The sequence below is a fragment of the Microbacterium lemovicicum genome (assembly GCF_003991875.1).
Lineage (GTDB): Bacteria > Actinomycetota > Actinomycetes > Actinomycetales > Microbacteriaceae > Microbacterium > Microbacterium lemovicicum.
In genome coordinates, this window is the sequence record NZ_CP031423.1 from 2,277,767 (window position 1) to 2,508,452 (window position 230,686).

Annotated in this window: 203 protein-coding genes, 6 tRNA genes and 1 other RNA gene (2 of these 210 cut by a window edge); 76 read left to right on the forward strand and 134 right to left on the reverse strand. The window is 69.3% G+C overall.

What is annotated here, in order from left to right; translation table 11 throughout:
• From CVS47_RS10695 to CVS47_RS10705, 3 genes are all read left to right on the forward strand, one after another.
• Positions 1-563, forward strand: partial view of a TOMM precursor leader peptide-binding protein gene (locus CVS47_RS10695; protein ID WP_164734636.1) — the final stretch only. Its footprint begins 1,759 nt before the window's first position; only the last 563 of its 2,322 coding nucleotides appear in the window; its start codon lies beyond the left edge, outside the window; the stop codon is at positions 561-563.
• Entirely contained in the window at positions 560-1,909 is a 1,350-nt protein-coding gene (locus CVS47_RS10700; protein WP_127096069.1) for a SagB family peptide dehydrogenase, read from the forward strand. The genes CVS47_RS10695 and CVS47_RS10700 overlap by 4 nt, the downstream gene beginning before the upstream one ends.
• Positions 1,910-2,062: 153 nt before the next feature.
• On the forward strand, positions 2,063-3,277 hold the full coding sequence (locus CVS47_RS10705; RefSeq protein ID WP_127096070.1) for a tectonin domain-containing protein: 1,215 nt from the start codon (positions 2,063-2,065) through the stop codon (positions 3,275-3,277).
• Between the two features lie 264 nt (positions 3,278-3,541).
• Here the strand turns inward: CVS47_RS10705 and CVS47_RS10710 are convergent, their stop codons facing one another.
• From CVS47_RS10710 to CVS47_RS10750, 9 genes are all read right to left on the reverse strand, one after another.
• A complete protein-coding gene (locus tag CVS47_RS10710; RefSeq protein ID WP_206502602.1) occupies positions 3,542-4,324 on the reverse strand; it encodes a DUF2511 domain-containing protein in 783 nt (260 codons plus the stop codon).
• Between the two features lie 200 nt (positions 4,325-4,524).
• On the reverse strand, positions 4,525-5,184 hold the full coding sequence (locus CVS47_RS10715) for an HNH endonuclease (protein WP_127096071.1): 660 nt from the start codon (positions 5,182-5,184) through the stop codon (positions 4,525-4,527).
• Positions 5,185-5,540: 356 nt separating this feature from the next.
• Complete coding sequence (locus CVS47_RS10720) at positions 5,541-6,557, reverse strand: SIS domain-containing protein (RefSeq protein WP_127096072.1); 1,017 nt, start codon at positions 6,555-6,557, stop codon at positions 5,541-5,543.
• A complete protein-coding gene (locus tag CVS47_RS10725; protein ID WP_206502603.1) occupies positions 6,554-7,432 on the reverse strand; it encodes a PfkB family carbohydrate kinase in 879 nt (292 codons plus the stop codon). The genes CVS47_RS10720 and CVS47_RS10725 overlap by 4 nt, the downstream gene beginning before the upstream one ends.
• Positions 7,429-8,565: an NAD(P)/FAD-dependent oxidoreductase gene (locus CVS47_RS10730; RefSeq protein ID WP_127096073.1), complete on the reverse strand. Its 1,137-nt coding sequence runs from the start codon at positions 8,563-8,565 to the stop codon at positions 7,429-7,431. The genes CVS47_RS10725 and CVS47_RS10730 overlap by 4 nt, the downstream gene beginning before the upstream one ends.
• 28 nt (positions 8,566-8,593) lie before the next feature.
• Positions 8,594-9,595 carry a Gfo/Idh/MocA family protein gene (locus tag CVS47_RS10735; RefSeq protein WP_127096074.1) on the reverse strand — a complete coding sequence of 334 codons (1,002 nt, stop codon included), beginning with the start codon at positions 9,593-9,595 and terminating at the stop codon, positions 8,594-8,596.
• Positions 9,592-10,362, reverse strand: a complete 771-nt coding sequence (locus CVS47_RS10740; protein ID WP_127096075.1) for an amino acid ABC transporter ATP-binding protein — start codon at positions 10,360-10,362, stop codon at positions 9,592-9,594. The genes CVS47_RS10735 and CVS47_RS10740 overlap by 4 nt, the downstream gene beginning before the upstream one ends.
• The gene (locus CVS47_RS10745) at positions 10,359-11,144 is read right to left on the reverse strand and encodes an amino acid ABC transporter permease (protein ID WP_127096076.1); all 786 of its coding nucleotides are present in this window, start codon (positions 11,142-11,144) and stop codon (positions 10,359-10,361) included. Before CVS47_RS10745 ends, CVS47_RS10740 begins: the two co-directional genes overlap by 4 nt.
• 70 nt (positions 11,145-11,214) lie before the next feature.
• Positions 11,215-12,039 (reverse strand): ABC transporter substrate-binding protein, encoded by an 825-nt coding sequence (locus CVS47_RS10750; protein ID WP_127096077.1) that lies wholly within the window; start codon positions 12,037-12,039, stop codon positions 11,215-11,217.
• Between the two features lie 219 nt (positions 12,040-12,258).
• On the opposite strand from CVS47_RS10750, the gene CVS47_RS10755 reads away from it, so the two are divergent.
• Entirely contained in the window at positions 12,259-13,284 is a 1,026-nt protein-coding gene (locus CVS47_RS10755) for a LacI family DNA-binding transcriptional regulator (protein ID WP_241240117.1), read from the forward strand.
• A 28-nt stretch (positions 13,285-13,312) separates the two neighbouring features.
• Here the strand turns inward: CVS47_RS10755 and CVS47_RS10760 are convergent, their stop codons facing one another.
• The 9 genes from CVS47_RS10760 to CVS47_RS10800 form a co-directional block, all read right to left on the reverse strand.
• Complete coding sequence (locus tag CVS47_RS10760) at positions 13,313-13,909, reverse strand: G5 domain-containing protein (RefSeq protein WP_127097319.1); 597 nt, start codon at positions 13,907-13,909, stop codon at positions 13,313-13,315.
• A gap of 141 nt (positions 13,910-14,050) precedes the next feature.
• On the reverse strand, positions 14,051-15,136 hold the full coding sequence (locus CVS47_RS10765) for a LacI family DNA-binding transcriptional regulator (RefSeq protein WP_127096079.1): 1,086 nt from the start codon (positions 15,134-15,136) through the stop codon (positions 14,051-14,053).
• 79 nt (positions 15,137-15,215) lie between these two features.
• Positions 15,216-16,415, reverse strand: a complete 1,200-nt coding sequence (locus CVS47_RS10770) for a levoglucosan dehydrogenase (protein WP_127096080.1) — start codon at positions 16,413-16,415, stop codon at positions 15,216-15,218.
• Positions 16,412-17,560, reverse strand: a complete 1,149-nt coding sequence (locus tag CVS47_RS10775; protein WP_127096081.1) for a glycoside hydrolase 5 family protein — start codon at positions 17,558-17,560, stop codon at positions 16,412-16,414. Before CVS47_RS10775 ends, CVS47_RS10770 begins: the two co-directional genes overlap by 4 nt.
• A gap of 45 nt (positions 17,561-17,605) precedes the next feature.
• Entirely contained in the window at positions 17,606-18,574 is a 969-nt protein-coding gene (locus tag CVS47_RS10780) for an ABC transporter permease (RefSeq protein WP_127096082.1), read from the reverse strand.
• Entirely contained in the window at positions 18,555-20,114 is a 1,560-nt protein-coding gene (locus tag CVS47_RS10785) for a sugar ABC transporter ATP-binding protein (RefSeq protein WP_127096083.1), read from the reverse strand. Before CVS47_RS10785 ends, CVS47_RS10780 begins: the two co-directional genes overlap by 20 nt.
• A gap of 36 nt (positions 20,115-20,150) precedes the next feature.
• A complete protein-coding gene (locus CVS47_RS10790; protein WP_241240118.1) occupies positions 20,151-21,308 on the reverse strand; it encodes a substrate-binding domain-containing protein in 1,158 nt (385 codons plus the stop codon).
• A gap of 110 nt (positions 21,309-21,418) precedes the next feature.
• Positions 21,419-22,261 (reverse strand): sugar phosphate isomerase/epimerase family protein, encoded by an 843-nt coding sequence (locus tag CVS47_RS10795; RefSeq protein ID WP_164734637.1) that lies wholly within the window; start codon positions 22,259-22,261, stop codon positions 21,419-21,421.
• A gap of 701 nt (positions 22,262-22,962) precedes the next feature.
• On the reverse strand, positions 22,963-23,577 hold the full coding sequence (locus tag CVS47_RS10800) for a hypothetical protein (RefSeq protein ID WP_127096085.1): 615 nt from the start codon (positions 23,575-23,577) through the stop codon (positions 22,963-22,965).
• Between the two features lie 112 nt (positions 23,578-23,689).
• Between CVS47_RS10800 and CVS47_RS10805 the strand changes: the two genes are divergently transcribed.
• Positions 23,690-23,869: a MerR family transcriptional regulator gene (locus CVS47_RS10805; protein ID WP_241240119.1), complete on the forward strand. Its 180-nt coding sequence runs from the start codon at positions 23,690-23,692 to the stop codon at positions 23,867-23,869.
• Positions 23,870-24,708: 839 nt separating this feature from the next.
• Here the strand turns inward: CVS47_RS10805 and CVS47_RS10810 are convergent.
• From CVS47_RS10810 to CVS47_RS10820, 3 genes are all read right to left on the reverse strand, one after another.
• Positions 24,709-25,953, reverse strand: a complete 1,245-nt coding sequence (locus tag CVS47_RS10810) for an AAA family ATPase (RefSeq protein ID WP_127096086.1) — start codon at positions 25,951-25,953, stop codon at positions 24,709-24,711.
• Between the two features lie 210 nt (positions 25,954-26,163).
• Positions 26,164-26,583 carry a hypothetical protein gene (locus CVS47_RS10815; RefSeq protein ID WP_127096087.1) on the reverse strand — a complete coding sequence of 140 codons (420 nt, stop codon included), beginning with the start codon at positions 26,581-26,583 and terminating at the stop codon, positions 26,164-26,166.
• Positions 26,584-26,585: 2 nt separating this feature from the next.
• Positions 26,586-27,569, reverse strand: a complete 984-nt coding sequence (locus CVS47_RS10820; protein WP_164734638.1) for a DUF2510 domain-containing protein — start codon at positions 27,567-27,569, stop codon at positions 26,586-26,588.
• A gap of 425 nt (positions 27,570-27,994) precedes the next feature.
• On the opposite strand from CVS47_RS10820, the gene CVS47_RS10825 reads away from it, so the two are divergent.
• Genes CVS47_RS10825 through CVS47_RS10835 form a run of 3 tightly spaced genes read left to right on the forward strand, consistent with a single transcriptional unit; the run spans position 27,995 to position 32,640 of the window.
• Positions 27,995-28,579, forward strand: coding sequence for a hypothetical protein (locus tag CVS47_RS10825; protein WP_127096089.1), 585 nt, complete (start codon positions 27,995-27,997; stop codon positions 28,577-28,579).
• Positions 28,580-28,599: 20 nt separating this feature from the next.
• The gene (locus tag CVS47_RS10830; protein ID WP_127096090.1) at positions 28,600-30,708 is read left to right on the forward strand and encodes a hypothetical protein; all 2,109 of its coding nucleotides are present in this window, start codon (positions 28,600-28,602) and stop codon (positions 30,706-30,708) included.
• A 21-nt stretch (positions 30,709-30,729) separates the two neighbouring features.
• Positions 30,730-32,640 carry a hypothetical protein gene (locus tag CVS47_RS10835; protein ID WP_127096091.1) on the forward strand — a complete coding sequence of 637 codons (1,911 nt, stop codon included), beginning with the start codon at positions 30,730-30,732 and terminating at the stop codon, positions 32,638-32,640.
• A gap of 350 nt (positions 32,641-32,990) precedes the next feature.
• Here CVS47_RS10835 and CVS47_RS16860 read toward each other — a convergent pair whose 3' ends face one another.
• Complete coding sequence (locus tag CVS47_RS16860; RefSeq protein WP_206502604.1) at positions 32,991-34,253, reverse strand: hypothetical protein; 1,263 nt, start codon at positions 34,251-34,253, stop codon at positions 32,991-32,993.
• Between the two features lie 392 nt (positions 34,254-34,645).
• Here CVS47_RS16860 and CVS47_RS10845 point away from each other — a divergent pair, with 392 nt between their 5' ends.
• Positions 34,646-35,455, forward strand: coding sequence for a hypothetical protein (locus tag CVS47_RS10845; RefSeq protein ID WP_127096092.1), 810 nt, complete (start codon positions 34,646-34,648; stop codon positions 35,453-35,455).
• 112 nt (positions 35,456-35,567) lie between these two features.
• Here the strand turns inward: CVS47_RS10845 and CVS47_RS10850 are convergent, their stop codons facing one another.
• Both CVS47_RS10850 and CVS47_RS10855 read right to left on the reverse strand, forming a co-directional pair.
• Positions 35,568-35,849: a hypothetical protein gene (locus CVS47_RS10850; protein ID WP_127096093.1), complete on the reverse strand. Its 282-nt coding sequence runs from the start codon at positions 35,847-35,849 to the stop codon at positions 35,568-35,570.
• Positions 35,850-36,105: 256 nt separating this feature from the next.
• On the reverse strand, positions 36,106-38,217 hold the full coding sequence (locus CVS47_RS10855) for an ATP-dependent DNA helicase (RefSeq protein WP_241240120.1): 2,112 nt from the start codon (positions 38,215-38,217) through the stop codon (positions 36,106-36,108).
• A gap of 724 nt (positions 38,218-38,941) precedes the next feature.
• Here CVS47_RS10855 and CVS47_RS10860 point away from each other — a divergent pair.
• The 4 genes from CVS47_RS10860 to CVS47_RS10875 all read left to right on the forward strand — a co-directional run bounded on the left by CVS47_RS10860 (position 38,942) and on the right by CVS47_RS10875 (position 45,012).
• On the forward strand, positions 38,942-39,739 hold the full coding sequence (locus CVS47_RS10860; protein ID WP_127096094.1) for a hypothetical protein: 798 nt from the start codon (positions 38,942-38,944) through the stop codon (positions 39,737-39,739).
• A gap of 334 nt (positions 39,740-40,073) precedes the next feature.
• On the forward strand, positions 40,074-41,195 hold the full coding sequence (locus CVS47_RS10865) for a hypothetical protein (protein ID WP_127096095.1): 1,122 nt from the start codon (positions 40,074-40,076) through the stop codon (positions 41,193-41,195).
• Between the two features lie 522 nt (positions 41,196-41,717).
• The gene (locus tag CVS47_RS10870; protein ID WP_127096096.1) at positions 41,718-42,122 is read left to right on the forward strand and encodes a (deoxy)nucleoside triphosphate pyrophosphohydrolase; all 405 of its coding nucleotides are present in this window, start codon (positions 41,718-41,720) and stop codon (positions 42,120-42,122) included.
• The gene (locus CVS47_RS10875; protein ID WP_127096097.1) at positions 42,112-45,012 is read left to right on the forward strand and encodes a DUF3427 domain-containing protein; all 2,901 of its coding nucleotides are present in this window, start codon (positions 42,112-42,114) and stop codon (positions 45,010-45,012) included. Before CVS47_RS10870 ends, CVS47_RS10875 begins: the two co-directional genes overlap by 11 nt.
• A gap of 35 nt (positions 45,013-45,047) precedes the next feature.
• Here the strand turns inward: CVS47_RS10875 and CVS47_RS10880 are convergent, their stop codons facing one another.
• Together CVS47_RS10880 and CVS47_RS10885 are read right to left on the reverse strand one after the other, a co-directional pair.
• Positions 45,048-46,835: a DUF2075 domain-containing protein gene (locus CVS47_RS10880; RefSeq protein WP_127096098.1), complete on the reverse strand. Its 1,788-nt coding sequence runs from the start codon at positions 46,833-46,835 to the stop codon at positions 45,048-45,050.
• On the reverse strand, positions 46,822-47,142 hold the full coding sequence (locus CVS47_RS10885) for a nucleotide pyrophosphohydrolase (RefSeq protein WP_127096099.1): 321 nt from the start codon (positions 47,140-47,142) through the stop codon (positions 46,822-46,824). Before CVS47_RS10885 ends, CVS47_RS10880 begins: the two co-directional genes overlap by 14 nt.
• A 393-nt stretch (positions 47,143-47,535) precedes the next feature.
• Here CVS47_RS10885 and CVS47_RS10890 point away from each other — a divergent pair, with 393 nt between their 5' ends.
• Positions 47,536-48,666, forward strand: a complete 1,131-nt coding sequence (locus CVS47_RS10890) for a tyrosine-type recombinase/integrase (RefSeq protein WP_127096100.1) — start codon at positions 47,536-47,538, stop codon at positions 48,664-48,666.
• Positions 48,667-48,874: 208 nt separating this feature from the next.
• Here the strand turns inward: CVS47_RS10890 and CVS47_RS10895 are convergent.
• The 4 genes from CVS47_RS10895 to CVS47_RS10910 all read right to left on the reverse strand — a co-directional run bounded on the left by CVS47_RS10895 (position 48,875) and on the right by CVS47_RS10910 (position 50,584).
• Positions 48,875-48,946: transfer RNA gene (locus CVS47_RS10895), tRNA-Arg, on the reverse strand.
• Between the two features lie 58 nt (positions 48,947-49,004).
• Positions 49,005-49,334, reverse strand: coding sequence for a DUF7882 family protein (locus CVS47_RS10900; protein WP_127096101.1), 330 nt, complete (start codon positions 49,332-49,334; stop codon positions 49,005-49,007).
• Positions 49,335-49,455: 121 nt separating this feature from the next.
• The gene (locus tag CVS47_RS10905; RefSeq protein ID WP_241240121.1) at positions 49,456-50,400 is read right to left on the reverse strand and encodes a helix-turn-helix transcriptional regulator; all 945 of its coding nucleotides are present in this window, start codon (positions 50,398-50,400) and stop codon (positions 49,456-49,458) included.
• Entirely contained in the window at positions 50,393-50,584 is a 192-nt protein-coding gene (locus tag CVS47_RS10910) for a hypothetical protein (RefSeq protein ID WP_127096102.1), read from the reverse strand. The genes CVS47_RS10905 and CVS47_RS10910 overlap by 8 nt, the downstream gene beginning before the upstream one ends.
• Before the next feature lie 152 nt (positions 50,585-50,736).
• Between CVS47_RS10910 and CVS47_RS10915 the strand changes: the two genes are divergently transcribed.
• A complete protein-coding gene (locus CVS47_RS10915; RefSeq protein ID WP_127096103.1) occupies positions 50,737-53,439 on the forward strand; it encodes a hypothetical protein in 2,703 nt (900 codons plus the stop codon).
• 173 nt (positions 53,440-53,612) lie between these two features.
• Here the strand turns inward: CVS47_RS10915 and CVS47_RS10925 are convergent, their stop codons facing one another.
• From CVS47_RS10925 to CVS47_RS10940, 4 genes are all read right to left on the reverse strand, one after another.
• Positions 53,613-54,167 carry an SOUL family heme-binding protein gene (locus CVS47_RS10925; protein ID WP_127096104.1) on the reverse strand — a complete coding sequence of 185 codons (555 nt, stop codon included), beginning with the start codon at positions 54,165-54,167 and terminating at the stop codon, positions 53,613-53,615.
• 109 nt (positions 54,168-54,276) lie between these two features.
• Complete coding sequence (locus CVS47_RS10930) at positions 54,277-57,858, reverse strand: error-prone DNA polymerase (protein ID WP_127096105.1); 3,582 nt, start codon at positions 57,856-57,858, stop codon at positions 54,277-54,279.
• Positions 57,859-58,062: 204 nt separating this feature from the next.
• Positions 58,063-59,622: a DNA polymerase Y family protein gene (locus CVS47_RS10935; RefSeq protein ID WP_241240122.1), complete on the reverse strand. Its 1,560-nt coding sequence runs from the start codon at positions 59,620-59,622 to the stop codon at positions 58,063-58,065.
• Between the two features lie 369 nt (positions 59,623-59,991).
• Positions 59,992-60,750 (reverse strand): hypothetical protein, encoded by a 759-nt coding sequence (locus CVS47_RS10940; RefSeq protein WP_241240123.1) that lies wholly within the window; start codon positions 60,748-60,750, stop codon positions 59,992-59,994.
• A gap of 773 nt (positions 60,751-61,523) precedes the next feature.
• On the opposite strand from CVS47_RS10940, the gene msrB (CVS47_RS10950) reads away from it, so the two are divergent.
• Both msrB (CVS47_RS10950) and msrA read left to right on the forward strand, forming a co-directional pair.
• The gene (gene msrB, locus CVS47_RS10950) at positions 61,524-62,006 is read left to right on the forward strand and encodes a peptide-methionine (R)-S-oxide reductase MsrB (protein WP_127096107.1); all 483 of its coding nucleotides are present in this window, start codon (positions 61,524-61,526) and stop codon (positions 62,004-62,006) included.
• Entirely contained in the window at positions 62,003-62,563 is a 561-nt protein-coding gene (gene msrA / locus CVS47_RS10955) for a peptide-methionine (S)-S-oxide reductase MsrA (RefSeq protein WP_127096108.1), read from the forward strand. The genes msrB (CVS47_RS10950) and msrA overlap by 4 nt, the downstream gene beginning before the upstream one ends.
• Before the next feature lie 53 nt (positions 62,564-62,616).
• Here the strand turns inward: msrA and CVS47_RS10960 are convergent, their stop codons facing one another.
• The 3 genes from CVS47_RS10960 to CVS47_RS10970 all read right to left on the reverse strand — a co-directional run bounded on the left by CVS47_RS10960 (position 62,617) and on the right by CVS47_RS10970 (position 65,389).
• Positions 62,617-63,114 carry an HNH endonuclease gene (locus tag CVS47_RS10960; protein ID WP_127096109.1) on the reverse strand — a complete coding sequence of 166 codons (498 nt, stop codon included), beginning with the start codon at positions 63,112-63,114 and terminating at the stop codon, positions 62,617-62,619.
• Between the two features lie 369 nt (positions 63,115-63,483).
• Complete coding sequence (locus tag CVS47_RS10965) at positions 63,484-64,416, reverse strand: M23 family metallopeptidase (RefSeq protein WP_127096110.1); 933 nt, start codon at positions 64,414-64,416, stop codon at positions 63,484-63,486.
• Positions 64,417-64,687: 271 nt separating this feature from the next.
• A complete protein-coding gene (locus CVS47_RS10970) occupies positions 64,688-65,389 on the reverse strand; it encodes an iron-dependent transcriptional repressor DtxR (RefSeq protein WP_127096111.1) in 702 nt (233 codons plus the stop codon).
• 128 nt (positions 65,390-65,517) lie between these two features.
• Here CVS47_RS10970 and serC point away from each other — a divergent pair, with 128 nt between their 5' ends.
• The gene (serC, locus tag CVS47_RS10975) at positions 65,518-66,630 is read left to right on the forward strand and encodes a phosphoserine transaminase (RefSeq protein ID WP_127096112.1); all 1,113 of its coding nucleotides are present in this window, start codon (positions 65,518-65,520) and stop codon (positions 66,628-66,630) included.
• A gap of 50 nt (positions 66,631-66,680) precedes the next feature.
• On the opposite strand, the gene CVS47_RS10980 is transcribed toward serC, so the two are convergent.
• On the reverse strand, positions 66,681-67,658 hold the full coding sequence (locus CVS47_RS10980; RefSeq protein ID WP_127096113.1) for a DUF3027 domain-containing protein: 978 nt from the start codon (positions 67,656-67,658) through the stop codon (positions 66,681-66,683).
• On the reverse strand, positions 67,642-68,025 hold the full coding sequence (locus CVS47_RS10985; RefSeq protein WP_127096114.1) for a cold-shock protein: 384 nt from the start codon (positions 68,023-68,025) through the stop codon (positions 67,642-67,644). Before CVS47_RS10985 ends, CVS47_RS10980 begins: the two co-directional genes overlap by 17 nt.
• Positions 68,026-68,131: 106 nt before the next feature.
• Here CVS47_RS10985 and CVS47_RS10990 point away from each other — a divergent pair, with 106 nt between their 5' ends.
• The 7 genes from CVS47_RS10990 to CVS47_RS11020 all read left to right on the forward strand — a co-directional run bounded on the left by CVS47_RS10990 (position 68,132) and on the right by CVS47_RS11020 (position 76,250).
• Complete coding sequence (locus tag CVS47_RS10990) at positions 68,132-68,395, forward strand: multidrug ABC transporter ATPase (protein WP_127096115.1); 264 nt, start codon at positions 68,132-68,134, stop codon at positions 68,393-68,395.
• A gap of 1 nt (position 68,396) precedes the next feature.
• A complete protein-coding gene (locus tag CVS47_RS10995) occupies positions 68,397-70,145 on the forward strand; it encodes a helicase-associated domain-containing protein (RefSeq protein WP_127096116.1) in 1,749 nt (582 codons plus the stop codon).
• Positions 70,146-70,251: 106 nt separating this feature from the next.
• Positions 70,252-71,904, forward strand: coding sequence for a DNA repair helicase XPB (locus tag CVS47_RS11000; protein WP_127096117.1), 1,653 nt, complete (start codon positions 70,252-70,254; stop codon positions 71,902-71,904).
• A gap of 69 nt (positions 71,905-71,973) precedes the next feature.
• Positions 71,974-73,182, forward strand: coding sequence for a saccharopine dehydrogenase family protein (locus CVS47_RS11005; RefSeq protein ID WP_127096118.1), 1,209 nt, complete (start codon positions 71,974-71,976; stop codon positions 73,180-73,182).
• Between the two features lie 157 nt (positions 73,183-73,339).
• Positions 73,340-74,032, forward strand: coding sequence for a response regulator transcription factor (locus CVS47_RS11010; protein WP_127096119.1), 693 nt, complete (start codon positions 73,340-73,342; stop codon positions 74,030-74,032).
• 124 nt (positions 74,033-74,156) lie between these two features.
• Positions 74,157-75,818 (forward strand): sensor histidine kinase, encoded by a 1,662-nt coding sequence (locus CVS47_RS11015; RefSeq protein ID WP_127097323.1) that lies wholly within the window; start codon positions 74,157-74,159, stop codon positions 75,816-75,818.
• A 144-nt stretch (positions 75,819-75,962) separates the two neighbouring features.
• Positions 75,963-76,250, forward strand: coding sequence for a WXG100 family type VII secretion target (locus tag CVS47_RS11020; RefSeq protein ID WP_127096120.1), 288 nt, complete (start codon positions 75,963-75,965; stop codon positions 76,248-76,250).
• 127 nt (positions 76,251-76,377) lie between these two features.
• Here the strand turns inward: CVS47_RS11020 and groL are convergent, their stop codons facing one another.
• The 5 genes from groL to CVS47_RS11045 form a co-directional block, all read right to left on the reverse strand.
• Positions 76,378-77,997 carry a chaperonin GroEL gene (groL, locus tag CVS47_RS11025; protein WP_127096121.1) on the reverse strand — a complete coding sequence of 540 codons (1,620 nt, stop codon included), beginning with the start codon at positions 77,995-77,997 and terminating at the stop codon, positions 76,378-76,380.
• Positions 77,998-78,166: 169 nt separating this feature from the next.
• The gene (locus tag CVS47_RS11030) at positions 78,167-78,370 is read right to left on the reverse strand and encodes a cold-shock protein (protein WP_127096122.1); all 204 of its coding nucleotides are present in this window, start codon (positions 78,368-78,370) and stop codon (positions 78,167-78,169) included.
• A gap of 126 nt (positions 78,371-78,496) precedes the next feature.
• A complete protein-coding gene (locus CVS47_RS11035) occupies positions 78,497-79,069 on the reverse strand; it encodes a LytR C-terminal domain-containing protein (protein ID WP_127096123.1) in 573 nt (190 codons plus the stop codon).
• Positions 79,070-79,113: 44 nt separating this feature from the next.
• Complete coding sequence (locus tag CVS47_RS11040; protein ID WP_127096124.1) at positions 79,114-79,362, reverse strand: DUF3263 domain-containing protein; 249 nt, start codon at positions 79,360-79,362, stop codon at positions 79,114-79,116.
• Between the two features lie 9 nt (positions 79,363-79,371).
• Positions 79,372-80,355, reverse strand: coding sequence for a DUF2332 domain-containing protein (locus tag CVS47_RS11045; RefSeq protein WP_127096125.1), 984 nt, complete (start codon positions 80,353-80,355; stop codon positions 79,372-79,374).
• 87 nt (positions 80,356-80,442) lie between these two features.
• Here CVS47_RS11045 and msrB (CVS47_RS11050) point away from each other — a divergent pair, with 87 nt between their 5' ends.
• From msrB (CVS47_RS11050) to CVS47_RS11060, 3 genes are all read left to right on the forward strand, one after another.
• Entirely contained in the window at positions 80,443-80,850 is a 408-nt protein-coding gene (gene msrB / locus CVS47_RS11050) for a peptide-methionine (R)-S-oxide reductase MsrB (RefSeq protein WP_127096126.1), read from the forward strand.
• Positions 80,847-81,383: a nitroreductase family protein gene (locus tag CVS47_RS11055; protein WP_127096127.1), complete on the forward strand. Its 537-nt coding sequence runs from the start codon at positions 80,847-80,849 to the stop codon at positions 81,381-81,383. The genes msrB (CVS47_RS11050) and CVS47_RS11055 overlap by 4 nt, the downstream gene beginning before the upstream one ends.
• Positions 81,384-81,492: 109 nt before the next feature.
• Positions 81,493-83,334 carry a hypothetical protein gene (locus CVS47_RS11060; protein ID WP_127096128.1) on the forward strand — a complete coding sequence of 614 codons (1,842 nt, stop codon included), beginning with the start codon at positions 81,493-81,495 and terminating at the stop codon, positions 83,332-83,334.
• Positions 83,335-83,345: 11 nt separating this feature from the next.
• On the opposite strand, the gene CVS47_RS11065 is transcribed toward CVS47_RS11060, so the two are convergent.
• Positions 83,346-83,421: transfer RNA gene (locus tag CVS47_RS11065), tRNA-Thr, on the reverse strand.
• A gap of 39 nt (positions 83,422-83,460) precedes the next feature.
• Positions 83,461-84,372, reverse strand: a complete 912-nt coding sequence (locus CVS47_RS11070; RefSeq protein WP_338142365.1) for a DsbA family protein — start codon at positions 84,370-84,372, stop codon at positions 83,461-83,463.
• A gap of 369 nt (positions 84,373-84,741) precedes the next feature.
• On the opposite strand from CVS47_RS11070, the gene CVS47_RS11075 reads away from it, so the two are divergent.
• Both CVS47_RS11075 and CVS47_RS11080 read left to right on the forward strand, forming a co-directional pair.
• Complete coding sequence (locus CVS47_RS11075) at positions 84,742-85,845, forward strand: ABC transporter ATP-binding protein (protein WP_127096130.1); 1,104 nt, start codon at positions 84,742-84,744, stop codon at positions 85,843-85,845.
• A 67-nt stretch (positions 85,846-85,912) separates the two neighbouring features.
• Complete coding sequence (locus CVS47_RS11080) at positions 85,913-87,223, forward strand: DUF4032 domain-containing protein (protein WP_127096131.1); 1,311 nt, start codon at positions 85,913-85,915, stop codon at positions 87,221-87,223.
• On the opposite strand, the gene CVS47_RS11085 is transcribed toward CVS47_RS11080, so the two are convergent.
• The 5 genes from CVS47_RS11085 to CVS47_RS11105 form a co-directional block, all read right to left on the reverse strand.
• Positions 87,220-87,861, reverse strand: a complete 642-nt coding sequence (locus CVS47_RS11085; RefSeq protein ID WP_127096132.1) for an NAD(P)-dependent oxidoreductase — start codon at positions 87,859-87,861, stop codon at positions 87,220-87,222. The two genes, CVS47_RS11080 and CVS47_RS11085, sit on opposite strands and share 4 nt — an antisense overlap.
• An 88-nt stretch (positions 87,862-87,949) precedes the next feature.
• Positions 87,950-88,942, reverse strand: coding sequence for a 23S rRNA (guanosine(2251)-2'-O)-methyltransferase RlmB (gene rlmB / locus CVS47_RS11090; protein WP_127096133.1), 993 nt, complete (start codon positions 88,940-88,942; stop codon positions 87,950-87,952).
• Positions 88,932-90,353 carry a cysteine--tRNA ligase gene (cysS, locus tag CVS47_RS11095; RefSeq protein WP_127096134.1) on the reverse strand — a complete coding sequence of 474 codons (1,422 nt, stop codon included), beginning with the start codon at positions 90,351-90,353 and terminating at the stop codon, positions 88,932-88,934. The genes rlmB and cysS overlap by 11 nt, the downstream gene beginning before the upstream one ends.
• Before the next feature lie 9 nt (positions 90,354-90,362).
• Entirely contained in the window at positions 90,363-91,127 is a 765-nt protein-coding gene (locus CVS47_RS11100; protein WP_127096135.1) for a GntR family transcriptional regulator, read from the reverse strand.
• Positions 91,108-92,031: a DMT family transporter gene (locus CVS47_RS11105; protein WP_241240125.1), complete on the reverse strand. Its 924-nt coding sequence runs from the start codon at positions 92,029-92,031 to the stop codon at positions 91,108-91,110. Before CVS47_RS11105 ends, CVS47_RS11100 begins: the two co-directional genes overlap by 20 nt.
• Before the next feature lie 537 nt (positions 92,032-92,568).
• On the opposite strand from CVS47_RS11105, the gene CVS47_RS11110 reads away from it, so the two are divergent.
• Positions 92,569-93,036, forward strand: a complete 468-nt coding sequence (locus CVS47_RS11110; RefSeq protein WP_241240126.1) for a GNAT family N-acetyltransferase — start codon at positions 92,569-92,571, stop codon at positions 93,034-93,036.
• Here the strand turns inward: CVS47_RS11110 and ispD are convergent.
• Positions 93,033-94,241, reverse strand: a complete 1,209-nt coding sequence (gene ispD / locus CVS47_RS11115) for a 2-C-methyl-D-erythritol 4-phosphate cytidylyltransferase (protein ID WP_127096137.1) — start codon at positions 94,239-94,241, stop codon at positions 93,033-93,035. The genes CVS47_RS11110 and ispD overlap by 4 nt on opposite strands.
• 49 nt (positions 94,242-94,290) lie before the next feature.
• Positions 94,291-94,773: a CarD family transcriptional regulator gene (locus CVS47_RS11120; RefSeq protein WP_127096138.1), complete on the reverse strand. Its 483-nt coding sequence runs from the start codon at positions 94,771-94,773 to the stop codon at positions 94,291-94,293.
• Positions 94,774-94,919: 146 nt separating this feature from the next.
• On the opposite strand from CVS47_RS11120, the gene CVS47_RS11125 reads away from it, so the two are divergent.
• Entirely contained in the window at positions 94,920-95,408 is a 489-nt protein-coding gene (locus tag CVS47_RS11125) for a DNA modification methylase (RefSeq protein ID WP_127096139.1), read from the forward strand.
• Positions 95,409-95,545: 137 nt separating this feature from the next.
• Here CVS47_RS11125 and CVS47_RS11130 read toward each other — a convergent pair whose 3' ends face one another.
• Entirely contained in the window at positions 95,546-96,229 is a 684-nt protein-coding gene (locus CVS47_RS11130; protein ID WP_127096140.1) for a response regulator transcription factor, read from the reverse strand.
• The gene (locus tag CVS47_RS11135) at positions 96,226-97,476 is read right to left on the reverse strand and encodes a sensor histidine kinase (protein WP_127096141.1); all 1,251 of its coding nucleotides are present in this window, start codon (positions 97,474-97,476) and stop codon (positions 96,226-96,228) included. Before CVS47_RS11135 ends, CVS47_RS11130 begins: the two co-directional genes overlap by 4 nt.
• A 179-nt stretch (positions 97,477-97,655) precedes the next feature.
• On the opposite strand from CVS47_RS11135, the gene phoU reads away from it, so the two are divergent.
• Positions 97,656-98,333, forward strand: coding sequence for a phosphate signaling complex protein PhoU (phoU, locus tag CVS47_RS11140; protein ID WP_127096142.1), 678 nt, complete (start codon positions 97,656-97,658; stop codon positions 98,331-98,333).
• A gap of 64 nt (positions 98,334-98,397) precedes the next feature.
• Here the strand turns inward: phoU and CVS47_RS11145 are convergent, their stop codons facing one another.
• On the reverse strand, positions 98,398-99,147 hold the full coding sequence (locus CVS47_RS11145; RefSeq protein ID WP_127096143.1) for a phosphoglyceromutase: 750 nt from the start codon (positions 99,145-99,147) through the stop codon (positions 98,398-98,400).
• 78 nt (positions 99,148-99,225) lie between these two features.
• Here CVS47_RS11145 and CVS47_RS11150 point away from each other — a divergent pair, with 78 nt between their 5' ends.
• Positions 99,226-100,050, forward strand: a complete 825-nt coding sequence (locus tag CVS47_RS11150; RefSeq protein ID WP_127096144.1) for a class I SAM-dependent methyltransferase — start codon at positions 99,226-99,228, stop codon at positions 100,048-100,050.
• A 16-nt stretch (positions 100,051-100,066) separates the two neighbouring features.
• On the opposite strand, the gene CVS47_RS11155 is transcribed toward CVS47_RS11150, so the two are convergent.
• The 4 genes from CVS47_RS11155 to CVS47_RS11170 all read right to left on the reverse strand — a co-directional run bounded on the left by CVS47_RS11155 (position 100,067) and on the right by CVS47_RS11170 (position 103,356).
• Positions 100,067-101,179 (reverse strand): FUSC family protein, encoded by a 1,113-nt coding sequence (locus CVS47_RS11155; RefSeq protein ID WP_127096145.1) that lies wholly within the window; start codon positions 101,177-101,179, stop codon positions 100,067-100,069.
• Positions 101,180-101,198: 19 nt separating this feature from the next.
• Positions 101,199-102,320, reverse strand: a complete 1,122-nt coding sequence (ygfZ, locus tag CVS47_RS11160) for a CAF17-like 4Fe-4S cluster assembly/insertion protein YgfZ (RefSeq protein WP_127096146.1) — start codon at positions 102,318-102,320, stop codon at positions 101,199-101,201.
• The gene (locus tag CVS47_RS11165) at positions 102,320-102,928 is read right to left on the reverse strand and encodes a nitrobindin family protein (RefSeq protein ID WP_127096147.1); all 609 of its coding nucleotides are present in this window, start codon (positions 102,926-102,928) and stop codon (positions 102,320-102,322) included. Before CVS47_RS11165 ends, ygfZ begins: the two co-directional genes overlap by 1 nt.
• Before the next feature lie 137 nt (positions 102,929-103,065).
• Complete coding sequence (locus tag CVS47_RS11170; protein ID WP_127096148.1) at positions 103,066-103,356, reverse strand: hypothetical protein; 291 nt, start codon at positions 103,354-103,356, stop codon at positions 103,066-103,068.
• A gap of 150 nt (positions 103,357-103,506) precedes the next feature.
• Here CVS47_RS11170 and CVS47_RS11175 point away from each other — a divergent pair, with 150 nt between their 5' ends.
• The 7 genes from CVS47_RS11175 (at position 103,507) to pstB (ending at position 111,561) form a co-directional block, all read left to right on the forward strand.
• Positions 103,507-104,199: a winged helix-turn-helix domain-containing protein gene (locus CVS47_RS11175; RefSeq protein ID WP_127096149.1), complete on the forward strand. Its 693-nt coding sequence runs from the start codon at positions 103,507-103,509 to the stop codon at positions 104,197-104,199.
• Positions 104,200-104,259: 60 nt separating this feature from the next.
• Positions 104,260-106,434, forward strand: a complete 2,175-nt coding sequence (locus tag CVS47_RS11180) for an RNA degradosome polyphosphate kinase (RefSeq protein WP_127096150.1) — start codon at positions 104,260-104,262, stop codon at positions 106,432-106,434.
• Positions 106,431-107,369, forward strand: coding sequence for an NUDIX hydrolase (locus CVS47_RS11185; RefSeq protein ID WP_127096151.1), 939 nt, complete (start codon positions 106,431-106,433; stop codon positions 107,367-107,369). Before CVS47_RS11180 ends, CVS47_RS11185 begins: the two co-directional genes overlap by 4 nt.
• A 138-nt stretch (positions 107,370-107,507) precedes the next feature.
• Entirely contained in the window at positions 107,508-108,611 is a 1,104-nt protein-coding gene (gene pstS / locus CVS47_RS11190) for a phosphate ABC transporter substrate-binding protein PstS (protein WP_127096152.1), read from the forward strand.
• 98 nt (positions 108,612-108,709) lie between these two features.
• Positions 108,710-109,660: a phosphate ABC transporter permease subunit PstC gene (gene pstC / locus CVS47_RS11195; RefSeq protein WP_127096153.1), complete on the forward strand. Its 951-nt coding sequence runs from the start codon at positions 108,710-108,712 to the stop codon at positions 109,658-109,660.
• Position 109,661: 1 nt separating this feature from the next.
• On the forward strand, positions 109,662-110,756 hold the full coding sequence (pstA, locus tag CVS47_RS11200; protein WP_127096154.1) for a phosphate ABC transporter permease PstA: 1,095 nt from the start codon (positions 109,662-109,664) through the stop codon (positions 110,754-110,756).
• A 25-nt stretch (positions 110,757-110,781) separates the two neighbouring features.
• Positions 110,782-111,561, forward strand: coding sequence for a phosphate ABC transporter ATP-binding protein PstB (gene pstB / locus CVS47_RS11205; RefSeq protein ID WP_127096155.1), 780 nt, complete (start codon positions 110,782-110,784; stop codon positions 111,559-111,561).
• A gap of 67 nt (positions 111,562-111,628) precedes the next feature.
• On the opposite strand, the gene CVS47_RS11210 is transcribed toward pstB, so the two are convergent.
• The 6 genes from CVS47_RS11210 to sigK form a co-directional block, all read right to left on the reverse strand.
• Positions 111,629-112,513 carry an aminodeoxychorismate lyase gene (locus tag CVS47_RS11210; RefSeq protein WP_127096156.1) on the reverse strand — a complete coding sequence of 295 codons (885 nt, stop codon included), beginning with the start codon at positions 112,511-112,513 and terminating at the stop codon, positions 111,629-111,631.
• A gap of 173 nt (positions 112,514-112,686) precedes the next feature.
• Positions 112,687-113,325, reverse strand: coding sequence for a DNA-directed RNA polymerase subunit beta (locus CVS47_RS11215; RefSeq protein ID WP_127096157.1), 639 nt, complete (start codon positions 113,323-113,325; stop codon positions 112,687-112,689).
• A 47-nt stretch (positions 113,326-113,372) separates the two neighbouring features.
• Positions 113,373-113,780: a VOC family protein gene (locus CVS47_RS11220; protein WP_127096158.1), complete on the reverse strand. Its 408-nt coding sequence runs from the start codon at positions 113,778-113,780 to the stop codon at positions 113,373-113,375.
• Positions 113,781-113,830: 50 nt separating this feature from the next.
• A complete protein-coding gene (locus tag CVS47_RS11225; protein WP_127097325.1) occupies positions 113,831-114,178 on the reverse strand; it encodes a helix-turn-helix transcriptional regulator in 348 nt (115 codons plus the stop codon).
• A gap of 92 nt (positions 114,179-114,270) precedes the next feature.
• Positions 114,271-115,116, reverse strand: coding sequence for an anti-sigma factor (locus CVS47_RS11230; RefSeq protein WP_127096159.1), 846 nt, complete (start codon positions 115,114-115,116; stop codon positions 114,271-114,273).
• Entirely contained in the window at positions 115,113-115,703 is a 591-nt protein-coding gene (gene sigK, locus CVS47_RS11235) for an ECF RNA polymerase sigma factor SigK (RefSeq protein WP_127096160.1), read from the reverse strand. Before sigK ends, CVS47_RS11230 begins: the two co-directional genes overlap by 4 nt.
• Positions 115,704-115,924: 221 nt before the next feature.
• On the opposite strand from sigK, the gene CVS47_RS11240 reads away from it, so the two are divergent.
• Positions 115,925-116,596, forward strand: coding sequence for a fasciclin domain-containing protein (locus tag CVS47_RS11240; protein WP_127096161.1), 672 nt, complete (start codon positions 115,925-115,927; stop codon positions 116,594-116,596).
• A 153-nt stretch (positions 116,597-116,749) separates the two neighbouring features.
• Positions 116,750-116,822, forward strand: a tRNA-Lys gene (locus CVS47_RS11245).
• Positions 116,823-116,925: 103 nt separating this feature from the next.
• On the opposite strand, the gene CVS47_RS11250 is transcribed toward CVS47_RS11245, so the two are convergent.
• Positions 116,926-117,495 (reverse strand): type 1 glutamine amidotransferase domain-containing protein, encoded by a 570-nt coding sequence (locus CVS47_RS11250; protein WP_127096162.1) that lies wholly within the window; start codon positions 117,493-117,495, stop codon positions 116,926-116,928.
• A gap of 421 nt (positions 117,496-117,916) precedes the next feature.
• Positions 117,917-118,144 carry a hypothetical protein gene (locus CVS47_RS11255; RefSeq protein WP_127096163.1) on the reverse strand — a complete coding sequence of 76 codons (228 nt, stop codon included), beginning with the start codon at positions 118,142-118,144 and terminating at the stop codon, positions 117,917-117,919.
• Positions 118,145-118,433: 289 nt separating this feature from the next.
• Between CVS47_RS11255 and CVS47_RS11260 the strand changes: the two genes are divergently transcribed.
• From CVS47_RS11260 to CVS47_RS11270, 3 genes are all read left to right on the forward strand, one after another.
• Positions 118,434-119,066 (forward strand): HD domain-containing protein, encoded by a 633-nt coding sequence (locus CVS47_RS11260; protein WP_127096164.1) that lies wholly within the window; start codon positions 118,434-118,436, stop codon positions 119,064-119,066.
• Positions 119,067-119,217: 151 nt separating this feature from the next.
• Positions 119,218-120,057, forward strand: a complete 840-nt coding sequence (locus CVS47_RS11265) for a CPBP family intramembrane glutamic endopeptidase (protein WP_127096165.1) — start codon at positions 119,218-119,220, stop codon at positions 120,055-120,057.
• 72 nt (positions 120,058-120,129) lie between these two features.
• The gene (locus CVS47_RS11270; protein WP_127096166.1) at positions 120,130-120,522 is read left to right on the forward strand and encodes a nuclear transport factor 2 family protein; all 393 of its coding nucleotides are present in this window, start codon (positions 120,130-120,132) and stop codon (positions 120,520-120,522) included.
• Between the two features lie 47 nt (positions 120,523-120,569).
• Here CVS47_RS11270 and CVS47_RS11275 read toward each other — a convergent pair whose 3' ends face one another.
• The 3 genes from CVS47_RS11275 to CVS47_RS11285 all read right to left on the reverse strand — a co-directional run bounded on the left by CVS47_RS11275 (position 120,570) and on the right by CVS47_RS11285 (position 124,191).
• The gene (locus tag CVS47_RS11275) at positions 120,570-120,749 is read right to left on the reverse strand and encodes a hypothetical protein (protein ID WP_127096167.1); all 180 of its coding nucleotides are present in this window, start codon (positions 120,747-120,749) and stop codon (positions 120,570-120,572) included.
• 208 nt (positions 120,750-120,957) lie between these two features.
• A complete protein-coding gene (locus CVS47_RS11280; RefSeq protein WP_127096168.1) occupies positions 120,958-121,749 on the reverse strand; it encodes an alpha/beta fold hydrolase in 792 nt (263 codons plus the stop codon).
• 411 nt (positions 121,750-122,160) lie between these two features.
• Entirely contained in the window at positions 122,161-124,191 is a 2,031-nt protein-coding gene (locus CVS47_RS11285) for a hypothetical protein (RefSeq protein ID WP_127096169.1), read from the reverse strand.
• 425 nt (positions 124,192-124,616) lie between these two features.
• On the opposite strand from CVS47_RS11285, the gene CVS47_RS11290 reads away from it, so the two are divergent.
• The 5 genes from CVS47_RS11290 (at position 124,617) to CVS47_RS11310 (ending at position 127,546) form a co-directional block, all read left to right on the forward strand.
• Positions 124,617-124,910, forward strand: coding sequence for a hypothetical protein (locus tag CVS47_RS11290; RefSeq protein ID WP_127096170.1), 294 nt, complete (start codon positions 124,617-124,619; stop codon positions 124,908-124,910).
• Positions 124,911-125,385: 475 nt separating this feature from the next.
• On the forward strand, positions 125,386-125,952 hold the full coding sequence (locus tag CVS47_RS11295; RefSeq protein ID WP_164734639.1) for an alternate-type signal peptide domain-containing protein: 567 nt from the start codon (positions 125,386-125,388) through the stop codon (positions 125,950-125,952).
• A 32-nt stretch (positions 125,953-125,984) separates the two neighbouring features.
• Complete coding sequence (locus tag CVS47_RS11300) at positions 125,985-126,449, forward strand: hypothetical protein (protein WP_127096172.1); 465 nt, start codon at positions 125,985-125,987, stop codon at positions 126,447-126,449.
• A 69-nt stretch (positions 126,450-126,518) separates the two neighbouring features.
• The gene (locus CVS47_RS11305) at positions 126,519-126,947 is read left to right on the forward strand and encodes a hypothetical protein (protein WP_164734640.1); all 429 of its coding nucleotides are present in this window, start codon (positions 126,519-126,521) and stop codon (positions 126,945-126,947) included.
• 71 nt (positions 126,948-127,018) lie between these two features.
• Positions 127,019-127,546 carry a signal peptidase I gene (locus CVS47_RS11310; RefSeq protein WP_164734641.1) on the forward strand — a complete coding sequence of 176 codons (528 nt, stop codon included), beginning with the start codon at positions 127,019-127,021 and terminating at the stop codon, positions 127,544-127,546.
• A 146-nt stretch (positions 127,547-127,692) separates the two neighbouring features.
• Here CVS47_RS11310 and CVS47_RS11315 read toward each other — a convergent pair whose 3' ends face one another.
• On the reverse strand, positions 127,693-128,337 hold the full coding sequence (locus tag CVS47_RS11315; RefSeq protein ID WP_127096175.1) for a GNAT family N-acetyltransferase: 645 nt from the start codon (positions 128,335-128,337) through the stop codon (positions 127,693-127,695).
• Positions 128,338-128,422: 85 nt separating this feature from the next.
• On the opposite strand from CVS47_RS11315, the gene CVS47_RS11320 reads away from it, so the two are divergent.
• On the forward strand, positions 128,423-129,640 hold the full coding sequence (locus CVS47_RS11320; RefSeq protein ID WP_127096176.1) for an alpha/beta fold hydrolase: 1,218 nt from the start codon (positions 128,423-128,425) through the stop codon (positions 129,638-129,640).
• Positions 129,641-129,843: 203 nt separating this feature from the next.
• Here CVS47_RS11320 and CVS47_RS11325 read toward each other — a convergent pair whose 3' ends face one another.
• Positions 129,844-130,161: a DUF7882 family protein gene (locus CVS47_RS11325; protein ID WP_127096177.1), complete on the reverse strand. Its 318-nt coding sequence runs from the start codon at positions 130,159-130,161 to the stop codon at positions 129,844-129,846.
• Between the two features lie 498 nt (positions 130,162-130,659).
• Here CVS47_RS11325 and CVS47_RS11330 point away from each other — a divergent pair, with 498 nt between their 5' ends.
• Positions 130,660-131,556, forward strand: coding sequence for a helix-turn-helix domain-containing protein (locus CVS47_RS11330; protein ID WP_127096178.1), 897 nt, complete (start codon positions 130,660-130,662; stop codon positions 131,554-131,556).
• Between the two features lie 41 nt (positions 131,557-131,597).
• Here CVS47_RS11330 and CVS47_RS11335 read toward each other — a convergent pair whose 3' ends face one another.
• Entirely contained in the window at positions 131,598-132,161 is a 564-nt protein-coding gene (locus CVS47_RS11335; RefSeq protein ID WP_127096179.1) for a TetR/AcrR family transcriptional regulator, read from the reverse strand.
• 57 nt (positions 132,162-132,218) lie between these two features.
• Between CVS47_RS11335 and CVS47_RS11340 the strand changes: the two genes are divergently transcribed.
• Both CVS47_RS11340 and CVS47_RS11345 read left to right on the forward strand, forming a co-directional pair.
• The gene (locus tag CVS47_RS11340; RefSeq protein ID WP_241240127.1) at positions 132,219-133,370 is read left to right on the forward strand and encodes a zinc-binding alcohol dehydrogenase family protein; all 1,152 of its coding nucleotides are present in this window, start codon (positions 132,219-132,221) and stop codon (positions 133,368-133,370) included.
• 41 nt (positions 133,371-133,411) lie between these two features.
• Entirely contained in the window at positions 133,412-133,804 is a 393-nt protein-coding gene (locus tag CVS47_RS11345; RefSeq protein ID WP_164734642.1) for a DUF1801 domain-containing protein, read from the forward strand.
• A 31-nt stretch (positions 133,805-133,835) separates the two neighbouring features.
• Here the strand turns inward: CVS47_RS11345 and CVS47_RS16945 are convergent, their stop codons facing one another.
• Positions 133,836-134,657: a protein-tyrosine phosphatase family protein gene (locus tag CVS47_RS16945; protein WP_241240128.1), complete on the reverse strand. Its 822-nt coding sequence runs from the start codon at positions 134,655-134,657 to the stop codon at positions 133,836-133,838.
• A 40-nt stretch (positions 134,658-134,697) separates the two neighbouring features.
• On the reverse strand, positions 134,698-136,965 hold the full coding sequence (locus CVS47_RS11355; protein WP_127096181.1) for a helix-turn-helix domain-containing protein: 2,268 nt from the start codon (positions 136,963-136,965) through the stop codon (positions 134,698-134,700).
• Between the two features lie 227 nt (positions 136,966-137,192).
• Between CVS47_RS11355 and CVS47_RS11360 the strand changes: the two genes are divergently transcribed.
• Positions 137,193-137,651: a VOC family protein gene (locus CVS47_RS11360; protein ID WP_164734643.1), complete on the forward strand. Its 459-nt coding sequence runs from the start codon at positions 137,193-137,195 to the stop codon at positions 137,649-137,651.
• A 53-nt stretch (positions 137,652-137,704) separates the two neighbouring features.
• Here CVS47_RS11360 and CVS47_RS11365 read toward each other — a convergent pair whose 3' ends face one another.
• From CVS47_RS11365 to CVS47_RS11375, 3 genes are all read right to left on the reverse strand, one after another.
• Positions 137,705-138,742 (reverse strand): dipeptidase, encoded by a 1,038-nt coding sequence (locus tag CVS47_RS11365; protein ID WP_127096182.1) that lies wholly within the window; start codon positions 138,740-138,742, stop codon positions 137,705-137,707.
• Positions 138,743-138,811: 69 nt separating this feature from the next.
• A complete protein-coding gene (locus CVS47_RS11370) occupies positions 138,812-139,678 on the reverse strand; it encodes an alpha/beta fold hydrolase (RefSeq protein WP_164734644.1) in 867 nt (288 codons plus the stop codon).
• Positions 139,679-139,837: 159 nt separating this feature from the next.
• Entirely contained in the window at positions 139,838-140,335 is a 498-nt protein-coding gene (locus CVS47_RS11375; RefSeq protein WP_127096184.1) for a DUF2231 domain-containing protein, read from the reverse strand.
• Between the two features lie 207 nt (positions 140,336-140,542).
• On the opposite strand from CVS47_RS11375, the gene CVS47_RS11380 reads away from it, so the two are divergent.
• The gene (locus tag CVS47_RS11380) at positions 140,543-141,250 is read left to right on the forward strand and encodes a VIT1/CCC1 transporter family protein (RefSeq protein ID WP_127096185.1); all 708 of its coding nucleotides are present in this window, start codon (positions 140,543-140,545) and stop codon (positions 141,248-141,250) included.
• Positions 141,251-141,305: 55 nt separating this feature from the next.
• Here CVS47_RS11380 and CVS47_RS11385 read toward each other — a convergent pair whose 3' ends face one another.
• Positions 141,306-141,743 (reverse strand): VOC family protein, encoded by a 438-nt coding sequence (locus tag CVS47_RS11385; protein ID WP_127096186.1) that lies wholly within the window; start codon positions 141,741-141,743, stop codon positions 141,306-141,308.
• A gap of 94 nt (positions 141,744-141,837) precedes the next feature.
• Between CVS47_RS11385 and CVS47_RS11390 the strand changes: the two genes are divergently transcribed.
• Both CVS47_RS11390 and CVS47_RS11395 read left to right on the forward strand, forming a co-directional pair.
• Positions 141,838-142,095 (forward strand): hypothetical protein, encoded by a 258-nt coding sequence (locus CVS47_RS11390; protein WP_127096187.1) that lies wholly within the window; start codon positions 141,838-141,840, stop codon positions 142,093-142,095.
• A gap of 116 nt (positions 142,096-142,211) precedes the next feature.
• Entirely contained in the window at positions 142,212-142,781 is a 570-nt protein-coding gene (locus tag CVS47_RS11395; protein ID WP_127096188.1) for a dihydrofolate reductase family protein, read from the forward strand.
• Between the two features lie 7 nt (positions 142,782-142,788).
• Here CVS47_RS11395 and CVS47_RS11400 read toward each other — a convergent pair whose 3' ends face one another.
• Positions 142,789-144,195 carry a phytoene desaturase family protein gene (locus tag CVS47_RS11400; RefSeq protein WP_127096189.1) on the reverse strand — a complete coding sequence of 469 codons (1,407 nt, stop codon included), beginning with the start codon at positions 144,193-144,195 and terminating at the stop codon, positions 142,789-142,791.
• 34 nt (positions 144,196-144,229) lie between these two features.
• Complete coding sequence (locus tag CVS47_RS11405; protein WP_277600934.1) at positions 144,230-145,069, reverse strand: UbiA family prenyltransferase; 840 nt, start codon at positions 145,067-145,069, stop codon at positions 144,230-144,232.
• A gap of 398 nt (positions 145,070-145,467) precedes the next feature.
• Between CVS47_RS11405 and CVS47_RS11410 the strand changes: the two genes are divergently transcribed.
• Positions 145,468-146,589: an FAD-dependent monooxygenase gene (locus CVS47_RS11410; RefSeq protein WP_127096191.1), complete on the forward strand. Its 1,122-nt coding sequence runs from the start codon at positions 145,468-145,470 to the stop codon at positions 146,587-146,589.
• A gap of 123 nt (positions 146,590-146,712) precedes the next feature.
• Here the strand turns inward: CVS47_RS11410 and CVS47_RS11415 are convergent, their stop codons facing one another.
• From CVS47_RS11415 to CVS47_RS11445, 7 genes are all read right to left on the reverse strand, one after another.
• The gene (locus CVS47_RS11415; RefSeq protein WP_127096192.1) at positions 146,713-148,011 is read right to left on the reverse strand and encodes a hemolysin family protein; all 1,299 of its coding nucleotides are present in this window, start codon (positions 148,009-148,011) and stop codon (positions 146,713-146,715) included.
• A gap of 97 nt (positions 148,012-148,108) precedes the next feature.
• Positions 148,109-149,209 carry a TerC family protein gene (locus CVS47_RS11420; protein WP_127096193.1) on the reverse strand — a complete coding sequence of 367 codons (1,101 nt, stop codon included), beginning with the start codon at positions 149,207-149,209 and terminating at the stop codon, positions 148,109-148,111.
• Between the two features lie 242 nt (positions 149,210-149,451).
• Positions 149,452-149,946, reverse strand: coding sequence for a GNAT family N-acetyltransferase (locus CVS47_RS11425; protein WP_127096194.1), 495 nt, complete (start codon positions 149,944-149,946; stop codon positions 149,452-149,454).
• Positions 149,943-150,551 (reverse strand): isochorismatase family protein, encoded by a 609-nt coding sequence (locus CVS47_RS11430; RefSeq protein WP_127096195.1) that lies wholly within the window; start codon positions 150,549-150,551, stop codon positions 149,943-149,945. Before CVS47_RS11430 ends, CVS47_RS11425 begins: the two co-directional genes overlap by 4 nt.
• Before the next feature lie 30 nt (positions 150,552-150,581).
• Positions 150,582-152,852 carry an MMPL family transporter gene (locus CVS47_RS11435; RefSeq protein WP_127096196.1) on the reverse strand — a complete coding sequence of 757 codons (2,271 nt, stop codon included), beginning with the start codon at positions 152,850-152,852 and terminating at the stop codon, positions 150,582-150,584.
• A 103-nt stretch (positions 152,853-152,955) separates the two neighbouring features.
• Positions 152,956-153,351 (reverse strand): hypothetical protein, encoded by a 396-nt coding sequence (locus CVS47_RS11440; protein WP_127096197.1) that lies wholly within the window; start codon positions 153,349-153,351, stop codon positions 152,956-152,958.
• A gap of 59 nt (positions 153,352-153,410) precedes the next feature.
• Positions 153,411-153,483, reverse strand: a tRNA-Thr gene (locus CVS47_RS11445).
• A gap of 228 nt (positions 153,484-153,711) precedes the next feature.
• Here CVS47_RS11445 and CVS47_RS11450 point away from each other — a divergent pair.
• The 3 genes from CVS47_RS11450 to CVS47_RS11460 all read left to right on the forward strand — a co-directional run bounded on the left by CVS47_RS11450 (position 153,712) and on the right by CVS47_RS11460 (position 156,364).
• The gene (locus CVS47_RS11450; protein WP_127096198.1) at positions 153,712-154,611 is read left to right on the forward strand and encodes a MetQ/NlpA family ABC transporter substrate-binding protein; all 900 of its coding nucleotides are present in this window, start codon (positions 153,712-153,714) and stop codon (positions 154,609-154,611) included.
• A gap of 63 nt (positions 154,612-154,674) precedes the next feature.
• A complete protein-coding gene (locus tag CVS47_RS11455) occupies positions 154,675-155,712 on the forward strand; it encodes a methionine ABC transporter ATP-binding protein (RefSeq protein ID WP_127096199.1) in 1,038 nt (345 codons plus the stop codon).
• Entirely contained in the window at positions 155,705-156,364 is a 660-nt protein-coding gene (locus CVS47_RS11460; protein WP_206502617.1) for a methionine ABC transporter permease, read from the forward strand. The genes CVS47_RS11455 and CVS47_RS11460 overlap by 8 nt, the downstream gene beginning before the upstream one ends.
• A 51-nt stretch (positions 156,365-156,415) precedes the next feature.
• Here the strand turns inward: CVS47_RS11460 and CVS47_RS11465 are convergent, their stop codons facing one another.
• The 9 genes from CVS47_RS11465 to CVS47_RS11505 all read right to left on the reverse strand — a co-directional run bounded on the left by CVS47_RS11465 (position 156,416) and on the right by CVS47_RS11505 (position 166,052).
• Positions 156,416-157,987 carry an alpha/beta hydrolase gene (locus CVS47_RS11465; protein ID WP_127096200.1) on the reverse strand — a complete coding sequence of 524 codons (1,572 nt, stop codon included), beginning with the start codon at positions 157,985-157,987 and terminating at the stop codon, positions 156,416-156,418.
• Positions 157,988-157,989: 2 nt separating this feature from the next.
• Positions 157,990-159,165, reverse strand: a complete 1,176-nt coding sequence (locus CVS47_RS11470) for a DNA polymerase III subunit delta' (RefSeq protein ID WP_127096201.1) — start codon at positions 159,163-159,165, stop codon at positions 157,990-157,992.
• A gap of 233 nt (positions 159,166-159,398) precedes the next feature.
• Positions 159,399-160,061 carry a dTMP kinase gene (gene tmk / locus CVS47_RS11475; RefSeq protein ID WP_127096202.1) on the reverse strand — a complete coding sequence of 221 codons (663 nt, stop codon included), beginning with the start codon at positions 160,059-160,061 and terminating at the stop codon, positions 159,399-159,401.
• Positions 160,058-162,745, reverse strand: coding sequence for a type I DNA topoisomerase (topA, locus tag CVS47_RS11480; RefSeq protein WP_241240350.1), 2,688 nt, complete (start codon positions 162,743-162,745; stop codon positions 160,058-160,060). Before topA ends, tmk begins: the two co-directional genes overlap by 4 nt.
• Before the next feature lie 151 nt (positions 162,746-162,896).
• The gene (locus CVS47_RS11485) at positions 162,897-163,217 is read right to left on the reverse strand and encodes an Rv3654c family TadE-like protein (protein ID WP_127096204.1); all 321 of its coding nucleotides are present in this window, start codon (positions 163,215-163,217) and stop codon (positions 162,897-162,899) included.
• Positions 163,217-163,603, reverse strand: coding sequence for a TadE family type IV pilus minor pilin (locus CVS47_RS11490; protein ID WP_241240130.1), 387 nt, complete (start codon positions 163,601-163,603; stop codon positions 163,217-163,219). Before CVS47_RS11490 ends, CVS47_RS11485 begins: the two co-directional genes overlap by 1 nt.
• A complete protein-coding gene (locus tag CVS47_RS11495) occupies positions 163,600-163,779 on the reverse strand; it encodes a DUF4244 domain-containing protein (protein WP_127097331.1) in 180 nt (59 codons plus the stop codon). The genes CVS47_RS11490 and CVS47_RS11495 overlap by 4 nt, the downstream gene beginning before the upstream one ends.
• A 150-nt stretch (positions 163,780-163,929) precedes the next feature.
• Positions 163,930-164,859, reverse strand: a complete 930-nt coding sequence (locus CVS47_RS11500; RefSeq protein ID WP_127096205.1) for a type II secretion system F family protein — start codon at positions 164,857-164,859, stop codon at positions 163,930-163,932.
• On the reverse strand, positions 164,856-166,052 hold the full coding sequence (locus tag CVS47_RS11505) for a TadA family conjugal transfer-associated ATPase (protein ID WP_241240131.1): 1,197 nt from the start codon (positions 166,050-166,052) through the stop codon (positions 164,856-164,858). The genes CVS47_RS11500 and CVS47_RS11505 overlap by 4 nt, the downstream gene beginning before the upstream one ends.
• 474 nt (positions 166,053-166,526) lie before the next feature.
• Here CVS47_RS11505 and acs point away from each other — a divergent pair, with 474 nt between their 5' ends.
• Positions 166,527-168,497, forward strand: a complete 1,971-nt coding sequence (acs, locus tag CVS47_RS11510) for an acetate--CoA ligase (protein ID WP_127096206.1) — start codon at positions 166,527-166,529, stop codon at positions 168,495-168,497.
• Positions 168,498-168,678: 181 nt separating this feature from the next.
• Here the strand turns inward: acs and CVS47_RS11515 are convergent, their stop codons facing one another.
• Positions 168,679-169,146, reverse strand: a complete 468-nt coding sequence (locus tag CVS47_RS11515; protein ID WP_127096207.1) for a RidA family protein — start codon at positions 169,144-169,146, stop codon at positions 168,679-168,681.
• A gap of 10 nt (positions 169,147-169,156) precedes the next feature.
• Positions 169,157-169,378, reverse strand: a complete 222-nt coding sequence (locus tag CVS47_RS11520; protein ID WP_127096208.1) for a Sp36 family protein — start codon at positions 169,376-169,378, stop codon at positions 169,157-169,159.
• Positions 169,379-169,504: 126 nt separating this feature from the next.
• Here CVS47_RS11520 and CVS47_RS11525 point away from each other — a divergent pair, with 126 nt between their 5' ends.
• The 4 genes from CVS47_RS11525 (at position 169,505) to CVS47_RS11540 (ending at position 174,171) form a co-directional block, all read left to right on the forward strand.
• Complete coding sequence (locus CVS47_RS11525; RefSeq protein ID WP_127096209.1) at positions 169,505-172,204, forward strand: transglycosylase domain-containing protein; 2,700 nt, start codon at positions 169,505-169,507, stop codon at positions 172,202-172,204.
• Positions 172,201-173,145 carry a metallophosphoesterase gene (locus CVS47_RS11530; protein ID WP_127096210.1) on the forward strand — a complete coding sequence of 315 codons (945 nt, stop codon included), beginning with the start codon at positions 172,201-172,203 and terminating at the stop codon, positions 173,143-173,145. The genes CVS47_RS11525 and CVS47_RS11530 overlap by 4 nt, the downstream gene beginning before the upstream one ends.
• A 63-nt stretch (positions 173,146-173,208) precedes the next feature.
• Positions 173,209-173,282, forward strand: a tRNA-Pro gene (locus CVS47_RS11535).
• A gap of 76 nt (positions 173,283-173,358) precedes the next feature.
• Positions 173,359-174,171 (forward strand): HAD-IIB family hydrolase, encoded by an 813-nt coding sequence (locus CVS47_RS11540; protein ID WP_164734645.1) that lies wholly within the window; start codon positions 173,359-173,361, stop codon positions 174,169-174,171.
• 7 nt (positions 174,172-174,178) lie between these two features.
• Here CVS47_RS11540 and CVS47_RS11545 read toward each other — a convergent pair whose 3' ends face one another.
• From CVS47_RS11545 to CVS47_RS11665, 25 genes are all read right to left on the reverse strand, one after another.
• The gene (locus CVS47_RS11545) at positions 174,179-175,435 is read right to left on the reverse strand and encodes an alpha-hydroxy acid oxidase (protein ID WP_127096212.1); all 1,257 of its coding nucleotides are present in this window, start codon (positions 175,433-175,435) and stop codon (positions 174,179-174,181) included.
• Positions 175,436-175,506: 71 nt separating this feature from the next.
• Positions 175,507-176,226: a FadR/GntR family transcriptional regulator gene (locus tag CVS47_RS11550; protein ID WP_127097333.1), complete on the reverse strand. Its 720-nt coding sequence runs from the start codon at positions 176,224-176,226 to the stop codon at positions 175,507-175,509.
• A gap of 90 nt (positions 176,227-176,316) precedes the next feature.
• Positions 176,317-176,952, reverse strand: a complete 636-nt coding sequence (locus CVS47_RS11555) for a thymidine kinase (RefSeq protein ID WP_127096213.1) — start codon at positions 176,950-176,952, stop codon at positions 176,317-176,319.
• 44 nt (positions 176,953-176,996) lie between these two features.
• Positions 176,997-177,770 carry an FHA domain-containing protein gene (locus tag CVS47_RS11560; RefSeq protein ID WP_241240352.1) on the reverse strand — a complete coding sequence of 258 codons (774 nt, stop codon included), beginning with the start codon at positions 177,768-177,770 and terminating at the stop codon, positions 176,997-176,999.
• 194 nt (positions 177,771-177,964) lie between these two features.
• Positions 177,965-178,282: a hypothetical protein gene (locus CVS47_RS11565; RefSeq protein WP_127096214.1), complete on the reverse strand. Its 318-nt coding sequence runs from the start codon at positions 178,280-178,282 to the stop codon at positions 177,965-177,967.
• Positions 178,266-178,979 (reverse strand): hypothetical protein, encoded by a 714-nt coding sequence (locus CVS47_RS11570; protein WP_127096215.1) that lies wholly within the window; start codon positions 178,977-178,979, stop codon positions 178,266-178,268. The genes CVS47_RS11565 and CVS47_RS11570 overlap by 17 nt, the downstream gene beginning before the upstream one ends.
• Complete coding sequence (locus tag CVS47_RS11575; RefSeq protein WP_127097335.1) at positions 178,979-179,680, reverse strand: WXG100-like domain-containing protein; 702 nt, start codon at positions 179,678-179,680, stop codon at positions 178,979-178,981. The genes CVS47_RS11570 and CVS47_RS11575 overlap by 1 nt, the downstream gene beginning before the upstream one ends.
• A 103-nt stretch (positions 179,681-179,783) precedes the next feature.
• Complete coding sequence (locus CVS47_RS11580) at positions 179,784-181,484, reverse strand: ABC transporter substrate-binding protein (protein ID WP_127096216.1); 1,701 nt, start codon at positions 181,482-181,484, stop codon at positions 179,784-179,786.
• Positions 181,485-181,494: 10 nt separating this feature from the next.
• Positions 181,495-181,713, reverse strand: a complete 219-nt coding sequence (locus tag CVS47_RS11585) for a hypothetical protein (RefSeq protein WP_127096217.1) — start codon at positions 181,711-181,713, stop codon at positions 181,495-181,497.
• 120 nt (positions 181,714-181,833) lie between these two features.
• Complete coding sequence (locus CVS47_RS11590) at positions 181,834-182,127, reverse strand: WXG100 family type VII secretion target (RefSeq protein WP_241240132.1); 294 nt, start codon at positions 182,125-182,127, stop codon at positions 181,834-181,836.
• Between the two features lie 113 nt (positions 182,128-182,240).
• On the reverse strand, positions 182,241-186,746 hold the full coding sequence (locus CVS47_RS11595; protein ID WP_127096218.1) for an FtsK/SpoIIIE domain-containing protein: 4,506 nt from the start codon (positions 186,744-186,746) through the stop codon (positions 182,241-182,243).
• A 34-nt stretch (positions 186,747-186,780) separates the two neighbouring features.
• Entirely contained in the window at positions 186,781-188,190 is a 1,410-nt protein-coding gene (locus CVS47_RS11600; RefSeq protein ID WP_127096219.1) for an RDD family protein, read from the reverse strand.
• Positions 188,187-189,800 (reverse strand): serine/threonine-protein kinase, encoded by a 1,614-nt coding sequence (locus CVS47_RS11605; protein WP_127096220.1) that lies wholly within the window; start codon positions 189,798-189,800, stop codon positions 188,187-188,189. Before CVS47_RS11605 ends, CVS47_RS11600 begins: the two co-directional genes overlap by 4 nt.
• Positions 189,797-191,173 (reverse strand): FHA domain-containing protein, encoded by a 1,377-nt coding sequence (locus CVS47_RS11610; RefSeq protein ID WP_127096221.1) that lies wholly within the window; start codon positions 191,171-191,173, stop codon positions 189,797-189,799. The genes CVS47_RS11605 and CVS47_RS11610 overlap by 4 nt, the downstream gene beginning before the upstream one ends.
• Positions 191,173-191,991 (reverse strand): PP2C family protein-serine/threonine phosphatase, encoded by an 819-nt coding sequence (locus CVS47_RS11615; protein WP_127096222.1) that lies wholly within the window; start codon positions 191,989-191,991, stop codon positions 191,173-191,175. Before CVS47_RS11615 ends, CVS47_RS11610 begins: the two co-directional genes overlap by 1 nt.
• Positions 191,988-193,310, reverse strand: a complete 1,323-nt coding sequence (locus CVS47_RS11620) for an RDD family protein (RefSeq protein ID WP_127096223.1) — start codon at positions 193,308-193,310, stop codon at positions 191,988-191,990. The genes CVS47_RS11615 and CVS47_RS11620 overlap by 4 nt, the downstream gene beginning before the upstream one ends.
• Complete coding sequence (locus CVS47_RS11625; RefSeq protein ID WP_127096224.1) at positions 193,307-195,703, reverse strand: transglutaminase TgpA family protein; 2,397 nt, start codon at positions 195,701-195,703, stop codon at positions 193,307-193,309. The genes CVS47_RS11620 and CVS47_RS11625 overlap by 4 nt, the downstream gene beginning before the upstream one ends.
• Positions 195,700-196,953 carry a DUF58 domain-containing protein gene (locus CVS47_RS11630; protein WP_127096225.1) on the reverse strand — a complete coding sequence of 418 codons (1,254 nt, stop codon included), beginning with the start codon at positions 196,951-196,953 and terminating at the stop codon, positions 195,700-195,702. The genes CVS47_RS11625 and CVS47_RS11630 overlap by 4 nt, the downstream gene beginning before the upstream one ends.
• Positions 196,953-197,924 (reverse strand): AAA family ATPase, encoded by a 972-nt coding sequence (locus CVS47_RS11635; protein WP_127096226.1) that lies wholly within the window; start codon positions 197,922-197,924, stop codon positions 196,953-196,955. The genes CVS47_RS11630 and CVS47_RS11635 overlap by 1 nt, the downstream gene beginning before the upstream one ends.
• Positions 197,925-197,964: 40 nt before the next feature.
• The gene (locus CVS47_RS11640; RefSeq protein ID WP_241240133.1) at positions 197,965-204,021 is read right to left on the reverse strand and encodes an Ig-like domain-containing protein; all 6,057 of its coding nucleotides are present in this window, start codon (positions 204,019-204,021) and stop codon (positions 197,965-197,967) included.
• A 156-nt stretch (positions 204,022-204,177) separates the two neighbouring features.
• Positions 204,178-205,650 carry a malate:quinone oxidoreductase gene (locus CVS47_RS11645; RefSeq protein WP_127096228.1) on the reverse strand — a complete coding sequence of 491 codons (1,473 nt, stop codon included), beginning with the start codon at positions 205,648-205,650 and terminating at the stop codon, positions 204,178-204,180.
• 109 nt (positions 205,651-205,759) lie between these two features.
• Positions 205,760-206,830, reverse strand: coding sequence for an aspartate-semialdehyde dehydrogenase (locus tag CVS47_RS11650; RefSeq protein WP_127096229.1), 1,071 nt, complete (start codon positions 206,828-206,830; stop codon positions 205,760-205,762).
• Positions 206,831-206,971: 141 nt separating this feature from the next.
• On the reverse strand, positions 206,972-207,556 hold the full coding sequence (locus CVS47_RS11655) for a DM13 domain-containing protein (protein ID WP_127096230.1): 585 nt from the start codon (positions 207,554-207,556) through the stop codon (positions 206,972-206,974).
• A gap of 7 nt (positions 207,557-207,563) precedes the next feature.
• The gene (locus CVS47_RS11660; RefSeq protein WP_127097337.1) at positions 207,564-209,045 is read right to left on the reverse strand and encodes an amino acid permease; all 1,482 of its coding nucleotides are present in this window, start codon (positions 209,043-209,045) and stop codon (positions 207,564-207,566) included.
• Between the two features lie 166 nt (positions 209,046-209,211).
• Entirely contained in the window at positions 209,212-210,498 is a 1,287-nt protein-coding gene (locus CVS47_RS11665) for an aspartate kinase (protein WP_127096231.1), read from the reverse strand.
• Between the two features lie 415 nt (positions 210,499-210,913).
• Between CVS47_RS11665 and CVS47_RS11670 the strand changes: the two genes are divergently transcribed.
• The gene (locus CVS47_RS11670; protein WP_127096232.1) at positions 210,914-211,405 is read left to right on the forward strand and encodes a hypothetical protein; all 492 of its coding nucleotides are present in this window, start codon (positions 210,914-210,916) and stop codon (positions 211,403-211,405) included.
• Positions 211,406-211,424: 19 nt separating this feature from the next.
• On the opposite strand, the gene CVS47_RS11675 is transcribed toward CVS47_RS11670, so the two are convergent.
• From CVS47_RS11675 to ffs, 8 genes are all read right to left on the reverse strand, one after another.
• Positions 211,425-212,357: a DMT family transporter gene (locus CVS47_RS11675; RefSeq protein WP_127096233.1), complete on the reverse strand. Its 933-nt coding sequence runs from the start codon at positions 212,355-212,357 to the stop codon at positions 211,425-211,427.
• A gap of 57 nt (positions 212,358-212,414) precedes the next feature.
• Positions 212,415-213,008, reverse strand: a complete 594-nt coding sequence (recR, locus tag CVS47_RS11680; RefSeq protein ID WP_127096234.1) for a recombination mediator RecR — start codon at positions 213,006-213,008, stop codon at positions 212,415-212,417.
• A 1-nt stretch (position 213,009) separates the two neighbouring features.
• Positions 213,010-215,481, reverse strand: coding sequence for a DNA polymerase III subunit gamma and tau (locus CVS47_RS11685; protein WP_127096235.1), 2,472 nt, complete (start codon positions 215,479-215,481; stop codon positions 213,010-213,012).
• 42 nt (positions 215,482-215,523) lie between these two features.
• Entirely contained in the window at positions 215,524-218,067 is a 2,544-nt protein-coding gene (locus CVS47_RS11690; protein ID WP_127096236.1) for a glycoside hydrolase family 65 protein, read from the reverse strand.
• Entirely contained in the window at positions 218,064-218,795 is a 732-nt protein-coding gene (locus CVS47_RS11695) for an HAD family hydrolase (protein WP_127096237.1), read from the reverse strand. Before CVS47_RS11695 ends, CVS47_RS11690 begins: the two co-directional genes overlap by 4 nt.
• A 22-nt stretch (positions 218,796-218,817) precedes the next feature.
• Complete coding sequence (locus CVS47_RS11700) at positions 218,818-220,044, reverse strand: acetate/propionate family kinase (protein ID WP_127096238.1); 1,227 nt, start codon at positions 220,042-220,044, stop codon at positions 218,818-218,820.
• Positions 220,045-220,102: 58 nt separating this feature from the next.
• Positions 220,103-222,223 carry a phosphate acetyltransferase gene (gene pta, locus CVS47_RS11705; RefSeq protein ID WP_127096239.1) on the reverse strand — a complete coding sequence of 707 codons (2,121 nt, stop codon included), beginning with the start codon at positions 222,221-222,223 and terminating at the stop codon, positions 220,103-220,105.
• A gap of 50 nt (positions 222,224-222,273) precedes the next feature.
• Positions 222,274-222,370, reverse strand: an RNA gene (ffs, locus tag CVS47_RS11710) — signal recognition particle sRNA small type.
• 222 nt (positions 222,371-222,592) lie between these two features.
• On the opposite strand from ffs, the gene CVS47_RS11715 reads away from it, so the two are divergent.
• From CVS47_RS11715 to CVS47_RS11740, 6 genes are all read left to right on the forward strand, one after another.
• Entirely contained in the window at positions 222,593-223,537 is a 945-nt protein-coding gene (locus tag CVS47_RS11715; protein WP_127097338.1) for an AAA family ATPase, read from the forward strand.
• Between the two features lie 14 nt (positions 223,538-223,551).
• Complete coding sequence (locus tag CVS47_RS11720) at positions 223,552-224,799, forward strand: DUF58 domain-containing protein (RefSeq protein ID WP_127096240.1); 1,248 nt, start codon at positions 223,552-223,554, stop codon at positions 224,797-224,799.
• Positions 224,786-227,062, forward strand: a complete 2,277-nt coding sequence (locus tag CVS47_RS11725) for a transglutaminase TgpA family protein (protein WP_241240134.1) — start codon at positions 224,786-224,788, stop codon at positions 227,060-227,062. Before CVS47_RS11720 ends, CVS47_RS11725 begins: the two co-directional genes overlap by 14 nt.
• Before the next feature lie 67 nt (positions 227,063-227,129).
• A tRNA-Ser gene (locus tag CVS47_RS11730) sits at positions 227,130-227,214 on the forward strand.
• 107 nt (positions 227,215-227,321) lie between these two features.
• Positions 227,322-228,014 (forward strand): phosphatase PAP2 family protein, encoded by a 693-nt coding sequence (locus CVS47_RS11735; RefSeq protein ID WP_127096241.1) that lies wholly within the window; start codon positions 227,322-227,324, stop codon positions 228,012-228,014.
• Between the two features lie 15 nt (positions 228,015-228,029).
• Entirely contained in the window at positions 228,030-228,842 is an 813-nt protein-coding gene (locus tag CVS47_RS11740; protein WP_127096242.1) for a DUF1206 domain-containing protein, read from the forward strand.
• A 100-nt stretch (positions 228,843-228,942) separates the two neighbouring features.
• Here the strand turns inward: CVS47_RS11740 and CVS47_RS11745 are convergent, their stop codons facing one another.
• Positions 228,943-230,109: an LPXTG cell wall anchor domain-containing protein gene (locus tag CVS47_RS11745; protein ID WP_127096243.1), complete on the reverse strand. Its 1,167-nt coding sequence runs from the start codon at positions 230,107-230,109 to the stop codon at positions 228,943-228,945.
• Positions 230,110-230,366: 257 nt separating this feature from the next.
• On the opposite strand from CVS47_RS11745, the gene CVS47_RS11750 reads away from it, so the two are divergent.
• Positions 230,367-230,686, forward strand: partial view of a hypothetical protein gene (locus tag CVS47_RS11750; protein WP_127096244.1) — the 5' end (the start) only. 451 nt of this gene lie beyond the right edge of the window; 320 of the gene's 771 nt are visible here — the first part of the coding sequence; it begins with the start codon at positions 230,367-230,369; the stop codon falls past the right edge of the window.

The window sequence follows — 230,686 nt, forward strand, 5'->3', positions numbered from 1 at the left end:
AGATCTGGGCGCTCGATCTGACCACCGACCTCGGCATCCCGGTCTTCGTGGCCTTGTCTCGGCGCGAAGGGCATGACGTGGAGGCGATCCTGCTCGGGTTTGGCGCCCATCTCGACCCTCGCATCGCCCTTCTGCGCGCGCTGTCGGAGGTCAACCAGATGTCGCCCGTCGATGAACGACTCGGTGACGGAGAGCAGGGACTGGACCGCGAGCTTCGGACGTGGTTGAACGACGCCACCCTCGCCAGTCAGCCTTACCTGGTGCCGGATCCGGATGCACCCGTGTGGAGTGCCTTCGATCACCCGAGCTCCACGGGCGGCGACCTCGCCGACGATGTGCTCACCTGTCGAACGGCCGTCGAACGCGCCGGCATGGCGGTGTACGTGATCGATCAGACGCGCCCGGACATCGGCCTGTCTGTTGTGAGGGTGGTCGTGCCTGGCCTGCGACCGTTCTGGTCGAGATACGCGCCCGGTCGGCTCTACGACGTTCCCGTCGCCCTCGGCTGGCTCGGCCAGGCGGTCGACGAGGGTGACCTCAACCCGATCCCCTTCTTCCTGTGAGCGACACCCTCGTTCGCCGTCTGCGGGTTCCCGCGGAGTCGGTGGAGCCTCTGGCCGGCACTCCCGAGCGCGTCGCCTTCGATCGCCTGCGGCAGGGCCCTGCCGCCGCGTCCGACCTGGACGAGCTCGCTCTCCGAGGCGGGGCCGTGGGCCTTGCCCGGTGGATGACGTGGTCGCAGCATGCGATCGACCACGGCGTGCTGTCGTCCGTGCTGATCGGACCGGATGGTGCGACATTCGCAGAGTTCGTCGCTCAGCGCCCCCATGCCGGGCCGCTCGAGCCACGGGCCGATGCCCGATACGGTTCCCTGATCCTCTCGAGGTTCGCATTTCTGCATCGCGGCACGGAGGGAGCGGCGCTCGAGTCGCCGACGAGCAGAATCCGCGCCGACCTCTCCCCCGCCGCTGCGCGCGTCGTCAGCGGGTTCGCTGCGGCGTTTTCGATCGAGGCCGCGGTGGCTTCCGCGCCGCCCGAGGCGGCGTCCGCCGTACGCAGGCTGATCCCACTGCTCGTGGCGTGCGGTCTGCTGATCGAGGTGGGTGCCGCCGCGGAGGACGCCGACCCCGTGATCTCGCAGTGGGAGCTGCACGACATGCTGCTCCACGAGCGCAGCCGCACGCAGCGCTCGGATGGCCGGCGCGGAGCCACCTTCCGGTTCGCGGGCATCAGGCCCTCCCCTCCCGCGCACGACCCGAACCTCGGATCACCGGCGATCGCCTTCCGCAGACCCGACCTGGGCGGGCTGCAGGGACCGGACGGCGCGCTGGCGCACCTCATGGAGACACGCAGATCACGGAGCGATCTGGAGCCGATTGACGCCGACCGTCTCGGTGAGCTTCTGTATCGCACCTCCCGCATCCGGGCGGTCGTCCCCGGAGGCGACCATCCAGCCGCCTACGACAAGCTCGACCGCCCACATCCCTCCGCAGGCGGCATGTACGAGCTGACGACATATGTCGTCGTGGGCGACTGCCCCCCGCTGCAGCGCGGAATCTACCGCTACGACGGCATCGGGCACGGCCTGGATCTCGTCTGTCCCGCCGGTCCCGACCTGGATCGTCTTCTGCGCGATGCCGCCGCCGCCACCGGCTTGAGCTCGACCCCGTCGCTCCTTCTGGTTCTGGCCGCCGATTTCACGAGACTGTCCTGGAAGTACGAGGCGATCGCCTATGCATCCATCCTCAAGGACGTCGGCGTGATGTTCATGGCGATGCAGCTCGTCGCCACCGCGATGGGACTCGGCAGCTGCCCGATCGGTGGGGGCGACTCCGACGTCTTCGCCCGAGCGATCGGCACGGACTGGCTGCATCACACATCGGTGGGCGAGTTCCTCATCGGGTCCTGACCTGTCACGGGCCGCTGAAGGCATCCCCCTGCATGCGCCTCTGCACGGGACGTATCACCGCCCCCCTCGCTCCCTCTTCCCAGTGAGCGCATCGTGCGCCCGAGCACGGACTTCGAAGGAGCTGTGCTCTGTCGACCGCCGAAGGAGGCAGTCATGTCCAGTCGAACCATGACACCCGAGGAGTATCAGTTCGCGCTCACCATCTTCGAGCGCGACTTCCCGGTTCGCGATGACATCGAGCTGTGCGACGGCACCGGCCTCGACGGTCGCCAGTTCGTGCGGCCGACGGTGTTCGGCGACCCGTACAAGATGTACCTCGGAGACATGTTCGCGCAGCCTCTGAGCCGGAAGGCGAAGTTCGCGCACGAACTGACCCACGTCTGGCAGCTGCATCACTTCCCCAAGGCGTGGTACGGATGGCATGCGCTCACCGATCACGTTCTCGGCAATGATGCCGCTTCGTACGCGTACACGCTCGTGGACGGTAAGAACTTCGGCGACTACGGCCTAGAAGAGCAGGGCGCCATCGTCGAAGCGTCCGTGAACCGTCCGGGATCGACGGAGGCGGAGCTCGTCGCGCACACGTTCCACAGCGACACGTGGAAGCTTATGATCGGGTCGTCCGGAGCGGACGTGGCGGTGGGCGACGACGGCACCGACCCGCACGCGGTGTGGCTCGTCAACACCGGCGGTGTCATCTACCGGTATGCGGGCGACCGCTGGCAGCAGATGCCCGGATCTGACGGCGTGTCGATCGCCGTCGGCGCAGGACGCGTGCTGCTCGTGAACACCGTCGGCAAGATCTACGAGTTCACCGCGGGGGCCTGGCATCAGCTGCCGGGCAGCAGCGGCAGGGATGTCGCCGTCGCGAACGACGGGACGGCCTGGCTCGTCAACACCGTCGGCAAGATCTACGCGATGGCGCCCGGTGCCTCGAAGTGGCGGCAGATGCCCGGCTCTGACGGCGTGCGGATCAGCGCCGGCCGCGACGTGTGGCTGGTGAACACGGTCGGCAAGATCTACCGGTGGAACGGCGGCTCCTGGGACCGCACCGCGGGCAGCGACGGGCGCGACATCGCCTCCAGCGCCGACGGCCACACGTTCCTCACGAATACGGCGGGGTCGATCTACGAGTTCTCGGGCACCGCGTGGACGCAGCTCGACGGCTCCGACGGACGCACCCTCTCCGCCGGCGGAGGCACGCTCGTGCTCGTCAACACGGTCGGCATGATCTTCCGCCGCGCGTACGGCACGCCCCCCACGCACGTCGTGCAGGTGGATCTGTCGGCGGTGCTCACCGGTTCCGTGGAACCGCGGATCGTGAAGCGCCGGGTAACTATTCCTCGGGCGCCGCTCGGTCGCGCGTGATCTCGACGACTGAGCATCGGTGGAGCCAGTCGAAGGTCTGCGGACTGACCAGTGCCGCGGCGCCGGCCTCGTCGTGCCGGCCGGCGCCCTCATTCGTTCATCACCGCCAAAGCTCATCGGCGATACCAACGGAAAGGCCTGGTACACCCGGTGGACCGCGCTCGCCGACGGGATAATGTCGGATGCTGCGGCCAGCCTCACCGCCGGGCGCACGGTCAGCACGCGGAAGGGTGTCGACCCGGTCAGCCCCTCAACCGCGACGGTTTAGCTCGGACATAGTGCGAGCCCCGCTGAGATTATCGGCTCAATGCTGATCTTGGAGCCGCTGATGGCCGGATTGTCGGCCCAGATCTCGTCGATCTTGGGCAGATCGGTGAGTTCCATCGCCGTGCCATTCACCGCGTAAGTCATACCATCGGGCGCCTCAAACGTGATGGGGAAAGGTGGCCCTCCGAATGCAACCTCACAATAGACGAGCCCATCCGGCACAGTGAGCGGCCAGTTCGCACCGAAGTCGACATCGCATAGGAACTGTCTGGACGGAATGGTGGGTTTACTGCCGCAGTCGTAGTCCCTTGTCGTAACCGGTGCCGCCGGAGTGGGAGGCGGCGTTGAGATCGCAGTCGGCTTCACGGTCGGCTTGATGGTCGGCGTCGGCGGCGCTGCCCGCTGTGGCGACGCCGTCGGCGTAGGGACCGCGCGCGTGCGAGTTGGGCTTGGAGACGTCTCCGGCGTCGGTGACTGGACGGCACTGGTTGGTTGTGATGTGACCACGGCCGATCGAGCCTTCTGTCCAGCCGCCATGATCGCATCGATGTTGCTGGTGGTGACCGTTGACGTGATACCTGCAAGAGCACCGAGCACGATGGCGACGATAGCCATCCACCGCGTCTGCCGTTTGACAAGAGCAATCACGCCCAAGGCGATAGCAGTCAAGCCCGCCGCAATGCCCACAAACGGGAACAATCCGATAAGAAATGCAACGAGTCCGATTGCCAGCGCCCAGATAGCGAGCCTTCTACCGGTCCTCTTTGACACCAGCGTCACGTCGACAACCTTCCCGCGGCGCCGCCACGAAGGTCCGCCTATTCTCAATCTAGTGAAGCTACGCCCTCCTGGATTCACGAATCCGAGAGAAACGATGAAGGCAGGCGCCATCCCGTAAGTAGCCGGCTTTAAGTCTTAGCCCGCTCCCGCCGATCAACGCCGCACATCAAGTCAGGCTCCCCCAGCTGTGTCATCGCACGTCAGGACATTGCCTGCGAGAAGTAGCGCAGCCAGCGGGCGTGATATTCAGCGGCTGAGTGTCGGCGTCCCTGTGAGTCGCCCATCGCGACCACGCTTGGATAGGCAGAGACCAGGCCATCCCACCCGTGAACACGGGCCGGGAGCTCCACGTGCGGAAGATCACTGACGAGCGCGTCTCCCTTCTTCGCATTGCACATGGTGTGGAGGGTCGTAAGATTCGCGATGTCGCTCGACCCGCCGCGGGCGTACGCAACCGTATGGTCAGCCTCGGGCGCAAGTGCCCAATACATCGGGTGAATCTCACCGTGCCGATAGTTCGGGTGGTACGGAAGCTCCTCCGGAAAGAGGTCACTGAAGGCAACGAGGACATTCCGCGGTACACACCGACCACCGCAGTGTGTGCAGGTCATGTGATCCCGCAAAAAAACCTGTGCCCGCATGCGGTTGGAAACGTCGCGAGCTAGGCGCTCTTCCACAGCGGGAGTGGAACTTGTCTTCGGCGTCAACCGAAGGCGCCCCTCCCAGCGCTGGAAGGCAATCGGTTGAATTCCTCGTCGCGCCTCTCGGACGTCACCCTGCACGATTGCTTCGGCCGCCACCTGGAGCGCGTTAGCGTAAATATCGACATCAGCCAGGTCAAGCGTGCGGACGAAGGTCACGACGCCACCATACTGACCGCGGCCATCGCCGGAAGATCTTGGGATTCGACTTCTTCCAGCCGTTCCAATGATGAGCGGGCGTCTACGTCGCGATCATGAGACATCCCGCTCACAGGTGACCGCGTGCGCCGGCACCTCGCGAGGAGCGAGCACGAAGAGAGACGAGGACGTTTCGAGGGTTGTGGTGTTCACGAGGTTCCCTCGTTGGAGGGGGCGGTTGGACGCAAGTCAGCGAGCAAAACGGGATCGACTCGTGCTGCCGTGCCACGCTTGCGTGAGTTGTTCATCGCAAGAAGCGATTCAGCGCACTGCCCGGAACCCCGCGCGAGCGGCGCTCCGGGCAGCGCGACGTCACCTCAGTACGCGAACTGCCACATGTAGCGACGCCCCTCGAGCGCGTAGCCGCGGGCCGCAGCCCAGTGCGCGGCCAGCCGCGAGACGAGCGTGGCGTACACGAGAGGCGCCACATAGGCCCGCTGCTCAGCGGCGATGCCGTCGAGGGCGAAGTCGCGCGAGTCGATCACGAAGGTCGGGCCGCTGTAGCCCTCGAGGAACGCGAGAGCGCGCTCACCCATCGGCCGCGTGACGTCCTCCGGCAGAAAGACGATCGACTTCGTCTCCTTGTCGAAGACCTCGAACGGGCCCTGGAAGAACTCGTCCGCGTTGATCGTCACGGCGTGCATCCACTGCATCTCCTCGAGATAGCAGCTCGTGAAGGTCTGTGCGGGGCCGGTGAGCGACCCTGACGTCAGCAGCGGGGTGACCGCAGCATCCTTCATCTCCTGCGCCAGCTCGGCCGCGCGGGGCTCGAATGCCGTCACGTCGGCGAGCAGCGCCTCGGGAAGTGCGCGCAGCGCCGCCAGGCGTGCCGACACATCGGTGTCCTCGCGACGCACCACCGCGAGCGCGAGCAGCTGCAGCAGCAGCTGCGTGCCCTGACCGGTCTGCGCGACGAAGGCGGTGTCGAGCGCCTGCGCGAGCGGGCCCTCGGCTTTGAGCGTCACGCCGACGACCGACGCACCCTGATCCTGCGCCCACCTGCCGGCCTGGACGGTCTCGGGGGTCTCCCCCGTGCCCGACAGCACGATCACGAGCGCGCCTGGCTTCACCGACGCCGGTGCGCGGTAGAAGAACTCGTCGGAGTTGAACGACACGGCCGGCGTCTGCGCGGAGGTGTCGAGCACGAACTGAGCCGCCTGCACACCGAACAACGAGCCGCCGGCACCGACAAGGAACACGCGGTCGATCGAGGGCTGCGCGTCGATGTGGTCGGCGATCGACTCCCACTGGTCGAGGGCGTGGCGCATCGAGGGGACGATGTCGCCGGGGATCTCGGCAACGGGTCCGGGGCCGAGGTAAGTGCCGTCAGTCAACGGAGTTCTCCTTCTGTGAGTAGGTCATCGGTTCTCGGCGAGGTCTCTGTGATGTCGATCGGCGCGCCGTAGCCGAAGGCGCCGAACTGCGTGCAGGTGACGGCTGCGGAGGCGGATGCTGCGGCCATGAGTGTGCCGAGATCCTCCCCGCGCAGCAGTCCGATGAGCGCGCGGGCGGTGAGGGTGTCCCCTGCGCCGAGCGTGTCGACGACCTGCGTGGGCACCGGTGTGCTCGACGCGCGCTGCGCACCGTCGGTCAGCACCGCACCGCGCGAGCCTCGGGTCACGAGCACCCACCTCGCTCCGCCGGCGAGCGCGCCGGCGATGAGGTCGTCGACCTGCGCCTCGTCGAGGTCGCCGCCCGAGAAGGTGGCGAGGAAGCAGTGCGAGACGAGCGGATGCCAGAACTCGGGCTGCGTGCGGATCGAGAAGTCGTACGACACCCTCGTGCGCCGCGCGAAGTCGGGCACGTGCGCATCGAGGAAGCTCGAGTCGCCGACGTGCAGGGCGTCGTACCCGGCGATGACGTCGAGGTCGGCCTCCGATGGGGTGAACAGGGAGACGCCCTTCCCCGAGTTCAGGAAGACGCGGTCGCCGTCGATGAGTCCGATGCGGCAGTACGCCGTCGAGCCGTCCTCGATGCGGAGCCGGGTGGTGTCGACGTTCTCCGCACGCAGGGCCGACCGCAGCAGGTCGCCCGCGGCATCCTCCGCCACGGCTCCGATGTAGGAGGTCTCGACGCCCTCGCGCGCCGCGTAGACCGAGACGTTGACGCAGTTGCCGCCCGGATACATCACGCCGTCGGCGGTGTAGCAGTCCACGACGTTGTCGCCGACGGCGACGATGCGCGGGTCGGCGAGGGGCAGCGGCCTCACGCGGGCACCGGAGCGAAGCGTGCGGCGTTGAAGTCGGCCAGCAGCGGGCTGGGCGTTCCCGTGAGGATCTCGCGGGCGACGAGCTCGCCGGTGATGAGGCCGAGCGTGGCCCCGCTGTGGGTGAAGATGACGTGCAGTCCGGTGATGTCGCGCACGGCGCCGATGACCGGTTCGCCGTCGCCCGGGATGGGCTTGGGACCGGCGCCCACGGTGTCGAGTTCGAGCTCCGGGTTGCCGGCCAGCACGGCGGACGCCTCGCGGAGCAGCTGCGCGACGGTCTCGTCGCGTACCTCCCAGGTGCCGTCGTCGTGCCGGACGACCTCGCGCTCCGACCAGCCGGAGTCGAGTACCAGCGTGCCGAACGGTGTGGGGCGGATCGCCACGCGCGGCGTGTTCAGCACAGCCTTGAGCTCGACCTCGATGGGCTTGGTGCTCACGAGCACCGAGATCGGCGTCTGCTCGGGCAGCTCGATGCCGAGGCCCGCGAGGTCGCGCGGCACCCACGGCCCGGTGGCCAGCACCACGCGGTCGGCGGGAAGCAGGTCGCCGCCCTCGGTGCGGGCACCGACGGCACGACCGCCGTCGACCTCCACCGAGGTGTGCCCGGCGTTCTCGACCAGGGTGCCGCCGGCGGCGGCGAACGCCGTCAGCAGCTCCGCGACGAGGAGCGGCAGATCGACCCAGCCCTCGCCCGGGTTGAAGATGGCACCTTCCTCGTGCACCGACGAGGGGTCGACGCCCGGTGTCCATGCCGTGATCTCGTCGGGAGCGAGCCAGACACTGTCGTAGCCAAGGCCATGCTCGTAGGCGAGCCGCTCCAGGTGCGATTTGCCCGGCTTCGCCCAGGTGAGACCGCCGTCGAAGCGCAGGAAGCGCGCCGCTTCGGGAGTGCGGGCCAGCAGCGTGCGGTAGCGGTCGATACCGGCGACGCGCAGCGCGTGGTAGGCGGGGCTGCGGAAACCTGCCGAGTTGAGCCACGACAGCGAGCGTCCGCTGGCGCCCGAGGAGACGGTCGACTCGGTGACGAGCGTGACCCGGGCGCCGCCCTGGGCGAGGCGGGTGGCGGTGGAGACGCCGAGCACGCCCGCGCCGATGACGACGACGGCCGGTGCGGATGAGGGTGTTTCAGGCATGGCTGTGCTTTCTCTGGGACGAAACGGGTCAGTGGGCGCGGAGGCGCTCGATGAGCTCGAGCACGGCCAGCGCATCGTTCGGGTCGACGGGCAGCTCGCCGTCGCCGCGCAGGGTGTCAGCCAGCTGCCGGTAGAAGGCGGCGTAGTCGCCGGGAAGCAGCGGGATGTCGCGGGTCTCGCCCGTCGTGCCGAGGATGCCGGGGCGCGCTCCCCCGCCGAACCCCGCGTCGCGCGGAGAGGCGCCGCCCTTGAGGGCAGCCTCCTGTGGGTCGAGACCGTAACTGGTCCATCCCGCGGACGAGCCGAGCACGTGGAAGCGCGGACCGTTCAGCGGAGCGAGCGCGTTCATCCACAGGTGCGAGGTGACGCCCGAGGTGTGGCGCAGCGCGACGAAGACGTCGTCTTCGCTCCCGCCGCCGTCGCGTCGCACGTCCAGCTCGGCGTAGTGGCTCTCTACCGGCCCGAACAGCTGCAGCGCCTGGTCGATGAGGTGCGTGCCGAGGTCGAACAGCATGCCGCTGCCCGGGCCCTCGTTCTTCCACGCCTTCGCTTCGACGGGCTTGAACCACTCGAAGCGCGACTCGAAACGGCGCACGTCGCCGAGCGCACCGTCGGCCAGGAGACCGCGCAGGGTGAGGAAGTCGCCGTCCCACCGCCGGTTCTGGAACTCCGTCAGCGGAACGCCGGCCGCGGCCGCGCGGTCGATGAGGTCGCGGGCCTCAGCCACCGTCGGCGCGAAGGGCTTGTCGACGACCACGGCGATTCCGGCTTCGATCGCGCGGGTCGCCAGCTCGTGGTGGGTGGCGGGCGGAGATCCGATCACCACCAGATCGAGGTCGCGGGTGAAGAGATCATCGACGGATGCCACGGTCGCAGCATCCGGATACAGAGCCCTCGCCTCACCGGAGCGCTCGGCATCCGCCGTCACGATCACGTCGAGGGAGTACGCCGGATCGGCGGCGAGGAACGGGGCGTGGAAGACGCGTCCCGAGGAGCCGAAGCCGATGAGCCCTGTGCGGATGACGCTCACAGCACCTCCGACAGGAAGCGCTGCAGACGCTCGCTCTTGGGGGCGTCGAAGATCTGCTCCGGCGTGCCGACCTCGACGATCTTCCCCTCGTCCATGAACACGACCTGGTCGGCGGCGCGACGCGCGAACTTCATCTCATGCGTGACGACGAGCATCGTCATCCCGCGCTGGCCGAGGCCCGCGAGCAGGTTCAGCACGCCCTTGACGAGCTCGGGGTCGAGCGCGCTGGTCACCTCGTCGAAGAGCATGACCTCGGGCTCCATCGCGAGCGCGCGGGCGATCGCGACGCGCTGCTGCTGACCGCCCGACAGGTCGCGCGGCCGGTGATCGGTGCGCTCTGCGAGGCCCACCTCGGCGAGACGCTGGTGCGCGATACGTCGCGACTCGCCCTTCGACATGCGCTTCACGTTGCGGAGGGCGAGCGCCACGTTCTCGAGCGCCGTGTGGTCGGGAAAGAGGTTGAAGTGCTGGAAGACCAGTCCGATGCGCGAGCGCAGCACATCGGGCTTCACCTGCAGCGCGCTCTCGCCGTGGATGAGCACGTCGCCGCTCTTGGGCTCGTGCAGGCGGTTGATGCCGCGCAGCATGGTCGACTTGCCGGAACCCGAGGGTCCGATCACGCAGGTCGTTGTGCCGGGGGCGACCGTGAGGCTGACGCCGCGCAGCACGTCGACGGGCCCGTAAGCCATGGTGAGGTCTTTCAGCTCGAGGCTGGAGCCCTCGTAGATGCGGCCGTCGACGACGGGCATGGGTGAGGTGTAGGTCATGTGTTGCTCCCGAGGGTGACGGGGATGGGGGTGACTTCGTCGACCTCGTCGAGGCCGCTCTTGGGCGGCGTAGCCTTGCGGCGTCCGGTGCGGAACCGGTCGTCGAAGTAGTTCACGAGGTGCGTGAGCGGGACGGTGATCACGAGGTAGAAGAGGCCGGCCAGCACGAGCGGCGAGAGGTTGCCGGTGAGCACCGCGGCGTCCTGTCCGACGCGGAACAGTTCACGCTCGCTGACGAGCAGACCGAGGAAGTAGACGAGGCTCGAGTCCTTCACGATGGCGATGAACTGGTTCACCAGCGCCGGCAGAACCCGGCGGATGCCCTGCGGGATGACGACGAGGCGCATGGCCTTGCCATAGCTGAGCCCGAGAGCGCGGCAGGCCTCGAGCTGTCCACGGTCGACGCTCTGGATGCCGGCGCGGAAGATCTCGCCGATGTACGCCGAGGCGATCAGGCTCAGCGCGAGGATGCCGAGCGGGTAGGGCGACGGTCCGAAGATGTCCTGGCTCAGCCGGGCGAATCCCTGCCCGATGAGCAGGATCGTGAGGATCGCCGGAAGCCCGCGGAAGATGTCGGTGTACACCCGAGCGGGTGTCCGCAGCCATCGCGACGGGGAGATCCCCATCACCGCGACGATCATGCCGAGCACGATGCCGATCACGGTGGCGGCGGCGGAGATCACGAGGGTGTTGACGAGGCCGGTGCCCAGCAGCTGCGGGAACACCGCCACCATCGCGTCGAAGTTCAGGAAGGTGTTCTTGAGTTGGTCGAGCCAGTCCATGGGTCGCCTCTCGGGTCAGTGGGTGGGTGAGGGCGGATGCCGCGGCGACAGCGCCCTCACCCGGACGGTGTCAGGACGACGGGGTCGGCGACGCGGTGCGCTCGCTGGAGGGCAGGTACTGGTCGGGCATCGGCGAGCCCGGGAACCACTTCTGGTAGAGCTCCTTCCAGGTGCCGTCTTCCATGGCGGCGGCGAGACCCTCGTTGAGCGCCTCGCGGAGCGCGTCGTTGCCCTTGGCGACGGCGAAACCCGCCGGCGCGTCGAACGACGGGATGTCCTCGACCGAGACGAGCCCGTACTGCTCGATGTACTCGCGGGTCGACTCGTAGTCGAGGAAGTGCGCGGCGATCGTGCCGTTGTTCAGCGCGGCGATCGCGGCGTTGTTGTCGGGGAAGCGCACGAGGTCTGCACCCGGGAAGTTGTTGACCGCGTAGGTCTCCTGCAGCGTGCCCTGCACGACGCCCAGGCGCTTGCCGGCCAGGTCGTCGCTCGACTTCACGTCGCTGTCGGGCGTGCTGAGGATCGTGAGGTAGCCGGCGAGGTAGCCCTCGCTGAAGTCGACGGTCGTCTTGCGGTCGTCGGTGATGCCGATCGCGGCGACGCCCACGTCGTACTGCCCGTTGGCCACGGCGGCGAGGAGACCGGAGAAGTCCTGGCCCGTGAACACGACGTCGTCGATGCCCTCGCGGGCTGCGACGTCCTTGAACAGCTCGATGTCGAAGCCGCTGAACTCGCCGCTCGCGTCGGTGAACGCGTAGGGCTTGATGTCACCGACGCTGGCGACGCGGATCTGGCCGGGCGTGATGAGGCCGTAGGGGTTGTCCTCGCCGCCGGCGGAGGACGATGCTCCTGCACCGCCGCTGCAGGCGGAGAGGGCGAGCACTGCCGCTGCCATGGCGGCCGCGATGGGAATGATGCGTTTCTTCACAGCTGTCCGTTCGATTGAGTGGTGCTCGGGGGTGGTGGGTCCGGTCTCAACCGATTAGATTGAGACCGGTCTCACCTGCTTGAGGTAGGAAGCTACCCCGCAATGCGAGAAGGTGTCAAGAGACTGTTCAGACGAATGGAATGGAGCTCGATGAGCGAGATGGCGAGTCGCAGGCGCGAAGTCACTGTGAGCGACGTGGCCCGCGAGGCCGGTGTCGGCAAGGCGACAGCGGCGCGCGCGCTGGGCGGTTACGGCGCCGTCAGCGAGGCCGTGCGCGACCGCGTCATGGCCGCCGCCGAGCGCCTGGAATACCGCCCGAACGAGCTCGCCCGCAGCATGAACACGGGCAAGTCGAAGACCATCGGCGTCATCGTCGGCGACATCGAGAACGGCTATTTCGGCCTCGCGATGAGGGGCATCTCCGACGCCGCGAAGGCAGCCGGATACGACGTCATCCTCATCAACACGTCGGAGAACGTCGAGGCCGAGATCGACGCCGTGCGGGTGCTTCTCGACAAGCGGGTGGACGGGGTGATCGTCGCGCCGGCATCGTCGTTCGAGACAGATCATCTGCACGACGTGCACGCCTCAGGCCGGCCAATGGTGCTGCTCGACCGCCACGTCGACGGCCTGGATGTGCCCTCCGTCGGGGTCGACATCGCCGTCGCCGCCCAGGATGCCGCGGCCTCCCTGCTCGCCGCAGGTCACCGTCGCATCGCCTTCGTCACCGCCCTCGCGTCCGACGAGTCGTGGGCGCCCGGGCAGCCTCTCGCAGTGTCATCGGTGACCGATCGCCTCGCCGGCATTCAGGCCGCTCTGACAGCGTCCGATGTCGAGCCCGACACACTTCTGGTGCGTTTCGGCGCGATCGGCATGCCCGCCGTGACGGCGATCATCGACGAGCTGCTCGCGCTCCCCCAGCCGCCCACCGCGATCCTGGCTTCCGACAGCGTCATCGCCCTCGACATGCTGCGGGTGCTTCGCTCGCGCGGTATCGAACTCCCCCGCGACCTCTCCTTCGTCATGTTCGACGATTTCCCCTGGACCGAACTGGTCGCCCCGCCCCTGTCGGTCGTCTCGCAGCCGATCTACGACGTCGGGCTGGCCGCGGGGCGCAAGCTGGTGCGGCTGCTCGCGGGAGCGTCGGGCGAGGAGGCGGAGCTGCTGGCTGCGCGGTTCATCGAGCGTGGTTCCGTGGGGGTGGTCGGCTGACGGAAGCGATTGGGATTATGCGGGCGTTTCAACGCTCGCACGCGAGCCCGTCGCCATCCCTGTCGAGGCCGTAGATATCGGACCCGACCACGCGGGCGACGCCGTCCAGGTACGCCGGCCCGTTACCCGAGCCCCCTGCGCAATCCACATCGCTCGCGATCGGCACGCACGCGTCCGCATAGTTCGGATCGCACTCTGCAGTTGGTGCAGGCGGCGCAGGCGGTGGAGGCGGGTCGTACACGCCGACCGACACAACCTCCGCGACGGGTGCGACGGCGACCACGTCCGACGTCAGCTCGCGAGCGGTCTCCACGCCGTCCACAAGTGTGACCGTGTACGTCAGCGCACGCTCCCCCGCCTGTCCGACAACAGAGACCACGGTCTCGCCGCGAGGAAGGTTGCCGTCCTCGACCGACGTCTGCTCGAAGGCGATCGCCTCGGTGACCGTCTCCTGTCGCTGCGTTATGACCGGTGTCGGAGTGGCCGTCGGAGTGACGCGAGCGGCGGCAGTCGGTTGAGCGTCCGTCTGCGCGAATCGAGCAGCTTCCTTTTCCGGCACTTCTGCGCTGCTCGATCGAGGCGCAGAGGTCGCGCATCCCACCGCGATGACGGAGATCGTGAACATGGCCACGCACAGCAATAAAAAGCGGATGAAGGATCTCCGCATTCGGCTTGAGTGCAGCCCTGAAGCTCTCCGCTCCGCGACGAGACCACCGTTATTCTTGCGCTCAAAAGCGAACATCTTTCCCCCGCACCCCAGCTCCCGCTAGCGCCCTTCACGCATCGCGCGTCGAGGAGAAGCTGGCACCACGCTCCGACGAACCACAAGCGTTGGCGCGATGGGCTCGCGATCCACCTCGCGCCCGCCAATGGCGCCCAGCAGCACCTCGATGCTCGCGTGAGCTAGCGCTGTGAAGTCCTGTCTCACCGTCGTCAAGGGGGGCAGGAAATAGTCGGAGCCGAAGATGTCGTCGTATCCGACGACGCTCACGTCCTCTGGCACCCGTATGCCCGACTCGGTGAGAGCCCGGATCAGGCCCAATGCCGTGTGGTCGCTGGCGGCGAAGATCGCTTGCGGCACCGTTCCATCGCGCGCCATGCGCAGGCCCGTCTCGTACGCCCATTTCGGGGTCCAGTCGCCCTCGAGGCATAGGCCCGGCTCAAGTCCGGCATCCCGCAATGCCCCTTCCCAGCCGCGTCGGCGTACACGGCCGTCGAACCACTCCATGGACCCAGCCAGGTGCGCGATGTCTGTGTGGCCGAGGTCGATGAGATGTTGTGTGGCCAGACGGGCGCCGAGCTCCTGGTTCTCCGAGTAGGTGAACAGACTCGGCGTTGACGAGACTCCCGCGGCAATCATCTCGACCGGCACGAGGATCGTGGCACCACGCACCGCATCGGCCATGCTCAGGACCGGCGCGATGACGATAATGCCGTCGACCTCGATGTCGTCGAGGCTCTCGAGCGCCTTCGCGACGGACTCCTCATACGGTTGCTCGACGGTGATGACAGTCGTGAAGTAGCCCTTTTGGCGAGCAACCTCTTCGAGAGCGATCAGCGTGCCGACGGGACCGAAGCGCGCGGAGCGGTCGGCAAGGATGCCGATGGCGGTGGATTTGTTGGTGGAGAGGGCGGTGGCCGTCCGGCTGCGACGGTAGCCCAGGTCTTTGATGAGCTGTTGGATGCGCGCCCGTGTCTTAGCGTTAACATCCGGGGCGTCGTTCAACACGCGCGAGACGGTCTGGTAGGAGACGCCGGCGGCGGACGCGACGTCGTTGATGTTCACTTTCCGTGGTCGCGACGATGGCGAGGGGGTCGCCGCCTGCGCGGTGTTTCCGGATGGGTTTTGCATGCCCGCCTTGCTCTCGTGGCACTTCACTCCGCTCCCGCATGACAGTGGCCATGCGGGAGCGGAGCTGATGACGTTGTGGTCAGCCTGCGGTCATCCGAGTGGCCCTCGATCGGTCGACCTCGGGAACGCTCGTCCAGGCGCCGCTTTCTGCGGACTCTAGGATGGCATGCTCCACGAGCGCCACCTGATACCCATCGGCGAAGTTCGGTCGCACCTCGCCGCCCGTGGCGATCGCCGTGAAGAAGTCATTCGCCTCGATGATCTTGGTCTCGCCGTAACCGATTCCCAGTGCCGGGATGGGCCAGAGCGCGTGGCCGTTCGGGTGGTTCGGCCCGGTGTAAACCGTGCGGAAGCCACGTCGATCGCCTTCATCGGAGCGGAAGCAGACTTGCAGCTCGTCCCGATTCTCGTAGTTGAAGGCGATCGAGCCTTCTGTGCCGTGGATCTCCAGGGTGATGAAGTTGTTTCGGCCCCACGCGTTTCGCGTGGCCTCGAGAGATCCGACCGCGCCACCCCTGAACTTCACGAGCGTCATCACCTCGTCATCGACATCCACCGACGCGCGCGGTCCGGAATCGACCTTGGCGTTGCCGAGCGAGTCCGACCCACTCGACTGAACGGGCCGGTCCTTGATGTAGGTCTTCGTCAGAGAAGTGACCTCGGCGATATCGCCGACCAGGTAATGGGCAAGATCGATGACGTGACTGAGAATGTCACCGACTGCCCCGGACCCTGCCACGGCCTTCGTGAATCGCCAGGAGAGCGGGGAGTTCGGGTCGGCTGACCAGTCCTGGAGGTAGGTGCCGCGGAAATTGAGAATGTCTCCGATCGCCCCCTCCTCGATGTACTTCTTCGCCAGTGCGACAGCTGGGGTCCTGCGGTAGTTGAAGGCGACCATGTTCACTGTCTGCGATTCGAGCGCGACGCGGTGCATGCGCTCGGCGTCCTCCAGCGTGTGGGCGAGCGGCTTCTCGCAGATGACGTGCTTGCCGGCCCGAAGAGCCGCGATCGCCATCTCGGCGTGCAGGTTGTTCGGGGTGGCGATGTCGACGACGTCGATGTCCGGGTCATCGATAATGGACCGCCAGTCGCTGGTGGAACCGGCGAAGCCGAAGCGGGTGGCGGCGTCGGCCGCGAGTTCGGGCGTCGCCTCGGCGATCGTGTGCTTGACCGGCATTACATCGGCGGGCCAGAAGAACATCGGCACGCCCGCGTACGCCAGGGAGTGCGCTTTGCCCATGAACCCGCCCCCGATAAGGCCGACGTTGACCTTCTTCACGACTTGTTCCCTTCTGCGGAGCCGGCGATCGCTGATTGCGCTGCCGCGTTGGCATCGCGCACCTGATCGGTCATTTCGGAGTAGAACTCGTCGTTCGGGTCCTTGATGCCCCATCCGCGCCCGAGGTTCTCGATGTAGCCGCACCAGTGCCAGCCAATGATCCACGGCTCCGCGACGACCTTCGCCAGACCGTTCGCATAATCCCCACCGCGTTCGGCCTGTGTCTCCATATCGCTAGTGCGATGCGGATTCATCTGTGTGGGCACCCAGTTGCCGATGTCGGCGATGACCACCGGCTTGCCGGTCAGCTCGTGCCAGCCACGCAGATCCTCGATCATCGTGGTGTACTCGTCGTCGGTCTTGCCTGTGAAGTACTGGACGGAGAGCACGTCGACGTAGGGGGTCATCGCCCGCAGCGCGGCCTCGGGAATCCCCTTGTTGCCGTTGTAACGGTCCCCCAGGATCAGGTGGTTCGGGTCGTAGCGGCGGATCGCCTCTGTGACCGTCTTGTAGTACTGAGTCGCCACGTCGAACAACTTCTTGTCGTGCTCCTCCGGGGTGAGCCCTTCGAAACCGGGCCAGAAGCGACCCGACGCGTGCGGCAGCCACGAGGGAATGTCGACCAGGAAGTAGCCGATCAGGTTCGTGCTGTCCTTGTGGTCGGACACCATCCGGCGGGCGATCCAGTCGGCGTACTTCTGGAAGTCTTCGCCGTAGACATCCCGGAATGCCGGATGGCCGTTCCAGTCCTCGATCTCCTGCACGCGGATCTGCACGACGTAGGGCATCCCGGCGCTCAGGAGGTGATCGTCGGGCCACGGGGAGGAGTGACCGAGGTCGACGGGGTCACCGAACCAGTCGAGGGCTTCGCCCCAGCCGCCGCTGATGTACTGGGAGGTCCAGCCGATCGTGTTGAAGTTCAGGTCCTGGAGGTCGCGGACGACGCCCTTGGTCCAGGCCTTCCGGCTGGCGTATTTCCGGTCGAATACTTCGACGTTGTGCGGGTAGCGCAGGTCGCTGTCATCGAGATGGTTGATGGCCAACGAGATGAACGGCTCGCCGTTCGGGTCGATGAAGCTCCACCGGCCGCTCTCGTTCGCCTCGACCCGGAAGAAGCTTTGGGCGTCAGTTGATTCGGAAGACATCGTCTTCGATTCCCTTCGTTATTGCGTTGGTTACGGGGAGGGCTGCTATTTCTTGCTGAGCGAGACGGCGGCGATGATGATGATCCCCTTGATGATCTGCTGCACGGAGGAGTCCACCCCCATCAGCACGAGGCCGTTGTTCATGATCCCGATGATGAGCGAGCCGGCCAGCACTCCGACCACAGTGCCGCGTCCGCCGAAAAGGCTGACGCCGCCGAGAATCACCGCGGCGATGACATCGAGTTCGAGGCCGACGCCGACGTCGGGTCGCGCGGCGTGCGCCACTCCGGTGAACAGAATTGAGGCGACCCCGACGAGGGCTCCGGTGATGACGAACGACTGGATGATCGTGCGCCGGGTGTTGACCCCGGTGAAGCGGGCGGCCTGCGGGTTGCCGCCGGTGGCGAAGACGCGAAGCCCGAAGACGCTCTTGTGGAGGAGGAGAACGCCGATGACGACGATCGCCACCGTCCAGACGACGGCGATCGGGATGCCGAGCACGCGGCTGTCTCCGAAGATCGCGAAGTAGCTCGGGTTGGTGATCAGCACCGGCCGCGTGTCGGTGATCAGCAGGGCGATGCCCCGGGCGATGCCCAGCATGCCGAGTGTCACGAGAAAGCTCGGCACGCCGAGCTTGACGGTGATGTAGCCGTTGGCGAAGCCGAAGATCATTCCGACGGCGATGGCCGCGAGCGCACCGAGAAGCCAGAAATTCGAGATGTACTGCATCGCGAGGGCGGCTGCCATGCCGCTGAGGGCGAAGACGCTGCCCACCGACAGGTCGATCTGCGCGTTGACGATGACCAGCGTCATCCCGACCGCGATGATCGAGACGATCGCCGTCTGCCGGCCGATGTTCGCGAAGTTGCCCGCGGTGAGGAAATACGGCGACGCGATCGAGAAGAAGACGATCAGCGCGACGAGGGCGATGTAGACGAAGTACTCGCGGATGAAGTCGCCCGCGGAGCGCCCGCCCCACCGGCGCGAGAAGACATTACTGGTGGTCGCGCTCATGGCTCTGCAGCACCCTTTCATTGAGTCTGGAGTAGATGTACTGATCCGTGACGTCGTCGGTCACGGGCTCGGACCGGCTCATGGTGGTCGAGGTCATGAAGCAGATCTCGTCGCAGAGCTCGTTCAGTTCGACGAAGTCGGACGAGACCACGACGATCGCGGCACCCTCCTCGGCGAAGCGGCGGATGACGCTGTAGATCTCCTGACGGGCACGTACGTCCACGCCCTGTGTCGGCTCGTCGAGAAGCAGAACCTGCATGCCCGGCTGCAGCCACTTCGCGAAGACGACCTTCTGCTGATTGCCGCCGGAGAGGGACTGCACAGGGCTGGCCATCGACGCCGCCTTGACCTGCAGGGTGTCGGCGAGACCGCGCACGAGGTTCGCGGCGGCTCGGTTGTCGACGAACCCGGCGCGGGTGAGCGATCTGCGATGGGCCAGCGTGAGGTTCCTCTGGATGGAGTGCTGAAGGATGACGCCCGAGCGATGCCGGTCCTCCGGAACGAGCGCAACGCCTGCTTTCAGCGCCTCCCAGGGGTGCTTGAATCTGACCGCCCGGCCGTCGAGTTCGATCTCGCCGGCCATCGCACGACGCGCGCCGGCGATCGTCTCGAGGAGCTCGGTGCGGCCCGACCCGATGAGCCCGGCGATGCCGATGATCCGTCCGCCGTCGGCGCGGAAGCTGATGTTCGCGAACCGATCGCCTGACAGGTCGGTGACACGGAGCTTCGGACCGGTGGTCGACCTCCTCACGGTCTCCGGGTGCGCGAATCGGTCGAAGCTCTCCTTGGGGGGGCCGTCTTCGTCGATCGCCGTGCCGCTGATCTCGCGCACGAGTGTCGCCATCTCCATCTCGGCGACGTTCTCGGTGAGAACCTTCCGACCGTCGCGGATGATCGTGACGCGATCTGCGAGCTCGAACACCTCGGTCAGGCGGTGCGTGACGTAGATGATGCCGACGCCGGACTTCTGGATGTCGCGCACGCTCTCGAACAGCAGCAGCTGGTCGGCCTTCGTCAGCGTCGAGGTCGGCTCGTCGAGCACGAGGACGCGTGCGTCTCGATGAATTGCCTTGGCGATCTCCACGAGTTGGCGGGAAGCCACGGACAGGTTCTCGACCGGCTCCTCCGGGCGCAGACGCAGTCCTAGCCCCTCTAGGAGCTCCTTCGCGACCCGGTTCATCTTCTTGCGGTCGACGAAGGTGAAGCGGTTGCGCGGCTCGTTGCCGAGGAAGATGTTCTCCGCGACCGACAGCGACGGCACGAGGCTCAGCTCCTGGAAGACCGTCGCGATGTCTGCCGGGGTCCGCTCCCGCCCGTCGATCTCGACGGTCCCCTCGTCTTGCGGCTGCACGCCGTCGAGGATCTTGATGAGGGTGGACTTGCCTGCGCCGTTCGCGCCGAGAAGTGCATGCACCTCTCCGGCCCGCAGGTCGAAGTCCACCCCCTTCAGGGCGTAGACACCGCTGAACGCTTTGCTGACGCCTTTCGCAACGAGCACCGTCTCGCTGCTCGCGTCGTTCTGGTTCGTCGGAATCGCCATCACGCCCTCCTCTTCGATGGGTTCGGCTTCTCGTCGTCAGCCGCAGACGCCGGAGGCGTCACAGGCGTCGACGACTTCCTGCGGGGGCGCCGTGCGGAAGATATCCTCGTACGACTCCAGGAGGTTCTGGGGCGTCACCGCGACCGACGGCAGTGCGACCCACGCGGGAGTCTCGCTGCCGACGAGCGCCTTCGCCGCGGCGAGTGCTTCGGCGACGCCCTGTTCGTACGGCTTCTGTGCACCGACCGCCTTGATGTATCCACCGCTGGCCATGTCCACAGCCACCTCGGTGCCGAGGTCGATGGTCGTGATGGGCACGTTGACCCCCGCATTCCGCAGCGAGGCGACCGCCTGCATCGCCGGGGCGTCCCAGATGAGGAACAGTCCCGCGACGTCGGGGTTGGCCGTCATGAAGTTCGCCGCGACCGGCCCGACCGCTCCGGTGTCGGTGAACCCGGCATCCTTCAGGGTGACGTCGGGGCGGTTCTCGGCGAACCACTCCTTCACGCGCAGAGTGCGCTGGTTGGTCGTATAGAAGTCGACCGCGAAGTCGACGATGCCCGCCGTGCCGTTCTCGGGGATGTACTCGGCGAGCGCGGCCGCCGCGATCTCTCCGTTGCCCTGATTGTCCGGCGCGATCACGGCCTGGTAGTCCTGCGGGTAGACGAGCCCATTGGCCGGCATGTGAATGAAGATGAGCTTGATCCCGGCCGCGCTCACCTTCTTGTACGCCTCGGCCGTGGCCACGTCGTCCGTCGGGATGCTGATGATCGCGTCGGGCTTCTGCGTGATGAGGTTCTCGATGTCGGAGATCTGCTGCTGCACGTCGAACTTCGCGTCGGTGACGGCGACCACCTTCACCCCGAGGTCGTCGAGGGTGTCCTGGATTCCCTGGATCGTCAGACGCGACCAGTCGATGTCCATGGTGTTCATCGAGATGGCGACGGTGAAGTCGCCGGCGGCGACCTTCGCCGTCTCATCGTCCGTGAGCTGGAGGTCGTCGACGGTGACCGGCTCTTCGCCGTTCTTGCCGAGGCCGACGATGGATGCCGGCTGGATCGCCGCGGCATCGACCGTGACGGTCTGAGCGGATCCGTCTCCGCCTCCGCTGTCGGTCGAGCATCCGACGAGGGCCATGGCGAACGCGGCGAGGAGACCTGCACCCGCGATGAAGCTGTGCTTCGTGCGCATCATTGCTGCTTCCTAAATGTTGAGCGGGCGACTGTGCCCTGGGCGATACGGGAACTGCGGAACTTCGTTGTTTCGTGCTGTTCTGTTGTGAGGTGAAGCCGGTGGGCGCTGCGTCAGCGCGGCAGCGTCGACGAGTCGGCGAGGGGGCCGTCGTCGAGATAGGCGAAGCTGCGGCGGGCGGCGTCGGCCGCGTCGCCGGCGTAGCCGTCGAGTTCGACGCCCACCCAATCGCTGTAGCCGGTGCGTACCACGGCCTGCACGACGGCGTCCATGTCGACGACGCCTTCGCCGAGGGGCATGAAGCTGCCCGTCTGGGGGTCGTAGTCCTTCAGGTGGACGTAGTCGAGGCGGTCCGCGTAGGTGTCGATGATCTGCACCGGGTCTCCCCCGCCCGCGGCGAGGTGAGCCACATCGGCGCAGAGACCGATCGAGGATGCTGCGAGCAGGGCATCGATCTGCTCGGGTGCCTCGGCGAGGCTCCCGAGGTGCGGGTGGTAGCTCGGTACGAGGCCCGCGCTACGGGCCCGGTCTGCGACCTGGTCGAGCAGCTCGGCCATGACGACGTAGTCCTGGTCCTGACGACCGGTCGAGCGGATCGCTCCCCCGCCGAGCACGAAGTGACGTGCGCCGAACTCGGCTGCCACGGCGATCGAGCGGTCGAAGCGCGCGAGCTCGTCTTCATGGGCATCGCGGTAGATGAAGTGGCCGCCCGAGTAGACGCCGGCCAGCTCCACGCTGTGCTCGTCCAGGAGGCGGCGGAAATCGTCCTTGCCCTCCCCCAGCGAGAGGAGATTGCCGTCGAAGATCTCGATGCCCGAGAAGCCCGCGGCGGCGATGGCGGCGATCGCCGGAGCCGGGCCACCGGGCGTCAAGTAGAACCCGTTCGAGATGTCGGTGACGGCGCCGGGGGTGCCGACGACCCCGCCCCATGCGTTGACCTGGTAGGCGAATTTCACTGCGATCCTCGTTCCTCGACGCTGAGTGGTGCATTTCCGTGACCGGTCACGGTGATGCCTAGCGTGACCGGTCACGGAGCGGTTGTCAAGTGGCGTGGCGGAAGAGCGCGGGGGCGTCCGGTGGGTACTGAGGCGTCAGTCGTGGGCGGCAGGGAGCGTTATGGAGCTCGACGGCGCGTATCCGCCGCGCCTCCACTATCAGTCGAGCAGCTGAATCCAGCGCCACAAGAGCGGGATGGGTCAGCCCGACGTTGTAGGTGCCTACCGATTAGCTAATTCGGAGGTTTACATCCCGTGTCAGACTCTAGGGAAGAGGCCGACTGTCGCGAATGGGAGGCATATACCCCTGGAGGGACTCGAATCCGAAAATGCGCGTTTTCGCTAGCTTCACCTGGTTGCATCTACCGACAAAATCCGCGGAATCACGCGAGTTTTCGAGAGTGCGACCGCATCGGCGAACATGCGAAAACATGCAACTGCAGATGGGATGCGGGCAAATTGCGGGCAAAAATTCCGCGCGATTCCGGGGCTAGATCGGGCATGGGCGAGACTTGTTTTTGCCCGCATCCGTTAACGCCGCAAACTCTAAGCACATTGATCAGCACATGGATGCCGAACCGCCCGAAGTGCACAAATGACAGAAATCACGGTGCGGCATGCCCGACGCCAGCTAGGCGCGCCGGACTGGCGAAATTCAATGATCAGCGGCTGACCGACGGGCCGGATGACCCCGGGCCGACGACGGGCCCCGTGGCCTGCTCGCGAAGCTGCTGTTCCCGGGCCTGGACGTAGACCTCACGCCCGGTCTCCTCATCGACAAGGCCGGCGACGCGGGCACGATTCATCATTCGCGTCGCCGTGCTGATACTGACATTGAGCTCCTCAGACACGAGCTTGAGCGGTCCGTCGTTGATCACCGATGCGAGTCGGTACAGCCTGACCGCCTCGCGCAGATTCTGGTCGTCAGAGCGGCCCTCATCCGTGCGCAGGCGCGCGATGTACTCGCCGTACGACTCGGGCGCTCCACCATCGCCGTCGATCCGTACAACTCGAGCAGCAGCCCATTGCACGATCGCCTGCACCCGGATATCGCGCAGCAGTGTCGTCGTCACCTCATCCCCCGGTCCGTCGCGGTCCACCTGAATCGACTCAGCCACCGCACGCCGCAATGCCGTGTCGTACACGATGCGCGCTCGGACCGCACCCGGAATGTCAGGAAGGCCTGTCACCACCGCGCCCCACGAGCGTGGAATGTGAACACCATCCCCCGCATCGATGATCTCCGCGTCGACCTGTTCGATGACGAGTTCGGGCATGGTGCGAGTGTGTCAGTTCGTCCCACCCTGAGCAAGCGATGACATCGGGCATTCATGGGTGTACAGTGCGTGAGCAAGTGATGTCATTAGTTGCCCACCGAAGGAGACTGTCATGAGCACGTCATCCACCTCACTCGCACTAACCATGAAAGACGCCGCGAAACTCGTCGGCGTCGACTACCGCACAATCAAGCTCGGCATCGAGAACGGGACCATCCCCACAGTGCAACTGGGCCCGCGCCGGATGATCCCCCGTATCCCGCTGCTGCGCGCCTTCGGCGTCGACGCCTAAGCGCCTGACGAATCGTCGGCTGCCCTCGCCCTCGTGGCCGACCGAGCGTCGTCAGTCTCAGGGCCGGTGGTATTGGCATTGACCAATACCGTCCGACGTCGTGACTCCCTACCGATCGCTCGCGGGTCACTCGACCGCTCGCCATGACATCGCAGTCCACATCGCTCGCTATATCGGCTGCAGGAGGAGATGAAACTCGTGGATCTACCTGAACGCTCCCTGCAACTCCTTCAGCGCTTCTCGATACTGCGCGTACTCGTTCGCTGACAGATCTCGACGTCGTTTGTCGTCCGCACAGGCCTGCGACTCTGATTCCCATAGGCGCCGGAGGCTGATATCGGCAAGCTTGAAAAGTCGGATCGATTCAGCACCCTTGGCGGACAAATGCCGCGGCGTTGAAGGCTCTGTTGCGCCACCACGATATCCGCCCTCCATATGGTCTTGAATCTTGTCCAGGTATGGGTGAAAGAGAGTGAACGCGTTGGCCCGATAAGGATTGATTGGTGAACCATCTAGCGCAAGGTACTGCTTCTTTGACTTGCTGTTGCATCGCTCGCATGCGAGGAAGAGGTTGTAAAGTTCGTACGTCCATCGTGGTAGGCCGTTATTGCCGCCCTTTTTCACAAAGTGGTCGATCGAACTTGAACGATGCCCTCGCGCTCCCAAGGGCAGGCTGCAGTATGCACACCGCCCCTTCTGACTTCGGTAGGCCCAGGCGGCAAACTGTCGACGGAAGCGCTTGGTCGCCGAAGACGACCCCCACGCCACTACACCGCCGCCCGCATCCATGGCATCTTGCGGCTCAATCTTGAGGTGTCGCGGAGGCTTCTTCAATCTCCTCATGACGCTGGGCGCTCCCGAACCCTCACAAGCTCGGCGAGAATGGCGTTCACTGTAGGAGTCTCCTCCGAAGAGATACCTTCTAGTCGGATCGCTGCACCGATGATGTCCGAAGGGGTTTGCGCTCCTTGTTCACGTCCCGATATCCAGGTGACTACACGTGTGAGGTCCGCATCGACCGCGGAGTTGCCGACCACCCGTGTACCGAAGATTCGATACAAAATGCCCTCCACGGACATGCCCCTCACGTCGCTGGTTACTTCCTCGAACAACGGTGAGCCATCAGCTCTGAGAACATCGTTGGCGTCAGACACAAGGAACGGTGAATGACTCGCAATGAAAAAATGACTCGCAGCTTCCGGCGGTAGCGTTTCCTTGATCATCGGTATGAATGAAGACTGCCAGTCCGGGTGAGTGCCCGTCTCAGGCTCATCGATTAGAACGAGCGAACCCGGCCGAATAGCAGCTGCGATGCGAACGACCATGGATAAGAGCATTGCCTGGCCAGCGCTGAGCCCCGAATGTTTCGCCTCGAGGCGGCCATCGAAGCGCACATCGAGGGTCAACCCGTAGACGCGGCGCAAGCTCACAAGAAGGATGGCAGGATGCAGGTCGAAATATGTGGCAAGGCTTGCGAGGCGTCGACCGAGAACCTCGCCAGTCCCTAGCGAGCGTGAGATGTCCAGGTCCCGCGCTACATCGGACAATTCTCCATCGAGCGCCTCAATCGCCTGTCTAGGCGGCTTTAGGCCAAAGTTGTCTAGGCTCGGCGCGAGCCTCTCAAGGGTTCCGACTTCGCCAACGGGTCGCACGCGCTTAGCTACAACGATGTCGTAGTCGCCGACACCGACGTGATGTAGCACCGGTCCTAAGTCGATCCGGGTACCCCACGAAGCCATTAGTTCGACGAGGTACGGCCCGAGCGAGGAATTGAGCGACCCTGTCGAGACGGTGTTAGTGGCTTGCCGCAACCCAAGATAACGGTAGGAGTCGTTCCATGCTCGAGGCTTGGGGAACGAGTCGATGACAAGATTGGAAACCGCTAGAACCAGGGGGGCCCGAGAACCCACTTCTTCTCTGCGATCTTCCATCGGTCGCATGGCCCCAGCCGCAAGGTGAGCAAGCAGGCGGCTCTTCCCGGTGCCGTTGGCGCCAATGACAACTGAGAATCGGTGTGCCTCAAGGTCTTCGCCACTTAGACGAAATGAGAAGTCGGGCGACTCGAGGCCCGTCAGCCGGTACACGACGCAAGTCTAGTGATGCTCGCCGTTTGCCGATGTGACCTTGACGACCTCGTGGCAGCGCCTGCGCGTCGCAGTGCTGGCGTGGTTGCCTAGGCCGCCTCTTCGTAAACGCCCGAAGCCCCGCGCTGGTGACACGAATGTCCGCTGATCCGCTTGAATGATTTTGGCGGGGGATCCTGCTCGAGCTTGGAGGGTGGGGCCGGCACGTAGTCAGTGGTGGAGGTGTTCGCGAACGGTTGCGATGTCGTGGTCGTGCTGGCGGACGATGCGATCCCGCCTCGTGGGGAACGCGCTCTTGTGGATCACGACTAGGCGAAGCCCGTTGGCGGGTATGAGTTCGGCTTTGCGTTGGTCGTAGAGTCGTCGCTGCTCTCCGCGCGTGACGCCGGACACGGTTGCTCGGCGATCGAACAGAGGCACGGCCTCGGTGTGCTGTTTCTCCTGGAACTCGACCGCGAGATTCAGATTGGGCCAGTATCCGTCGACTGGAAGTCGGGCGGCTCGACCGGTGGTGGGCGATGCGTCGCCGAGGAGCCAGTCGAAGCGCGCCTGGCGGTTGCCGGGAATGCCCAAGACTTCGTCACAGAGGTCGAGGACGTAGTGCTCGTCGCTCTCAGTCCGTTTCGCCACTCCTACTCCTGTCGGCTGATGAACGCGGCGGCGATGGCTGGCGAGGAGGATGCGCTGAAGCGGAACAGTGATGCGAGTTGCCGATTCGAGACGTTCAGTCGCAGCCCGTCGGAGAACTGTTCCATTCCGACGAGCTTGTCGTACCGGAACTCCAGGGTGCGTTTGTCGCCTGTGAAGATCGCGCGCTGATTCGTGACGGTGAGGACGCCGACGTCCTGCACCTGCATCTGCGTTCCCACAACGACGCTCTTGGCGCGTGCCGCGCCAACGCGGTAACTGACACCTTTCGCGACGCGGATGCTCACACCGTGGGAGCCACCACGCATCTCGCGCACCGTAACTTCCTTCATCAGCGCGACGCCGAACGTGGCTCGAGCAGTTTCACCCGACTTCAACATGACCGGAGCGTCGACCGTCGGGAGGCGTCCATCGTTGAGCCCAGCGATGACCAGTTCCTCAAAGACCGCCATGTCGCGCACGGCGAGCGTTTGAAGGTCGAGATCGAGCGCATCAGCAAGTCGGAACAGCTCCCGCTCTTCGGCTTCGGTGAGGACGTCGTCATCGACGACGTCGCGAATCGCGATTGCTAGCGTGTCCCAGCGGCGTTGCTCCCACTCTTTCGCCTTGTAATGACGCTCAGCGTCGGCGACCAATGCCGGAAGGGCTTCTAACGCAGTTTGATCGCCGTGCGCGGCCGCAAGCGCGGTGGTCTCGAACGAGTCCCGGCCCTGGCGCTTGGCTTGTCGCCGCGAGAGACGCTTGGGCGCGACCTCGACCTCCACGTGCGCGGCGGGCTGCACCTCAACCGCCTGTGATGACGCAATCGCATCAGCTGATTCTTGTACCGCGATTGGTGGAGACGGCACGAGGGCGTCGACAGTCTGTGCGCCGGCGGCCCACACGTGGTCAGTCCACGCTGTCCCATTCCAGTACCGGCGCTCGAACCGCCCGGTGGGATCTTCGTACCAGTCTGCAGGCGTTGTCACGCCGCCGAGTGTAGTGCGAGCGCGCGACCCGCTGCGCGATCGCACTGCGAGTCGACGATCCACAATCGGGCGTCCGCTCGCTTCGGATCCATCAGCGGGCATGCGCGCTTGAGGAGCCGCATCGTGCGCGCACATCCTCGTGAGCCAACGCGCCTAGGGTTGGGCATGGCCGACCACGCGAGGCGAATCGCTGACGAGTCGTGGGATCGGAAGTCACCTGCAGTTCGCCACGAACCTGACCGTCCCGCCCCAGTTCGCGTGACTCGTGACGCGCCGGGACCGCGGTATCCGGGTTTCGGTCGCCTGCCACGCCATGATGAGTACGACCGGGGGAGATGACGTTGTCCATGCCATTGATGTCTGCCGCGCGACGTCGAGGCGGATCCACGAGCCAGACGGCGACCCGGATCCTCATCCTCCTTGACGTGCTCGGCACACCCGTCGCCGCGGACTGCCCCGTCGAGGACGCGGTCGCCGTCGTCTCGTCACTGACGCGAGTCCAGAAGCTCGACTTCTGGCTCCGAAACCCCGACTACCTCGCCGATGAGCTGCTCACGGAGTTCGAGAGCGGGAGAGCTTCGCTGGGTGCCGTGCAGCCTGCGGTGCGCAGGATGCTCGACGGTGACGCGCCGTCCCTGCACCGCTATCCGATGGAGCGGTACATGTACGGCGCGTACGAGTTTATCGACGACGCGCTGTCGGTGCTGAAAATGTACGGTCAGATCGCGCACCGCAGAGCAGCCGACTCCGGGAACCTGGCACGGCGGGACTACTTCCTCCTGACAGCCGGGCGAGACACCGTCCAGAAGATGCGGGCGACCATCCCAGAACTTGCCTGGTACGACGCGCAGGCCGCCGCGATTGAGCTCATCCCTGACGCGTCCCTCGGTGCGACGGCGAAACGCCGCCAGTACGAGCAGCCTGAGTATGAGGCGACCGCGCATGGGGACGTGATCCCATCAATCCTTGACCGTGTGACAGCTCGCGCGACGAGCTTGGGAGTGCTGTAACGCCGATGGAGACGAACACTGTGGACTGGGTCGAAGCGGTCACGGAGAAGGCCGGTGGGGTGCGCGATGACGTCGCGTCCATCCTCGGCAGTTATGGGATCTCCGGCCCCCGTCCGGTCCCGTCACGGCGAAACCTGCGCCTGAGTGCTGTGCACTTCGCGGGAGTGAAGAACCTTCAGTCCGGTGAGGACCCGGACTCCCGCACCTACGTGCCGTTCTCCTTCACCCGCGCGTTCACCACCCCGGTCACCGCCCTGGTCAGTGACGGCAAGAACGACGCGGGTAAGAGCTCAACACTGGACATCGTGTCGTGGGGTTTGCGGGGCATCGCCAACGTCGCGCCCGACGTGAAGAAGTGGCTCCGACAGGTGTGCCTGCTGTTGGAGATCAGCGGTGAACGGGTCCTCATCGCGTGGCGTGTGGACGACGGGATGCCGACCGGTTCCATCCTCGCGTTCCCCTCGCAGCAGACGGCGGACCTGCATGAGATGGAGAGCATCGCGCTGGACGCGATGCACGCTCTGAGCGCCGAATCGCAGCTCACGGGCGCGCCCGTCTTCGGGGTGACGGTGCCCGTGGACGATCTGTTGACACGACTGCGTGGCGCGGGTGCCTTCACCGTGAGCGCGTTCGAGGGTGACGAGGACATGGCCCGCGCTATCAACGACTTCATGCTCGACCGGTTGGGCTTGGACACGCTCACCCAGTGGCAGCGGAACAGGGGCGCCACGGACGGCGATGATGGCACGACTGCGGAGCACGCGTGGCCGTTGTGGTCGCAGGCGCTGGTCATCGCGAAACCGAGCGTGAAGTCCGCCATCGGTGAGGTTCCCACGCAGGCGGTCGCCGTGCTCAACACGTTCCTCGCCACAGAGTGGAGCGCGACGCGGAGCCTTGCTCGCGCGCAACGCAGGTCCGTCGATGCGACTCTCGCGGGAATGAAACGACGGCGGGCACGTGACGCTGATGCGCGGCAGGCTGGGGCGCTGGAACTTGAGGCGGAGCGGGCGACGGTGCAGGCGGAGCTGGATGCGCTGCCCCCAGGCAGTGGGCAGGGGATGCGTCTCGTCGAAGCGGTCACCGCTGCGACGGGCGAGATCACTCGCACCCAGCGGTGGCTGGCGGAGGCGGCGCTTGCGTACGGTGTCGCCGGCCGAGCGTTGGAGGCCGCCGAACATGACCTGGCCGCGTTGAAGGAAGCGGCGGTCACGAAACGGTTCTGGCACTCGCTGAAGCCGTCCTGTTGTCCCCGATGTGACGCGCAGGTCCAGCAGGTCCAGTGGGAGCGGGAACTCGACGGGGCATGTTCGCTGTGCAACAACCCCATCGACCCTGACCGTGATGACGATGCACCTGAGGCCCCGTCGGAGGAGGACGCCGACCCGGTCGATCTGGCTGAGGAGCACGTGGAGAGGTGCGCGGCTGAAGCGGAGCGCCTCTCGACCGTCCACGACGAGGCGGGCGAGGCAGCCCGCCTCGCACAGGTGACATTCGAGGAAGCGTCCAACGCACTCAACCATGCGCAGGGCGACCCGGTGAAACGGCAGACGCTCGAGCGGCGCCTCGGATTCCTAGACGGTCAGATCCAGGAACGTTCGATCATGTTCGGTGAGGATCCCGACGAGGAACGACTGAGCGCGGAGCAGGCTGTCCTTTCCGCGGCGGAGACGATCTCGGATACGGAGGCGAAGAAGGACTTCAGGTCGGCGCTGGAGTCGGTGAGCGCGCAGATCACCGAACTGGGGAAGCAGCTCGGGATCAGCAACCTGGAGTCAGCAACCCTGAAAGGCAACGCGCATCTGCCGGTCGTGAAGGGCGGGGAGTCCACGAACTTCGGCGACCTCACCGACGGTGAGCGGCTGCGGTTGAAGATCGCGTTGGTCGTCGCGCTCCTGGACGTGGGGACAACCTCGGGGCTCGGACGGCACCCGGGACTGCTTATCGTCGATTCCCTCGCTCGTGAGGAGTTGAACCACGAGAATGCAAAACTTCTGCTGACCGAGTTGAACCGGGTCGCCGAAGCGTACGGCCTGCAGGTCATCACGGGCACCGCGCATAGTGACCTGGTGGACGCCGTGCTTCCTGACGAGGCAGTGCAGCGACCGATGGATACCGGGTTCATGTGGTGACAGGAAAGGTGAGGAGCGACGATGGCCTCAACGGTGCTGGATGTGCTCGACACACTCGAGGGCGCACCGACCCTGGACGCGCTCGGCGGTGAGCATGGGATCTACGAGTCTGCGGACGTTCTCGTCCACGACTCACGGGTCGTCGAAGTCGCTGTCGCCCTTTGCAACGGGTGGGGCGCCCTCGATGACCAGGACGCGGCCCGCCAGCTCCTCCTCGGCGCTGTGGAGTCGATCCCCGCCTTCAGCGCCGGAGACCTCTACGACGTGCTGCTGACCTCCGAGTCTGTCCTCCCGCAGATCTCCACGGACCTCGAACAGGCGTTGAAGCACCGAGCGGAGCAATCCGGCCTCGCACGCGACTTCGCTCTGGAAGCTTGGACCAGGCTTGCTCTCGGGAACTTCGGGACAATGGCACTGCACCTTCGCGCTGCCCTTCAGGACGGGAGCAGCGCGCCGGACGCGACTCCGACCCTTGTGCGAGCGCTCGGTGCTGCACTGTCGAAGTGGGGGGACGAGAACCTCCGCACTGCGCTGCACACGCTCACCGAACATGACGATCTTAACTCGGACGCGGCGATGGAGCTCGGGCTCGACTGGGTCGCCCGAGCGACCGCACGCACCGAACTCGACGACGTTCGCTCCGGGCTGGGAGAGGCCCAGCATTGGTTCGATGCGGCGTCCGCTGATGAAGGTCGACCAGACGCTGTCGCGTTCCACGCGGTCATCAGCGGCGTGCTCGACCAGGCCGACGGGCACTCGGTCACCGAGGAGCGCTACCAGTCGATCTGCGACTCTGTGTACGGGTACCTAGACGGATATCACGGTGTGTCCCGTGGCTGGCGTGCCGCTCGGGGGGAGACGTCCACCGCATGGCTCGAGCTGCTGAATCAGCTGCATCAGGCGGACACTGACGCCTGGTACGACCCACCACGCACCATCGAGAACCTCGCCCGGACCCTCGCAGCAGAGACCACGATGACCCTCGTCGTCAGTCAGGGCGGAACGGGACAAGCGGGGATCCGCGCACTCGTGCAACCGCACGTGGACAACCTGGTGAAAGGCAACGGCGCCATCCTCTCCCACGTGCGGAGGTGGCTCGATGCGGCACCATCGGGCACCGAACAGGACACCCGCGCTGCGGTGGAAGCGCTGCTGGTGCAGCTGGAGACCCCACCAAAAAAAGCGGGCGGCGAGTCGACCGCCATTCCGGAGTCGATTCGCGACCGCCTGAACCTGACCCCCGGTGACGCGACGATCCTCGCCGACGTCGCAGCGGAGCACCCGGACCTCACACACGTCTACGAGCAGCTCGCCCTGTACAGCTATCCCGTCGGCTACGCGGAGTCGGTATTGCTGGACCAGCTGCTGGACGCCTGTGAACAGTACGCGCAGGGTGGGATCAGCCAGTACCGATATGAACTCGGGCTGGTTCTGAAGCATGTCGTGCGGTTCGCCGCCTTCCACCTCGATGAAGGACAGAGTGGGCAGCGTGCATCCCCATGGATGGCTGATGACAAGCCCTGGCCCCTCGAACATGAGCTCGCCGACGACCTCAACAGGCAGCTGCGCATGTCCGGGCTAACCTCCGTCGTCGAGCAGTCCAACACCGCCGGCGGACGCGTCGACATCGCCATCACGTTCCCTCGATGCCGGATCTGCATCGAAGTGAAACGCACCGACCAGGACCTGAGCGACGACCAGCTCGTCGCAGACTTCGGACCTCAAGCCGTCCAGTACGCAGCGACGGATGTCCCTGTCGCCCTGCTGGTGACCGCCGATTACCTGCGCCGCACGAAAAGACTCGACCTAACCGGAGCATTCCACGTGGCCCCGCTCCGCCTGCAGAAGCACTCACGGCAGAACGCGCTTGTCTCCGTTCGCATGCAAGCGAACGTTGCCACACCGTCGGCCTCATCACCGTCACGGATCTAGATATCCGTGCTGTCGCTCCTGTGGCTTTGCGGCAGCCACGCGCTCGTGTGGCCAACCACGAGGTAGAACCCCGGCTGGGCATCCGGGCGATCGTCGACGACGGGGTTCCCTGCTTCGTGGACTTCTGCGATCGCGGCACTGCGGGCAGCCTGCAGCGCTGGAGTGTACGTGTGTCGCTCTGCTAGCTCGCTCGCGAACCAGCGGAGGATCCGCTGCTGCTCGGAGGCGACTTCTGCGTTGACCCCCGGGAGCGCAGACTTGTTGCAGGTCACTGATTGCTCGTGAGCCGCGAAGCGAGAAGACCCCGGAGCCTTGCGGCCCCGGGGTCTTCTCATTCCATCAGACCGGAGTCAGGACACAGCGCGCTCGATCGGCTCGATGCGCCAGCCGTACGCAGGGGCGCCGGGCACCTGCTGCCATTCCTTGTCGCACTTCGAGCACATGATCGTCGGGCTGTGCTCGCGGAATCCCGGGATGTTGTCGTGCTCCTCGAGGATCGTGCCGTTCCCGCAAGGGCACCGGTACTCGAAGCGCTCGATGGTGCCGTCACCTGCGCCCCAGCCCCCGTGGGAAGAACGTTCTTCGTCGATCAGCTCCGTACGGATGCCCTGCGAATCGGGCGAGGTGCGTGCCCAGTCCAGGACAGCCTCGCGCGCTGCGTCGACGAACTCAGCGGCAGCATGAAGATCGACGAGGATCCGCACGAGGTCCTGCGGGTGCATCGCTACGCCATGGTCGTTGTCCAGGACTCCTGCGCGGTAGTCGTAGGCGAGGTTCTCCCGGGAGCCGAAGTCGCCACGCTCGCCCGACGGGTCGACCTGAGCGACGAGCCACTCGTGGAACGGGCTCGTCAGCGGCTCCGCCTGCTCGTCCACGCCGTTCCAGCGAGCTGGGGTCTCAGCGGTGGTCCGGAACTGCTCGAGCGCGCTCTGCAGGTACAGGTACCCGGGCGGACGGTGATGGTGAGCCCGTATCGATGAGCTCGAGCCGCGCTGGTTGCGACGCATCCGTCGTGCGTACTCGACCTGCTGCGGGTCGAGTCCGAAGTTCGCGTTCGGGCTCATCTCGCCCGGGGAGCTATCGCTCATCGGCAGATCGATGGCGGCCGCAGCCCAGATCGCGATCCCGTTATCGACGTGAGAGAACTTTCCCAGCCATTCCGAGAAGAGCTCCTCCGCGGTGTGCTTGAGGTTATAGCTGTACGCGTCGGAGGTCGGCTCGTCGATCGTCGAGAACATCCGCAGCACCTCGCAGACGAGCACCAGTTCGATGAATGAGTCTTCGCTGCTCATGCGGATCGGATATGTCTCATCCGCCCACAGGCCGGATCTACCCAGCAGAGTCGCTCGCTCTCCCGTCGAGGAGAACGCACCTGTGTCGTCGTCATCCTGGACCGGTTCCGACAGCACCGGGTGTTCGGTCAGTACCGCGATCAGCTTGCGTGCACTGATCCGCTCGCCGAGGATGCCGTGCGCCAGGGGGTGCTTCATCAGGCGCAGCGCCCGGGTGTACTTCATGCCGGTGAACCGGCTCCACGCGCGCGCATCGCGCTGGATGTCGACGTCCAGATCAGAACGGTCGCTGGAATCGACGGATACGGCTGTCGAGCTCATTGTCTTCTCTTCTTCCGGGCTCAATGCTCGGCACCCCACGCCTGCCTCGCGAACGCCCTATGAAGGAGAGAGAACGGAACAGGACTGCTTCTCTGGATCACCATGGTTGTCCTCGTCGCCGCGATCACGTGGGAATCGCGACTCGGAGATGGGCGGTCCAGAACCGCCCACAGACAACGATACTCCCGCGAGCCGAGATTCGATGGGACGTTCCCTCCGGAGTTCTCTTCGGCAAGCGGCGTCCCCTGCGGCAACATAGGCTCGTGGCGGACCCCGATGCAGCAGACGACGAATCAGTCCACGAGATGCAGCTCGCATCGGAAGTCGCGCGCCGGCTAGTGTCCCAGTGCCGTGCTCATGTCGAGAAGTCCAACCGGAAGATCGGCGATCGCGTGAACAGCGCTCCCGCCGACACGCCCTGCGGCACGGATTTCCGGCGCGCCACGGCCGGAGAGCATCTGTATGCATTCGAGCACTCCATCAAGCGGCTGGAAGCGTTGACGAACGCGCTCGTCTCGCACCTGCGCGGACTGCAGGTGCTGCTGTCGGACGACACGTTCTACCCGCTCCCCGCCATGGCGATCGCCAGGTCGATCGCCGAGGTCTCGAGCTCAACGGTCTGGACTCTGCGCCAAGGGCTCTCCTCCGACGAGCGTGCGGCGCGCAGCTACGCGGCGCTGTTCGCGATGCTCGAGAAGGGCATCGAGTCCGGAGGTGCTGAAGAAGCGCCCCGCACACGAGCCCTCAGGGAAGAGCTCGCCGCAAGACTCGAGAGCGGGCGCCCGAAGGTTCAGATCATCCGCCGCGTCAAGGACGATGTCACTCTCGACGACGTCGCCCAGGTCCGAGTCGGCAAGGCCGGCGCCAAGACGCGGTTCCAGTACACGCAGCGGCTCAGAGACGAGATCCCCATCATCAGCGGGCTCTACGACCACATGTCCGCGGCGACTCACGGCGGACATGCTGCGGTCAGCGCATCGTTCGACACCCCTGCGTCATACGCCCGAGGGATCGGCCATATCGCCCTCGAGTCGACGAAGGCCTGGTCGCTCGCTGTGCACACCTGGCTCGGCGTGACGCCGGCGCAGTCCTGGAATGAGGCTGACCTGCAGAACCTACGGAACTCGATCCCCGCGGCCGACAGAACGGAGTTCGAAGCCGAGCTGGCGGCCCAGCGTGAGGCCCAGCGCGAGGGATCGTGATGCTCACCACTAGCGTTCGCCGACGGTAGGTATCGCCAGCTCGGCAAACTCCGAGGCCGGCCAGCCAGCCCTGGTCAACCCGGCGGGACGAGGGTCTGCCACGCGATGTCGATCACACAGAGTCCATCGTCGGTGCCGCGGTAGCAGACGTCCCCGGGGTAGGTATCCCCGCGTGTCGCGCCATCGGGGAGTCCTTCGAGGGGTTGATCATCCACTGCGGATCGAGGGGCGCTTCCTCGATCCAGTGCTCCCCGGTGAAATGCTCGGGCTCACTCGCCGACAACCCTGCCCAATCGGTCGGCTCGCCGAGGTCGGCGACCGAGTCGTCGCAGATGATCTCGGATCGTTCGCCGGCGGACAGGTCCATGATGAGTAGCTCGGTGGTCTCGATCACCTGGGCGCCGTCGGGTCCCCAGATCAACGTGTCGACCGAGCATCCCGTCATGGCGGCAGCGAGCACCGCGACGCTCGCCGGCCGCCGCTCCACGAACGATCACCACCATCGGAACCTATCTGGCTTGTCGAACGGAAGCCGGTCCTCCATCAGAACAGACAAGGAGATATCGCGAAGGGCCCTGCTGCCCGATCCGACCCCGCCCGGATAGCCGGCCGGCACGCTTGCCCGTTGCACGCTCGCCAATCGAACGCCGCTACATCCCGATCCCACGCCCCGCATTCGGTGCCCCAACAATCGGCCCCGTCGCCATCGCCGCCACATCCCGCGCCCGTGCCGCGAGCCGCATCTTGGCCTGAGCCGCGCGCACAGCATCCTGCATCGTCAGCTCCGGCGTTCCGCGCCGCATTGACTCGGCGAGACACTCGCGGGCGGCGGCATCCGTCCCCGCGACGACGATCGCGCTGTTGTGCACCCGCCCGCGAGTGAGTCCGACGTATAGGCCCGCCGCGTCGACATCCGGCCCGACCACGGAGGCGTCGGCGGTTTCGCCCTGTACGCCATGCACCGTCGACGCGTAGGCGAGCTGCAGGTGCTCTCGCGCGTATTCGGCAGACACTCGCCGCAACTCCCCGCTGTCGCCGACCGACACAAGATGGACGAAGTCGTCGCGGATGGCGCGCACGATCCACTGCGCACGATTCTCGACGCCCGTGAGCCGGTCGTTTCGGCGGGTCTGGACGGTGTCGCCGACGAGGATGCGCTGCTCTCCCATTCCCCACGCGAGCACGCCGGGATTCAGCTCGCCGTGATCGACGCGCCGCTGCTGGATCGCGTCGTTGATGGCATCCGCCTCAGCGTTGGTACCGGAAACCAACGTCACCCGCTTGCCGCGCGCATGCCATTCGAAGTAGGCGTCGATCATCCGCTCACGGGCTGCGTCGTGATGATCGACTTGCTCGACATGACCGCGCTCCGCCAGCTCACCCGCGACCGCCAGCGCGTGCTCGCGGTCGCTCGTGTCGCGCAGCCGCAAGGTGAGCGCCGCGTACTCGGGATCGCGAAACCGATGCACCGTATCCAGCTCAACCGCGGCGTTCGCATGCCGGATCGCTGAACCCATCGCACCGGAATGTCCGACCGGCAGTGCCTGGTGCGTGTCCCCGACGAACGCGAGTCCGACCCCCTGCTCGATCGCGAGGTCGACGAGGACGTTCGCCGTCTGCAGATCGACCATGCCAGCTTCATCGACCACGATCCGATCGCGAGAACGCAGCACATACTGCGCCGGCCCGCCGTACGTGGCACCCGTGCGGGGATCAAGCTCCCCCACACGCAGTCGTGTCCGCACCATCGCACCAGCCTCATCGGCACCCCACCGGTAGCCGTGGTCTCCGAGCAGTGCATGAATACTGGATGCCGCAGCACCGACCTCCCGAGACGCCACAGACGCCGCTTTCCGGGTTGGAGCGACGACGAGCATGTGACGCCGCTGCGCCCCAAGCGCCGCGAACGCAACACGCAGCATCGTCGTCTTGCCTGTGCCAGCGGGGCCGGTGACGGTTACGAGCCCATCCGTCCCGGCGATAGCGGACGCCGCAACGCTTTGCGAAGCATCCAGTGTCGAGATGTCCTCGTTGGCCGCGAACCAATGCAACTCATCGGGCAGAAGCGAGCGCCCCGCCCGGGCGAGCACGTCAAGGTGTCCGGCGAGGCGCACCCTGGCGCGGACTGTCTCGGTGGCCATGTAGGCCTTCACGTGCGCGGGTGGAACCTCCGCAACGAGCCGATAGACGGCCTTCGCGGCGCGCGTCGTGATCTCGACGATCACGACGTCGAGCTGATCGCGTGGCGCAACGATGCCGGTGCGTGAGAGCGCGCGCGTTGCTCCGGCGCGGATGTCGAAGGTGCTGAATCTCCCGCCGCTTGATGCGGACCGTTCATCCGCATCCACGATCGCCGCAGCAGCCAGCAAATCTAGGTCGAGGGCGTGCGGGTCTGTCGCAGCGACTACAGTCGGTGCACGCGCGGTGACCAGGTCGGGATCGATCGCCGCGATCTCGTCGCGGACGCGCGACTCCCACGAGGCCTCGTCGAGGTCTGGTGGCTTGTTCGGTCGCGCGACCGCCCACGCGCGCCGGTCGATCTGATGGAGCAAGTCGACGCTCGGCGCAGATCCCCCGTGCGCCGCCGACCACTCTTCGATCAGGCGCGCGCGGTTCGCCTCGATCTGTGCCGATCGGCGCGAGAGCGGGCGGACGGCGCCGGCGAGTTCTGCGATCTTACTTGCTGCACGGCTCGCTTGGACGGGACGATCATCGTGGGCCGCGATTGTCCTCGCGGCCGGCGGATACTTCGGTGCGATCATCGCATCGGACCTTAGCTTTGAAGCCTCCGGTGACGCTCCCAACAGAATCGGCTACCTCGTCTCAATCGCGGTGCTACTGGCCGGATTCGCAGCTGTCTTCGTGCTTGTTCCAATCGCCTTCGTCTCGGGAATCGGGTTGCTTCGTGCGGGCCGAAAGGCACGGGCGAAGGCGCTTCGGAAATTCAAGATTCGTCACGTGCTCTCCGATCAGTGGGTCCAGCACCTCGCCGGCCCGGTCTATGCCTCGGCCGCGCTCCTCGGGCTCCTTACCGCCGTACCACTGGCATATGCACTGCTGTTCTGGACAACTGTTGCGTTGGGCGTTTCGTACTAGGCATCCCGGGATCAGCCAAGCCGCGGCCGAGCAGGCGTGACAAGTCGCCCCGGCTAGGCGGCAACTCAAGCTGGTCGTGAGGAACGCAGATCGGGTCCTGACCGCCCGCAAACCCGATGGCCTAGCGCGCCGAGCTCCGATTGATGCCTTGCTGACGCGGACACCCGCATACGGGCGGACACAATGGGCAGACATGAAGCGCCGATCACGACCGTCGGTCCGCTTGCGCGCGCAACGAGGGCTGCGCCGTGGTCGCAGCCGTATCCATACCTTCTCGATCACCACGAAGCAGAGTTGCCGTAACCCGGCAACGAAATCCATCAGTCCCCCGAGCATTTCGTCGCGATGGGTGAGATGGCGGGACAATGCCCCGACGTTACACTCGGGCGCATGGCGATCACAAAGACCCACGCGACTGACGCGCTACAGGTCGGCGACGCATTCGACTTTTCTGATCTCAGCTCGCCCGTCGATGGTGCTCTAGAAATGTTCCCCGAGGTAGAGGTGGCAGTGCAGGCTGCAACGGCATCCGCGCGAACGGCGATCTCGATGTGCTATTCGATGAACAGCCTCCGCAAGATAGCGGAGGGAAAGGCGGTACGGGGCAAGTTCACCAGCGAAGCGCAGGACTGCCTCCGGGCCGCATTACTTTTCAGCGGTGCCGGGCTTGACACGGCACTAAAGCGACTTGCTGGGGAAGCCATTCCCATGCTTGTGGAGTCCGATAAGGACGTCGTGAAGAAGCTCGAGGAGTTCGCCGAAAAGCGAATCAGCGATGCTTCAGGCAACGCGAGCCCGAAGGAATTGATCCGGCTCCTCCTTGGAACGGGAGCGAGCCCTCGCGATGTCATGATCAAGCGATGGATAGACAGTCTCGAGGCGAGTAGCGCTCAGTCGGCTGAGAGGGTGAGCGAGATTGCGAGCGCCGTGGGTGTCGTCTCACCCGATCTTCGAAAGCGCATAGCGCCCACGAAAAGCCGCTCGTCGATGCTAGAGAAGGCGTTCATCGCTCGAAATCAGATCGCTCACGAATTGGATGTCACCAAGCCAGAGGAGGCGGCACGTAAGCGCCTCGAGAGCATCCGGCAATACAGGAACGTGGACGTGATGATCTCACTTTGCCAAGAAATCCTCGACGTGACGCAGGACATTGTGAACGACGTCGTCACCCGTGTGAAAGCCGCATAACGACCGGCTTCGGGGCGAGAGACTCCGTTAGGTCAATCTTTTCGCGCGGCTTTGCGATCGACCCCATCCATGGCGGCGTCCGAGATGCCCACCTACCAGCCACGACACTCGGCCAAACGCCGCGTGTATCGACAAGCGACCGGACTTAGTCGGGCGTCAAATCAAGGCCCTTGTTCACTCGGAGCCGTCCTAGGGGGATGTTCGACGCCCGAGCAGGGCGACGTGCGCAAACTTGCACAAGATCGGATCCGGGAAAGAGATAGAAGCGATCGTTCCCGCCTGGGACGCCTCTGGAGCTTCGCGCTGGCTCCCCTGCGGCATCTATGCTGGCCACGTGGTGGACGCGAGATATCGGCTGGTGTGGCCGAAGCCGCTGTTTACCTGGGAGGCGCAGCGCGTACTCGCGCTCCCCGAAGAGATGACGTTCGCGGCCACTGAACGGTTATTGGCTGAGGCTTTCAGCGACGAATCGGTATTGCTCGCGTACCGTAACCTCTTCGTCGCGTGGCGGGTCCAGGACGACGATTACCATCTAAACCTTCGAAGCTGGCTTATGGATCTTGTGGCGGACGACGCTCGCTTGCTCCCATATGTGCTGCCCCGCTACTACGCAGAGCGTGAGGGCCACTCGGCCAGACCCGATCAGTCCGTCGGCGGGTTGGGTGTTCAGTTCGCGACCTTGCTGAGGCAGATGCAGGAGGACGGCTACTTTCCCCTCGCGCTTCCACGAGACTGCGTGGATCATCCGACCGACTGGTACGAGGTGGGCGATCGGGTACGCCAAGCGGTACTCATCGACTTTCGCTGGGACGGACAACGAGACCAGGCGGATGCGTGGGGTCGGCCGCTGTTGTTTTCATTAATCGAGTACTTTCACGACAATGCGCAACGGCCGCGGACGGTCGGTTACATCCACGATCACGGAGACTGCGGTCCGCACTATGCGGATCACGATGCAGAGTCAGGCGAAGCGGTCTACCGATGGCGAGTGAATGAACTCCTGGACCGTCACCGGGTCGACCTGAACCTAGGGAGAGCGGGCGACGAACGAGGGCGCCTGGTGCATCGATTCGGCACGCCGTTAGACGACGCCGCAGATCGACGTGCGGCGCAGGAGGCGGACGATCCGGACGACGAGGTCGCCCACGCGATCAGGGATTTTCGAGCCCGAGGCGCATCGGCGACGCAGAAGCGCGGGGCCCTGGTCCTGTTAGCCGGCGCACTCGAGGCTCGACGACAGGAGGTCAAGGTAGTGCTCGGTAAAGACGAGGGCGTGCTGTTCCGTCTGGCAAACGAGTTCGGTCTCCGTCATCGGAACGACCGCCAACGCATGGATTACGGGGATGAATTCCTCGACTACATGTTCAGCGCTTACTTGGCCGCGGTCATGCTGATGGAAGCGCTAGAGCGTCGTAGAGATGGTCAGACTGCCGCCACACAATCGAACGTGCCCTAAAGGCGCTCGCCCGAACCTTCCGTGGCTCGCGCTGTAGCAGGCCAGGAAGGCTCAGTCGGCCAAGATGTGCTCCCCTTAGCCGTACACCCCATGTCGGCATGGCGCAGACAGCGCAGCTCAAGCGAACTCTCGAACTAGCGGGTATTGGAAGGGTCGTGACCAATATTGAAGTGACCTATAGCGCGGACGGGTCTGTCGCGCAGGAAGTTCTGCTCGGTGGTAGCCGAGTCGAGCCAAAGCCATTGGCAACCATCACCGATGACGAGAACTTAAGCGCGTGGCGAACGCTGTTCGTGTCTTCGTCTAAACTGGCCCGCTCGGTTGCTACGCCCCGCACTCTGCGCAACCGCCTGCCTTCGAGCCCTTCACAAGCATCGCCCGGGTGGCCCTCTCCGGTAGTCTTCTCGCAATCCGCTCACAGACGCGAAGCGACTCCTTCAATCCACGACGCACCTCCGTGCGGAGTGTTCACCTAGTCATTCGGCGTTGGCAATAGGCTGGCGTCGAGACTCTGGAGACCGCGTGAAAAAGCAGATAAACGTCGTGGGTGCAGTCATCGTCCAGGACGGCCAGGTCCTGTGCGCTCAACGCGGGCCCGCGGGGAGTCTGGCTGGACTGTGGGAATTCCCCGGCGGAAAGATCGAGCCTGGCGAAACGGCTCCCGCGGCGCTTGAGCGCGAGATTGCCGAAGAACTCGAGTGCCACATCTCGGTCGGCGATGAAGTAACTACGACGCGACACGAGTACGAGTTCGGCATCGTCACTCTCACAACCTTCTACTGCGAACTGGTCGACGGGACGCCAAACTTGACCGAGCACGCCGAAGTGCGGTGGTTGCGGCCGGACCTGCTCGGCACTCTCGATTGGGCGCCTGCCGATGTTCCAGCCGTGAACCGTATCGTGTCCGACTGCTCACATGCCGGTTGACTTCGAGTGGGCTGCACCCCTTGGGCGCGATGTTGAGTACGGCTATCTGAACCGATCAGTCGATGCGCCGAAGCAACTACATCCCCAAGTCGTGACGAATGACGATTCGACCACGATGCTTCGCGCCATCCGGGAAGAGCTCCGCAACTCTGAGTACTTCAGCTTCTCGGTCGCCTTCGTGTCCCCGCGAGCAATCGCACTTCTCAAGCAGGAGTTGATCGATTATTCCGGCCAGGGGACCATCATCACCTCGGACTACCTCGGCTTCAACTCACCGGCGGCATTCGCCGAGCTCTTGAACTTGCGCAGCATCGGCATCGATACGAGGCTTCACGGCGCTACTGCCTACCACCCGAAGGGGTACATATTTGGGTATCCCGATCGGCTAACCGGGATCCTGGGGAGCTCGAATCTGACGGAGAACGCGCTCGTCCGCAATCACGAGTGGAACCTGAAGGTCTCGGCCACGCGCAATAGCGACCTTGCACGCCAGTTCATGCGCCTGACTGACGCGCAGAAGCAAGATTCTGTGCCGCTGTCAGCTGAGTGGATCAACGATTACGCCCGGACGTACATCCCGCCCGCGCGACGGGAGTCCGCTTCTCCGGGCGTTTCTTCGCAGAGTCTTGGGACCGTTCTGACCCACCCACAGGTGACCCCCAACGAGATGCAACGCGACGCGCTACGCGCAATCGCCGAGATGCGCCTGCAGGGCAAGCGAAAGGCGGTGGTCATTTCCGCGACTGGCACAGGCAAGACCATCCTGTCGGCGCTTGACGTTCGCGCCTACGGCCCGCGAAGGATGCTGTTCATCGTGCACCGCGAGCAGATTCTCGACCGCGCCATCAGCGAGTTCCAACGAGTGCTAGGTGCGCCAGCGTCCGACTTTGGGAAGTTGACCGGCGGGCACAAGCATGGAAACCGTCGATATGTATTTGCCACAATTCAGACGCTGTCGCAGCCCGAGGTGCTCGCAACCTTCGCCGCAGACGCCTTCGACTATGTCCTGATCGACGAAGTTCACCGTGCTGGCGCCCGGTCGTACGGCCGCGTGCTGGACTACCTCACGCCCGACTTCTTGCTTGGCATGACGGCGACTCCCGAGCGCCCTGATTCCTTCAACGTCTTCGAACTGTTCGACTACAACGTTCCGTACGAGATTCGCCTGAATCGCGCTCTCGAGAACGACATGCTCGCGCCTTTTCACTACTACGGGGTTGCGGATGTCACCTTCGAGGACGGCATCACCACCTCGATAGACACGGACCTTTCCCTGCTCGGCTCACAGGTGCGAGTGGAGCACATCCTCCACGCCATCGAGCTCTACGGCCACGCGGGGGCGGAGGTTCGTGGACTGATTTTCTGCGGTCGCAAGGCTGAGGCTCATCTGATGAGCGAGCGGCTCAACGGATCCTGGGTTCGAGGGCAGCGTCTCAGAACGACCGCTCTGACTGGCGATGACTCAATCGAGCACAGGGAACGCATCGTTCAACAGCTGGAAGCGGGCGAGCTCGACTACATCCTGACCGTCGACGTCTTCAATGAGGGCGTAGATATCCCCTCCGTCAACCAGGTCATCATGCTGCGGCAGACGCAGTCGAGCATTATCTTCGTACAGCAGCTCGGACGCGGACTTCGGAAGCATCCTGGCAAGGAGTACCTCGTCGTCATCGACTTCATCGGGAATTACGCGAACAACTACCTCATCCCGATTGCCCTGTTCGGCGACGACTCGCTCAACAAGGAGTCTCTACGCAAGAACCTCATCGCGGCGGAGGAAACTGGCGTCCTCGCGGGTCTATCTAGCGTCCGGTTTGACCGCATTGCCCAGGAGCGAGTACTTCGTTCGATCGTTAGCACCGACATTAGTAGCCGGCAAAGGCTCAAGGCTGCGGTCGAAATTCTGCGGAATCGCCTGGGCAAGATGCCTTCATTGCATGACTTCCTGCGGTTCGAGTCCGTTGACCCCGTCATCCTCGCGACCGAAGCCGACAACTATCCCACCCTGCTCGAGAAGCTGTTCAAGCACACGACCGGATTGTCAGACCGCGAACTCGCGGCTTTGACGCTGCTCTCGAAGGAAGCACTCGCCGCGAAACGTCCGCATGAACTACTCATCCTTCAGACTCTCTTGAGCGATGGCGCAGTGACGCACGACAGACTCGGCGAACTTTTCGCACAAGCGGGCGCCTTGGCTACACCGCTGCACGTCCGAAGCGCGATTCGCACTCTCACCCTCGAGTTCCACAACGAAGCTGAGCAGCGCAGATACCTGCATCCCATTGCTGTACGCAACGCTGACACGGTTTCGCTGAACGAGTCGTTCCGCGACTCGTACTCCCGGTCATCCGAATTCGCTATCGCCGTCGATGACATCGTTCGTACGGGCCTCGAGCTAATCCACGATCGATACAACGCCGACACGCCATTCACTCCCGGGCGGCAGTATTCGCGGAAGGACGCTTGTCGCCTGCTGTGTTGGGACAGTAGTGGCGCCGCGTCGACCATCTACGGGTACAAGGTCGATCAAGCAACCGCCACCTGTCCCATCTTCGTGACCTACCACAAGGCAGCCGATGTGTCGTCGAGTACCGCGTACGAGGACAAACTGCTCGACCGCCAAACGATGGAGTGGTTCTCGAAGAGCAAACGAACGTTGACGAGTCCCGATGTCGCGCCCATCGCCGCAAACAAAGTCAGAACGTACGTGTTCTCTAAGAAGGAGGACGCAGACGGGTCAGGGCACTACTTCCTCGGCCAAGCCGTCTCATCGGACGCCGAGGAGACGCGGATGATCGACGGACTTCCGGTCGTTCGGATGCGCCTCCGATTCGATGCACCAATCGACCACGCTGTGTACGACTACTTCCATCCCGTCGTCATGAGCTGAGCAGCGCCTTTGTCTTGGCGAAGACCTCTGCTGCCTCAGGACGTGCGCTCCGTGCGCCCGCCAGAAACAGAGGTGGGCGAAATTCGCGCCGTGGTGGCGCCAAGCACCGATGCAACATAGGCGCGCAGGTCAGGATCACAGACGTAAATGAAGGTCCCCAGCATCCCACGCGTCAGCAGCACTCCATAGATGTTGCGAATGTATTGGAGCAGGTCGTCGTCGGTGAAAGCGATCCCAAGACGCGGGTTGTTCTCGCTGCCCTTCTTATCGCGGTAAGAATCCCGGTCGAGGAGGAGCTGACCTGAGGAGGGGTCGAACCTCAGATCGGGACCAATAATCACGCCCGCGTAGTTGAGGTCATAGCCCTGCACCGTGTGGATCGAGCCGACTTCCTGAAGCGATCCAGGTGAACTGATCCAGTCGGTATCCTTGCTGTTCCATCGCAGCGAGACACCGTCGAGCACGATGTCGTATGCGTCGGCATCCTTCTTGCTGACCCAGTCCCACGCATAGCCGGCGACAAGTCGGGCAAGACCGCGGGACGCATCCTGGGCGAAGATCGCGCGGCGCATGGCGCCGACGTCGTCGAAGAAACGCAGATCATACTCACCGAAGTCGGGGCGGGCATTTGCATCCGCTTCACCACGGAGCATCTGGCGGATGAAGTCGACATAGTCAGTGCCGGCGCGGACACGCATCTGAGTCGTGAGTGGATATCGACGGTGCTGGGCCTCAGCGACCTCGAGCTCTCGGCGAAGGACGGAATCCGGCAGGTCGGCCGGGCGTACGCTCTGCTCACGATCGACGAGCAACAGTTGATGGCGACTCTTGGCCTTCATCCAGTCGAGTTGAGTTTTCGCGTGGTCATCAGCGCCGAAGAGTTTCTCGTTAATGCGCTGATAGTCGAGGTTGCGCATTCCGGACGATTGGTTGGCCCGTCGGTTCAGCCGGTGTGTCTCGTCGACGATGAGGAGGTCGTAGTCGCCATCGCCGAGTCCGACGTCCCACGGCGACAGAACCATCGACGGGTGCAGCTTCGGCGTCTTCTTGAAGACCCGTCTGATCGACTCTCGTAGCGATTGCTGAGGCACGACCAGACCCATCCGGAAGCCATCGAGTAGTGCGCGGTGTTCGGGCACGAACAACTCCGAGAAGATCGAGTCAAGCTGAACATCGTCCAAATCGTCGTAGTCGCGAATGTCCGCCAGGAGCTTGAGCAGGAAAATCCCGATGATGGTCTTGCCAGTGCCCGGCTGCCCCTGGATGACGGCCGTCGACCCGATGTCGGCCGCAAGATCGACGAACAGGCCCTCGAGGATATCCTCGACCGCGATCGCCTGATCAGGCGTCAGTGCCTTGAACGGCGACAACTTGAAGAGGTCGCCGTTCTCGATCTCGGGGATGCTGCGATCGAAGATGCCTTCCGTCCGCAGTTGTTCGAAGATGTCGCGGAACGATTCCCGGTAGAGGTCGCGGTCGTAGTACGCGGCGTCGATGATGCCCTCGTTGCCGTTGAGGACCGTGAATCGACCGTCGCCGGCGAGCCAGCGAATCAGGTGTGACTCGAGGTCGAGGCACGCGGACTTGTTGAACGTGTCATCGATGACGACGCGGATCGTGCTCAGCCCCGATTTCGACGGCGAAGCCAGGTGCTGTCGCATGCGGGCGACCGTGTTGACGGTCTCGCCGACGTAGACCGATGACTGCGCCCCGTCGTCCAGCACGTACACCACGGGCCAGTTGGAGAATCGCTTGTCAATCCGCGCCAGTCCGGCGATCGCCCTAGCGTCGAAGCCGAGCTTCTCAACGCTAAAGGGCGTCATACTTGACGCTCTTCCCTCGCGCCCTGTCCACCGGATACTTGGCCGCGGAAATGCGGAGCTTGTCGAGCACAATGGCGTCCAGATCCACTCCGAGGCGGTCCGCGAGCAAAACGCAGTATGTTAGGACGTCGGCCAGCTCTCCAGCCACGCGACCGGGATCGGCGTCGTCGGTCCACTGGAAGCACTCCAACAGCTCGCCGGCCTCGATTGAAATGCTCTTCGCGAGGTTCGCGTCGGAGTGGAATTGGTCCCACTCTCTCTCCTCGGAGAACTCCCGGATCGCTTGCCGCGTCTCATCGTTGACCACGATGCGAAGCTATCAGCCTCGAGGTGAGCGGCTCGACATCAGCGACAGTCATGAGTAGCTGCGCAGGAGCGGCTGAGCTTCAGAGAATGGGCCATCGCACCGACATTTGACTCACCCAACGAGCGAACAACAGCGGAGAGCAGGGACCGTGAAATAGCGCACGACCCGAGCACAGCGGAGGACCAAGCCTATGTCTCGAAAGCCCCGGGAGCGGAGCCGTGCCCGCTCGCTCGACTCAGCGTCGGAGGGAGGCAATCCGCGTCCCGCCACCGACGCATGACGACGTCCTCCATCATCTATCCACATCTCTCATCGGCTGCGTTGACGACACCTCACCGATGTCGGACAGTGGGGGCGAGATTGACCGGCAAGCCGGCACGAGCGGAGGTCGAAATGGGCAGCGTCACCCCATACGAAACGGCCAAGGGCCGCCGCTACCGCGTGCGCTACCGGAAGCCCGATCGCACCGAAGCGGAGAAGCGCGGCTTCACGACCATGCGTGAAGCGAAGCTCTACCTGTCGATGGTGACAGTGTCGAAGTCGAAGGGGGAGTACATCGACCCGTCCTCGTCACGGGTTCCGGTCCGGATGTTCGCGGATAGTTGGCTGCGATCCAAGCAGCCGCCGATGTCGAAGCCCTCCTACTACACGACGCTCGAGCGGGCGTGGCACAACCACGTTGCGCCGGTGTGGGCCGAGCGCGAGATCTCCTCCATTCGTCGCTCCGAAGTCCAAGACTGGGTGTCAGACCTTGCGACTCAGAAGTCGCGGACGGTCGTCCTTCGCGCGCTCGGGATCCTGGCCGGCATCCTCGATGTCGCGATCGACGATCGTCGGCTTGCCGGTAATCCGGCACGGCATGTGCGCAACCTTCCGCGGCATGGGCCGGGCAAGCGTCGCGTGTATCTCACGCACGACCAGGTGGCGACGCTGGCGGCGTGCTCGGCGCACCCGACGCTCATCCTGACGCTCGCGTACACAGGGCTGCGCTGGGGCGAGGCTACAGGGCTCCGGGTCCGCAGCGTGAACCGGCTGCGCCGACGCTTCGTCATCGAGGAGAACGCGGTGATGATCGCCTACGAGATCCACGTTGGTACACCGAAGACGCACGAGAAGCGCTCCGTCCCCTACCCCGCCCGTCTGGTTCCGATGATCGAGCAGGCGTGCGCCGGCAAGGGACCGGAGGGACTGCTGTTCGGCGACGGGGTCAAGCACATGCGCAACTCGGGCTCGCAGGGGTGGTTCGCAAATGCGGTGCGGCGTGCGCAGGAGTTCGATCCATCGATTCCGCGACTGACCCCTCACGACCTTCGCCACACGGCGGCGTCGCTCGCCATCAGCTCGGGCGCGAACGTGAAGGCCGTGCAGCGGATGCTCGGCCATGCGTCCGCGGCGATGACGTTGGACACCTACGCCGATCTCTTCGAAGACGACCTGGATGAAGTCGCGACGCGCCTGAACGACCAGATGCCGTTGGTGGCTCTTCCGTCGGGTCCGCAGACCCGCTACGCGCGACCCCGGTGACCTCACAGAGCAGATTGCTCAGTTTTCGACGAGACACACCGCGCCTGAAACGCTCGGTTTTGGCGTTCTGAGAGGTCCTCTGCAGGCCGTTGCAGACGGCTGTTTTCGGCGTGCCGAACTCATAGAATGCGGGCAAAAAGCGGGCAAAAACGTCTTTTGCGTGGCCTGACCACAGAAGGAATTCCAGGTCAGAGGCGAAAAAAGGCTGTGCCCCTGGAGGGACTCGAACCCCCAACCGTTTCCTTAGGACGGAACTGCTCTTCCATTGAGCTACAGAGGCTGGCGCGTCGAGTCTACCGGCGCCGAGCGACGGGAGCCCGCGGCATCCGTCTCTGGAACTAGCCCTCGGCCTGCTCGGAGGCGGTCGTGCCGTTGGCGGGTTCTCGCACCATGACGAGGCCCGAGGCGGAGTTCGCGGTCATGAGTAGCGCCTCGACCCACTTCGGGTTGATCTGCGGCACCCGGCTGCCGTGGAACTTGAACTGCAGCGACGCGCCGGAGTGCACCCAGACGGTCGTGCGGCCTCCCCCGGTGCTGATGTCGTCGGCCCACGTGAAGTAGAACGGCTCGCCGCGACGCAGCTTGTTGCCGACGACGATCTGCAGGTGCATGAGCGTGCGGTCTTCGATCTCGACCCGCGTGGATCCGTCGTACACGAACCTGCCCATGCCCGCCCTTCCTGGTGGAACATCCAGGGTGCACGGATGCTGCGCCACACGCCGCGGAAAGGTGCGCTGAGCGCAGTCACTATGCAGAAAGCGAACTAGTCAACTCAACCGCTTCCGCGCGTCACACGCCCCGCGCGGTGACCTGGGGATTTCGTCCGTACTCGTCGCGGTAGTACTTCGCGAACCGCGACGCGTCGGCGAAGCCCCAGCGCAGGGCGACGTCTCTCACGGGCACCCCCGGACGCGCGGCGAGCTCGTCGTGCGCGCCCGACAGCCGCACCTTGCGGAGGTACGCGGTCGGGGTCATTCCGAGAGCCCGGCGGAAGGCGAGCTGCAGCCCTCGTGTGGAGATGCCGGCCGCCTGGGCGACGTCGTCGACGGTGATCGCCGCATCCGCGTTGTCGGTGATGAAGGCGACCGCCCGGCGGACGGCGACGGGCGCGGCACGGGTCTGCGCGACGTGGTCGCCGGCGTGCAGGATCGAGGTAGAGAAGGCCATCAGCGTCGAGACGAGCGCGGTGCGATGCAGCTCCGCCTCCACGAGCGAGGTCTCCGCCTCCGCGGCGGCCGCCGTCGCCAGGCTCGAGCGCACGTACCGGTAGGTGTTCTCCCACTGCGCCGCCCAGGCTCCACTGCGCACCTCCGGATCGTCGACGCGGAGCACGAGCCGGTCGTCACCGGTCAGGGTGCGGGCCGTGGTGGCCGCAGCATCCCGATCGAAGACGAAGGCACGCACCTGAGCGGTGCCGCTCCAGGTCGCCGCGATCGGACGATCGGCGAAGAGCCACGGCTGCGAGGCGTCGAGGTTCCTGCGGGTCGACCAGACGCGTCCGTCGGGGGTGTCGACACGGCAGGCCAGGAGCTTGTCTGACGGCACGACTTCGGAGTGCACGGTCGCCGTGAGCTCGTAGCCGACGAGCGAGAAGCCGGGCATCGACGCCGACGCCCAGGAGAACGAGAACGTGCGCGGATCCACTCGCTGCAGGCGCGCCGAAGGGACGAACTTCCGCCAGGTCTCCTCCACCGCCTTCGCACCTGTGGCGTAGAGGCGCAGGACCTCAGCCACGACGCAAGAGCGTTCGCATCCAGTCGGCGAGGCGGGCGGTGTGACGGTCAGTGAACTCGTTGGAGAGCCGGAACGCTTCAGCGGTCACGTCGCCGCCGTTCTTGATGGCCTCCAACGCTCGCAGCGCGCGCTCCTCCTGCGTCTCCACCCGGAAGTGGTCGAGCGGATCAGCGGACTGCGGCACCCCTCCAATATAAATCCCGGTTCTCGCCGATGCGTCATCGGGCGACGCAGGAGAGCGGATGCTGCGCCATCCCCTGCCGGGGACGTATCACCGGCCGCGGCCTGTCCTCCTCGCTGACGACCGATACCCCGCTCCCAGGCTGAAGGAATGTCATGTCCGACCTCGTCTACACCTCGCCCTTGATCCGTGACCTGATCGTCGTCGATGCGGAGGTGGAGCGGATCTGCACGACCTACCGGGGCACCGGGCCGGTCTTCCTCCTCGCGCGCGAGGTGCGGCTCGCGCAGAACCTGCGGATCACGACGTGCCCGCTCGTCATCGTCGCCGACGTGTTCGACGGCGCGGGCTTCACGATCGACGCCTCCGGCGTTGCGGCTCCGAGTTCCGGGCGCAACGGCGACGACGGGGTGCCGCTCCCCATGTCGCAGATGTACTCGCCGGACGGCCGCCCGATCGCCGGCGGATCGTCCGGCCAGGGCGGTGGTGCCGGGCTCGACGGCGGCAACGGACAGAGCGTCACGATCTACGCGCGTCACACGGTGAATGTCAGCGTCACGACCGCCGGCGGTGCAGCGTCCAACGGCGGCAGTGGCGGCAACGGCACCGCCGGTGCGAGCGGAGCGATGATCGCCGAGCACACCGAGCAGCGCGACCTCACGCCCGGGGATCCGTACGACTTCGAGTTCGAAGACGTGGTGATCCCCGAGCAGATCATTCCGGGAACACCCGGCGGAAACGGCGGCTGGGGCGGGAACGGCGGATCCGGCGGCAGCGGCGGCAGCGTCATGCTGACGTCGTTGTCGGACGGCACCGAGCCGGTGCTCGCGGTCGCCGGCGGCGCGGCTGGCGGCGGGGGCTACGGAGGGTCGGCCGGCCCGGACGGAGCGGTCTGCGACGCCGCGGCATCCCCCGGCGAGAACGGCGCCCCCGGTGCCTGGGGCGCCGACGGGGCCGTGGTGCGCACGACGGTGTCGGAGGAGGACTTCGTCGCGGGACTCCGCCCGCTGCTCGACTCGACCGGCCCGTCGTGGGCCAACTACTGGGCGCCGTTCCGCATCGCCATGGGCGACTGGCACTACCACCGCTTCACCCCGAGCGCCGCCGAGCCCGGAGACGCCGGAGAGCTCGCGGCGCTCGAGCTGCAGCGCGGCCTCGAGCTGCAGCCCGACAACGGCGTCGCCCTGCAGCTGCGCGAGCAGATGGTCGGCGTCCCCCGCGACGGCGGCGACGGTGCGCGCGCGTGGGTCGGTGGCGCGGCGAACGCGGTCGGACTGTCGCCGCAGCTCGACATCCTGCCCGACTTCCCGACCTACATCGATGCCTTCCAGGGGTTCGTGCCCCTGGCATCCGCGTTCCTCTTCTCCGGCATCGACGACGTGCTGCAGGCGGGCACAAAGGAGGCGCTGGCCGGGATGGTGCGCGAGCAGCAGAAGGCTGTCGACCTCGCGCGCGACCGGTTCGAGAAGGACGTGAGCATCGGGACGTCGGAGAGGGACATCGCCGCCAAGGAGGCGGAGTTCATCCAGCAGCAGCTCGACCAGGCGACCACCGACATCACGGACGCTATGGCGAAGATGAAGGACACCCCGTTCCGCTTCGGCGACATCATCGGCACCGTCGCAGCCGTCGCGGGAGCCGTCGCCGGTGTCATCGCGGCGATCCCGACGCTCGGAGCGAGCCTCGTGGCGGCGGTGCCGGCGATGGTCAGCCTTGTCAGCACCGTGACGGCGCAGGCCGAGCCGATCGCCAAGGCGCTGCTGGCGGGCACTCCGGCCGACACGAAGCAGGTCGAGGAGGCCTACAAGAAGGTGGGCAAGAGCGTCGACGCGGTGATCGGGGCGGGCAAGACGATCGTGAACTTCGTCACCCTCGTGCAGAACCTGACGACCGCGCCTGGCGCCGACAACGCCGAGCAGATCGCGCTCGTGCGCCGGGGCGCGGAGCTCGCCCACCAGCTGCTGATCGCGCAGAACCGGGTGGCGCTCGCCGACCAGCGGATCGCAGCGGCGCAGTCGCAGGCGGCTCGCGCCGCGGAGCTGGTGCAGCAGGCGGGCGCCCTCGCCGACGGCGTGCAGCTCGATGCCGCGGGGGTGCGCCAGGTCGGACTGCTCGCGATCCGCATCGCCGGCGCGAACGCGGAGGCCCTGAACAGCATGGCGTTCCGCGCGGCGCGCGCAGTGGAGATCCTCACGCTCGAGCCGCAGGCCGAGAACATCGCACTCGACGCCGGCATGCTCAGCCCCGAGGTCTGGCAGCGCTACTCCGAGGACGCGATCACCCCCACCGAGCTGGCCGGCCTGCTGACGGCGTCCTGGGGTCGCATGCTCCAGCCGATCGGCATGCAGCAGGACTACCTCGCCTACTTCCAGCAGCGCCACGATCAGGACGTGCTGACCCGGATCTACCGGCCCGCCGACCCCGAGTTCCGGTCGCTGCTGTCGACGGGGCGCTTCACCTTCGAGGTGGATGCTGCAGCCCTCCCCTCCGGGCGCGCGGACGCCAAGACGCGCAGCGTGCGCCTGGCGCTCGTCGGCGCCGATCACCCGAGCGGCGGGATCTCGTGCGAGGTGCGGCACGGCGGAGCGTATTCACAGCGGCGGCAGAGCGGTGAGATCGACGTGCAGCTGCTCGAGCCGCAGATCAGCACGCGGCGCGCGCAGTTCACCCGGCTCACCGCCGAGAACGAGTCGATCGCGGACGTGCCGCTGACCGCGCCGCTGTCGCTGCGGTTCTGGGGTCGCGGCATCGGCGGGGAGTGGGGCGTGTCGGTCGTCGGCGCGCAGGAGAACGCTGGGATCGACCTGTCGGGCCTGACGGAGATCCAGGTGGAGATCCGCTATCAGTTCGTCCGGTGAGGCTGCACGGTCGTCGAGCTTCTCGCTCGGCGGGCCGCGCTCGGCGGGCCGCGCTCGGCGGGCGGCCCCGGCAGGCGGCGCTCGGCGGGCGGCGCTCGGCGGGCGGCGCTCGGCCGATAGCGCTCTGCGCTCGGCCGGTGGCGGGATGCTCGGCTGGCTCGGCGAGCGGGGTGTCACTCGGCGACGTCGATCAAGACCTCGTTGCGGCGGAGGAACCACGGCTTGTACGGCGGATCGAAGCGGGCGAAGCGCGGCTCCCCCGTCACGGTGAGGCCGGCCGCGCGGACGGCGGCGAGGAGCTCGGCCCGGTGCTCGCGCCACGACTCCTCCTTCCACCGTCCGGAGAACGTCGTGACGGCGACGAGCTGCGCGGGCACGGTGCGGATGTGCACCTCGGGCGCGGTCGGCTCGGGGGCGTCGGCCTCGGTCATGCCGGCGGGCAGGACGAACGCGACGGCGTAGCCGTCCTTGCCGCTCGACTGCACCACGGGGGCGGTCATCGCGATCTTCTGCGACGACGACTGCACCACCGGTGCGGTCATCGCGATCTTCTGCGTCACCCGGTTGGCTCCGCTGATGTATCCGAACAGGGGGCGGAACGCCCGGTTCCCGGCATCCTCGAAGTCGACGTCCGTGACGATCGTCTCGGCGACGACGTGCTCGGGGTACCGGCGCAGCTCCCACCCCTCCTCGGCGCGGATCACCTCGTATGGTTGCTGCTCGGTCATGGCACGAGGCTACGCCCGCTGCCAGGCGCGGGCTCCGGTCGTGCTGAGGACGCAGCATCCGTTCTCTGTGGATCTCCGGTGGTCGCGGCATCCGTCATCGGACCATCCGTCATCGGAAGTCGCGGGACTGGTGCGTCAGCCCCACCCGGAGATCATCGATCTGGTCGGCGACGATGTTGATCACCCCCTCGACAGAGCGCTCGAGGATGCCGCGCACGATCAGAGCAGGCGAATCGCGGACGACCCGGCGGTACCGGGTCCACACCCCGACCGAGCAGATGACGTTCATGAGCCCCTGCTCGTCTTCGAGGTTGAGGAAGGTGAGCCCGGATGCCGTCGCCGGGCGCTGCCGGTGGGTGACGAGTCCGGCGACCTCGACCCTCCGGCCGGGCTCGTGGGAACGCAGCTCGCGGGAGACGAGCACGCCGCGGGCGTCGAGTCCGGAGCGGTAGTGGGTCATCGGGTGGTCGTCGGTGGAGACCCCCGTGGCCCAGAGGTCGGCGGCGAGACGCTCGTAGCTCGTGGGATCGGCGAACAGAGGGGGCTGCACGGAGACCATCGAGTCGGGGAGGAACTCGACGCGGTCCTGCGAGGCGGAGCCGGCGAGCCAGATCGCCTCGCGACGGCTGATGCCGAGGCTGTCGAACACTCCGGCGGTGGCGAGCGCCTCGATGTGGGCGGTGGTGACCCCGGTGCGGCGGACGAGGTCGCGCAGGTCGCGGTAGTCGCCGTTTGCCCGGCGCTCTGTGACGATGCGGGTGGCGATCGTCTCGCCGATGCCCTTGATCGCGGCGAGGCCGAGGCGCACGGCGAAGCGTCCGTCGCGGCGATGGGCCTCGGACACGTCGGGCTCGGTGATGTCGAACTCGCCCGTGGGCGGCTGGCGCCGGTGGGTGCAGGCGTCGAGGCCGGTCGGGGGGAGCGTGAAGGGGCCGGGACGTCTCGACTCGTCGGGCTCGCTCGACGGGTCGGTGGTGCCGGGGCGTTTCGCCTCGTCGGGCTCGCTCGACGGTCGGGTGGGATCGGGGCGTTTCGGCTCGTCGGGCTCGCTCGACGGTCGGGTGGGATCGGGGGCGGGCGGGACCACCGGTTCGAGGGAGGGCTCGACGGAGCTCGCATGGAGGTCGGGGCGGCGCACCTCCACGCCGTGCCGGCGGGCGTCGGCGGTGAGCGTCGCCGGGGAGTAGAAGCCCATCGGCTGCGCGCGCAGCAGTCCGGCGAGGAACGCCGCCGGATAGTGCAGCTTGATCCACGAGCTGGCGTAGACGAGCAGCCCGAACGACAGCGAGTGCGACTCGGCGAACCCGAAGTTCGCGAACGCCTTGATCTTCGTGTAGATCGCGTCGGCGTCCTCGCCGACGAGCCCGTTCGAAGCCATCCCCTCATACAGCTTCTTCTTGAGCGAGTCGATCCGCTCGATCCCCCGCTTCGAGCCCATCGCCCGGCGGAGGAGGTCGGCATCCTCTCCGGTCACTCCCCCGACGGCGACGGCCATCTGCATGAGCTGCTCCTGGAAGACCGGCACGCCGAGGGTGCGCTCCAGCACCGGCTCCAGCTTCGGGTGCGGGTAGGTCACCGACTCCTGTCCGAGCTTGCGGCGGACGAACGGATGCACTGCGCCGCCCTGGATCGGACCGGGACGGATCAGCGCGATCTCCACGACGAGGTCGTAGTACTTCCGCGGCTGCAGGCGCGGCAGCAGCCCCATCTGCGCGCGCGACTCGACCTGGAACACGCCGATCGAGTCCGCCCGGCACAGCATGTCGTAGACCGCCTTCTCCTCCTTCGGCAGCGTCGAGAGCTCCCACTCCTCCCCCGTCGCGCCGCGGATGAGATCGAAGCAGTACTGCAGGGCAGCCAGCATCCCGAGCCCGAGGAGGTCGAATTTGACCAGGCCCATCCAGGCGGCGTCGTCTTTGTCCCACTGGATGACGGTGCGCTCGTCCATGCGGGCGTGCTCGATCGGCACCACCTCCCCCACCGGGCGGTCAGTGAGCACCATCCCCCCGGAGTGGATGCCGAGGTGCCGCGGGGCCTTCAGCAGCTCGGTGGCGTACTCGATCACCTGGTCGGGGATGTTGTGGTCGGGACCGGACTCGAGCTTCGCGCCCCACCCCTCGATCTGTTTCGACCAGGCGTCCTGCTGTCCGGGCGAGTGTCCGAGCGCCTTGGCCATGTCGCGGACGGCGTTCTTCGGCCGGTACTGGATGACGTTCGCGACCTGCGCCGCCCGCTCGCGCCCGTAGCGGCGGTACACCCACTGGATGATCTCCTCGCGCCGGTCGGAGTCGAAGTCGACGTCGATGTCGGGCTCCTCGTCGCGCAGGCTCGACAGGAACCGCTCGAACGGCAGCTGGTAGGCGATCGAGTCGACGGCCGTGATGTCGAGCAGGTAGCAGACGGCGCTGTTGGCCGCGGACCCGCGACCCTGACACAGGATGCCGCGGCGCCGGGCTTCCTGGACGATGTCGTAGACGATCAGGAAGTAACCCGGGAAGTCCTTCATTTCGATGACGCCGAGCTCCTTCTCGATGCGGGCGCGGTCGTCGTCGGTGGCGTCGGGATACTTGCGGGGCACCGCCTCCCACACGATCTGGCGGAGGTAGGACATCGGCGTGTGCCCCTCGGGCACCTCCTGCTTGGGCAGGGCGGGGCGGGCGCGGCGCAGCGGGAAGGCCAGCTCGTCGGCGAGGGTCACCGTGCGGGCGACGGCTCCGGGGTAGCGGGCGAAGCGGGCCTGCATCTCGGCGCCGGAGCGCAGGTGCGCGCCGGCGTGGACGGGGAGCCAGCCGTCGAGCTCGTCGAGTCCGCGGTTGGCGCGCACCGCGGCGACAGCGGCGGCGAGGTGCTGACGCTCGGGCGCGGCGTAGTGGACGTTGTTCGTCGCGATGATGGGGAGGCGCCTCTCGGCGGCGAGCGCGACCAGCACGTCGTTGGCTCGGGAGTCGAGCGGGTCGCCGTGGTCGATGAGCTCGACGTGCACCGCGTCTCGTCCGAAGAGGTCGACGAGGTGGTCGAGCTCGCGGGCGGCGGCGTCGATTCCGGATGCGGTGATGCCCCGGCCCGCGCCGGCCAGGGCGCGGCGGACGGCTCCCTTGCGGCATCCGGTCAGCACCGCCCAGTGCGGATCGGCGGGTCCGCCCGCCTGGGCCGCGAGCTCCTCGAGGTCGTAGCGCGGGCGACCCTTCTCGGCGCCCTGCAGCTGGGCATGGGTGATGGCGCCGGCGAGGCGGTGGTAGCCCTCCTCGCCGCGGGCGAGCACGAGCAGGTGCGCGCCGACCGGGTCGGCCTCGCCGTTCTGCGGCGCGGGCAGCTCGAGTGACAGCTCGGCGCCGAACACCGTCTTCAGCTGGAGCGCCTCGGCCGCCTCGGCGAAGCGGACGATGCCGTAGAAGCCGTCGTGGTCGGTGACGGCCAGGGCGTGCAGGCCGAGGCGCTCGGCCTCTTCGGCGAGATCTTCCGGGGAGGAGGCGCCGTCGAGGAAGGAGTAGGAGGAGTGCGCGTGCAGCTCGGCGTAGGGCACGACGTCGTCGGGGCGCGGGATCTCGGGTGCGATGTACGCCCCGCGCTTGCGCGACCATGCCGGGCTGTCGCCGCCGTCGGCCCCGGCGGGCACGACACCCGGGCGGCGGCGGTCGCTGAGCAGCCGCTCCATCTCGGACCACGGGACGCTCGGGTTGTTGAAGCCCATCAGCGTGCTCCGGGGCGCGGGGTGCTGTGCGGGCTGTGCGGGCTGGGCGGGCTGGGCGGGCTCGGCGCAGAGCTGTTCGGGCTGTGCGGGCTCGCCGCAGAGCTGTTCGGGCTGTGCGGGCTCGACGGGCTGTGCGGGCTCGCCACAGAGCTGTTCGTGCTTTGGGGCCGACGCGGTCGGCGCTCGGGCCTCCTCGGCGCAGGCTCAGTCATAGCGCGCCTCCGCCTGCCACCGGTCGTCTTCCCACACGAGCAGCCACGCGATCTGGTCGGTGTCGACGACCTGAAATCGGTGCGCGCGACGGGAGCGCGCAGCATCCCATCCCCTCTCCATCACCGGCCACGGACCCGCCCACGCCGTCACGCCGCGGCGCCGCCCGCTCTCGACGAACATCGCGGGCGCGTCGCTGAGCTCCCCGCGCTCGCCGACGCCGATCGGCAGGCCGTCGGCGCCGGTGACCCGCACGTCGCGCGGATCGGGGAACACCGTCGTCGGCAGCGGGTCGGGCAGGCTCCCCGGCCAGGGGCGGGCGCGCTCCTTGGCGAGCACGACCCGGTCGCCCCACGGCACCTGCACCTGCCGCTCGGCGAGCCAGCGGCCTCCCCCGATCGCGGAGGTGACCACGCCGCGATGGCCGAGCATCGCCTGCACGCGCGAGAGGGCGTGATGCACGCGCTCCTCCGGTCCGGAGCCGAAGATCGCCGGCGTGTGGTGGGACGCGGCATCCACCGCCTCCGGCTCGATGCGTACGAGGGCGACGCCGCTCGCAAGACCTCCCTCGCCCTGCGCCTCGCCCAGCTGCCAGCGCACCCGGTCGACGACGGCCGCGGCGTCGAAGGACGCGGGGTGCAGCCACACCCGCTCCGATCGCTCACCGCGGTCGCCGGTGAGCTCCACGCGCAGCTCGGTGCAAACGAGGTCGTGGGCGCCGAGGCGGGTGAGGAATTCCTCCGCGGCGATGCGCATGCCGAACGCGATCTGGTCGGCGATCTCGAGCGGCGGCTCGAACGCCACCTCGCGGTGGAGCTCGGGCGGCGGGGTGCGGGGCTGGACGGGGTGGGAGTCCTGGCCGGCGGCGAGGGCGTGCAGGCGGAGTCCGCGGTCGCCGAACCGCTCGCGCACCCGGTCGCGCTCGAGGCCGGCGAAGTCGCCGAGGGTCTGCACGCCGAGGCGGGCGAGGAGACCCACGAGGTCGTCGGTCGCGCCCCACGCCGCCCACACGTCGCCGAGGACCGTGACGGGAAGGCGGGCGAGGAAGGATGCCGCGGCTCCCGGGTCGATCACACTGACCGGGTCGTCGGGGCCGGTGCCGAAGCGGGCGGCCTGCTCGGCGGTGAAGGGTCCGTCGGCGACACCCGCGCGAACGCCCTCGAGTCCGTGTGCGGTGAGGACCTGGCGCAGCACCTGCGCCGCGCTGGCCTCTCCTCCGTAGTAGCGCGCCGGTCCGCGGGCGCGGAGCGCGCAGAGCCCTGGTCGCACGATCTGCACGCCGGGCGCCTGCTCCTCCACGGCGGAGACGACCGGGCTGAAGGCCCGCGCGTCGCGCGCCGGGTCGGACGGCACGATGGTCAGCCCCGGGCACGCCGCCTGGGCGTCACGGCGCCGCTGACCGCGGCGCACGCCCTCCGCCCGCGCCGCAGCCGAGCAGGCGACGACGAGATTGCGCTCGACGACGGCGATCGGCTCGTCGAGCCCGTAGGCGGACGGGCCGGTGCCGGTGTCGCGCAGCAGCGCGGTGACCGGCCAGTCGGGGAACCACAGCACCAGACTCCGGACCGGCTGAGCCGTGCCGGGAGGGAGAGCCTCGGCGGGTGGGGCAGGTTGAGGAGGCGCCGCCGGGCGGGGTGCCGCCGGTGCGCGGGGTGCCGGTGCGCGGGGTGCCGGTGCGCGGGGGCCGCCGGGCGGGGTGCCGCCGGGTGAGGGGCCGCCGGGCGGGGCTCCGCGGGGCGAGGTTCCGCCGGGCGGGGCGCCGCCGGGCGCGGGGCCGGTGCGGCCGGGCGGGGGCCCGGCGGGCGGGGGCCCGGCGGGCGGGATGCCGGGCGGGATGCCGGTGCCGCAGCATCCGTCTCCCCTGTCGCCGTGTCGTGCAGCGCCCGGAAGTCGAGCATCTGCGTGGAGCGTGCGTCTGCCATGTCAGCCCGCCGCCCTCACCTCGAGGTGCTCCCGCTCCGTGCCCGACCGGTCGATCGAGGTGATCGGCGCGCTCTGCCGGTCGGACTCGCGCAGAGTCGACACCGTGCCGTCGGCGGCGGGAAGCAGCATCCGGGACTTCCTGGGCACCGGCCAGCGACGACTCGACGCGGTGACCGTCAGCGCGCGGCCGGCGAGGTAGCCGAAGCCGTCGCCGAGGCCCGACCACTCGGGCTCGCTGACCGTGAGCGTGGCCTCGGCCTGGGGCCACGGACCCTGGACGAGCAGCACCGCTCCGCGATCGCGCAGCCGCGCGGCGAGACGCGACACCTCGGTGCCCATCGGACGCCCCTGCGGACGCACCGCCACGATCGGCAGCACGTCGGCCACGGTCGCCGCCACGGCCAGCCACCGCTCACCCGGATCGGGCACCATCACGAGTCGTTCGAGGTCGACGCCGATGCGCTCGGCCGCTTCGGCGCCCAGTTCGGGCATGCCGATGACGCCACACCACGATCCCTCCTGCGAGGGCCGGGCCAGGAGCGCGAGCAGCAGCGAAGTCGAGGACGGCAGCGAATACGCCGCCCCCGGACGCAGCCCGCCGCCCGGCAGCAGCTCGGCCAGGGCAGGATGGGTGGGCAGCACCGGGGCGTCGAGCCGAAGGCCCTGCGCCTTCTCCATCTGCGCGCGGAGCCGATGGACGGCCTCCAGGTCGGCGCGCACGTCGCTCAGAATCGTGCTGTCCCGCATGACGACCTCCATCCGGCAAGACTAGAACAGATGTTCTATGACTTCCACCTGATGTGAGGCTACAACGGCGCTCCGACATCGTCTTTCGGCGCTATTCCGAGCTTATGTTCGATTCTGCAGAATCTCCTCGGTCGAGGCGATCCGCACGAACCCACCCGCCTGCAGCACGAGGGCGGACGTGGCCATCAGTTCCTCCGCCGTCCGCGTCACCGTCCGACGCCGGAGATCTCGGCCGTGAGGTCGAACGTGCGCGTCGCATCGAGCACCACCGTCACGTCGTAGCCGAGGTTGCCCGCCATCCGCGCCGTCGTCTCGACGCACGCGGCGGCGTCTGGAACTCCACGGATCGGATGCTGCAGCCGCCGTCCTCCGGCGGATACCTGCCATTCCGGTGCGGATCCGTGGAGTTCGGCCCGCGGCATCCGTCACTGGCGGCGGCACCGTGCCGCTCGCCGCGGGACCGCCTCGCTCGCGGCTGGACCGAGCCGCAGCATCCGCTCACCTGACGCAAGAGGCGGCAACGCCGGCGCCATTCCCGCAGTTCGCGTAACCTCACCAGACGCCGCCCACCCAGCATCCGCTTCACCTGACGCAAGGTGCGGCAACGGCCGCGCCCCACCCACACCACGCGTCACCCGAACCCACAGACCATCACCCGAACCCGCCGACCACCCACCACCACCACCCGAACTCACACCCCGCTCCCAGCTTCGCGGGACCAATCCGACCGGCTCGTGCGTTCTGAATACAAGACGCGGCAGCCGGCCGCGGCGACAGGAGGAATCGTGACCACCACCGACTACGGCAAGACCCCCGAGGCCCTCGCGCGCCTCACCCCGAACCAGTACCGCGTGACCCAGGAGGACGCCACCGAGCCGGCGTTCCGCAACGAGTACTGGGACAACCACGAGCCCGGCATCTACGTCGATGTCGTGTCGGGACAGCCCCTGTTCTCCTCGACCGACAAGTACGACAGCCGGTCCGGGTGGCCGAGCTTCACCAAGCCGATCGAGCCGTCCGCGGTCACCGAGAAGACCGACCGCACGCTCTGGATGAAGCGCACCGAAGTGCGCTCCGCCGGCGCCGACAGCCACCTGGGGCACGTCTTCGACGACGGACCCCAGGATGCCGGCGGCCTGCGCTACTGCATGAACTCCGCCGCGATGCGGTTCATCCCCCTCTCGCAGCTGGAGGACCAGGGCTACGGTGAATACCGCGCCCTCTTCCCCGGCAGCACCGACACGACCTCGAAGGAGAACGCCTCATGACCAGTGGACCCACCGACACCGGAGAGATCACCCGCACCCCCGGCACCGAGACCGCGGTCCTCGCGGGCGGCTGCTTCTGGGGCATGGAAGACCTGATCCGCAAGGAGCCCGGCGTGCTGAAGACGCGCGTCGGCTACATCGGCGGCACGAACGATCACGCCACCTACCGCAACCACCCCGGCCACGCCGAGGCGCTGGAGATCGTGTTCGACCCGACCCAGACGTCGTACCGCGACATCCTGGCGTACTTCTTCCAGATCCACGATCCGTCGACCCTGAACCGTCAGGGCAACGACATCGGCACGAGCTACCGGTCGGCCATCTTCCCGCTCACCCCCGAGCAGGAGCAGGTCGCCCGCGACACCATCGCCGACGTCGACGCGTCGGGACTCTGGCCCGGAAAGGCCGTCACCACGATCGAGCCCGCCGGTCCGTTCTGGGAGGCCGAGCCCGAGCACCAGGACTACCTGCAGGTCTACCCCCACGGATACACCTGCCACTTCCCCCGCAAGGGATGGGTGCTTCCGAAGCGGGATGCTGCGGCCACCGCCGTCTGATCCGCACCGCGTGACGGAGCCGTCCCGACGAGAGTCGGGGCGGCTTCGCTGCGTTAAGCCGCCAGCTCCAGATACGGGCTCCAGCACGGGTCGGCCTTCTCGGTGCCCCGCACGGTCCACTGCGCACCGCGCGGCGGCCGCGGGATGAGCCGCAGCTCCCAGTGCATCTCCTGCGGGGTGCGGTCGCCCTTGACGTTGTTGCACCGCAGGCAGCACGCGACGAGGTTCTCCCACGAGTCCGCGCCGCCACGGGAGCGGGGCAGGATGTGGTCGATGGTCGACGCGGTCTTGCCGCAGTACCCGCAGCGGTTGCCGTCGCGTCGCAGCACGCCGCGTCGGGTGACGGGGATATGTCTGCCTCCCGGAACCCGTACGTACCGCGTCAGCAGGATCACGGCCGGACGTTCCCAGGAGCCGTGCGCGCTCCAGATCGGTTCGCCGTCGACGTTCTCCACGACGGTGGCCTTCTCATTCATCACGAGCACGAGCGCCCGCTTGAACGACACGACGGCGAGCGGTTCGTAGCCCGCGTTGAGCACCAGAGTGCGCATTCCTCATCCTCTCGAAACGCCCGGGACGGCTTCCCGGGATTCGACGTCGGACGATTCGAGCCGCGCAGAGGTATGAAAAAAGACGCTGTCTACAGACAGCGCCTCAGCGCCACGGCATGACCGTGACGGTTCTCCACACGATGCCGAAGGACCAGCAGGCCGAGCGCATCCATGGTTCGGATGCGTGGTGTGCTGCCCATCGGCGCCCTCCGCTTCTCTCAGCGTCCGGGACCAGGCTAAACCACACTCCCGCCACCGCGGGTCGCGCGAGGTGAACGCATGAGGGCGTGTCGACGAACGGAACCCGTCGCCGCACGCACCGCGGCCGCCGTCCCGGAGGACGACGGCCGCAGGTGCTGTGCAGCAGGATCAGCCGGCGTTGGCCTCGAGCCAAGCCCACGGGTCGACGACCGACCCGTTGATGTGGACCTCGAAGTGCACGTGGTTGGCCGTGGAGCTTCCGGTCGAGCCGACGAAGCCGATGAGCTGTCCGGCGGTGACGTAGTCGCCGACCTGCACCTGGCGGGTTCCGTAGGTCATGTGGCCGTAGAGCGTGGCCACGTTCTGCCCGCCGATGACGTGCTGGATCTCGACGGCGACGCCGTAGCCGTAGTAGCCCTCGGACGAGACGCTGACCACACCGGATGCGGCGGCGTACAGCGGGGTCATGGCCGGGGCGAGGAGGTCGACGCCCTGGTGGTAGCCGGAGTCCCAGAGGCCGCGGCCCTTGGTGAAGTTGAGGATCGGCCAGCGCACCTCGCCGCTTCCGGGCGAGACCATCGAGACATTGACGGGCACGGACGCGGCGCCGGACGACCGGCTGGCCGAGGCGGCGGCGGCAGCCGCAGCGGTGGCTTCGGCGGCGAGGCGCGCGCGCTCTGCGGCGGCCTCCTCGGCCTTCTTCTTCTCGATCTCCTCGGAGGTCGTGGCCGCGTAGCTGTCGCGGGTGATCGTCGCGGCGGTGGCGTCGGAGCCGACGACCAGCGTCTGCGCATCGTCGACCGCGGCCTGCTGCAGCGTCATCGTCTCCGCCGCCGGACGCCAGGCGCCGTAGGCGGGCAGGGCGACGGTGGCCACGAGACCGGCGACCATCGTGAAGATCACGAGGCTGCGGACGGGAGTGCCCGTGCGACGCGGCTTGGCGGGGCGGGATGCCGCGGGCCGGTCGACCGCGGTGGTCGTGCGCGTGATGCGTCCGGCCTTGCGGCGGGGCGCGACGGCTGCACGGTCGCGGGATCTGCGCGTGAGACTCGTCGTGTCGTCCTCGGGCGTGGTCGCCGACGAATCGATCTCTTCAGCCAAACTGTCCTCCGGCGCCTGCGCGCCGAAGGCGCTGGCTCGTCGACATGTCCGTCAGGGGCGGGTGAGTACGCGCGGACGACGAGCCAGAGAGGCAATCCGCACGGTGTCCTCAGGCGTGCTTCTCGCCCGGGAACTCTCCGAGGCTACCCGAAGGTAACGAATATGTCACGCTGACGCGGTTGTGCAGGGGGTTGCGCACGACGCCCCGAGGGTGTGAAGGAATCGCTGCACGCGGGGCGCAGCATCCGCTCGGTCCTCGATCACGAAGCCCTCAGCGGCGCTCGTCGACCAGGAAGATGTGGGAGGCGACCTCGACCGGGAGCTCGAGACCCTCGTCACTGCCGTCCATGCGCAGGAGCACGTAGCCCTCGTTGTAGCGGTAGTCGCCGCGGGCTCCAGGGACGACTCCCGCCGCCTTCAGCTGCTGCAGCAGCTCGGGGTCGACCTGGGCGGGCTCGGCCAGTCGGCGGACGGTTCCCTGGATCGGCTCCCCCGCGGCGTTGAGCTTGCGGACGAGTCCGACGACACCTTCCTCGAAGGTGTTGGTGGCCACGTCGCCGAGCTGATCGAGCCCGGGGATCGGGTTGCCGTAGGGCGACTCGGTGGGGTGCCCGAGGAGCTCGACCAGGCGGCGCTCGACCTGCTCGCTCATGACGTGCTCCCAGCGGCATGCCTCCTCGTGCACGTAGGCCCAGTCCAGCCCGATCACGTCGCTGAGGAGGCGCTCGGCCAGCCGGTGCTTGCGCATGACGTCGACGGCCTTCTGCCGGCCGGCGTCGGTGAGCTGAAGGGTGCGGTCATCGGACACGACGACGAGCCCGTCGCGCTCCATGCGACCGACCGTCTGCGACACCGTGGGCCCGGAGTGACCGAGGCGCTCGGAGATGCGCGCGCGCAGCGGCTGGATGTTCTCCTCCTCCAGCTCGAGGATCGTGCGCAGATACATCTCGGTGGTGTCGATGAGATCGGTCATGGGTTCCTCTGCAGCCGCGAAACATTACCCTCCAGCTTATCGAACGGCGCAATGACGCGGCTCGAGGGCAGCGCGTCACACGTCGTCACGGTTCGGGCGCGAGCAGGCGCCGACTCTAGAATCGAGCCATGGCGCACCCCGTGATCCCGAGCGACCTCCTGCCCCTCGACGGACGATTCGGCTGCGGCCCGTCCAAGGTGCGACCCGAGCAGCTCGAGGCCCTCGCCTCCGCCGGCGCCTCGCTGCTGGGCACCTCGCACCGGCAGGCGCCGGTCAAGGAGCTCGTCCGCTCGGTGCGCGACGGCCTGGGCTCGCTGTTCCGCGTTCCGGACGGCTACGAGGTCATCCTCGGCAACGGCGGATCGACCGCGTTCTGGGATGCCGCGGCCTTCGGTCTCATCGAACGCCGCAGCCAGAACCTCGTCTTCGGCGAGTTCGGCGGCAAGTTCGCCGCGGCCGCGAAGACCCCGTGGCTGGAGGCGCCGGACGTGCGCAGGGCCGAGCCCGGCACCCGCGCCGTCGCCGAGGCCGTCGAGGGCGTCGACGTGTACGCCTGGCCGCACAACGAGACCTCGACGGGCGTCGCCGCGCCGATCGCCCGCGTGCACGGCGACGACGGCGCATTGACCGTGGTCGACGCGACGAGCGCAGCCGGCGGCATCGACGTCGACATCGCCGAGACGGACGTCTACTACTTCGCCCCGCAGAAGAACCTCGGTTCGGACGGCGGCCTGTGGTTCGCGCTGTTCTCGCCGGCCGCCCTCGAGCGCGTCGAGCGGATCGCAGCATCCGATCGCTACATCCCCGAGTTCCTCAGCCTCAAGAACGCGGTCGACAACTCGCGGCTGCAGCAGACGCTGAACACGCCGGCGCTCGCCACCCTGCACCTTCTCGACAGCCAGCTGCGCTGGATCGACGAGAACGGCGGACTCTCCTGGGCCGCCGCGCGCACCGCCGAATCGTCGGGCGCTCTCTACGAGTGGGCCGAGGCGTCGTCGGTCGCGACGCCGTTCGTCGCGGATCCCGCCGACCGTTCGCCGGTCGTGGTCACGATCGACTTCGCCGAGGGAGTGGATGCTGCGGCCATCGCCTCCGCGCTCCGTGCCAACGGCATCGTCGACACCGAGCCCTACCGCAAGCTCGGCCGCAACCAGCTGCGCATCGCGACCTTCGTCTCGATCGAGCCCGATGACGTGCGCCGGCTCATCCGCTCGATCGAGTACGTTCTCGACCGGCTCTGAGCCGCCCGACGGCGTGCGCCGCCTGACGGCTGCGGCCTGACCCCCGCGGGTCAAGCGCGGGGGTCGTCCTCGAGCTCGTCATCCGACTCGTCGTCGTCCTCGTCACCGAGGTCGTCGTCCGACTCGTCCTCGTCGTCGTCGTCATCCTCATCGCCGAGGTCATCGTCATCGTCCGACTCATCGTCGTCCGACTCGTCGTCGTCGACGGTGTCGTCGAGCTGGTCGATGTCGACGCCGTCGACGTCACCGGCGTGGAGCACGGGCGTCACGTCGTCGTCCGACTCGTCGTCGACCTCGTCGTCGTCGGCCTCGTCCGCGTCGAGCTCGTCGGCGCTGTCCTCGTCGTCGTCCTCGTCATCGTCGTCGAGGTCGTCGGCGTCGTCCGCGAAGCCCTCGACGTCCTCCCCCGCCGCTTCGGCGAGCGCCAGCTGCGCGGCCTGGTAGTCGGCGAGCCGGACGTCCCACGGCGTCCAGTCGGGCGCGAGCAGCGCGGCATCGCCGGGGAGCAGCTCGACCTCGAGGACGGTGGGTGCGGCGTCGGGCACGCGGGCGAGGCTGACGGTCCAGTACCAGCCCGGGTATCCGGGCAGGCGGTTCTCGAAGCGCAGTGACACCACGCCGTCGGGCTCGACGCTGTAGCCGGCGGGCTCGCCGACGGTGTTCGCGGGGGTGATCTCGTTCAGGGCGGCGCGGGCCAGGTCGTGCCCGGCGAGCAGCTCGGCGTCCGGGGGCTGGACGACCGCGGGGGCCGCCTCGACCTCGTCGGCCGACTCGACCTCGTCGGCGGGCTCAGGCTCGGCGGCGGACGCGTCATCCGAGACCGACGCCTCGTCGGCAACGGCCTCCGGGGTCGTCACCGCCGCGGCGACGGCGACCGCGGCGACGTGTGCAGCCGCAGCATCCTCACCTGAAAGGACCGTCTCGTCGGACGAGACCACCCCGTCGGACACGACAGCGTCGCCCGCCTCGGTCTCGTCGACCGGAGCGTCCTGGCCGGACTCGGTGCCCGAGTCAGGCGTCGAAGTCATCGGCGACCTTGCGCAGCACCGCGGCGATCTTCTGGGCGTGTGCGCCACTGGGGTAGCGTCCGCGGCGGAGGTCGCCGCCGATGCCGTCGAGCAGCTTCACGAGGTCTTCGACGATGATCGCCATGTCGTCCGCGGGCTTGCGGGAGCGCTTCGAGAGACTGACGGGAGCCTCGAGCACGCGCACCGAGAGCGCCTGCAGGCCGCGCTTGCCGTCGGCGACGCCGAACTCGAGCCGGGTGCCGGCCTTGGGAGCAGTGGTACCCGCGGGGAGGGCCGTGGCGTGCAGGAAGACGTCCTGGCCGTCATCGGTGGTGACGAAGCCGAAGCCCTTCTCCTCGTCATAGAACCTGACCTTGCCGGTGGGCATGCTGAACCTCGCAGAACGGGCCCGCGTCGCGGGCATAACGAAAACAAGGCCGTCTGGCCTCTCCCTCCAGCCTACGCCACGGGGCCGACCGGGTAAGCTGACGCGGATGAGCAAGAGCACCCCCGGCGACGTTCCGGTCCGCCGTATCGACCGCATCCTGGCGTTCATGTCGCTGGGACTGCTGGCCCTGTCGGTGGTGTGCTTCTTCGCGATCATCATCGGCACCCCCGCCGGAGCCGACATGCGCACGGGCGTGTGGCCCCTGATCGGGCTCCTCGTCTACGTGGCCCCGATCGTCGCCTTCGTGCTGCTGCTCACGGTGCTCATCATGAGCTTCGCGCGAAGGGGCCGGGCGAACAAGGGTCGCTGAGATGGCCGAATCCTCCGACCAGCGCGCCCTCGCGACGCGGCTGTCCGGCATGAGCGACGAGCAGCTGTCGATGGCCTTCCGGCGTCGTGGGGTCTCGACCGGCGCGTCCTGGCATGACTGGTTCGACGCCGCAGAAGGGCTGCTGGATGCTGCATCCGTCGACCGCGCACTGACCCGGCTGCCGCGGGTCGCGCTGCGGGCTGTCTCGGGGGACGCCGGTGATTCCGGTTCCGCCGGTGCAGCCGACCTCTCCGCGCTTCTGCTCGCGGGCGAGGACGGCGTCGCCTACGGCATGGTGCGCGAGCGGGCCGCGGCACTCGCCGACGTTCGCCCCGAGGTCTTCGCTCCGACGCCGGAGGTCATGGCGCCCGGTGCGGCGGATGCCGCGTCGACCGCCGCCATCGCAGAGCGGGTGTTCCGCACCCTCAGCGCGCTCGCCGATGTCGTGCTGGCCGCGAGCCTCGCCCCGCTCGCCCGCACCGGCGCCGGCGGTATCAGCGCCGTCGACCGGCGGCGGTTCGTCGAGGCGGAGATCGTCGAGTCCGCCGAGCAGCTCGAAGACCTCGTGGCCGTCGCGGCGAGCGCCGGCCTGCTGAGCGCCGTCGACCGCGAGTGGGCGGCGACGGATGAGGGCGATGCGTGGCTCCGCCTGACGAGCGCCGCACGGTGGGCGGCCGTCGTGGAAGGCTTCCGCTCCACTCTGCCCGAGGCGCTGCGCACGCCCGACGGCGGCTACCAACCCGTCGCCGGATGGCTCGACGCCTTCCCGCTCGACGCCGACTGGCCGGCACGCGCGCAGCAGCTGCAGCGGACCGCCGTCGCGTGGGGACTCGTCGCCGGCCACGATGCGACCGGGCTGTCCGTCGAACCGGCATGGGCGACCCCGTTGCGACTCGGAGAGGCCGCGACGCCCGCTCCCCTGGCCGCCGAGCTCCCGGCAGAGATCGACCGCGTCTACCTGCAGGCCGACCTGACCGCCATCGCTCCCGGGCCGCTCGCGCCCGAGCTCGACCTGCGGCTGCGCACCCTCGCGCGCCGCGAGTCGCGCGCACAGGCCTCGACGTACCGCTTCGACGCCGACACGGTCGCCGGTGCCATGACGGGCGGCGAGACGGCTGCGTCGCTCACGGAGTTCCTCTCCGGACTGTCGCTCACCGGCATCCCCCAGCCCCTCGCGTACCTGATCGAATCCGCCGCCGCTCGCCACGGGCGCGTCACGGTGCGCCAGGATGCCGCGACCGGCCACACCCTCGTCGCCAGCGACGACGACGCGATGCTCGCCACGATCGAGGTCGACCAGTCGCTGCGCCCGCTCGGACTCGTCACCGACGACGGCGGCCTCGTCACCCGCGTCTCGCGCGACTCCGTCTACTGGGCCCTCGCCGACGCCCGCTACCCCGTCATGGCCGTCGACGGAGCCGGAGACGCCCTGCCCCTCCGACGCGGACGACGAGCGGGAGCGGATGCTGCGCCCCCCGTCGCCGACTACGCCCGGCTCCTGGCGATCCTGCGTTCGGGCGGAGGCGGAGGCGACGCGGATGCCGCCTGGCTCGAGCGAGAGCTGGACCTCGCCGTCCGCTCGCGAGGAATCATCGTCGTCGACGTGCGGCTGCCCGACGGTACGCAGCGCTCCTTCACCCTCGAGGCGTCGGGCCTCGGCGGCGGGCGGCTGCGCGGTCGTGACAAGGCGGCCGACGTCGAGCGCACGCTGCCGTTGTCGAGCATCGTGAGCGTCCGCCCCGGCACCTGACGCGTGATCGCGCAGCCTCCGATCGCCGCAGCGTTCACGCCGCGATGAATCGCGGCATGCGGCCCTCGCATCCTGCACCGTGCGAGCGCGGATAGAATCGAAGGCTATGGCTGACGGACCCCTCATCGTGCAGAGCGACCGCACCGTGCTGCTCGAAGTCGCTCATCCCGACGCCGAGAGCGCACGGCACGAGCTCGCGATCTTCGCCGAGCTCGAGCGCGCACCCGAGCACATCCACACGTATCGCGTGACCCGGCTGGGACTGTGGAACGCACGCGCCGCCGGACACACGGCGGAGGACATGCTGTCCACGCTCGACCGCTGGTCGCGCTTCCCCGTGCCGCCGTCGGTGTCGCTCGACATCCGCGAGACGGTCGGCCGCTACGGGCGCCTCGTCATCGAGCGCGACACCGTCGACGGGCAGGAGGGCACTCTCGTGCTGCGCTCGAGCGACCCCGCGGTGCTGACCGAGATGGCCCGCAACAAGCGGATCTCGCCGCTGCTCATCGGGCATCCCTCCCCCGACACCTACGTGGTGGATGCCTGGGCCCGAGGCCAGATCAAGCAGGAGCTGCTGAAGATCGGCTGGCCCGCCGAAGACCGCGCCGGCTATACGCCCGGCACGCCGCACGACATCGCGCTGGCCGAGGACGGCTGGACTCTCCGCCCGTATCAGCGGAAGGCGGTCGACATCTTCACCGAGGGCGGCTCGGGCGTCGTCGTGCTTCCCTGCGGCGCAGGCAAGACGCTCGTCGGCGCGGCCGCGATGGCCGACACCAAGACGACCACGCTCATCCTCGTGACCAACACGGTCAGCGCCCGGCAGTGGCGCGACGAGCTGTTGAAGCGCACCACCCTCACGGCCGAGGAGATCGGCGAGTACTCCGGCCAGGCCAAGGAGGTCAAGCCGGTCACGATCGCGACGTACCAGATCCTCACGGCGAAGCGGAAAGGCCAGTACGCGCACCTCGCGCTGCTGGACGCCCTCGACTGGGGTCTCATCGTCTACGACGAGGTGCACCTGCTGCCCGCGCCGGTGTTCAAGCTCACCGCCGACCTGCAGGCCCGACGGCGCCTGGGCCTCACCGCCACGCTGGTGCGCGAGGACGGCCGCGAAGGCGACGTGTTCAGCCTGATCGGGCCCAAGCGGTTCGACGCCCCGTGGAAGGAGATCGAGGCGCAGGGCTTCATCTCCCCCGCCGCCTGCTACGAGGTGCGCGTCGACCTTCCCGACGGCGAGCGGATGGAGTACGCCGCGGCCGCCGACGACGAGCGCTACCGCCTCGCGGCGACCGCCGACGCGAAGATCGACGTCGTCCGCAGCCTCGTGCAGCGGCACGCCGGCGAGCGCATCCTCGTGATCGGCCAGTACCTCGACCAGATCGATGAGCTGGCACAGGCGCTCGACGCTCCGCAGATCACCGGCGCGACGCCGGTGGACGAGCGCGAGCGGCTGTACCAGGCGTTCCGCGTCGGCGAGATCTCGCTGCTCGTGGTGTCCAAGGTGGCGAACTTCTCGATCGATCTGCCCGAGGCATCCGTCGCCATCCAGGTGTCGGGCTCGTTCGGCTCTCGCCAGGAGGAGGCCCAGCGCCTCGGACGCCTGCTGCGGCCGAAGGAGTCGGGTCACACCGCCAGCTTCTACACGCTCATCGCGCGCGACACCGTCGACCAGGACTTCGCGCAGAATCGTCAGCGCTTCCTCGCCGAGCAGGGGTACAGCTACACGATCCTCGACGCCGACGCGATCGCCGCCTGACCCGCGACGGCTCGTCGCGCGAGCGCAAGGGTCTGCCGTCGACGGTGCCCGCGACCTAGGCTCGCCCGCATGACCCGCACCGATCGCGACCACGACCTCGTTCTGCTGGGCGCGACCGGATTCGTCGGGAGGCTGACCGCGGAGCACCTCGTCGCGTCGGCGCCGAAGGATGCGCGCATCGCGCTCGCCGGACGATCGCCCGAGAAGCTGCGACAGCTCACCGCGCGGCTCGGCGTCGACTGGCCGACCGTCGTCGTCGACAGCTCCGACGCCGTGGCCGTCGAGCGGCTCGCGGCGTCGACCGGCGTCGTGGCGACCACTGTCGGCCCCTATCTCTCGCGCGGACTGCCGCTGGCGACCGCCTGCGCACGGGCGGGCACCTCGTACGCCGACCTCACCGGCGAGAGCGCGTTCGTCAGCCGATCGATCGCCGCCAACCACGGGATCGCCGGCGCCTCGGGTGCGCGGATCGTGCATTCGTGCGGGTTCGACTCCATCCCCTCCGATCTCGGGGTCGGCCTGTCGGCCGAAGCCGCGGGCGGCGGTGCGCTCGTCGAGGCGATCGCACAGGTGCGCTCGATCCGCGGCGGCGTCAGCGGCGGAACCATCGACTCGCTCCGGCAGCAGCTCATCGCCGCGCAGTCCGATGCGCGCCTGCGGCGCATCATCTCCGATCCCTTCGCCCTGACGCCCGGACCGTCCGTGCGGCTTCCGGCGGGCAGCATCCCGCACGGCAGCTCCCGTGACCGCGCGACGGGACGCTGGCAGGCGCCGTTCGTCATGGGGGCGTTCAATCGGCAGGTCGTGCAGCGGTCGAACTACCTGACGGGCTGGGGCTACGGGCAGCTGCTGCGCTACCGCGAGGTCGTCGACACGCTCCCGGGCCTGCGGGGCCGCGCCCTGGCGGCCGCGGTCGACGCGCTTCCTGCGGTGCTCGGCGGCGCGCTCACCTTCCCGCCCACGCGGGCGCTGCTGGACCGGCTCCTGCCCGCGCCCGGCGAAGGCCCGAGCGAGGCGACGATGGACCGCGGCCGGTTCTCGATCGACGTGGACGTGTATCCGATCGAGGGACAGCCGATGCGCACACGGGTCGCGGCACCCTACGATCCCGGCTACCGCGGCACGGCCGTCATGCTCGGCGAATCCGCCCTCTGCCTGGCGCTGGACGACCTCGCCGATCACGCCGGCGTCCTCACTCCGATGGTCGCCATGGGGCAGGCGCTCGCCGCGCGGCTGCGGGCGCACCGCTTCACGCTGGACACCTCCCCCCTTTCCTGACCCGGGGCCGGTCGGGGACGACTTTCGTCGCCCGCGGACGCTCGCGGGCGACAGAAGTCGTCCCCAAACCCCGGTTCGGGGGCGTGGAGCGACCGAAACGGGCGGTTCGCGCGGCGCCTACCAGCCTCCGCAGGGATCGGGTCACCATAATGGGCCTATGACCGCACCGCGCATTCTCGTCGTGGACGATGAGCCGAACATCCGCGACCTGCTGATCACGAGCCTGCGTTTCGCGGGTTTCCAGGTCCGCGCCGTCTCCAACGGAGCGCAGACCATCTCGGCCGTGCTCGAGGAGGAGCCCGACCTGATCGTGCTCGACGTGATGCTCCCCGACATGAACGGCTTCAGCGTCACCAAGCGCCTCCGCGGCGCCGGGTACACGGCGCCCATCCTCTTCCTCACCGCGAAGGACGAGACCGAGGACAAGATCGCCGGCCTCAACGCCGGCGGCGACGACTACGTGACGAAGCCCTTCTCGCTCGACGAGATCGTGGCCCGCATCCAGGCGATCCTGCGTCGCACGATGCAGGCCGACGAGGAGTCGATCATCCGCGCGGGTGAGCTGACGATGGACCAGGACACCCACGACGTCACGGTCGGCGACGTGTCGATCGACCTGAGCCCGACCGAGTTCAAGCTGCTGCGCTACCTCATGCTCAACCCCAACCGGGTGCTCTCGAAGGCGCAGATCCTCGACCACGTCTGGGAGTACGACTTCAACGGCGACGCCGGCATCGTGGAGAGCTACATCTCCTACCTGCGCCGGAAGATCGACCCGCACTCCACCGAGGCGCTCATCCAGACCAAGCGCGGCTTCGGCTACATGCTCAAAGCGGGCAAGACCGCGTAGCGCGCGGTCGCCGTGCAGATCCGAGGGGGCCGCTCTGGCTGACAAGACGGACTCTGTCACCTCCTGGTGGCGGGGCACGAGTCTGCGCGCCAAGGTGACGGGCGTCACCGTCGCCCTCCTCGCCATGGGTCTCATCGCGGCCGGCGTCGGCACGGCCGTCTTCCTGCGCAACACCCTCGTCGCGAGCACCGACGACCAGCTTCGACAGCTCGCCGACACCAGCGCGTGGAAGACCGTCGTCGATCCGGTGATCAGCGCCGACGGCATCGATTTCGCCAGGAAGGCCGACTACCCCAGCGACTACTACGTCGCGATCTACGACCCCGACGGCGAGCGCGTCATCGTCGGCGGCGGACGGGCGGGAGCGACCAATCAGCCGGTGTTCCCCGCGAACGCCGACCTGGAGTACAGCCGAAATCAGACCGACCCCTTCCAGCTGCCCAGCGCCGTCGGCGCGGCGCCCTACAAGGCGATCGTGCAGGTCTTCCAGGTGCCGAACGTGCCGACCTATTACACGCAGCTGATCGCGCTGCCGCTGTCTCCCATCGATCGCGTCGTGACCCAGTTCCTCGGCATCTACGGCGTCCTCGCTGCGATCACGATCATCGCGGGCGCCGTCCTCACTCGACTGCTCGTGACACTCGCCTTCCGCAACCTCGGTCAGGTGGAGTCCACCGCCATGGCGATCGCCGGTGGCGACTTCAGCCAGCGCATGACCGACGTCGAGCCCGGCACCGAGGTCGGCAGGCTCAAGATCGCGATCAACACCATGCTCGGCCGCATCGACGGTGCGCTCTCGGACCGCGACGCCACCGTCCGCCAGATGCGCCGCTTCATCGGCGACGCCAGCCATGAGCTGCGCACGCCGCTGGTCACCGTCCGCGGCTACGCCGAGCTCTATCGCATGGGCGCGATCACCGGTGATGAGGACGTCGCGCAGGCGATGGAGCGCATCGAGAAGGAGGCGATGCGGATGGGCGTGCTCGTCGAAGACCTCCTCGCCCTCGCCCGCCTCGACGAGCGCCGCGACGTCGTCATCGCGCCCGTCGACCTGCGCCCCATCGCGCGCGATGCCGCCATGGACGTCCGCGCCGCGGCTCCCCAGCGCCCGGTCACGGTGCTCGACGACCCGACTCCGCCGGCGGCGGAGCCCGCAGCATCCCCTTCTCCCGACCCCGATGACGCGACCGATGAAGACGCACCCCGGCGCGGTGGTCCGCAGACGTCGGCGATCGCCCGCGCCGGCGCGACCCTCTCGCTGCTGCGGCGTCGTCCTCGATCATCGGATGCCACGGGCCGGGGTGACGCTCCGACCGGGGAGCTCGCCATCGCCGAGTCGGTGCCGCCGATCGTGCTGGGTGACGAGAACCGTATCCGGCAGGTGGTGACGAACCTGCTGGGCAACGCGCGCCGCTTCACCTCGGAGGACTCCCCCATCGAGCTGCGGGTCGGCACCGACGTGACTGCCGGCATGGGCTGGATCGAGGTCATCGACCACGGCGAGGGCATCCCCGAGCAGATCCGCGACAAGATCTTCCAGCGTTTCTGGCGCGCCGACACCTCGCGCACGCGCGAGACCGGGGGCACGGGGCTCGGACTCTCGATCGTGGCCTCCATCGTGGACGCCCTGCACGGCACGGTCGACGTGCGCGAGACGCCCGGTGGCGGCGCGACGTTCCGGGTGGCGTTCCCGCTCGCGCAGACGCGCAACGCGGCCGACCACCTCCTCATCGAGACGCAGCCCATTCCGCGTCTGATCGACCCGCCGCGCAGCGACCGCGACTGAGTCCGGCTGGACCGACGCCGAGCGCCGATCCTCCCCACCGGTTCGAGGGAGCTCGTCGCCACGGAGGTCGGCGCGAGCCTCGGATGCCGCGTGCTCCGCCGCCTAGCGTCGGAGCACATCGCCCCCGATCCGAGGAGAACATCCGTGGCCACCTACTCCGTCGACAGCGACCAGCTGCTCACCGCCACCGCCGCCATGCGCGGCACGGCCGACCGCCTGCAGGGCGAGACGTCGGCCATGATGTCGCAGCTCACGCAGCTGCAGTCGACGTGGACCGGGAGCGCGGCCCTCGCCTTCCAGGGCGTCGTCGACCGCTGGCGCGTCGCGCAGCGGGGCCTCGAGGACAGCCTCAACGAGATCAACGCCGCCCTCGCCGCCGCCGGGCGGCAGTACGCCGACGCCGAGCAGCTCAACGCCGGTCTGTTCCGCTGAATGGCAGGCCATGCCGCACGCGCCGCCGCGCATGCGCCGTGCCGCCGCACGCCGCCGCCGCAACCCGCCGGCAACGACGAAGCGGCCCCGGCAGATGCCGGGGCCGCTCGTGTCGTTCAGACGTGGATCAGAAGTCCATGCCACCCGACGGGTCGCCCATGGGTGCGGCGGCCTTCTCGGGCTTGTCGGCGACGACGACCTCGGTCGTGAGGAACAGACCGGCGATCGACGCGGCGTTCTGCAGCGCGGAGCGCGTGACCTTCGCCGGGTCGATGATGCCCTGTGCGAACATGTCGCCGTACTCGCCGGTCGCGGCGTTGAGGCCGTGTCCGATCGGGAGACCCGCGACGGTGTTCGCGACGACGCCCGGCTCGAGACCGGCGTTCAGCGCGATCTGCTTGAGCGGTGCCTCGATCGCGACCTTGACGATGTTCGCGCCGGTGGCCTCGTCACCCGTGAGCTCGAGACGCTCGAAGACGACCTTGCCGGCCTGGATCAGCGCGACGCCACCTCCGGCGACGATGCCCTCCTCGACGGCGGCCTTCGCGTTGCGGACGGCGTCCTCGATGCGGTGCTTGCGCTCCTTGAGCTCGACCTCGGTCGCGGCACCGGCCTTGATGACGGCGACGCCACCGGCCAGCTTGGCGAGGCGCTCCTGGAGCTTCTCGCGGTCGTAGTCGCTGTCGGTGTTCTCGATCTCGCGACGGATCTGGGTCACGCGACCCTCGATCTGGCCCGAGTCGCCGGCACCCTCGACGATGGTGGTCTCGTCCTTGGTGATGATGACCTTGCGGGCGTGGCCGAGCAGGTCGGTCGTGGCGTTCTCGAGCTTGAGGCCCACCTCTTCGGTGATGACCTGTCCGCCGGTGAGGATCGCGATGTCCTGCAGCTGCGCCTTGCGACGGTCGCCGAAGCCGGGAGCCTTGACGGCAGCCGACTTGAAGATGCCGCGGATCTTGTTGAGCACGAGAGTCGCGAGAGCCTCGCCCTCGACGTCCTCGGCGATGATGACGAGCTCCTTGCCCTCCTGGATCACCTTGTCGACGATCGGCAGAAGATCCTTGATGTTCGAGATCTTCTGGTTCGCGATCAGGATGTAGGGGTCCTCGAAGACCGCTTCCTGACGCTCCGGGTCGGTGACGAAGTAGGGGTTGATGTAGCCCTTGTCGAACCGCATGCCCTCGGTGAGCTCGAGCTCGGTGCCGAAGGTGTTGGACTCCTCGACGGTGACCACACCCTCCTTGCCGACCTTGTCGATCGCCTCGGCGATGAGCGCGCCGATCGCGGGGTCGGCGGCGGAGATGGACGCGGTGGCGGCGATCTCCTCCTTGGTCTCGACCTCCTTGGCGCTGTTCAGCAGCTCGTCGGAGATGGCCGCGACGGCCTTCTCGATGCCGCGCTTCAGCGAGATGGGGTCGGCGCCGGCGGCCACGTTGCGGAGGCCCTCCTTGACGAGCGCCTGAGCGAGGACGGTGGCCGTCGTCGTGCCGTCACCGGCGACGTCGTCGGTCTTCTTCGCGACCTCCTTGACCAGCTCTGCGCCGATCTTCTCGTACGGGTCGTCGAGCTCGATCTCCTTGGCGATCGAGACACCGTCGTTCGTGATCGTGGGGGCGCCCCACTTCTTCTCGAGCACGACGTTGCGACCGCGGGGGCCGAGCGTCACCTTGACGGCGTCGGCCAGGATGTTCAGGCCGCGCTCGAGACCGCGACGGGCCTCTTCGTCGAAAGCGATGATCTTTGCCATGTGTATGTCGTCCCTCCCGGACCTGAGGTCCGGACGTAGCGAATGGTCTTTGGCACTCGGAGATACCGAGTGCTAACCCCATTCTGGCACTCCCCCTAGGGGAGTGCAAGCCACGCGGGACGGCGTGGCGAAGCATCCGTCGTCCCTGGGGACGAGCGGATGCCGCGGGTCAGCGGACGACCTGCACCGATTCGGCCTGAGGGCCCTTCTGACCGGTTCCGACCGTGAACTCGACGGTCTGGCCCTCTTCGAGCACCCGGAATCCCGACATGTCGATGTTCGAGTAGTGGACGAAGACGTCCTGGCCGTCCGCCACGGTGATGAAGCCGAAGCCCTTCTCGGCGTTGAACCATTTGACGGTGCCCTGGGTCATGCGAATCACTCCTGTTGCCTGCGGTCAGGAGCATCGTATGCACCGGGATGAGCGCGATCCCGGCCGTCCGGCGACTGTTGACACGGGTGCACCGAACTTTTTACCGGCGTGAAACACGCCGCCGCGTCAGGGGCCGGTGGTGGGCGTCGGCGGGGTGGACGTTCGGTCGAGGCCGATGACGACCGTGAGCTGCTTCGCGTCGGGCTCGAGCGGCTGGTAGACCTCGCTCTGCTCGATGCGCGCGCCGCCGATGACCTGGGCGAGACCCAGGGCGGCGGGCTCGTCGGCGGGCAGCAGGTAGTACACCGTGGTCTGCGGGAAGTCCGTGCTGCCCGCACCGCCGGCGAGCACCGCGTCGCTCGCCCAGCCGGCCTGCACCACGACGTCCTTGACCTGCGTCGCGAGACCGTCCTCCGGGGTGGCGTTCAGGATGCTGACGTTGTAGCTCGTGTCGACCACCGGCGTCACGACGGGCGCGGGTGTCGTCGAGGGCGTGGGCGTCGGGAACAGCGTGACGCGGCCGGACGCGATGAGCGTGCCGAAGATGCCGAGCGCGATGAGGACGATGGTCGCCACCGCCGCCCAGAGGAAGATGACCCACCCGCGCATGTGCGGATTCTCGGCGCGGTGCGCGCCCACCCGGCCGTGCGGCGAGGGGAGGTCGTCGAAGCGATCCTTGGGGAAGGAGGGTCTCGGCATCCCTGGATCCTACCCAGCAGCCCTGTGACCGACCGTCGCGCGGCTCACTGCGCCGCGGCGGCCCGGGAGAGACGGGCGCTCTCGCGCGCGTCGCGGATGCGCCGCAGCCGCTTGACCAGCATCGGGTCGTAGGCGAGGGCCTCGGTGGTCTCGAGCAGACGCCCCAGCAGCTGGTAGTACCGCGCCGGCGACAGGCCGAACTCGGCCCGGATCGCCTCCTCCTTGGCCCCGGCGTGGCGGCTCCACGCGGCTTCGAAGTCGAGCAGGGCGCGGTCGCGGTCGGTCAGGGGCACGTTTTCACGCTAGACCGCGGATGCCGCCGCCTCCGGTTGCCACTCCACGGAACCGCCCAATGGATCGACGCGGGCTAGCGGTCGTCCGTCGAGAGCGAGCGCGAAACCGGAAGCGACGCGATCGGTCCACGTGTCGTGGAGGCCGACGGGGTCGACGGTGATCCACCGGGCGTCGAGGGAGCGGATGCCGGCGAGGAGCCGCTCTCGGCCGGCGCGGGGGATGTGCGGCAGCACTCCCGGCGTGGTGACCACGAGCGTCGCATCGGCGGGCGCCTGTGCCGCGACCTCCTTCAGAAGGACGTCGTCGGTGGCGTCGCCCGCCACGAGCAGCGGCGGGTCGGCGGCCACCACATCGAGCGCGGCCTCGATGCGCTCCACGCGCCCCTCCTCCCCCGGCCACACGAGCGCCGCCAGGAACCGCCGGTCGTCGGCATCGCCGGCGTCGAGCGGGCTGAGGTCGATGCCCGCGCGCCAGACCACCTCCGGCATCCGCAGCTCCGGACGGCCCCGCAGCGCGGCGTGCAGCACGACCTCGGATGCCCCGCCCGCCGGGTCCAGCGCCGCCTCGTCGCCCGAGTATCGATAGGAGTAGCGGTCGGGGTAGAGGCACAGCCCCGCGCTGGCACCGACCTCGAGGAGGGCGATCGGTCCCGGCACGAGCGACAGCGCGGGAAGCAGCGCCGCACACCGCAGCGGCTCGTTGGTCTGGATGCTGCGCCGGCCGCACTCCGCGACGACGAGGTCCGCGTTCGCCTGCACCCAGCCGGCCCAGCCGTCGTAGCCGCGCTCGTCCGCGCCGTGCATCCGCGTCACGGCGAAGACGAGCGGGGGCTGGCGGTGATCCGCCGGGATCCGCGCCAGCACCGCCTGCACAGCGGGATCGCCGGCGACCCCGCGCGCCCACTCCTCGTAGAGCGGCGACCTGCCGGGCGCCTCCTCGCGTGCGAAGCGGTCGAACCGCTGCGCGACGGCGGCCGCGGCATCCTGCATCATGCGGCCATCCTCGCCCACGGCGACCTCGCGAGGAGCCTCGCCGTGCCCGGGTCGGGTTGAATGGAGGGGAACAACGAGGAGAAGGTCATGAGCTACGAAGTCACCAAGACCGACGCGCAGTGGCGCGAGGAGCTGGGCGCCGATCGCTACGCCGTGCTGCGGCAGGCGGGCACCGAGCGCGCCTGGACGGGCGAGCTGCTGGACGAGGGCCGTTCGGGCCTCTACACCTGCGCCGGATGCGGCTCCGAGCTCTTCCGCAGCGGCACCAAGTTCGACTCCCACTGCGGCTGGCCGAGCTTCTACGAGTCGGTGCGACCCGACGCCGTCGAGCTCATCGAGGACCGCTCGCACGGCATGGAGCGCACCGAGGTGCGCTGCGCCACCTGCGGGTCGCACCTCGGCCACGTGTTCCCCGACGGCTTCGGCACGCCCACCGGCGACCGCTACTGCATGAACTCCCTCTCGCTCGAGTTCACCCCCGAGGCCTCGGAGTGACAAGCGCATACGAGGCCGCGCGTGCGCGCCGTTCCCTGTCGAAGGTGACGGATGCCGCGCCCAGTCATGACGAGCTCGTCCGGCTCGTCGGAGCCGCCGGCCGGGTGGCCGACCACTCCGCGCTGGCGCCCTGGCGTCTCATCGAGCTGCGCGGACACGACCGCGACCGGCTGGGACGCGCGATCCACAAGGCGGAGGGGAAGAAGGGCGCATCGAGCAAGCCGCAGCGCGCGCCCCTGCTGATCGCCGTCGTCGCCAGCCATCGCAAGAGCAAGGTGCCGCACTGGGAGCAGGAGTCCGTTGCCTCCGGTGTCGCCCACATGCTCAGCCTGCTGCTCGACGAGGCCGGGTGGGGCGTCTTCTGGCGCACCGGCGAGTACACCCGGGCGAAGGCGGTCGCGAAGGCGCACGGCCTGAAGAAGAACGAGGAGCTGCTCGGCTGGCTCTACGTCGGCGGCAAGCCGACGCGCGGCCGGCCGACGCGCATCAAGACGATCGACGCGACGCGGCACCTGTCCGCGATGCCTCGCTGAGCCGAGCCGGAGACACCCGGCGCACTCGACGGGTCTGTATCACCGCGCCCAAAGCCACCTCTTCAGGTCTGGAGGGATCACCGCGGTCCCGCAGGCAACGAGGTGTGGCATGACTCTTCCCATCAACGGCGGCATCGGTCTGGCGACGACGACCGACGGCCAGGACATGACGCCGAAGAACTTCTTCTCCGACATCCTGAGTGCGTCGGCTGAGAGCGCGTGGGCGACAGCCCGTCCCGGCGTCGAGCATCAGCTCACCGACCTGCTTCAGCAGGCTGATCTGGTGTCGCGGGGGTTCACCCTGTACGACGTCCTGGTGCGCCTGTCGTCGGATCTGTCGATCGCCGTCGATCGCACCGACCAGGGCGATCTGCTGGTCACCGTCACGACGGGCGGCAACTACGTCGAGGCCACCTCCACGCAGCCCACCGCAGCCGGCGAGTGGGCGGATCCCCGGGTGTCGGTGTCGTTCGGCCTGACGTTCTCCTACGTGCTGGACGTGCCGCCGGTGACGGCGCCGCTGTCGGCGACAGGCTTCCGCGACGTGCGGGTGCTCGACCCCGTGGCGGACTCGCACAATCTGATCGCCGACATCGGCTTCTTCCTGAACGACCTCGTCGACTTCTTCGGCGGCCCCAACCTGATCCAGGCGGTGCAGTCGATGGTGGCCGCCATGGACTTCGCCCCGCTCATCAATCAGGCTCTGGCGCCGCTGAACGCCGAGCTCACCGATCTCGCCGCGAAGGGCTACTGGTTCCTGGACGTTCTGGTCGACCTGCTCGATGGATCCGGCACGGGCCTCCACGGACTCAGCCTTCCCGGAGCGCCCTCCGATCGCCTCGATGTGCTGCTCGTCGCGCGTGCGATGGACCGCTCGGGCGTCATCGAGGGCCAGATCAGCTGGCCGAGATCCCTGGGCCGCCCCGTGATGCGCGGGATGCTGTCCCACACCGTCGATGTCGTCCAGGCAACGAGCGCCGTCCTGCTCACGGACACGCGTGCGGCGTCAGCCGCGCGCATCGCGGAGACGGCGCCGGCCGAGCGTCCGGCGGACGTGCCGGAGCCTGCCCCGGCGCCCATCACCTCGACTTCCGCGCCGGCTCACGACGAGCCTCTGACCACCGCGCTGGAGAACCTCGCTCCCGCCGACCGCGTCACCGCTGCGCGCGAACTGCGCCAGGGATCCGCATCTCGTTTCACGGCTCTGGTCGGATCGACGGTCATGCTGCAGGCGCTGCGGGAGTTCGCGAGCGGGCGGACCGACTTCACCGTCGAGGCGACCACTGCCGTCGGCGGCACCGGGCTGATCCCGAACATGGAGTCGGTCTCCCGCCTCGACGCGCTGTGGGCGGCCGACGACGATTCGACCTGTCGCCGACGGTTCCGTCTCGCGGGCGTCGCGACCGACGCCCCGCTCACCGTGACGGCAGCCATCGCATCGGCGTACGAGTGGCAGGGATCGACCGGCGAGATCGTGGTCGTCCCCTCGGGGTGGGACGGCACGGTGACCGTCACCGCGGCGCCCGCGGCACCCCGGCACATCGACCTCGGCGAGCGACGCGTCGCCGCCGATGCCACCCGGGTGTCGGTCGGAACAGTCCTGGATCGCGGCGTCGCCGCACTGAATCCGCAGCCGCTCCCGCCGGTGGAGGTCTCGCTCAACCCGCAGCCTCTGCCGCCGGTGGAGGTCTCGCTCAACCCGCAGCCTCTGCCGCCGGTCGAGGTCTCGCTCAACCCGCAGCCTCTGCCGCCGGTGGATGCGCCGCTGTCACGATTCGGCGACCGTATCGGCGCGCGGAAAGCCTCGGGCGGCCTGATCACGCGGGAGATCGACGCCCATCGGCACATCGACGTGGCCGCGGCGCTGCTGCGTCACGATCCCACGGGGGCGGGCGTGGTGTCGGGCATCGACTTCACCGTCACGCCGTACGTGCCCGCGGTGATCCGCTGACCAGAGCGGAGTGGAGCCGACTACGGGACTTGAACCCGTAACCCCCGTATTACAAGTACGGTGCGCTACCAATTGCGCCAAGTCGGCAAGGCGCCCAGTCTATCGAGGCGCCTTCGCCTCCGCCGCTCAGCCGGAGGGGGTGGGCGTCGCGGTCGGGGTGGCGGACGCGGCACCGGGGGTGGGCGTCGGCGTGCTGTAGTACGCGTCGCTGGCGACGGTCAGCACGAACTGCGCGAACTCCTTGGGGTCGGTCGGCGCGCCGACGTACGGCGTTCCGTTGACGAGCACCGTGGGCGTTCCCTGGAGGGACATGCCGTCCGTGTTCGGCAGCGACTTGAGCGCCCGGTCGGTGGCGTTCTTCGCCCACGAGGCGAACGACTCGTCCTCGATGCACGAGCGGACCGTCTTCGGGTCCTTGACGCCGGAGGCGACGGCGAGCGCCGCGAGGTCGGAGTCGGACATGCCGTCGGAGTCGACGTCGGGCTGCTTCTTGAGGAGCTCGTTGTTGAACGTGAAGAACGCGTCCGGCGAGTGCGTCGCGACGCAGGCGGCGGCACTGGCCGCGCGCAGCGAGTACTTGGTGCCGTTCGACTTGGAGGTCAGCATCGCCACGGGGTAGTACGTCAGCGTCGCGACGTCCTGGCTGACCCACTTCGAGAGCTGCTGGGCGTTGGCGGCCTGGAAGTCGCGCGAGCTGGCGGAGAGGTAGTCGACGTACACGCGGATGTCGACGGCGGGACGCTCGGAGGCCGAGGGATCGGGCGACGGCTCTGTCGTCGGCGCGGCCGACGGCTCCGTCGAGGGGACCGTGCCGGCGTCGGGCGCGGTGGCGTCGGCCTCGGCGACCGAGGAGACGCCGGTGACGGTCGTCACGACGAATCCGTCGTCGTCGACGGTGGCGGGCTGCAGCTGCGGGCGGGAGGCGGTCGAGGTGAACGCCCAGGTGACCACGACGGCGGCGACGGCCACGACGGCCACGGCCCCGATCCCCAGCGAGATGCGCCGGATCAGGCGGACGCGGCTCTGCCGTGCCTGCACCTGCTGAGCCTTTTCGCGCACAGCCTCGCGGCGGTCGCGCGGCCCAGACACGGGGGGTGACTGGTCGTCTGACATGGAACCTCTTATGGAGAAAGACAGCCGGATGTCCGGCGGGGCCGCACGGGTGAGGCGGCGGTGTCGATGGTAACCAGGCAGTCTGGGAAATGCCCAGACACGGCCCGCTCGGGCGGTGTGCGAACGCAGTTTCCCTCACGAGGAGCCGGCACGGAGCCGCGGCATCCTACCCATGCACTCCCAGGTGCATCTGACATACTGGTCAGGCGTCCGACGATGGGCGTGCGGGTGCGACTCCCGCTTTCTTTACTACGGATCGTCCGGCACGTACCTGCCGGTGAAGGAGAACAGATCATGGCATCCGTCACGTTCGACAACGCCACGCGCCTCTACCCGGGCGGCACCCGCGCCGCGGTCGACAAGCTGAACCTGGACGTCGCCGACGGCGAGTTCCTCGTCCTCGTCGGTCCGTCCGGCTGCGGAAAGTCCACCTCGCTGCGCATGCTGGCCGGCCTCGAAGAGGTCAACTCGGGCCGCATCCTCATCGGCGATCGCGATGTCACCGACATCCCGCCGAAGGATCGCGACATCGCGATGGTCTTCCAGAACTACGCGCTGTACCCCCACATGACCGTCGCCGAGAACATGGGCTTCGCGCTCAAGATCGCCGGCGTCGGCAAGGAGGAGCGCGCCTCCCGCGTTCTCGAGGCCGCGAAGCTCCTCGACCTCGAGGAGTACCTGACCCGCAAGCCGAAGGCACTCTCCGGTGGCCAGCGTCAGCGCGTCGCCATGGGCCGCGCCATCGTGCGTCAGCCGCAGGTGTTCCTCATGGACGAGCCGCTGTCGAACCTCGACGCGAAGCTGCGCGTGCAGACCCGCACCCAGATCGCGTCGCTGCAGCGCCGTCTGGGCGTCACCACGGTCTACGTCACGCACGACCAGACCGAGGCGCTCACCATGGGCGACCGCATCGCCGTGCTGAAGGACGGCCTGCTCCAGCAGGTCGGCTCCCCGCGCGACCTGTACGAGAAGCCGAACAACGTCTTCGTGGCCGGCTTCATCGGCTCCCCCGCGATGAACCTGTTCCAGGCCGACCTCGCCGACGGCGGCATCCGCTTCGGCACCGAGGTCGTGCCGCTCGACCGTGACACGGTCGGCCGCGCCAACGGAAGCCAGGTCACCGTGGGCGTCCGCCCCGAGGACATCGTGGTCGGCCCGGCCGACGGACAGGGCCTCTCGGTGGTCGTCGACCTCGTCGAGGAGCTCGGCGCCGACGGCTACCTGTACGGCCACACCGAGATCGGCGGCAAGCGCACCGACATCGTCGCGCGCGTCGACGGCCGCTCCCACCCGAACGCGGGCGAGACGGTCACCCTGGCCGCCACGGCCGGCCACGTGCACGCCTTCGACATCGAGTCCGGCGAGCGCCTGAACGACAAGCCGGTCGTCTCGGCCTGAGAACGGTCCATCCCGCGGCGCGGACAGGTCTCGTACCTGTCCGCGCCGCGGCGTTTCCGAGGAACACATGCCGCACTCCCTGAGCATCACCGCCAGCTCCGTCGACGCGGGTCTGCTGACCCTGCCGTGGTCGACGCCGCTCGCGGAGTGGCCGAACGAGTACATCGTGTCGCTGCCGAAAGGCATCTCGCGGCACCTGGTCCGCTTCGCCAACCTCTCCGGACGCGTCGTGGCGATCAAGGAGACGACGGAGGAGATGGCCCGCCGCGAGTACGACATGCTCGGCAACCTCACGCGGCTGGACGCCCCCTGCGTCGACCGGGTCGCCGTCATCGCCGGACGGACGGATGCCGCGGGCGAGCCGCTGCCGGCGGCCCTCGTCACCGCGCACCTGCGCTTCTCGCTCCCGTACCGCGCCCTGTTCACGCAGGTGCTGCGCCCGAACACGGCGACGCGTCTCGTGGACGCGCTGGCAGCCCTGCTCGTGCGCCTCCACAACGTCGGGTTCTTCTGGGGCGACGTGTCGCTGTCCAACACCCTCTTCCGCCGCGACGCCGGGGCCTTCGCCGCGTACCTCGTCGACGCCGAGACCGGCGAGCTGCACGAGGCCGGGCTCACCCGCGGTCAGCGCATGCACGATCTCGACGTCGCGCGCACGAACATCGCCGGCGAGATCATGGACCTCGAAGCCGGAGGCCGGCTGGAGGGCGGCGTCGACGCCATCGCCATCGCCGACGGCATCATGAGCTCGTACTGGTCGCTGTGGGCGGCGCTGACCGATCGCGAGAGCTTCGCCGCCGCGGAGTCGTGGCGGCTGACCGAGCGCGTGCGCCGGCTCAACGACCTCGGCTTCGACATCGGCGAGATGTCGATCGAGGCGACCGCCGACGGCACCAAGGTGTCGATCCAGCCGAAGGTCGTCGACGCCGGCCACCACCAGCGGCGCCTCATCCGCCTGACCGGCCTCGACGTCGAGGAGAATCAGGCCCGCCGTCTGCTCAACGACCTCGACGAGTTCCGCGCGCGCATCTCGCGGCTCGGATCGGACGAGGAGATGGTCGCGCACGAGTGGCTGACCCGCGTGTTCGAGCCCGTGGTCATGGCGATCCCGTTCCACCTGCGCGCCAAGCTCGAGCCCGCGGAGGTCTTCCACCAGGTGCTGGAGCACCGCTGGTACATGTCGCAGGCGCAGAGCCGTGCCGTGCCGCTCGCGGAGGTGCTGACGTCGTACATCGAAGACGTCCTGAGCCACCGCCGCGACGAAGCCACGGTCATGGGCCCGCCGACCGAGACGATGTCGCTGCCGGTGATCAGCGACCCCGCCCCCGCCGACGAGAGCGACGGCGAGGACGGGGTCGACTGGCGCGATCTGGTCTAGTAGCCGACCGCGAAGCGCTCGCGCGAGTGCTTCGGCTCCTCGATCTCGTCGACGACCGCGACGGCCAGGTCGGGGCCGGAGATGAAGGACTGGCCGTCCTCGCCGACGACGAGCACGTCGCCGCCGTCGCGGTAGGAGCCGGTGCGCTCGCCCGGAGCCCACTCGCCGAAGCCGCCGGCCGGGTGCACGTAGAACCAGTCGTGTGCGCCGGTGCCCGCCTGGAGATCCTCGAGGATGCCGATGGCCTCGGCCGCCTCGGGCTTGTACTCGTCGGCGAAGCCCTCGGTGTCGATGAGGCGCGGTCCGCCCGGGGCCGCGAGCGAACCGCCCGCGCCGCCGATCACGCCCACGCGCACGTCCGCCGGCAGGGCGGCGACGAGCTCCGCCATCGCGGGACGCAGCTGGCCGAGCATGTCGCCGCGCGCGGCGACGGACGAGACGACGACGTCGACGCCCTCGAGCTGGGCGACCAGGGTCGGGACGTCGAGCAGAGTGCCCTCGAGGTAGGTCGCACCGTCGACGCGGTCGGACGGCACGGAGCGGGCCACCGAGACGACGGTGTGACCGCGCGAGACGGCCTCCCGGACGATATGCGATCCGGCGTAGCCGGTTCCTCCGATGACAGCGATGCGAGACATGTCTTCCCTTCCTGCGGGTCGCGCAGACCGGACGTCTGCGCCTGGTCGTTCACAAGTGCGGGGTGGGCCGGGGCATTCCCGGCCCGGCTCATTCCGACGCGGAGCGCGTGACCGACACCTGGTACAGGGCGACGGATGCGGCGATGCCGGCGTTTAGCGACTCGGTCGCCGCTTCGATCGGGATCGACACGACCTGGTCGCACGTCTCGGTGACGAGACGGGAGAGCCCCTTGCCCTCCGACCCGATCACGATGACCACAGGGCGGTCGGCGAGCTGCAGCGCCGGGAGCGACACGTCTCCCCCGCCGTCGAGGCCCAGGACGAAGACGCCCTGACGCTTGAAGTCCTTGAGCGTCGTGGTCAGATTCGGCGCGATGGCGACCGGCACCCGGGCCGCGGCACCGGCACTCGTCTTCCACGCGGCGCTGTTGACGCTCGCGGAGCGACGCTGCGGCAGAATCACGCCGTGCCCGCCGAACGCGCCGGTCGAGCGGATGATCGCGCCGAGGTTGCGGGGATCGGTGATCCCGTCCAGCGCGACGAACAGCGGCAGTTCCTTGCGGTCGAGCACCTGCTCGAGCAGGTCGTGCGGGTGCGCGTACTCGTACGGCGGCACCTTGATGGCGACGCCCTGGTGCACGCCGTCGAAGCCGGCCATGCGATCGAGCTCGGGGCGCGTGACCTCGAGGACCGGGATGCCGCGGTGCGTCGCGATGGAGAGCATCTCCTTGACGCGGTCATCCATCTCCACCCGCTGCGCGATGTAGAACGCCGTCGCGGGGATCTTGGCCCGCAGAGCCTCGAGCACCGAGTTGCGGCCGGTGACGGTCTCGGTGTCGTCGTCCTTCTTCGCCGCGCGAGGTCGCGACTGCGGCTGACCACCGGGCTTGCCGCGACCACCGGCCGCCGCGTAGCGCTCGGCGGCGGCCTTGCGCTTGCCTGCCGGGTGCCAGGCGCGATCCTCCGCCTTCGGCGTCGGCCCGCGGCCCTCGAGCGCCTGGCGGCCGTTGCCGCCGGAGCCCTTCAGCGGACCCTTCTTCTTGCCCTTGTTGGCGCCTGCGCGCGGCGGCTTACCTGCCATCGAAACTCCAATGCGTTGCGTCAGGGGTGTCTTCCAGAACGATGCCGGCCGCGGTCAGCGCGTCGCGCACACGGTCGGCGCTCGCCCAGTCCTTGTCGGCGCGCGCCTGCGCGCGCTGACCGATCATGGTCTGCACGAGCGTGTCGAGTGCGGCGCTCTCGGGGCTGTCGGACGATGCGCGCCACTGCGGATCGAGCGGATTGATCCCGAGGATGCCGACCATGCGGCCGACCTCGATCGACGCGCGGGCGGCGCCGTCGTGGTCGCCCTCGTCGAGGGCGGAGTTGCCGGCGCGGACGGTGTCGTGGATGACGGCGAGCGCCTGCGGCACTCCGAGATCGTCGTCCATGGCGTCCGCGAAAGCCTCGGGCAGCGGGGCGACCGTGAGCCAGGAGGCGGTGCCCAGCATCCGCTCGGCTCTCTCGAGGAAGGTGCGGATGCGCTCGAGGGCCGACTCGGCCTCGTCGAAGGCCCGGTCGGTGATGTCGAGGCTCGAGCGGTAGTGGGCCGCGCCGAGGGCGTAGCGGACGACGAGCGGATCGCGGCCGCGCAGGGCGTCGTCCGCGAGCACGAAGTTGCCGAGCGACTTCGACATCTTCTGGCCGTCGACGGTGACGAGTCCGTTGTGCACCCAGTACCGCGCGAAGGCGTCGCCGGCCGCCGTGGACTGAGCCAGCTCGTTCTCGTGGTGCGGGAAGCGCAGGTCGAGGCCGCCTCCGTGGATGTCGAACTCGGCGCCGAGATAGCGCCGCGACATGGCGGAGCACTCGATGTGCCAGCCCGGGCGCCCGGCGCCCCAGGGCGACGTCCAGGTCGCCGACGACGGCTCCCCGGGCTTCGCGCGCTTCCAGAGGGCGAAGTCGCGCGGATCCCGCTTGCCCCGCGGGTCGGCGTCGGCGGCGGGCTCCATCGCGTCGAGCGACTGGTGCGTGAGGGAGCCGTAGGCGCGCCAGGAGCGCACGTCGAAGTAGACGTCACCCGCGGCATCCGATTCCCCATCGGCGGCGTAGGCGTGTCCTGCCTCGATGAGGCGTTCGATGAGCTCGAGCATCTGCGGGATCGACGCGGTCGCCCGCGGCTCGTACGTCGGGGGGAGGATGCCGATGGCGGAGTATGCGCGCGTGAAGGCCAGCTCCATGCGGTAGGCGAGAGCCCACCAGGGCTCGGTCTCGGTCGCGTTGGCGAGCACCTTGTCGTCGATGTCGGTGACGTTGCGCACGAAGGTGACGCGGCCGAAGCGGTGGGCGAGCCAGCGGCGGAGGATGTCGAAGCTCAGCGCTCCGCGGAGGTGTCCGATGTGCGGACCGGACTGCACGGTCGGACCGCAGACGTAGACCGACACGTCGCCGGGCTCGCGCGGCACGAACTCCCGAGCGGCCTGGGCCTGGGTGTCGTACAGCCGGAGGGTCACGCCTTCAGCCTACCGGCCGCCCCTGTGCGGCACCGGGAGGGGCTCTGGCCGGTCATCGCTGCTCTCACCGCTTCTCGCTGCGCGGATGAGCTGTGTCGAGTGCTCGAGGTGCGCGCGCACGGCCTCGCCGCCGTCGATCGGCAGAAGTCGGAGATAGCGGCGGTGCTCATCGGCGAGTCCGGGGGCCGCGTAGTGCGGACGCACGTGGGCGAGCAGGAGGAGGATCTCCGACTCGAGCGCGGCGTAGGCGTCCGCGATGCGGGCACTCCCCGCGGCGTTCACGATCGCGCGATGCACCGCCGCGTGCGCGCGGGTCGTCGTGATCCAGTCGCCGGCGGATTCCGCGGCGGCGAGGCGGTCGAGCGCTGCTTCTGCCTCCTCGACGACGGTCGCCGGCCAGGGGGCGCCGTGCTCGGCCGTGATGAGGCGCACCGCCTCGGTCTCGAGCGCGGCGCGAAGCTGCTGGAGTGCGACCAGCTCGTCGTCGTCGAGCGTGGCCACGCGCGTGCCGGCGAAGGCAACCGCCCGTGCGATCCGCTCCGCGGTGAGGGCGGCCAGGGCGGTGCGGACCGTGTGCCGCGAGACACCGTGGCGCCCGGCAAGCTCCTCCTCGCGCAGCGGGGTGCCCGGCGGGATCTCGCCGGCGAGGATGCGCGACCGGAGCTCATCGGCGAGGCGCGCGGCGGCGGTGGCTGCGGCGCGGCGTGTGGCTGCGGCGGCGGCTCGCGTGGCTGCGGCGGCTCGATCGTGCCGGTCAGGTGCGGAGGGCGGCATGCGGCTCTCTCCGGCGGGCGGGGACGCTGAGGAGTGCCAGTCCCGCGGCGAGCACGACGAGGCCGATGACCGCGAGGGCGCCGAGCTGCTCCCCCAGCACGAGCACGCCCAGCAGCGTCGCCCCGAGCGGCTCGGCGAGTGTGAGGGTGGCGACGGTCGCCGGCGCGAGCACGCGGAGCCCCCAACCGAAGAGCAGGTACGCGACGGCCGTCGTCACCACGCCGAGCCAGAGGGCGAGGCTGATCCCGGCGGGCGTGAGGAGCCACCCGGGCGACGTAGCCAGCAGCACCGGGAGGCTGAAGACGGCCGCGGTGCCGAAGACGGTGCCCATGACCCGCGCCGCGCCCCACCCGCGGTCGAGGAGGAGTTTGGATGCCACGGCGTAGACCGCGTACGAAGCACCCGCGCCGCAGGACGCGAGGAGGCCGGCAGGCGCGGGCGCGCCGACTCCTCCCCCGGTCAGGCCGGTGACCAGCACGACGCCGACGAGGGCGACGGCGGTCGCCACGATCCAGCGTCTGCCGGGAGGACGGCGCCGCACGACGGCGTCGAGGACGCCGGTCACGATCGGTGCCGAGCCCAGGGCGAGCACGGTGCCGACGGCCACGCCGTTGAGCCTCGTCCCGGCGAAGAACGTCGGCTGGTACGCGAGGACCCCGAGCGCACCGACGGCCACCAGCACCCCGACGGGCACGCCGCTTCGGGCCGAGCGTGCCGCCGGTCGCTCGCGCCCGCGGGTGGCGACGAGGGCGACCACCCCGAGGATGCCGCCGCCGACCAGGATCCGCGCCGCCCCGACCGACAGCGGACTCGCGTCGACGTCGGCGAGCTGCTGCGCGGTGCCTGTCGTCGCGAAGCACAGCGCCGCGAGCAGCACCGCGGCGAAGGGCAGGAGGCGGGGCACGCTGCGATTGTTACACAATCCGCGGGTCGCCGTCGTCGGTTGCTCGGCGAGGGAGCGGGCGAGCGATTGGAATGGCGGGCGGGCGAGCGGGCGGGCGGGCGAGGGAGCGGAGCGGAGCGGCCGAGCGATAGAGGCGTCGCGCGGCCGCCCGAACCGGAGGAGATGTGCGGAACGGGAGGATGCAGCATCCCCATCGCTCCTCCGAATCGCCACATCTCCTCCCGACGTGCGCGGGCTTCCGACTCGCGCTTGCTCGCGCAGGCCCTGCGCCGCGCGGCCGCCCGAACCGGAGGAGATGTGCGGAACGGGAGGATGCAGCATCCGCATCGCTCCTCCGAATCGCCACATCTCCTCCCGACGTGCGCGGGCTTCCGACTCGCGCTTGCTCGCGCAGGCCTTTCGACGTGCGGCCGTCCGGACCGAAGGAGATGTGCGGAACGGGAGGATGCAGCATCCGCATCGCTCCTCCGGATCGCCACATCTCCTCCCGCCGCGCGCGCAACGAGCGGGGGCACCGCGCGGTGGGAGGATCGGGGCGTGACGGACGCTCTCGACATCCAGGTGGCCGACCTCTCCTCCCCTGACGTGCGGGAGCTGCTCGCTCTCCACCTCTCCGGCATGCACGACACCTCGCCGCCCGAGAGCGTGCACGCTCTGGACATCGAGGGGCTGCGGCATCCGTCGATCACCGTGTGGTCCGCCCGCATCGACGGCGAGCTCGCGGGGATCGTCGCCCTGTCGCGCCTCGGTGAGGACCGCGGCGAGATCAAGTCGATGCGCGTGCCCGACGCGTTCCTCGGCAGAGGCGTCGGCCGTGCGCTGCTGCAGCACCTCGTCGCGGCCGCCCGCACCGAAGGCCTGACCGACCTCTGGCTCGAGACCGGGTCGACGGTGGAGTTCGCGGCAGCCCGGAGCCTCTACGCGAGCGAGGGCTTCGTCGGGTGCGGACCGTTCGGCAGCTACACCGACGACCCGTTCTCGACGTACATGACGCGGAGCCTCTAGCCCGCCGGAACCACCATCGCCACCGCGAAGGCCGAGACACCGTCGCCGGTTCCGGTGAAGCCCAGCCCGTCGGTCGTCGTCGCGCTCACCGAGACGGGAGCGCCGCCGAGCGCCCGCGACAGCACCCGCTCGGACTCGACCCGGCGGGCCGCCATGCGGGGACGGTTGGCCTGCACCTGCACCGACACGTTGCCCACCCGCCAGCCGGCCTCGGCCAGCAGCTCGACGGTACGGGCGAGGAAGACGGCTGCGTGCGCTCCGGCGTACTCCGGCTTGTCGGTGCCGAAGTGCGTGCCGATGTCGCCGATCCCCGCAGCGGCCAGCAGCGCGTCGACGATCGCGTGGGCGACCGCGTCGCCGTCGGAGTGCCCCGACAGCGGCTTCTCCCCCGGCCACTCGAGTCCGGCGAGCCAGAGCACGCCGTCACCGCCGAAGCCGTGCACGTCGGTCCCGACGCCGACACGCGGCAGAACCGGTGCGGACGATGAGGCGGACACCGGATGCTGCGCCACGAGCGCCCGCGCCCGCGCGAGGTCGTCGGGGCCGGTGATCTTGAAACCGAGCGGATCGCCCGCGACGGCCGCGATGCGGCCGGCAGTGCCGGCGACGTGCGCGGCGACGACTGCCGCGTCGTCGGTGTACTCGCGATCGGCGGCGAGGTACGCGGCATCCAGCACCGCACGGTCGAAGCCCTGCGGCGTCTGCGCAGCCGCCAGCTCCGCGCGGTCGACGGGACCGATGACGTACCCGTCGGCGACGCGCTTGATCGTGTCGACCACCGGAAGCACCGGCAGCGCACCGGGCGCACCCGCGCGCACCGCGTCGATCACGCGGGCGAACACGTCGGGCGGCGTGAGCGCACGGGCGGCGTCGTGGACGAGCACGATGTCGACTTCGGCCCAGACCGCGGCGAGACCCGCCGCCACCGACGCCTGACGCGTCGCCCCGCCGGTGACGACCCGGACGAGATCGGCGTGCTCGCCGGCAGCCGCGAGGGCGTCGGTGCGCGCCGCACCCTCGTAGCCCGCGGGGGCGACGACGACCACCTGCGCCGACGCCGCGGCGAACACGCCGTCGAGTGCGGTGCGGAGCACGGTGTGCTCATCGAGGCCGACGAACGCTTTCGGCGCACCGGCGCCGAGACGCGTTCCCGAGCCTGCCGCGACGACGATGACGGCCACGGAGGGCACGGGTTCCAGGTTCACGACTCCGAGGCTAGCGCTGAGCGCCGCCGCGGAGCGCGACGAGGGGGTGTCAGCTCGCGAGGACCTCGTCGAGGACGACACCGGCGCGGTCCTCGTCGGTCTTCTCGGCCAGAGCCAGTTCGGAGATGAGGATCTGGCGCGCCTTCGCGAGCATCCGCTTCTCACCCGCGGACAGGCCGCGGTCCTGATCGCGGCGCCAGAGGTCGCGGACGACCTCGCTGACCTTGATCACGTCGCCGGAGGCCAGCTTCTCGAGGTTCGCCTTGTATCGGCGCGACCAGTTGGTCGGCTCCTCGGTGAAGGGGGCGCGCAACACGTCGAAGACGCGCTCGAGACCTTCCTTGCCGATGACGTCTCTCACGCCGACGAGGTCGACGTTGTCGGCCGGGACCTCGATGGTCAGGTCGCCCTGAGTGACACGGAGCTTGAGGTAGATCTTCTCCTCGCCCCTGATCATCCGGGTCTTGACCTCGGAGATGGTGGCCGCGCCATGGTGCGGATAGACGACTGTTTCGCCAACCTCAAAAAGCATGCAGTTATGTCCTTTCGGCAACCACCAGGATACCACAGGCCGCATACGCTAAGGTTCGCCCGGTGCGCCCCGCGCGCGCCTGCGGGCGGGCCTCCACACCCCATAGACTGAGGGGCACAGCCGTCCGTTCTTTCTCTGGAGGACCCGTGAAATCGCGCCTCATCGCGTCCGTCGCCCTGGGGGCCGCCGTCCTTCTCGGATCGACCGGCTGCAGCCTGATCTCGCCGCAGGCGACGCTCATCCAGTACGCCCCCTCCGACGGTGTCGAGGTGATGGGCACGGGCGCCCTCAAGGTGCGCAACGTCCTCGTCGTCGCGAACGAGGCCGGCACCGCCGGCAACCTCGTGGCGGCCATCGTGAACGAGTCGGACGAGCCGCAGACGCTCGACATCGACGTCGACAACGGCACGATCACCGACTCCATCCGCGTCCCCGCGAACTCGACGGTCAGCCTCGGCACGGCCGAGGACGAGCCGCTCCTGCTCGAGGGCATCGACGCGCAGCCCGGTTCGCTGCTGCCGATCTACTTCACCTCCGGCGACCAGGGCTCGCTCGCCCAGGTGCCGGTGCTCGACAACACGCTCGAGTACCTGCGCGACCTCGCGCCGACCCCGACGCCCAGCGCCACCCGCTGACCCGCGCACGCGCTGACGGGCGCACGAGTCGGCCCGCACGCGCTGCCCCGCACGCACGCTGATCCGCACAGGGTCCGGCCCGCACGCATGCCGACCGGCGCACGCCGCCCGGCGCGCACGAGTCGGCCGCCGTTGCCTCAGCCCTCGAAGCGGTAGCCGAGCCCGCGCACGGTGACGAGCATCGTCGGCTCGCTCGGGTTGGTCTCGATGCGCGAGCGGATGCGCTTGATGTGCACGTCGAGCGTCTTGGTGTCGCCGAAGTAGTCGGTCCCCCACACGCGGTCGATGAGCTGGCCGCGGGTCAGCACGCGGCCGGCGTTGCGCATCAGCACCTCGAGCAGCTCGAACTCCTTGAGCGGCATCCCGATCTCGCGGCCGTCCACCGCGACGGTGTGCCGGTCGATGTCGACCGTCACGCGCCCGCCCGTGAGCACGCGCTCGTCGAGGTCGTTGTCCAGCTGCACGAGGCGGCGCAGCACCGCGCGCATGCGGGCGAGCAGCTCTCGCGCGGAGTACGGCTTGGTGACGTAGTCGTCGGCGCCCAGCTCGAGCCCCACGACGATGTCGACCTCGGAGTCCTTCGCCGTCAGCATGATGATCGGCACGGCCGAGGCGACGCGGATCTGCCGGCACACCTCGGTACCCGGCATCCCGGGCAGCATGAGGTCGAGCAGCACGATGTCGGCACCGCGCTCGCGGAACGCGGTGAGGGCGGACGGGCCGTCCTCGGCGATCTCGACGTCGTAGCCCTCGCGGCGCAGCAGGTAGGCGAGCGGGTCGGCCAGATCCGGCTCGTCCTCGACGATCAGGACGCGGGTCATGGGGTGTCTCCGTTCGGGACGTCGGTTCCGGATGCCGCGGGTGCGGTCACCGGAGTGCGGGCGGCCTTGGCGGCCACCGGCTTCTTCTTGCGCGTGGGCTTCTTCGGACGTGACTGGTCTTCGGGCGCCTCGACGAGGGGCAGTCGGATGGTGAAGGTGGAACCGCGTCCCGGGCGCGACCAGAGCCGCACCTCTCCCCCGTGCCGCTGCACGGCGTACTTGACGATCGACAGGCCGAGCCCCGTGCCGCCGGTGCGTCGCGAGCGCGCCTGATCGGCGCGGTAGAACCGCTCGAAGATGCGCTGCTGATCGGCCTCGGAGATGCCGATGCCGCGGTCGGTCACGGCGATCTCGACGACGTCGCCGACGGCCCGCACGCCGATGCCGACGCTCGAGCCGGCCGGCGAGTACGCGATGGCGTTCGCCAGCAGATTGCCGACCGCTTCGCTGAGCACCTGCATGTCGCCCTGCACGTACAGGCGACGGTCGCCGCCGCGCTGCACCTCGACGCGCGCGGAGTCGGCCTGCAGCGCATGGGCGTCCATCGCGGAGGCGACGACCTCGTCGACGGAGACGCGGCGGTTCTCGTTGAGCTCGTCGGCGGCCTGCAGTCGGGACAGGCTCATGATGCGGGAGGTGAGGCCCGCGAGGCGGTTGGCCTCCGCGCCGAGACGGACGGCGAAATGGCGCACCTGGTCGGGGTCGTCGGCGGCGGACTCGATCGCCTCGGCGAGGAGCAGGACCGCGCCGACGGGGGTCTTCAGCTCGTGGGAGGTGTTGGCGACGAAGTCGCGGCGCATCTCCTCCACCCGCTCGCGCTCGGTGATGTCGCGGAAGATCAGGAGCGTGAGGCGCTCGGAGATGCGGGTCGCGCGGGCGGCGACGAGCCGCGGCTCGGCCGGCGCGGCTCCGCGTCGCAGACGCATGGTCTCCGTGGCGGCCAGGTGCCCGCCACGCGCCGAACGCGCCAGCGCGCGCAGCTCGTCGCTGCGCAGAGCCTCGCCCTCCAGCATCCCGAACGCACCGGCCTGCGCCGATGCGGCCAGCACGGTGCCCGAGGTGTCGACGACGACGGCGCCGTCATCCATGCTGTGCAGCACCTCGCGCACGCCGTCGGGGATCTCCAGCGAGGTGGCGACGCGCAGGCGGTCGCGGGCCCGCAGAGCGAGGACGACGACGGCCGACACGAATGCCCCGAACGCGGCGCCGACGAGAAGGGCGAGCAGCAGGAGCTGCATCGTATCCATCCCTCCACAGTAATCCGCGGAGCGGGCCGCCCACGGCTCGGACGGCCCGCACGCGGGAGGACCCGGGTACTATTCACCGCGGCGGCACCAGCCGTTAACCTTCGCTGGCGATGATCGCCCCGGCGAGAATCGTCGTCGCGGCATGCCCGGAAACGCCGCGGATCAGGAGAGGTGCTCAGATGCGCGAAGTATTCCACCAGTCACTCGAGGACGTTCAGGCTCGGCTCGTCGAGATCTCCGAGCTCGTCACCATCGCCATCGACAAGGCCACCCGCGCCTTCGGCAGCAGCGACATCTCCCTCGCCGAGGAGGTCATCGAGGCCGACAGCATCATCGACGACAAGGCCATCGCCCTCGACGAGCTGGCCATCGAGATCCTCGCCCGCCAGCAGCCCGTCGCCCGCGACCTGCGGATCGTCGTGACGGCTCTTCGCGTGAGCGCATCGCTGGAGCGCATGGGCGACATCGCCGAGCACATCGCGCAGCTGACCCGCATGCGCTTCCCCGAGCGCGCGATCCCCAAGGGTCTGAAGTCGACCTTCACCCGCATGGGCGAGCTCGACGTCGAGGTCGCGCGCACGCTGACCGAGCTGCTGCGCAACGAGGATCTCTCGCTCGCCGAGCTGCTGCGCAACTCCGACGACGCGATCGACGAGCTGCACATCAGCGTGTTCGAGAAGGTGCTCAGCGACAGCTGGACCGGCGAGCCGTCGGCCACGGTCGACGCGACCCTCGCGAGCCGCTACCTGGAGCGCTTCGCCGACCACGCCGTGTCGGTCTCCAAGAAGGTCGTCTACCTCGCCACCGGCGACTGGGCTCAGGACACCGACTCCGAGAGCGTCCCCGCGACGGTCTGAGCGCACGAACGCCGAAGCGGCTGTCACCGGAAGGTGGCAGCCGCTTCGGCGTCGGTGCTGAGGTCTACTTCTTGCCCTGCGAGGCGACGGCGGCCGCGCCCGCGGCGGCGGCCTCGGGGTCGAGGTAGGTGCCCGGACCCAGCGGCTCGAGGTTGTCGTCGAGGCGGTAGACGAGCGGGATGCCGGTCGGGATGTTCACCTCGGCGATGTCCGCGTCGCTGATGCCCTCGAGGTGCTTCACGAGCGCGCGCAGCGAGTTGCCGTGCGCGGTCACGAGCACGGTCTTGCCCGCCGACAGGTCGGCGGAGATGTCGCTCGCCCAGTACGGCAGCAGACGATCGATGACGATCTTCAGCGACTCGGTGCGGGGCACCTCGCCGTCGATGCCGTCGTAACGGGGGTCGCCGACCTGACTCCACTCGCTGTCGTCCGCGAGGTCGGGCGGCGGCACGTCGAACGAGCGGCGCCACAGCATGAACTGGTCCTGGCCGAACTCCTCGAGCGTCTGGGCCTTGTCCTTGCCCTGCAGCGCGCCGTAGTGACGCTCGTTGAGGCGCCACGAGCGCTTCACGGGGATCCAGAGGCGGTCGGCGGCGTCCAGGGCGATGTTCGCCGTCTGGATCGCGCGGCTCAGAACCGAGGTGTACAGCACGTCGGGGTGCAGGCCCGCCTCGGCGAGCAGCTCACCGCCGCGCTTGGCCTCGGCCTTGCCCTGGTCGGTCAGGCGGACGTCCACCCAGCCGGTGAACAGGTTCAGCTCGTTCCATTCGCTCTGGCCGTGGCGAAGGAGGATCAGCGTGTGGGGCGCACTCATGCCTCGATGATATCGAGGGGATGCCGCGCCCCGCGTCCGCTCGGCGTGCGGCGCGGGCGCACCTGGGATCATGGACGCATGGCGAGAGCGGGATCCCCCATCGGCCGCGTGACGCGAGGCACGACCGGGACGAACCGGCTCCGCCGGGTGGACCGCTGGATCGCCCGCCGCCCCGAGCTGCAGCGTGCGGCCGATCCGCTGGTGGTCGACCTCGGCTACGGCGCCAGCGGCGTCACCGCACTCGAGCTGCACGCGCGTCTCGCCCGCTCACGCCCCAAAGTCGAGGTGCGCGGGCTCGAGATCGAGCCGTCGCGGGTGGCGCGCGCCCGCGAGCAGCTCGCGGCCGTGCGCGCCGGTGAGAGCTCGTTCGCACCCGACGCGGCCGTGTCGTTCGGCATCGGCGGGTTCGAGGTGCCGCTGCCCGACGGCCGCCGCCCGGCGGTCGTCCGGGCGATGAACGTGCTGCGGCAGTACGACGAGGCCGACGTCCCGGACGCGTGGCGCCGCATGGCCGCCCGGCTCTCCCCCGGCGGACTCCTCGTCGAGGGCACCTGCGACGAGATCGGCCGTGTCTGCACGTGGGTCGCGATCGGCTCAGACGCCGCGCCGCGCACGCTCACCGTGTCGCTCCGACTGGCCGGGCTGGAGCATCCCTCGATCGCCGCCGAGCGGCTCCCGAAGGCGCTCATCCACCACAACGTCGCCGGCGAGCGCGTCCACGCCTTCCTGTCCGCGCTCGACGCGGAGTGGGAGCGCGCGGTCGCCCTCGCCCCGTTCGGACCGGTCGAGCGGTGGCGGCGCGCCCTGCAGTCGATGACGGATGCCGGCTGGCCCCTGCTCGAGCGCGCCCGCTGGCGTCTCGGCGAGACCACGGTGCCCTGGAGCGCCGTCGCTCCCGACTGACGCCTCCACGGTCGGCTCAGATGCGCGGCACGCTCGCCCGCGCCTCATCCGCCGGCATCCCGGTCGCGGTCAGCAGATCGACGGCGAGCGGCCGCAGCGCGGCGATGAGGTTGTGCTCGCCCAGCGAGGCCTCGGGCAGCAGGTCGGACGGCTCGAGCCGCCCGGCGACGGCGCGCAGCACCTCGCGCGCGATCGGCTCCTGCGAGATGTCGTGCAGCGAGTCGGCGATGAGCCGCGCACCCTGCGCGAGCTCGCCGACGACGTCGGCCGCGACCGGCCGGGGCACGCCGTCGTCGAGGAGGTACACCGCGCGGCGGGCGATGACGCGCAGGTTGCGGGTGGCCAGGTCCATCGACTGCCGGATGCGCTCCTCCCGCTCCAGCTCGGAGCGCTGGCGGCGGAGGAACGGCGAGATGCGGGCGATCGACAGCCCCGACTCCAGCGACGACCGCCATTGGTCGACGAGCGGCTGCAGGGCGCGGGCCTTCTCGAGTCCGCGGGCGCCGCGGATGCGGTCGGCGCGCCGCAGCGCCTGCGCGACGGTCGCGGCGGCGTTGTCGAAGCCGGCGAAGAGCGCCGCGCCGTCGCGGGCAGCGGCGCGGCTCGGGTTCCGCGGCACGAGAGCGGTGACCAGCAGTGCCGCGACCCCGCCGACGAGGCCGTCGGCCAGGCGGAGGAACGGCGTGTTGGCCGGGATGATCATCACGATGAGCGACTGGATGGCCGCGGCGATCGCGAAACCCGCCTGATCCGAGAGGAAGCGCGCCACGGCGAGCGTCGCGGCGAGCGCGATGGCCAGCTGCCACCAGCCCGAGCCGGCGACGAGGAGCAGCAGCTCCGCGACCAGGATGCCCACCAGCATCCCGAGCACCGTCTCCAGCACCCGCCGGGGTCGCGCGTCGCGCACGAGGCCGAGGCTCGAGACGGTGACGGTGGCGGCCAGCAGCGGTGCGGTGTGGCCCAGCACCCCGGTGGCGAACAGGTAGGCGCCGGTGGCCGCGATGACGATCTGGAGGATCGCGTTGGTCGAGCCGTAGACCCTCACAAGCCCCGGCCGGGGATCGATGCGCGCCCGCCAGCCCGTGGGGATGACCGTCGTGCCGGTCGCCGGCTCCCGCGAGCTGCTCATCGCGCCCGCGCGGAGGTCCTCATGCGCGGGTGCGCCGGCCCAGGCGGGGCAGTCGCGGCACGTTCGCCGTGGCACCCGCTTCGGGCGGCACGATCACTTCCTGCGCGGCGGCGATGGGGCCGTCCGCCCCGTCGACCAGCAGCTGCGCATCGACCGGCGTCGTGCGCTTGACCACCGCGAGCGCGATCGGGCCCTCCTCGAAGTGCAGCGCGACCGAGGTCACCGCGCCGACGACGTCGTCGCCCACGCGCACCTCCGCACCCTGCTTCGGGAGCTCCGAGCCGCTGCCGTCGAGCTGCAGAGCGACCAGGCGTCGCGGCGGATGGCCGAGGTTGTGCACCTTCGCGACGGTCTCCTGCCCGCGGTAGCAGCCCTTCTCGAGGTGCACGGCGGTGCGCATCCAGTCCAGCTCGTGAGGGATGGCACGCTCGTCCACATCCGCTGAGCGCCGGGGGCGCCAGGCGGCGATCCGCAGGGCCTCCGCGGCATCGCGGCCGGCCAGCATCCGCTCTCCGCGCACGGCCGCGTCGGCGAGTTCCGCCAGCTGCGCGCGGGGCACGACGGCCTCCGCCCAGTCGCGGTCGATGCCCGGGTGCGGCGCGGTCACCGCGTAGCCCCAGCCGCCGACCGAGACCCCGGGCCACGGATCGTGCCAGACGAGCGGGACACCCGCGGGCGATACCGCGGGGAGGGATGCCGCGGCCGCCGCCGTGCCGCCGACCACCGCGTACTCGTCGGAGGCGTCACGGGGCTGGACGCGGAGGCGGAACCGCATCCGCAGCAGCCAGGCCAGCAGCGGATCGGCATCGGAGTCGTCGACGAGCAGCCAGGTCGTCTCGCCGTCGTCGACGACGGACGCGGCGTGCTCGATGCGGCCCTGCGGGTCGAGGATGAGGAGCTCGGTGCTGACCCCGGGCTGCAGCCGGGCGAGCGCCTGCGAGGCGACGGAGTCGAGCCAGCTCAGACGGTCCTCCCCCGAGACCGCGAGCACGCGCCGGTCGGCGAGGGGGGCGACGGCGGTGCCGGCGGCGAGCGCCCGCTGCTCGCCGAGCGGGTTGCCGAGGTGGCGCAGGCCCGTCTCGTCGACCACGGCGCCGGGCACGCGGGCGAACTCGGCGTCGGGTGCGGTCGTGGCGTCCATCACTCGGCCCGCGCGAGCCGCGCGGAGGCGTGGGAGCCGAGCTCCTGCCCGAGAGCCGCGATGTCCCACGCCCAGAGCAGGTGGCCGTCGACCAGTCCGTACATGCGGGATGCCGCGGCGTAGGCCTTCGCCGACGCCGTGCGCGCCACGTGGTCGGTGCCCAGATCGATGCGCGGTCCTCGCACCTGACCGAGGTACAGCTCGCCCACTCCGTCGGAGTGCGCGAGGAGCACCTCGATGTCGAAGCCGCCCTCGGCGTTGCGGAGCGCCTCGACGTCGTCGGCGGTGCGGACGACGGCCGGCTCGGTGGCCGGCAGGAGTCCCGGGCCGGGGTCCTGCGGACCCGCGGGGCGGGCGAGGCGCCAGAAGCCGACCTCGGAGACCAGGGGTGTGCGCGTCTGCTCCTCGCCCGACCCTTCGAGGAACCAGGCATCGGCGGCGTAGCGGAGCTGAGCGCCGTGGGGCGTGAAGCTCACGCGATGCGCGAACTCACCGGTGTAGCGGGTGTCGCCCACGGTGTAGTCGATGACTCCGGTGCCCTCCCAGACGCCGATGAGCCATGACAGCGGCACCAGGTCGGCGGGGAGGTCGGTCGGCAGGTCGAACACGACGCCCCGGCTCAGCGCTGGCCGCGGAACAGGTTCTTCAGCACCACACCGGACACGAAGAAGATCGCCAGCGATGCGAGCACGAGAAGGCCCACGAAGAACAATTCGAGTGCAAGGAGACCGTCCATGCTGCGAGCTTATCCCGGAACGACAGCCGCGAGACCGAACCCCGCGCTGATGACGCCGAGCACGAGCAGGGCTCCGAGCACACCCGCGGCGACCCGCTCCGTGAAGCCCTGCGAGCGTCCGAACCACAGCTGCACGCCGAAGCTCAGGAGCAGGCATCCGCCCAGGCTCACGATGAGCCAGGCGGCACGCCACTCGGCCGGCACGAAGGCGCCGATCGCGACGCCGACGACAGCGGCCACACCCCACACCGCGACGACTCCGCCGAAGGTGCGCCGGGGCGCGAGTTCTGGAACGACCACACCCTCATCATCCCCCACACCACGGGCCGCCGCATCCGCCGCTATCGGCATGTGGCGGCATCCGTGACGACCGCCGATCGGAGGAGGCGCGTCCTCGTCGTAAACTGAAGCCGACGTGGCCGGGAATCCGCCGCGGAAGGACGGCGCTTCTTGGCACAGCTTCTTGTTCTGAGCTCCACTCTGGGGGGTGGCGCCGTCCTGCCGTCCCTCGAGCTGCTCAGCCACCGGGTGCGGCAGATCCCCGCCGAACCCGCCTCGCTCGTCAACGCTCCGGCGGCCGACGTGGTGATCGTCGACGCCCGCCTCGACCTGGTCAGCGCGAAGTCGCTGTGCAAGATCCTGACCACGACAGGACTGGACGCCCCGCTCCTCCTCGTCGTGACCGAGGGCGGCCTAGCGGCGGTCTCCACCGACTGGGGCGTGGACGACGTCATCCTCGTCACCGCCGGTCCCGCCGAGGTGGATGCCCGCGTCCGCCTCGCGATCGGGCGTCAGAGCGCCGAGCAGGTCAGCACCCGCATCCAGACCTCCGGCATCACGATCGACGAGTCCTCCTATTCTGCGAAGGTGCACGGGAAGGCGCTCGACCTCACCTACAAAGAGTTCCAGCTCCTGCACTTCTTCGCGACGCACCCGTCGCGCGTCTTCACCCGCGAGCAGCTGCTCAGTGAGGTGTGGGGCTACGACTACTTCGGAGGCACCCGCACCGTCGACGTGCACGTCCGTCGCCTCCGCGCGAAGCTCGGCGACCTGGAGCAGCTGATCGGCACCGTGCGCAACGTGGGCTACCGCTTCAACGTCTACGAGGACGACCAGCTGCCCGCTCCGGCCGTCCGATCCTGACGCGGCGCCAGGCCCCCACCCGTTCACGCGCGCGTCACCTCACCCTGCAATGATGTGGGGATGATCGAACACGACCTGCTCGATGCCGGACTGGGCGATGCGGACGACGACGACTTCGACGAGGCGTTCGAGGCGGCCGACGCGCAGCTGCCCGAGAACAGGTACCTCGACCGCGAGGTCAGCTGGCTCGCCTTCAACAAGCGGGTGCTGGAGCTGTCGGAGGACCCGAACGTCCCGCTGCTCGAGCGGGCGAACTTCCTGGCCATCTTCGCCAGCAACCTCGACGAGTTCTTCATGGTGCGCGTCGCGGGCCTCAAGCGCCGCATCATCACCGGCCTGGCCGTGCCCACCAACGTCGGGCGCGCGGCGCAGGACGTCCTGACCGACATCTCCGGCGAGGCGCACCGCCTGCAGGAGCGGCACGCGGATGCCTGGACCACCCTGGTGCGGCCCGCTCTGGCCGATGCGGGCGTCGAGGTCATCTCGTGGCCCGAGCTGTCGGACATCGAGCGGGAGAACCTGTCGGAGTACTTCCAGTCGCAGGTGTTCCCCGTGCTCATGCCGCTGGCCGTCGACCCGGCGCACCCGTTCCCCTACATCTCGGGCCTGTCGCTGAACCTCGCGATCCGCATCCGCAACGCCCGCACAGGTCGCCAGGAGTTCGCGCGACTGAAGGTGCCGCCGATGCTGCCCCGGCTGATCGAGGTCCCCCATGACCCCGACACGAACATCATCCGGTACCTGCCGCTCGAAGACCTGATCTCCAATCACCTGGGCGACCTGTTCCCCGGCATGGAGATCCTCGACCACCACACCTTCCGCCTCACCCGCAACGAAGACGTGGTCATCGAGGAGGACGAGACCGAGAACCTCATCCAGGCCCTGGAGGCCGAGCTGCTGCGCCGCCGGTTCGGTCCCCCGATCCGGCTCGAGGTCACCGACGACATGGACGACGTCACCCTCGACCTGCTCATCAGCGAGCTGTCGATCACCGCGCAGGAGGTCTACCGCCTGCCCGGGCTCCTCGACCTCCGGGGGCTCTTCGGCCTCAGCCGCATCGACCGTCCGGAGCTCAAGTACCCCCCGCACGTGCCGAAGACCGCCGTGCCGTTCCAGCCCGCCGAGCAGAACGGACGCGCCGATCTCTTCGCGGCGATCCGCGCCGGCGACGTGCTCGTCCACCACCCGTACGAGTCCTTCGCCACGAGCGTCCAGGCGTTCCTCGAGCAGGCCGCGCGCGACCCGCACGTGCTGGCCATCAAGCAGACGCTCTACCGCACCTCGGGCGACAGCCCCATCGTGCAGGCGCTCATCGACGCCGCCGAGTCCGGGAAGCAGGTGCTCGCGCTGGTCGAGGTCAAGGCCCGCTTCGACGAGGCCGCGAACATCGTCTGGGCGCGCAAGCTCGAGAAGGCCGGCGTGCACGTCGTGTACGGCCTGGTGGGCCTGAAGACCCACTGCAAGCTCGCACTCGTCATCCGCGAGGAGGACGGCGTGCTGCGCCACTACGCCCACATCGGCACGGGCAACTACAACCCGAAGACCAGCCGGATCTACGAGGACTTCGGCCTCTTCACCGACGACGACCAGGTCGGCCGCGACCTCACCCGCCTCTTCAACGAGCTGTCGGGCTACGCGATCGAGAAGAAGTTCAAGCGCCTGCTCGTCGCGCCGCTGCACCTGCGGAAGGGGCTGCTGCGGGCCATCGACAAGGAGCGCCGCAACGCGCAGGCGGGCAAGCCCGCGCACATCCGCATCAAGGTCAACTCGATGGTCGACGAGCAGATCATCGACGCGCTCTACCGCGCCAGCCAGGCCGGAGTGCCCGTCGAGGTCTGGGTGCGCGGCATCTGCTCCATCAAGCCCGGCGTGCCGGGCATGAGCGAGAACATCACGGTCCGCAGCATCCTGGGTCGCTACCTGGAGCATTCGCGGATCTTCGCCTTCCACAACGACGGCGACCCGCAGGTCTACATCGGCAGCGCCGACATGATGCACCGCAACCTCGACCGCCGCGTCGAGGCGCTCGTGCGGGTCGTCGCCCCCGCGCACGTCAAGGAGCTCACCGACCTGTTCGACTTCGCGATGGCCGACACCACCAGCTCGTGGTGGCTGGGCGCCGACGGCGAGTGGACTCGGCACAGCACCGACGCCGACGGAGCCCCGCTCGTCGACCTGCAGGAGCGCACGATGGCGGCCATCCAGCGCCGCCGCCGGGCACGGGCGGTGCGATGACCGAGACCGCGGTCTACGCCGCGGGCGGTGTCGTCTGGCGCGAGGTGGAGGGCAAGCTCACGGTGCTCGCCGTCCACCGCACCGGCTACGCCGACATCACGCTGCCCAAGGGCAAGGTCGACCCCGGCGAGATGCTCGCCGAGACCGCCGTGCGCGAGATCTTCGAGGAGACCGGCATCCGCGTGCACCTCGGGATCCCGGTGGGCATCTCGCGCTACAGGCTGCCCAGCAAGCGCCAGAAGATCGTGCACTACTGGTCGGCCCACGCGACGGAGGAGGCGATCCGCGCCTCGACCTTCCGCCCGAACCGCGAGATCGCGGCGCTCGAGTGGATGACGCCGAAGAAGGCGCTGAGCTCGCTGAGCTACCCGGTCGACGTCGAGATCCTGCAGAACTTCCTCCGCTTCGTCGACGACGGCGTGCTCTCCACCTTCCCGATCATCGTCCTTCGGCATGCCAAGGCGACTGCGCGCGAGCAGTGGAGCGGAGCGGATGCGGCCCGGCCGCTGAACCGCCGCGGCGTGCGGCAGGCGCAGAGCATCGTCGGACCGCTGAGCGCCTTCGGCGTGCGCAAGATCGTCAGCAGCGACGCGGTGCGCTGCGTCACGACGGTGGCGCCGCTCGCGGCCGCGCTGGGGCGGAAGATCGTGCGCACGTCGCTCATCAGCCAGGACGACTGGGAGCGCGGCGAGTCCGATCCCCGCTCAGTGATCGGACGTCGGGTGCGGTCGGGCAAGCCGGCGGTGCTCTGCAGCCACGGGCCCGTGCTGCCCGACATCCTCAGCGAGATCGCGCTCGCCACCGGAACCATGCGCGGCTCCTATCTGGGAAGCGCGTCATCTCTCGAACCCGCCTCCTTCTCCGTGGTGCATCTCTCCACCACGAACCCGGGATCGGGCATCATCGCCATCGAGACGCACGAACCGAAGCCCTGATCGGCGTCGAGATCCACGGCTGGATCCCAGGGTCGTTCATCTTCCGTTCACCTTGTCGGCCCTGGCGCGTAAGAACGGCCTCCTACGTTTCAGAACGGGTCCTGCACCGGACCTCACCCTGACCCGAGAAGGAACACTGTGAAGATCTCCCGCATCGCCCAGCTGGGCGCTGTCGCCGCCATCGCGGCACTCACTCTCGCCGGCTGCGCGTCGAACGAGGGCGGTGCCGGCGCGGCACCCGTCTCCAGCGACGCCCCCGCGGGCCTCAGCGGCACGCTGACCGGCTCCGGCGCCACCTCGCAGCAGGTCGCCATCCAGTCCTGGACCGCTGAGTTCCAGACCACCAACCCCGACGTCACCGTGAACTACGACCCCGCCGGTTCCGGCACGGGCCGCGAGTCCTTCGGATCGGGCGCCGTCGCCTTCGCCGGCTCCGACCGTGCGTTCAAGGCCGACGAGATCTCCGCCGGACCGTTCGACGCGTGCGCCGCGGGCTCCGACCTCGTCGAGATCCCCGCGTACGTGTCGCCGATCGCGATCGTCTTCACCCTGGACGGCGTCGACTCGCTCGACCTCGACGCTGCCACGCTCGCGGGCATCTTCGCCGGCACCATCACCACCTGGAACGACCCGGCCATCGCCGCCACCAACTCCGGCGTGACCCTGCCCTCCACGGCCATCACCCCCGTCCACCGTTCGGACAAGTCGGGCACCACCGCCAACTTCACCGACTACCTCTCGGCGAACGCCGAGACGGTCTGGACCTACGGCTCGGTCGAGGAGTGGCCCGTGCAGGGCGGCGAGGCCGCTCAGGGCACGTCGGGTGTCGCCAACGCCGTCAAGGGCGGCCAGGGCACCATCGGCTACATCGACTCCTCGCAGGCCGCGGACTTCTCCGCCGTCAGCGTGAAGGTCGGCGACGAGTTCGTCGCCCACTCGCCCGAGGGCGCCGCGACCGCGCTCGACGCGTCGCCGTTCGACGAGGGCCGTGCCGACACCGATCTCGCCATCAAGATCGACCGCACCACCACCGAGGCCGGCGCCTACCCCGTCATGCTCGTCAGCTACCTCATCGGCTGCGCGGAGTACAAGGACGCGGCTGCCGCGGAGCTCGTGAAGGGCTTCTTCACCACCGCGATCAGCGAGAGCGGCCAGGAGTCGGCCGCCTCCAACGCGGGCAGCGCCCCCATCTCCGACTCGCTCCGCGAGAAGGCGACCACCGCGATCGACGCCATCAAGTAACACCCCTTCCCGCGGCCCCGGGCCGACCCTCGCGGTCGGCTCGGGGCCGCACCCCCGCCCGACGGACGACCGAACCTCCCAGAGACAGAGGACTGGACATGACAGCCACCACCGCGGCGCCCGAGGCGCGGACGAAGGTGAAGCAGAGGCCCGGCGACCTCTGGTTCTCCGGCTCAGCCCTCTTCGCCGGATCGATGATCCTCGCGACGCTCGCCGCCGTCGCCCTGTTCCTCATCATCCAGTCCATCCCGGCGTTCGGGGCGTCCAGCGAGACCGCCTCGCTCCTGACGTCCGACTTCTGGGCGTACGTGGGCCCGCTGCTGTTCGGCACGGTCTGGGCGGCGCTCCTCGCCCTTCTGATGGCGGTGCCGCTCTCGCTCGGCGTCGCGCTCTTCATCACGCACTACGCGCCCCGCCGCCTGGCGCAGGGACTGGGCTACATCGTCGACCTGCTCGCGGCTGTCCCCTCCGTCGTCTTCGGTCTCTGGGGCATCCTCATCCTCGCGCCGGCGGTGCAGCCGGTCTACGCCTGGCTCAACGCCAACGCGGGATGGTTCCCGCTCTTCGCCGGGGATGCCTCGGCCACCGGCCGCACGATCTTCACCGCATCGATCGTGCTCGCCGTCATGGTCGTGCCGATCATCACGGCGATCTGCCGCGAGATCTTCCTTCAGACGCCCGTCCTCCACGAGGAGGCCGCACTGGCCCTCGGGGCGACGCGCTGGGAGATGATCCGCATGGCGGTGCTCCCGTTCGGCCGCTCCGGCATCGTGTCGGCCTCCATGCTGGGCCTGGGCCGCGCGCTCGGCGAGACGATGGCCGTCGCCATGGTGCTCTCCGCCACCGGCGCCGTGTCCTTCCAGCTCTTCACCTCGACCAACCCGTCCACGATCGCGGCCAACATCGCGCTGACCTTCCCCGAGGCCTACGCGACGAACATCAACGTCCTGATCGCGACCGGCCTCATCCTCTTCATCGTGACGTTCGTGGTCAACGCGGTCGCGCGTTACATCGTGAACCGTCGCAAGGAATTCTCGGGAGCGAACTGACATGACCACTCTTGCTCCCGCACCCGTCACGGCCGCGCGCGTCCCCGAGACGCTGCGCAGCGGCCGCCTCGCCCGCTGGGTCCCCTGGGCCCTCCTCGCAGCATCCCTGCTCGTCATGCTCGCCGTCTTCCTCGTCATGGACGGCGTCTCCGGTGGCGGACTGAACTACGGCGGCTGGCTCGTCACGTCCGCGGTCGTCTACCTCGTGCTCATCACCGTGATCTCGAGCATCGTCGAAGGCACCCGCAAGGCCACCGACCGCTTCGTGACCGGCCTGGTCACGGTGGCCTTCCTCATTGCGATGGTCCCGCTCGTGTCGGTCGCGATCACCGTCGTCGCCAACGGCGTCGCCCGCTTCGACCCGCTGTTCTTCAGCAACTCCATGCGCAACGTCGTCGGCCCCGGGGGCGGCGCGCTGCACGCCATCATCGGCACGCTGCTGGTGACGCTGGCCGCGGCGGTGATCTCCATCCCGATCGGTCTCATGACCGCCATCTACCTCGTCGAGTACGGCAAGGACAACCGGATGGCGCGGGGCATCACCTTCCTCGTCGACGTGATGACCGGCATCCCGTCCATCGTCGCCGGACTCTTCGCGTACGCCCTGTTCGCGATCTTCCTCGGCCCCGGCGCACGCCTCGGCATCATGGGTGCGATCGCACTCGCCGTGCTGATGATCCCGGTCGTCGTGCGCTCCACCGAGGAGATGCTGCGGCTCGTCCCCAACGAGCTGCGCGAGGCGTCGTTCGCGCTCGGGGTGCCGAAGTGGCTGACCATCGTCAAGGTCGTGCTCCCGACGGCCATCGCAGGCATCACCACCGGCGTCATGCTGTCGATCTCGCGCGTCATCGGCGAGACCGCCCCCCTGCTGATCACGGCCGGGTTCACCGACTCGGTGAACTACAACCTGTTCGACGGCCGCATGCAGACGCTGCCGGTCTACACGTACACGCAGTACGCGAACCAGGGCATCCCGCCGGAGGCCTACACCGACCGCGCCTGGGCCGCCGCCCTGACGCTCATCCTCATCGTCATGCTCCTCAACCTCGTCGCGCGGGTCATCGCCAAGGTGTTCTCGCCCAAGACCGGTCGCTGACCACTCACCCGCAGAAAGAACTCCTGTGTCCAAAAGCATCGAAGTCAACGACCTCAACGTCTACTACAGCGACTTCCTCGCGGTCGAGGGCGTCTCGCTCTCCATCGAGCCCCGTTCCGTCACGGCCTTCATCGGCCCGTCGGGCTGCGGCAAGTCCACCTTCCTCCGCACCCTCAACCGCATGCACGAGGTCATCCCCGGCGCACGCGTCGAGGGCGAGGTGCTCCTCGACGGCGACGACCTCTACGGCAACGGGGTCGACCCGGTGGCCGTGCGCCGCCAGGTGGGCATGGTCTTCCAGCGCCCGAACCCGTTCCCGACCATGTCGATCCGCGAGAACGTGCTGGCCGGCGTGAAGCTCAACAATAAGCGCATCTCCAAGTCCGACGCCGACGGCCTCGTCGAGAAGTCGCTCAAGGGCGCGAACCTCTGGAACGAGGTCAAGGACCGCCTCGACAAGCCCGGGTCGGGACTGTCGGGCGGCCAGCAGCAGCGTCTGTGCATCGCCCGCGCGATCGCCGTGTCCCCGCAGGTGCTCCTCATGGACGAGCCCTGCTCGGCCCTCGACCCGATCTCCACCTACGCGATCGAAGAGCTGATCGAGGAGCTCAAGCAGGACTTCACGATCGTGATCGTGACGCACAACATGCAGCAGGCCTCCCGCGTGTCCGACAAGACGGCGTTCTTCAACATCGCGGGCACCGGCAAGCCGGGCAAGCTCATCGAGTACAACGAGACGAAGTCGATCTTCACGACGCCCGCCGTGCAGGCCACGGAGGACTACGTGTCGGGACGCTTCGGATAAATCCGGAGACCCGGGAGAGGGGTGGATGCCGCGACGCGGCGTCCGCCCCTCTCTCCGTCTCCGCGGGTCAGTCGTGCGGCGTGAGCAGGTAGGCGTTCAGCGATCGCGTGACCTCCGCGTCGACCGCGATGGCCGCGCCGTCGACCGAGGCGATCGGAGCCGCGAGTCGCACGCTCGACACCAGCCACGCGGCATCCGCCGTTCGCAGGGCCGACACCGGCACGTCGCGGTACTCGACGTCATGGCCGTGCGCGGTGAGCCAGTCGAAGGCGCTGAGCTGCGTCGTCCCGTGCAGGATCGCCCCCGTGGGCGCCGGCGTCACGTACGTGCCGCCGATGCGGAGGATCACCGATGCCGTCGGCGCCTCGAGCACGATGCCGTCGCTCGTGACGAAGACGGCGTCGTCGGCGCCGCGGCGCTTGGCCTCCCGGATCGCCGCCATGTTCACGGCGTACGACAGGGTCTTGGCCCCCAGCAGCAGCCAGGGTGCGCGTGCGGCCGCACCGCTGTCGATGCCGCGGTCGAGCGTGACGACGCGCACGCCCTCGGCCCGCGCACGCGAGTTGTCGGCGGCCGAGGCCACCGTCACCCACGCCGTGGGCGACGGTCCCTGCTCGACGCCGCGGCTGAGGATCAGCTTGATCACCGACTCCCCCGGACCGCAGTGAGCGGATGCCGCGGCCACCGCCTCGCGCCACTGCCCGAGGTGCGGCTCCGGCAGGTCGCAGATCGCCGCCGAGTGCGCGAGGCGCTCGAGGTGCGGCTCGAGCTGCTGCGGGTGCCCGTCGATCACGCCGATCGACTCGAAGACGCCGTCGCCGCGCTGGGCGCTCAGCTCCCCGACCGCGAGAGAAGGAGCGGTCGGGTCGACTGCGTGGAACGTGTCCGCGAAGGACGACGGGGAGACATCGGATGCCGCGGGGTCGAGCATCATCGCGTAACGCCAAGCCATGGATCGAGCCTAGGACGGGAATGCCCCACGGCCCGCGTCCGTTATCATTGAACAGCCGGGCCGCAGTAACCCCGGGCTCCATAATCTGCCGCTTTGAGCGGCTCCGCGCCGAGAGGCGTTCTGCGGTCCGGCGCTTATCTCTCCGCAGGGCTTTCCGCCCGCGAAGCGGCGGCTCAGGTCAGCGCGTCGCGACGCCACAGCGTGGCGCACGTGGTGAGGTCGGCGGCGTACGTCGACAGGCGCAGCGCCCGCGTCGTCAGCGTGGATGCCCGCTCGGCCTCCGTGGCGTCGTAGTCGTCGGCCAGGTAGGTCGCGCCCGCGGCCTGCACGCGCGCGAACGCGGCGGCGCGATCCAGCGCGACGGCGAAGTCGCCCTGGAAGAGTCCGCGCAGGATCGTGTCGATCAGCTCGACCAGCTCCTCGGGTCCGGCCGGCGTGGGAGCGCCCGCGACCACGGGATCAGCCGAGTCCAGCTGGACGCGCCCCCGCTCGTACAGGAGGGCGGCCGTCTGGGGGTCGTCGTGGATCATCAGCTGCAGCAGGTAGAGGCGCCAGAGCGCGCCGGGCAGCGTGCGCGCGGGCGATCGCGACCACAGCTCGGCGATGTCGTCGATGCCGTGCGCGTCGGTGAACGACACGAGCCGGTCGACGACCTCCCCCGAACCGTCGGCGCGCACCCGGGCCAGCAGCGCCTGCGCCGTGCTGTGCGCGACGCGCGACACCTCGGCCGGATCATCGGCGGCGAAGATCCGATCGAACATCTCGGCAGGTCGCCGCACGGGCTTGTGGAAATCCCTGGAACCGTCGCTCACCCATCCAGGCTACCCGCGGCCCACGACGGCGGCCCGGGACTCGCGCCTCAGCGCTGGTTGATGCGCAGATGGTTGCCCGCCGGGTCGCGAAAGGCGCAGTCGCGGGCACCCCAGGACTGGGCGATCGGCTCCTGCAGCACCTCCGCGCCCGACGCGCGCAGACGCTCGAACGTCGCGTCGAGGTCGTCGGTCGAGAACACGTACGGCCCGGGGCCGGAGCCCTTGACCACGAGGCGCTCGAGTGCCTCGCCGTCCTCGGCGGAGCGTCCTGCCGAAGGATCGGACACGACGATCATGACGCCGGGCTGCTCGGCGAAGCCGAAGCTCACCCAGCGGTGCCCGTCGTACGAGACGTCGTTCAGGATGTCGAGACCCAGTCCGTCGCGATAGAACGGGATCGCAGCATCCACGTCGTCGACGGTCACGGGGCAGTAGGCGAGAGAGATGCGGGTCATGGCTTCAGGCTAGGACGCTGCGCGATCAGGTGCTTCTCGGATCCTGCTCGTCAGTACCGGCGGGCCGGTCGCGTGAGGATCTTGGCCACGCAGGCCGGCATCGCCTCGTCGATGTCATGCGGGCGCGCGCGGTAGCTGCTCGGGGACTCCCCCACGACATCGCGGAACGTCGAGCTGAACGAGCCGAGCGATGTGGCCCCGACGGCGGTGCAGGCATCCGTCACCGACCATCCGTCGCGCAGCAGCGCCATCGCCCGTTCGATGCGCCGCGTCATCAGGTACGCGTAGGGCGTCTCGCCGTATGCAGCTTTGAACTCGCGCGAGAAGTGCGCGGGCGACATCAGCGCACGAGCGGCGAGCGTGGGAACATCCAGCGGCTGCGCGAAGTCCCGGTCCATCAGATCCCGCGCGCGACGCAGATGCACGAGCGTCGAGAGGGACGGAGCGGATGCCACGGTCGCAACGCTACCGGCGGCACCGCTCGGACGGACTATGCCGTGGGGATCGCGATGATCGGGTCGGTCGAGGGAACCCCGGTCGGCGAACCGCCGGCGGGCTCGACCGTGACGGCGATGACGTCGCCTTCCTGCATCGCGCCGTTCAGGACCGCCGTGGCGTCGCCGTCAGGACCAGGCGTGAAGACACCGGCCGCGACAGGGGTGTCGCCACGGACGAACCACATCTCGAAGGCCTCCTGCGGCGCGAGCGCCGGCAGTCCATCGGAGACGAGGACCGTCTTGCCCAGCTCGGACGACCAGTGCACGGTGGCCGATCCGCCGCCGTCGAGGGCGATGGAGGCGACCTGCGCGTCGGGCGCGGACTGGATCTGGTCGAGGGCGACCACCGATACCGGCTTGTTGACCTGCTCGCTGATCAGCACGGCCCCGAAGCCGAGGCCGAGAAGCAGGACGAACGACGCGGCGAGGGCGAAGATGCCCCGCGTCCAGTTGCGGCGCGCGATGGTCTGCACCGTGTTGGTGTCAGGGGCGGGGTCTGGTGTCGTGCCGTCCTCGCGCGAACCGGGAGGCAGGAGCGCGGCGTCGGCGGCCGAGATGCCCGGGACGGGAGGCGTCGATGCCTCAGCGTACGGTGCGTCCGGGTCGCCCCCCGAGGCGAGCGCCGCCACCCGGCGGAGCACCTCGGAGCGCGCGGTGAGAGGCGGAGAGACATCGGCCACGCCTTCGGCGAGGAACGCGACGACTTCCTGGTCGGAGCGCAGCTGCGCGTCCCACTCCTGGTGCGCGGCAAGTGCGTCGACGAACGTCTGCTCGTCCTCGGACGACAGAGCGTTCAGGGCATGGCCTGCTGCCAGCTCGGCGAAGTCCTTCTCGTTCATGTCGTCACCCCCATTTCCGTGCGCAGCCGTGTCAGTCCGTCACGCATCCGTGTCTTGATGGTCCCCAGCGGTGCTCCGACCAGAGCAGCGATCTCGCTCTGGCTGTAGCCGCCGTAGTACGCGAGCGTGAGTGCCTCACGCTGCGCTTCCGGCAGGGTAGCGAGGGCCCGTACGACCCTTCGACCCTCGATTTTCAGTTCTACGTGTTCTGCAACACGATCGTGGGGAACATCCATGTCGCGGAAGCCCGCTTTGACGTCCCTATCCGTGCTCGCCTGTGACGACCGCACGCGGTCGACAGCCCGACGATGGGCGATCGTGAGAATCCACGATCTGCCTTGACCTCTGTTCGGAGCGAACTTCCCGGCGGATTGCCACACTTCGAGGAACACCTCTTGCAGCACTTCCTCGCTCTGCGACCGATCGACGAGAACGCGGAGGATGAGTCCGAAGACGCGCGGGGAGAGCAGGTCGTAGAGCCGGGCGAAGGCGCCCTGGTCGCCCTGCGTGACACGCTGCAGCAGCTCCCCGACATGGTCGACCGGAGGCGAGCCGGTGTCGGGCACGTCCACCCCGTCGATGACCATTCCTCCAGCATGCCTTAAGAGGAGGGGGGTTGCCGATTCGGCGCGGGCGGTTGACGAAGCGCGAGAGGGGCCGGCGAAGACTTTCCTGAAGAAATGTCGATCCGGCCCATCCGATTCCCACCAGGTTCCGAAGAGCTGTCAGACCGACACCGAACGCCGGTTACCCCCGCACCGGGGTTCTGACTCAACAGCGATCCTCGGGATCGCACAGGAGGAACGAAATGTCACGCAACACTCGCCTCACCGCAGGCATCTCCCTCGCATTCGCTGCCGCCATCGCGCTCAGCGGCTGTGCAGGCGGCGCCGGCTCCACCACCGCCGAGACGATGGCGCCGACCACGGCCCCCTCGCAGTCCAGCATGCCGTCGGCCTCGTCGTCGGCCATGGACCCGGCCTCCGACCTCGTCGGCGCCGGTTGCGCCGACTACGCCGCTGCCGTTCCGTCCGGCGCCGGTTCCGTCGAGGGCATGTCGGCTGACCCCGTCGCCACCGCCGCGTCGAACAACCCGCTGCTCAAGACGCTCACCGCTGCGGTCAGCGGCCAGCTCAACCCCGACGTCGACCTGGTCGACACGCTGAACGGTGGAGAGTTCACCGTCTTCGCGCCGGTCGACACGGCCTTCGAGAAGATCGATCCCGCCACCATCGAGGCCCTCAAGACCGACAGCGCCACGCTGTCGTCGATCCTCACCTACCACGTGGTCCCCGGCCAGATCGCACCTGACGAGATCGATGGCACGCACGCCACGGTCAACGGCGCCGACCTCGAGGTCACCGGAAGCGGCGACAACATCATGGTCAACGGCCAGTCCGCTGTCATCTGCGGTGGCGTCAAGACCGCCAACGCGACCGTGTACCTCATCGACACGGTGCTCATGCCCCCGGCTGCCTAAGTCGGAATACATCCCGTGCAGGGGGTTCTGACGGGATGAACGGCGGAGAGACCGTCGATGCCTTCGGGCGTCGACGGTCTTTTCGCTTTTGCGCGCCTGCGCGTGGCCTCGTGCCGTGGGGATGCTGCGGCCCCGGGTAGGCTGGAACGGCAGGGGCCTCTAGCTCAGTCGGTAGAGCATCGGACTTTTAATCCGCGGGTCGTGGGTTCGAGCCCCACGGGGCCCACAATCATTCCTCGCCGGTGTGACAACACCCGAGCCCGGGGGAAGTCCCGTGACCGAATTCGACCTCTTCCACCGTGGGCGCCTTCAGGTGGATCACCGTATTCTCACCGAGCACCACCGGCGTCACCAACGTCGCGCGCGAACGCCTTCACGATCGCCTTGCAGAAAGCGGGCAGATCCGCGGGAGACCTGCTGGTGATGAGGTTGCCGTCGATGACAACCTCTTCGTCGATCACGGTGGCGCCGGCGTTGCGCAGGTCGGTGCGGATGCTGGGGAACGAGGTCAGGGTGCGGCCGGCGACCACGCCCGCTTCCAGCAGCGTCCACGGACCGTGGCAGATCGAAGCGACGGGTTTGCCGGACGCCACGAAGTCCCGCACGAAGGCGACCGCTGTCCGGTCGACCCGCAGCTTGTCGGGATTGACTGTTCCGCCCGGCAGCAGCAGCGCGTCGTAGTCCTCGACGTCAGCGGAACTCACCAGCGCGTCGACGTCGAACGTGCCGGACGCATCAAGGTCGTTGTTGCGCGCCTGGATCTGACCGTCGTGCAGCGAGAGCAGTTCGGTGACCGCGCCGGCCCGGTCCAGGGCCTGCCGGGGTTGTTCCAGTTCCACGCGTTCCACACCGTCTGCGGCCAAGATGGCGACGCGCTTGCCGTTCAGTTCGTTTGCCATGATTTCTCCGTTGTTCGTTCAGAGGACGGCCGCAGGTGAGCGCGACCGGAGGGTGCGGGGCTCGTGCGGGCGGGACGGCGGGCGGTGAATTCACGCGCCGGGCCGCCGCACCAGCACCGTCACGAGAACCTGCCTGTCTCTCTCATGCCAGTACACACCGCCCCCACCCTGCGGCACAGCGGTAGAACGACCGATAAGCCGGTTCGAGCTGCAGGCTTGCGGTAGCTGATGCGGTATGACAGCTTGCCTGTCGTCGACGTGTACGCGTAATGCTGCCCATGACTGACTCCCTACGTCTCGGGACCGCGGACGGATGCGAGGAACTCCTGGTGCTCCTTTTCGCTGATGTCCGGCTCGATCCCCAGTGCCTCGATCAGGCCGAGGGAGATCCTGCGCACCTCACCCTGCTCCACGGTCTCGGTCAGGTGCCTTGCGGAGCGCGCGCGACCCAGTTGGTGGCCGTGCGCAGTATGAGGTCGAGCGTCTCAGCGATGGCCTCCGCGGGCTTGTCGTCGGAGAGCTCGGCGACCCGGTAGACCAGCGCGGTGAGCAGGAGGGTGTCGGGGTGCCTCAGGTCGAACGAGACGGGCTTCGCCAGACGGTTGCTCCGGCGCCTGTCGCGCAGCATCCACACGGGGAAGGTCCACACCGGCAATGCTTCCCGCACGGCCGAACGGACGATGGCATGTACACGGACGGTGCGGAGAAACGCGGCGCCCACTCCGAGCGGGAGATTCCCCCGGTCGATCCCGAACGAGGCGCATTGTTCGCGGACATGTCACAGGTAGGCACGAGGGTGTGGAAGCTGCTCGCCAGTGAGGTTCGCTGATCGGTGTGATGTGCGCCGGCCCGACGCCCGAAAGGGGATGGCTGTTTTCGGACGACCGCTGTCGCAATGGACTGTGTCTGAGGCCCTTACGCGCCCGCAGGATGGAGGCATGCGTATCGCAGACTTCCCTGTGCCCGACACTCTTGCCGCCCGGGGTGCCCTTGAGCTCGCCACGCAGTACCAGTCCCCCGCTCTCACGGCTCACGCGCTGCGCTCTTGGCTCTGGGCCGAGGCCTTCGCGCAGGTCGACGGGATCAGCGACATAGACCACGAGTTGCTGTACGTGTCTGCCGTCCTGCACGACATCGGCACCGTGGCGGAGTTCGATAACCACAGGATCTCCTACGAGCACGCCGGCGGGCACGTCGGTGTCGCGCTTACCGCGGGAGCAGGGTGGCCCGCACACCGGCGCGATCGGGTGCTCGAGGTGATCGTGCGCCACAACTGGCCCCGCGTCGAGCCGACGGTGGACGCCGAGGGCTACCTGCTCGAGATCGCCACAGGTCTGGACATCTCCGGCGCAAGGCCAGATGCCCTACCGGTGGACTTCCGGCGCGAGGTGCTCGCTGTTCACCCCCGAGGAATGCTCGCCGCACAGTTCGGCTCGTGCGTGAGCGACCAGGCAGCGCGCAAGCCCGATACGGCCGCGAAGCGACTGATCGATGGCGGCCTCATCGACAAGCTCACGGCGAACCCCCTCGAACGTCTGGGCGGACTCGAGCAGCATCCGTATCAGCACTGACGGAGAGCGGACAGCGACTCTGTCGGTGCCACCGGAACGGCACTGTCGGCTGAGTGGCCTTCTCGGCACTGTTCTCTCCTTCAACGGGTGCACCTCCACTCCGGAACCCGTCTCGCGTGGTCTACTGAGCGTGATTCGGGGGGATGCGAACATGGACACCACTGTCGAACGGTCAAGTTGGGCTCGCTTCTGGGACCACGGGAGATGGTGGAAGGCGCTGATCCTCGCGGTCGGCTACCTCGCGATCTACGAGCCGGCCTCCCTGCTCATGGCACCGTTCCTACCCTTCATCGGGAACGAGAGCTCGACGAGCTACGTCGTCGTGCTCATCGTGGTCCCGGTCGTGATCGGCGCCCTCGTCCTGGTCGGCTTCGGCGCGAGCGTCGGCTGGCTGCGGAGCACGTTCGAGCGACAGCCCATCCGCGGGCACGGCTGGATGTGGATCGCCGTCGTGGTCGTGCTGCTGTTCAACGTGCTGCGGTTCGCGAGCATCGACTACTCCGCGACAGGGTTCGACTGGGTTGCCGCGTGGCTGCTCGCCGGACTCGTCATCGGCTTCTCCGAGGAGCTCCTCACCCGCGGCTACGTCGTGCGGATCATGCGCTCCTCCGGTCGCTCCGAGATAGCTGTCGGCCTGGCCTCGGCAGCGCTGTTCGCTCTGCTGCACGCGAGCAACCTCTTCGTCGGCCAACCACTCCTGCCCACGCTGCTGCAGATTCTCTACACGTTCTTCTTCGGCTTCTGCATGTACCTGGCGCTCCGCGTGACGCGCACGATCCTCGCGCCGATCCTCCTGCACGCCAGCACCGACCCCAGCATCTTCATGCAGGGCATCCACCCGGGAACGGGCACCCTCGCGACCTTCGCCCAACTCGGGAACATCGTCGTCGTGCTCGTCGGAGCAGTCCTCCTCGTGGTCTTCCTTCTCAGCGAACGCCGAGCCGGGCACCGCGACCGCGCGGCGCAGCAGGGACCCGCGGGCGTCGCATGACGGAGTCGGCTGGCCGCTCGCCGATCCCCTAGCGGACGCAGGCCGCGCAACGAGCAGAGATACTCTTTCCGGATGTCGTCCCCATCCATGCCCCACGAAACCGTCGATGCTGCCGAGGATCGATTGCTCGACGTGATGCGCGCAAGTGACGTCGATGCGCTTGGTCAACTGCTCGCACCCGAGCTGATCTTCACGACACCCGAAGGCTCGATCATCAGCCGGGACGAAGATCTCGGAGCACATTCGTCGGGCACAACGAAGTTCGAGTCGATTGCTGAGATCAGTCGCAGCACGCTGGCCTTTGCCGGCGGCGCCCAGACCAGGTCCGTCGTAGACGTCGTTGTGATCGACCACGGCAAACGGATTGAGGCTCGGCTTCGATACGTCCGCGCATGGCAACGAATCGCCGGGCGCTGGATGGTTGTCTCCGGAAGCGCAACACTCGCACCCGCACCGAACGCCTGATCGTTCCGGTAAAGGATCCGGCTTGGGGACTGCGCTGCCTGCTTTCGCTAGTCGCGATGAATAGGCAGCAAACGATCCTCGGAGAGCTGCCTCGAGTAAGACAGCATGCCGTGAGTGATGGCCAGTCGAATGACCAGATAGATGATCAGCAAGTTCAGAACTAGCCCTAGCAGACCCACCGCGATGGTGAATACCCACGTCATCGGATCATCCAGCGGCAAGAACATGCCTCGACGCTAGCCCGCGGCATCCACGCATCCTCGCTCTACCGATGTTTCGTCGGCGATGGCGGCTATCCCGTCCGAAAGTGAAGCCATGCCCGCAAAATTTCTCGAGCATCCAACGACCGGTCGCGGATCCTTCTGCGGGCGGCTTCGCCGCGTATGGATTTCATGAGCGCTTCCCCCGCGCTTCACAGCGGCGGATCGGTGCTTTCTATGAGCGCAGCCCGCGGACGAGTGCTTCCGCGAACGCAGGATGGTGACGTGCTGTGGTGTGATCGCCGTTGACCACGATCAGGCGGCCGTGGCGCAGCGCATCCGCCAGCAGCGCTGGCCGCCCTGCTAGCGCATCGCCGTCGCCGGCGATCACCGTGACGGGCTGATCGATCTTGCTGAGCTCCATGTCATCGCGGTGCATGGCGTCCGCGACCGCGGCCAGTACGAGCGGGTCGCCGCCGCCAGCGAGCACGATCTCGCGTAGCCTCGCGCGGGCTGGGTCGACGCCGTGATCCCCGTCCGCGGCTCGGAAGGCGCGTGCGAGCTCATCGGCTTTGAAAACTCGCTGGTCCACGCCGCCGCATTCCACGACGCCCGCCCCGACCCCTCCCACGACGACGTTGCGCACCCTGCGGTCGGCTGCCGCAAGCAGCAGCACCGCAACCGCGCCCATCGAATACCCGGCGACATCCACCTCGTCGACGCCGAGCTGATCGATCAGTGCGGCCAGATCCTGTGCCATCCGGGGCTCACCGTACTGCGCGCCCCGAGGAGAATCGGACAGTCCGTGGCCTCTGGCATCCACTGTCACAACGTCGCGGCCGTCGGCGACCAGCGCAGCGACGAGCCCGGAGTCGACCCACTCGCTGACGGACTCCCCGGCGAACCCGTGCTGCAGAACGACGGGAAGACCGGCTCGCGTTCCGAATCGCCTGACAGCCAGTTCGAGCCCGTCGTCCACGCGCACATGCGTCATCTCGGACGGCAGGCGAGGTTCCGAAGAAAGCACGACCGGAAGATATCACCGCCGACCGGCATCTAGCCGCTCGAACAGACTCCGGAGCATCAGCACAACCGTGTATAGCGGGTTTGTCGATCACATGTAGAGACAGCGAACCGTTGCTGACCCAGCTCCCGCGGGCGATGCTCGATCGTGGCCACCGCTGTCCCACTAGCGGATCCCGTTGCAGGCGGAGTCTTCCGCGGACCTGCGAGAAAGGCTGGGGAACCGTGACGTCACCCACGTGAGAAGTAGCCGCTTGCGTGTCGCGCACGTCAAGGTGAACAGACGCTGCCGGTCTAGATGAGGGCGAAGGCGAGTAGGGCGGCCGCGCCGGTCGACGAACGACAGCCCCCGTGCCGCCGGTGTCATGGAATCAAAATTCCCATGATGAGACGGCACGGGGGTGGAAGCGCCCCGTCAGCTGGACCGGGTCACATTTCGGCGTCGGCGCAGCATTAGCAGCAGGCCCCCGCCCGCTAGCAGTACCGCGCCCGCGATCCCTGCGATGGCCGTCGGCGCCGTCGGTGCTCCGGTCGCGGCGAGCGCTCGGGCGGGGGTGGATGCCGCGGGCTGCGGTGTCGGCGACGTCACCGGTACGGTTGGCGCCGGCTGGATGTCCGCCAGCGGGATTACCGTGTCGGTCACCGGGTCGTACGTCGCGCCGAGATGCGCTTTGTCGCGCTCGGCCTGGGTCATCGGCCGCTGCTTCGGGTAGAACGTCCTCGGCACGTCGGTGTCGAGCATGTTCGCGGTCGCGTTCGTGAGCTCGAAGTACCGGTCGCCGTCGCGGAGGACGAACGACCCCTTCACCTGTCGCACCGTCTGCGCGTCGCTGACCCAGCCGACGCTCCACGGGTTCAGCGGGACGGTGACCTTCTGCGAGACCGACCGGCTCGTGGTTGCGCTGTGGTTGAAGCTGAATTTCAGCGTCGCCGACACCTTGGTGCCGAGGGCGGGGAAGCCGGCTTCGACGGTCACCGAATCCTCCACGCCGAATGCCACCGTCGCCGAATCCGCTGCGGTGACTGTGACGTCCGTGGCTCGCTCGGTGTCGGATGGGTTCGCGACTCCGGCCGACCCGGGCAGCGTGCCGTCACCGCCGATGGTCACCAGTTCCGCCGTGGTCATGGTGACCCCGCAGTTGCTTGCGTCGTTCTTGCATAGCCGCCCGAGCAGTTCGAATTGGCGCTGGCGGCTCTCCGCCGTTGTCGAGTCGATGGTCGTCATGACCCGACGGGCCACGGTGAACGTCGCCGAGTAGTGCTGGCGATCGCCGGCGACGGGGCCGGTGGACGTGATGTCGCAGGTGTACGCAGACACGTCGACGTGGTGCAGTGTCAGCAGCCCCTCGTTGGGGAGGGTGGGATCCTGATCAGTGATGAAGCACTCTGACGCGCCACGATAGATCGCGCCCCGGGAGTTCTGCGAGAAGCCGATGACCCATTGCTTCACCGGCGAATCGTCGATGATCTGGTACGCGAAGACCCGCTTGGCGCGGTCGAGCTCGTCTGGCTGGTCGGTCCAGCGGATGATGTCGTCGAAGTTCGACGGGTTGGCATCGTCGATGGTCGCCTGCGGCGGCGTGCTGTAGCCGGCACCGTTGTTCGTCTGCGTCACGTATTTCAGCGAGATTGAGCGGCCCTGCGTGTTCTTCGCCGTCGTGATGATGCCCGATGTGCGGACATAGGGGTTGATCGCGATCGAGAAGGTCGCCTTCGCGATGGCGACGCCGCCTTCGACGGGGCCGGATGCGGCATCCGCCTCGCAGCGGAACGGACCATCTGAGAGGGCGGCGCCGTCGCGACCCTGCTTGATGGTGCATGATGCGGTCTGACCAAGCCCCCGGTTCACCGTGAGCGACGTCGACAGCGACGCGTAGTACCCCGTCGGTTGACCCAGCGTCAGGATCGGGTAGTCGACGACGGTGGAGACGCCGGTTTGCTGTCCGCCGTTGAATTGGTAGGTGCCCCAGGTACGGAAGACATCGTCCGCGGATGCGGAAAGGGCGGGCGGCGCCGAGGTCCGCCATGCCTGACTGGCCACCGTGCCCTGACCGAGCGTCACCATGTCGAGTCGGAGATTGACGTCGATGCGGCCGCGGTACTCGCCGATCGTCGGCCACTCGACGTCGTCGGCGGCCGCTGCGACGTCATCCGACGCCGCCTCCTCGAGCGGTGCGGCTTCCATGGCCGGCGTGGCTGCCGCATCGTCCGACGACTGATCGGTCTCCTCAGTCGGCTCGGCTTCGTCGACTGGCATGGCGTCTGCCGCCGGCTCCTCGGTCGCACCGTCCGACGGGTCGCTCGGTGTCGAATCCGGCGCGGTGTCGGATGCTGCGGCCTGTTCCCGCGACGGCTCGGCCGCGATCGCGGCGGGTGCCGCGATCCCCAGCTGCACCGCCAGAACGATGACGGCCGTGGCTCCCAGAATGCCTGCGCGTCTTTGCATGAGTACCGTTCCTCGTCTCATCGGCGCATCGGCATGGACGCGCCTAGGTGTCCTTCGATGCTCGCGAACCGGACCCGCCCATCCCATAGACCTAAGTCGCCGATCTGCGACACGCGCACGGCGCGAGGAGATTCAGGTCTATGTCGGACGGGCCACGGTATCCGTCATCGTTGCGGGATTCGGTCGCCGGCGCTCGACCGAACCTGGCCTGTGTCCATCGGATGCCGCGGAAACCGGACTCGTTGTCACTGTCGCTCTCCATGGCGGTGAAGCTGACCTCGATCCGAATCATCTGGAACCGATATGGGCTGATGTCGACACAGAGCGGTCCGGCGCCGACGAGTGGTCGCCAGGACCAACCCAAGCGATATCGTCCCGCACGACGATCGTCTCGTGGACTCGGTCAGACGCAGCATGATGGCTGCATGAGCGTCGATGATCGGACTCCACGGACAATCAGCGCCGCCGTGCTCAAGATCGTGAATGACTTCGATCCCTACGGGCTCGAACCAGGCTCAGCCGATGGCGCCCCCGCGGACGAGTACAGCCCAGAGTCGACTGCGATGGCGCGCCACCTGATCGACAACGGCAAGATCACTCGCTCGGACATCGACTCGGTCTGGCTTCGCTGGTTCGGCGAGCCACTCAGCACAATGGACGGGATCCGCTTTGACCAATTCGTGTGTGACCTAAACGCAGTAATCGGTAGCGTGCCCTAGAACGATCCCTCAGCGGGCTGCTCGTCTGTTGGCCGTTAGCCTCGCTACGAACCGTATGGACGACAACAGCGGACCGACTTCAGTCGCGTCACGAATCGCGTACGTGAGGGTCCTTGTCAGCGGGTGGAAGCCAATTGGATTCGCGCCGCTGCGAGCGCTGATTCCCGTAAGACCTGCCTGTTGAGGAATCCCGCAGAGGTACCTCAAACGGACAGGCGAGGCTTCGGACCTGACGCTGTTTCGGCCGTGATCCACGACCTCATCGAGCGAGGTTGGTCGGTATGCCGGAGTGACGGCCTCAGAGGAGATGGCGCGAGTGTGGGAAACGACGGTGTTTCGGCGACGGGGGAAAGACGTTTAACGCCGGAATTGCGCGTGACGCCTTTTCTGAAAGAGCGGCGTAACCCACTGTTAATGAGTCGTCCTCGACGCGCCCCCCATTTCTTGTTCATTTCCATTGCCACGGAGGCTCCTCTTGTCCGAACTTCATAATGCGCCCGCACGTTCCCATCATCGCTCCAAAGCCATCCTTGCCATCGCCGCGGGAACTGCTCTGCTGATCGGCGGTACCGGCACGTACGCCCTGTGGTCCACGTCCGAGACGCTGACCGCTGGACCGATCGAAACGGGCGATCTCGACCTCGCTCTCGGCACCGGCGTGTGGAGCCTGGACGGATTGGTCACCGCGCCGGCCACAGTGGCCGACCCGGCGGCGGTGCGGATCGTTCCCGGCGACGTGCTGACGCTGACCCAGCCGCTGGATGTCACTCTCGTCGGCGACACCATCGCGGCCGACCTGTCGGTAGTCGTGAACGAAATCGTGCCGCCTGCTCTCGCGTCATACATCACCGTCGACTTCGCGTCTGCCGATCTCGGTGCGGCGACCGGACCAAACGCGTTCCGGATCACTCCGGCCGACGCGGGCACCATAGCGACGACGGTGACGTTGACTTTCTCCCAGACGACGCCGGACCGTGTGGCCACCAACACCACTGTCGACTTGACGGCGATCGCGTTCCAGCTGAACCAGGCCGCCAGCTGAAACTTCGTCTTCGAGCGGGAATCGTTCTCGGGGTGGCCCTCGCGCTTGTCGCGGGTGCCACCGCCGCGACCGCTCTCTTCTCTGTCCGCGTTCCCCTGTCGGTAGCGGCGACGGCCACAGGAGACCTCGCCGTGTCCGCGCAGTGGCAGCAGCCGACGCCGTCGTGGGGGTCGCTGTATCCCGGTTCGGTGACACCCGATAGCGTGCTCAATGTCACAGCGACCGGCGCCGGTCAGACTCTTCGCTGGAACCTCGAGGTGTCTGTGAGCGTGGCTGCGGATTTCGCGCCGCATGTGAGCACCCAGCTGTGGGCGGGCGCGTGCGGTGCCGGCACCTCGATCACCGCGACCGGGTACGCTCCAGCGGGCGGACTTGCCCTGGGCCAGACCGTTCCCGTCTGCATGCGACTCACGCTTTCTCCCACCGCGCCCGCGACACTCAGCGGCAAATCGCTCAACGCCACCATCACCGTCCACGCGAACCAGCGAGGATCCTGAGGCATGTCAGACGCCCGCAATCGTCGAGCGCGGACTTTCCTGGCCGCGGCACTCGTTGGCGCGCTCATCGTGACAGCCCCCTCGACCGCGTCGGCGTTGTGGAGCGCATCAGCCACGGCGCCGTCCATACCCGCGCAAGGCGGGGCCCTCGCCCAGCCCGCCGTCAGCTGCCAGACCCTCACCACCGGCGGAAGTCACGCCCACCTCACCTGGCCGGCTGTGGCCGGAGCAACGGGGTACACCATCGCCTACCGGACGGCGACGAGCGCCCCGACCGGATCGACCGCCATCGCCGCCGGCGCAAACCCCAGCTATGACGTCCGCGGCAATCTCCTCAGCAATCTGGTGGTGCTGCTGGGCACCCTCCTCGCCGGCGGCAGCGTCTACGTCACTGTAACGGCGACCAATGGCACCTGGACGTCGCCCGTCAGCACCGGCACCCCTGTGGCATTATCGAGCGTCCTCGGAGGGCTTCTCGGCGGCATCCGATGCTCGTAGGCGATGAACCCGACGCACCCTTGAGAAGGCACCGCAGAATCCGCCGAAAGCGCGGTCCACGATTGTGGGCGGTGACGTCCACCGTCCTGCTCATCGCACTCAGTGTGTTCGCCTTCTTCGCCATCGTCGTGCCGTTCGTGCTCGGCGCGCAGACGTATACGGTGCTGACAGGCAGCATGCGCCCGACCATGCCGCCCGGGACCCTCATCGGGACGAAGCCGACCGATATCGAGCACGTGAAGATCGGCGACATCATCACCTACCAGATCGAATCAGGGGATCCCGCCGTCATCACGCACCGTGTGATCTCCCTGGCCCGATCCGGCGACGGTGAGACGATCCTGCACACGCAGGGTGACGACAACAGCGTCGCCGACGAGAACCCGGTCATCGGCGAGCAAGTACGAGGAGTCGTGGTCTACTCCGTCCCTTACCTGGGGTACCCGGCGTCACTGGTCACGGGCGAGACGAGATCCTTGTTCGTGATCGTCCTCGGTTTAGCCGTGATCGCCTACGGTGCACAGAGCCTTCTGCGAGACCTGCTCAGGAGCCTCCGCTCGAGAAGGCCCAGGAGCGTCGATCGCAACGCCGAGGCCTAGGGAAACGTCGGGGCGTGAGACACGGGTTCCCCATCGCTGGGGTTGCAGCGACCGAGACCGTTGGGCTCGTATCCCGCCTTCGGTCGACCCAGGTCGTCATCGAAGAGGTCGTCGTAGCTCGGGATGGTTGCCGAGCAACGGTGCGCCTAGCTGAGTCCGAGCGATTCCCTGCACTCAGCCATGCCGTGCAGGTCGATGTCATCTCGACGGCGTCTCATCCAGTCCTGCCGGGTCAGTCTCCAGCGTTGCATCAAGCCTGGTTCTCCTCGCCGGGTCGCCCAGCCGACGCCGTTCTCCTCGTACCCGACCGACCGGGAAACACCGTTCGAGCCGGAATTGTCCAGGAAGGCTTCGGTGGTCGCTTCCGTGGCGCCCACCCCTTCGAACGCGAAATGCAGAATCGCCTGGCGCATCTCCGTTCCCACCCCTTGCCGGCGCATATCGCTGGAGAGCCACGAGAACGAGGCGACGGTGCCATACGTGCCGAACTGGTCTCCGATCAGGTCCTGCATACCTACAGCTCGCCCGTCCACCAGGACCACGAAGTGCACACGCCAGAAGTCCGAAGTGACCGACCCTCGACCACGCCACACCCCTTGCAGCCACTTCCGAACTCGTACGTCCGGGTCAGCTTCGTAGAGCGACATCGGATCGTCATAGGGAGCAGGGTCAGCGGTCGCCTTCCCCTCCCACACCACGTGTTGGAGCTCTCCGAGCAGGTCATCCGTGGCACCCGCCAACTCGATCCTCGGCGTCGTCACCCGAACCCTGAGCGGAGCGTAATTCAGCATCGTTCGACGTTAGCGCTCTCCCGCTGCCGCCATCGGCGGGCCGGCGACTCTTCACCCTGAGGAGAAATGCGGCTTAGATGAGCGCATGCGTGCGACCGCTCCCGCGAGGCATCCGGTGTTCGTCCGGGTGTACCGCCGATCGCTGCTCGCCGGTGTGGTGGTGGTGGCGCTGCTCGGTGGTCTGCTGGCTCTCAACGAGGGGCGCATCGTCGGTGACCTGGAGGAGCGCGGCGGGATCACGGCGTTCTACGACATCCCATCCGGCGCGCTGACCGGCCCGACGGGGTCGATCGTCAAGAGCGAGCCGCTCCTCGGTGTGCCGATGGACACACGCGCGTGGCGGATCATGTACCGCTCGACCGATGTGAACGGCGCGCCTGTGGTCGCCACCGGCGTGGTGGTGACGCCGCGGGGGTCCGCGCCGGCCGGCGGACGCACGGTCGCGTCCTGGGGGCACCCGACGACAGGGTCCGCCACGGCGTGCGCACCCTCGCTCGGCACCGATCCCTACCTCGGGATCGAGGGGATGCGGGTGCTCCTGGACCGCGGCTACACGGTCGTCGCGACCGACTACACCGGGATGGGCGCAATCGGCCCCGACTCGTACCTGATCGGCGTGACAGAAGGGCACAACGTGCTCGATGCGGTGCGCGCGGCCCGTGCGATCCCCGAGGCCGAGGCGGGGTCCGATGTCATTCTGTGGGGTCACTCGCAGGGAGGGCAGGCGGTGCTGTTCGCCGCTGAGCTGGCCGCCGCATACTCCCCCGATCTCACTGTGAAGGCCGTCGCCACCGCCGCACCGGCCGCAGACCTGTCCGCCCTGATGAAGACACACCTGAACGACATATCCGGCGTAACCATCGGCTCCTACGCCTTCACCGCGTTCTCGGAGGTCTACGCCGACCGCGGGGCGGATCTCTCCGGCATCCTCACGACCGCAGCCGTCGCGATCCAGCCGCAGATGAACGAGCTCTGCCTGCTCACCCACATCGATCAGCTGCACACGATCGCCGCGCCCGTCGTCGGGTCGTTCGTGACCACCGATCCGACGACCACGGAGCCGTGGGCCACACTGCTGAAGGAGAACTCCGCCGGAAGCGCCTCCTTCGCCGCTCCGCTGCTGGTCGTGCAAGGACTGAAGGACGAACTGGTGCGTCCGGCCGACACGGAGGGCTACGTCGCCCTCGCACGATCCCTCGGCATCGACGTCACCTACCGCACCGTGGCCGCTGCCACCCACGGCACCATCGCCTACCTCGGACTCGCCGACCTCGTCGCCTTCCTCGACCGCGTCGGCGTGTGACTCCAGCCCATGCGACACCCTCGGCTACCAGAGGTCAATAGCGGTGGTCGTGAAGACGGTGCACCCGGTCACATCGCCCACGGTGAAGTGCGTCACCCTGTGGTCTTGTTCGCTGTCGCCCCGTGCCATCTCCAGCAGGGCAGTGTGCGCGGGCGGCCTCCTGAATCAGTGACCGGATGCCCCTGCCGGCGTTCTTGCAACCGCTACGGCTCGGGCAGTGGGCGCAGGCCGGTGTTGGCGCTGGCGCTTTCAGCGAGTGCGCGCAACCACACGGGATTGATCGGACCGTCGAATCGGCTGTCGAAGCTGAAGTAGAGGGACGACGCCTTGGAGATCCAGATGGTCCCGTGGATTCCGCGGCCGGGGATGGCATCATCGCCGTGGACGGATGGTTCGTCGTCCCAGGTGAAGCTGAAGCTCTCATCGCGACGCAGTTTCGTGACGATGACAGCGCGTAGGTGCTGAAGCATCCGGTCGTCGATGTTGATCGCTGGTGCGACGCCGTAAATCAGGTGGCCCATCGACGCACTCCGATCTCCGCATACCGAGATGGAATCCGACGTTCGATCGAGGCGTCTCGCGCCGAGTCGTTTCGAAGCGCCGTTCCGCGTGGCGGAGGATGCGTCCCGCGTCGTTGACTGAACGGTGACAGCAGCAGTTCTCGTGTTTCGGCCACGGCGGCTCGCTTCTGTTGGTGTCGGCGTCGGGGGTCCGCTGCGACACTGGGCTGATAGCGTCGCACGCTTCAGCCCGCTTATGTCGTTTTGCGGTGAGAAAGACGTTGACGGTCGGAACGGTGCCCACGCGCCCATGAGTTCTCTCGACCGATCGCAATCGGGCTCGCCTCATCGGACAGGGCAGAGCTTTTTGCTCTGTGATCGGGAACCGGGCATGCGGTTCTCGCTCAGCCGCACCACTCCGCAGCCGGGGGTCGGGTTGCGCGTGAACCCGAGTTGCACCTGCCGCAGCGTCATGTGGTCTGCTCGAAGCACGCCCCGTCCCCGCCCGAGAGGTTCACCATGCATCCGTTCCCGACCCCGCCCCGACAGGTCTTGATCGGCGACGCGGCGGCGTTCGTCGGCGTCACTCCCCGGGCGATACGCCACTACCACCAGGTCGGCCTGATTCCCGAGCGCGAACGTGGCAGCGACGGCCGCCGCCGGTACGGATACGAGGAGGTGATGTGGCTGCTCTGGATCCGCCGTATGGCCGACGCCGGGATCATGCTCGACGACATCCGGGATGCCTTCGACGGCGCCGCACCGGGTGATGAGCGCGGCGGAGAGGAGGTCGCGGACGTCCTCGCACGGCTGGAGGACACCCTCGCTGCTCAGGAGACCGAACTGCGGCGCAAGCGGGAATCGGTGAAGCGCATGCGGGCCCTCGGCGGACGGTTGGGACTGTTGGACGATCTCGTCTCACGCCGCCTCGAGGGCGCACCCGAAGGCTCCCTGCGCCAAGACGATCTGAACGTCCTGCTTGTCACTGAACGGATCTTCGGACCATTGGGCGCCGCCATTCAGGCCGGCCGCTTCCTCGCCCTGGCCGCTGATCCGGCGCTGCGAGCGAGGTCGGACCGTGTCGACGCCGCGGAGGAGGCTCTTGACGACACGGTGGCCGTCGACGACCCCCGGGTGGAGCGTGTCGCGGCCGAGCGGCACGCTTTCGAGACTGCGCTGATGCGCGTCATCGAAGAGTCCGGTCAGCGGGAAGAGGACGACGCTCTCTTCGACGCATGGGACGAGCTGCACCCGCCCGAGGCCGGCGGACCGGCGGACGTCTCAGGATCAGCGGTGGCATCTCGCACCCGGAGGGCTGCGGAGACCATCCGGAGCATGCCCTACGACTACTCCCCCGCGCGCCTGCGATGCATCGAACTGGCGGCGCGACTCGGCGCTCCCGCGGAGGCAGGGTGATCGGCCCCCCTCTGTGAAGAGGATCCGTGATGCTTCCTTCGTCAGCCATCCAAGGCAGTTCGCACGTCGACCCAAACCGTCGCGAGAACGTCCTCGAGCGCAGCATCCTGGGCGGAGGCCAGCCACCGGTCGAGGGCCAGCTCGAAACACGTGACGGCGACCGCCGCGAGAGCGTGCGCCTGACGCCCGTCGACACCGCGGTCCGTCAGGGACACCTCGATGGCGGCTCCCAGGTGATGACTCCTCAGGAGGTCGCGCTCCTGCAGGGCGGGTTCGCTGCGGATGATGGCCTGCCGACGCGCGACCTGTTCCCGCCACCCCTGGATACCGCGGCACGCTTCGGCAAGCCCCATCCGCACGGTTGCCACGGGGGAACTGCCCGATGGCACGGTCTGCAGGAAGTCGCTCACCGCCTCGGGGAACTCTCTCTCCCGCAGGAAGAGCGCATCGCGCTTGTCTGCGAAGTGGCGGAAGAACGTGCGAGTCGTCAGCCCTGCCTTCGCCGCGATCTGCGGGACGGTCGTGTCAGCGAAACCCTGACCCTCGAAGAGGTCTATCGCTGCTGCTTCGAGGCGCAGCGCGGCGTCAGGGGACCATCTGGGCATAGTCCATGATGACACGTCGTGCCGTCAAAGGTATGGTGATGGCACGACGTGTCATGGATGGAGCTTCTGATGGTGGCCAACACTGCAGCGTGGATCGATGCCCCCTACGCCGATCTCTCGGTCCGCGAGGCGCCGATGCCGACGGCGGGCCGCGGGCAGGTGGTGGTCGAGGTGAGGGCGCTGGCGGTGAATGCGCTGGACGCGATCATCCAGTCGAATGGTCGAGTGATGTACGGGTGGCTGAGCTACCCCGTGGTGCTCGGAGAGGACATTGCCGGGGTCGTCGTCGAGGTGGGCGCCGACGTCTCGGGTTTCTCGGTGGGCGACCGCGTCATGTCCTATGCGATGGGACTGGAGAAGGGTCGGGACGCTGTGGCAGGAAGCGGCTTCCAGGCCTTCGTGGCGGTGGACGCAGGAGTGACATCGCTGCTGCCCGTCGCAGTCGCATTCGAGGATGCGGCGGTGATGCCGCTCGCGGTGACCACCGCGGCGGCCGGCCTGTTCGAACAGAAACAGCTGGGCTTGGACTACGCCGGGCTGGGCCGTGCCGAACCTCGGGACGAGATCGTGGTCATCTGGGGCGGAGCGACGTCTGTCGGCGGGAACGCCATCCAGCTCGCCCGCGCGGCCGGATACCGTGTGATGACGACAGCCTCGGCCCATAACCACGACCGGATGCGGAGCCTGGGCGCAGAAGCGGTCTTCGACTACCACGACCGCGACGTCGTCGAACAGGTCGTCACCGCGGTCGCCGGTTCCGCCGTCGCCGGGATCCTCGCCATCGCCGTCGGCTCAGGAATGCCGAGCGTCAGAGTCGCGAGGGCAACGGGCGCGAGAAGGGTCGCCATGGCCAGTCCGCCGGTGTCGTTCTACGACCAGCCGCGCCGTGCGGGGTTCTCCTTCCAACGCCTATCTCTCTTTCTGAAGCTGGGATCCCGGTCGGCGCTGCTGCAAGCACACAGCCTCGCCAGCAGGGTTCGCGCGTCATTCATCTGGGGCAGCGCCATCGCCGCCTCGCCGGTCGGGGCAGCCATCTGGCGCTCCTACCTGCCCGAAGCCCTCGCCGCCGGCACTCACCAGCTCTACCCTGACGCTCATATCGTCGCAGGCGGTCTGCCCGCCATACAGGGCGCTCTCGACACCGTCCGTGACGGCATCTCCTCCACGAAGCTGGTCGTGACGCTGGCCGGCGAAGACCAGCGACCGTGACCGCCGCACTGCCTAGACCGGCGCGGGTCTACGATCGCACCGTGCCCACACAGTTCACCACTGTCGCCGAGTTCGTCGACGGCCAGCCGGCCGAGAAGCGGGCAGGAGTCACGTGGCTCCGCGAACTGGTGTTCGAGGCCGAGCCGGACGTCACCGAGACCATCAAGTGGAACTCGCCGAACTACGCAGTGAACGGCGTCGACAGGCTGACCGTCCACACGGCCGGCAGAGGGCCGGTGCGGCTCATCCTGCATTTCGGCACCAGCCGTGCGGAGCACAAGGGCGCAGTCCCGCTCTTTACGGAGGACCCCGACCGACTTCTGACCTGGCACTCCGACATCCGAGCGAGCCTGCCCGTTCCCCCCGTCGATGAGCTTCCAGGAAAGCGAGACGCGCTGATGTCGGTCGTACGTGCGTGGCTCCGCAGCTCCTAGACGAAGCTCCGCAGAGGACCTCGACCCGATCTCAGAGTGTGAGTTCCACGCGTTCGACGAATTTGCGCTGCCAGGGAGTCTCCACGGCACGCGCCGAATAGTTCTGGCGCACCCACTCCACGGCGCCCTCGCGAGGTACGCCGGCAAGGCGCGCGAGGATCGCGATGGCTGTGCCCGTGCGGCCCACCCCGCCACCACAGCAGATCTCGACCTTCATGGTCGTTGCACGTTCATGTGCTTCTCGAAGCGCCTGAACCGCCTCCTCGTGAGAGGTCGGGAGGAGGAAGTCCGGCCAGCGCACCCGCATCGCCTCCCATCCGGGCGCGATCAGCGGGAACGACGTGAGGTAGACCCCGAAGTCGGGGACCTCCTCCCCCTTCGGACGTGGTCCGCGAAGTGCGCGTCCGCGCACCGATCGACCGTCCGGAAGCCGAACCACTCCCTTCAGGTCAGCGTCCCAGACATCCATCCGTCGATTCTCTCGCCATCGGCTGACGCCGACGAAGACATCACCGCCGCTCACGTGGGCGATGTCGCCGGCGGCACCGTGCCGATCGACGACCCGCTGAGCCGCTCCGCCGAGCGACCGGGCCGAGTCGGCATCACGCCGAGCCGCTTCGCTGAGCAGAGTTGATGACCTGCCCGTTGTGCGGCAGGGTTCCTTCGAAGGTGATCCGCACCGCCCGAGCGCGGTCGATGTCACGGTCGTCGACGGCTTGCAGGTGGACGTGCGGCTCGGTGCTGTTGCCGGAGTTGCCGAGAGCGGCGTACCGTGACTCGGCACCCGATCGGCGGGGCTGTTCTGCACGAGCCAGCGCCCCGCGAACGGGTACTCCAGGTCGACGGATGTCACGTCGCTCCCCCTCGCCGATCAGACCGCGACGCCCGCGGGGCTACGCGTCATCACCTTCGTCGGGCAGCGAGGCGAGTGCCTCCTCGATGTCGGCCGCCCAGGAGTCGGGTCGGTGCTTGCCGGCCAGCTCCAGCGCCGAAACGAGATCCCGGCGGGCGCTGACGTGGTCGCCGACGCCGAGGTGGGCGAAGCCTCGATGCCGGTGCCCTCTGGCTCTGCTGCTCACGTCACCCGGGTCGGCGGATTCCACGACCCGGATCAGCGCGGATGCCTCCACGATCGCGTCCTCATACCGCTTCAGCACGAGCAGCGTCCGGGCGGTGATCCCCATGGCGTTCAGCTTGGTGATGTGACGGTAATGCTCTGACATCACCGTCGTCGGAGACTGCGTGACCTCGATGATCCTCCGCAGTTCGCCGAGTGCGGCATCCGGATCCTGTGTCAGGAGCACCAGCGCGAGCGTCCCGCGTGCCGTCACCTCGCCTTCCGAGTGCCCCAGCTCCACGCTCAGCGCGAGCGCTCGCTCGGAGGCCTCTCGAGCGAGGTCCAGCTCGCCGAGGTGGTACGCGCTGAAGCCGATGCTCGCGTGCGTCTCCGCCATGAGTGCGGCGTTCCCAGACGGGTGCACGATCTCGAGTGCTCGCCGCGCCGCGCCGAGGGCGGCGTGGAAGTCGAACGTCTCATGCTGATGCATGTGCGCGAGATCGATCAATGCGCGCGCTTCCGCCTCCGCATTCCCGACAGCCGCGGCAGCCGACGCCGCGAGCGCGAAGAACTCGTGCCAACGTCCCCACGCATGCCAGAGGTCGCCGAAGTGCTGGATGCGAGCGGTGGCCGCGACGATCTCCTCGTGCCGTCCGTCTGCGGCAGTCCACTGGTACGCCGCGAACCAGGAGTCGGCCTCGGCCATCAGCCAGTCGCGGGCCTCGGACGACGTCGTGAAGCCGTCGCCAGGACGCGCAGCGAGCCTCTCGCCCTCCGTCATCGGTGCGAACATCATCCCCGCATCGCCGGCCGTCGCGAGAAGCCAGCGGTCCGCACGGCATCGTCGCGTGGCGATCACGTCCGGCGGCACGTCCGCATGGAGCCGACCCCGCGCGTAGATGCGGAGCAGATCGTGAAGCCGGTAGCGGTGTCCCCGCAACGGTTCGACGAGCCCGAGATCGACGAGCTCCTCCAGTGCGTCCGTCGCGGAGTCGTCGTCGATATCGGATGCCGCCGCTGCGTGCGATGCGGTGAACGAGGACCCCCGCAGCAGCGACAGCGTGCGGAACATCTCCTGCATCGGAAGGCTCAGGCTGTCGTACGACGCGGCGAACGCGGGAGCGACCGCGAGGTCACCCGCGACGAGACTGCCGACGCGCCGGTCCTCGGACCGCAGCCTCCGCGCGAAGTCTTCGACGCTCCACCCCGGGCGTGACGCGATCCGACTGGCCGCTACGCGCAGCGCCAGCGGCAGGTGTCCGCACAGCGACGCCAGTTCGTGGAGGCTGCCCTCCTGTCGTTGGTCGAGCGGGATCGTCTCGTCGAGGAAACGGACACTGTCCGCGGTGGACAATGCGCTGAGGGAGATGTGCCGGGCGCCCTCCAGTCCAGCGAGAGTGCGCCGGGACGTGACCAGGACGACGGATCCGCCTGCGCTCTCCAGCACGGCTCGCACCTGCGCTTCCGAAGTCGCGTCATCGAGGATCACCACCACGCCGCCGTCCGCCGTGACCTCCGCCCACACCGCCTGCGCCTGCTCGGTCGTCCGGACGTCGTCGGCGGATCGCCCGATCTGCCGCAGCAGCGTCTGCAGCACCTGAAGCGGGTTGGGACGAGCACCACCGAGGCCGCCGAGGTCGGCGAAGAGTCTTCGACGACCTCCCGCTCCGGCCCGGTGGACCGCCTCGACGACCACGGTGGTCTTTCCCACCCCGGGAGCGCCGCTGACGACCACCGTCGGTGTGCCGACCGAACGATCCTGGGAGTCGATGATCAGCGCGGCGAGAGCCTCCACCTCGGCTTCACGTCCGCTGAAGTCCACGAGTCGGCGAGGTTCCCGCTCGGCCTGCTCCGGATTCGCTCCGGTGAACCACCTGCCGGTCCGAGCAGCGGTCAGGAACTCCGCGCGCGACCGCGGGTCGAGCGAGAGGCCCGCCGCCAGTGCTTCGACTGTGCTGCGGCGGGGGCCCACGCTCACGCCGCGCTCGATGTCGCTGATGGCGCGACCACTCACTCCGGTGCGCTCAGCAAGGGCCTCCAACGTCAGATCACCGGCCAGCCGATGGGCGCGCAGGAGGTCGCCGATATGGGTGCGTCCTGCCATTGAGGCCTCCCGGCGCTCTCTCCCGCGATTGCGCTTCCTCCGGCCTCGACGGTGGTCCGGTCACCACATCGGCGAGCGCCGTTGACGCCCAGGGTCGCGGGCCTGGCGGCAGTGTACAAGTCGCATGTGTCCGGCAGTCGCTCAGCGCGAAGACGAGACCCGCAGCTGCCCGCCGTCAGCCGCGCAGCGAGGCGCGCGCAGTCGGTCTCTGCGACAGGCTGGTGTCCATGACTCCTCAGCCGCTCCAGCTCCGCTTGATCATCGAGACCGACGACTTCGACGAGGCCGTCCGGTTCTACCGCGACGTGCTGGGGATGCCCGAGCAACCCGCGTTCGCCACCACGGGGGACGATCGGGTGTCGATCCTGCACGCGGGCGTCGCGACGATCGAACTCGCCACGCCCACGCACGCTCGCGCGATCGATGCGATGGAGGACGCGCCGACGACGGACGGGCCGACGCTGCGCATCGCTCTCGAAGTGGCCGACACCGAGCACGCGGTCGCCGTTTCGGAGGAGACGGGAGCTGAGGTTCTGGCGCGTCCGATCGAGACGCCGTTCCGGACGATCAACGCCCGCGTCCAGGGCCCGGCGGGTTGGCAGGTCACCTTCTTCCAGGAACTGGAGACGCTGCAGCAGCGGCAGAGCCGCACGGGCTTCGACACCGACGACCGGCGCGCCCGCTGAGGTACGGCATACGGCCTGTCGTCGCGAAGAAGACGGGGCTGCGTCCCCAGCGGTCAGCCGCTCAGCGCCATCGCCGAGAAACGCTGATCCGTCGCCTCGAGCACGCGCAGGATGTTCCCTCCGGCCAGGGCGCGCAGGTCGGCGTCGTTCCACCCACGCCGCCGCAGCTCTTCAGCGAGCACCGGGTATCGCGACACGTCTCGCAGGTCCGGCGGGAGCACGGGTGTTCCGTCGTAATCGCCGCCGAGGCCGATGTGAGCGGAACCTGCGACATCGCGGGCGTGGTCGACGTGGTCGGCCACATCCGCCACGGTGACGAGGGGCGGCTCACCGGACGATCCGCCCGCCAGCCACTCGGCGTAGGGCACCGACACGAACTGCGGCACGAACGTGATCATGACCACGCCGCCGTTGTCCGCCAGACGTGCCAGCACATCGTCGGGCACGTTGCGCGGGTGGTCGGCGACCGCGGCCGTCGAGGAGTGGCTGAAGATGACCGGCTGCGTTGCGACGTCGAGCGCGTCGCGCATCGTCGCCGGTGAGGTGTGGGAGAGGTCCACGAGGATGCCGATCCGCTCCATCTCGGCGACGATCTCGCGTCCGCGGTCGGTGAGCCCCCTGTGCGGGTGGGATCCCGTCGCTGAGTCGGCCCACGGGGTGTCGTCGTTGTGGGTGAGGGTCATGTACCGGACGCCGAGTCGCGCGAAGTTTCGGAGGACGGCGAGATCGTCGCCGATCGAGTGTCCTCCCTCGGCTCCCAGCAGCGACGCGATGCGGCCGGAGTCGACGGCCGCGCGAATCTCGGCCGCGGTGCGGGCAAGGGCGAGATCGCTGCGGAACCGGTCGACCATCCGATGCACGAGATCGATCTGCTGCAGCGTCGCTCCCACGGGATCCTCGACGTCCGTCGGCACGAAGACCGACCAGAACTGCCCGACCACTCCGCCGGCGCGCAGCTTCGGCAGGTCGGTGTGCAGCGAGCCGACCTCCGCGTCGATGCCCTCCAGTCCCGAGTCGTGCGACTCCCGGCGCTCCCACGGCAGATCGTTGTGCCCGTCGATGACAGGGAACGCGGCATCCTCGATCGACATGGTCCGAGCGTACGCCGCGCGGTGTGATCGCTGATGCGGACGGTCGGTCGCCGCCCGGACCGCCAGCAGTCAATCGGCGTGAGGCGCACCCAGGTGCGACACCACAGCGTCGACCACGGCGCGCGGCTGCTCGCGTTGGATGAAGTGGCCGACACCGTCGAGTTCGATCAGCGTCCGCTCGCCGTCGAAGAGATGCCCGTTCGCGCGGGCGGGCGCCAGCGTCTCGCATCCGTCCGCCGTGCCGATGAGGAACGTCGCGGGCACGCGGATCCGAGGCCACGCGTCCAGGCGCGCCTGCGTCTCCGCGTAGACCGGGGCTCCGTCGGCCGCGCCGGCGCCGTGCCGGTAGTAGTGCACGACGTCGTCGGCGAACTCCTCCGTGTCGGTCGCGGTGAGGATCGCCTCGAGGTCGCTGTCCGTCAGCTCCACCGACGGCGACCAGTGCCGCCATGCCCACCGTGTCAGAGCCGCCGGGTCGGCGCGGAACGCGGCGGCCCCGCGGTCGGTGCAGAGCCAGTAGCGGTACCAGGCGACGGAGGCGTCGGCCAGCGACTGCTCGGCCGTGAGTCCGCGACCATCGCCGTAGGCGGTCGAGAGGGTGACGAGCCCGCGGAAAAGCTCCGGCTCGAGCGCGGCGGCCGCATGCGCCGCACGAGCTCCCCAGTCGTGTCCGACGAGCACGACGTCGCGAACGTCGAGCGCGTGGAGGAGCTCCAGCACGTCGGATGCCAGAGCGGCGACCTGACCGGATCGAGCGCGCTGATCGAGGGTCTTGCTCGACCCGACGCCGCGCAGAGAGGGACGGATGATGCGGAGCCCCGGCGGCAGCATCCCGATGACGGCATCCCAGGTCGCCGGGATGTCGGGATACCCGTGCAGGAGGACGACGACGGGCCCGTCGGACGGTCCCTCGTCGCGATAGTCGATCTGCACCATATCCCCGGTGTGCAGATGGCTGACAGGACCCGCGTCGCTCGACATACGCCCAGCCTGTCCAAAGCCCGCGACATCGCACAGCGCAGGACGGTCAGCCTCCATCGGAATCCTGCCCTTCGTCGTGACGGATCGGCGGATCCGCCCCGCGGTAGGTCGGCTTCACCCCATGTCGCCGGACCACACCGCGGTTGCGCCGCTGTGACCGATGAGGACCGCATCCACCGTGGTCCCGCCGGCGACGACGACCGCCGCGACCAGCAGGGTGACGGGCACCCATCGCAGGTTCGCGCGCCTCGACGCGCGCGCGTCGTCGGATGAGGCTCGCGCGCGACGCTCGCGGAGGTTCCACCAGAGGAGCGCGGCCGCGACGACGAGCAGTCCGACCGTCCACGGAAGCAGTCCGTCCGCGAGCTCGGAGTGGGCGTCGATCAGCGCATTCTCGCCGACGCGAGCCTCCAGCCGCTCCCCCGACTCCTTCGAGATGGGCACGAGCGCGACGGCGACCAGCGCCGTGCCTGCGGTGAGGTAGGCGCCCCATCGACGGAACCGAGGCCAGGCTGCGGTGAGGAGGACCAGGAGAGCGGCGAGCGGCACGATCACCTCGGTCGCGTGAACGACGAGAGGGTGCAGCGGGAGTCCGAAGAAGGTGTCGAACATGAGTGGTCCTCCGTGAGCGCGGGCGGGCGAAGGCCAGTATGCGCCTTCACGCCTGCACCGACTGTCCCGCGCACGGAAAGGGGCCGACTCATGCGCAGGCGCCGGATTTCTGCTGAGTCGCGTCCTCGACCCGGGTGAGTGTCGCCTTGCTGGCGCGCGGCGCCGAGCAGTGCTTACATCGGCCTCATGACAGACGACGCGAGGGGGATGTCGTTTCCGGTCGAGCCTCACAACAGTGACCTGACGGGGCGGCTGAATTGGCTCCGCGCCGGAGTCCTCGGCGCGAATGACGGCATCGTGTCGGTCGCCGCTCTCGTGGTCGGCGTGGCGGGTGCGACCACGGCCACACCCGCGCTGCTCACCGCCGGTGTCGCCGGTCTCGTCGGCGGCGCGATCTCGATGGCGCTCGGCGAGTACGTCTCCGTGAGCAGCCAGAGCGACAGTCAACGAGCGCTCATCGCGAAGGAGAGGATCGAGCTGGCCGAGGATCCAGAGGGAGAACTCGATGAACTCACCGGCCTTTGGGAAGCGCGCGGACTGACACCTTCCACCGCGCGGCTCGTGGCCACAGAGCTGACGTCGAAGGATCCCCTCGCCGCCCATCTCGACGCCGAGCTCGGCCTCAGCGAGGACAGCGTCGCGAGCCCACTCGCCGCGGCAGGCGCGTCTGCACTCGCCTTCACCCTGGGCGCCGTTCTGCCGTTGCTGGCCATCCTGCTTCCCCCGCCCGAGCTCCGCGTTCCGGTGACCTTCGCGGTCGTCCTGCTCGCCCTCGCGCTCACCGGCTGGATCAGCGCCCGCATCGGCGGCAGCCCCGTCCGACGCCCGATCCTGCGCATCGTCGGCGGAGGAGCACTCGCACTCCTGGCCACCTTCGCCATCGGCGCGCTTCTGGGCACATCCGGGATCGTGTAGGCACCGGGCATCGTCGCGCGACGACAGAGGAGGCTCAGACGTGCACGAAGCCCGATCAGCTCCGATGCAGTGCCTCGGCGAACATCACGATGATGTCGCTCGGTCCGCGGAGATACGTGAGCTTGTAGGCGTCTTCGTATGTCGCGACACCGCGCAGCGGGAAGCATCCGTGACGAGCGGCCACGGCCAGCGCCTCGTCGATGTCGTCGACGGCGAAGGCGACCCGGTGCATGCCGATCTCGTGGGGTCGGATCGGCTCCCTCTCGATCGCATCGGGATGAAGGTACTCGAAGAGCTCCAGTTCGCCCCCGCCGCCCGGTGGCCGGAGGACGGCGATCTTCGCGTGGTTGCCGTCGAGACCCACAGCGGTGTCGGCCCACCGGCCGCTGACGGTGTCGCGCCCACCGACCTCCAGTCCGAGATCGGTGAAGAACGACACGGCCGCCTCGATGTCGCGGACCGCGATCCCGACATTCGCGATGCTGATGGTCATGCTCGGCATGCTAGCGAGCTGTGCCGCCGGGAGAGATCTGCGCGGATGACCGAGCTCGGAGCCGGCCGTCCGACCCTGCTTCTACACTTCACCCATGGCGTCCGCTGACTCGCTCCTCCCCCTGCCCTCCGCCGAAGAGACGGAGACCCGTTTCGTCGCCCGCAGCGGCGCGATCGTCACGCTGCGCCTGATGGACTCCGACCTCTGGGAGGTGAAGCTCGACACCCGCGGCGACTACACCGCGACGCTGCACCGGAGTGCGGACGGCACATTCGAGCTGCGGCCGGTCCGTGGCGTCCACGCCGTCGGAGACACGGGTGTCACCGCTCAGGAGCTCTACGACCGCTTCTGAGCGATAACTCTCGACAGCGACCCATCCCTCGGTCGATCCTGGTCGTGGACAGGAACGGGAGTCGACTCGGCACCATCGAGCAGCCCGCGCACAACGACGACGACGAAGGAGTCGCGATGAGGACGCTCAGGTACTCGATCAACGTCACGCTCGACGGCTGCTGCCACCACGAGGCCGGGCTCCCGCCGGACGAGGAGTCGATGAACTTCTGGACCGACGAGATGGCGCACGCGGACGCGCTGATCTTCGGCCGCACCACGTACGAGATGATGCGGTCCGCATGGCGTCGGCCGGCCGACGGGGTCTGGCCGGAGTGGATGGATGCCGCGGCGGTCGCCTTCGCGGAGGCGATCGACGACGCCCGCAAGCACGTGGTGTCGAGCACGCTGCACGAGGTCGACTGGAACGCAGGGCTGCTCGGCGGTGACCTCCGCGAGAGCGTGCAGCGGCTCAAGGATCAGCCGGGCGGGCGACTCTGGGTCGGCGGCGTGACCCTTCCCACCGCGCTGGCCCGCCTCGGGCTGATCGACGAGTACGAATTCCTCGTGCACCCGGTGCTCGCCGGACACGGTCCGACGCTTCTCTCCGGTCTCGGCGAGCGCGTGCGGCTCGAGCTCGTGGACAGACGGGAGTTCCGCTCGGGCGTGACGGCCGCGCTGTACCGCCCCGCGCCGGCCAGGCTCTGAGGCCGGATCAGGCGGGGTGCGAGGCCAGGAGCTTCGACATGGCGATCATCGCTCCCCCGATGACCGCGGGGATGCCGCCGCCCGGGTGCACCGAGGCGCCCACGCGCCAGAGCCACGGCGCGCGCAGATCGCGGTAGCCCGGCCGGTGGAGGGGACCGCTCATCCAGAGCGGACGTGCCGCACCGTAGAGGGCGCCGTGCGGTTCGCCGAACGAGCCGAAATAATGCGGATCGAGCACCGTGCTGCCGACCGTGGCGTCGGTCAGCGGCGCGTCGAAGCCCATCGTGGTCGAGATGCGCTCCACCTCGCGGCGCACGAACGGATGCTCGAGCGTGTAGTCGCCACCGTCGGCGGGAGCGGTCAGGAGGATGCCGAGCGTGCTCCGCTTGTTCGGGTAGATCTCACCCGGCCGGTAGTGGTTGACGAACGCCATCGTGTCGGCCGGCTCATCGCCCGCGTCGAGACTGCGATGCAGCGCGGCCGGCTTCGTCGGCAGGATCACGCTGTGCGCAGCGATGCGCTCGGGCAGCGGGTCGCGCAGCACGCCGTAGATCGCGACGGCCGAGCATGAGAGCGTGTGCGAGCCGCGCGCGCGGTGGCCCCGCAGCTCCTCCAGACGGTCGGCATCGAGCGAGCTGACCACGAGATCGGCGGCGTACGAGGAGTGGGTCGTCGTCACCCGACCGCGCTCGATCCGCGTGACGGCCTCCCCCGTGCGCACGTCGGCACCCGCAGCATCCGCCAGTCTCGCGAGAGCGAGCGCGACCTCGTAGACGCCGCCGCGCGGCACCCAGGCGCCGGTCTCGGCCATGATCGCCGGCATGCTCGCGTACAGCGCAGGCGTGCGCGAAGGCGAGACGCCCGCGTTGAGCGTGTGGATGGCGATGATCTCGCGCAGGCCGTCGGGCAGCCAGTCGAGGCTGTCGAGGTAGGCGCGGGTGGTCAGTCGCGGACCGTAGACGGCGAGCAGCCGGCGCAGCGCGGGCAGGGACGAGCGGTCGAGCGGATCAGCGATCAGCAGCCTCGTGACGTCGTCGGCGAGGGGCGCGTGCAGGTCGCTGAAGCGGCGCCACGCCGGATACCAGGGGTGGTCGGCGGGCACGGGCAGCGAGACCGTCTCGCCGTCGTAGTAGTAGCGACCCACCTCGGGCAGGCGCTCCAGCTCGATGGCGCCGACATCCGAGATCTGACGACCACCGGTGTCGAGGCGGCGCAGCAGCTCGTCCCAGACACCCGGGAACGTCACCAGCGACGGACCGGTGTCGATCCGCTCGCCGTCGATCTCGATGCGCCGGCTCTTGCCTCCGACGGTGGGAGCCGACTCGAGGACGGTCACCTGGTGCTCGGCACGGGCGAGGAGAGCGGATGCTGCAAGCCCGCCGAGCCCCGCTCCGATGACGACGATACGACTCACGACATGACTCCTCGTGTGCAGCGGGCGGACCCGATCACGGATACATCCCGAGGAACATCGCGGCGAGCAGGAGGCCGCTCGCCACGGAGCCCGCGATGTACGGGAAGGCGACGGACACGGGGTACAGGCGCCGTCCGGTCTCCGGCACCGGACGGCGCAGCAGCTGCACGACCAGGAAGCCCGCGATGGCGATGTTCACGATGGCGACGGGCACGCTCACGAGGGCGAAGAGCGCGGTCGACACCAGCCACCAGCTTCCGCTCCAGATCGCGGTGCCGCGCGGTCCGAGCCGCACCGCGGTCGTGGTGATGCCCGACGCGCGATCCTCCTCGATGTCCTGCACCGCGTCGTACGCGTGCTTGGCCACACTCCACGCCATGAGACCGATGACGGCCGGCCACACCGGGTCGGCCCGGAGCGCGACGGGAAGGATGAGCAGCGGCAGCGCGTACGCCGCGTTGCTCAGCGAATCGAGGAAGGGGCGCCGTTTGAACTGCAGCGGCGGAGCCGAGTAGAACACGAAGACCAGCGTGTAGAGCAGGATCACCGCGACCGCCAGCGGCGGCAGGGCGATGACGAAGTAGGCGAGGAAGGGGAGGTTCGTGATCGCGACAGCCCATGCGATGAGTCGCACCTCGGTCGGCTCGATCAGCGCGCCCTCGATGGAGCCCTTGCGCGAGTTCAGCGCGTCGGTGTCCTGGTCGAAGATGTCGTTCACGCCGTAGATCAGCAGGTTGAACGGCAGGGTCAGCCACACGAGGATCGGCAGCGCCTGCAGGTCGAACAGCTGGCCGGTCAGCCACATCCCCACGACACCGGTGCCGATGGCGTTGATCCAGAGCACCGGCCGGGAGATGTGCACGAGCCGCGACACGGTCGACCACGGGGTGCGCGTTCGGGGTGTCGCCCCTGCGCGATCAGCGATGGCGACACCCGATCGACGGCCGCTCCGGCGGGACGGTGTGATCGTCGATGTCGTTGCTCCTCGGGCTGTCGCTGCACGGCACGTCCGATGAGACGCTGTGCACGATTTTACCGTCGGCGCAGCACAAGGCGGCCGGGTTGACTGCGGATTCGGCACCGCCCCACCGCCCCACCGAGACGGGACGGTGCCGGGTGGGGCGGACCCCAGATCCGCTGATCCCGCTTCACAGCGTGACATCCGTCGCGGCGGCCCGCCACACCCCGAGGGGTGGCGGCAGTGGGTGCCGATGATGCCCCGGTGCAGCTTTCCGCTTACGAAGATGCGTCTCCGCACACTACGGTGACGGCGTGACGAAGGTGTTGATCGTGGGCGGCGGACCCGCCGGTATGGCTGCAGGGCTGGCGCTGACTCAGGCGGGCGCGGACGTCGAGATCGTGGAAGCGTCAGCGGACTGGCGCCCCGGCGGCATCGGCCTGGCCCTTCAGAGCGCGCCGCAGCGCGCGACCAAGCGCCTCGGCATCCACGGCGAGCTGGTGCGCGTCGGTCGGCGGCACGACGTCATCGACATGTGCACGGCCGACGGCACCCTCATCGCGCAGATGCCCCAGATGAACGTCAACGGCCCGGAGGATCCGCCCCTCCTCGGGATGACGCGGGAGGCGGTCCATGACGTGATGGTGTCGGCTGTCGCGCGCTCCCGCATCCCCGTGCGCCTCGGCACCACCGTCGAGGAGATCGTGAGCGGGGTCGATGATGCCGATGTCGCCCTGTCGGACGGGTCGCATGTCACCGTCGACTACGTCATCGGGGCCGATGGAGCGAACTCGACGCTGCGGCACCGCCTCTTCCCGGACGCCGCGGAGCCGGCCTACGCGGGACAGTCGATCTGGCGCGCCGCCGCCGTCTGCCCGCCGGGGCTCGATCACTACACGATGATGCTCGACGGCCCCCTCCGGCTCGGTCTGGTGCCGCTGCCCGACGGTCGCCTCTACCTCTGGATGCTGGACTCGGGCATCGGCGCGGAACGACCGCCGCGAGAGGACCTGCTGCGGCTCTTCCACGAGCGCCTCGGACGATTCGGAGGCTTCGCTCCGGCAGTGGCCTCCCAACTGACGGACACCGAACAGATCGACTTCCGCGCCCTGACGTGGCTGCTGATGCCACCTCCCTGGCACGCCGGCCGGACGCTGCTGATTGGCGACGCGGTGCACACCACGACGCCGCACATCTCCTACGGGGCAGGGCTGGCCATCGAGGACGCTGTCGCGCTCGGCAAGCTGGCCGCCTCGGGAATGGCATTCCCTGAGATGGCCGAGAAGCTCGCCGCGCGGCGCTTCGAGCGGGCCCGGGCGGTCGTCGAGACGTCGCTGCAGCTCTCCCGATGGGAACAGCCTCCCGGACCTCCCGAGCCCGCCGCGCCCGGACGCCTCATCGGGCAGACGCTGGCCTTCCTCGCCCAGCGGCTCTGACCCGACGGATGCCGGAACGCGGTCGGCCGCAGCATCCGCCCACCTGACGACGTCCGTCGTCATCCCCCGAGGGATGCCGCGACAAGCGTCAGATGAACCCCAGCGGATGCCGCGGCCGCTGGATTAGACGACCGGCTCGGCCGCGGCCGGCTCGTCGTCGACGTGGGCGGCGACGTGCAGGGTCGCGATGCGCCGGCGATCCATCGCGGTCACGTGGATGGTCGCCCCCGGCACCTCGATGCTGTCGCCGACGACGGCGAGGCGTCCGAGCTGCTCCGTGACGAACCCGGCGACCGTGTCGGACGCGCCGCGCGGCAGCGCGAGCCCGGTGGCCTCCTCGAAGTCCTGCAGATTGAGGCGACCGTCGACCTCGCCGCCCCCGGCGATCGCCGCGGCGTCGGTGTCGTACTCGTCGAAGATCTCGCCGACGACCTCCTCCACCAGGTCCTCGAGCGTGACGATGCCGTCCGTGCCGCCGTACTCGTCGATGACGACGGCGATGTGGCTGCCGTCGGCGCGCATCCGCGAGAGCGTGGGCAGCACGCGGGCGGTGGACGGCAGGTACGGGATCGATCGTACGAGACGGCCGAGCGGGCGCTCGGGGTCGACGGCCGCGGCCTCGAACAGGTCGCGGACATGGACGAACCCGATGATGTCATCGATCGACGACTCCGCCACCGGATAGCGGGAGAAGGGCAGGTCGCGCACCTGCTCGATGGCCTCGGCGGCCGTGCCCGACTCGTCGAGGGCGACGACCTCGGGACGCGGCCTCATGACCTCGCTGAGCTGGCGTCCGCGCAGCGACAGCACATCGTCGAGGATGCGGCGCTCCTCGTCGGGGAGTCCCTGCTGGCTGGCGACGATGTCGCGGAACTCCTCTTCGCTGAGCTCGTCGACGGTCTTGTGCGGGTCACCGCCCAGGAGGCGCACGACGGCGTTGGTCGAGATGGACAGCAGCCAGATCACCGGGCGCATGACGATCGCGAAGCCGTTGAGCACGGGCGCCACGGCGTAGGCGAACTGGGCGTTGCGCTGGATCGCCAGGCGCTTGGGCACCAGCTCGCCGAGCACGAGCGACAGGTAGGCGATCACGAGGGTCAGCAGCACCGTCGCGAGCGTGGTCGAGAACGGTGCCTCCACCCCGGCCGCCTCGAGCAGTGGGGCGACGGACGGGGCGATGGAGGCCGCGCCGTACGCCGCCGACGCGAAGCCGGCGACAGTCACACCGATCTGCACGGCCGAGAGGAACGTGTTCGGGTTGCGGGCCAGACCCGCGACCTTTTCGCCGCGCCTGCCCCGGGCGGCCAGCTGGTTCAGCTGGCTCTCACGGAGCGTCACCAGGGCCATCTCGGTCGCGGCGAAGACACCGCCCACGAGGACGAACACCAGCACCAGCACGACGTTCAGCAGCAGATCGCCCATCAGCGCATCTCCCCCGTCGGGGAGGCGTGCAGACCCGGCCGGACCCGGGTGCGGGGACTGTCGCCGTCAGGCGACGGAGCAGCGGAGCCGCGCGACATCAGGAGCGCTTGCGCTGCTCGTCGATCGGGCGCACCGGCTCGGCGCCGGGCTCGACCTGGCCGGTCACCGCTCCCTCACGGGTGGCGGCGGCGCTGACCTCGGGCTCGACCGCCGAGACCTCGGCGGCGGACGCCGTCGGAGCGTTGCGCGTCTTCATGAGGCTCGCGACCGTGGCCACTGCGATGGTGAGGCCGATGAACAGGAGCGAGAACCAGATCGGGATCTCCGGCACCCACAGCAGCGGCTCGCCGCCGTTGATGAACGGCAGCTCGTTGACGTGGAGGGCGTGGAACACGAGCTTGACGCCGATGAAGGCGAGGATGACGGCCAGACCCTGTGCCAGATAGACGAGGCGTTCCAGAAGTCCGCCGATGAGGAAGTACAGCTGGCGGAGACCCATGAGTGCGAAGGCGTTCGCGGTGAAGACGATGTAGGCCTCGTCGGTCAGGCCGTAGATGGCGGGGATGGAGTCCACTGCGAAGATCAGGTCGACGAAGCCGATCGCGATGATCGTCAGCAGCATCGGGGTGACGAAGCGGCGACCGTCCTTCTTCACCGTGAGCTTGTCCTCGTGGTACTCATCGGTGACCGCCAGGTGGCGACGCACGAACTGCATGAACCTGCCGTTCGCCGGGTCGGACTCACCGTGCGAGAAGGCCTGACGGTAGGCCAGGAAGAGCAGCAGCGCGCCGAAGATGTAGAAGATCCACGAGAAGTTCTCGATCAGCGTCGCCCCGACGGCGATGAAGATGCCGCGGAGGATGAGCGCGATGATGATGCCCACCATCAGCACCTTCTGCTGGTAGATCTTGGGCACGGCGAAGCCGGTCATGACGATGAGGAACACGAAGAGGTTGTCGATCGACAGCGCCTTCTCCGTCAGGTAGCCGGCGAAGTACTCACCGCCGAAGGTCCAGCCCGATACCACGCCGATGCCGACGCCGAACAGCAGCGCGAGGCCGATGTAGAACGCCGACCAGCGGGCGGACTCCCCGATCGACGGCTCGTGCGGCGTGCGGACGTGCGCGAAGAACTCGTACACGAAGAACAGGATGGTCACCGCGATGGTGATGATCCAGATGAGTGGGGTGATTTCCACGGAAGACTCCAAGGGGTGGCGTGGCTGACGAGAGTGACGCCAAGGTCTCCTCCATCCTCGAGATGAGGACCGGCGACCCGGGATGCGAGTGCATCCGTATTGACGAGCCGACCGCAGTCGGGAGTACTCCCCTTGGACTTGCGAGACTACCGGATGGCGGAACCCGAAGCTGGGTATTGACAGGGCGTGGGCGCACTCGATAGGCCTATGCGTCCGAATGGATCAGCGGATGCTGCGGCCTCTCACCCCGCGAGGGGGCGGGTCATCGCGAGCTCCTGCCCGTTCGGTCCGGTCACCGTCACCCCGGTGGGCGTGAACCCCAGCCGCCGGTACGCCGCCTGGGCACGGTGGTTGTCGACGTGCACCTCGAGGCCGATCTCGTCGGCGCCGCGCGCCCGGGCCCACTCCCCCGCCGCATCCACCAGCGCATCCAACACACCGGCTCCTCGGTGGTCGGCCGACACGAAGACGCCGACGAGCAGCGCGCCCCGCCCGGAGCGCGCCGCCAGGACGGTCGCCGTGCCGACCCATCGCGCGCCGTCTTCGGCGATGTACTGCGCGGAGTCGTCGCCGAGCGAGCCCGTGATCGCCCGGTCCGTCCAGAACGACTCCGGCCGCGCCTCGGCGGTCTCCCGCGTCTCGTGGAACGCGAGTCCGGCGGCCGGATCGTCGAGCGCCTCCAGGCGCAGGGCGCGCACGCGCTCCGCGTCGGTGGCCAGGATGCGCCGCACCCTCATCGCGCCGGCGTCCCGTCGGAGCCGCCGACCTCCGTCGATGAGAGCAGACGCCCGCCGGCCGCGGCGATCTCGTCGAGCGCGGCGGCGGAGGAGTCCGCGTGCACGCCCGCGACGAGGTCGGTGAGCACCCGCACGGTCCGTCCGGCCGCCAGCGCGTCGAGGGCGGAGGCGCGCACGCAGTAGTCGGTCGCGATGCCGACCACGTCGATGTCGCGGATGAGATGGGCATCGAGGAGGTCCGCGGCCGTCCGCCCGTCGTCGGTCATCCCCTCGAACAGCGAGTAGGCGGGGCGACCCTGCCCCTTCTTGAGGTGGTGGGTGACCGGCGCGGTGTCGAACACCTCGTCGTAGGCCGCGCCCTCGGTGTCCGCGACGCAGTGCACGGGCCAGGTGTCGACGAAGTCGGGCGTCTCGGAGAAGTGCCCGCCGTTGTCGCCGTCGCCGTCGTGCCAGTCCCGCGACGCGACGACGATCTCGTAGTCGGCGGCGTGCGCGGCGACGAACTCCGAGATGCGTGCGGCCGCGGCATCCCCGCCCTCCACACCCAGAGCGCCGCGCTCGGTGAAATCGTTCTGCACGTCGACGATGAAGAGGGCTCGCGTCATACCTCGACAGTACGCCGCGAGCCCTCCGGGTCAGCCGTCGCGGCGGGCGCGCAGCTCCCGACGGGTGCGGGGCGGGCGCGACACGGTCGGCGCATCGACGGTCTCGGGACCCTGCCGCCACAGCTTCGACGGCCACCAGATGGCGCGGCCGATGTCGTAGGCCGCGGCCGGCACGAGCAGCGAGCGCACGATGAAGGTGTCCAGCAGCACGCCGAACGCCACGATGAACGCGAGCTGCGCGAGGAACAGGATCGGGATCACGCCGAGCGCCGCAAAGGTCGCGGCCAGCACCAGGCCCGCCGAGGTGATGACGCCGCCGGTGGCCACGAGACCCCGCAGCAGGCCGGACCGCGTGCCGTGCACGAGCGACTCCTCGCGGACGCGCGACATGAGGAAGATGTTGTAGTCCACCCCGAGCGCCACCAGGAACACGAATCCGTACAGCGGCACGGCGGGGTCCGCCCCGGGGAACCCGAAGGCGAAGTCGAACACCAGCGCGCTCACGCCGAGGGAGGCGCCGAACGACAGGATGACGCTCAGCACCAGCAGCACGGGGGCGAGCACGGCGCGCAGCAGCAGCATGAGGATCAGCAGGATCACCAGGAGCACGATCGGGATGATGAGCGTCCGGTCGCGGATCGACGTGGCGTTGGAGTCGATGTCGGTCGCGGTGACGCCGCCCACCAGGACCGTGCCGGTTCCGAGCGCGTCGTCCATCGACGTGCGCAGCTCGCGCACCGTGTCTTCCGCGGGCACGGAGTCAGCTGCGTCGGTGAGGGTGGCCACGAGGAGCACGTCGCCGGCCGCGACGGTCGGCGCAGGAGCGGCGGTGCCGGGCGGACCGACGGCCGCGAACACCGGCGCGCCGTTCTCGACGGTGACGACGGCCTGTCCCGTGGGGGAATCCCCGGATGCCGCGGCCACCGACTCGACGCCGTCGTTGCCGTCGAGCACGGTCACGGCCTGCGCCACCCGGTCTTCAGGCACGATGACGTACGCGGGGCTGCCCGAGCCGCCGGGGAAGTGCTCGGCGAGCGCGACCTGCCCGTCGCGCGCCTCGGAAGCGCCGAGCACCAGGTCGCTCGTCGGAACGCCGTCGGCCTTGAGCTGGAGGACTCCCGCCGCGGCCGCGAGGAGCACGACGGTGCACACGATCCACACCGGGCGGGCGTGGCGCGCCACGAACCGCGCCTGACGCGGCCAGATGCCGGTCACCGGCTGGGTCAGGTCGTCGGGGATGCCGGCGACGGCCCGCTTCGGGGTGAACGGCCAGAACGCGGCGCGGCCGAACAGGGCGAGGAGCGCGGGCAGGAAGGTGAGCGCAGAGAGCACGGCGAAGACGATGCCGATGGAGGCGATCGGACCGAGGGCGCGGTTCGTCGCGAGGTCGGACAGCAGGAGGCAGAGGAGGCCCGCGATCACCGTGCCGCCCGAGGCGATGATCGGCTCGAACGCTCCGCGCCAGGCCCGGGTCGTGGCATCCCACCTCCTCTCGCCCTCGCCGATCGCCTCTCGGAAGCGGGCGACGTAGAGCAGCGCATAGTCGGTGGCGGCACCGATCACGAGGATGAACAGGATGCCCTGCACCTGGCCGTTGAGGACGAAGATGCCGGCTTTGGCCAGCCACCAGACCGTCAGGAGCGCCACGCAGAGCGCGAAGACCGAGGTCAGCAGCACGAGGATCGGCAGCAGCGGCGAGCGGTAGACGATCACGAGGATCACGAAGACAGCGCCGAGGGCGACGCCGAGCAGGAGGCCGTCGATGCCGAGGAAGCCTTTGACGAGGTCGGCGGTGAAGCCCGCGGGGCCCGTCACCCATGCCTGCAGCCCGTCGGGCAGAGCGGCCTGGACCGCCGTCCGCACCGCCTCGACACTGTCGCGGACCTCCCCCGACGCGTCGATCGGCACGAAGATCTGCGCCGCCTCGCCGTCGTCGGAGACGATGGGCGGCGAGACGCCGTCCTGCACGCCCTCGACACCGCCGATGGTCTCGGCGAGCGACTGGATGTCGGCGATCTGCGTCTCGGAGAGCGCACCGTCACCGGTCACGACCACCACGGCGGGGATGCTCTCGTCGCCGAGGAACTCCGGGAGACGCTCACTCACCTGGGTCGCATCCGCGCTCTGCGGGAGAAAGCTCGACTGATCGTTCGAGGAGACCTCGTCGACCTTTCCGAAGTACGGTCCGCCGATCGATCCGCCGATGAGCCAGATCAGGACGAGGAGCGCGGGGATGCCGACGCGCAGCCAGCGTGACGGCGAGACGGACGCGCGGGTGCGCCGGGTCGGAGGCGGAGTCATTTCGCTAGCTTATCTAGCGAAGGCTCCTCTGCGCCACCGATGACCCATCCTGCCGCGCCCCTGGATGGTGGCGGTGCGGGGCGGCGGTGGGCTGCGACGAGGGTCAGCCGCGCACGAACAGCAGGATCCACGAGGTGATGAGGGCCACCACGCCGACGCCGATCAGTCCCAGCGACAGGAGCTTGGCGGCCCGCACCGCCGGGGAGCCGGGCGTCGTGCGCATCCGGTTCATCCAGCCGCGGCGGGCGTAGACCTCGACCATGTCGCGGCCGCCGAGGGCGGCGTGGTCATGTGCGCTCAGCGGAGCCTCGTTGACGCCGCCGTCCTCGCCGAACCACCGCGCGAGCACGCCGTGCTCGCCCTCTTCGACGACCGCCTGCACGCGCACCCACGTGCCGTCGAGCAGGAAAAGCACCAGGGCGACGCCGGCGATCAGGGCGCCGAGTCCGAAGCCCGTCCACGCGAAGATCTCCACGACGGCATCGAGCGTCGAGTCCATGGGCCCGCCGTTCCGGACGAGTACGACGAAGGCCCGCCGCAGCGGGCCCGAATCATCCGAGCCACCTAAGGGAATCGAACCCTTGACCTATTCATTACGAGTGAATCGCTCTGCCGACTGAGCTAAGGTGGCGCGCCTCGCTCACGCGATGCACGATCCACAATCCTACCCTGTCGCCACGGCCCTCGCGAACCGCGGTCGGAGGCGGGTTCGGCCGCGTGTCGACGTGTTACGGCCGATTCCGCGGACGCGCAACCGGCACGTAGCGTCGTCACGGTTCCGCGGCGAGGCGAGTGCGGCGCCCCGGTCGCGCTTGCGGTCGACACCGCAGTCGCGGACGTCGATCCGAGGAGTTCCCCTATGTCCAAGTCCAGAAGACTCATCACCGCAGCGGCTCTCGCCATCCCCGTCGCCCTCCTGCTCAGCGCCTGCGCGGGCGGCTCCGACTCCGCCGGCTCCGACGGCTCCTCCTCCGCGCCGGTGCGCATCGGCGTCGTCGGCGCGGGCGACCCCTACTGGGAGACCTACACGGAGGCCGCAGCCGCCGAAGGCATCTCGGTCGACATCGTCGATTTCACCGAGTACACGCAGCCCAACCCGGCTCTGTCGGCCGGCGAGCTGGACCTCAACCAGTTCCAGCACATCGTGTACCTCGCCACCTACAACGTCGCCTCCGACGACGACCTGCAGCCCGTCGGCGCGACGGCGATCTACCCGCTCGCGCTCTACTCGACGCAGTACGACGACGTCGCCGACATCCCCGCGGGCTCGACCGTGGTCGTCCCCGACGACGACAGCAACCAGGCCCGCGGTCTGCTCGTGCTCCAGTCGGCCGGTCTCATCGAGCTCGCCGACGGCGGCTCGATCTTCTCGACGGTGGCCGACGTGCAGCCCGACTCGAAGGTGAAGGTCGAGGCTCTGGATGCCGCGCTGACGGCGACCTCGCTGCCCGACGTCGCCGCGGCGATCATCAACAACGACTTCGTCGCAGACGCGAACCTCACCTTCGACGACGCGATCGCGAAGGACGACCCGTCGGACCCGAACGCGGTGCCGTACGTGAACATCTTCGCCGCCAAGGCTGCGGATGCCGACAACCCGACGTACAAGAAGCTCGTCGAGATCTACCAGAACACGCAGGGCGTGCTCGACGGCGCCCAGGAGGCCGCAGGCGGGACGGCGGTGTTCGTCACGACGCCGGTCGCCGACCTCCAGAAGGCGCTGATTGACGTCGAGGACGACATCCGCGCCAACCAGTAGGAGCCCACCGCCGACGGCCCGCTCCGGCGGGCCGTCGGTGCGTCATCCCGAGGAGATGCACCCATGACCCTGATCCGACTGCGCGGCGTCACCAAGACGTACCCGCCCGCCCGGAAGGGCGCCGAGCCCGTCATCGCCGTCGACGACGTCGATCTGGACGTCGCCGCCGGCGAGGTCTGCGGCATCGTCGGCTACTCCGGCGCCGGCAAGAGCACCGTGCTGCGGCTCGTCAACGCGCTCGAGAAGCCGACCTCGGGGAGCGTCGAGGTCGACGGCGCCGACATCACCCGCTTCGGCGAGCGCGAGCTGCGCGCCCTCCGCGGCGACATCGGCATGATCTTCCAGCAGTTCGACCTCTTCGACTCGCGGACCGTCGCCGGCAACGTGGCGTACCCGCTCGAGGTCGCCCGTCGTCCGAAGGGCGAGATCACGGCGCGCGTCGCCGAGCTCCTCGAGTTCGTCGGCCTCTCCGGCAAGGCGGGGAGCCATCCCGAGCAGCTCTCCGGCGGGCAGAAGCAGCGCGTCGGCATCGCACGGGCGCTGGCGACGAACCCGCGCATCCTGCTCGCCGACGAGGCGACGAGCGCGCTCGATCCTGACACCACGGCGGAGGTCCTCGCGCTGCTGCGCCGGGTCAACCGCGAGCTGGGTGTGACGATCCTCGTCATCACGCACGAGATGGACGTCGTGCGCTCCATCGCCGACCGCGTGATCGTCATGGACGGCGGGCGCATCATCGAGCAAGGCGCGGTCTTCGACATCCTCTCCGCCCCGGCGCAGACGGCGACTCGCCGCTTCGTGTCGAGCATCGTCGAGGACGTGCCGCGCGGCGAGCAGTGGCAGGCGCTCCGGGCGCGGCATCCCGGTCGGATCGTCACGTTCACCGTGCGCGACGGCGATGTCACCCAGGCCGACGTCTTCGCCGCGCTGTCGGCGGAGGGCGTGCGCTTCGAGCTGATCCACGGCGGCATCAACGACATCCGCGGGCGGGTCTTCGGACACCTCACGCTCGCGCTCACCGGCGATCCCGCGGCTCTCGACCGCGCGGTGGCCGCCGCCGGCGCCGTCGCGCCGCTCATCGAGGAGGACGCCCGTGGATAGGCTCATCGAGCTTCTGCCCCAGCTCTGGTCGGCGACGGCCGAGACGCTGCTGATGGTGACGCTCAGCCTCGTGTTCGGCGGCATCGCGGGGCTGCTCGTCGGCCTCGCCCTCTATGCGACCCGCGCCGGCAGCCTGTTCCCGCAGCGCATCGCGTTCACCGTGCTGAACGTGCTGGTCAACACGTTCCGTCCGATCCCGTTCATCATCCTGCTCGCCGCCGTGCAGCCCCTCGCTCGCGGGCTCGGCATCCGCGGCATCGGCATCGAGTTCGGCATCTTCGCCATCTCCCTGGCGTCGATGTTCGCGATCGGCCGCGTCGTGGAACAGAACCTGCTGACCGTGCGGCCCGGTGTCATCGAGGCCGCACGCGCGGCAGGGGCGAGCCGTTCGCGCATCCTCTTCCGGCTCGTGCCGCGTGAGGCGCTGGGCCCACTCATCCTCGGCTACACGTTCATCGTCGTCGCGCTCGTCGACATGACGGCCATGGCCGGCGTCGTGGCGGCCGGCGGGCTCGGTCAGTTCGCGATCGTCAACGGCTTCCGCCAGTTCAACCCCGCGGTGACGTGGGCGGCGGTGCTCGTCATCGTCGTGATCGTGCAGGCGGTGCAGTTCTTCGGCAACTCGCTGGCACGCAAGGTGCTCCGGCGCTGAGCCGAGACCGAGCGAGAGGAGGGGATGCTGCAGCCGCAGCATCCCCTCCTCTCACTCGCAGCGCAGTCCGTCGTCGGGGACGGTTCCCGCGGTGAGGTAGGCGATCACGGCGTCGTCGACGCAGGCGTTGCCCTTGTTGAAGCCGGTGTGCCCCTCCCCCACGCGGGTGATGAGCACGCCGGAGGACAGCTGATCCGCGAGCGAGACCGACCACTCGTAGGGTGTCGCCGGGTCGTTGGTCGTGCCCACCACGACGATCGGAGCAGCACCCTCGGCCGCGATCGGCTCGCGCACACCGGTGGGCGGGTACGGCCAGACGGCACAGGCGTCGCCGCCCTGCCAGTAGGGCGCGATGGTGGGGGCTTCAGCTGCCAGGCGCGCGTCGGCGGCGTCCTTCTGCTCCTGCGTGGCGTCGTCGGGGTAGTCCATGCAGTTGTACGCGCTGAACGCCTCGGTGGAGTTGTCGTCGTACGACCCGTTCGAGCGGCCGTAGTAGAAGTCGGCCAGCTGGAAGGCGACCTCCGGGTCGCCCTGCAGTGCGCCGGACAGCGCCTGCGAGAGGTAGGGCCAGCTGTCCTGCGAGTACAGCGCGGCGATGATCGCCGTGAGCAGTGAGCTCGAGCCCAGCTGCCGTCCGTCGGATGCGGGCAGCGGCGTGCGGTCGACAGCGGCGAGCAGCGTGCCGAGGTCGGCCATGCCGTCGTCGACCGTGCCGCGGAACGGGCAGTCGCTGCCGGCGATGCAGTCGGCCATGTAGGCGCGGAGTGCGGATTCGAAGCCCACGCCCTGCGTGATGCCGACGTCGAGACCCGAGACCGAGGGGTCGATCGCGCCGTCCAGGACGAGCCTGCCGACCTTCTCGGGGAAGAGCTTGGCGTAGGTGGCGCCGAGGAACGTGCCGTACGAGTAGCCGAGGTAGGTGAGCGTCTTGTCGCCGAGCACGCCGCGGAGGAGGTCCATGTCGCGGGCGGCCGCGTCGGTGGTGATGTACGGCAGGATGCCGTTGCTGTTCGCCTCGCATGCGTCGGCGAACGTCGTGCTGGCGGTCTGCAGCTCGGCGGTCCAGGCGTCGGATCCGCGGGGGGCCGAGGGGATGTCGAACAGGTACGCGTCCATCCCCGCCGGATCCAGGCAGGTCACCGCGGTGGATTCGCCGACTCCGCGGGGGTCGAAGCCGATGACGTCGAAGTCGGAGGACAGCTCGTCGCCGACGGCGAAGGAGAGCGAGTCGCGCACGAGCGCCACCCCGCTCGCGCCGGGACCGCCGGGGTTGGTCAGCAGCGAGCCGATCGCCGTGCCGCTCTCTGCGCGGTGGCGGATGACCGAGAGGTCGACGTCGCCCTTCGACGGGTCGGACCAGTCGAGCGGCGCGCGCACCGTCGTGCAGTCGAAGCCAGATCCGCCGCAGGACTCCCACGACAGCGTCTGCCCGTAGTACGGCAGCAACTCTGTCGACACGCCCTCGGTGTCGGGAGCGGCGCTGGCGGTGGACGTCGGACCGGCCTCGGGGATCATCGAGTACAGGCAGCCTGACAGGACGACGGATGCCGCCGCCAGCCCCGCGACGAGCGAGATGAGCCGCCGCGCTCGGCGCGGGCGCGGGGTGACGGTGGGGTTGTTCATCCTCAGGGGGTCCTCCCGGTGGCGACGGTCACGAGCATGCTCTCCAGAGCCAGGACCGGAGCGACGTTCTGCTCCAGGTTGCGCCGCGTGTCGGCGATCTGATCGAGGACGACCATCGTGCGACGCGGGTCCCAGGCCGCGGCCACCGACCTGAGCTCGGACTCGAGCTCGCGGTTGATCAGGTCGTCGGCGCGCCCGAACTGCAGCAGGACGACGTCGCGGAACAGCGACTGGAGGTCGGTGAGCACCCGGTCGATGCCGTCGCGGAGGCTGCGCGTCGCGCGGCGCTTCTGCTCATCCTCGAGGGCGGAGATCTGCGAGCGCACAGCGGGCGGCACGGCCGCTCCCGGGGCGACGCCCACGGTGCGCAGCAGACTGGACCGCTCCGCCTCGTCGCGCTCCGCGGTGAGGGCCTTCGCGTCCTCGGTCGCCGCCTGGACGATGCGCCCGGCGACGTCGACGGCGCCGCTCACACCGCGCACCTGCAGCACGCCACGGAGGGTGTCATCCCGTCGGCCGCGGGCCGCGGCATCCGTCGCCAGTCTCTGCGCCATGCCGATGTGACGCTGCGCGTGCCGTGCGGACTGCTCGGCGGTGGCGTGGTCGACGCCCGTGCGCTGCTCGATGAGGCGCGCGACGTCCTCGACGTCGGGCTCGCGCAGGCGCAGCACCCGCACGCGCGAGCGGATGGTCGGCAGCAGGTCGGCCTCGCTGGGGGCGCAGAGGATCCACACGGTGCGCTCCGGCGGCTCCTCGAGGGCCTTGAGCAGCACGTTGGACGTGCGCTCGACCATGCGATCGGCGTCTTCCATCACGATCACGCGGTAGCGCCCCAGCGACGGGGAGAAGTAGGAGCGCTCGACGAGCGAGCGGGCGTCCTTGATGGTGATGATGACGCCCTCGGTGCGCAGCGCGGTGAGGTCGGGATGCGTGCCCGCGAGCACCTGCCGCATCGCCGCCTCGTCGCCGGGCTCGGCGATCAGCGAGGCGGCGAAGGCGTGGGCCAGCGTCGATCGACCGGAGCCGGGCGGGCCGGTGATGAGCCACGCGTGGGTCATGCCGGCCTGATCGGATGCCGCGGCCGCCAGCGTGCGGACCGCGTCGTCCTGACCCCACACGTCGTCCCACGGGAACGCGACGTGGCGTTCGACCGCAGGGGCGGCGGCGGGGGCGTCCATGGTCACCAGCCTAACCGCGGCCCCGGACGGCCCCGCCGGTTCAGGTTGAGCCTGTGAGCGGGTCCCGGCCGTCGAACGGGTACCGCCTGCGAGCGGATACAGCCGTTGAGCGGGCGCGGCGAGTCGGAACGCCCTCAGTCGGCCGACGTCGGCACGATCCGTCTGGTCGCCGGCGCTCCTCGCCCCATAATCAGGACTGCCCATCGAGCACTACGGTCGGAACGCGACACGGGTCAGGCGTCGAGAGCTCCGGAGACGCGATCGCGCACGGCGGCGGCGAGGTCGTCGATCGGACGTGCGGCGTCGAGCACCAGGAAGCGGTCCGGCTCCGCGGCGGCGAGGGCCAGGAACTCCGACCGCACCCGCTCGTGGAACGCGCTCTGCTCCGACTCGAGCCGGTCGAAGGGCTTGTCGTCCGCGTCCAGGCGGCCGCGGGCGACGGACTGGTCGACGTCCAGGAGCACCGTCACGTCGGGGAGCAGCCCGCCGGTGGCCCAGAGGGAGAGGTCGCGCACCTCCGCCGAGCCCAGCACCCGTCCGGCGCCCTGGTAGGCGACCGACGAGTCGAGGTAGCGGTCCTGGATCACGACGTCGCCGCGCTCCAGCGCCGGCCGGACGACGGTCTCCACATGATGGGCGCGGTCGGCGGCGTACAGCAGCGCCTCCGCGCGCGGTGCGATCTCGCCGCGGTGGTGCAGCACGATGTCGCGCACGAGCACCCCCACGTCGGTCCCGCCGGGCTCGCGGGTGCGCACGACGGTGCGTCCGGCATCCGTCAGCCATGCCTCGAGGAGCGCGGCCTGGGTCGTCTTGCCCGCGCCGTCGCCGCCCTCGAGCGTGATGAACAGTCCTCGCCCGGCGTTCGTCGGGCGACCGCCGGAGGCGGCCTGAGTCACGAGGACTTCTTCGCCGGAGCCTTGCGCGCCGCGGGCTTGCGCGTCGTCGCACGCTTGGGCGCCGGGCCCTTGGCGCGCTTGTCGGCAAGCATCTGCACCGCGATCTCGTAGGTGATGTCGGCGGGCATCTGACCGCGCGGGATCGTGACGTTCGTCTCGCCGTCGGTCACGTAGGCGCCGAAGCGGCCGTCGCGGATGCGGATGGGCTTGCCGCTCACCGGATCCGCCTCGAATTCCGCGAGCGCGCTCGACGCACGGCGGGCGCCGTACTTCGGCTGCGCGTAGATCTCGAGGGCGGCGGGCAGCTCGATGTCGAGCAGCTGCTGCTCGCTGTCGAGCGTGCGCGAATCGGTGCCCTTCTTCAGATACGGACCGTACCGTCCGTTCTGAGCGGTGATCGTCTCGCCGGACTCCGGGTCGACGCCCACCTCGCGCGGGAGCGACAGCAGCTGCACCGCGGTCTCGAGGTCGACGGTGTCGACGGTCATCGACTTGAACAGCGACGCGGTGCGGGGCTTGGGCGCAGCATCCTTTTTCGCCGCCGCCTTGGTGCCCTTCGCCGCGCGCTTCTTCGGCGGCTCGGGAGCGGCCTCGAGCACTTCGCCCGTCGCCTCGTCGACCGTTCCGGGCTCCTCCGGCTCGAGCTCCTGCACGTAGGGGCCGTAGCGGCCGTCCTTGACGACGATGAGCTTGCCCGACTCCGGGTGGGTGCCCAGCACGCGGTCGCCCGCGACGGGTGCATCGACCAGCTCCTGCGCCTTCGCGGGCGTCAGCTCGTCGGGCGCGAGGTCTTCGGGGATGTTGACGATCCGCGGCTTGGCCTCCGGCGCCTCCGGGTCGATGACCTCGAGGTACGGGCCGTAGCGGCCGATGCGGAGGGTCGCGGTGTCGGTGATCGGGCGGGAGTTGAGCTCCCGCGCGTCGATCTCGCCCAGGTTCTCCACGACGTTCCGCAGTCCGACGTGACCCTCCGAGCCGAAGTAGAACTCGGTGAGCCATTCGACGCGACGCTGCTCGCCGCGGGCGATGGCATCGAGGTCGTCTTCCATCGCGGCCGTGAAGTCGTAGTCGATGAGATCGGGGAAGTGCTCCTCGAGCAGCCGGACGACGCTGAAGGCGAGCCAGCTGGGGACGAGCGCCTGGCCCCGCTTGGAGACATAGGTGCGCGCGATGATCGTGTCGATGATGCTCGCGAACGTGGAGGGACGGCCGATACCGCGCTCCTCGAGAGCCTTGACCAGCGACGCCTCTGTGTAGCGGGGCTTCGGGTTGGTCGCGTGACCCTTCGCCTCGACGTCGTGCAGGCGCAGCGTGTCGCCGACGGCGAGCTGCGGCAGCGACTGGTCGTCGGCCTTGTCGGCGTCGCCGCGCTTCTCGTCGGAGCCCTCCTCGTAGGCCTCGAGGAAGCCCTTGAAGGTGTAGACCGTGCCGGAGGCGGTGAACTCGGCGATGCGGTCGACCGCCTTCACCTCGAGCGTGACCGTCGTGGTCTCGTACTTGGCGTCGGACATCTGGCTGGCGACGGTGCGCTTCCAGATCAGGTCGTACAGTCGCTGCTCGTCGCGGTCGAGCTGACCGGAGATCGAGGACGGCGTGCGGAAGTGCTCGCCCGACGGACGGATGGCCTCGTGGGCCTCCTGCGCGTTCTTGCTCTTGCTCTTGTAGAGGCGGGGCTGCAGCGGCACCGCGTCCTTGCCGTAGAGCTGGACGGCCTGCTCGCGCGCCGCGCCGATCGCCTGCGCCGACAGCGACTGCGAGTCGGTGCGCATATAGGTGATGAAGCCCTTCTCGTAGAGACGCTGGGCGACGCTCATCGCGTGCTTCGCGCTCATGGAGAGCTTGCGGCCGGCCTCCTGCTGGAGCGTGGAGGTGGTGAAGGGAGCGTACGGACGACGGGTGCCCGGCTTGGACTCGAGGGAGGAGACGGATGCTTCGCCCGCCGCCGTCACCTGGGTGGCGAGTTCGGCGGCCTGGGCCTCGTCGAGGACGACGACGGCCTTCTTGAGCGAACCGGTGTCGTCGAAGTCGGAGCCGCGGGCGATCTGCGCGCCGGCGAGACGCGACAGCTTGACGCCGAAGGAGTCGGACGTCTTCGACGCCTGCGCCTCGACGTCCCAGTAGGACGCGGACACGAACGCCATGCGCTCGCGCTCACGATCGACCACGAGGCGGATGGCGGCGGACTGCACACGACCGGCAGACGTGCCCTGCTGGACCTTCATCCAGAGCACGGGCGAGACGTCCCACCCGTAGAGGCGGTCGAGGATGCGGCGGGTCTCCTGCGCGTCGACGAGGTCGAGGTCGAGCTCGCGCGTGTTGTCGACGGCCGCACGGATCGCATCCTGGGTGATCTCGTGGAACACCATGCGCTTGACGGGGACCTTCGGCTTCAGCGCCTCGAGGAGGTGCCACGCGATGGCCTCGCCCTCGCGGTCCTCATCTGTGGCGAGCAGGAGCTCGTCGGCGCCGCGGAGGGCGCGCTTCAGCTCGGCGACGGTCTTCTTGCCGCGCTCGGACTCCACGTAATAAGGAGCGAACTCGTTCTCGATGTCGATCGAGTACTTGCCGATGGACGTCTTCTTCAGCTCGGCGGGGATGTCGCGGCGGTCGGCGAGGTCGCGGATGTGGCCGACCGAGCTCAGCACCTCGTACCCGTCGCCGAGGTAGCCCTGAATGGACTTCATCTTGGTCGGCGACTCGACGATCACGAGCTTCTTGCCCGTCGACGCTTTCTGTGGCACTGGTGGTCCCTTCTTCGTTGCACACCATACACACCGCACACTGTGAATCAGGCCGCGCGGCTGCGGCGGCTCGGCGCGGCGGAATGCGTCGCCCTCACGACGGCGGAGGCCCCGCACGCGCCGTCGCGGAGGCCGGGAGCCGGAGGAAGGACGACGAGACCTCGACCGTCGCGATGAGCCCGTCGAGGCTGCAGGAGACGATCTCGGCGCCGGTCGCCGAGGCCACTTCGGCCGCCCGGTCGCACGGGATGCCGGTGATCGCACCGGACGCCGCGTCGGCCGCCGCGAGGGCGGCGGCATCGGCGATTCCGGCCAGCTGCTGACCGAACGCGGCCGCCGCTCCCGCCGTGACGAGGGCGGCGGCGACGGTCGCTCCGCACACGGCGATGCCGAGCGACAGCAGGGTCCCCGCCATCAGCGGCCGCCGTCCAGCGCGCAGGAGCCGGCTGTCAGCGTGACCGGAATGATGCCCGCACCGGCCGTCGCCGTGACGCAGATCAGATCGCCGCGGGTGCTCACCGCGACGGTGCCGCCCACCTCTGCGACGGGCTGCGCGATGCGACCGGGGTCTTCGCCGCGCGAGGCGAGACGCGCCGCATCGGCCGCCGCGTCCTGCAGCCGGACCTGCATGGCGCAGGCGCCGAGCGCCGACGAGGCCAGCAGGACGACGAGCACGACCGCGGGGAGGGCGACGGCGAATTCCGCCGCCACCGCTCCCCTGTCGCCGGCGACCGTCCGGAGCACGGTGGACGCGAGGGCCCGCCCGCGTCCGATGACATGCGGCGCCGCCCGGGCGGTCACGCGACGGTGAGTGCGCGGCGGACCAGATCCGTCAGGATGCCGCGCACCTCGTCGCTGCGCATGATGATGACGAGCAGCCCGGCGAAGGCCACCGCCGCCATCGTGGCGATGGCGTATTCGGCCGTGGCGGCACCGGTCTCGTCGCCGAAGAGAGCGGCCGCGCGCCGGCTGCTCAGGGCCGGGAGACGGTTCTCTCCGCGTGATGCGAGCGGTGCAGGCGAGGCGTTCCGCCGCCGGGTCGATCGGTACCACGGTGCGGTCGGGATGTGGATGGTGGACATGCGTGCTCTTTCTCTGGAAGGGATGGGTGGGTGGACACGTCGGGGTCACAGCGAGAGGGATGTCGAGGAGAGGACGCTCAGCAGCATCGGAGCCACGCCGAGCAGCAGGAACGCCGGCAGGGTGCACACGCCGAGAGGAAGAAGGAGTCGGGACGACAGCGCCGCGGCACGAAGGCGTCCGTCGGTGCGGGCTCGATGGCGGGAGAGGGTCGCCGATGCCCGCAGCAGCTCGACGGCGGGCACGCCCGCCGTCCGGGACAGTGTCAGCACCGTCTCCATGGCGCCGTCGGGCTCGCGCCCGGTGGCCGTCGCGACGATGCTCCGTGCCCGGTCGATGGACGCTCCCCCGCTGAGCCCGATCGCCACGAGCTCGGCGTCGATCCCGGGGACCCCGCTGCTCCGTCGGGCCGTGACCACCAGCGCACGCGTCCAGCGGTGGGCGGCGAAGATCAGGCACACGCCGCCGATGAGGCAGCCGATGCCGATCGGGTTGGTCATGAGCACCCGCAGCGTGTCGAAGCCGAGGGCGATCCCGAGCCCGACCGCCACGAGAGGCAGCCACGACATGAGCCGGGCCGTGCCCGCCGGCTCGGCGAGCGCGACACGCACCTCGTCGGCGGCCTCTCCGGCGTCGCGGAGAGCCGCGGCGATGGAGCGCAGGCTCAGTGCGAGCGGTGCGCCGACCGTGGACGCGACGTGCCAGGCGGCCCCCACCTCGCGCCAATCGTCGCCGCGGGCAGCGACGGCGACGGGGAGGGCGACGCCCCGCGTCACGTCCGCCACGACCGCACGAGCCGTCTCGTCGCCGCTGTCCGCGAGGTGCTGCCAGGCGCGGCCGGGGGCGATGCCCGCCTGCAGCAGCACTGCGAGCTGCAGCACGACCTCCGCCGCCGCGCCGTCGACGCCGACCGGGCGACCGCGTCGCCATCGCCCGGACCGCGCCGTGCGCAGGGACGCCGACGCGCGCGCCGTCATGACAGCTCCTCGACCCTGACGGCCAGCCGATCGCGGTCATCCATCGTCGGCCGCCCGATGCCGGAGACGATCCGCCGTCCGGTGCCGTCGCGGGCGACGTGGATGACCCAGTGGATCGCGCTCACGACCTGGCGGGCGAGGGCGACCGCGTCGAGGCCGGCGAGGGCGCCGAGGGCCTCCAGCCGAGCCGGCACGTCGTCGAGTCCATTCGCATGCACCGTGCCGGCGCCGCCGTCATGCCCGGTGTTGAGCGCGGACAGCAGTTCGCGCACCTCGTCGCCGCGGCATTCCCCGACGACGAGCCGGTCGGGCCGCATCCGCAGCGCCTCCCGCACCAGACGGGCCAGTCCGATCGCACCCACGCCCTCGAGGTTGGGCTGACGCGCCTCGAGTCGCACGTGGTGCGGATGGTCGATGCGCAGCTCTGCGACGTCTTCGATCGTGACGATCCGCTCCTGGGCGGGAGCGGATGCGAGGAGCGCGGCGAGCAGGGTCGTCTTGCCCGCGCCGGCGGCTCCGGTGATGAGCACGTTCTCCCGCCGTTCGACGATCTCGCGCAGCCGCGCGCCGGTCGCCGTGGAGAACATGCCGCGGCGTTCGAGCCGGTCGAGATCGGCGGCGCCGAGGCGCGGCACCCGGATGGAGATCGCGGTCCCCTCTGCCGACACCGGCGGGAGGACCGCATGGACGCGCATGCCGCCGTCGAGCCGGACATCCACGCACGGGGTGGCGTCGTCGATGTGCCGGCCGCCCAGCGCGATCAGGGCGACCGCGAGCGCGCGCACCTCTTCTTCTCCGGCGCGCCACGCCTGCTGACGGACGGGTCCGTGACCCCGGTCGACGAAGAGCCCGGCGCCCCCGTTGACGAACAGGTCGGTGACGAGGTCATCGTCGAGGTAGCGACCGAGCGGCTCCAGCGCGGCGGGCCGGTCGACGGCGACCCGAAGCGGGACCTCCGGCTTCGGCTCCGTGGCGGCCGGTACGAACGCGGGTGCACGCGGGCTGTCCGGCGATGCCGTGTTCGGCTGCTGCGCGACCGCCGGCTCCGTCGGAGCCATTCCGGGCCGCGCAGCTGCCACCGTCGAACGGTCCTTGAGAGCCCCGTCACGGGCCGCGTCCCGCCGTCCCGCCGCCTGACGGCCGACCATCGGCGCGGCGGCGGCCCTCGGCGTGACGACGAACGGCTCGGACATGCCACGACGGTAGGCCGCAGCATCCGTCGGTCATCGAGCGCGGAAGCCGATTGGAGGACTGTCCGCACAAGCCCCCGCATGGGGAGGACGTCCGCACCGAACAGCGTGAAGAAGATAAGAGAAGGGCGGCATCCCATGGGGGGAATGGGATGCCGCCTCGTGCAGCGCCCCAGGGGGGTTGGGGGCTGCGATGCCAGAATCGAAGTTCGGCCGGACCTGAGCATACGCAAGGCTCTGCGCCCATTCAAACGCATCCACCGGTTCTCACCGATATATCGGCAGTGTCGCAAAATGAACCACGGATGCTCCATTGAGCGACAGAGTCCACCCCGCGGATGCGGAACGTGTCGGCCCACACGATCCACCAACTAACGGAGGTAGCGCCGACGGTGCCCCGATGGCTGAATGGTGCTGTCGCGTCGGCCTCTCCGGACGGCGCGAATGACAGACGCACGGCCCGCAAAGGAGCGCCGCATGAGCAGCAACATCGACCACCTTCTCACCGAGACGCGGCGCTTCGCGCCCGAGCCGGCCTTCGCCGCCGACGCGGTCGGCACCGCCGACCTCTACGCCCGCGCCGCCGAGGACCGTCTCGGGTTCTGGGGCGACCAGGCGCGCGAGCTGCTGCACTGGCACACGCCGTTCACCGAGGTTCTCGACTGGTCGAACCCGCCGTTCGCCTCCTGGTACGGCGACGGGGAGCTCAACGTCGCCTACAACTGCCTCGACCGTCACGTCGAGGCGGGCGACGGCGATCGGGTCGCGCTGCTGTGGGAGGGCGAGAACGGCGATGAGCGCCGGGTCACGTACGCCGAGCTGACCGATGAGGTCAAGCGCGTCGCGACCGTCCTGGAGGGCCTCGGCATCGGCGCGGGAGACCGCGTCGCCATCTACCTTCCGATGATCCCGGAGGCCGTGGCATCCATGCTTGCCGTCGCACGCATCGGCGCCATCCACTCGGTCGTCTTCGGCGGCTTCTCGGCCGACAGCCTGCGCGCGCGGATCGACGACGCCGGCGCCAAGCTCGTCATCACCGCCGACGGCGGCTACCGCAAGGGGAAGGTGTCGGCGCTGAAGCCCGCCGTCGACCAGGCCCTCGCCGACCGCAACGGCTCCGGCGTGCAGGAGAGCGTCGAGCACGTGCTGGTCGTGCGCCGCGGCGGCAACGAGGTGGAATGGACCGAGGGTCGCGACCTCTGGTGGCACGAGGCGGTGGCGGCGGCATCCGCCGATCACGAGGCTCAGCCGTTCCCGTCGGAGAACCCGCTCTTCATCCTCTACACGTCAGGAACCACGGGGAAGCCGAAGGGCATCCTCCACACCTCCGGCGGCTACCTGACGCAGGCGGCCTTCACGAACCGCGTCGTGCACGACGTCCACCCCGAGACCGACGTCTACTGGTGCACGGCCGACATCGGCTGGGTCACCGGCCACACCTACGTCACCTATGGCCCGCTGGCCAACGGCGCCACCCAGGTGCTCTACGAGGGCACGCCCGACACCCCGCATCCGGGTCGGTGGTGGGAGATCATCCAGAAGTACGGCGTCTCCATCTTCTATACGGCGCCCACGGCGATCCGGTCGTTCATGAAGATCGGCCGCGACGTGCCCGGCGGCTTCGACCTGTCGTCCTTGCGCCTCCTCGGCTCGGTCGGAGAGCCCATCAACCCGGAGGCGTGGATGTGGTACCGCGGCGTCATCGGCCACGACAGCACACCGATCATCGACACGTGGTGGCAGACCGAGACGGGCGCGATCATGATCTCGGCACTGCCCGGCGTGACCGAGACGAAGCCCGGATCGGCGCAGGTTCCCATCCCCGGCATCTCCATCGACGTGGTGGATGACGCGGGTGAGCCCGTGGGCGAGGGCAACGGCGGACTGCTCGTGGTCACCGAACCGTGGCCGTCGATGCTCCGCGGCATCTGGGGCGACCCCGAACGCTACGTCGAGACGTACTGGGAGAAGTTCGCCGCCCAGGGGTACTACTTCGCCGGCGACGGCGCGCGGCTGGACGACGACGGCGACGTCTGGCTGCTCGGACGCGTGGACGACGTCATGAACGTCTCGGGTCACCGTCTGTCCACGGCCGAGATCGAGTCGGCCCTCGTCGCGCACGAGGCGACCGCGGAAGCCGCCGTCGTCGGAGCGTCGGACGAGACCACCGGCCAGGCCGTCGCCGCGTTCGTCATCATCAAGCAGAGCTACCTGAAGGCGCACTCGCCCGAGGGCCTGGCCCAGACGCTGCGGCAGTGGGTCGGCGAGCAGATCGGCCCGATCGCCCGCCCCCGCGACGTCTACATCGTCGAGGAGCTGCCCAAGACCCGCTCCGGCAAGATCATGCGTCGCCTCCTGCGCGACGTCGCCGAGGGCCGGGAGGTCGGCGACACGACGACGCTGGCCGACACCGCGGTGATGAGCGTCATCTCGGCGCAGGTGCGCTGACGACGACGGATGCCGCGGCCCTGGGTCGCGGCATCCGTCACCCGCGCCCGCACGCCCGCACGCCCGGCCTCCCATCGCCGAGACTGCATCGGGCCGTCGAGACGTAGGGTGAGCCCCTCTGTCTGGACGGCCGGGTGCAGTTTCGCGGTCACCGGCCGGGCGGGGCGGGCACGAAGGGGGGTCAGGCGAAGGAGAAGATGACCTCGACCTCGACGGGGCTGTCGAGCGGCAGCACCGGAACGCCGACGGCCGAGCGGGCGTGGCGGCCCTCGTCGCCGAAGATCTCACCGAGGAGGTCGCTGGCGCCGTTGATGACTCCGGGCTGTCCGCTGAACTCGGGGACGGATGCCACGAAGCCGGTCACCTTCACCACACCGGTCAGCCGGTCGACGTCTCCGACGGCCGCCGCAGCAGCGGCGATCGCGTTCAGCGCGCAGAGGCGGGCGTACTCGCGGGCGTCGGACGGAGCCACCAGGCGGTGTCCGTCGCCGACCTTGCCGGTCGCGGGAAGCGCGCCGGAGACGAGCGGCAGCTGTCCGGCGGTGAAGACGAGATCGCCGTGCACCTTCGCGGGCACGTAGGAGCCGGCGGGTGTGGCGACGACCGGCAGGTCGATGCCCAGTGCGGCGAGACGGTCGGAGTTGCTCATCGTGCGGTCCTCACTGTCCGTCGAACTGGCGCGCGGCCTGAGCCGCAGCATCCAGTCCCGCGTTCTGCCGGGTGTCGTCTCCGCCGACGGGGCGCTTGAGGTAGGCAACGAGGCCGCCCTCGGGACCCTGGACCACCTGGACCAGCTCCCACCCCTGCTTGCCCCAGTTGTTGAGGATGGCGGCGGTGTTGTGAATGAGCAGGGGCGTGGTGAGGTACTCCCACGTCGTCATCTGGACTCCTCGGCGTGGCGGGCGGTCGACGGAAAGGGCGGCTGATCTGGGAAGACGGTGACGCACGACCGTGTCCGGCCGCGCGTTCTCAAGGCTTCCCCCAGCTAACTCCCTTACGATCAGCCTATGCCTGATACCAAACGGACGGCCACCGGTGTGCTCGGCGGCATCGCCGGCCTCGTCGGCCTCAGCACGGTCGCCGGAGTGCTCATCGCGGCCACGGTGACCCCCGCGATCGCCGTGTCGGGCGCGGCGGCGTCGAGCGCCATCACGATGTTCGACAACCTGCCCAGCATCCTCGACATCGAGGACCTCCAGCTGCCGACCACGTTCTGGTACACCGACCCCGACGGCAACCAGCAGGTCCTCGCGCAGTTCTACGACCAGAACCGCTCCCCCGTCGGCTTCGACGGCGTCGCGCCGGTGATGTACGACTCGATCCTCTCCAGCGAGGACCCGCGCTACTACCAGCACGGCGGCATCGACCTCATCGGCACCTCGCGCGCCCTGCTGCAGAACGCCCGCGGCGGCGGCGAGACCCAGGGCGGATCCTCGATCAGCCAGCAGTACGTCAAGAACATCCTCGTCCAGAACTGCGAGTCCAACGCGCAGGCCACCGAGACCCTCTCGCGCGATCAGGTGCTCGCGAACTGCTTCACCGACGCGACCAACGCCACCGGCGCAGAGGGCATCCAGCGCAAGCTGCAGGAGATGCGCTACGCCATCGCCCTCGAGCAGAAGTACTCCAAGACGGAGATCCTTCTCGGCTATCTGAACATCGCCAACTTCGGCGGGACGACGTACGGCATCGACGCCGCGGCGCGCCACTACTTCGGCGTCGCCGCGAAGGACCTCAGCCTCGCTCAGGCCGCGACCCTCGCCGGGATCGTGCAGAATCCGAACACGTACCGCATCGACAAAGCCGGCGGCTCGATCTCCGGCAACGACGGCACCCTGTTCAACAAGGCGCCGGACGGATCCATCGACGACGTCGATCTGCGGTCGATCTCCGGGCTCACTGCACTCCTGGACGACGGCACCATCACCCAGGAGCAGTATCTGGCGGCGGCCGACGGCTACAGCGCGACGAAGAGCCGGCAGCTCTACGTGCTCAGCCGCCTGCTCGACGACGGCAAGATCACCCGCGACGCCTACGTCGCTGCGGCGATCGAACCGATCACCCCCAACATCCAGCCCGCCAACACCGGCTGCATCACGGCGCAGGGTTCCGCCTACTTCTGCCAGTACGTGAAGTCGATCATCAAGACGGATCCCGCCTTCGGCGAGACGCAGGAGGACCGCGACAAGGCCCTCCAGCGCGGTGGTCTGAACGTGTATACGACGATCGACATGCGTGTGCAGTGGCCCGCTGAGCAGATCATGAAGGACCGCGCCCCGTCCTCGGTCGAGGGCATGAAGTTCGGTGCGACGTCGGTGAGCCTCGAGGCCTCCACAGGGCGCATCCTGTCGATCACCCAGAACACCTCCTTCAACGAGACCGCCGCGGCCGAGACCGATCCCAACCTCACGTCGATCGTCTACGCCGGAACGCTGAAGAACGGCAACTCGCGAGGCTTCGGCGCGGGGTCGACGTTCAAGATCTTCACGCTCGTCGACTGGCTCGAGAAGGGTCATTCCCTCAACGAGCGCGTCGACGGCCGCTATCGCGTGATCGACAAGATCCCGAACAGCTGCACCGGCGACTGGATCAACTACACGGATGAGAAGGTCCTGAACTTCGACAAGGCGCCCGGCTACTACGGCACGCCCATGCAGTTCACGCGCGACTCGCTCAACTCGGGCTACCTCGCCATGGCCTCGGAGCTCGACCTCTGCGACATCGGCAAGGTGGCCAACAAGATGGGCGTCACCAACGCCGACGGCACCGACCTCAACATGGGCGTCGCGACCTCGGTGATCGGCATCCAGTACGTCTCGCCCATGGCGATGGCGGGCGCCTACGCGACCGTGGCCAACAACGGCGTCTACTGCCAGCCGAAGGCCATCGACCGCATCGTCGACAAGGACGGCAACGAGAAGCCGCTCCCCGCCACCACGTGCACCCAGGTGATCGATCCGAAGGTGGCCGCGGCCGCGTCATCCGCGCTCCAGGGCGTCATGCAGCGCGGCGGCACGGGCAGCCAGGCGAACCCCGGCGACGGCACGCCGCTGCTGGGCAAGACCGGCACGCACGAGCAGTGGAACACCTGGATGATCGAGTCCAGCAACAAGGTCGCGACGGCCACCTGGGTCGGAAACTCCGAGGGCACCGCGGACGTTTTTGCTCGGTCCTACAAGGGAACGAAGCTCTCCCAGCTCCGCTTCGGCATCGCCGAGGGCGTGCAGAGCGTCGTCGACTCGATCTACGGCGGCGACGACTTCCCGGATGTGGACTCGAGCTTCACCCGCCAGCGGTTCGACGACCTGCCGAACGTGATCGGCCAGTCCATCGACCAGGCGACCTCGACGCTGCGCAACGCCGGCTTCGACGTCACCGTGGGTGACGCGATCGACTCGGCGGAGCCGGAGGGCACCATCGCGGCGCAGGAGCCGGGAGCCGGACGCGCGGTGGCAGGCTCGAACATCACGATCAGCCCCAGCAACGGCCAGGGCGCCACCGTGCCCGGCGTGACCGGGGAGCTGCAGAAGGCGGTGAGCGACCTGCGCTCCGCGGGCTTCGGCAACGTCCAACCCGGCACATGCACCGTCGATCCGAACGCCGAGGGCAACAAGAAGATCGCCACGGGCACGAACCCGGCCAGCGGCACGGCGGTCAGCAAGAGCGCCGCCATCACGGTCGACTACTCGTCGAAGACCTGTCCGTGACCCGGGGCGGTCGAGGACACGCGCCCCGACCCGCCCGCTCCCTGCTGACCGCCACGGCGGCGCTGGGAGCGGCGGGCGCGGCCGCGGGCATCTGGGGCGTCGGCATCGAGCGGCACCTCTTCACCACCCGCGTGCACTCGCTGCACGTGCTGCCCCGTGGTGCACGACCGCTCCGCGTGCTGCACCTCTCCGACGCGCACATGGCCCCGTGGCAGCGACGCAAGCAGCGATGGATCGCCGGCCTCGCCGCCTACCGTCCCGACCTCGTCATCAACACCGGCGACAACCTCGGGCACCGCGACGGGCTGAAGGGCATCCGTGCCGCATTCGATCCGTTCCGCGGCGTTCCCGGATTCTTCGTGCACGGGTCCAACGACACGGCTGCGCCCGCTCCGCGCAACCCCTTCCTCTACTTCACCGGTCCGTCGGGAGCCGTCCACAAGCCGGAGCCTCTCGACACTCCTGCGCTGGATTCGTACCTGACCGACGACCTCGGCTGGACGGACCTCAACAACGCCGCCAGCACCGTCTCCGTCGGCGACCTGTCGGTCGCGGGCTTCGGCGTGAACGACGCCCACCGCGACTGGGACGACCTCGACGCCCTCCCCGCCCTGGTGCGCGCACTGCCCGACACGGACCTTCACCTCGGCGTGACGCACGCGCCGTACCGCCGCGTGCTCGACTCCTTCACCGACCTGGGCGCCGACGTGCTCTTCGGCGGGCACACGCACGGCGGGCAGGTGCGCATCCCCGGCTACGGCGCCATCGTCGCCAACTGCGACATCCCGCTGAAGCAGGCGCGCGGTCTCAGCGAGTGGTCGCACGACGGTCGCACGGTGCCGCTGAACGTCAGCGCCGGCCTCGGCCACTCGATCTATGCGCCGGTGCGTTTCGCCTGCCGGCCGGAGGCCTCCGTCATCACCCTGCTCCCCCGCCGATGAGGTCTCGGATGCGGCGCCGGTTCGGCGCACGCCCTTGGATCGGGTAGACTCGGGGGGTTGCCACGGGGTGTGGCGCAGCTTGGTAGCGCGCGTCGTTCGGGACGACGAGGCCGCAGGTTCAAATCCTGTCACCCCGACAGCACAGAGGCTCCACCCGGCACATCCGGGTGGAGCCTTTTCCACAGGAGCCTCGACTCGACGAACGGGAACATCGTGCCGGACACCGCCTCACTGCCCTCGTACGATCCGTCCGCCGGCGCCACTCCGCCGAAGCTGGTCGCGTTCGACCTCGACGACACCCTGGCGCCGTCGAAGACCGCGATCAACGCCCGCATCGGCGAGCAGCTCATCGCCCTGGCCGAGCGCGTCGAGGTGGCGATCATCTCCGGCGGCCAGATCGTGCAGTTCCGCACGCAGGTGATCGACAGGCTGCCGGATGCCGCGGCATCCGTCCTCGCGCATGTGCACCTGATGCCCACCTGCGGCACGCAGTACTACCGTCATGACGGCACCTCGTTCGAGGTCGTCTACGCCAACGTCCTCGAGGAGGACGAGAAGGCGAAGGCCCTGGCCGCCGTCGAGGAGGAGGCCCGGCGCCTCGGCCTCTGGGAGGCGGAGCCGTGGGGCGACATCCTCGAGGACCGCGGCTCGCAGATCACGTTCTCGGCGCTCGGTCAGAACGCCCCGCTCGAGGCGAAGACCGCCTGGGATCCGGCGGGCGGGAAGAAGTCCGCGCTGCGCGAGGCCGTCGCCGCCCGTCTTCCGGGACTCGAGGTGCGCTCCGGCGGATCGACGTCGGTCGACATCACCCACCAGGGCATCGACAAGGCCTACGGCATGGAGAAGCTCGCCGCCGCCACCGGCGTCGCGCTCGACGAGATGCTGTTCGTCGGCGACCGCCTCGACGTCGACGGCAACGACTACCCCGTGCTGGCGATGGGCGTCACCTGTCACGCGGTGCACGGGTGGGAGCAGACCGCCGACTTCCTGGACGCGCTGCTCCCGACCCTGCCGTCGCGGGGCTGACGCCAGGTCAGGCGGTCTCCCGGGCACTGTCGCGCGGACGGGGCACCATCCGCACGAGCTGCGTGACGTGCCGCGGCTCGAGCTCCTCGAGCGAGGCCACGCCGAGCAGCGTCATCGTGCGCTCGATCTCGCTGCGGAGGATCTCGATCGTGCGATCGACGCCCTGACGACCGCCGGCCATGAGGCCGTAGAGATAGGCGCGGCCGATCAGCGTGAACTTCGCGCCGAGCGCGATCGACGCGACGATGTCGGCGCCGTTCATGATGCCCGTGTCGACCATCACGGTGGCGTCCGAGCCCACCTCGCGGACCACCTCGGGCAGGAGGTGGAACGGGACCGGGGCGCGGTCGAGCTGCCGGCCGCCGTGGTTGGAGAGGATGATCCCGTCCACGCCCTCGTCGACGAGGCGTGCCGCGTCGGTGACGTTCTGCACGCCCTTCACGACGATCTTGCCCGGCCAGAGCGAGCGGATGACCCCCAGGTCGTCATAGCTGATGGTCGGGTCCATCGCGGCGTTCAGCAGCTCGCCCACCGTGCCGCCCGTGGTGGACAGCGAGGCGAACTCGAGCTTCGGCGTGGTGAGGAAGTCGTACCACCACCACGGACGCGGGATGGCGTTGACGATCGTGCCGACGGTCAGCTGCGGCGGGATCGAGAAGCCGTTGCGCTTGTCGCGGAGCCGCGCGCCGGCGATCGGGGTGTCGACGGTGAACTGCAGGGTGTCGAAGCCCGCCTGCGCCGCACGCTCGACCAGACCGTAGGAGATGTCGCGGTCGCGCATGACGTACAGCTGGAACCAGTTGCGACCGTGGGGGTTGGCGCGCTTCACGTCTTCGATCGAGGTCGTGCCGAGCGTCGACAGCGTGAAGGGGATGCCGGCGGCGGCCGCCGCGCCGGCGCCGGCGCTCTCGCCCTCGGTCTGCATGAGCCGGGTGAAGCCGGTCGGCGCGATGCCGAAGGGCAATGCGCTGAGTCCGCCGAGGATCTGCGTCGAAGTGTCGACGACGGCCGCCGGGCGCAGGATGTCGGGGTGGAACTCGACGTCCTCGAAGGCCTGGCGGGCGCGGGTGATCGAGAGCTCGCCCTCGGCCGCGCCGTCGGTGTAGTCGAACGCGGCCTTCGGCGTGCGCCGCTTGGCGATCGCGCGCAGGTCGCTGATCGTGAGCGCGGCGTCGAGCCGGCGCTTGCGCGCATCGAGCTCGGGCTTCTTGAACTGCATGAGCTCGAGGAGCTCAGTGACCTTGGGCAGCTGTCGGGTGACCATCGTCGGTCCTTTCATGGATGGGTCGGCATGCGCCGGAGAGGTGAGGGCGCGCGTCCGCCGGAGAGGTGGGGTCAGGAGGAGCCGCCGAGGGCGGCCTGGGCGTAGTAGCCGCTGATGTGCTCCTCGACGAGGGTGCGGGCCCGCTCGGGATCGCCCGCGTCGATCGCGTCGAGGATCCCGCGGTGCTCGTGGCGCAGGCGGGTGGCGGCAGCATCCCAATCGGGGATCCGGGCGGCGCCGTCCTGCACGTAGGACTCGATCGAGGTGCGGAGCCCTGCCATCATCGCGGCGATGACGACGTTGCCCGACGCGTCGGCCAGCGCGAGGTGGAGCTGCGCGTCGAGCACGAGGAACTCGGCGGGCGTCAGAGCCGCCGCATCCATCGCGTCCGCGACATCGCGCGCGGTCTCGATGGAACGGTCGGGATCGGCCGCGAGCGCGCTGACCACGGCGGCCTCGAGAACCAGCCTCGTGCGCACGACGTCGTCGAGCGGGAAGCCGTGCGCCGCCACCTGGAGGCGCAGCAGCGCGGCCATGCCGCCGCGCGGCGTGGCGACGATGATCGCGCCGGACGTCGGACCGGATCCCGTCCCGGTGCGGATGAGGCCCATGACCTCGAGCACTCGGAGCGCCTCGCGCACGCTCGACCGCCCCACCCCGAGGGTCGCGGCGAGCTCGCGCTCGGGCGGAAGGCGGTCGCCCGGGGAGAGAACGCCCTCGAGCAGCTGCGTCTCGATGCGCTCCAGCACGGCGCGCCAGGCGCGGGCCGTGGTCGGCGCGGCGTCATCGATCGCGGTCACGGTGCCTCCCTGCTCGCCCTCGTGGTCTGACCACAGTAGCGTGTGGTCAGACCACAGGCAAGCGCCCGCAGGAAGGGTTCCTCAGCTCGCCAGGCGTCCGCCGGACTCGCGGAGGTAGCACTCCCCGCACAGCGACTCGTAGGTGACCTCGGCGCCGTCGATCGCCACCTGGTCGCCGTCGAAGACGAAGTGCCCGTCCACGAGCCGGCCGTTGAACAGGGCCTTCCGGCCGCAGCGGCAGATCGTCTTGAGCTCCTCGAGCGCGTGGGCGACGTCCATGAGCCGTCGCGACCCGGGAAACGCCTCGGTGCGGAAGTCGGTGCGGATGCCGTACGCGAGCACGGGGATGTCGTCGAGCACGGCGACGCGGAAGAGGTCGTCGACCTGCGAGGCCGTGAGGAACTGCGCCTCGTCGACGAGGAGGCACGACACCTCGGCGGGGCCGCTGCTGAGTCCGGCGAGCTCGTCGTGGGTGTAGCGGATCCTGGCCTGGTGCTCGGCGAAGAGACCGCGCGCATCGTCGTCGGCGCCGATGAGGAAGTCGACCGGACGGGTCATCCCGAGACGGCTGGAGATCTGCCCCGCGCCCTTGGTGTCGATGCGCGGCTTGGCCAGGAGGACCCGCTGGCCGCGCTCCTCGTAGTTGTACGCGGCCTGGAGGAGGGCGGTGGATTTGCCCGAGTTCATCGCTCCGTAGCGGAAGTACAGTTTGGCCACCCGCCGAGTCTACGGAACAGGATGCTGCACGCCGCCGTCGCGGGTCAGTCGTCGTCGGAGGCGCCCTGCGCGCGCAGGGCGACGTCGTCGAGGATGGGCAGGTCGGCGCGGGTGATGACCTGCGAGGTCACCGCGTACTCCACCAGCCGTGCGCGGCGATTGGTGGCCAGCTTCCCCGCACCGCCGCGGAGCCCCTGGACCCCCATGCGGTCGAGCTTGTCGCAGACGTTGTCGAGCTTGCGGTTGAACTTGCTCATCGTCCATCCGAGCCGTCGTGCGGCGTCGCTCGAGGAGGGGAGCTCGTTCATGCTCACGCCCTCCCGGCGCAGCATCGGCTCGGCGAGGGCGACCATGAGCTGCCGCTGCAAGGGGGTGAAGCTCACCGGCATGACGGTCGTCTCGCCGCTCATCGACTCCTGCACCTGACGGGAGACCTCGTAGGGCGCCTGCTCGGTGTGCAGGCTGAGCTCGTACGTCACCGGACCGGCGGTGAAGACGATGACGCTGCGCTCGAAGACGAGGGGCATGCGGGCACCCGGTGACAGCCAGGACTGCACGGCACCGCCGGCGCTGGAGATCGTCGCGGCGAGCCGCACTCCGACGTTGGAGATCCACCACAGGCCGTCGCGGTGCTGCAGCTCGAGGAAGTGCCGGTGCAGGTACGGGTTGTCGTCGACCTCGAGGTCGCCCTCGCGTCCGATGATGAACGGCCGGTCGACGGGGAGGTCGTGCCACTCCCCCGCGAACTCGAGGCGCAACGGCGCGACGCCGCCCGCCTCGTCTTCGTCGACGCGTCCGGTCTCCGTCGCAGCATTCACATCAGTCACGTCGTGCCCCCGCCGATCATCCTGCCACGGGGCGCTGTGCTCGGACGGCGGACGGCGCCGTCAGGGGCGAGGTTCGGACGAAGCTCGTCGCGCATCCGATCGACGGTGGCGTCAGAGGCGGATCCGTCGCTCGTCCCGCAGGAAGGTCGAGAACTCAGCGCTGTCCGTGAGCGGATCAGCGTGGATCAGAAGAACTCGAGATACGACCAGCGCCACGACAGGGCGTACAGTGCCTCAGCGCTCAGCCCGGGCCAGATCTTCTCGAACTCGGCGCTGAAGAGGATCGACTTGTTCTGGTTTCCGAACGCTTCCCGCGGGATGTGCAGGGTGTCGCTGGCTGCGACGATCGCCTTCACCTGCGCGAGGAGAGCCTCCGGATCGGGCGCATCCAGAGCGAGCACGGCTGCGTCATCCGCCCCCGGCGTGCGGCGGGACCCGTATCCCACGTAGGCGATGATGGCGGCCGTGAGCTGGTCGAGCTCACCGTCAACGGACGAAGACATCCACGATCCTTCCGGTCTGCGCATCGATCATCGTAACCGAGCTGATTCCACCGTTCTGCGCGAGGGTCGGGAACTCGCATTCGTTCCACACGGACTGGGCGCGGACGTCCCCGACGTAGGCTCGCACGTCGCCCGACGCGTTCTGCGCGAGCTGAGTGGAGACCTCTCGCCAGGTCGCACCGGTCGACGCCTCGTTCCAGTCGGACGGCATCCGATCGGTCATGCCCTGCCGGTCCAGGAGCTGCTCCAGCGTCTCACCGTGGGTGGAGTTGGTGAGGTTCTGCGCACCGAGCTGGGTCCCGTCCGTGATCGGATTCCCGTCTGCGTCGAGGATCCGCCCTGACCAGAAGGTCGCATCGTTCGGCCCCGTGCGCGTGTCGATCGCGTTGACGAGGTCCCAATCGACCAGATCAGGATCCTGAGCCTGCGGATCGGGCAGTTCCGGGAAAGGCCTCGGCGTCGGCGCGTTGCCGTCGACGTGCCCATCGCCCGGCCGGTGTCCTGTCGGACCGCCCGAGCCTCCTGAGGGCATGTCGGGTCTGTCCGTGAAGGTGTCCTGGGCGCGGACCTGGCGGACGACGTCGTCGAGATGCGTGTTGACGTTGTCGGTGACCTGATGGAGCTTGTCCTTGCTGTGCGCCATCCCCTTCAGCACAGCGTCCTTCAGCTCACGGATGACCGGCTTGATCGCCGACATCAGGCATCCCCGCCGAAATCGAGAGCCGAGAACTCCGCGTAGAAGTTCGACGTCACGGTCTGGATGTCGGAGCCGTGCAGCTTCAGCGTCGCCTGCGCCTCCTCCAGCGCTGCGAGATCCGCGTAGAACTCATCCGAATCGCCCGCCGTCGCCTCCACCACCGGCGCATCGAGGATCGCGTCCACAACCGCCGGCAGCTGCTCCGCCATCGGCTCGATCGCCATCGGCAGCAGCTGATTCAGCAGCTGCTCCACCGCGATGTCGACCGCCGCGTTCAACAGCTTCTTCTTGATCAGGAGCATCGGTCCCGCGCCCAGTGCCGAGATCGGATTCGTCAGCATCGCCACCAGCGCGATCATCGTCGAGGTCACATCGACGATCACCTTGATCTTCAGCGCCAGGATCGCCTCCGCACCGACGTCCATCGCCACCGCCGCAGGAGGCATGATGTCGATCAGCTTCTGCAGGTTCTGCGACCGGTTCGCGTTCCACGCCCCCAGCGTCGCGGGCCCCGTCTGGCCGCGCATCGCCGCCGACACATCCCCGTTCATCCGCGAATCGACCGCCTGGATGGCCGCCTCCAGATCCGTCCCGAGATTGCGGACCAGCACCGCGCCCTTGCGGACCTCGTCCTCATCGATATCCGGCCACTCGAAGCCCAGCTTCTCCATCACCCAGACAAGCTCATTCGGCAACATCATCCCCACGGCTGCACCTCCACATCCACGACCTTAGAAGCACGGCCGACGGCGCACGATGGGGACCACTCCCCACCACCGTCTCCGTCACAGCGACGCAGCCGGCTCACGGCACGACCGCCCATTGGGCCACGTCCCACGTGAGCGGGGCCGCGTTGCCGTCGCGGGGCGTCACGCCGGTGACAGCGGTGTCGGTCACCGTGATCACCGGATTCACGGCGATGGGCAGCGCCACGGCGGCGCGGACGATCGACGCCTCGATCTGAGCGCGCACGTCGCGCGCGGCGTAGACGTCGGTGGTCTGGGCGAGCTGTGTCATGAGCGCGTCGCGCTCGGCGTCCGCGACGCCCACCAGCGGAGAGGAGCCGCCCGTGCCCCACTGGGCGGCGATGTCGCCGGCGCTCTGCGGGATCGGCACGCGCGTGATCACCGCATCCCAGCCGTTCTGGCCGACCGCCGCATCGACATCGTCGCTGCCGCAGTCGATCGCGCTCCAGCCGGCCTCCCGCGCGGCGTCGCGGAGGCCGGCGAAGGCGCCGGCGGCGAACTCGCTGCGGCGGTCGAAGAGCACGCACACCGGGGTTCCGGCGGCGACGCCCGCCGCCGTGCGCTCGCCCGCGGCGTCGTCGGCCCCGGTGAGGGCGGCGTCGAAGCCGGAGTCCTCGGTCGCGATGTCGTAGGCGCGCGTGCCGGGAGCGGTGAGCATCGACGACGAGCTGGTGTAGCTCGACGCCCAGTCGCCGCCGCCGCGTTCGATCAGCGTCCGCGCCGGGATCGCCCGGAGGAACGCCGCGCGCGCCGCAGGCGTGGCGAAGAGACCGGCCGGCCGCAGGAGCAGCGCCCACACGGTGCCGTCGTGGGTGGTGGCGATCGGCACGTCCCGTCGCTCGAGGGCGTCTAGCGGGGCGGCGTTCGCGGCAACCGGTGCGACCTGCGCGACGTCGAGGCGACCGCCGATCTCCCCGACCGGATCGGCCCCCGCGGGCACGAGTTCGATGGTCGCCACCTTCGGCGCCACGGGACCGCGATACGACGCGTTGGGCACGAGCGTCACGCTCTGCCCCTCCGCGTCGCGCTGGACCGAATCGACCCGGAACGGCCCGCTCGACAGCAGCAGGTCACTCTCCGGCTCGCCCTCCTCCGGCACGACGAACGCGTCGTGCCAGACGTCGATCAACGGTGCGATCGCCGCGGGGTCCCGGTTGCGGATCGCCTTCAGGAGCGCCTGCTTGGCCTCCATCGGGTCGTCCTGGCCGAAGGCGCGCGCGGCCACGACATGTGCCGGGACCGCCACGTCGATGTGCTGCTGCCAGTCGGAGATCGGCTGCGGGTACGTCACGTCGATCGATCGGGCGAACTCGTCGACCACGGGGACCGCGACATCCGCTCCCGCATCCGTCGATCCGGTACCCGCGGCATCCCGTGTCAGGAGTCCGGATGCTGCGGCCCACCCCAGCAGCAGATCCGCGGCGTCGAGCGGGATGCCGTCCGACCAGGTCGGCTCGGCGAGGTCGTAGCGGACCGTGAACGGGCTCTCGCTGACGATCGTGACGGTGCCGAAGGTGGGATCGGGCACGTACTCCCCGGCGACGACGCGTCCGAAGCCGGCGCGGGTGGCGGCGGCGACATCCACGTTGCCGGACGTCGGATCCGCGGCCGCGTTCGTGGAGGTCAGCTCGCCGCTCCACCCCGCCGTCACCGTCGTGCCGGGGACGACCGTCTCGGGAAGACCCGGTGCGCAGGCCGCCAGCCCCAGCACGAGGACGGCGCTCAGCAGCACAGCCGTCAGACGGCGCGGCGCGTTCATGGGCGTGGTCTCACGCGAGATCGACGTCGTCGCCCTCGGCCATCTCCCGGAAGCGCTCGCTCTCCTCGCTCTCGAGCCACGCGCGGGCGTGCTCGAGGAAGAGAGCCGGTGCGTCCTCGGCCTCGGCGGCGGAGGCGAACGGCCCGAGGGTGTCCTCGGAGGGTCGGGCGTCCGCACGCTCGACCGCCTGCGTCGAGAGGTTGTACCAGTAGGCCTGCCCACCGCTCATCTGCTCTGCTCCCCGTTCACTCCACGATCCTAATCAACACGGCCGCCGGCTCCCCGGCGGTGGAACGCGTCGTGGCCCCGGTCCGGAGACCAGGGCCACGATCCGTCGGCTTCGGGGGGCTCAGCCGCCCGCGAGCTCAGCGTCCTTGTCGCGGATGGAGTCCGCCATGCGGTCCAGCGCGTCGGCCATGTCGTTCACGGCCTCCGCGGCGTCATCCAGCGACGAGGTGAGCTCGCCGTAGGCCGTGGAGTACGCGTCGGAGGCGTTCTCCGTCTTGAACCCGTCCTGCACCAGGTCGTCGATGACGCCCTGCAGCTCCTTCAGGGTGTCGGTGACGGTGCTGCGCCCGTCCCGGAGGCGCGCAGCGGCGCTCTCCATCTCGCTGTACGTTGCTCCGAAATCATGTCCGGCCATGAGAACCGCCTCCGTCTTTCGTCGTGTCCAGGCCCTGTGGCCCCTCTGGTGTCGAGGCTAGCCAAAGATCCGGAATCGGCACACGGGGAGTGGTACCCATGCACCTCTGCCCATCAGGCGTCCGGGACCAGTGGCATCTGCAGCGTGACTGCGCGTCCGGCCTGCACGAAGATGCCGCGACCCGCGGGGAAGTCCGACCGCTTGACGCGGCCGAAGGCGAGCTTGAAGACCGACTCGCCGTCGTACGTGTCGGGCTTGAGCACGATGCCCTGGCGGCCCGTCTTCCACTCCCCCAGCACGCCGATGCTGCCGCTGGCGCGCGAGATCTCCGCCTCGCCGAGGAGCAGGTGGTCGCTGTTGTTCATCGCCTGGAGCAGGGCTCGCATCGGCCGGTCGGCCGGCCCGTCGGCGAGGTGCGGCATGTCCTCGATGACGATCAGGATGCGACCTCCCGGCGCGTCGCTGACGACCAGCTCCGCGAGCTCGGTCGCGAGCTCCTTCTCATCCTCGGGGCGGATGGCGCTGCGCACCCACGGACGGAAGTCCTTGAGCTCCGATCGGCGGGTGCCGAAGTGGTACATCTTCACCTGCGGATCGAAGCGCTCCATCGCCACGACGAGCGCCTTGAGCGCGTTCGTGCGACCGGATGCCGGCGGCCCGGAGATCACGAACGAGCCGACGGGCTCGAAGCCGCGCGGGGCCAGCGTGTCGTCGGCGATGCCGAAGACCGGCATCCCGTCCGCCAGCGCGGGCATCTCGTCGGCCGTGACCATCGTGGGCAGCGCACCGATCTCGGGCAGGTCGCGCACGCCTTCGGCGCGCAGCCGCTCGCCGAGCGCGTGCAGCGCCTTGGTCTGCTCGACGACGTTCGCCGTTCCGCCCAGCACGGCGATCTGCGCCTCGTGGCCGTCGACGACGGCGCGACCGGGCGCCGACTGCTCGTCGAGCACGTCGCGCGGCACGCTCAGCAGCATGTACTGGCTGGGATCGCCCATGCGCAGCACCACACGCCGCGGGATGTTCGCCGCCACCGCACTGGGGACCGCGTTGCCGCGGTCGGCGGTGATGACGGTGTGCAGGCCCAGGGTGCGGCCCTCCCCCAGGATCCGCATGAAGATCCGATAGAACGGGCCGCGTCCGGGAGCCACCTCCCAGTCCTTCTTGAACTCGGGGTAGTTGTCGACGAGCAGGATGATGCGCGGCATCCGCGGGTCCTTGAGCTCGCGGTACTCCTGGACGGAGGCGGCGCTGGCGGCCGAGAACGCCGCCGCCCGGCGGTCCATCTCCCCGTCGAGCGTGCGCAGCAGTCGTTGGATGCGCTCCACGTCGGAGCTGTCGACGACCGAGCCGACATGCGGAAGGGCGGCGAGCGCGCCGAGGGCCCCGGACGCGAAGTCGAGGCAGTACACCTGCACCCGCCCGAGGTCCGGGCGCATGCCCGCCGCCGTGCCGATGGTCTTCAGCAGGGTCGACTTGCCCGAGCCCGACGTGCCGTAGATCACCAGCGAGCCGTCGCGATCGGGAGAGAACACCGCCGACTGCTGCAGCTGCTTCTCGGGCACGTCCACCAGTGCGAGGGGGATGCGCGTGTCGCCCTCGTTCGGCAGATCGAGGAGATCGACCAGCGGCGGGAGATCGTCGAGCCACGGGCGCCGGGGGCGCGGCAGCTCGGCACGCTCACTCGCGCGGATGAGGGTCGAGACGATGCGCTTCTGGTCGTTCGGACCGAGGTCCTCGAGGTGCGCGTCGGCGTCGGCCGGCCGATCGGGCTCCCACTCACCGCGCGCGCCGAACCCGAGCTCGGCGACGCGCACGTCGGCCGTGTCGGAGTCGTCCTCCGTGGTCCAGCCGCCGGCATAGGCCGACTGGAACGGTACGAGACGACCAGGGCCGGTCTTGGCGATCGCCCGGCCGGGAATCGTCGCGGGGAAGCTCGCGGCGATGGGGTCGTCGACCACGTCGCGCGAGTCGGCCTCATCGGCCATCCGCAGCGCGATGCGCAGGTTGGTGTTCGCGCGCAGGTTGTCCTTGATGACGCCGGCCGGTCGCTGGGTCGCCATGATCAGGTGGATGCCCAGGGAGCGTCCGCGCTGGGCGATGTCGACGACGCCGTCGACGAACTCCGGCATCTCCGAGGCGAGGGCGGCGAACTCGTCGATCACGAGGACCAGCGCCGGTGGGCATTCCGGGTCCTGGCGCTTCTCGAGCTCGAGGAGGTCCTTCGCCTTCTTGCGGTTGAGGAGGTGCTCCCGGTTCTGCAGCTCTGCCCGGAGGCTGGTGAGCGCGCGACTCACGAGGTGGGGGCTCAGATCGGTGACGAGTCCGACGCAGTGCGGCAGCTCGACGCAGTCGGCGAAGGCCGACCCGCCCTTGTAGTCGACGAAGAGGAACGTCACGCGGTCGGGGCTGTGCGCGGCGGCCATGGCGAGCACCCATGCCTGGAGGAACTCCGACTTGCCGGCGCCCGTGGTGCCGCCGACGAGGGCGTGCGGGCCGTGGGTGCGCAGATCGAGCACCATCGCGTTGCTCTGGCCCTGCCCGATGATGGCGCGGAGCGTGCCCGACTTCTTGAGTCGCGGACGCGGGGCGGCGGACCTGTCGACGATCGTGTTGTTCTGCCGCCACCGCTCGATGACCACCTGTGGATCCTCCGCGATGGCGGGATCCACCAGCTGCAGGAACATGACGGAGTTCGGGATGTCGGACGAGTCGTGCACGCCGGTGCTGGCGTCCACCACCGGCGACAGGCGCCGGGCGAGCATCTCCATGTAGGCGTGCGAGACGCCCTCGACGCGCACATGGGCGAAGTTCTCGCCGTTGCGCACGAGCCCGACCTCCGCGTCCTCGAGGCCGGCCGTGACGTCGATGTAGCTGCGGCAGACGGCCGGGAGCGACTCCACCGTCGGCGCGACGAAGACGGCGTGCACGCCGTGGTCGGCGCCGCGCTCGAGCACGTCGAGGAGCCGGCCGCGATCGACCGGGGCGTCACTGGAGACGAAGACGATGACCGACAGGGCCGGGGTCTTCTTGTGCTCGTCGGCCGCCCGCGACACGTCGGTGCCGTAGAGCAGCGGGTTCCAGTCCTCCTTGAAGGGACCGCGGGGCTCCCCGCCTCCGCCGGCGGCGGCCTCGGCGCGCTGCACGTACTCCTCGAGGGTGCTGAGCAGCGCCGCGCTGGTGGGGGCGGAGTCGGCGAGGGCGATGTCGCGGAACGGGCTCTTGTCGCTGGAGGTGTGCGGCATCCAGGTCAGCCAGTCGAGCTCCGGCGTCCAGGTGGAGTCGGCGAAGGCGACCGCGACGACGTCGTTGGGGGCGTGGAGGCCGAACAGCTGCACCGCGAGACCGCGCATCGCGTCGGCCACCGGCTGCGGCGGACCGGCGATGCCGATGGAGCCGGCGTCGACGAACGTCTCGAACACCGGCACGTCGTCGACGAAGGCGTAGCGCTCGCGCAGACGGTCGACCCGGTCGATGAAGTCCGGCAGGCCTTCCGGGCTCTCGGCCTCGTCGATGCTGTTGCGCGCCGGGAGGCGGCAGCTGCCGAGGCGCAGGCCGAGGAAGTTCCAGTGCTCGGGACGACGGGTCCAGAGCATCGGCCCCAGGCGCATGGCCTGGTCGAAGATCTCGGCCACGGGCGGCGCCTCCGCGTTGCGCGCGAGTTCCTCCTCCGGCTTGCCGTGGAAGAAGTCCTCCTCGAGCTTCTCGAACTGGCGCTCGAAGAGCAGGATCTCGTGGTTCTCGCCCTTCTTGCTCTGCGCCGACTGGTTGATGAGGTTGCCGAAGGCCATGAGCGGCGTCATCACGATCAGCAGCAGTGACCGCGGGTTGCCGTTCAGCGCGTACAGCGCCATTCCCATCAGGATCGGCGCGACGAGGATCGGCCACGGGAACATCCGCCCGATCTTCTCGGTGGGCATCCGCGGGATCTTGAACAGCGTGCCGGGGTAGCGCACCTCCACGCGCGGGCTGCGGTTGAACAGCAGTCCGCCGCCGCGCTCGATGATGGGCTCCTCCGCCCCGGATCCGTCGAACGAGCGCGCGAGACGCAGCACGAGCGTGGTGCCGCCGATGACGAACGGCTCCCCCTCCTCGACGCGGACGCGCTGCACGGCGATCCCGTCGACGAGCACGCCGTTGGCGGAGTTCAGGTCGACGACCTCGATGTGCGTGCCGACCTCGAGGCGCGCGTGACGCTTCGAGACCATCGGGTCGACGAGCACGACGTCGTTGCCGGGCTCCCGCCCGATGAAGACGGTCCCGGCGGCGATGGGGAACTCCTGGCCCGCGAGCGCTCCGGCGACGGCCACGAGCACGCCGGCGCTCTCACGCCGATCGGCGGCGCGGTAGTCGCGTCCGTGATTGACGATGGATGCTGCGAAGCCCGACCCGATGGGCGCTTCGCCGATGGGGACGTCCGGCTGCAGCGTGACGAATCGCTCCCCGGTGGGCGGCGCCACCGCGAGGGTGAGCACGTCGCCTTCCGCGACCGGGATCGACCGGGTCGGGTCGGCCATGGCCACGTGCCGTGCGACGTCGCCCGTCGTGGCGGTGGAGTCGGTCGTGATGACGATGTCGACAGGGTCGCCTGTCGGACGTCGCAGGGTGAGCTTGAGCCTCACGGATGTCTCCTGGTGTTGCGGGAAGGTGCGTCGGTCACGGTCGGGCGTCGGCGCGCGATGGCAGCACCACCACGGTGGCGACTCTGTCGCCGAGCCGGATGACGTCGCCGACGGTGGTCTGCACGGGGGTACCGGCGACGACGGCGTACTCGGTGCCGGCGCGCACGAGTCCCGAGCCGTTCGTGGAGCGCCAGTCGGTGATCTCGATGCCGTCGGCCAGCGGTCGCGCCAGCAGGTGGGTCTTCGAGAGCGACCTACTGTCGTCGACCAGCGCGACGGCGGCGGCGCCCGGGTGCTCGGCCGGGTCGGGGTTGCGCCCGATCAGCACGGGTCGCTCGACCGGCACGTCCTGCCCCGAGTCGAAGCGCAGGCCGTAGGCGGGTGCGGGGGTCGGCTCGGGCGTCGGTGCGGGCGCGGGATCCTGCGTCGGCGACGGCGCGGGGTCCGGTGCGGAAGCGGGCGCTGGCTCCGGCGTCGGTGCGGGCGCGGGGTCCGGCGTGGGCGCGGGTGTCGGCGCCGGCGCGGCGACCGGCGGAGCGGGGACCACCGACGTCGCGGCATCGGACGTCGATGCCTCGGGCCCCGCCGCATCGTGCGGCCGGTAGCCGCCCAGCACCGGCTGACCCGGCTCGGCGGGAGCGGACGGCACGGTGGGCGTCGCGAGCGAGAGTCCGACGCTCGGCCGCTCTCGGGAGTCGTGCGGTTTCGCGAGTCCGAGGATGCCCGCGCTGACCCGGCTGCCGGGACGGTATTCGGGCTGTGCGCCGGGCAGAGTGGGCGTGGCCAGCGACGGCAGCGCCGACCGGCCGAGGACGGGCTCTGCCTTCACCATCTTGCGCGCGACGCGCATGCGCTTCTCGTCGTAGGGGTTGAGCCCGCGGCGCACGTCGACGAGCCACATCCCGGCGGCCTTGTCGTGCAGCCCTCTTCCTCGGCGCTCCGGGTCGAACGTCGGCGAGACGAGCATCAGCGCGACTCCGACGACGGGCACGATGCCCGCGGCGATCAGCAGGAGGAAGCGCACGAGCACGCGGCCGACGCGCGGCTTCGCCAGGGTGCGCACGTCGACGCTGCGGATGCCGGTGAGGGCCTTGCCGATGGTCCTGCCCTTGACGCCGTGCAGGATCAGTTGCACGACGAGGTAGATCAGGCCGAGCAGGGTGGACACCGCGGCCAGGACGGCGGCGAGGATGAAATCGGGGTGGTTCAGGAAGCCGTAGGCCGAGATCGAGCCCGTCGCGAGCTTCAGCAGGAGCGGCACGGCTCCCACGAGGAACGGGATGGCGAGGATCAGCCAGAGCGCCGCGTCGATCAGGGCGGCGAGCGCCCGCCGGCCGAACGGCGCGCGGAGCAGACCGAGCGCCGCGGCGTAGGCGGGATCGGCGCGCCCCTGCGCATCGATTCCCTCGATCTCGGAGCGCTTCTCGTCGATCTCCCAGATCATCCGTCGACGCACCCCCGGACGGGCTCGGACACTCGCCCGTCCTCTCGCCGCAGCATCACATCGATGCAGGTCGTGCCCGAGCTCGCCGGCACCTGGGCCACGGCGTTCGCAGACTGCTGCGTGTCGACCGCACCGGAGACGTCCACGACGTTCCAGATGAAGGTGTCGCCATCCTGCGGGTCGCGGTTGACCCACGTGAAGACGGTCTGCTCGCCCTGGCGCGTGCCGGTGAGCTCCGCCACCTTGGGGACGAAATCGGTCACCACATCCTGCGGCTCCGCGGTCGGGCTCGCCACGGGCGTGCTGTCGATGCCGGCGGCGAGCGTGTTGACGCCGATGAAGGCCCCGATGACGACCACGACCGCGGCCGCGGCGGACAGGCCGATCCACAGGCCCTTCCGTGCGGGACGGGCAGCGGCCGTCGCGGCCGCGGGCTCGGCCGGGACGGGCGACGGGGCCGGCTGCGGCGCGACGACCGTCGGCGGCCGGGCGATCGTGCGGTCGTCCGCCGTCGACGGCGCGGGGTCGGGCGGTGCCGACGACGTGCGGATCTGGGTGGCCTCGTCGGGCGCGGAGGGCGGTGGGGGATCGAAGCGCGGAACGGCAGGCCCCACCGGCGACGACGGCTTGCGCTCCGTGGTGGCGGACGGACGGGTGAGAGCCGCGGCATCCGGATCGATGCTGACGATCTCGCGCACGCGGGTGAGACCGTCGTTGTCGTCGTCGAGGTCTTCGGCCGGCGGGTGGTCGTCGACGATGTCGATGGGGGTGACCGAGTGCGAGAGCTCGATCTGCACCTTCTGGAGCGCCCGGGCGAAGGCGACGGCGCTGGGATAGCGGTCGTCGGGGTTCTTCGCCATGGCGCGGTCGAGCACCCGCTGGAGGCTGTCGGGTGCGTCGGGGCGGTTCAGCGACGGGACGGCGGCGCGCTCGATCCGCTCGATGAGGTCGGCGCTGGAGTTGCGCTCCCCCGGTCGCTCGAACGGCGACCGACCCGCGAGCAGCGTGAACAGGGTGGCGCCGAGAGCCCAGACATCCGTCCGCGGCCCGCTGCGGGGCGGCTCGGCGAAGGACTCCGGCGGCGACCACGGGATCGACATGCCGGCGGCCTCGCTCGTGGCGCCGGTCGTCGAGGCGATTCCGAAGTCGGTCAGCGCAGGGCGGTTGTAGGCGGTGACGAGGATGTTCGCCGGCTTGATGTCGCGGTGGAGCACGCCGGCGCGGTGGGCGGTCTCGACGGCTCCCGCCACCTGCACGCCGACGCGCAGCGCCTCGGCGACGGAGAACGTCTCCTTGCGCGCGCGCAGCTGCAGGTTCGGCCGCGGGCAGTACTCCATGACGAGGTACGGACGGCCGTCGCCGGCCACCCCCGCCTGGTAGATCGTGACGATCGCGGGGTGCGTCGACAGCATCGCCATGACGTTCGCCTCGTCGGCGAACTCCTGGGCCGCACCGCCGGTGAGGCGGTCGGCGAGCAGCACCTTGACCGCGACCTCTCGCCGCGGCATCTGCTGCTCGTACAGGAACACGTCGGCGAAGCCACCCGTGCCGAGAGGCTCCAGGTAGCGGAAGCCGGGCAGCTCCGGCGGCGGGGAGGGGGGACGGCTCACGGAAGTCCCTCGAAGGCGACCGTGACGCCGTCACCGAGGTCGACCACGTCATCGGACAGCACGAGGGTCTGCTCCCCGGGGTGCAGGCGCACGGGATCGGCACCCGGCCGCAGCAGCGTCGAGCCGTTGGTGGTGTGCAGGTCGATGACCACCACGGTGTCGCCCTCGGGACGGATCTCGAGGTGACTGCGGGAGATGTCCTGCTCGGGACTGTCGACGGCGATCAGGTGCGGCATGTTGGCACCGCTCGCCCTCGTCGAGCGCGGCCGGCGGCCGATCACCACGGTGCGGTCGAGCGTGACGACCTGGCCAGTGGAGACGCGGATGCGGCCGGTGGCCGCCGTCACGACAGGGAGCACGGCGGTGGGGGTGTCGTCACCGGTCGGCTGAGGGCGCACGGCCCGCAGCTGCGCCGCCGAGATCGTCTCGCCGTCGTGATCGCCGGCGAGCGGCGCCGCCGGCAGGGGCGGCAGGGGCGGCACCGCCACGCCGGGGACGGAATGCACCGTGGCTCCCCAGAGCTGGTCGGAGTCGTCGCTCGGCGGGGCGAGGGTCAGCTCGCTCGGCTCGGGGAGGGCGGGTGCGTCCTCGGCCGTCGGGGCGGCGTCGATGACCGGCTCGAGGGCGGGAACAGGGTCCGGCTCGGGAACAGGCTCGGGGGCGGGCTCGGGGGCGGCAACGGGCTCCGGCTCGGGGGCGGGCGCAGGCGCGGCGGGCTCCGGCTCGGGTTCGGGCGCGGGCTCCAGCTCGAGCGCGGGCTCGTCACCGGCCTCCGGCTCGACCTCCGGTGAAGGCACCGACTCGGCATCCCGCTCGACCACCGGCACAGCCTCGACCACCGGCACAGCCTCGACGACGGAAGCGGCTTCAGGGATCGGCACGTCCGCGACCACCGGCGCGTCGTGGACCACCGGCGCGTCGTGGACCACGGAATCCGACCCGAGCTTCGCCATCACGTCTGCCGCGCGGACGACCGCACTGCGCACCGGCAGGGCGGGACCCTGGGCCGCGGCATCCATCGTCAGCTCGACGCGGGTCGCGCCGGTCACGAAGCGCTCGTTCCAAGTCGACGCGTCGGCTCCGGAGAACTCCCGCACGCCCGAGGCGGTGCCCACGCGCACGACGGCGTCGCCGCGGACGGCGATGCGGACGTCGTCGCCCTCGGAGATCACGGCGGCGAACGGCGGCAGGGATGCCAGCATCCCGCCCGCCTGTGAGGCGAGCACGTCGAGCACCGTCGCGAGGGCGGGCTGGTGCGGCATCCGCTCCCACATGCCCGTCACGACGTCCGCCGACGCATCCGGCGGCAGTGCCACCAGGCCGCCGGGGAGCACGATGACGTACCAGTCTCCGGATCGGTAGGTCGTCTGCATCAGCGCACTCCTCCTGCTGCGGTCTCGCGCGGGCGGGTGTCCGCATCGATGTCGTCGTCGGTCTCCAGGAGCATGCCCGGCCGCGAGGCGACCGAGACGGCGTCGACGATGACCACGGTGATGTTGTCGCGACCGCCGGCGGCGACGGCCTCCTCGACGAGGACGTCAGCGGCCCGCTGCGGGTCGGGCTCGCTGTGGAGCACCGCGCGGATGCGGGCGTCGGGCACCTCCGACGTCAGCCCGTCGGAGCACACCATGATCCGGTCGCCCAGCTCGGCGGGGAACAGCCAGTAGTCGGCATCGCCGGTGCTGCTGGCGCCGATGGCGCGGGTGATGATGTTGCGACGACGGTCGGCGAGGGCGTCCTCCGCGGTCAGCTCGCCGGCGTCGATGAGCTCCTGCACGACGGAGTGGTCGACGCTGATCTGCTCGAGCTCGCCGTCCGCGAGACGATAGGTGCGGGAGTCGCCGATGTTGACGGCGAGCCAATAGCCCATGCCGTCGACGGCCGAGATGACCACCCCGCTGAGGGTCGTGCCGGCGCGGCCGTTGCCGGAGGCCGACAGCTCCTCCACGCTCGCACGGGCGCGCGACAGCGCGAGCCGCACGTCGTCGAGCTCCAGCGCGGCACGCCCGACGGAGCTGGAGAACTCCGCGATGACCGCGGCGCTCGCCCGCTCCCCCGCCTCATGGCCGCCCATGCCGTCGGCGACGACGAAGACCGGGGCGGTCGCCAGATGGGAGTCCTCGTTCAGCGCACGCCGAAGCCCCGTGTGCGTCGCCGCTCCGGTCGAGACGATGAGAGCCGCAGGCCTCATGCGTAGCCTCCGATCGTGACGATGCGGTCGCCGATCTCGATCGCGTCGCCGAGCCGGACGGGCACCCGCTGACCGGCCGGGCAGGCGATCCGCTGCCCGTCGCGGACGAGCGTCATGCCGTTCGTGGAGTGCCGGTCCATGACCCAGCCGCCGGACGTCTCCGCCGCCGCCTCGAAGTGCGTCTTCGACAGGGAGAGCGTCTCGTCGCGGACGGGCACGATCACGGCGCCGTCCTGGGGCGCGGGATTGCGGCCGAAGACCGTGAGCCGGGAGACCGACACGCGCGTGCCGTCGTCCCAGGTGAAGACGAGGCGGTGACCGGGGATGCTGATCCTCGTGTCCTCGAGGGGCTCGACCTCGCGGGCGCCGGCCGGGGCGGCGGGAGCCTCGGGGGCGGCAGGCGCGGGCACAGGCGGAGCGTCGACGAGGTGTGCCGGCGGCGCATCGACGAAAGGCGCCGGCGGAGCCTCGGCCGCGACGCGCTGTCCGACGACGGTCGCGTCGAGCTCTGCGACATCGCCACCCCGATCGAGCGGATGCTGCGGCGCCGGCGTGCCCGACGCGGCAGGCGTCGCGACGGCGACCTGCGGCGCGGTCCCGGGTGCGTGGTCGTGCGTGATGCCGGGCACGAACGCGATGAGCGGCTCGGCGCCGTCGGGCACGGACGAGGAGGGCTGCGGCGACACCGGGCGGGGCTCCGTGACCGGGGGGCGGGGAGGAAGCGGCGGGACGGCGGGCGCAGCCGGCGCCGCCGTGGCGACGGCGGGCGTTCCCGCCGCTGCGGCGGGGGACGGCGCCGCAGCAGCGACGACGGCACCCGTGGCCGTCGGCGCGGCCTTCGAGCGCCGCGCCGGAACCGACCCGGGGCCGGTGGCGCGGGCATCCGTCATGAGCGCACCGGACGCGCGGTCGTGCCAGCCCTGGAAGCGGCCGGAGCCGTCGAACAGCGGGGTGAGGTAGCCGACGACGATCGAGCATGCGAGCCCGAACACGACGTTGCGCAGCAGGGCCCGGCCGAAGCCGAGCGGAGCTTCGTCGCGGGCGCGGACCAGGCGCAGCCCCTGCGCGCGCATGCCGATCGACCCGGAGCGCGACTGCATGAGCGTGTAGACGAGGAACCAGATGAGCAGCAGCGCGGAGGCGACCGGCGCTCCGACGAGGAGCGTACCCAGCATCCCGTCCGCTCCCGCGAGCGTCGCCATCACCACGACGATCCCGTAGATCACGATCGCCAGACCGGCCGAGATCACGGCGTCGATGAGGTAGCCGATCGCGCGTCGGGAGATCGGGGCGATCGTCACGGCTGCGGGCTCCGTCATGGGGTCTCGCTCTCGGGGGCGGCGGGTGGCGTCGTGCTGCTGCTTCCGATCGTGCCCGATTCGCGGCGCATGCGCGCGGTCGCCGCGTCGCGCAGGGTGCGGACGCCGTCCGACATCCTCGTGTTGCTGAGGAGCGAGCGGAGGCTGATGCGCGCCCTGAGGCGCTTCCAGAATCCCGCTCCCGCGCCGAGTCCGCCGACGATCTCGTCGACCTCGCGCCAGAACGCGTCGACGTCGTCGGGCGTCGGATCCGTCGGCCCGAAGACGTCGGCGTCGGCCCGGTCGGCGAGCGACGTCACCTGAGGGACGGCGAGGGTGGCGACCACTGAGGCGGCCTCCTCGGTGCGGGTGCTGCCCGGCGTTAGACGCGCGCCGTAGTCGACGGCGCGGTCGGTGAGCTCGTCCCAGCCGCCGCTGATGCGGTCGGCGGTGCGCGCTGCCGTCCGGCGCGACCGGCGTCTGGCGGCCTTCCACACGCCGATCACGATGAACGGCGAGAGAAGGAGGGCGAGGATCGCCAGGGAGATGCCCGCGATGAGCAGGATCGTGCCGATGATGCCGGCCAGGTTCACCGTCTCGTCCTCGGACTCCCGGTCGTCGGGAAGGGTCGGCGGCAGGTCGACCGGCTCCTGCGGCGGCGGGGGCGGCTGAAGCACCTGCGGCTTCGGGTCCACCCTCGGCTTCGTGTTCTGGTCGTTCGGGACCTGGTCCTCGGGAGGCGTCGGGTCGAACGCGAGCCAGCCGACGCCCGCGAAGTCGACCTCGACCCACGCGTGCACGTCGTCACCGGCCGCCTCGAAGAACGCGTCGCCCTCCTGGTTCTCGTCGGGGTAGTAGCCCATCACCACGCGCGCCGGGATGCCCAGCTCGCCGGCGAGGAGCGACATCGCGACGGCGTACTGCTCGTCGTCGCCGATCATCTGATCGCCGCCGAACAGCGTGGTCATGCGCTCCGAGGTGTGGCCGGCGCGGGAGAGCACCTCTCCCTCGAGTCCGTGGCTGAAGAAGCCCTCCTCCGCGAGATAGGTCTCCAGCGCGCGCACCTGCTCGATCGGGGTCTCGGCGTTGGCGACGATCTCGGCTGCGAGCGAGGCCAGCTCCTCGGGGACGTTCTGCTGCGTGGACTGCGGGACGGCGGCGAAGGGGACGTCGGCGAGCTGGTCGTCCTCGGGGGTCGCGGGGATGACCGCGTCGACGGTGTATTCGTCACCCGCCCGCAGCTTCGAGGTCGTCACGGTGGTGCCGGTCGCGGCGTTCACGTACGTCGCGCGACGCAGCTCGTCGGCGCGGTCGCCGTCGAAGCGGATGTCCTCCAGCGCTCCGGCCGTGGGCAGCCAGACCGCGTCGTACTCGTCGACGGCGATCTTGAGCGTGACCGGCACGCCGCGGGCGTCCGGCGACATGCCGGCGCGCAGCGGGGTGAACGCGCTCGACGTCGTCGGGCCGCCGTCGGTGACGTTGTAGACCGTGCCGTCGAACTCGTCCATGACCGCCGTGCGCATGCGCGCGCCCTTCGGCAGACCCTGCACCGTGAACAGGGTCTCGTCTGCCTCGTCGCGCACGTTCTTGCGGAAGGCCTGGAGCGGACTCGGGTAGTCGCGGATGTTGAAGGGCGGGATGATGACGTCGCGGAACACGTGCCGGGGCTCCGCGGGAACGGCGACCGCACTCGCGGCGACGCCCACGCCACCGGCGACCGCCAGCACCGCCACGCCGGCGAGCAGCCGGCGCAGGCGCATCCGCCAGGCGCGCGCCGGGTCGACCTCGCCGACCGACACGGCCATGTTCTGCGGCGCCCATATCTGACGCAGCGCGAGCCACACCATGCTCACGACGGCGAGCACCAGCCCTTGGAGCACCGGGAAGGCCGGGTCGGGCGTGCCCAGGGCGATCACGAGCATGAGCAGCAGACCGACGGGGAGGAGCGCCCATGCGGCCTGCCGCAGACGGAGCGCCAGCGAGCCGGTCAGCGCGCCGAACACGAGGGCCAGGAGGAAGGGCACGATGAGATGACCATCGGATGCCGGGACCGGTGCCACCGTGGTCAGCATCTGCTTCCACGACGTGACCGTGCCCAGGGCCAGCCTCTGCAGCGTGTCGAGGGTGGGGACGACGCCGAGGAGGGTGGTCTGCGGGAGGGCGAGAACGCCGCCGAAGACGATGTACGCCGCCAGCACGAGTCCCGTGATGATGAGGATGCCCCATCGACGCCAGGCCGCCACCGCAGCGACGCCGAGCCCGAGGACGAGTCCCCCGAGGGCAGCCGGGAGGAACGCCGGGCCGGCGAAGGTCGGCCAGAACCCGAGGAGGGCGACGACGATGAGCGTGGCGGATGCCGCGACATCCAGGATCCAGCGACGACGCGGAAGCGCCGCCGGTGCGGGCGCGGTCATGCGAGCACCTTCTGGAGGGCGAGCGGGATCTGCTCGAGGGCGCCGATCGTGATCACGTCGGCGTCGCCGATGCGGCGCAGGGCGGGCGAATCCACCCGCGTGTCGGCGATGACGGCCAGGGCGCGGGCGCCGAACGGCAGGCGGGAGCACGCGAGGCGCAGGTCGTCCGACGACACGGTCGATCCGCAGACGAGCACGACCACGCTCGCGAGCGGCATCGCGGCCGCGACCGTGCCCGCGAGGTCGGCGATGCCGCCCTCGCGGGGCTTGCTGGTCTCGACGGCGGACAGCGAGTCGAGCAGCTGCTTGCCGGTGGCGGCCGGCAGCTCGCGGCCCTGCACGCGCATGTCGACGCGCTGCGAGTCGCGCAGCGCCCGCAGGCCGATGGAGCCCGCGGCCGAGATGCCGAGCTCGAGGTCGTCGGCGGAGGTGTAGTCGGCACTCGAGCGCGACAGTCCGATGACGAAGTGGGAGCGGCGGGTCTCCTCGAACTGCCGGACCATCATGGTGCCGGTGCGCGCCGTCGACCGCCAGTGGACGTGGCGGAGGTCGTCGCCGGGCTGGTACTCCAGCAGGGCGTGGAAGGAGACGTCGTCGCGCGACAGGTCGGCGGCCGGCAGACCCTCGAGGTCGCGGAGGTAGCCGAGCGACTGACCGCCGAAGGCGACGGTGCGGGGGTGCACGAAGAGGTCGACGGGTTCGTCGCGACGATGAGCCCGCTCGAAGAGGCCGAGGGGGTCACCGCGCACGACGCTCACCGGGCCGACCTTCACCACACCCCGCTTCTGCGTCGGGATGGCGAAGAGCTCCTCGGCCTCCTCCCCCGGCGCGAGGCGCTGGATGCCGAATTCTCCGCGGCCGGATCCGACGGGCAGCACGATGCGCGACGGCAGGATCGCGCGCGTCCCGCGGTTGGCCAGGGTGAGCGCGCCGACCGCGCGCTCGCCCACGACCACGCGCGTGCGGGCGAGGTCCAGCGAGACGTCGTACGCCGTCCGGCCGATGAGGAACAGCGCGCAGACCGCGAGCGTCACGGCCAGGATGATGGCGACCACGATGAGCTCGCGCCATCCCATGATCTGGCCGACGACCCACGAGCCGACGGCGATCCCCGCGAGCACCCACGCGAGCGGACGGATGACCGAGCCGATGATGCGGAGGCGCGTCAGCGCGCGCGCGCCGAGGAGCGCCGCGACGTCACGCCATCCGGCGTCGCGATCCCCCTGCGCCGGCAGTGCCTCCGCGACCATCAGGCCGCCGTTCGCGCCTGCGGAGCGGCGATCCCGTCGAGAGCGCGGGCGATGACCGTGGCGCTGCTCGTGCCGGCGAACTCCGCCTCGGCGTCGAGCACGAGGCGGTGCTGCCACGCCGGGTGGGCGAGGGTCTTGATGTCGTCGGGAAGCACGAAGTGCCGCCCGTGCGCGGCCGCCCACACCTTGGCGATGCGGACCATCGCGATGGCGCCGCGGACGGACACGCCCAGGCGCGTGGCGGTGTCCTCGCGCGTCGCTGCGGTGAGCTCGGCCACGTAGCGCAGGACGGCGGGCTCGACGTGGACGGATGCCGCCAGGTCGGCCATGTCGGCCACGGCACCCGTGGTGATGACGGGCGACAGTCCGGCGGAGGGGTTGCGATCGGATGCCCCGGCGAGGATCTTCTCGGTCACCGCGAGGTCGGGGTAGCCGATCGATGTCTTGATGAGGAAGCGATCCAGCTGCGCCTCAGGCAGCTTGTACGTGCCCGCCTGCTCGATCGGGTTCTGCGTCGCGATCACGAGGAACGGGCGGCCCGTCTCATGCGTGACGCCGTCGACGGTGACCCGCGACTCCTCCATCACCTCCAGGAGCGCGGACTGCGTCTTCGGCGAGGCGCGGTTGATCTCGTCGGCCAGCACGATGGAGGCGAAGATCGGGCCCTTGTGGAACTCGAAGCGGTGCGCCTGCTGGTCGTAGATCGTGACGCCGGTGACGTCGGAGGGCAGGAGGTCGGGCGTGAACTGGATGCGCGCGCTCGTCCCCTGCACGGTGGCGGCCAGCGCCTTGGCGAGGCTGGTCTTGCCCGTGCCCGGGGCGTCCTCGAGGAGGACGTGTCCCTCGGCGAGCATGGCCGCGAGCACCAGCCCGATGATCTCGCCCTTGCCCTGCACCGCCTTGTCGATGTTGGCCACCAGCCGATCGAAGGTCGAGTGGAACCAGGCCGCCTGCTCGGGGGTCATGCTCATGTCGTGATGCTCTCTGTCGTGGAGGGAAGGTCGGGCAGGGCTACGGTCGCGCCCAGAATCTCTTCTCGGTGTCGACGTCGCCGCCCCACCCGCGGATGTCGACCCACACGTCCTGGCCGTCGCGGCCGACGTAGCAGCCGAGCTGCTTGCTGCCGTTGCCGTTGAAGTTGACCGTGTAGGACAGCGCTTCGATGCGGCCGTCGTTGCTGGAGTAGCACCACACCGTCGCGTTGCCGATGTTGAGGTTCTCGAAGTTGACGACGTACTGCCGGCATCCGTTCACGCAGCTGCCTGCGGCGTCGCCCTGGGTGACCCAGACCTTCGCCGGCGGCGGGTCATTGGTGCGCGCGGAGGCCGAGGCCACCGGCGTCCAGGCGCCCGTGCTGTCCTGCGCGCGCACGTCGATGCTGTGGGTCTCCGAGTAGCCGCTGCCGACCGTGCGGGAGTTGTTCTGGCCGACGTCCTGCCAGCCCCCGCCGTCGATGCGGATCTGCGTCAGCGTGATGGGTCGCCCGTTGCTCGAGCCGCTGGAGTCCCAGCTCAGCTCGACGCTCTGGCCGAGGTTCCTGGCGGTGGCCCGGGGCGTGGTCGGCGCACCGTAGGGGGTCTCGCTGACGCTGTTGGAGACTCCACCGGCGTAGGTGGTGCCGTCCACGGTCGCGACGGCGCGCATCTCGACCGCGTACGCCTGGCCGTTGGTCAGCCCGCCGATGACGCCGTTGCCGGGGAATCCGGCCCAGGTGCCGCCGTTGAGGCGGTACTGGTAGGTGATCTCCTCGGCGCGGGCGCCGTTGCGCGATCCCGGGCTGTAGTCGACGCTCACCGAGCGGTCCGCCGGACGGACGGCGGTGACGGAGGGCGCGGAGGGCGCGACCACACCGCGTCGCGGCGCGGACAGCTCGCTCCACTCGCCCCAGCCCGCCTTGTTGTGACCGCGGATCCGGTAGGTGTACGCGGCCTCCGAGGTGGGCACGACGACGGCCTGGCTGTTGGTGCCCGGCGCGGGCGTCAGCGTCTTCTGCACGCTGGAGCCCTCGCGCACCTCGAGCTGGTACGCGTCGATCGCATCGCCGTTGGACGGAGGCGTCCCCCAGTTCACCTGCATCTGCGCCTGGTCGCCGACCGGCTGCAGCTCCGCCGTGGTGGGGGCGGAGCCCGCGAGAGGCGGACCGGCCGGGATCTCGGATGCCGACCAGTTGCTCCAGCTCGACGGCTCCGGCGCACGGTTGTGGGCCTGCACGCGCACCTGGTAGTTGCCGCCGTTCTCCAGCCCCTCCCACGTGACGGAGTTGCCGGTGACCTCCTTGCGGGTGACGCCCGAAGGCGGTGCCGGCGAGATCTCCAGCGTGTAGCGCTCGACGGGCGAACCCGGCGTCGTCGGCGTCGTCCACGCCACCTGCAGCGACTTGTCGCCGAACGTGAGCGACGGCGGGTTCGGGGTGTCGGGACGCGCGTCGGGACGGGCGACGGGCGACGACCCGGACGGGTCGGACTCGCCCACGCGGTTCGTGGCGGTGACCTGGAAGACGTACTCGACGTTGTTCGTCAGGCCGTCGAGCGTGCAGGTCGTCGAACGGCACTCCTTCGAGTACGCGCCGCCCTGCACGGCCTTGACCGTGTACTTCGAGATCTCGGCGCCGTTGTTCGACGGGGCGCCGTAGGAGACGACGACCGTGCGGTCCTGCACGCTCGTGACCGTCGGCGCACCGGGAGCGGCCGGCTTGCCCTGGACGGTGAGCACGACCTGACCGGTCGCCTCGCGGTCGGGGTCAGCGGTCGCATCCTGGATCGTGTATCGCACCACGAGGGTGCCCACGAAGTCCGCGGACGGCGTGACCACGACGTTGTCGCCCTCCACCCGGGCGCTGCCGGCGCCGGTCTCGACGTTGGCGGCGCGCAGCTTGAGCGGCGTCTCGGGGAACGGGTTGTAGTCGTTCGCGAGCACCGGCACCGTCACGGCCTTGCCCTGATCCGCCTCGGCGATGGTGTCGGTGTTGGCCGCCGGCATCGCGCGGTTCGAGGCGGTGACCTGCACGAGCACCGAACCCTCCACGGCCTCGGTGACGCCGTCGGTGATGCGCAGGGTGAGCGTCGTGGCGGCACCCTTCTGCGCGGTCGTGGCGGCCTGCACGCGGAGCGTCGAGCCGTCGACCTGGGCGGTGATGCCCTTGCCCTCGCCGCCGACGAGGGAGTACTGGTGCTTCCCGTTGTCCTCCGGGTCGGGGTCGTTGGTGAGGGCCGCGAGGTCGAGTGTGCTGGCGTCCTCGCCCGGGGCGACGCTCACCTGTCCGCCGGTGAACGTCGGCGGCTGGTTGGCGGGAGGCAGGACGGTGATCGGGATGCTGAGCGTGGCCTTGCGTCCGGCCGGGTCGTCAGGGCCCGTTCCGTCGGTGACCTCGAAGGTGAGGGCGTCCTCGCCGAAGTAGCCGGGCGCGGAGGTGTAGACGAGCGTCCGCTCGTCCTTCACCAGGTCGGAGCCGTCGGCGTTGACCGCGCTCACCTTGGCGTGCTCGGTGATGACGACCTGACCGCCGCCGGCGACGGTGACGTAGTCCGCCAGCGGGACCTCCTTGGTCTCGCCGCTCACCACCTCGAGAGGCGCGGTGGAGGTCAGGGTGGGACGCAGGCCCGAGACGGCGGGAACGAAGATGAACGCGGAGGACTGCAGTCCGTCCTGGTCGGTGAGCGTGTAGCGGATGAGCTGGAGCTCGTCGGTGACGCTGACCCGCACCTTGCCGTCCTCGAGCCGGGTGGCGCCCGCGCCGAGTTCGAGGTCGAGGCTGTCGGTCGTGCCGTCGGGGTCCTCGTCGTTCTCGAGGATGTCGAGGTCGGCCGTCAGGCTCCCCTCGATGAGGTCGGCGGGCTGCAGCCGGTCGTCGCGGGCGATCGGCGCCTGCAGCGGCACGTTCTCGTCGACCGTGATCTGCAGCACGGCCGTGGCCGTGGCCCCGCGCGTGTCGGTCACGGTGTACTGCAGAGAGGTCTCCAGCGCGCGGTCGGGCGCCTTCACCAGCACCCGGTCGCCTGAAACGCGGGCGGAGAGTCCCTCGATGGCGGGCACCTCGAGCCCGTTCTCGACGAGCGAGATCTTGTCGCCCTCGGGGTCGGAGTCGTTCGCCATGACGGGGACGGCGATCTCGCGGCCGGGACGCACGACGACGGCATCCTTCACCGCATAGGGCGCCTGATTGATCTGCTCCGCCGGCGCGATGCCGACGCGGATCGTCGCCGTGCCCTCCTTGCCGAGCCGGTCGCGGACGCGGTACTTGAAGACGTCCACTCCGCTCGAGCCTTCGAAGGCCTCGTACGTCAGGTAGTTCTGCGCGACCTCCACGACGCGTCCCTTGGCGGGACTGGAGGAGATGTCGATGAGCTCCACCGAGTCGCCGTCGGCGTCGATGCCGTCGAGCGGGACGGCGATGTCGATGGCGGTGCCGGAGAGCGTGCGCGCGACGAGGTCCCGCGGCCGCGGCGCCGCGTTGGTCTCCTCGTCGACGGGCAGGATCTGGATGGTGACGTAGCCGGCCGCCTTCTGCTGGCGCGAGTCGACGGCCTCGTAGGTGAGGTAGACCGTCTTGGCCACAGGCCCGGCCCGGAACCGCACGGCGTCCTGCGAGACGAACGCCTCGCCGTCCTCGGGGTCGACGAGCGGCTCGACGAGCTCGGGCGCGACGTGCATGACGTCGTCGCTGGGGTGCGTGTCGTTCGCGAGCACGGGGATCGTGACGACGTCGCCGGTGCGGACGTAGGCCGTGTCGGGCGCCGTGACCGGCTGCAGGATCTGCTCCGGGGCGGGGATCGGCACGACGACGACCTCGCCGTCGGCGGACTGCGTGCCGTTGGAGATCCGGTAGGAGATGCGGATCTGCTGGTCGAGGGTGCCCTGATCGGTGATGCGCAGCGTCTCGTGGTTGAGCACGGACACGGACACGCCGGCCCCCGGCTCGATCGACACGGACTGGACGACGAGGATGCCGCCGGCCGGGTCGGCGTCGTTGTTCAGCACGCCGACGAGCACATCCCCGCCCGTCGGCAGCAGTGCCACGTCGCGCACGGCCACCGGTGGCAGGTCGACCTCGGCGGCCTCGATCACGTCGACGCGCACGAGACCCTCGCCGTTCTCGGGTCCGGCGGTGGCGAGGTACTGCACGTAGTAGACGCCCACCGTCGGGGCGCTGAACGTGAACGTCTTGTTGGTGAAGTCGGGCACGACGGTCGCGCCGGGCACCTCGTCCACGCGGCCGAGGCGCAGGGGCTCGCGTCCGGAGCTGGTGTCGTTGGCGAGGGGCGCCACGGTGATCTGCTCGCCCACGCGGGTGACGACGTGGTCGGCGTTCGTCTTCGGCTTGGTCGAGCCCTGCGGCCGCACGTCGAGCAGGATCGTCGAGGACGCGAACTCGCCGCGGCCGTCGGCGACGGTGACCTGCACGTCCTTGCGACCCTGCAGGCTGGCCGTCGCCTTATAGGTGAGCTGTCCGTCGGTGCTGAAGTCCACCTCGTCGCCGGGGGCGGCCACGACCTCCTTGAGGTAGATGTCGTCGCCGTCCGGGTCGATCCAGTCCGGGAGGATGTTGTACGACACGGTGCCGCCGGTCTCCACCGTGAGCGATGTCTTGCGCTTCGGGGCGGGCGCCGCGTTCTCGTCGTCCGGGTGGACCTCCAGGGTCACGGTCGCGGTGTCCTTGCCGCCGCGGCCGTCATCGACCTCGTACGAGAAGCTCGACGTGCCGGAGGCGTCCTCGGGCACCGCGATCTGCAGCGACGCACCGTTGAAGATCTGCTGGACCGTGCCGATGGACGGCTGCTGGCCCGCCACCGTCGCGACCAGGACGTCGCCGTCCGGGTCGTTGTCGTTGTCGATGACCGGAAGGAGCGCCGAGCCGCCGGGACGCACGCCGAACGAGTCGTCCTCCGCGACGGGCGGCGTGTTGATCTCGCTGCGCTCGGGGAGGGTTGATTCGATCGTCTCCTGCGTCGAGTCCTCTTCGTTCTCGGTCTCGCCCTCGGGCGGTGTGAGGTCGTTCCAGTTGTCGACGCGCTGCAGGCTCTCGTTCGCGAGCCACGCGGCGCCGCCGACGGCGTCGTTCAGGATGATGACGTCGCGATTGACGCGGAAGACGAGGCTCGCGGAATCGGCGCCGTCCGGGATGGTTGCGCGGACGTCGCTGGAGGTGCCGTCGCAGTCGCGGACGAACGCCGCGGACCCGGCCCACGCGCCGTAGGTGCAGCCGCGCAGCCAGACCGGCGCGGCAGGCGAACCCCGGCCACCGGCATCCGTCACCACCGGCTCGCCGCCCTCGAGCGGCACGCTCAGCAGCGAGGAGGCCGTCGCGACGGCGACGGCACCGGTCTGGGCGGAGGCCTGCTGCAGCACCGCGCCGTCGGCGTCGGGGATCGCGGTGCGGAACCCGCCGGGCGTCATGACCTCGCCGGCGACCGGATCCAGCACCACGGGCGTCCGCCCGACGGCGGTGATGGTGGCGGACCCGGAGGTGTCGAGCTCGTCGAGCGATGCGGTCGAGGGCTCCTGCGCCTCGCCGTTGGCGTCGACGGCCACGGTGACGACCTCTTTGCGGGCGCTGGAGAGCCCGAAGACCGTTCCGTCGGCGGCGACCACGACGTCGGCGTTCTCGCCGAGCTCCGCGTTCGGCTCGGCCGCCTCGATCTCGAAGGAGGCGATCGTCTGCACCGGCACCACCCACAGGGCGCCGGACTTCTGGTCGAGGATCGCGGCCGTCTTGTCGCCCAGTGTGACTTTCGCGGCGCCAGGGATGCCGGCAGAGTCGCCGAGCGAGACGCGGGCCGGGTCGACGGCCGTCACGGTGGAGTTGCCCTGGTCCACGACGAGGATGTTCGCGGCATCCTGGAGGACGTCGTAATCCTCACCCGTGGTCCGCAGCCCTCCGTCGAGCACGGTCGACTCGTGGTTGAAGTGGCCGACCAACAGGCTGGAGGTCTTGGTGATCCAGACTCCGCCGTCGTTCAGGTCGACCTCGGTCGTGGGAAAGCCCTCGTACGCGAACGCCATGGTCGTGATCGCCATGACGCCGACGGTGACGCCGGCAGCCGATGCCAGGGCTTTGGGGCGCGTGCGCATCCACGACAAAGCCTTCATGTACCGGTCTCCCCCTCGGTTCGCCGCCCACCCGCGGCACACGCCGACCTCAGTCGGCGCGAGTGTTCATCCTAACCTCGCCGCAAGACCGTTCCGGATGGGCAGAGATGCCCATCGACCGGCACGGAGCGCCGAGCCTCACGCCGTGAGGGCGAGCGCCTCCGACGTCTCCTCGAGAACCTCGCGCGCGACCTCGGGTCGCGCGTTGAGGGTCTCGCCGTAGCTGGGGATGAGCTCGCGCAGGCGCGGCTCCCAGCCCGCGATCTCGCCGGGGAACGAGCGGCGGAGGAGTCCGAGCATGATCGACACGGCCGTCGAGGCTCCGGGCGAGGCGCCGAGGAGTCCGGCGATGGAGCCGTCCTCCGAGGTCACGACCTCGGTGCCGAACTGCAGCACGCCGCCCTTCTTCGGATCCTTCTTCATGACCTGCGCGCGCTGGCCCGCCTGAAGGAGCTCCCAGTCCTCGTCCTGCGCCGTCGGCATGAACGTGCGCAGGCTGTCCATCTTCTTGGAGTGGTCCTTGAGCAGCTCGCCGACGAGGTAGGTGATGAGCGACGGGTTGTCGACGGCGACCTTGAGCATGGGACCGATGTTGTGCGGCCGCACCTGGGTGACGATGTCGAGCATCGAACCGTTCTTGAGGAACTTCGGGCTGAAGGTGGCGAAGGGCCCGAAGAGGAGGGACGCCTCGCCGTCCACCATGCGCGTGTCGAGGTGCGGCACCGACATCGGCGGTGCGCCGACGGACGCCTGCGAGTAGACCTTCGCCTTGTGCTGAGCGACCAGCTTCGGGTTCGAGGTCTTCAGCCACTGCCCGCCGATCGGGAAGACGCCGTAGCCCTTGATCTCGGGGATGCCGGAGCGCTGCAGGAGCTTCAGCGCCCACCCGCCCGCGCCGACGAAGACGAAGCGGGCGTTGGTCGTGCCCGGCGTGCGCCCGACGGTGTTGCGCCAGGTGACGTTCCAGGAGCCGTCCTTCTGACGCTTGAGCTTGCGCACCTCGCGGTTGGTGACGACCTCGACGCCGCGGGAGCGGAGGTTGTCGAACAGCTGGTGGGTGAGCGCCCCGAAGTCGACGTCGGTGCCGGCCGGCACCCGGGTCGCCGCGAAGGGCGTGCCTGCGCGCCGCTTGTTCATGAGGAGCGGCGCCCACTCGTTGATGACGCGGGAGTCCTCGGAGTACTCGATGCCGGCGAACAGCGGCTGCCGGCGCAGCACCTCGTAGCGCGCCTTGAGGAATGCGACATCCTTCTCGCCCTGCACGAACGTCATGTGCGGGGTCGAGTTGATGAAGGTCGAGGGCGCGTTCAGCACGCCCGCCTCGACGAGCGACGACCAGAACTGCCGGCTCTGCTGGAACTGCTCGTTGATCGAGATCGCCTTGCTGGGATCGATCGTCCCGTCCGAGGCCTCGGGCGTGTAGTTCAGCTCGCACAGGGCGGCGTGCCCCGTGCCCGCGTTGTTCCACGCGTTGGAGCTCTCCAGCGCGACATCGGACAACCGCTCGTAGACGGTGATCTTCCAGTCGGGCTGGAGTTCGGAGAGGAAGGTGCCCAGGGTGGCGCTCATGATGCCACCGCCGATGAGCACGACGTCGACGGTTTCGGTCACAGGATAATTCTAGGCGCGCGCAGGGTTCCGAGCCGACGGCGAGGCACCCTCGAGGCGGAAAGATCGTCGAATCTTTCCGCTCTCGGGAGAAGTGAGCGGATGCCGCAGCTCAGGCGTTCGCGCGCAGCGACGCCGCCACGATCTCGGCGATCTGCACGGCGTTCAGCGCGGCGCCCTTGCGCAGATTGTCGTTGCTGATGAACAGCACGAGCCCGCGGCCCTCGGGGGCGGACTGGTCGGCGCGGATGCGGCCGACGAAGCTCGGGTCCTTGCCCGCCGCCTGCAGCGGGGTCGGCACCTCGTCCAGGACGACTCCCGGAGCCTCCGAGAGCACCTCGCGGGCGCGCTCGGGCGACAGCTCCCCCGCGAACTCCACGTTGATGCTGAGCGAGTGACCGGTGAAGACCGGCACGCGCACGCACGTTCCGGCGACCCGCAGCCCGGGCAGCTCGAGGATCTTGCGGCTCTCGTTGCGGAGCTTCTTCTCCTCGTCCGTCTCGTTCCAGCCGTCGTCGACGAGGTTGCCGGCGAACGGGATGACGTCGAAGGCGATGGGCGCGACGTACTTCTCCGGCTCGGGGAAGTCCACGGCCGAGCCGTCGCGCACGAGCGCGAGCGTGTTGCCCTGGGCGAGCACGCCCTCGACCTGGCCGAGGAGCTCCTGCGCGCCGGCCAGTCCGGAGCCGGAGACGGCCTGGTAGGTGCTGACGATGAGGCGCTCGAGCCCGGCCTCGGCGTGCAGCGCCTTGAGCACCGGCATCGCGGCCATGGTCGTGCAATTGGGATTGGCGACGATGCCCTTCTTCGCCTCGGCGATGGCGTGCGGGTTGACCTCGCTGACGACGAGCGGCACATCGGGGTCCATGCGCCAGGCACTGGAGTTGTCGATCACCAGCGCGCCGGCCTCGGCGAAGCGGGGCGCGTGCGCGCGACTGCCGGTGGCGCCGGCCGAGAAGAGGGCGATGTCGATGCCCGAAGGGTCTGCGGTCGCGACATCCTCGATGACGACGGTGTGCCCGCCGTACTCGACCGACGTGCCCGCCGACCGCGAGGTCGCGAACAGCCGCAGCTCCCCCACCGGGAAGTCGCGCTCCGCCAGGATCTCCAGCATCACCGTGCCGACCTGGCCGGTGGCGCCGACGACGGCGATCGAGAGTCCTGAGTCGGAGATGCGGGTCATGGCTGGTCCTCGGGAGGTCGGGGAGGTGAAACCCCGATTCTACCGACGCGGGCTCGCCGCTCCGTTCTCATGACGCCCGGCGTCTGCGCGGGCGTTCCGGCCCGCGGCCCCGGGCCGCGGCATCCGCTCGGCTCGGATCCCTCAGTTCAGCGCTGCGGCGCCGAAGGACACCGAGAACTGCTCGCACCAGAGCTCGACGGTCGGGAAGCCGGCGAGGTCGAGGTCTGCGGGGATGTCGTAGAGCTGGTCGCCGAGATTGCCCTTGATCGGGCCGAGGTCGACGTGCGGGTAGCCGGCCGCGGTGAACCAGCCGTCGGTCCCCTCGACCACCGGAGCCGCACTGAGCCAGACGTGCACGTCCGGGCCGTTGGTGGTCTCGAGCGACTCGATCGCGAGCTGCCGCATCCCTCCCGGCAGCTCGATCACCCGCACCGTGCCGGTCGTCGGATGCTCGTGGCTGATGAACGCCCCCGACGAGAGATCCACCGGGCCGGGCGCCACCTCCTCGACAGGAACCATCGTGGCGCTCGCGCTCGGCGGCGCATCACGGACCACCGAGGGCGCGGCCGGCGCGCTCGCGGCGGGGATGTCGTCGTCGACCCTCACGTCGACGAACAGAAGCCACGGCTGGAACACCAGTCCCAGCACGACCACTCCGACCACCGCCGCGCCCGCTCCGACGGCCCACAGAGCACGAGCACGCGGTGAGAGCCGTCGGCGCACCATCGGAGACCTATCGGCGGCGGGGCGGGCGACGCTCCGCGATGACCGGGTTGGTGCCGGTATAGCCCTCGCGGGCGGCCGCGGCCGAAGCGATCCGGCCGCGCGTCGCATACCAGCCGCCTATCAGCGCCGGGATCAGCACGAGCAGCGACGCGAGGACCCAGCGTCCGGTCTCGGAGAACCCGAGCGTCACGAGCACGAACGCCAGGAACGCCAGCGTGAGCCACGCGGTGAACGGCGCGCCGAACAGCCGGAAGGCGGGCCGTTCGATCTTGCCCTGCAGCGACCAGCGGTGCAGCTTCATCTGGCAGAGGATGATGGTCGCCCACCCGCCGATGATGCCGATCGACGCGATCTCGAGCACGATCTCGAACGCCTTGGACGGCACGAGGGCGTTGAGTCCGACGCCGAGCAGGGTGATGACGCTCGTCAGCAGGATGCCGCCGTAGGGCACTCCGTTGCGGCTCATGTTCATCGTGAACTTCGGCGCCGACCCGTTGACGGCCATCGATCGCAGGATGCGGCCGGTCGAATAGAGCCCGGCGTTGAGGCTCGACATCGCGGCGGTCAGCACGACGAAGTTCATGATGGATGCCGAGACCGCACCGGCCTCGGGAGAACCGATGTGGGAGAAGAACGTCACGAACGGCGACTGGTCGGCGGAGTACTGCGAGAAGGGCAGGAGGAGCGACAGCAGCAGGACGGAGCCGACGTAGAAGATCGCGATCCGGACGACGACCGTGTTCACCGCGCGCGGCATGATCTTCTTCGGCTCGGCGGTCTCGCCCGCCGCGGTGCCCACCAGCTCGATCGCCGCGTACGCGAAGACCACACCGCTGATGGCGAGGAGCGGGGCGAAGGCGCCCATCGGGAAGATGCCGCCGTTCTCCGAGATGACGGAGAAGCCGGTCACCCCGACATCGGTCTTGCCGACGAAGACCAGGAAGAAGATGCCGATGAGCAGGAAGATCACCAGGGCGGTGACCTTGATGAGCGCGAACCAGAACTCCATCTCGCCGAAGACCTTGACCGAGACGAGGTTCAGCGAGAGCACCACGACGAGCGCGATGAGGGCGATCGCCCACTGCGGGACGGCCTGCAGCGGCTCCCAGTAGGGTGCCCAGAACTTCACGTACAGCGCGACCGCGGTCACGTCGACGATCGAGGTGAAGGCCCAGTTGAGGAAGTACAGCCAGCCGGCGGTGTAGGCCATCTTCTCGCCGTAGAACTCGCGCGCATACGAGACGAACGACCCCGACGACGGACGGTGGAGCACCAGCTCGCCGAGCGCGCGCAGGATGAGGAACGCGAAGAACCCGCAGATCGCGTACACGATGACGAGCGACGGCCCGGAGCTGGCCAGTCGACCGCCCGCCCCGAGGAAGAGACCCGTGCCGATCGCGCCGCCGATGGCGATCATCTGGATCTGCCGGGGGCGGAGGGTCTTGTGGTAGCCCTCCTCCTCGTTGGAGAAGTCCTGCGCCGCGAGCATCACGTCGCCGGTCAGCTCAGGACCGGACTCGCGTGCCTGCTCAGGATCTTGGGCGGGACCGCCCGACACCGTCTTAGACAAAGGGGTCCTCCTCCTGCGCGGCTTCGCGCTCGGTTCACCCTAGACCTGGAGGGGGTTGCGCGAGCCGAGCCGCGGTGAGGAGTTCTCAGCGACCGGTGCCGGCGTGCACCACGGCCTCGGCGTCGCCGTCGAGACCGTACGCGGCGTGCACGACGCGCGCCGCGCCGGCCAGCTCGTCGCCGCGGACGACGACGGAGATCCGGATCTCGGAGGTGGAGATCATCTCGATGTTCACTCCGGCGACCGACAGCGCCTCGAAGAGCGTCGCGGAGACGCCCGAGTGCGTGCGCATGCCGGCGCCGACGACGGAGAGCTTGCCGATCTGGTCGTCGTGCACGAGGCTCTCGAAGCCCACGCCGGACTGCTCGCCGGCCAGCGCCCGCAGCGCCGTGGCGGCGTCGGACTTCGGCAGCGTGAAGGAGATGTCGGTGCGACCGGTGGCGGCGGCCGACACGTTCTGCACGATCATGTCGACGTTGGCACCCGACTTCGCGACGATCTTGAAGATCTCCGCGGCCTTGCCCGGCACGTCGGGCACGCCGATGACGGTGATCTTGGCCTGGCTCAGGTCGGTGGCGACGCCGGCGACGATGGGCTCTTCCATCTGTGCTCCCTCGGGGACGAGCGGTGAGGTCCGATGGGCGTCGAGCACCCAGGTGCCCTCGCCGGAACTGAAGGTGGAACGGGCGTGGATGAGCACCCCGTGACGGCGCGCGTACTCGACGGCGCGGATGTAGAGGACCTTGGCGCCGTTCGCGGCGAGCTCGAGCATCTCCTCGCTGGAGACGCGATCGAGCTTGCGCGCCTTGGGCACCACGCGCGGGTCGGCCGTGTAGATGCCGTCGACGTCGCTGTAGATCTCGCAGACGTCGGCCTGCAGGGCGGCGGCGAGGGCGACCGCGGTCGTGTCGGATCCCCCGCGGCCCAGCGTGGTGATGTCGCGGGTGTCGCGGTTGAATCCCTGGAAGCCGGCGACGATCACGATGGCACCGTCGTCGAGCGCTTCGCGCAGGCGCACCGGGGTCACGTCGACGATGCGGGCGGCGCCGTGCGTGGCATCCGTGATCATGCCGGCCTGACTGCCGGTGAAGGAGCGCGCCTCGAAGCCCATGGAGTGGATGGCCATCGCCAGGAGGGCCATCGAGATGCGCTCACCGCTGGACAGGAGCATGTCGAGCTCGCGGGGCGCGGGCATGGGGGCGACCTGCGAGGCGAGGTCGAGCAGCTCGTCGGTGGTGTCGCCCATCGCGCTGACGGCGACGACGACCTCGTGGCCGGCGCGGCGGGTGTCGACGATGCGCTTCGCGACCCGCTTGATGCTCTCCGCGTCGGCGACGGACGACCCGCCGTACTTCTGCACGATCAGCGCCACAGTGGACTCCCCGGAAGACCCAGGACGCTCGGATGCTGCGCCCAAGGGTCCATCTTAGGGAGCGGCCGATGCCGTCCCGGCCATGTGTCGGGGTGGCCGGGGGGTGTGCAAGATCACGGAAGTGTGCAGGACGACGGACGGCTCGGGCCCGCAGCATCCGTCATCGTGCACATCTCCGCGATTCCGCGCGGGCGGCGCCGCTCTGCGCCCGCCGCGCCTGCCCGCCGCCCCTGCGCGCGCGCCACCCCCGGGGTGTGTGCAGGATCACGGAAATGTGCAGGACGACGGACGGCTCGGGCCCGCAGCATCCGTCATCGTGCACATCTCCGCGATTCCGCGCGTGGCAGGGGGTACGGGTACGGGAACGGGCACGAATACGGGGGCGCACGACCGATGCGGTCGCTACGATGCCGGCATGGGGCTGTACCTCGACGGCTGGGGCGATTTCAACGTCGCCATGATGGGTGCCACCGCCGCCCTGGCGGGATTGCTGATCGTAGCGGCGAGCGTGAACATCGGCGAGATCATCAAGTCCCCGTCGATCGCCGCCCGCCTGGCGGCGGGGCTGGCGGGCCTGGTGCTGGCGATCGTCGCTGCCGCGACCGGCCTCGTCCCCGGCATTCCCGCCCTCGTGTACGGCTTGACGATCGTGCTGGCGGCACTCGCCGCGGCGATCTTCTCGGCGCAGGCTGCGCGGCGGATCTTCGAGAACGACCACCCGGAGAACCGCCTCAAGCCGATCAAGGCGCTCGTCGGCTTCATCGCCCCCGCCCTCTACGTCGTCGGCGGCGCGCTGGTGCTGGTGGGCCATGCGGGCGGCGTCGCATGGTTCGCCGTCGGATCGATCGCGGCCATCGTCACGGCCATCCTCATCTCCTGGATCGCACTGGTGGAGATCCTCCGCTAGAAGGCGGCGCGCGGCACCGTCACCCTGCGGCGACGGGCGGGAGGTCTCCGGGCGGCTTGCGGAAGCGGAACGTGCCGCCGGTGGCGGCCAGCCAGCATCCGACGATCACGATCGGGAAGCCGATCAGCAGTCCCGGGGTGACCTCTTCCCCCAGGATCAGGACGCCGAGGAGGATCGCGATCACAGGGTTCACGTAGGTGAACAGCGGCGCGCGAGCGGGACCGACGGTGTCGATCAGCGCGAAGAAGACGACGAACGCCACGGCCGTGCAGACGACCGCGAGGGCGATGAGCGCGGTCGTGCTGGTGAGTGTCGGAATTTCGTGCTGGGTCAGCAGCGCGATCGGCAGGTAGAAGACGCCGACGGCCGCGAGCGCCAGCACCACCGTGCCCAGCGACGGCACGTCGGCGAGCTTGCGGGCGACGATGAAGGGCGCGACGGCGTAGCAGACGGCCACGACGAGCAGCTCGCCGATCGCGAGCAGGGCGCCCGGGCCGCCCACCGCGAGGCCCGGCCCCGCGACGATGAGGGCGACGCCGCCGAATCCCACCGCGAGGCCAATCGCCCGCGATGGGCGCAGCACGGAGCGGTCGCCGCCGACGACCGCGATGAGCGCGGCGAACAGCGGGACGGTCGCGACGAGGAGCCCGGTCAGACCGGAGGGCAGCGTCTGCTCGGCATGGCCGAGGAGGAGGAAGGGCCCCGCCATCTCGACAGCGCCGAACAGCAGCACCCAGCCGATCTTGCGCCATGCCGGGCGGAGTGCCCCGCTGCGGAGGGCGAAAGGCAGGAGCAGCAGTGCTCCGACGAGGGTGCGTCCCGCGACGACGGATGCCGGCGAATAGCTGTCGACGGCCTGCTTGATGAAGAGGTAGGGCATGCCCCAGATGAGCGACATCGCGCCGAAGAGCAGCCACGCGCGCGGAGTGAAGCGCGCCGCCACCGCGGCCATCAGGCGGCCTGGCGCGTCGGTGCGCGCATCAGACCGTGCGGCGCGTCGCTGCGCGCATCAGACGGTCCGGCGTCCCTCGAAGGCGCGGCCGAGCGTCACCTCGTCGGCGTACTCGAGGTCGCCGCCGACCGGGAGGCCGGAGGCCAGGCGGGTGACGGTGATCTCGAGCGTGCGGAGGAGCCGGCTGAGGTACGTCGCGGTGGCCTCTCCCTCGAGGTTCGGGTTCGTGGCGAGGATGACCTCCTGCACGGTGCCGTCGGCGAGGCGCTGCATCAGCTGCGTGATGCGCAGGTCGTCGGGGCCGATGCCGGCGATGGGGCTGATCGAGCCGCCCAGCACGTGGTACAGCCCACGGAACTCGCGTGTCCGCTCGATCGCGGCGACGTCCTTCGCGTCTTCCACCACGCAGATGAGCGTGAGGTTGCGGCGCGGATCCCGGCAGATGGCGCAGCGGTCCTGCTCCGACACGTTGCCGCAGATCTCGCAGAAGCGCACCCGCTCGCGGACGTCGCGCAGCAGCTCCGACAGGCGCGAGACGTCGAAGGTCGGCGACTGGAGGATGTGGAACGTGATGCGCTGCGCCGACTTGGGTCCGATGCCGGGGAGGCGGCCGAACTCGTCGATCAGGTCCTGGACGATGCCGTCGTACATGTCAGCCGAACCTCGTCGGGGACTGGTGCGGCTCCTCGCGGACGAAGCGCGCGTTCAGCATCTGCCGGACGACCGCCTCGCCGTAGCGCTGCACGCCACCGGAGCTGACCGGGAGTCGGGGAGCGACCACGGGCGGCACGGGCGCGTCGGCGACCGGCGGGGCGATCTCCTCGGCGTCGTCGATGTCGTCCTCGGACACCGGCTCGACGACGGCATCGGGGAGCACCTCACCCTCGCGCGCCGGCGCGAGGGTGGCCGTCTGCAGCGGGGACGGCGACGCGGACGCCGCGTCTTCGGGCTCGTCGTCGACGGCGAGCGGGGCGGCGCCCGCACCGTTGTCGCGCGCGCCGAACACCCGCGATGCGGACGCCTCGCCGGGAGCGTCGACCGGGATGGCCGCGACCGCCCATTCGGTGACGGACGCCGAGGCGCGCGCCGCCGTCGGACGGCTGTCGCTCCGGCGCGGCTCGCTCTGGCGCGGCTCGCTCTGGCGCGGCTCGCTCGGGCGCGTGACGCCATCACCGCTGTGCGGCGGGCGGCCCGGCTCGGGGCCGTCGTCGTCCGGGCCCGGATCATAGGGCTCATCGGGCGGGATGTCGGGCGGACCGTCGGCCGGAGCCGGACCCGCGTCGTGCCGGGCGATGTACTTCACGCGGATGCCGAGCACGGCGCTGATGGCTTGGCGCAGGTCTTCGCTCGGCCCCTGGCCGGCGTTGAGCTGCTTGAACTTCGCGACGTCGCTCTGGCTCTGGAAGGCGAGCGTGAGCACGTCGTCGGCGAAGGACAGGAGGCGGGCGTTGCTCGCGACCAGCCAGGACGCACGACCGATGCGCTCGAGTCGGCCGAGGATCTCGGGCCAGGAGTCGCGCAGCATCTGCAGCGTGACCGGCGCCGTCGGTGCCGCCGTGGGGTGCGGGGCCGCGGCGGGGGCATCGGGTGCCTCAGCGACGGGCGGAGCCGCAGTGGGGACATTCGCCTCGGCGACGGGTGCAGGCGTCTCGACGGGCTGCGCTCGCTCGACGGGCGCAGTCGCGGCGGCTGCGGGAGCGATAGGCGCCGCGACGGGCGCAGCTGAGGTCGGGGCCGCGGCGGCGGCTGGTGTTTCGACCCGCTGCGCTCGCTCGACAGGCGGCGTGGCGGCCGGGGTCGCGGGCGCGGGCGCGGGCGGCGCCACAGTGGGCGCGGCGACCGGAGCGGAAGCGGCGGGCGGCGCCCCAGTGGGCGCAGTGGGCGCCGCGACCGGAGCGGAGGCGGCCGGCACAGGCGTCTCGACGCGCGGCGCTCGCTCGACGACCGGTGGAGCCGCCGCCGCCGGGGCGCCGACGACCGGTGGAGCCGTCGCCGCCGGGGCGCCGGAGGCGGTGTGGGCGAGCACGCGGGCGACCATCAGCTCGAGCTGCAGACGCGGCGAGGTCGCGCCCGTCATCTCGTCGAGCGTGCCGATCACCAGGTCGGCTGTGCGCGAGAGTCGCTCAGAACCGAAGACGGTCGCCTGCCGCGTCATGCGCTCGAGCTCGTCGGCCGGAACGCCGCGGAGCACGTTGGCTGCGCCCTGGCCGGTCGCGGCGATGACGATCAGGTCGCGCAGGCGCTCGAGCAGGTCGTCGACGAAGCGCCGGGGGTCTTGCCCGGTCTGCACGACCCGGTCGATCGCGGCGAAGGCGGCCGCGGCATCCCCCGCCCCGAAGGCGTCGACGATCTCGTCGAGCAGTTCGGCGTGGGTGTAGCCGAGCAGCGAGACGGCGCGCTCGTAGCGCACGCGCACCCCGCCGTCATCGGCCGGGTCGGAGCCGGCGATGAGCTGATCGAGCAGCGAGAGCGTGTCACGCGGCGAGCCGCCGCCCGCACGCACGACCAGCGGCAGAACACCGGGCTCGACCGTGACGCCCTCGGCCTCGCAGAGCTCCTGGACGTACTCGAGCATGGCAGCGGGCGGCACGAGCCGGAACGGGTAGTGGTGCGTGCGCGACCGGATCGTGCCGATCACCTTCTCGGGCTCGGTCGTCGCGAAGATGAACTTCACGTGATCCGGCGGCTCCTCGACGAGCTTCAGGAGCGCATTGAAGCCCTGCGGCGTCACCATGTGCGCCTCGTCGAGGATGAAGATCTTGAACCGGTCGCGGGCGGGGGCGAAGATCGCGCGCTCCCGCAGGTCGCGGGCGTCGTCGACGCCGTTGTGCGAGGCCGCGTCGATCTCGACGACGTCGAGAGAGCCGCCGCCACCGCGACCCAGCTCGACGCAGCTGTCGCACGTGCCGCACGGCGTGTCGGTCGGGCCCTGGGCGCAGTTCAGGCAGCGGGCGAGGATGCGCGCGGACGTCGTCTTGCCGCACCCGCGCGGACCGGAGAACAGGTAGGCGTGACCGACGCGATCGCCGCGCAGAGCGGTCATCAGCGGGTCGGTCACCTGCGCCTGGCCGATCATCTCGCCGAACGCCTCGGGGCGGTAGCGGCGGTAGAGGGCGGTGGTCACGCGACCAGCCTAGGCGGTGCCGCCGACATCGCCGCCGTCGGCTCAGGCATCCAGGATCGTCGCCTCCGCAGCATCCTCCAGGTCGATCTCCGACCCCACGACCGCGTTCGGAGTGGTCACGGTGGGCACCGACACGGTGAGGAACGAGCCGTCCTCCCGGCGCACGCCGGCGAACTGCCGCAGCGACGGGCGCCCGGGGATGATCGGGCCCTGATCGGCCAGCGGGACGACGAGCTCCTCGCCGTCGGAGATGGTGTGCTCCGTCCCGCGCACAGTGAAGTTCACCGGCTCGTCGCCGCCCTGCGCGCGCAGCGTGAGCGCCTCCTTGGTCAGGCTGACCTGCAGGCGCGTGCCGTGCCAGTGCAGCACGTACGACAGCTCCGGCCAGTCCACGGGCAGCCGGGGATCGAACGACAGGTCGCCGAAGTGGTCGCGCATGCCGCCGAAGCCGGCCACGAGCGCCGTCCAGACGCCACCCGCCGACGCGACGTGGACGCCGTCCGAGGCGTTGTTGTGCAGGTCGGCGAGGTCGACGAAGAGGGACTCCTCGAAATAGGTGCGCGCCAGGTCCTGGTAGCCGACCTCCGCGGCGAGGATCGACTGCACGACGGCCGAGAGCGTCGAATCGCCCGTGGTCAGCGGGTCGTAGTACTCGAAGTCCGCGAGCTTCTCGGCGTCGGTGAAGTGATTGCCCTGCAGGAACAGCGCCAGCACCACGTCGGCCTGCTTGAGCACCTGGTAGCGGTAGATCACGAGCGGGTGGAAGTGCAGCAGCAGCGGCCGCTGCTCCGGCGGCGTGTGCTCGAGGTCCCACACCTCCTTGTCGAGGAAGACGTGATCCTGCGGATGGATGCCGAGGGCCGGGCTGAACGGGATGCTCAGCGCCTCCGCGGCGCGATCCCAGATCTCCGGCTCCGACGGGTCGAGACCGAGCCGGTCGACCATCACGCGGTACGCCTCGGGGTCGTCGAGCTCCATCTCGCGCACCGTGCGCGCGGCGAAGCGGAGGTTGAAGCGCGCCATGACGTTCGTGAACAGGTTGTCGTTGACGACCGTCGTGTACTCATCGGGACCCGTCACGCCGTGGATGTGGAACTGCTCGCCGTCGCCGTCGATCTCGCCGTCGCCGGAGCGCCAGAAGCCGAGCGTGGTCCAGAGTCGCGCCGTCTCCACTGCGATGTCGACGCCGTCGCGATGGAGGAATTCGACGTCGCCCGTCGCCCGCACGTACTTCGCGAGCGCGAAGCTGACGTCGGCGTTGATGTGGTACTGCGCGGTGCCGGCGGCGTAGTACGCCGACGCCTCCTCGCCGTTGATGGTGCGCCACGGGAACAGCGCGCCCGCCTCGTTCAGCTGGTGCGCGCGCTTCCGGGCGGCCGGCAGCATCAGGTACCGCATGCGCAGCGCGTTGCGGGCCCAGAGCGGGGTCGTGTAGGCGAGGAAGGGGAGCACGTAGATCTCGGTGTCCCAGAAGTAGTGGCCGCTGTATCCCGAGCCCGTCACGCCCTTGGCCGGCACGCCCTGGCCGTCGGCGCGGGCCGCGGCCTGCGCCAGCTGGAAGAGGCACCAGCGCACGGCCTGCTGCAGGTCGTCGTGCCCGGCGATGCGCACGTCGGACCGCTCCCAGAAGGAGTCGAGCCACAGGCGCTGCCGCTCGAACTGACGCTCGACGCCTTCAAGGCGGGCGCGGTCGAGGGTGCGGCGGCAGCGGTCGACCAGCTCGCGCGCGGGCACGCCGCGCGACGTGTGGTAGCTGACGAGCTTCGTGATCTTCGTCGGCACGCCCGCCTTCGCCTGCACGCGGAAGACGTTCTTGGCGATGTCCGGCTCGATGAGCGTGCGCGGGTCGTACTGGTTCTCGGTCTCGATGACGTGGTCCGCCGCGACCGCCAGCGTCATCCCCGACTCGGTGACCCGGTAGCTCAGCGCCGTGCGCATGCCGTCCTGCCAGTACTCCTGCGGCTGGAGGACTCGCTCGTCGAGACGATCCGTGCGCCGCGGGTCGAAGCCCGCTTTGCGCGGCGCGCTGGGCGTGCCGCCGTAGACGTCCTCGCCGTCCTGGCGGTTGACGATCTGGCTGCTGATCGTGACCGGGGCGTCGGAGTTCAGCACCGTCACCGTCATGGTCATGATCGCGAGGTGCTTCTCCTCGAACGAGACCATGCGCTCGGAGTCGAGCGACACGAGCTTGCCCGACGGCGTCTGCCACAGCACGTGGCGGCGGAGCACGCCGGCGCGCATGTCGAGCTCGCGGCGGTACTCGCGCACGTCGGCGACGTCCATCGAGAGCGGCTCGTCGTCGACGAACACGCGCATCACCTTCGCGTCGGGCGCGTTGATGATCGTCTGACCGACCTCCGCGAAGCCGTACGCCTGCTCCGCGTGGCGGATCGGGAACGTCTCGTGGAACCCGTTGATGAAGGTGCCGTCCTCGTAGGCGTGGCGCCCCTCGGGGTGGTTGCCGCGGAGCCCGAGGTAGCCGTTGCCGACGGCGAAGAGCGTCTCGGTGACCCCGGAGTCCTCGAGCGAGAAGTCGGTCTCGACGAGGGCGAACGGGTCGACGGGGAAGCGGTCGCGATCCATCATGCGGAGAACTCCTCCAGGTCGGACACGACGACGTCCGCACCGGCGTCGCGGAGGCGGTCCGCCCCCGCACCGCGGTCCACGCCCACGACCAGGCCGAACCCGCCGGCGGCCGCGGACTGCACGCCGCTGATGGCGTCCTCGACGGCGGCGCTCGCGGAGGGCTCGACCCCCAGCATCCGCGCAGCCTCGACGAAGACGTCGGGGGCGGGCTTGGAGGCCAGCCCGTCGCGCTCGGCGATCACGCCGTCCATGACGACGTCGAAGCGGTCGCGGATGCCGGCGACCCGCAGCACCTCCTCGGCGTTCTTCGAGCTCGACACCACGGCGACGGGCGTGCCGGCGGCGACCAGCCGGTCGACGAGCGCGATCGAGCCGGGATAGGCCTGGATGCCGTCGTCACGGAGAACCCGCGAGAACACGACGTTCTTGCGGTTGCCGATGCCGCAGACCGTCTCGGCCGAGGGCGGGTCGTCCGGGTCACCGAACGGCACCTCGATGCCGCGGCTGGACAGCAGGCTCGCGACGCCGTCGTAGCGCTTCTTGCCGTCGAGGTGGGCGAAGTAGTCGTCGTCCGTGTACGCGGGGGTGATCCCGCGTGCGCGGAAGAGCTCGTCGAACATCGTCTTCCAGGCGTGCATGTGCACCTCCGCCGTCGGCGTCAGGACACCGTCGAGGTCGAAGAGCACGGCGTCGAAGGAGGCGAGGTCGGGCAGGGCTGGCGTGGGCACCCCTCACAGTACCGATTGCGCGTCAGGACGCGGAAACGGAGAGCGTCTGCCGCGCGATCTCGAGCTCCTCGTTCGTCGGGACGACGAGCACGACCACGCGCGACGAATCGGTCGAGATGACGCGGATGCCGCGGCCCCGCGTCTCGTTGCGCTCCGGGTCGATCTCCACACCGGCGAAGCCCAGGGTCGCCATCGCCTCGGCGCGCACGCGGGCGGAGTTCTCCCCCACGCCCGCGGTGAAGGAGATGACGTCCACGCCGCCGAGCTGGGCGATGTAGGCGCCCGCGTACGCGCGCAGCCGGTGCACGTAGACGTCGAAGGCGAGCTGCGCGGCGGGGTCGCCGGCATCGCGGCGGTCGCCGATGTCGCGCATGTCGGCCACGCCCGCGAGGCCCTTCAGTCCGCTGCGCGAGTTGAGCAGCGTGTCGAGCTCGTCGATCGACATCCCGCCGCGTCGGGCCAGCTGGAACAGGACGGCCGGGTCGATGTCGCCCGAGCGCGTGCCCATCACGAGGCCCTCGAGCGGGGTCATGCCCATCGACGTCTCGACGGATCGTCCGCCTTCGATCGCCGCGACGGAGGCGCCGTTGCCGAGGTGGAAGACGAGCTGCCGAAGATCCTCGAGCGGACGGCCGACGAACGCTGCCGCCTCCTCGCTCACGAATTTGTGGCTCGTGCCGTGGAATCCGTACCGGCGAATGCGATGGGATGCCGCGACCTCCGCGTCGATGGCGTAGGTGTAGGCCGCCGCGGGAAGGGTCTGATGGAAGGCGGTGTCGAACACCGCCACGTGCGGCACGTCGGGGAAGGCCTTGCGCGCGGCGACGATGCCGGCCAGGTTCGCGGGGTTGTGCAGGGGCGCGAGGACGGACAGCTCGTCGATGTTGATCTCGACCAGGGGGGTGATGAGGGTGGGGGCGAAGAAGCGCGCCCCGCCGTGGACGACGCGGTGCCCGACGGCGACCGGCGCGTGATCCTCCAGCGACGGCCCCTGCGCCGCGAAGGCGTCGAGCATCACCTGGAACCCGGCGGTGTGGTCGGCGATCGGCTGCTCGAGCGTCGCGGTGGCCTCGAGCATCGTCGGCGCCGGGCCCTCGGTCTGCGGCGCGTAGACCGTGTGGCGGGCCACCCCGACCGGTTCGCCGATGCGCTCGACGAGACCGGAGGCGAGCACGCGCTCGGCGCCCATGTCGATGAGCTGGTACTTGAACGAGGAGGACCCGCTGTTCACGACGAGCACAGCACTCATCTTGATGTCCCGCTTTCTGCAGAAGTCGTCGGCGTGTTGTGCGGCGAGTGGGACATGATCACTCCCCTTGGGCCTGGATGGCGGTGATCGCGATGGTGTTGACGATGTCGTCGACGAGCGCGCCGCGCGACAGGTCGTTGATCGGCTTGTTGAGGCCCTGCAGCACCGGTCCGATCGCCACGGCACCGGCCGAGCGCTGCACGGCCTTGTAGGTGTTGTTGCCCGTGTTGAGGTCGGGGAAGATGAACACCGTCGCCCGGCCCGCGACATCCGATTCCGGCATCTTGGCGGCGGCGACGGCCGCATCCGCGGCCGCGTCGTACTGGATCGGCCCCTCGACGGGGAGCTCCGGCGCGCGCTCGCGCACCAGCAGCGTGGCCGCCCGCACCTTCTCGACGTCGGCGCCCGAGCCCGACTCGCCCGTGGAGTACGAGAGCATCGCCACGCGCGGGTCGATGCCGAACTGCGTCGCGGTCGCGGCGGAGGAGACGGCGATATCGGCCAGCTGCTCGCTCGTCGGATCGGGGATGACCGCGCAGTCGCCGTAGACGAGCACGCGGTCGGCGAGCGCCATGAGGAAGACGGAGGACACCACCGACACCCCTGGCTTCGTCTTGATCACCTCGAACGCGGGACGGATCGTGTGGGCGGTGGTGTGCGCGGCACCCGAGACCATGCCGTCGGCGAGGCCCAGGTGCACCATCATCGTGCCGAAGTACGACACGTCGGTGATGGTGTCGGCCGCCTGCGCGATCGTCACCCCCTTGTGGGCGCGGAGGCGCGCGTACTCCTCGGCGAACTTCTGCACGTGCACGGCGTCGAACGGCGAGAGCACCTGGGCTCCGCGGATGTCGATGCCCAGCTCGATGGCGCGGGCGCGCACCTCGATCTCCTCGCCGAGGATCGTGAGGTCGGCGATGCCGCGGGCGAGCACGGTGGCCGCGGCGCGGAGGATCCGGTCGTCGTCGCCCTCGGGCAGCACGATGCGGCGGCGCGAGGCGCGCGAGCGCTCGATGAGGCCGTACTCGAACATCAGCGGGGTGACGACGGTCGCCCGCGCGAGCCCCAGCGCCCTGCGGAGTTCATCCGTGTCGACATGCTGCTCGAACAGCGACAGCGCGGTGTCGTAGCGACGCTGCGAGTCGGCGGCGAGGCGCCCGCGCGTGCTCATGATGCGCACCGCGGTCTCGTACGTGCCCAGATCGGTCTGGATGATCGGGACGGTCGAGCCGAGGCCGTCGATGAGCCGGTCGATGGACTCCGGCAGCGGGAAGGGACCGTTCAGTACGATGCCGCTGATCGACGGGAACGTGCCGGAGGAGTTGGCCAGCAGCGTCGCGAGCAGCACCTCGGTGCGGTCGGCGGGGATGACCACGACGGCGCCCTCGGTGAGGCGCGGCAGCACGTTGACCATCGACATGCCGGCCACGACCACGCCGAGCGCCTCGCGGGTGAGCAGCTCCGGGTCGCCCTTGATCTGGCGGCCGTCGACCGAGCGCAGGATGCCGCGCATCGACGGCGCGACGAGGAACAGGTCTTCGGGAAGCGTCCACACGGGCACCGCGTGCCCGACCGAGGCGCGCACCGACGCGTCGATCGCGGAGACGGTCTCGGCGAGGGTGTCGGGGTCGGCGCGGTTGGCCACGACGGCGAACAGCTCCGCACGTCCGTGCGTCAGCTCGGTGAGCGCCAGATCGGCGATCTGCCCCATCTCCCCCGGCGTCCGCGCGAGGGAGCTCCCCAGCTGCTCCTGCTGTCCCTGCTGCGACCGGCCGCCGAGCACGAGGAGCACCGGGGCGCCGAGGTTCGCCGCGATGCGGGCGTTGTAGGTGAGCTCCGCCGGGCTGCCGACGTCGGTGTAGTCGCTGCCCAGGATCACCACCGCGTCGCACTGCGCCTCGACCGCCTTGTAGCGCGCCACGATCTCGGCCAGAGCGGCCTCCGGGTCGGCGCGCACGTCGTCGTAGGTGACGCCGATGCACTCGTCGTAGTCGAGGTCGACGCCGTCGTGCGACAGCAGCATCTCCAGGACGTAGTCGGCCTCGGCCGTCGAACGCGCGATGGTGCGGAAGACCCCCACACGAGGGGTGGCGAGGCTCAGCGCGTCGAGCACCCCGAGAGCGACCGTCGACTTGCCGGAATGCCCTTCGGCGGACGTGATGTAGATGCTCTGCGCCACGGCACCACCCTACGTCGGCGAGGTGTCACGGCGAGGGGAACTCCTCTTAACGTGAAGACTCTCCGCGAACCCGGCAGAGCCCGGTTACCCTTGCTACGTTTCCGTCCTGGGGGAGTTGGCCTGGATGCCGCCTCGCGGAGAGCTGGTTCCAGTCTAGAGGACGACGACGCCGCTCCTCCCCACGTTCTCCCAGGAGCCCTCCCGTCACCCTCGGGTTACGATCGAGTAACAGCGCGAGGTGGCGTCCCGCCGCCGGCGCCGACCCGATGGAAGGCCATGGACGACCTCTCTCCCGCCGCGCCCGCCGCGCCCGCCACCCGTGCCTCCGCGCGCACGCCCGAGCCCATCGGCGCCGAGACGTTCGACCGAATGACCTCCGGCATCCTCACCTCCGTCGGCCGCGTGATCGACGGCAAGCCCGAGGCCGTCCGCAGTGCGCTCATCGCCCTGCTCGCCGAGGGTCACCTCCTCATCGAGGACGTGCCCGGCGTCGGCAAGACGATGCTCGCCCGCGCACTGGCCGCCACCGTCGATGCGTCGGTGCGCCGCATCCAGTTCACTCCCGACCTCCTTCCGGGAGACGTCACCGGCGTGAGCGTGTTCGACCCGGTGGGCCGCGAGTTCGAGTTCAAGCGCGGCGCGATCTTCGCGAACATCGTCATCGCCGACGAGATCAACCGCTCCTCCCCCAAGACCCAGTCCGCTCTCCTGGAGGCGATGGAGGAGCAGCAGGTCACGGTCGACGGCGAGACGCATCACCTCCCCGAGCCGTTCCTCGTCGTCGCCACGCAGAACCCGCTGGAAATGGAGGGCACCTACGCGCTCCCGGAGGCCCAGCGCGACCGCTTCATGATGCGCATCTCGATGGGCTACCCCGACCCGCGGTCGGAGGCCCTGATGCTCCGGCAGCGCGACACGGTGAATCCTCTCGAGGCCCTCTCCCCCGTCGTCACGGCAGCAGAGGTGTCGGCTCTCATCGCGTGGGCGCGAGCCGTGCACGTCGCCCCGGCGATCGAGGAGTACGCCGTCGGCCTGGCCAACGCGACCCGGTCGCACCCCGATCTGCGGCTGGGCGCCAGCCCGCGCGCCACGCTCCAGCTCGTGCGCGCCGCCAAGGTGTGGGCGGCGCTCGACGGTCGCGAATACGTCATCCCCGACGACGTCACCGCGCTGCTCGCCCCCGTCTTCGCGCACCGCCTGATCCCCACCCGGGCCTCCGGCGGCGCCCGTTCGCGCAACAGCGCCGACACCATCACGTCGATCCTCGAGCGCATCGCGGCGAACGTGCGCGTGCCGCTGGCCGCGCGCGCCTGAGCGGGCCGGCACCCATGCGACGCCTCTGGCCGTTCACCGTGCGGGGCACGGGGGCGCTGGCGCTGGCGCTCGGATGCTTCATCCTCGCCGCCGAACTCGGCGTCATCGAGCTGGTCTACTTCGGCGTGCTGCTGCTGGCCGTGCTCGTTGCGAGCCTCATCTCGCTCCACCTCGCCCACCGCACCGAGAACGTGTCGCGCGCGCTCGATCCCGACGTGGTGGCCGTCTCGCAGGACGCGGTCGTCACGGTGCGCGTCGGCGTCCGCACCGCGATGCCCAGCGCGCCGGGCGCCTGGCGCGACGCCCTTCCGCGCGGGCTCTCGGGCCGCGCGCAGGGCATCTTCCCCGCACTCGGCTCGGGGCTCCGCTCCGGCGACCGGTCCGTCGACCTCGTCTACACCGTGACCGGCGTGCGCCGCGGCATCCATTCCATCGGCCCCCTGTCCGTGACCTCGTCGGATCCGTTCGGGCTCACCCGCCGCCAGAACCTCCTCGGCGATCGCACGCGCGTCGTCGTCGTCCCGGCCGTGGTCGAGCTGAGCGCCCTCAGCGCGGTCGCCGGCGACACCGGCGGCACCCTGCACTCCACGACCAACCAGCTCGGTCAGGGCGCCGACAACCTCATCGCGCGGCCCTACAGCCCCGGCGATTCGATGCGGCGCATCCACTGGCGGGCGACCGCGCACGCGGACTCGCTCATGGTGCGCCAGGAGGAGCAGGAGTCGACGCCCGAGGCCACCGTCGTGCTCGACCGCGGGGCGCTCCGGTGGGCGACCGACGCGATGATCGCGCCCGGCAACGATCCGGGCTTCGAACGCGCCGTCTCGGCGTGCGTGTCGGTGGTGTCGCGGCTGGTGCTGGACGGCTACGCCGTCGAGGTGATCGACTCCGACGGCACGCCCCTCGCCGAGCCGATCGACGGCGGCGAGTCGGTGCAGGTCGAGGAGCTCACCCGCCAGCTCGCGACCCTGACGAGCCGGCGCGACGACCACCTTCCGCGCCTGCCGCACCTGTTCACGGGCGCGACCGCCGGACCCGTGATCGTCATCACGGGTCGCTTCGACGGGGAGGATGCCGCGGCTCTCGCCCCGCTCGCGCACCACACGACGTATCCGCTGCTGCTCGCCGTCTCGCCGTCGGACGGCGGCCTCGAGCGCGCCGCCGAGGTCGGATGGCGGACGGCGGCCATCGGCCTGGACGACGACCTGCCGTCGGCGTGGTCCATGGCGGTGGACCGGGGGGTCGGTCGTGTCGTCGCCTGAGATCAGAACGCGCCGGCCGGCCGAGCTCGCCCTCACGATCGGCGTGTTCGTCGCGGTCTTCGCATCGCTCCTTCCGCTGCTCCGGGTCGTCGAGTCCGGCTCGTGGGTGCCCGGTGCGGTCGTGCTGTCGGCGATCATCCTCGCGATCGGCTACATCTGCCGGTGGTTCCGGCTTCCTGCCGTGGCGGTGAGTCTCGTGGAGGCCGTCGTCTGGGTCGTGATCGTCACCGTCTCGTTCCTGCGCGACACGGCACTGTTCGGCCTGATCCCGACCCCGGAGAGCGTGCGACGGGTCCCCGATCTCCTGCGCTCCGCGTTCGACGCGATCGTGCAGGGTGCCGCTCCGCTCCCGCCCGAGGCCGGACTGACCTTCTTCATCGTCGCGGCGATGGGCCTGCTCACCATCGTCATCGACCACGTCGTGCTCACGGCGCGGATGCCGCTGCTGGCCGCCGTCGGGCTCATCGCCATCTCCCTCATCCCCTCCATCGCGGTTCCCGGCCCGATCAACGTCGTGGCGTTCGTGCTCCTGGCCGTCGCGATCCTCTTCCTGCTGCGGATCGAGGTGCGCTCGCGGCACCGCTCGAAGGCGGCGCCGCAGACCTCGCGCTCGGTGGCCGGCGGGGTCGGCGCGACCGCGATCGGCATCGGCGCGATCGGCGTCGTCGTCGCCCTCGTCGCCACGCCGCTGCTGCCCGCTCCGGTGACAGCCGGAGGGGTCGGCAACGGCATCGGCGCCTCCATCGATCCGACCCTCTCGCTCGGCGACGACCTGCGCCGCCCGGCCGACGTGGACGTCCTCCGGGTGCGCACGAGCGCGCCGAGCGCGCCGTATCTGCGCGCCGTCACGCTGTCGACATTCGACGGCGACGTGTGGCAGCCCGACCGCTCGCGCACCCTTCCCCTCGGCGACGCCGACTCCCTGGGGCCGGTGACGGTCGACGACGGCATCACCCTGACCGAGAACTCGACGCTCGTCGAGGTGCAGAACCTCGTCACCCCGTGGCTCCCGGTCGCGTTCCCCGCCGTGGAGGTCACCGGCCTCAACGGCGACTGGGGCGCGGTGCCCGCGAACCGCACCGTCGTGAGCCGTGACGGCTCCTCACAGGGTCAGCAGTACCGCATCGTCACCGACCAGCCGCGACCCACCCTCGAGCAGATCCGCGCCCGCAGCGCCGACGGCGCCGGACTCGGCCCGGAGCTCCTCGCTCTGCCGGCCGATCTCCCGCCCGTGATCGCGCAGACGGCGGCCGAGGTCACCGGGGCCTCCTCGTCGGACTACGACAAGCTCCACGACCTGCAGTCGTGGTTCCGCGGCTCGGACTTCCGATACTCGCTGGAGGCCCCCGTCGAGGAGGGCTTCGACGGATCCGGCGCCGACGCCGTGGCCGACTTCCTGGACGTCAAGGAGGGGTACTGCGTGCACTACGCCTCCGCGTTCGCCCTCATGGCGCGCACCCTCGGCATGCCGTCGCGCATCGTCGTCGGCTACCTCCCCGGCACGAGCACCGGCGAGATGCAGGAGAAGCAGACGGTCTACACCGTGCAGAGCGGACAGCTGCACGCATGGCCCGAGGTCTTCTTCGGCGGCGTCGGCTGGGTGCAGTTCGAGCCCACCAACAGCCTCGGGGTTCCCACCAACTTCGCCTCGGAGACGCTCGCGACCGGCAACCCCGGCGAGACGCCAGAGACGGCCCCCGAGCCGGCGGCCTCCGCCTCCCCGCTGTCGACGATCGACCCCCTCGACGACGGACTCCCGTCCGGCGACGTGCAGGCGGGCGCGACGCGCAGCGCGACGGCGGCCGTGCCGACGGTCTCGCTGGTGCTCGGCATCCTGCTGGCTCTGGCCATTCCGGCGATCCTTCGCGTGCTCCTGCGGCGACGGCTCGTCGCCTCCGCTCGCAAGGGCGACGCGGCGGCCGCCTGGCGCAGCATCCAGGACCAGGCTCTGGATCTGGGCATCGCGGTGCCGGCCAGCGAATCGGCGCGGCTGCTGGGCGCCCGGCTGGTCGCGGAGCACGGGGCGCCCTCCGACGCCATGTCGGTGCTCGTGCAGGCGATCGAGCGGGCGAGCTACGCTCCGGGACATCGGCTGCACCCCGAGCGGGGCCAGGAGATGACGGATGCCGCGGCCGCCGTCCGCGGATCGATGCTGCGCTCCGTCGCACCGGCACGCCGGCTGCTCGCCGTCGCGGCACCGCGGTCGCTGGTGGTGCGTCCGGGAAGCGTCTACGCCGGGACCGTGCAGGCCGGGTCGCGCTGACGCCGCGGGAGGTGCACAGGGCGGTCCGGGCGGCAGGGTAGGATGGTCGACGGCCCTCCGGGGCTCAGGAGGATTCGCCTAGTGGCCTATGGCGCACGCTTGGAAAGCGTGTTGGGTGCAAGCCCTCGGGGGTTCGAATCCCCCATCCTCCGCCCTTGCGCTCTCCTCGGAGAGCACCACACCCCGCATCCCGATGCTCCTCCACGGTTCGACGACGATTCGTGGAGCATCGGGAAGACCCGATCGCCGAGGCCCGCCGATGAGTGAGACCGCCCCGCCGGCACCGCCGCTCCCCGCCGTCGTCCCTCCCGATGCGCGCCGCGCGGTGGCGCTCGTCGTCGGCGTCGTGGCCACGGTCGCCTTCGTCGCGCTGCGCGTCGCGGTCGACATCGGCAACCGCGCACCGTTCCCGATCGACGAGTGGTGGCACGGGCTCATGGTCGCGAGCGCCAGTGATCCTGTCACGACGCTCGCGAGGATCCCCGCGACCGTCGGCGGCACGATCGGCATGATCATCACCGGGATCGTCATCATCCTCCTCTTCCTGTGGCGGAGACGACCGTGGGATGCCGCGACGCTGGCTGCGGCGATGGTGCTGGTCGTCGCCATCGGCACCACGCTGGCGGCTGTGATCGCCCGCGTGCGACCCGCCGATTCGATGGCGGAGGCCAACGCGACGTCGTTCCCGTCCGGCCACACCGCCGTCGCGACGACCGTCGCGCTCATCCTGGCGCTGCTGCTGCGCCGCTGGTACGTCTGGATGCTCGGCGTCTGCTGGGTGCTGGGGATGATGTGGAGCCGCACCTACCTGCGCGCCCACTGGCTGAGCGACGTGACCGCGGGCATGCTGGAGGGCATCGCGGTCACCTGCCTCGTGTGGTGCGCCATCGAGGCGTATCGCGATCGCCGCGCAAGAGGACGGACCGCGCTCGCGTCCGCCGTCGCCGACTGAGAGGACACCACGTCCATGGCATCGAACAGCTCCACCGCGGGGTCCGCAGCGCGCGCGGCGCAGGACTCGACCGTCTTCGAGGTGCTCGCCCGCGTCGGCTACGTCGTGCTCGGCGTGCTGCACCTGCTGATCGGCGTGATCGCGATCACCGTCGCGGGAGGCGGGTCCGGAGAGGCCGACCAGGGCGGCGCTCTGACGCAGATCCAGCAGTCGCCGCTCGGCGTGGCCCTTCTGTGGATCGTCGTCGCCGGCATGGCCGCCCTCGCCGTCTGGCAGATCGCGGAGACGCTGCTCGTCCGCGAGCCCGACGCGAAGAAGGCCTGGGGGCAGCGGGTCAAGTTCCTCGGCACCGCCGTGGCCTACATCGCGATCGCCATCACCGGCATCACCTTCGCCGTCGGCGGCTCATCCGACTCGTCCGATTCCTCGCAGAGTCTCAGCGCGAGCCTCATGACCTCTGCCGGCGGGATCGTGCTGCTCGTGCTCGTCGGCGCCGTCATCGCGGGCGTGGGCGCGGCGTTCATCGTCCGCGGCATCACGCGCGCCTTCACCAAGAAGCTCAATCTGCCCTCGGGCGCAGCGAAGTCGGGCATCGTCGCCTTCGGCGTCGTCGGCTACATCGCCAAGGGCATCGCGGTCGGCGTGGCGGGCATCCTCTTCATCGTGGCGGCGTTCACCCACGACCCCGAGACCGCCGGAGGCCTGAACTCCGCGCTGTACACCCTGACGACGCTGCCGTTCGGCGTGGCGATCCTCTGGGTGGTCGGCGCCGGGCTCGTGCTCTACGGCCTCTTCTGCTTCGCCCGCGCGCGCTACGCGCGCATGTGACCCGGCTGCTTTTCGAAGTCCGCACGGACACCGACGACGATCGCCCCGCCGTCCGGGGACGGCGGGGCGATCGTGTGTCACGCGCGCGGAGGGCGTTCCGTCAGCTCGTGACCCGGCGGCGACGCGCGACCATCAGCGCTGCACCTGCCACGGTGAACAGCACTCCGGCGACGGCGAAGCCGCCGACGTCCTTCGGGCCGGTGTTCGCGAGCGTCTTCACCGTGTTGGCCGGCACCACGGGGGCGACGGCCGGCGTCAGGGTGAACTGCACCTCTGCCGACGGGTCGGACAGGATGTTCGCGACCTGACCGTTCTCGTCGAGCTGGACCAGCACCGCGGCGGCGGTCCAGTCGCCGGGCAGGAGCTCGACGGTGACCGACCAGGTGCCCGCGGCGTCCACGACGATCGGGTCCTCAGGGTCGGCGGGCTCGGCCGCCTGGGCGGACAGCTCCTGCAGCGACGCCGTCGGCAGCACGGCGAGCAGGACGTTGGTGCCAGGCGTGCCGGTGCCGGTGAAGGTCACGGTCGAGCCGGTCAGAGCCTGACCGGCCGTGGGCGCGGTGATGACCGGGGCGGGCAGCAGGACGGGGAGGGCGAACTCCACCGTCTTCTCCTCATCGGGAGCGCCCTCGAGCACCTGCGTGACCGTCACGGACTGCGCGGTCGGCGCATCGGGGTCGTAGGTGCCGACGGTGATCCACTGCCCGTCGGCGACGACGACCGGCGCGGTTCCGGCGACGGGCTGGCCCTCCCCGTCGACGACCGTCACGGTCGCTCCGTCGTCTCCGGTACCGGCGAACACCACGGTGCGCGCCAGGACCGTCTCGCCGGGCATCGGGCTCAGCACGTCGAAGGCGGAGTCCTGCGGGCCGGCGGGCAGCACGAAGTCGAGGGGCAGCGGAGGCAGCGGGGTGCCGTCGTAGGTCGCCGTCACGAGCACGGACTGCGCGGTCGGAGCGTCATCGGCATAGGGGGTCAGCTCGACCGAGAACGGCGTCGCGGCGCCGTCGGTGCCGGGCACCTCGGTGCGGCCCAGCTCGGTGAGTCCGTCCGCCGACGTCACCACGACCGACGCTCCGGCGTTGGCCACCCCGGAGATCGTCACCGTCCGCGACTGCAGAGTCCCACCGGGCAGGGGTGAGGTGATGATGATGGCCGGGGTCTCGGCGGCACTGGCCGCAGGTGCGGAGATCAGCAGACCACCCAGGGCGAGGGCGGCGGCGGCCGGCAGTGCCAGCATCCGTCGCCATGCGAATCGATTCTTCACGACGTCCTTCACAGTTCGCAGGGCTCCGTGACGGTCGTCCGGCGGTCCCTGTGCACAGCGCGGCGTGTCTGTTCCGTGGCGAGACTGGGTGGACGGCGACGCACCGTCTCCCCGGGAGGGGCACGGCACTCGCGAACCTACCGGTATACCGGTCTTCGGCGCCAGCCGATTCCGACCCGGACCGGGCATCGTAGCCCGGCCGCCACGTCGACGCCACGGCCGTGGCATCCGCCCGGCCGTGCACGCAGACTCCTCGCGTGCCCGTCCTCGTCGCCCGCATCCTGGGTCGCGTCCTGCGCGGTGCGATCGGGCTCATCCTGCGCGTGCGCCGGCCGCGGCCGATCCACCCGCACGGACTGCTGCTCAGAGGCGAGGTGGAGTGGATGCCGGGGGCACCGCGCTCCGGCATCGCCTGGGTGGACCAGGCCGCCGGCACACGCGCGGCGACGCGGGCCCGGGTGTCGCGCTCCGTCGGCCTGCCTTCCCTCCTGCCCGACGTCATCGGACTCGCGCTGCGCGTGGACACGGGGGGCGGCGGCTTCGGCGACGTCGAGCTGGCCACCACCGGACGAGGGGT

What these genes read in the sequence shown, in the direction of transcription:
- CVS47_RS11700 (WP_127096238.1), bottom strand. Translation starts at nt 220,044, where the DNA reads ATGAGTGCTGTGCTCGTCGTGAACAGCGGGTCCTCCTCGTTCAAGTAC.
- CVS47_RS11505 (WP_241240131.1), bottom strand. Translation starts at nt 166,052, where the DNA reads ATGTCCGAGCCGTTCGTCGTCACGCCGAGGGCCGCCGCCGCGCCGATG.
- CVS47_RS11325 (WP_127096177.1), bottom strand. Translation starts at nt 130,161, where the DNA reads ATGGGCCACCTGATTTACGGCGTCGCACCAGCGATCAACATCGACGAC.
- serC (WP_127096112.1), top strand. Translation starts at nt 65,518, where the DNA reads ATGGCGCACCCCGTGATCCCGAGCGACCTCCTGCCCCTCGACGGACGA.
- CVS47_RS11010 (WP_127096119.1), top strand. Translation starts at nt 73,340, where the DNA reads ATGACCGCACCGCGCATTCTCGTCGTGGACGATGAGCCGAACATCCGC.
- CVS47_RS11005 (WP_127096118.1), top strand. Translation starts at nt 71,974, where the DNA reads ATGACCCGCACCGATCGCGACCACGACCTCGTTCTGCTGGGCGCGACC.
- pstC (WP_127096153.1), top strand. Translation starts at nt 108,710, where the DNA reads ATGACAGCCACCACCGCGGCGCCCGAGGCGCGGACGAAGGTGAAGCAG.
- CVS47_RS11395 (WP_127096188.1), top strand. Translation starts at nt 142,212, where the DNA reads ATGAGGACGCTCAGGTACTCGATCAACGTCACGCTCGACGGCTGCTGC.
- CVS47_RS11660 (WP_127097337.1), bottom strand. Translation starts at nt 209,045, where the DNA reads ATGCTCGCGGCGCAGGACTTCTCCAACGAGGAGGAGGGCTACCACAAG.
- CVS47_RS11230 (WP_127096159.1), bottom strand. Translation starts at nt 115,116, where the DNA reads ATGAACGAGAAGGACTTCGCCGAGCTGGCAGCAGGCCATGCCCTGAAC.
- CVS47_RS11720 (WP_127096240.1), top strand. Translation starts at nt 223,552, where the DNA reads ATGCGACGCCTCTGGCCGTTCACCGTGCGGGGCACGGGGGCGCTGGCG.
- CVS47_RS11180 (WP_127096150.1), top strand. Translation starts at nt 104,260, where the DNA reads ATGATCGAACACGACCTGCTCGATGCCGGACTGGGCGATGCGGACGAC.
- CVS47_RS11045 (WP_127096125.1), bottom strand. Translation starts at nt 80,355, where the DNA reads ATGATGCAGGATGCCGCGGCCGCCGTCGCGCAGCGGTTCGACCGCTTC.
- CVS47_RS11030 (WP_127096122.1), bottom strand. Translation starts at nt 78,370, where the DNA reads ATGACCCAGGGCACCGTCAAATGGTTCAACGCCGAGAAGGGCTTCGGC.
- recR (WP_127096234.1), bottom strand. Translation starts at nt 213,008, where the DNA reads ATGTACGACGGCATCGTCCAGGACCTGATCGACGAGTTCGGCCGCCTC.
- CVS47_RS11330 (WP_127096178.1), top strand. Translation starts at nt 130,660, where the DNA reads ATGCATCCGTTCCCGACCCCGCCCCGACAGGTCTTGATCGGCGACGCG.
- CVS47_RS10970 (WP_127096111.1), bottom strand. Translation starts at nt 65,389, where the DNA reads ATGACCGATCTCATCGACACCACCGAGATGTATCTGCGCACGATCCTC.
- CVS47_RS10860 (WP_127096094.1), top strand. Translation starts at nt 38,942, where the DNA reads ATGGCGATCACAAAGACCCACGCGACTGACGCGCTACAGGTCGGCGAC.
- CVS47_RS11465 (WP_127096200.1), bottom strand. Translation starts at nt 157,987, where the DNA reads ATGAACAACCCCACCGTCACCCCGCGCCCGCGCCGAGCGCGGCGGCTC.
- CVS47_RS10765 (WP_127096079.1), bottom strand. Translation starts at nt 15,136, where the DNA reads ATGCAAAACCCATCCGGAAACACCGCGCAGGCGGCGACCCCCTCGCCA.
- CVS47_RS11570 (WP_127096215.1), bottom strand. Translation starts at nt 178,979, where the DNA reads ATGTCGGCGATCAAGCCGGTCATCCGTGAGCTGAAGGACGCTGTGCTG.
- CVS47_RS10855 (WP_241240120.1), bottom strand. Translation starts at nt 38,217, where the DNA reads ATGATCGCACCGAAGTATCCGCCGGCCGCGAGGACAATCGCGGCCCAC.
- CVS47_RS11275 (WP_127096167.1), bottom strand. Translation starts at nt 120,749, where the DNA reads ATGTTCTTGCCGCTGGATGATCCGATGACGTGGGTATTCACCATCGCG.
- CVS47_RS10730 (WP_127096073.1), bottom strand. Translation starts at nt 8,565, where the DNA reads ATGCCTGAAACACCCTCATCCGCACCGGCCGTCGTCGTCATCGGCGCG.
- CVS47_RS11415 (WP_127096192.1), bottom strand. Translation starts at nt 148,011, where the DNA reads ATGGGCGATCTGCTGCTGAACGTCGTGCTGGTGCTGGTGTTCGTCCTC.
- CVS47_RS10990 (WP_127096115.1), top strand. Translation starts at nt 68,132, where the DNA reads ATGAGCAAGAGCACCCCCGGCGACGTTCCGGTCCGCCGTATCGACCGC.
- CVS47_RS11270 (WP_127096166.1), top strand. Translation starts at nt 120,130, where the DNA reads ATGTCGTCCCCATCCATGCCCCACGAAACCGTCGATGCTGCCGAGGAT.
- CVS47_RS10805 (WP_241240119.1), top strand. Translation starts at nt 23,690, where the DNA reads ATGAGCACGTCATCCACCTCACTCGCACTAACCATGAAAGACGCCGCG.
- CVS47_RS11035 (WP_127096123.1), bottom strand. Translation starts at nt 79,069, where the DNA reads ATGCCGAGACCCTCCTTCCCCAAGGATCGCTTCGACGACCTCCCCTCG.
- CVS47_RS11335 (WP_127096179.1), bottom strand. Translation starts at nt 132,161, where the DNA reads ATGCCCAGATGGTCCCCTGACGCCGCGCTGCGCCTCGAAGCAGCAGCG.
- CVS47_RS11355 (WP_127096181.1), bottom strand. Translation starts at nt 136,965, where the DNA reads ATGGCAGGACGCACCCATATCGGCGACCTCCTGCGCGCCCATCGGCTG.
- CVS47_RS11320 (WP_127096176.1), top strand. Translation starts at nt 128,423, where the DNA reads ATGCGTGCGACCGCTCCCGCGAGGCATCCGGTGTTCGTCCGGGTGTAC.
- CVS47_RS10925 (WP_127096104.1), bottom strand. Translation starts at nt 54,167, where the DNA reads ATGACCGAGCAGCAACCATACGAGGTGATCCGCGCCGAGGAGGGGTGG.
- pstA (WP_127096154.1), top strand. Translation starts at nt 109,662, where the DNA reads ATGACCACTCTTGCTCCCGCACCCGTCACGGCCGCGCGCGTCCCCGAG.
- CVS47_RS11220 (WP_127096158.1), bottom strand. Translation starts at nt 113,780, where the DNA reads ATGACCCGCATCTCTCTCGCCTACTGCCCCGTGACCGTCGACGACGTG.
- CVS47_RS11390 (WP_127096187.1), top strand. Translation starts at nt 141,838, where the DNA reads ATGGCGTCCGCTGACTCGCTCCTCCCCCTGCCCTCCGCCGAAGAGACG.
- CVS47_RS11600 (WP_127096219.1), bottom strand. Translation starts at nt 188,190, where the DNA reads ATGATCTGGGAGATCGACGAGAAGCGCTCCGAGATCGAGGGAATCGAT.
- CVS47_RS10780 (WP_127096082.1), bottom strand. Translation starts at nt 18,574, where the DNA reads ATGAGCGCGACCACCAGTAATGTCTTCTCGCGCCGGTGGGGCGGGCGC.
- CVS47_RS11635 (WP_127096226.1), bottom strand. Translation starts at nt 197,924, where the DNA reads ATGAGCATGACCCCCGAGCAGGCGGCCTGGTTCCACTCGACCTTCGAT.
- CVS47_RS11145 (WP_127096143.1), bottom strand. Translation starts at nt 99,147, where the DNA reads ATGAGTGCGCCCCACACGCTGATCCTCCTTCGCCACGGCCAGAGCGAA.
- CVS47_RS10880 (WP_127096098.1), bottom strand. Translation starts at nt 46,835, where the DNA reads ATGACGCCCTTTAGCGTTGAGAAGCTCGGCTTCGACGCTAGGGCGATC.
- CVS47_RS11210 (WP_127096156.1), bottom strand. Translation starts at nt 112,513, where the DNA reads ATGGCTTGGCGTTACGCGATGATGCTCGACCCCGCGGCATCCGATGTC.
- CVS47_RS11120 (WP_127096138.1), bottom strand. Translation starts at nt 94,773, where the DNA reads ATGCTTTTTGAGGTTGGCGAAACAGTCGTCTATCCGCACCATGGCGCG.
- CVS47_RS11625 (WP_127096224.1), bottom strand. Translation starts at nt 195,703, where the DNA reads ATGACCGCGCCCGCACCGGCGGCGCTTCCGCGTCGTCGCTGGATCCTG.
- CVS47_RS11715 (WP_127097338.1), top strand. Translation starts at nt 222,593, where the DNA reads ATGACCTCCGGCATCCTCACCTCCGTCGGCCGCGTGATCGACGGCAAG.
- CVS47_RS11525 (WP_127096209.1), top strand. Translation starts at nt 169,505, where the DNA reads ATGCCTGATACCAAACGGACGGCCACCGGTGTGCTCGGCGGCATCGCC.
- CVS47_RS11580 (WP_127096216.1), bottom strand. Translation starts at nt 181,484, where the DNA reads ATGAACGCGCCGCGCCGTCTGACGGCTGTGCTGCTGAGCGCCGTCCTC.
- acs (WP_127096206.1), top strand. Translation starts at nt 166,527, where the DNA reads ATGAGCAGCAACATCGACCACCTTCTCACCGAGACGCGGCGCTTCGCG.
- CVS47_RS11520 (WP_127096208.1), bottom strand. Translation starts at nt 169,378, where the DNA reads ATGACGACGTGGGAGTACCTCACCACGCCCCTGCTCATTCACAACACC.
- CVS47_RS11740 (WP_127096242.1), top strand. Translation starts at nt 228,030, where the DNA reads ATGGCATCGAACAGCTCCACCGCGGGGTCCGCAGCGCGCGCGGCGCAG.
- CVS47_RS11620 (WP_127096223.1), bottom strand. Translation starts at nt 193,310, where the DNA reads ATGACGGAGCCCGCAGCCGTGACGATCGCCCCGATCTCCCGACGCGCG.
- CVS47_RS11640 (WP_241240133.1), bottom strand. Translation starts at nt 204,021, where the DNA reads ATGCGCACGCGCCCCAAAGCCCTGGCATCGGCTGCCGGCGTCACCGTC.
- CVS47_RS11260 (WP_127096164.1), top strand. Translation starts at nt 118,434, where the DNA reads ATGCGTATCGCAGACTTCCCTGTGCCCGACACTCTTGCCGCCCGGGGT.
- CVS47_RS11365 (WP_127096182.1), bottom strand. Translation starts at nt 138,742, where the DNA reads ATGTCGATCGAGGATGCCGCGTTCCCTGTCATCGACGGGCACAACGAT.
- CVS47_RS11370 (WP_164734644.1), bottom strand. Translation starts at nt 139,678, where the DNA reads ATGGTGCAGATCGACTATCGCGACGAGGGACCGTCCGACGGGCCCGTC.
- CVS47_RS11315 (WP_127096175.1), bottom strand. Translation starts at nt 128,337, where the DNA reads ATGCTGAATTACGCTCCGCTCAGGGTTCGGGTGACGACGCCGAGGATC.
- CVS47_RS10930 (WP_127096105.1), bottom strand. Translation starts at nt 57,858, where the DNA reads ATGGGCTTCAACAACCCGAGCGTCCCGTGGTCCGAGATGGAGCGGCTG.
- CVS47_RS16860 (WP_206502604.1), bottom strand. Translation starts at nt 34,253, where the DNA reads ATGAGCTCGACAGCCGTATCCGTCGATTCCAGCGACCGTTCTGATCTG.
- CVS47_RS10750 (WP_127096077.1), bottom strand. Translation starts at nt 12,039, where the DNA reads ATGGCAGCGGCAGTGCTCGCCCTCTCCGCCTGCAGCGGCGGTGCAGGA.
- CVS47_RS11575 (WP_127097335.1), bottom strand. Translation starts at nt 179,680, where the DNA reads ATGATGTTGCCGAATGAGCTTGTCTGGGTGATGGAGAAGCTGGGCTTC.
- CVS47_RS11585 (WP_127096217.1), bottom strand. Translation starts at nt 181,713, where the DNA reads ATGAGCGGTGGGCAGGCCTACTGGTACAACCTCTCGACGCAGGCGGTC.
- CVS47_RS11610 (WP_127096221.1), bottom strand. Translation starts at nt 191,173, where the DNA reads ATGCAGACGACCTACCGATCCGGAGACTGGTACGTCATCGTGCTCCCC.
- CVS47_RS11565 (WP_127096214.1), bottom strand. Translation starts at nt 178,282, where the DNA reads ATGTCTTCGTCCGTTGACGGTGAGCTCGACCAGCTCACGGCCGCCATC.
- CVS47_RS11615 (WP_127096222.1), bottom strand. Translation starts at nt 191,991, where the DNA reads ATGAGGCCTGCGGCTCTCATCGTCTCGACCGGAGCGGCGACGCACACG.
- CVS47_RS11080 (WP_127096131.1), top strand. Translation starts at nt 85,913, where the DNA reads ATGCCGCACTCCCTGAGCATCACCGCCAGCTCCGTCGACGCGGGTCTG.
- CVS47_RS11240 (WP_127096161.1), top strand. Translation starts at nt 115,925, where the DNA reads ATGTCACGCAACACTCGCCTCACCGCAGGCATCTCCCTCGCATTCGCT.
- CVS47_RS11150 (WP_127096144.1), top strand. Translation starts at nt 99,226, where the DNA reads ATGGCGAGAGCGGGATCCCCCATCGGCCGCGTGACGCGAGGCACGACC.
- CVS47_RS11385 (WP_127096186.1), bottom strand. Translation starts at nt 141,743, where the DNA reads ATGACCATCAGCATCGCGAATGTCGGGATCGCGGTCCGCGACATCGAG.
- CVS47_RS10875 (WP_127096097.1), top strand. Translation starts at nt 42,112, where the DNA reads ATGCCGGTTGACTTCGAGTGGGCTGCACCCCTTGGGCGCGATGTTGAG.
- CVS47_RS10760 (WP_127097319.1), bottom strand. Translation starts at nt 13,909, where the DNA reads ATGTTCACGATCTCCGTCATCGCGGTGGGATGCGCGACCTCTGCGCCT.
- CVS47_RS10980 (WP_127096113.1), bottom strand. Translation starts at nt 67,658, where the DNA reads ATGACTTCGACGCCTGACTCGGGCACCGAGTCCGGCCAGGACGCTCCG.
- CVS47_RS11430 (WP_127096195.1), bottom strand. Translation starts at nt 150,551, where the DNA reads ATGACGCGAGCCCTCTTCATCGTCGACGTGCAGAACGATTTCACCGAG.
- CVS47_RS11500 (WP_127096205.1), bottom strand. Translation starts at nt 164,859, where the DNA reads ATGACGGCGCGCGCGTCGGCGTCCCTGCGCACGGCGCGGTCCGGGCGA.
- CVS47_RS11060 (WP_127096128.1), top strand. Translation starts at nt 81,493, where the DNA reads ATGACTCTTCCCATCAACGGCGGCATCGGTCTGGCGACGACGACCGAC.
- CVS47_RS10995 (WP_127096116.1), top strand. Translation starts at nt 68,397, where the DNA reads ATGGCCGAATCCTCCGACCAGCGCGCCCTCGCGACGCGGCTGTCCGGC.
- CVS47_RS11440 (WP_127096197.1), bottom strand. Translation starts at nt 153,351, where the DNA reads ATGGACTCGACGCTCGATGCCGTCGTGGAGATCTTCGCGTGGACGGGC.
- CVS47_RS11545 (WP_127096212.1), bottom strand. Translation starts at nt 175,435, where the DNA reads ATGGTCACCCGACAGCTGCCCAAGGTCACTGAGCTCCTCGAGCTCATG.
- CVS47_RS11450 (WP_127096198.1), top strand. Translation starts at nt 153,712, where the DNA reads ATGTCCAAGTCCAGAAGACTCATCACCGCAGCGGCTCTCGCCATCCCC.
- CVS47_RS11285 (WP_127096169.1), bottom strand. Translation starts at nt 124,191, where the DNA reads ATGCAAAGACGCGCAGGCATTCTGGGAGCCACGGCCGTCATCGTTCTG.
- CVS47_RS11470 (WP_127096201.1), bottom strand. Translation starts at nt 159,165, where the DNA reads ATGGACGCCCCCGCCGCCGCCCCTGCGGTCGAACGCCACGTCGCGTTC.
- CVS47_RS10775 (WP_127096081.1), bottom strand. Translation starts at nt 17,560, where the DNA reads ATGTCTTCCGAATCAACTGACGCCCAAAGCTTCTTCCGGGTCGAGGCG.
- CVS47_RS11000 (WP_127096117.1), top strand. Translation starts at nt 70,252, where the DNA reads ATGGCTGACGGACCCCTCATCGTGCAGAGCGACCGCACCGTGCTGCTC.
- msrA (WP_127096108.1), top strand. Translation starts at nt 62,003, where the DNA reads ATGACCAGTGGACCCACCGACACCGGAGAGATCACCCGCACCCCCGGC.
- CVS47_RS11225 (WP_127097325.1), bottom strand. Translation starts at nt 114,178, where the DNA reads ATGGACCGGGACTTCGCGCAGCCGCTGGATGTTCCCACGCTCGCCGCT.
- CVS47_RS11085 (WP_127096132.1), bottom strand. Translation starts at nt 87,861, where the DNA reads ATGTCTCGCATCGCTGTCATCGGAGGAACCGGCTACGCCGGATCGCAT.
- CVS47_RS10800 (WP_127096085.1), bottom strand. Translation starts at nt 23,577, where the DNA reads ATGCCCGAACTCGTCATCGAACAGGTCGACGCGGAGATCATCGATGCG.
- CVS47_RS11690 (WP_127096236.1), bottom strand. Translation starts at nt 218,067, where the DNA reads ATGATGGATCGCGACCGCTTCCCCGTCGACCCGTTCGCCCTCGTCGAG.
- rlmB (WP_127096133.1), bottom strand. Translation starts at nt 88,942, where the DNA reads ATGGCAGGTAAGCCGCCGCGCGCAGGCGCCAACAAGGGCAAGAAGAAG.
- CVS47_RS10785 (WP_127096083.1), bottom strand. Translation starts at nt 20,114, where the DNA reads ATGGCGATTCCGACGAACCAGAACGACGCGAGCAGCGAGACGGTGCTC.
- CVS47_RS11380 (WP_127096185.1), top strand. Translation starts at nt 140,543, where the DNA reads ATGTCGTTTCCGGTCGAGCCTCACAACAGTGACCTGACGGGGCGGCTG.
- CVS47_RS11360 (WP_164734643.1), top strand. Translation starts at nt 137,193, where the DNA reads ATGACTCCTCAGCCGCTCCAGCTCCGCTTGATCATCGAGACCGACGAC.
- CVS47_RS11250 (WP_127096162.1), bottom strand. Translation starts at nt 117,495, where the DNA reads ATGGCAAACGAACTGAACGGCAAGCGCGTCGCCATCTTGGCCGCAGAC.
- CVS47_RS10745 (WP_127096076.1), bottom strand. Translation starts at nt 11,144, where the DNA reads ATGGACTGGCTCGACCAACTCAAGAACACCTTCCTGAACTTCGACGCG.
- CVS47_RS10790 (WP_241240118.1), bottom strand. Translation starts at nt 21,308, where the DNA reads ATGATGCGCACGAAGCACAGCTTCATCGCGGGTGCAGGTCTCCTCGCC.
- CVS47_RS11670 (WP_127096232.1), top strand. Translation starts at nt 210,914, where the DNA reads ATGGGGCTGTACCTCGACGGCTGGGGCGATTTCAACGTCGCCATGATG.
- topA (WP_241240350.1), bottom strand. Translation starts at nt 162,745, where the DNA reads ATGAAGTCCATTCAGGGCTACCTCGGCGACGGGTACGAGGTGCTGAGC.
- CVS47_RS11375 (WP_127096184.1), bottom strand. Translation starts at nt 140,335, where the DNA reads ATGTTCGACACCTTCTTCGGACTCCCGCTGCACCCTCTCGTCGTTCAC.
- CVS47_RS11265 (WP_127096165.1), top strand. Translation starts at nt 119,218, where the DNA reads ATGGACACCACTGTCGAACGGTCAAGTTGGGCTCGCTTCTGGGACCAC.
- sigK (WP_127096160.1), bottom strand. Translation starts at nt 115,703, where the DNA reads ATGGTCATCGACGGGGTGGACGTGCCCGACACCGGCTCGCCTCCGGTC.
- CVS47_RS10835 (WP_127096091.1), top strand. Translation starts at nt 30,730, where the DNA reads ATGGCCTCAACGGTGCTGGATGTGCTCGACACACTCGAGGGCGCACCG.
- CVS47_RS11675 (WP_127096233.1), bottom strand. Translation starts at nt 212,357, where the DNA reads ATGGCCGCGGTGGCGGCGCGCTTCACTCCGCGCGCGTGGCTGCTCTTC.
- CVS47_RS11015 (WP_127097323.1), top strand. Translation starts at nt 74,157, where the DNA reads ATGGGTCTCATCGCGGCCGGCGTCGGCACGGCCGTCTTCCTGCGCAAC.
- CVS47_RS11185 (WP_127096151.1), top strand. Translation starts at nt 106,431, where the DNA reads ATGACCGAGACCGCGGTCTACGCCGCGGGCGGTGTCGTCTGGCGCGAG.
- CVS47_RS10940 (WP_241240123.1), bottom strand. Translation starts at nt 60,750, where the DNA reads ATGGAGGTCGTCATGCGGGACAGCACGATTCTGAGCGACGTGCGCGCC.
- CVS47_RS11630 (WP_127096225.1), bottom strand. Translation starts at nt 196,953, where the DNA reads ATGGTCGCGGAGGCACTGCCGGCGCAGGGGGATCGCGACGCCGGATGG.
- CVS47_RS11455 (WP_127096199.1), top strand. Translation starts at nt 154,675, where the DNA reads ATGACCCTGATCCGACTGCGCGGCGTCACCAAGACGTACCCGCCCGCC.
- CVS47_RS11135 (WP_127096141.1), bottom strand. Translation starts at nt 97,476, where the DNA reads ATGGATACGATGCAGCTCCTGCTGCTCGCCCTTCTCGTCGGCGCCGCG.
- CVS47_RS10915 (WP_127096103.1), top strand. Translation starts at nt 50,737, where the DNA reads ATGTCCGACCTCGTCTACACCTCGCCCTTGATCCGTGACCTGATCGTC.
- CVS47_RS10960 (WP_127096109.1), bottom strand. Translation starts at nt 63,114, where the DNA reads ATGCGCACTCTGGTGCTCAACGCGGGCTACGAACCGCTCGCCGTCGTG.
- msrB (WP_127096126.1), top strand. Translation starts at nt 80,443, where the DNA reads ATGAGCTACGAAGTCACCAAGACCGACGCGCAGTGGCGCGAGGAGCTG.
- CVS47_RS11100 (WP_127096135.1), bottom strand. Translation starts at nt 91,127, where the DNA reads ATGCCGCCCTCCGCACCTGACCGGCACGATCGAGCCGCCGCAGCCACG.
- CVS47_RS11435 (WP_127096196.1), bottom strand. Translation starts at nt 152,852, where the DNA reads ATGACTCCGCCTCCGACCCGGCGCACCCGCGCGTCCGTCTCGCCGTCA.
- ygfZ (WP_127096146.1), bottom strand. Translation starts at nt 102,320, where the DNA reads ATGGACGCCACGACCGCACCCGACGCCGAGTTCGCCCGCGTGCCCGGC.
- phoU (WP_127096142.1), top strand. Translation starts at nt 97,656, where the DNA reads ATGCGCGAAGTATTCCACCAGTCACTCGAGGACGTTCAGGCTCGGCTC.
- CVS47_RS10705 (WP_127096070.1), top strand. Translation starts at nt 2,063, where the DNA reads ATGTCCAGTCGAACCATGACACCCGAGGAGTATCAGTTCGCGCTCACC.
- CVS47_RS11290 (WP_127096170.1), top strand. Translation starts at nt 124,617, where the DNA reads ATGAGCGTCGATGATCGGACTCCACGGACAATCAGCGCCGCCGTGCTC.
- CVS47_RS11735 (WP_127096241.1), top strand. Translation starts at nt 227,322, where the DNA reads ATGAGTGAGACCGCCCCGCCGGCACCGCCGCTCCCCGCCGTCGTCCCT.
- CVS47_RS11155 (WP_127096145.1), bottom strand. Translation starts at nt 101,179, where the DNA reads ATGAGCAGCTCGCGGGAGCCGGCGACCGGCACGACGGTCATCCCCACG.
- CVS47_RS11655 (WP_127096230.1), bottom strand. Translation starts at nt 207,556, where the DNA reads ATGGTGCGCCGACGGCTCTCACCGCGTGCTCGTGCTCTGTGGGCCGTC.
- CVS47_RS11075 (WP_127096130.1), top strand. Translation starts at nt 84,742, where the DNA reads ATGGCATCCGTCACGTTCGACAACGCCACGCGCCTCTACCCGGGCGGC.
- groL (WP_127096121.1), bottom strand. Translation starts at nt 77,997, where the DNA reads ATGGCAAAGATCATCGCTTTCGACGAAGAGGCCCGTCGCGGTCTCGAG.
- CVS47_RS11340 (WP_241240127.1), top strand. Translation starts at nt 132,219, where the DNA reads ATGGAGCTTCTGATGGTGGCCAACACTGCAGCGTGGATCGATGCCCCC.
- CVS47_RS11590 (WP_241240132.1), bottom strand. Translation starts at nt 182,127, where the DNA reads ATGGCCGGACATGATTTCGGAGCAACGTACAGCGAGATGGAGAGCGCC.
- CVS47_RS10740 (WP_127096075.1), bottom strand. Translation starts at nt 10,362, where the DNA reads ATGACCTACACCTCACCCATGCCCGTCGTCGACGGCCGCATCTACGAG.
- CVS47_RS10890 (WP_127096100.1), top strand. Translation starts at nt 47,536, where the DNA reads ATGGGCAGCGTCACCCCATACGAAACGGCCAAGGGCCGCCGCTACCGC.
- CVS47_RS11130 (WP_127096140.1), bottom strand. Translation starts at nt 96,229, where the DNA reads ATGACCCGCGTCCTGATCGTCGAGGACGAGCCGGATCTGGCCGACCCG.
- CVS47_RS11515 (WP_127096207.1), bottom strand. Translation starts at nt 169,146, where the DNA reads ATGAGCAACTCCGACCGTCTCGCCGCACTGGGCATCGACCTGCCGGTC.
- CVS47_RS11425 (WP_127096194.1), bottom strand. Translation starts at nt 149,946, where the DNA reads ATGAGGGTGCGGCGCATCCTGGCCACCGACGCGGAGCGCGTGCGCGCC.
- CVS47_RS11485 (WP_127096204.1), bottom strand. Translation starts at nt 163,217, where the DNA reads ATGGCGGGGACCCTGCTGTCGCTCGGCATCGCCGTGTGCGGAGCGACC.
- CVS47_RS10985 (WP_127096114.1), bottom strand. Translation starts at nt 68,025, where the DNA reads ATGCCCACCGGCAAGGTCAGGTTCTATGACGAGGAGAAGGGCTTCGGC.
- CVS47_RS10900 (WP_127096101.1), bottom strand. Translation starts at nt 49,334, where the DNA reads ATGGGCAGGTTCGTGTACGACGGATCCACGCGGGTCGAGATCGAAGAC.
- CVS47_RS11650 (WP_127096229.1), bottom strand. Translation starts at nt 206,830, where the DNA reads ATGACCCGCATCTCCGACTCAGGACTCTCGATCGCCGTCGTCGGCGCC.